The 230,686-nt window shown below is 61.5% G+C and carries 169 protein-coding genes and 1 pseudogene (2 of these 170 only partly in view); 77 read left to right on the forward strand and 93 right to left on the reverse strand.

Annotation, left to right across the window (positions count from 1 at the left end):
* A protein-coding gene (gene secA, locus ACYQ6J_RS03030) for a preprotein translocase subunit SecA (protein ID WP_460182719.1) crosses the window boundary here: on the reverse strand, nt 1-120 show its 5' portion. It extends 3,573 nt beyond the left edge of the window; the window shows 120 of its 3,693 coding nt (coding positions 1-120); the start codon lies at nt 118-120; its stop codon lies off the left edge, out of view.
* Nucleotides 121-715: 595 nt separating this feature from the next.
* Between secA and ACYQ6J_RS03035 the strand changes: the two genes are divergently transcribed.
* The 9 genes from ACYQ6J_RS03035 (at nt 716) to ACYQ6J_RS03075 (ending at nt 10,266) form a co-directional block, all read left to right on the forward strand.
* Nucleotides 716-1,567: an MBL fold metallo-hydrolase gene (locus ACYQ6J_RS03035; RefSeq protein WP_460182720.1), complete on the forward strand. Its 852-nt coding sequence runs from the start codon at nt 716-718 to the stop codon at nt 1,565-1,567.
* 58 nt (nt 1,568-1,625) lie between these two features.
* Nucleotides 1,626-3,083, forward strand: a complete 1,458-nt coding sequence (locus ACYQ6J_RS03040; RefSeq protein ID WP_460182721.1) for a UTP--glucose-1-phosphate uridylyltransferase — start codon at nt 1,626-1,628, stop codon at nt 3,081-3,083.
* Between the two features lie 109 nt (nt 3,084-3,192).
* Nucleotides 3,193-4,296: a mannose-1-phosphate guanylyltransferase gene (locus tag ACYQ6J_RS03045; protein WP_460182722.1), complete on the forward strand. Its 1,104-nt coding sequence runs from the start codon at nt 3,193-3,195 to the stop codon at nt 4,294-4,296.
* A gap of 72 nt (nt 4,297-4,368) precedes the next feature.
* A complete protein-coding gene (locus ACYQ6J_RS03050) occupies nt 4,369-5,229 on the forward strand; it encodes a segregation and condensation protein A (protein WP_460182723.1) in 861 nt (286 codons plus the stop codon).
* Nucleotides 5,230-5,442: 213 nt separating this feature from the next.
* The gene (locus ACYQ6J_RS03055) at nt 5,443-6,663 is read left to right on the forward strand and encodes a Gfo/Idh/MocA family protein (protein WP_460182724.1); all 1,221 of its coding nucleotides are present in this window, start codon (nt 5,443-5,445) and stop codon (nt 6,661-6,663) included.
* Nucleotides 6,664-6,769: 106 nt separating this feature from the next.
* Nucleotides 6,770-7,471 (forward strand): HEAT repeat domain-containing protein, encoded by a 702-nt coding sequence (locus ACYQ6J_RS03060; RefSeq protein ID WP_460182725.1) that lies wholly within the window; start codon nt 6,770-6,772, stop codon nt 7,469-7,471.
* Nucleotides 7,472-7,612: 141 nt separating this feature from the next.
* Nucleotides 7,613-9,010: a HEAT repeat domain-containing protein gene (locus tag ACYQ6J_RS03065; RefSeq protein WP_460182726.1), complete on the forward strand. Its 1,398-nt coding sequence runs from the start codon at nt 7,613-7,615 to the stop codon at nt 9,008-9,010.
* Nucleotides 9,011-9,152: 142 nt separating this feature from the next.
* Nucleotides 9,153-9,506, forward strand: a complete 354-nt coding sequence (locus ACYQ6J_RS03070; RefSeq protein WP_460182727.1) for a YlmC/YmxH family sporulation protein — start codon at nt 9,153-9,155, stop codon at nt 9,504-9,506.
* A 136-nt stretch (nt 9,507-9,642) separates the two neighbouring features.
* Complete coding sequence (locus ACYQ6J_RS03075; protein ID WP_460182728.1) at nt 9,643-10,266, forward strand: hypothetical protein; 624 nt, start codon at nt 9,643-9,645, stop codon at nt 10,264-10,266.
* Between the two features lie 52 nt (nt 10,267-10,318).
* On the opposite strand, the gene ACYQ6J_RS03080 is transcribed toward ACYQ6J_RS03075, so the two are convergent.
* The 4 genes from ACYQ6J_RS03080 to ACYQ6J_RS03095 form a co-directional block, all read right to left on the reverse strand.
* A complete protein-coding gene (locus ACYQ6J_RS03080; RefSeq protein ID WP_460182729.1) occupies nt 10,319-12,013 on the reverse strand; it encodes a sulfatase family protein in 1,695 nt (564 codons plus the stop codon).
* A gap of 59 nt (nt 12,014-12,072) precedes the next feature.
* Nucleotides 12,073-12,645 (reverse strand): DJ-1/PfpI family protein, encoded by a 573-nt coding sequence (locus ACYQ6J_RS03085; protein WP_460182730.1) that lies wholly within the window; start codon nt 12,643-12,645, stop codon nt 12,073-12,075.
* Nucleotides 12,646-12,726: 81 nt separating this feature from the next.
* Complete coding sequence (locus tag ACYQ6J_RS03090) at nt 12,727-13,680, reverse strand: sugar phosphate isomerase/epimerase family protein (RefSeq protein ID WP_460182731.1); 954 nt, start codon at nt 13,678-13,680, stop codon at nt 12,727-12,729.
* A 127-nt stretch (nt 13,681-13,807) separates the two neighbouring features.
* Nucleotides 13,808-15,121: a Gfo/Idh/MocA family protein gene (locus ACYQ6J_RS03095; protein ID WP_460182732.1), complete on the reverse strand. Its 1,314-nt coding sequence runs from the start codon at nt 15,119-15,121 to the stop codon at nt 13,808-13,810.
* Nucleotides 15,122-15,578: 457 nt separating this feature from the next.
* Here ACYQ6J_RS03095 and queG point away from each other — a divergent pair, with 457 nt between their 5' ends.
* A complete protein-coding gene (gene queG, locus ACYQ6J_RS03100) occupies nt 15,579-16,631 on the forward strand; it encodes a tRNA epoxyqueuosine(34) reductase QueG (protein WP_460182733.1) in 1,053 nt (350 codons plus the stop codon).
* 145 nt (nt 16,632-16,776) lie between these two features.
* Here queG and ACYQ6J_RS03105 read toward each other — a convergent pair whose 3' ends face one another.
* The 3 genes from ACYQ6J_RS03105 to ACYQ6J_RS03115 form a co-directional block, all read right to left on the reverse strand.
* Nucleotides 16,777-17,862 carry a tRNA dihydrouridine synthase gene (locus ACYQ6J_RS03105; protein ID WP_460182734.1) on the reverse strand — a complete coding sequence of 362 codons (1,086 nt, stop codon included), beginning with the start codon at nt 17,860-17,862 and terminating at the stop codon, nt 16,777-16,779.
* A 95-nt stretch (nt 17,863-17,957) separates the two neighbouring features.
* A complete protein-coding gene (zwf, locus tag ACYQ6J_RS03110) occupies nt 17,958-19,412 on the reverse strand; it encodes a glucose-6-phosphate dehydrogenase (RefSeq protein ID WP_460182735.1) in 1,455 nt (484 codons plus the stop codon).
* Between the two features lie 159 nt (nt 19,413-19,571).
* Entirely contained in the window at nt 19,572-21,263 is a 1,692-nt protein-coding gene (locus ACYQ6J_RS03115) for a prenyltransferase/squalene oxidase repeat-containing protein (protein WP_460182736.1), read from the reverse strand.
* Between the two features lie 767 nt (nt 21,264-22,030).
* On the opposite strand from ACYQ6J_RS03115, the gene ACYQ6J_RS03120 reads away from it, so the two are divergent.
* Nucleotides 22,031-22,234, forward strand: coding sequence for a hypothetical protein (locus ACYQ6J_RS03120; RefSeq protein WP_460182737.1), 204 nt, complete (start codon nt 22,031-22,033; stop codon nt 22,232-22,234).
* A 306-nt stretch (nt 22,235-22,540) separates the two neighbouring features.
* On the opposite strand, the gene ACYQ6J_RS03125 is transcribed toward ACYQ6J_RS03120, so the two are convergent.
* Nucleotides 22,541-24,970, reverse strand: coding sequence for a dienelactone hydrolase family protein (locus tag ACYQ6J_RS03125; protein ID WP_460182738.1), 2,430 nt, complete (start codon nt 24,968-24,970; stop codon nt 22,541-22,543).
* 392 nt (nt 24,971-25,362) lie between these two features.
* Here ACYQ6J_RS03125 and ACYQ6J_RS03130 point away from each other — a divergent pair, with 392 nt between their 5' ends.
* Complete coding sequence (locus ACYQ6J_RS03130) at nt 25,363-26,721, forward strand: sulfatase family protein (RefSeq protein ID WP_460182739.1); 1,359 nt, start codon at nt 25,363-25,365, stop codon at nt 26,719-26,721.
* Between the two features lie 104 nt (nt 26,722-26,825).
* Here ACYQ6J_RS03130 and galE read toward each other — a convergent pair whose 3' ends face one another.
* Nucleotides 26,826-27,818 carry a UDP-glucose 4-epimerase GalE gene (galE, locus tag ACYQ6J_RS03135; protein ID WP_460182740.1) on the reverse strand — a complete coding sequence of 331 codons (993 nt, stop codon included), beginning with the start codon at nt 27,816-27,818 and terminating at the stop codon, nt 26,826-26,828.
* A 509-nt stretch (nt 27,819-28,327) separates the two neighbouring features.
* Here galE and ACYQ6J_RS03140 point away from each other — a divergent pair.
* The 3 genes from ACYQ6J_RS03140 (at nt 28,328) to ACYQ6J_RS03150 (ending at nt 32,034) form a co-directional block, all read left to right on the forward strand.
* Nucleotides 28,328-29,104 (forward strand): HNH endonuclease, encoded by a 777-nt coding sequence (locus ACYQ6J_RS03140; protein ID WP_460182741.1) that lies wholly within the window; start codon nt 28,328-28,330, stop codon nt 29,102-29,104.
* A 263-nt stretch (nt 29,105-29,367) separates the two neighbouring features.
* On the forward strand, nt 29,368-30,426 hold the full coding sequence (locus tag ACYQ6J_RS03145) for a rhomboid family intramembrane serine protease (RefSeq protein ID WP_460182742.1): 1,059 nt from the start codon (nt 29,368-29,370) through the stop codon (nt 30,424-30,426).
* Between the two features lie 231 nt (nt 30,427-30,657).
* Nucleotides 30,658-32,034, forward strand: coding sequence for an enolase C-terminal domain-like protein (locus ACYQ6J_RS03150; RefSeq protein WP_460182743.1), 1,377 nt, complete (start codon nt 30,658-30,660; stop codon nt 32,032-32,034).
* A 78-nt stretch (nt 32,035-32,112) separates the two neighbouring features.
* Here ACYQ6J_RS03150 and ACYQ6J_RS03155 read toward each other — a convergent pair whose 3' ends face one another.
* From ACYQ6J_RS03155 to ACYQ6J_RS03165, 3 genes are all read right to left on the reverse strand, one after another.
* The gene (locus ACYQ6J_RS03155) at nt 32,113-32,592 is read right to left on the reverse strand and encodes a chemotaxis protein CheX (protein ID WP_460182744.1); all 480 of its coding nucleotides are present in this window, start codon (nt 32,590-32,592) and stop codon (nt 32,113-32,115) included.
* 349 nt (nt 32,593-32,941) lie between these two features.
* Nucleotides 32,942-33,460: a 6-pyruvoyl trahydropterin synthase family protein gene (locus tag ACYQ6J_RS03160; protein ID WP_460182745.1), complete on the reverse strand. Its 519-nt coding sequence runs from the start codon at nt 33,458-33,460 to the stop codon at nt 32,942-32,944.
* 119 nt (nt 33,461-33,579) lie between these two features.
* Entirely contained in the window at nt 33,580-33,939 is a 360-nt protein-coding gene (locus tag ACYQ6J_RS03165) for an HPF/RaiA family ribosome-associated protein (RefSeq protein WP_460182746.1), read from the reverse strand.
* 739 nt (nt 33,940-34,678) lie between these two features.
* On the opposite strand from ACYQ6J_RS03165, the gene ACYQ6J_RS03170 reads away from it, so the two are divergent.
* From ACYQ6J_RS03170 to ACYQ6J_RS03200, 7 genes are all read left to right on the forward strand, one after another.
* On the forward strand, nt 34,679-35,605 hold the full coding sequence (locus tag ACYQ6J_RS03170; protein WP_460182747.1) for a hypothetical protein: 927 nt from the start codon (nt 34,679-34,681) through the stop codon (nt 35,603-35,605).
* A gap of 42 nt (nt 35,606-35,647) precedes the next feature.
* The gene (locus ACYQ6J_RS03175; RefSeq protein ID WP_460182748.1) at nt 35,648-36,235 is read left to right on the forward strand and encodes an RNA polymerase sigma factor; all 588 of its coding nucleotides are present in this window, start codon (nt 35,648-35,650) and stop codon (nt 36,233-36,235) included.
* 161 nt (nt 36,236-36,396) lie between these two features.
* On the forward strand, nt 36,397-36,954 hold the full coding sequence (locus ACYQ6J_RS03180) for a hypothetical protein (protein WP_460182749.1): 558 nt from the start codon (nt 36,397-36,399) through the stop codon (nt 36,952-36,954).
* Nucleotides 36,955-37,187: 233 nt separating this feature from the next.
* On the forward strand, nt 37,188-38,843 hold the full coding sequence (locus tag ACYQ6J_RS03185; protein ID WP_460182750.1) for a hypothetical protein: 1,656 nt from the start codon (nt 37,188-37,190) through the stop codon (nt 38,841-38,843).
* Between the two features lie 268 nt (nt 38,844-39,111).
* Nucleotides 39,112-40,242, forward strand: a complete 1,131-nt coding sequence (locus tag ACYQ6J_RS03190; RefSeq protein ID WP_460182751.1) for a hypothetical protein — start codon at nt 39,112-39,114, stop codon at nt 40,240-40,242.
* A gap of 533 nt (nt 40,243-40,775) precedes the next feature.
* Complete coding sequence (locus ACYQ6J_RS03195) at nt 40,776-41,531, forward strand: metallophosphoesterase family protein (RefSeq protein WP_460182752.1); 756 nt, start codon at nt 40,776-40,778, stop codon at nt 41,529-41,531.
* 167 nt (nt 41,532-41,698) lie between these two features.
* Entirely contained in the window at nt 41,699-42,106 is a 408-nt protein-coding gene (locus tag ACYQ6J_RS03200) for a GlcG/HbpS family heme-binding protein (RefSeq protein WP_460182753.1), read from the forward strand.
* 165 nt (nt 42,107-42,271) lie between these two features.
* On the opposite strand, the gene purN is transcribed toward ACYQ6J_RS03200, so the two are convergent.
* Complete coding sequence (gene purN, locus ACYQ6J_RS03205; RefSeq protein WP_460182754.1) at nt 42,272-42,955, reverse strand: phosphoribosylglycinamide formyltransferase; 684 nt, start codon at nt 42,953-42,955, stop codon at nt 42,272-42,274.
* A gap of 347 nt (nt 42,956-43,302) precedes the next feature.
* Here purN and ACYQ6J_RS03210 point away from each other — a divergent pair, with 347 nt between their 5' ends.
* The 3 genes from ACYQ6J_RS03210 to ACYQ6J_RS03220 all read left to right on the forward strand — a co-directional run bounded on the left by ACYQ6J_RS03210 (nt 43,303) and on the right by ACYQ6J_RS03220 (nt 47,277).
* On the forward strand, nt 43,303-43,845 hold the full coding sequence (locus ACYQ6J_RS03210; RefSeq protein ID WP_460182755.1) for a sigma-70 family RNA polymerase sigma factor: 543 nt from the start codon (nt 43,303-43,305) through the stop codon (nt 43,843-43,845).
* Between the two features lie 76 nt (nt 43,846-43,921).
* Complete coding sequence (locus ACYQ6J_RS03215; protein WP_460182756.1) at nt 43,922-45,670, forward strand: FecR domain-containing protein; 1,749 nt, start codon at nt 43,922-43,924, stop codon at nt 45,668-45,670.
* Between the two features lie 47 nt (nt 45,671-45,717).
* Nucleotides 45,718-47,277, forward strand: a complete 1,560-nt coding sequence (locus ACYQ6J_RS03220) for a DUF4159 domain-containing protein (protein ID WP_460182757.1) — start codon at nt 45,718-45,720, stop codon at nt 47,275-47,277.
* A 28-nt stretch (nt 47,278-47,305) separates the two neighbouring features.
* Here the strand turns inward: ACYQ6J_RS03220 and ACYQ6J_RS03225 are convergent, their stop codons facing one another.
* Complete coding sequence (locus ACYQ6J_RS03225) at nt 47,306-48,334, reverse strand: galactitol-1-phosphate 5-dehydrogenase (protein ID WP_460182758.1); 1,029 nt, start codon at nt 48,332-48,334, stop codon at nt 47,306-47,308.
* 263 nt (nt 48,335-48,597) lie between these two features.
* Between ACYQ6J_RS03225 and ACYQ6J_RS03230 the strand changes: the two genes are divergently transcribed.
* On the forward strand, nt 48,598-49,275 hold the full coding sequence (locus ACYQ6J_RS03230) for a hypothetical protein (protein ID WP_460182759.1): 678 nt from the start codon (nt 48,598-48,600) through the stop codon (nt 49,273-49,275).
* Between the two features lie 8 nt (nt 49,276-49,283).
* On the opposite strand, the gene ACYQ6J_RS03235 is transcribed toward ACYQ6J_RS03230, so the two are convergent.
* Nucleotides 49,284-50,834, reverse strand: coding sequence for a HEAT repeat domain-containing protein (locus tag ACYQ6J_RS03235; protein WP_460182760.1), 1,551 nt, complete (start codon nt 50,832-50,834; stop codon nt 49,284-49,286).
* A gap of 433 nt (nt 50,835-51,267) precedes the next feature.
* Between ACYQ6J_RS03235 and ACYQ6J_RS03240 the strand changes: the two genes are divergently transcribed.
* The 7 genes from ACYQ6J_RS03240 (at nt 51,268) to ACYQ6J_RS03270 (ending at nt 59,264) form a co-directional block, all read left to right on the forward strand.
* Nucleotides 51,268-52,230 carry a hypothetical protein gene (locus tag ACYQ6J_RS03240; protein ID WP_460182761.1) on the forward strand — a complete coding sequence of 321 codons (963 nt, stop codon included), beginning with the start codon at nt 51,268-51,270 and terminating at the stop codon, nt 52,228-52,230.
* 199 nt (nt 52,231-52,429) lie between these two features.
* On the forward strand, nt 52,430-52,852 hold the full coding sequence (locus tag ACYQ6J_RS03245; RefSeq protein WP_460182762.1) for an ArsR/SmtB family transcription factor: 423 nt from the start codon (nt 52,430-52,432) through the stop codon (nt 52,850-52,852).
* Between the two features lie 81 nt (nt 52,853-52,933).
* Complete coding sequence (locus ACYQ6J_RS03250) at nt 52,934-54,391, forward strand: tetrathionate reductase family octaheme c-type cytochrome (protein WP_460182763.1); 1,458 nt, start codon at nt 52,934-52,936, stop codon at nt 54,389-54,391.
* A gap of 58 nt (nt 54,392-54,449) precedes the next feature.
* Nucleotides 54,450-56,636 (forward strand): hypothetical protein, encoded by a 2,187-nt coding sequence (locus tag ACYQ6J_RS03255; RefSeq protein WP_460182764.1) that lies wholly within the window; start codon nt 54,450-54,452, stop codon nt 56,634-56,636.
* The gene (locus ACYQ6J_RS03260) at nt 56,627-57,358 is read left to right on the forward strand and encodes a cytochrome b/b6 domain-containing protein (protein ID WP_460182765.1); all 732 of its coding nucleotides are present in this window, start codon (nt 56,627-56,629) and stop codon (nt 57,356-57,358) included. Before ACYQ6J_RS03255 ends, ACYQ6J_RS03260 begins: the two co-directional genes overlap by 10 nt.
* 48 nt (nt 57,359-57,406) lie before the next feature.
* Nucleotides 57,407-57,943, forward strand: coding sequence for a YeeE/YedE thiosulfate transporter family protein (locus ACYQ6J_RS03265; protein WP_460182766.1), 537 nt, complete (start codon nt 57,407-57,409; stop codon nt 57,941-57,943).
* A gap of 31 nt (nt 57,944-57,974) precedes the next feature.
* Nucleotides 57,975-59,264, forward strand: coding sequence for a YeeE/YedE thiosulfate transporter family protein (locus ACYQ6J_RS03270; RefSeq protein WP_460182767.1), 1,290 nt, complete (start codon nt 57,975-57,977; stop codon nt 59,262-59,264).
* Nucleotides 59,265-59,295: 31 nt separating this feature from the next.
* Here ACYQ6J_RS03270 and ACYQ6J_RS03275 read toward each other — a convergent pair whose 3' ends face one another.
* Nucleotides 59,296-62,787 (reverse strand): MFS transporter, encoded by a 3,492-nt coding sequence (locus ACYQ6J_RS03275; RefSeq protein WP_460182768.1) that lies wholly within the window; start codon nt 62,785-62,787, stop codon nt 59,296-59,298.
* Nucleotides 62,788-63,111: 324 nt separating this feature from the next.
* On the opposite strand from ACYQ6J_RS03275, the gene ACYQ6J_RS03280 reads away from it, so the two are divergent.
* The 9 genes from ACYQ6J_RS03280 (at nt 63,112) to ACYQ6J_RS03320 (ending at nt 75,890) form a co-directional block, all read left to right on the forward strand.
* Complete coding sequence (locus ACYQ6J_RS03280; protein ID WP_460182769.1) at nt 63,112-64,044, forward strand: SMP-30/gluconolactonase/LRE family protein; 933 nt, start codon at nt 63,112-63,114, stop codon at nt 64,042-64,044.
* A 314-nt stretch (nt 64,045-64,358) separates the two neighbouring features.
* Nucleotides 64,359-65,345, forward strand: coding sequence for a metal-dependent transcriptional regulator (locus tag ACYQ6J_RS03285; RefSeq protein WP_460182770.1), 987 nt, complete (start codon nt 64,359-64,361; stop codon nt 65,343-65,345).
* A 90-nt stretch (nt 65,346-65,435) separates the two neighbouring features.
* Nucleotides 65,436-67,700, forward strand: coding sequence for a ferrous iron transport protein B (gene feoB / locus ACYQ6J_RS03290; RefSeq protein WP_460182771.1), 2,265 nt, complete (start codon nt 65,436-65,438; stop codon nt 67,698-67,700).
* A gap of 402 nt (nt 67,701-68,102) precedes the next feature.
* Nucleotides 68,103-69,314, forward strand: coding sequence for a trans-sulfuration enzyme family protein (locus ACYQ6J_RS03295; RefSeq protein ID WP_460182772.1), 1,212 nt, complete (start codon nt 68,103-68,105; stop codon nt 69,312-69,314).
* Nucleotides 69,315-69,438: 124 nt separating this feature from the next.
* A complete protein-coding gene (locus tag ACYQ6J_RS03300) occupies nt 69,439-70,581 on the forward strand; it encodes a trans-sulfuration enzyme family protein (RefSeq protein WP_460182773.1) in 1,143 nt (380 codons plus the stop codon).
* A gap of 211 nt (nt 70,582-70,792) precedes the next feature.
* A complete protein-coding gene (locus ACYQ6J_RS03305) occupies nt 70,793-72,037 on the forward strand; it encodes a DUF6666 family protein (protein ID WP_460182774.1) in 1,245 nt (414 codons plus the stop codon).
* Between the two features lie 976 nt (nt 72,038-73,013).
* Nucleotides 73,014-73,424, forward strand: a complete 411-nt coding sequence (locus ACYQ6J_RS03310) for an SHD1 domain-containing protein (RefSeq protein WP_460182775.1) — start codon at nt 73,014-73,016, stop codon at nt 73,422-73,424.
* Between the two features lie 289 nt (nt 73,425-73,713).
* Nucleotides 73,714-74,991, forward strand: a complete 1,278-nt coding sequence (gene cbiE, locus ACYQ6J_RS03315; RefSeq protein ID WP_460182776.1) for a precorrin-6y C5,15-methyltransferase (decarboxylating) subunit CbiE — start codon at nt 73,714-73,716, stop codon at nt 74,989-74,991.
* Between the two features lie 131 nt (nt 74,992-75,122).
* On the forward strand, nt 75,123-75,890 hold the full coding sequence (locus ACYQ6J_RS03320) for a PIG-L family deacetylase (RefSeq protein ID WP_460182777.1): 768 nt from the start codon (nt 75,123-75,125) through the stop codon (nt 75,888-75,890).
* An 83-nt stretch (nt 75,891-75,973) separates the two neighbouring features.
* Here the strand turns inward: ACYQ6J_RS03320 and ACYQ6J_RS03325 are convergent, their stop codons facing one another.
* Both ACYQ6J_RS03325 and ACYQ6J_RS03330 read right to left on the reverse strand, forming a co-directional pair.
* The gene (locus ACYQ6J_RS03325) at nt 75,974-76,993 is read right to left on the reverse strand and encodes an RluA family pseudouridine synthase (RefSeq protein ID WP_460182778.1); all 1,020 of its coding nucleotides are present in this window, start codon (nt 76,991-76,993) and stop codon (nt 75,974-75,976) included.
* An 83-nt stretch (nt 76,994-77,076) separates the two neighbouring features.
* Entirely contained in the window at nt 77,077-77,994 is a 918-nt protein-coding gene (locus ACYQ6J_RS03330; RefSeq protein WP_460182779.1) for a tetratricopeptide repeat protein, read from the reverse strand.
* Between the two features lie 289 nt (nt 77,995-78,283).
* Between ACYQ6J_RS03330 and ACYQ6J_RS03335 the strand changes: the two genes are divergently transcribed.
* Nucleotides 78,284-78,769 (forward strand): hypothetical protein, encoded by a 486-nt coding sequence (locus tag ACYQ6J_RS03335; RefSeq protein WP_460182780.1) that lies wholly within the window; start codon nt 78,284-78,286, stop codon nt 78,767-78,769.
* Nucleotides 78,770-78,839: 70 nt separating this feature from the next.
* Here the strand turns inward: ACYQ6J_RS03335 and ACYQ6J_RS03340 are convergent, their stop codons facing one another.
* From ACYQ6J_RS03340 to ACYQ6J_RS03380, 9 genes are all read right to left on the reverse strand, one after another.
* Nucleotides 78,840-80,279 carry a hypothetical protein gene (locus tag ACYQ6J_RS03340; RefSeq protein WP_460182781.1) on the reverse strand — a complete coding sequence of 480 codons (1,440 nt, stop codon included), beginning with the start codon at nt 80,277-80,279 and terminating at the stop codon, nt 78,840-78,842.
* Between the two features lie 192 nt (nt 80,280-80,471).
* Nucleotides 80,472-83,036 (reverse strand): ABC transporter substrate-binding protein, encoded by a 2,565-nt coding sequence (locus ACYQ6J_RS03345; protein ID WP_460182782.1) that lies wholly within the window; start codon nt 83,034-83,036, stop codon nt 80,472-80,474.
* A gap of 25 nt (nt 83,037-83,061) precedes the next feature.
* The gene (locus ACYQ6J_RS03350; RefSeq protein ID WP_460182783.1) at nt 83,062-86,619 is read right to left on the reverse strand and encodes a hypothetical protein; all 3,558 of its coding nucleotides are present in this window, start codon (nt 86,617-86,619) and stop codon (nt 83,062-83,064) included.
* A 103-nt stretch (nt 86,620-86,722) separates the two neighbouring features.
* Entirely contained in the window at nt 86,723-87,316 is a 594-nt protein-coding gene (locus tag ACYQ6J_RS03355; RefSeq protein ID WP_460182784.1) for an ExbD/TolR family protein, read from the reverse strand.
* Between the two features lie 164 nt (nt 87,317-87,480).
* Nucleotides 87,481-87,978, reverse strand: coding sequence for an ExbD/TolR family protein (locus ACYQ6J_RS03360; RefSeq protein WP_460182785.1), 498 nt, complete (start codon nt 87,976-87,978; stop codon nt 87,481-87,483).
* Between the two features lie 77 nt (nt 87,979-88,055).
* Nucleotides 88,056-88,757 carry a MotA/TolQ/ExbB proton channel family protein gene (locus ACYQ6J_RS03365; protein ID WP_460182786.1) on the reverse strand — a complete coding sequence of 234 codons (702 nt, stop codon included), beginning with the start codon at nt 88,755-88,757 and terminating at the stop codon, nt 88,056-88,058.
* Nucleotides 88,758-88,806: 49 nt separating this feature from the next.
* Nucleotides 88,807-89,673: a hypothetical protein gene (locus ACYQ6J_RS03370; protein ID WP_460182787.1), complete on the reverse strand. Its 867-nt coding sequence runs from the start codon at nt 89,671-89,673 to the stop codon at nt 88,807-88,809.
* A gap of 99 nt (nt 89,674-89,772) precedes the next feature.
* A complete protein-coding gene (locus ACYQ6J_RS03375; protein WP_460182788.1) occupies nt 89,773-91,500 on the reverse strand; it encodes a hypothetical protein in 1,728 nt (575 codons plus the stop codon).
* 413 nt (nt 91,501-91,913) lie between these two features.
* Nucleotides 91,914-93,989: a methyl-accepting chemotaxis protein gene (locus tag ACYQ6J_RS03380; RefSeq protein ID WP_460182789.1), complete on the reverse strand. Its 2,076-nt coding sequence runs from the start codon at nt 93,987-93,989 to the stop codon at nt 91,914-91,916.
* Between the two features lie 564 nt (nt 93,990-94,553).
* Here ACYQ6J_RS03380 and fliG point away from each other — a divergent pair.
* From fliG to ACYQ6J_RS03400, 4 genes are all read left to right on the forward strand, one after another.
* Nucleotides 94,554-95,549, forward strand: coding sequence for a flagellar motor switch protein FliG (gene fliG / locus ACYQ6J_RS03385; protein WP_460182790.1), 996 nt, complete (start codon nt 94,554-94,556; stop codon nt 95,547-95,549).
* Between the two features lie 216 nt (nt 95,550-95,765).
* Nucleotides 95,766-98,381, forward strand: a complete 2,616-nt coding sequence (mutS, locus tag ACYQ6J_RS03390; RefSeq protein ID WP_460183300.1) for a DNA mismatch repair protein MutS — start codon at nt 95,766-95,768, stop codon at nt 98,379-98,381.
* A gap of 277 nt (nt 98,382-98,658) precedes the next feature.
* Nucleotides 98,659-102,525, forward strand: a complete 3,867-nt coding sequence (locus tag ACYQ6J_RS03395) for a secretin N-terminal domain-containing protein (RefSeq protein WP_460182791.1) — start codon at nt 98,659-98,661, stop codon at nt 102,523-102,525.
* An 80-nt stretch (nt 102,526-102,605) separates the two neighbouring features.
* Nucleotides 102,606-103,622, forward strand: a complete 1,017-nt coding sequence (locus ACYQ6J_RS03400; protein ID WP_460182792.1) for a hypothetical protein — start codon at nt 102,606-102,608, stop codon at nt 103,620-103,622.
* Here the strand turns inward: ACYQ6J_RS03400 and ACYQ6J_RS03405 are convergent, their stop codons facing one another.
* The 3 genes from ACYQ6J_RS03405 to ACYQ6J_RS03415 all read right to left on the reverse strand — a co-directional run bounded on the left by ACYQ6J_RS03405 (nt 103,623) and on the right by ACYQ6J_RS03415 (nt 106,130).
* Nucleotides 103,623-104,159, reverse strand: coding sequence for a BON domain-containing protein (locus ACYQ6J_RS03405; protein WP_460182793.1), 537 nt, complete (start codon nt 104,157-104,159; stop codon nt 103,623-103,625).
* 511 nt (nt 104,160-104,670) lie between these two features.
* Nucleotides 104,671-105,183 carry a tRNA (adenosine(37)-N6)-threonylcarbamoyltransferase complex ATPase subunit type 1 TsaE gene (tsaE, locus tag ACYQ6J_RS03410; protein WP_460182794.1) on the reverse strand — a complete coding sequence of 171 codons (513 nt, stop codon included), beginning with the start codon at nt 105,181-105,183 and terminating at the stop codon, nt 104,671-104,673.
* Nucleotides 105,184-105,209: 26 nt separating this feature from the next.
* A complete protein-coding gene (locus ACYQ6J_RS03415; RefSeq protein WP_460182795.1) occupies nt 105,210-106,130 on the reverse strand; it encodes a thiamine-phosphate kinase in 921 nt (306 codons plus the stop codon).
* Between the two features lie 303 nt (nt 106,131-106,433).
* On the opposite strand from ACYQ6J_RS03415, the gene ACYQ6J_RS03420 reads away from it, so the two are divergent.
* Nucleotides 106,434-106,766: a HesB/IscA family protein gene (locus tag ACYQ6J_RS03420; RefSeq protein WP_460182796.1), complete on the forward strand. Its 333-nt coding sequence runs from the start codon at nt 106,434-106,436 to the stop codon at nt 106,764-106,766.
* A gap of 118 nt (nt 106,767-106,884) precedes the next feature.
* On the opposite strand, the gene ACYQ6J_RS03425 is transcribed toward ACYQ6J_RS03420, so the two are convergent.
* A complete protein-coding gene (locus ACYQ6J_RS03425; RefSeq protein ID WP_460182797.1) occupies nt 106,885-108,780 on the reverse strand; it encodes an ASKHA domain-containing protein in 1,896 nt (631 codons plus the stop codon).
* A 538-nt stretch (nt 108,781-109,318) separates the two neighbouring features.
* On the opposite strand from ACYQ6J_RS03425, the gene ACYQ6J_RS03430 reads away from it, so the two are divergent.
* The 3 genes from ACYQ6J_RS03430 (at nt 109,319) to ACYQ6J_RS03440 (ending at nt 112,171) form a co-directional block, all read left to right on the forward strand.
* Nucleotides 109,319-110,011: an OmpH/Skp family outer membrane protein gene (locus ACYQ6J_RS03430; RefSeq protein ID WP_460182798.1), complete on the forward strand. Its 693-nt coding sequence runs from the start codon at nt 109,319-109,321 to the stop codon at nt 110,009-110,011.
* A 130-nt stretch (nt 110,012-110,141) separates the two neighbouring features.
* Nucleotides 110,142-111,017, forward strand: a complete 876-nt coding sequence (lpxC, locus tag ACYQ6J_RS03435; protein WP_460183301.1) for a UDP-3-O-acyl-N-acetylglucosamine deacetylase — start codon at nt 110,142-110,144, stop codon at nt 111,015-111,017.
* A gap of 89 nt (nt 111,018-111,106) precedes the next feature.
* Nucleotides 111,107-112,171, forward strand: coding sequence for a Gfo/Idh/MocA family protein (locus ACYQ6J_RS03440; RefSeq protein ID WP_460182799.1), 1,065 nt, complete (start codon nt 111,107-111,109; stop codon nt 112,169-112,171).
* 42 nt (nt 112,172-112,213) lie between these two features.
* On the opposite strand, the gene ACYQ6J_RS03445 is transcribed toward ACYQ6J_RS03440, so the two are convergent.
* Nucleotides 112,214-112,660, reverse strand: coding sequence for a hemerythrin domain-containing protein (locus tag ACYQ6J_RS03445; RefSeq protein ID WP_460182800.1), 447 nt, complete (start codon nt 112,658-112,660; stop codon nt 112,214-112,216).
* A gap of 495 nt (nt 112,661-113,155) precedes the next feature.
* Between ACYQ6J_RS03445 and ACYQ6J_RS03450 the strand changes: the two genes are divergently transcribed.
* The gene (locus ACYQ6J_RS03450) at nt 113,156-114,421 is read left to right on the forward strand and encodes a beta-ketoacyl-[acyl-carrier-protein] synthase family protein (RefSeq protein ID WP_460182801.1); all 1,266 of its coding nucleotides are present in this window, start codon (nt 113,156-113,158) and stop codon (nt 114,419-114,421) included.
* On the opposite strand, the gene ACYQ6J_RS03455 is transcribed toward ACYQ6J_RS03450, so the two are convergent.
* Nucleotides 114,385-114,744: a hypothetical protein gene (locus ACYQ6J_RS03455; RefSeq protein WP_460182802.1), complete on the reverse strand. Its 360-nt coding sequence runs from the start codon at nt 114,742-114,744 to the stop codon at nt 114,385-114,387. The two genes, ACYQ6J_RS03450 and ACYQ6J_RS03455, sit on opposite strands and share 37 nt — an antisense overlap.
* 292 nt (nt 114,745-115,036) lie before the next feature.
* Nucleotides 115,037-116,338, reverse strand: a complete 1,302-nt coding sequence (locus tag ACYQ6J_RS03460) for a trypsin-like peptidase domain-containing protein (protein ID WP_460182803.1) — start codon at nt 116,336-116,338, stop codon at nt 115,037-115,039.
* Between the two features lie 1,860 nt (nt 116,339-118,198).
* On the opposite strand from ACYQ6J_RS03460, the gene ACYQ6J_RS03465 reads away from it, so the two are divergent.
* A complete protein-coding gene (locus ACYQ6J_RS03465; protein ID WP_460182804.1) occupies nt 118,199-118,765 on the forward strand; it encodes a hypothetical protein in 567 nt (188 codons plus the stop codon).
* Between the two features lie 295 nt (nt 118,766-119,060).
* The gene (locus tag ACYQ6J_RS03470) at nt 119,061-120,635 is read left to right on the forward strand and encodes an Nramp family divalent metal transporter (RefSeq protein ID WP_460182805.1); all 1,575 of its coding nucleotides are present in this window, start codon (nt 119,061-119,063) and stop codon (nt 120,633-120,635) included.
* A 102-nt stretch (nt 120,636-120,737) separates the two neighbouring features.
* On the opposite strand, the gene ACYQ6J_RS03475 is transcribed toward ACYQ6J_RS03470, so the two are convergent.
* The 3 genes from ACYQ6J_RS03475 to ACYQ6J_RS03485 all read right to left on the reverse strand — a co-directional run bounded on the left by ACYQ6J_RS03475 (nt 120,738) and on the right by ACYQ6J_RS03485 (nt 124,523).
* Nucleotides 120,738-122,081 carry a phenylacetate--CoA ligase family protein gene (locus ACYQ6J_RS03475; protein WP_460183302.1) on the reverse strand — a complete coding sequence of 448 codons (1,344 nt, stop codon included), beginning with the start codon at nt 122,079-122,081 and terminating at the stop codon, nt 120,738-120,740.
* Nucleotides 122,082-122,188: 107 nt separating this feature from the next.
* On the reverse strand, nt 122,189-122,701 hold the full coding sequence (locus ACYQ6J_RS03480) for a 2-oxoacid:acceptor oxidoreductase family protein (RefSeq protein ID WP_460182806.1): 513 nt from the start codon (nt 122,699-122,701) through the stop codon (nt 122,189-122,191).
* Between the two features lie 118 nt (nt 122,702-122,819).
* Entirely contained in the window at nt 122,820-124,523 is a 1,704-nt protein-coding gene (locus ACYQ6J_RS03485; protein ID WP_460182807.1) for a thiamine pyrophosphate-dependent enzyme, read from the reverse strand.
* Nucleotides 124,524-124,756: 233 nt separating this feature from the next.
* Between ACYQ6J_RS03485 and ACYQ6J_RS03490 the strand changes: the two genes are divergently transcribed.
* On the forward strand, nt 124,757-126,388 hold the full coding sequence (locus ACYQ6J_RS03490) for a hypothetical protein (protein ID WP_460182808.1): 1,632 nt from the start codon (nt 124,757-124,759) through the stop codon (nt 126,386-126,388).
* 261 nt (nt 126,389-126,649) lie between these two features.
* Nucleotides 126,650-127,723, forward strand: coding sequence for a hypothetical protein (locus tag ACYQ6J_RS03495; protein WP_460182809.1), 1,074 nt, complete (start codon nt 126,650-126,652; stop codon nt 127,721-127,723).
* Nucleotides 127,724-127,770: 47 nt separating this feature from the next.
* On the opposite strand, the gene rpiB is transcribed toward ACYQ6J_RS03495, so the two are convergent.
* The 17 genes from rpiB to ACYQ6J_RS03580 form a co-directional block, all read right to left on the reverse strand.
* On the reverse strand, nt 127,771-128,253 hold the full coding sequence (gene rpiB / locus ACYQ6J_RS03500) for a ribose 5-phosphate isomerase B (protein ID WP_460182810.1): 483 nt from the start codon (nt 128,251-128,253) through the stop codon (nt 127,771-127,773).
* Nucleotides 128,254-128,601: 348 nt separating this feature from the next.
* Nucleotides 128,602-129,954 carry an MFS transporter gene (locus tag ACYQ6J_RS03505; protein ID WP_460182811.1) on the reverse strand — a complete coding sequence of 451 codons (1,353 nt, stop codon included), beginning with the start codon at nt 129,952-129,954 and terminating at the stop codon, nt 128,602-128,604.
* A 251-nt stretch (nt 129,955-130,205) separates the two neighbouring features.
* Nucleotides 130,206-131,744 (reverse strand): YifB family Mg chelatase-like AAA ATPase, encoded by a 1,539-nt coding sequence (locus ACYQ6J_RS03510; RefSeq protein ID WP_460182812.1) that lies wholly within the window; start codon nt 131,742-131,744, stop codon nt 130,206-130,208.
* 220 nt (nt 131,745-131,964) lie between these two features.
* Nucleotides 131,965-133,302: a Gfo/Idh/MocA family protein gene (locus tag ACYQ6J_RS03515; protein WP_460182813.1), complete on the reverse strand. Its 1,338-nt coding sequence runs from the start codon at nt 133,300-133,302 to the stop codon at nt 131,965-131,967.
* Between the two features lie 147 nt (nt 133,303-133,449).
* Complete coding sequence (locus ACYQ6J_RS03520; protein WP_460182814.1) at nt 133,450-134,334, reverse strand: sugar phosphate isomerase/epimerase family protein; 885 nt, start codon at nt 134,332-134,334, stop codon at nt 133,450-133,452.
* Between the two features lie 79 nt (nt 134,335-134,413).
* Nucleotides 134,414-135,232 carry a ThuA domain-containing protein gene (locus ACYQ6J_RS03525; protein WP_460182815.1) on the reverse strand — a complete coding sequence of 273 codons (819 nt, stop codon included), beginning with the start codon at nt 135,230-135,232 and terminating at the stop codon, nt 134,414-134,416.
* A gap of 281 nt (nt 135,233-135,513) precedes the next feature.
* Nucleotides 135,514-136,401, reverse strand: coding sequence for a class II aldolase/adducin family protein (locus ACYQ6J_RS03530; protein ID WP_460182816.1), 888 nt, complete (start codon nt 136,399-136,401; stop codon nt 135,514-135,516).
* A 50-nt stretch (nt 136,402-136,451) separates the two neighbouring features.
* The gene (locus ACYQ6J_RS03535; protein WP_460182817.1) at nt 136,452-136,742 is read right to left on the reverse strand and encodes a EutN/CcmL family microcompartment protein; all 291 of its coding nucleotides are present in this window, start codon (nt 136,740-136,742) and stop codon (nt 136,452-136,454) included.
* A 36-nt stretch (nt 136,743-136,778) separates the two neighbouring features.
* The gene (locus tag ACYQ6J_RS03540; RefSeq protein ID WP_460182818.1) at nt 136,779-137,603 is read right to left on the reverse strand and encodes a hypothetical protein; all 825 of its coding nucleotides are present in this window, start codon (nt 137,601-137,603) and stop codon (nt 136,779-136,781) included.
* Nucleotides 137,603-137,860, reverse strand: a complete 258-nt coding sequence (locus ACYQ6J_RS03545) for a EutN/CcmL family microcompartment protein (protein WP_460182819.1) — start codon at nt 137,858-137,860, stop codon at nt 137,603-137,605. The genes ACYQ6J_RS03540 and ACYQ6J_RS03545 overlap by 1 nt, the downstream gene beginning before the upstream one ends.
* Nucleotides 137,861-137,937: 77 nt before the next feature.
* On the reverse strand, nt 137,938-139,392 hold the full coding sequence (locus tag ACYQ6J_RS03550) for an aldehyde dehydrogenase family protein (protein WP_460182820.1): 1,455 nt from the start codon (nt 139,390-139,392) through the stop codon (nt 137,938-137,940).
* A 159-nt stretch (nt 139,393-139,551) separates the two neighbouring features.
* On the reverse strand, nt 139,552-139,875 hold the full coding sequence (locus ACYQ6J_RS03555; protein WP_460182821.1) for a EutN/CcmL family microcompartment protein: 324 nt from the start codon (nt 139,873-139,875) through the stop codon (nt 139,552-139,554).
* A 2-nt stretch (nt 139,876-139,877) separates the two neighbouring features.
* Nucleotides 139,878-141,065, reverse strand: a complete 1,188-nt coding sequence (locus ACYQ6J_RS03560; RefSeq protein WP_460182822.1) for an acetate/propionate family kinase — start codon at nt 141,063-141,065, stop codon at nt 139,878-139,880.
* Nucleotides 141,066-141,213: 148 nt separating this feature from the next.
* Nucleotides 141,214-141,483 (reverse strand): BMC domain-containing protein, encoded by a 270-nt coding sequence (locus ACYQ6J_RS03565; protein WP_460182823.1) that lies wholly within the window; start codon nt 141,481-141,483, stop codon nt 141,214-141,216.
* Nucleotides 141,484-141,549: 66 nt separating this feature from the next.
* Entirely contained in the window at nt 141,550-141,855 is a 306-nt protein-coding gene (locus tag ACYQ6J_RS03570) for a BMC domain-containing protein (RefSeq protein ID WP_460182824.1), read from the reverse strand.
* A 125-nt stretch (nt 141,856-141,980) separates the two neighbouring features.
* A complete protein-coding gene (pduL, locus tag ACYQ6J_RS03575) occupies nt 141,981-142,646 on the reverse strand; it encodes a phosphate propanoyltransferase (protein ID WP_460182825.1) in 666 nt (221 codons plus the stop codon).
* Nucleotides 142,647-142,785: 139 nt separating this feature from the next.
* Nucleotides 142,786-143,643: a DeoR/GlpR family DNA-binding transcription regulator gene (locus ACYQ6J_RS03580; protein WP_460182826.1), complete on the reverse strand. Its 858-nt coding sequence runs from the start codon at nt 143,641-143,643 to the stop codon at nt 142,786-142,788.
* 354 nt (nt 143,644-143,997) lie between these two features.
* On the opposite strand from ACYQ6J_RS03580, the gene ACYQ6J_RS03585 reads away from it, so the two are divergent.
* The 4 genes from ACYQ6J_RS03585 (at nt 143,998) to ACYQ6J_RS03600 (ending at nt 149,631) form a co-directional block, all read left to right on the forward strand.
* The gene (locus tag ACYQ6J_RS03585; protein ID WP_460182827.1) at nt 143,998-145,497 is read left to right on the forward strand and encodes a DNA polymerase III subunit gamma/tau domain-containing protein; all 1,500 of its coding nucleotides are present in this window, start codon (nt 143,998-144,000) and stop codon (nt 145,495-145,497) included.
* Between the two features lie 417 nt (nt 145,498-145,914).
* Complete coding sequence (locus ACYQ6J_RS03590) at nt 145,915-146,742, forward strand: ParA family protein (protein ID WP_460182828.1); 828 nt, start codon at nt 145,915-145,917, stop codon at nt 146,740-146,742.
* 63 nt (nt 146,743-146,805) lie between these two features.
* Nucleotides 146,806-147,630 carry an ExeA family protein gene (locus tag ACYQ6J_RS03595; RefSeq protein WP_460182829.1) on the forward strand — a complete coding sequence of 275 codons (825 nt, stop codon included), beginning with the start codon at nt 146,806-146,808 and terminating at the stop codon, nt 147,628-147,630.
* Between the two features lie 267 nt (nt 147,631-147,897).
* Nucleotides 147,898-149,631 (forward strand): hypothetical protein, encoded by a 1,734-nt coding sequence (locus ACYQ6J_RS03600; RefSeq protein WP_460182830.1) that lies wholly within the window; start codon nt 147,898-147,900, stop codon nt 149,629-149,631.
* On the opposite strand, the gene ACYQ6J_RS03605 is transcribed toward ACYQ6J_RS03600, so the two are convergent.
* From ACYQ6J_RS03605 to argH, 6 genes are all read right to left on the reverse strand, one after another.
* On the reverse strand, nt 149,609-150,730 hold the full coding sequence (locus ACYQ6J_RS03605; protein ID WP_460182831.1) for a protein-glutamate methylesterase/protein-glutamine glutaminase: 1,122 nt from the start codon (nt 150,728-150,730) through the stop codon (nt 149,609-149,611). The genes ACYQ6J_RS03600 and ACYQ6J_RS03605 overlap by 23 nt on opposite strands.
* 232 nt (nt 150,731-150,962) lie before the next feature.
* Nucleotides 150,963-152,237 (reverse strand): glutamyl-tRNA reductase, encoded by a 1,275-nt coding sequence (gene hemA, locus ACYQ6J_RS03610; RefSeq protein WP_460182832.1) that lies wholly within the window; start codon nt 152,235-152,237, stop codon nt 150,963-150,965.
* Entirely contained in the window at nt 152,234-153,307 is a 1,074-nt protein-coding gene (locus ACYQ6J_RS03615) for a hypothetical protein (protein WP_460182833.1), read from the reverse strand. Before ACYQ6J_RS03615 ends, hemA begins: the two co-directional genes overlap by 4 nt.
* Nucleotides 153,308-153,355: 48 nt before the next feature.
* Nucleotides 153,356-154,378 carry a sigma-54 interaction domain-containing protein gene (locus ACYQ6J_RS03620; RefSeq protein WP_460183303.1) on the reverse strand — a complete coding sequence of 341 codons (1,023 nt, stop codon included), beginning with the start codon at nt 154,376-154,378 and terminating at the stop codon, nt 153,356-153,358.
* A gap of 344 nt (nt 154,379-154,722) precedes the next feature.
* The gene (locus tag ACYQ6J_RS03625; protein ID WP_460182834.1) at nt 154,723-157,104 is read right to left on the reverse strand and encodes a HEAT repeat domain-containing protein; all 2,382 of its coding nucleotides are present in this window, start codon (nt 157,102-157,104) and stop codon (nt 154,723-154,725) included.
* A gap of 408 nt (nt 157,105-157,512) precedes the next feature.
* On the reverse strand, nt 157,513-158,901 hold the full coding sequence (gene argH, locus ACYQ6J_RS03630) for an argininosuccinate lyase (protein WP_460182835.1): 1,389 nt from the start codon (nt 158,899-158,901) through the stop codon (nt 157,513-157,515).
* Between the two features lie 554 nt (nt 158,902-159,455).
* Here argH and carB point away from each other — a divergent pair.
* The 6 genes from carB (at nt 159,456) to ACYQ6J_RS03660 (ending at nt 167,705) form a co-directional block, all read left to right on the forward strand.
* Nucleotides 159,456-162,749, forward strand: a complete 3,294-nt coding sequence (gene carB / locus ACYQ6J_RS03635; RefSeq protein WP_460182836.1) for a carbamoyl-phosphate synthase large subunit — start codon at nt 159,456-159,458, stop codon at nt 162,747-162,749.
* A gap of 260 nt (nt 162,750-163,009) precedes the next feature.
* Entirely contained in the window at nt 163,010-163,609 is a 600-nt protein-coding gene (locus ACYQ6J_RS03640; RefSeq protein ID WP_460182837.1) for a hypothetical protein, read from the forward strand.
* A 265-nt stretch (nt 163,610-163,874) separates the two neighbouring features.
* A complete protein-coding gene (thiS, locus tag ACYQ6J_RS03645; protein ID WP_460182838.1) occupies nt 163,875-164,096 on the forward strand; it encodes a sulfur carrier protein ThiS in 222 nt (73 codons plus the stop codon).
* Between the two features lie 8 nt (nt 164,097-164,104).
* A complete protein-coding gene (locus ACYQ6J_RS03650) occupies nt 164,105-164,935 on the forward strand; it encodes a thiazole synthase (RefSeq protein ID WP_460182839.1) in 831 nt (276 codons plus the stop codon).
* 50 nt (nt 164,936-164,985) lie between these two features.
* Complete coding sequence (locus ACYQ6J_RS03655) at nt 164,986-166,968, forward strand: ATP-dependent DNA helicase (protein ID WP_460182840.1); 1,983 nt, start codon at nt 164,986-164,988, stop codon at nt 166,966-166,968.
* Nucleotides 166,969-167,174: 206 nt separating this feature from the next.
* Nucleotides 167,175-167,705: a hypothetical protein gene (locus ACYQ6J_RS03660; RefSeq protein WP_460182841.1), complete on the forward strand. Its 531-nt coding sequence runs from the start codon at nt 167,175-167,177 to the stop codon at nt 167,703-167,705.
* 111 nt (nt 167,706-167,816) lie between these two features.
* Here ACYQ6J_RS03660 and ACYQ6J_RS03665 read toward each other — a convergent pair whose 3' ends face one another.
* The 10 genes from ACYQ6J_RS03665 to ACYQ6J_RS03710 form a co-directional block, all read right to left on the reverse strand.
* Entirely contained in the window at nt 167,817-168,767 is a 951-nt protein-coding gene (locus ACYQ6J_RS03665) for a hypothetical protein (protein ID WP_460182842.1), read from the reverse strand.
* 296 nt (nt 168,768-169,063) lie between these two features.
* Entirely contained in the window at nt 169,064-169,906 is an 843-nt protein-coding gene (locus tag ACYQ6J_RS03670) for an NAD(+)/NADH kinase (protein ID WP_460182843.1), read from the reverse strand.
* Between the two features lie 105 nt (nt 169,907-170,011).
* Nucleotides 170,012-171,934 carry a 1-deoxy-D-xylulose-5-phosphate synthase gene (dxs, locus tag ACYQ6J_RS03675; protein WP_460182844.1) on the reverse strand — a complete coding sequence of 641 codons (1,923 nt, stop codon included), beginning with the start codon at nt 171,932-171,934 and terminating at the stop codon, nt 170,012-170,014.
* Nucleotides 171,934-172,836, reverse strand: a complete 903-nt coding sequence (locus tag ACYQ6J_RS03680; RefSeq protein WP_460182845.1) for a polyprenyl synthetase family protein — start codon at nt 172,834-172,836, stop codon at nt 171,934-171,936. The genes dxs and ACYQ6J_RS03680 overlap by 1 nt, the downstream gene beginning before the upstream one ends.
* A gap of 83 nt (nt 172,837-172,919) precedes the next feature.
* Complete coding sequence (gene xseB, locus ACYQ6J_RS03685; protein WP_460182846.1) at nt 172,920-173,285, reverse strand: exodeoxyribonuclease VII small subunit; 366 nt, start codon at nt 173,283-173,285, stop codon at nt 172,920-172,922.
* A gap of 54 nt (nt 173,286-173,339) precedes the next feature.
* Nucleotides 173,340-174,890, reverse strand: a complete 1,551-nt coding sequence (gene guaA, locus ACYQ6J_RS03690) for a glutamine-hydrolyzing GMP synthase (RefSeq protein ID WP_460182847.1) — start codon at nt 174,888-174,890, stop codon at nt 173,340-173,342.
* A gap of 166 nt (nt 174,891-175,056) precedes the next feature.
* On the reverse strand, nt 175,057-176,340 hold the full coding sequence (gene eno / locus ACYQ6J_RS03695) for a phosphopyruvate hydratase (RefSeq protein WP_460182848.1): 1,284 nt from the start codon (nt 176,338-176,340) through the stop codon (nt 175,057-175,059).
* A gap of 306 nt (nt 176,341-176,646) precedes the next feature.
* Nucleotides 176,647-178,035, reverse strand: coding sequence for a Gfo/Idh/MocA family protein (locus tag ACYQ6J_RS03700; protein WP_460182849.1), 1,389 nt, complete (start codon nt 178,033-178,035; stop codon nt 176,647-176,649).
* Between the two features lie 166 nt (nt 178,036-178,201).
* A complete protein-coding gene (locus tag ACYQ6J_RS03705; protein WP_460182850.1) occupies nt 178,202-178,576 on the reverse strand; it encodes an STAS domain-containing protein in 375 nt (124 codons plus the stop codon).
* A gap of 263 nt (nt 178,577-178,839) precedes the next feature.
* On the reverse strand, nt 178,840-179,829 hold the full coding sequence (locus ACYQ6J_RS03710; protein ID WP_460182851.1) for a PIG-L deacetylase family protein: 990 nt from the start codon (nt 179,827-179,829) through the stop codon (nt 178,840-178,842).
* Nucleotides 179,830-180,150: 321 nt separating this feature from the next.
* Between ACYQ6J_RS03710 and ACYQ6J_RS03715 the strand changes: the two genes are divergently transcribed.
* Nucleotides 180,151-182,499: a glycosyl hydrolase family 28-related protein gene (locus tag ACYQ6J_RS03715; RefSeq protein WP_460182852.1), complete on the forward strand. Its 2,349-nt coding sequence runs from the start codon at nt 180,151-180,153 to the stop codon at nt 182,497-182,499.
* A gap of 44 nt (nt 182,500-182,543) precedes the next feature.
* On the opposite strand, the gene argS is transcribed toward ACYQ6J_RS03715, so the two are convergent.
* The 13 genes and pseudogenes from argS to ACYQ6J_RS03780 all read right to left on the reverse strand — a co-directional run bounded on the left by argS (nt 182,544) and on the right by ACYQ6J_RS03780 (nt 202,697).
* Nucleotides 182,544-184,526: an arginine--tRNA ligase gene (argS, locus tag ACYQ6J_RS03720; RefSeq protein ID WP_460182853.1), complete on the reverse strand. Its 1,983-nt coding sequence runs from the start codon at nt 184,524-184,526 to the stop codon at nt 182,544-182,546.
* An 11-nt stretch (nt 184,527-184,537) separates the two neighbouring features.
* Nucleotides 184,538-184,954, reverse strand: coding sequence for a ribosome silencing factor (gene rsfS / locus ACYQ6J_RS03725; protein WP_460182854.1), 417 nt, complete (start codon nt 184,952-184,954; stop codon nt 184,538-184,540).
* Between the two features lie 148 nt (nt 184,955-185,102).
* Complete coding sequence (dprA, locus tag ACYQ6J_RS03730; RefSeq protein WP_460182855.1) at nt 185,103-186,233, reverse strand: DNA-processing protein DprA; 1,131 nt, start codon at nt 186,231-186,233, stop codon at nt 185,103-185,105.
* Nucleotides 186,234-186,376: 143 nt separating this feature from the next.
* Nucleotides 186,377-186,955: an NAD(P)H-dependent oxidoreductase gene (locus tag ACYQ6J_RS03735; RefSeq protein WP_460182856.1), complete on the reverse strand. Its 579-nt coding sequence runs from the start codon at nt 186,953-186,955 to the stop codon at nt 186,377-186,379.
* Between the two features lie 105 nt (nt 186,956-187,060).
* Entirely contained in the window at nt 187,061-187,579 is a 519-nt protein-coding gene (locus ACYQ6J_RS03740; protein WP_460182857.1) for an acyl-CoA thioesterase, read from the reverse strand.
* Nucleotides 187,580-187,694: 115 nt separating this feature from the next.
* Entirely contained in the window at nt 187,695-189,890 is a 2,196-nt protein-coding gene (gene glgP, locus ACYQ6J_RS03745; RefSeq protein WP_460182858.1) for an alpha-glucan family phosphorylase, read from the reverse strand.
* 462 nt (nt 189,891-190,352) lie between these two features.
* Nucleotides 190,353-192,848, reverse strand: a complete 2,496-nt coding sequence (locus ACYQ6J_RS03750) for a flagellin (RefSeq protein WP_460183304.1) — start codon at nt 192,846-192,848, stop codon at nt 190,353-190,355.
* A gap of 102 nt (nt 192,849-192,950) precedes the next feature.
* Nucleotides 192,951-193,505 (reverse strand): annotated as a pseudogene (locus tag ACYQ6J_RS03755) (flagellin); the annotation flags it as partial.
* A 361-nt stretch (nt 193,506-193,866) separates the two neighbouring features.
* Complete coding sequence (gene cls / locus ACYQ6J_RS03760) at nt 193,867-195,372, reverse strand: cardiolipin synthase (RefSeq protein ID WP_460182859.1); 1,506 nt, start codon at nt 195,370-195,372, stop codon at nt 193,867-193,869.
* 661 nt (nt 195,373-196,033) lie between these two features.
* Complete coding sequence (locus tag ACYQ6J_RS03765) at nt 196,034-196,774, reverse strand: sulfite exporter TauE/SafE family protein (RefSeq protein WP_460182860.1); 741 nt, start codon at nt 196,772-196,774, stop codon at nt 196,034-196,036.
* A 17-nt stretch (nt 196,775-196,791) separates the two neighbouring features.
* A complete protein-coding gene (locus ACYQ6J_RS03770; protein ID WP_460182861.1) occupies nt 196,792-198,051 on the reverse strand; it encodes a hypothetical protein in 1,260 nt (419 codons plus the stop codon).
* A gap of 254 nt (nt 198,052-198,305) precedes the next feature.
* On the reverse strand, nt 198,306-198,650 hold the full coding sequence (rplU, locus tag ACYQ6J_RS03775) for a 50S ribosomal protein L21 (RefSeq protein ID WP_460182862.1): 345 nt from the start codon (nt 198,648-198,650) through the stop codon (nt 198,306-198,308).
* A 423-nt stretch (nt 198,651-199,073) separates the two neighbouring features.
* Nucleotides 199,074-202,697, reverse strand: coding sequence for a mechanosensitive ion channel domain-containing protein (locus tag ACYQ6J_RS03780; protein ID WP_460182863.1), 3,624 nt, complete (start codon nt 202,695-202,697; stop codon nt 199,074-199,076).
* A gap of 304 nt (nt 202,698-203,001) precedes the next feature.
* On the opposite strand from ACYQ6J_RS03780, the gene ACYQ6J_RS03785 reads away from it, so the two are divergent.
* The 3 genes from ACYQ6J_RS03785 (at nt 203,002) to ACYQ6J_RS03795 (ending at nt 206,590) form a co-directional block, all read left to right on the forward strand.
* Entirely contained in the window at nt 203,002-204,489 is a 1,488-nt protein-coding gene (locus ACYQ6J_RS03785; protein ID WP_460183305.1) for an ABC transporter substrate-binding protein/permease, read from the forward strand.
* Nucleotides 204,489-205,241 (forward strand): amino acid ABC transporter ATP-binding protein, encoded by a 753-nt coding sequence (locus ACYQ6J_RS03790; RefSeq protein ID WP_460182864.1) that lies wholly within the window; start codon nt 204,489-204,491, stop codon nt 205,239-205,241. Before ACYQ6J_RS03785 ends, ACYQ6J_RS03790 begins: the two co-directional genes overlap by 1 nt.
* 158 nt (nt 205,242-205,399) lie before the next feature.
* Nucleotides 205,400-206,590 carry a flavodoxin/ferredoxin-dependent (E)-4-hydroxy-3-methylbut-2-enyl-diphosphate synthase gene (locus ACYQ6J_RS03795; RefSeq protein ID WP_460182865.1) on the forward strand — a complete coding sequence of 397 codons (1,191 nt, stop codon included), beginning with the start codon at nt 205,400-205,402 and terminating at the stop codon, nt 206,588-206,590.
* Between the two features lie 416 nt (nt 206,591-207,006).
* Here the strand turns inward: ACYQ6J_RS03795 and ACYQ6J_RS03800 are convergent, their stop codons facing one another.
* From ACYQ6J_RS03800 to ACYQ6J_RS03815, 4 genes are all read right to left on the reverse strand, one after another.
* The gene (locus ACYQ6J_RS03800) at nt 207,007-207,195 is read right to left on the reverse strand and encodes a hypothetical protein (RefSeq protein ID WP_460182866.1); all 189 of its coding nucleotides are present in this window, start codon (nt 207,193-207,195) and stop codon (nt 207,007-207,009) included.
* Between the two features lie 123 nt (nt 207,196-207,318).
* A complete protein-coding gene (locus ACYQ6J_RS03805; protein ID WP_460182867.1) occupies nt 207,319-210,969 on the reverse strand; it encodes a LamG-like jellyroll fold domain-containing protein in 3,651 nt (1,216 codons plus the stop codon).
* A 149-nt stretch (nt 210,970-211,118) separates the two neighbouring features.
* Nucleotides 211,119-211,937 carry a PIG-L deacetylase family protein gene (locus ACYQ6J_RS03810; protein WP_460182868.1) on the reverse strand — a complete coding sequence of 273 codons (819 nt, stop codon included), beginning with the start codon at nt 211,935-211,937 and terminating at the stop codon, nt 211,119-211,121.
* Nucleotides 211,938-212,033: 96 nt separating this feature from the next.
* Nucleotides 212,034-213,062 carry an SIS domain-containing protein gene (locus ACYQ6J_RS03815; protein ID WP_460182869.1) on the reverse strand — a complete coding sequence of 343 codons (1,029 nt, stop codon included), beginning with the start codon at nt 213,060-213,062 and terminating at the stop codon, nt 212,034-212,036.
* A 436-nt stretch (nt 213,063-213,498) separates the two neighbouring features.
* On the opposite strand from ACYQ6J_RS03815, the gene ACYQ6J_RS03820 reads away from it, so the two are divergent.
* Nucleotides 213,499-214,773 carry a toxin-antitoxin system YwqK family antitoxin gene (locus tag ACYQ6J_RS03820; RefSeq protein ID WP_460182870.1) on the forward strand — a complete coding sequence of 425 codons (1,275 nt, stop codon included), beginning with the start codon at nt 213,499-213,501 and terminating at the stop codon, nt 214,771-214,773.
* 26 nt (nt 214,774-214,799) lie between these two features.
* On the opposite strand, the gene ACYQ6J_RS03825 is transcribed toward ACYQ6J_RS03820, so the two are convergent.
* The 5 genes from ACYQ6J_RS03825 to ACYQ6J_RS03845 form a co-directional block, all read right to left on the reverse strand.
* On the reverse strand, nt 214,800-217,223 hold the full coding sequence (locus tag ACYQ6J_RS03825) for a sulfatase-like hydrolase/transferase (protein WP_460182871.1): 2,424 nt from the start codon (nt 217,221-217,223) through the stop codon (nt 214,800-214,802).
* Nucleotides 217,224-217,335: 112 nt separating this feature from the next.
* A complete protein-coding gene (locus tag ACYQ6J_RS03830; protein WP_460182872.1) occupies nt 217,336-218,394 on the reverse strand; it encodes a bifunctional heptose 7-phosphate kinase/heptose 1-phosphate adenyltransferase in 1,059 nt (352 codons plus the stop codon).
* Nucleotides 218,395-218,433: 39 nt separating this feature from the next.
* Entirely contained in the window at nt 218,434-219,324 is an 891-nt protein-coding gene (locus ACYQ6J_RS03835) for a sugar phosphate isomerase/epimerase family protein (protein ID WP_460182873.1), read from the reverse strand.
* 413 nt (nt 219,325-219,737) lie between these two features.
* Nucleotides 219,738-221,558, reverse strand: a complete 1,821-nt coding sequence (locus ACYQ6J_RS03840) for an RNA polymerase sigma factor RpoD/SigA (RefSeq protein ID WP_460182874.1) — start codon at nt 221,556-221,558, stop codon at nt 219,738-219,740.
* 662 nt (nt 221,559-222,220) lie between these two features.
* Nucleotides 222,221-223,312 (reverse strand): Lpg1974 family pore-forming outer membrane protein, encoded by a 1,092-nt coding sequence (locus tag ACYQ6J_RS03845; protein WP_460182875.1) that lies wholly within the window; start codon nt 223,310-223,312, stop codon nt 222,221-222,223.
* A gap of 520 nt (nt 223,313-223,832) precedes the next feature.
* Here ACYQ6J_RS03845 and ACYQ6J_RS03850 point away from each other — a divergent pair.
* The 6 genes from ACYQ6J_RS03850 to ACYQ6J_RS03875 form a co-directional block, all read left to right on the forward strand.
* Entirely contained in the window at nt 223,833-224,198 is a 366-nt protein-coding gene (locus ACYQ6J_RS03850) for a response regulator (protein WP_460182876.1), read from the forward strand.
* 179 nt (nt 224,199-224,377) lie between these two features.
* A complete protein-coding gene (locus ACYQ6J_RS03855) occupies nt 224,378-224,884 on the forward strand; it encodes a chemotaxis protein CheW (protein WP_460182877.1) in 507 nt (168 codons plus the stop codon).
* 385 nt (nt 224,885-225,269) lie between these two features.
* Nucleotides 225,270-226,226, forward strand: a complete 957-nt coding sequence (locus ACYQ6J_RS03860; RefSeq protein WP_460182878.1) for a CheR family methyltransferase — start codon at nt 225,270-225,272, stop codon at nt 226,224-226,226.
* 381 nt (nt 226,227-226,607) lie between these two features.
* Nucleotides 226,608-229,643: a chemotaxis protein CheA gene (locus ACYQ6J_RS03865; RefSeq protein WP_460182879.1), complete on the forward strand. Its 3,036-nt coding sequence runs from the start codon at nt 226,608-226,610 to the stop codon at nt 229,641-229,643.
* 91 nt (nt 229,644-229,734) lie between these two features.
* On the forward strand, nt 229,735-230,358 hold the full coding sequence (locus ACYQ6J_RS03870; protein WP_460182880.1) for a chemotaxis protein: 624 nt from the start codon (nt 229,735-229,737) through the stop codon (nt 230,356-230,358).
* A 102-nt stretch (nt 230,359-230,460) separates the two neighbouring features.
* Nucleotides 230,461-230,686: the 5' end (the start) of a chemotaxis protein CheD gene (locus ACYQ6J_RS03875; RefSeq protein WP_460182881.1), read on the forward strand. Its footprint extends 278 nt past the window's final position; the window shows 226 of its 504 coding nt (coding positions 1-226); the start codon lies at nt 230,461-230,463; its stop codon lies off the right edge, out of view.

Here is a 230,686-nt window from a genome sequence, read left to right on the forward strand (position 1 = left end):
CCGGCGGACATAGCGAGCGTTGGCGGAACCGAAAACGGCGGTAACACTGCGATCCACGGTCTGCCCGAGAACCGTAAAGGTGTCCGTCACCGCGTCCCAAAGACGTTCCAATAGCTCCATCAGAGTACAGCCCTAATATGAAAGACGGCGCAGATTCCTAGGGAAGGGGTGTTACCACCCGGTCGGGTCGGTTTTGTCAAATAGACAGGTCAATACGCCAAAACAGGCGCAAATAGAGATTGTAGCAAACGCCATGCCCGTACAAAATGACAGGCTTGCGCACTCGGCCCGTCCGAGCCGCTTCACGAGGCCTAAACCGCAAATTGAGCGCCGACCGCAATTTAACGACTAGGCCCGAAGTCGTCAATCACGAACACGCACACTAACCACTATTGCGGGTGGATTAAGTATTACCCATGAGTGTACACAAACGTTGGGCCGTGACCTTGGCGGGCCTGAGCGGCCCCAAAAAAGCTTGTAACCGGGGATTGGCGGATGGTTGTCAGTTTGCGTCCAGAGACGCCGAACGTCCAATCATTCAGGTCTCGGCAAGGATGCCCTCCGGCACTCTTCGGCCGACGTCGTCGATTCGGTTATATTGGAAGGGTTCGTCGAGAATCCCTGACCTATCGGCTTCCGGCTTCGGGAGAAATAGGACTGTATTTCCGCCCCGCAAGAACCGAATTTCCGCCCTGCTAGACCAAATCCATCAACCGTGACGAAGATACCGCCAGCCTCGCTATCCTCGGGAGAAATCGCGTTTTTGGGAACCGGCACGTCGCACGGAGTGCCCCTGATCGGTTGTCGCTGCCCGGTCTGCACCAGCGACGACCCCAGAAATCGCCGCACCCGGTGTTCGCTGGCGGTGGGTTTGCCGGAAGGGACGGTCTTGATCGATACTCCGCCCGAATTGCGTTTGCAACTTTGTCGGGAGGGCCTTTCCGACCTCCGCGCCGTGCTCTACACCCATGCTCATGCAGATCATCTCTTCGGCCTGGACGACTTGCGGATCATTTCCCAGCGACGCAAGACCGCGGTACCGGTTTACTGCGAGGCCTACGTGGAAGCCCGAATTCGCAAGGCCTTCGATTACGCCTTCGAGGAGAACGCCCCGGCGGGTGGGGTCCCGCAACTCGAATTCATCACCATCGACACCGCGCCTTTCGAGCTTTTGGGTACCCGGGTGATCCCTCTGCGACTGAAGCACGGACCGTGGGACGTGCTGGGGTTCCGATTCGGTGACGCCGCGTATTGCACGGACGTGAAAGAGTTCCCCGAGGAGACGCTAAAGCGTTTGCGAAACCTGGACGTTCTGATCCTGGATTGCCTGCGCCACGAACCGCATCCCACGCACCTGTCGGTCGAAGAGGCCTTGGCAATCATCCGTATCGTTCGGCCCCGCCGATGTTACTTGACGCATCTTTGCCATCGGTTGGACCACGCCACGTTCAGCGAGCAACTGCCCCCCGGCGTCGAACCGGCCTACGACGGCCTGAGAATCCGAACCGAGATCTCGCCGCACCCAAGTAGCGCGGATGAGGTCACCCTGCCCAGCGTGGAAACGTAGTATCACGGGTCTTCAGCGAGTGACGACGGGTTATTCCCGAATGGACGGAGTGGAAACGATGATACAAACGGATCAACGCGAGTACTGGCAGCGCCGACTGCGGGAGTACGGCCAAGAGCACCTTCTGGCTGCCTGGGATGAGTTGCCGCCCGACCGACGCGAGGCGCTCGCGGCATCGCTGCGAGCCATCGACTTCGAGCTTATTCGCCGCCTTTATGAGGGTCGAGACAACAAGCCCGACATCGCCTCCCTATTGCAAAACGCCACATCCCCTCGCGGACCGAGATTGAGCGATCGGGCGAATGCCTCACGGCGCAGGGAGGCCTTGGAGTGCGGCGAAGAAGCCCTCCGCAGCGGAAGCGTGGCCTGCGTCCTAGTGGCGGGCGGCCAAGGCTCTCGGCTGGGGTTCGAGCACCCCAAGGGGATGTTTCCCATCGGTCCCCTGTCCGGACATTCGCTGTTTCAAGTGTTCGCCGAGAAGATTCGTGCCCGGGGAAAGCGCTACGGAAGTCGCATCCCGCTGGCCCTGATGACCAGTCCCGTAACCCACGCCGAAACGATCGACTATTTCGAACGTCACGAACGGTTCGGACTGGGAAACGATTTGCACGTCTTTTGTCAGGGGACCATGCCGTCGGTGGACGCGAACACAGGGAGGATTTTGATGGCCGGACCGGACGCCCCGGCCCTCAGTCCCAACGGTCACGGGGGGATGGCGGCGGCGATCCACCGCGACGGAATCCTGGAACGCTTTCAGCGGCAAGGTATCCGGCACCTATTCTACTTTCAAGTCGATAACCCGCTTCTGGATGTGGCGGATCCGGAATTCATCGGCCATCACATCCTGGCCGGATCGGAGATGTCCACGTTGGTGGTCGCCAAGCGGACGCCGTTCGACAAAGTCGGCAATGTCGTGCAGGTGGGCGACCGATTGCACGTGGTCGAATACAGCGATCTTCCCGACGACTTGGCGACAAAGACCGGTCCGGACGGTAAACCGCTGCTTTGGGCGGGGAGCATCGGCGTGCACGTCATCGAGGTGGATTTCCTCTCGCGTGTCGCCGATTCGGCGGAGGCCCTGCCCTTCCACGTGGCATTCAAGAAAGTGACGCATTACGACCCTATCACTCGATCCCTCGTACAACCGGAGACGGCGAATGCAGTGAAGTTCGAGCGTTTCATCTTCGATCTTATCCCGCATGCCGCCAATGCGATCGTCATCGAGGTGGACGAAGACGATCAATTCGCGCCTCTGAAAAACGCCGCCGGCGCCGAACGCGATACCCCGGAATACGTCCGAGACCGCATGGCGATCAAATGCCGACGACTGCTCAGCGAAGCCGGTTGCGAAATCGTCGGCGATCCGGTGGTCGAAATCAGCCCTCTTTTCGCCATGGATTCGTGGGAACTGTCGCAGAAACTGCCGAGCGGCACCCGGATTAGTGAACCCGTCTATTTCGGCCCGGATGGGCCGGTAACGGTGAACGTCGCCGACGAAAGGCAAGGCATGGATTAGTCTTCGTCACCGCCGAAGCTCGAAGGGAGCGGAAGTCAGCGTCATTGGATCGGCTCAAGCGCAACGAAGCCCTCGCATCTCAACTTGTGTCAAACGGGAATACGCCATCATGTTGCACGCCGTGATCTTGGCCGGAGGAACGGGAACAAGACTTTGGCCGGAGAGTCGCGCGGCCGCACCCAAACAATTGCTGACCCTGCGCGGAAACCGCACGCTGATTCAAAACGCGGTCGACCGCCTGGGCGACCTCGTACCTCTGGATCGAATCCTGATATCCACGACTCGGGATTTGGCCGGCCTGCTGCACGAATCGTTGTCCGTCCTGCCTCGCGACGCCTTCCTGTGCGAACCCTATCCGCGGAATACGGCGCCGTGTATCGGCCTGGCGGCGATCCATCTGTTGCGACGGGACCCCGATGCCGTCATGGTCGTCATGCCCGCCGATCACATCATCGAACCTCCGGATCGCTTTCGCGCGGCGCTGCGGACGGCCCATGCCCTGGTGAGCGAGGACCCGACCCGACTCATCACGTTTGGCGTGCCGCCCACCTATCCGTCGCCGTCTTTCGGGTATTTGCAGCGAGGCGAGGCAGTGCCCTCACCGGCCTTGGCCGAGTCGGAAATGCCGTCGCGAGTCTTTACCGTGGCGGGCTTCCGCGAAAAGCCCGCTTCCGAAACGGCCCGCGAATACGTCGAGTCCGGACGATTCCTTTGGAACGCCGGAATCTTCGTTTGGCGTGCGGATACCATCTTGCAGGCACTCCAACGCTATCGTCCCGCCGTTCATGAGCGTTTGCAAACCATCGCCGCCGCGGTCGATTCGGTAAAGTTCGCCGAAATCCTGGACCGCGAGTTCGAAGCCGTGGAAAAAATCTCCATCGACTACGCCGTCATGGAGAAGGCGGACAACGTCGTCATGATCGAGGCGGATTTCCTGTGGGACGACGTGGGCGGATGGCGGTCCGTGGAACGCCTCTATCGTCAAGATTCCGGGAACAACACCATCGCCGCCGACAAAGCGCTGCTGATCGAGGCCACCGGGAACATCGTCCGCTGCCGTGATCCGCACCATCTGATAGCGGTGTTGGGAGCGCACGACTTGGTGATCGTCGCCACGCCCGATGCCACGTTGGTTGCGGACAAACGTCGTGAAGAGGAAATCCGCCGAGTCTTAGCGAAGCTGGAGGAACTGGGCTGGAAGGAATTCTGCTAGCCCCCTATTCTGAAGTCGTGTGGCGATCGGACACCCTCTCTTCGCGGTGTCTCCCTCCACGGATGGCGAAGCATGGATTTTCGCGTACAACTCGATGTCTTCCGCGGGCCTCTGGACCTCCTGCTCTATCTCGTCCGTAAGAATGAGCTGGAAATCACCGAGATCTCGGTGGGCCGCATCGCCGAGCAATTCTTAGAATACCTCGATTCCGGGGTGCCTTTGGATGTGGACACCGCGGCCGAATTCCTCGCCATGGCCGGTTGGTTGGCCGAGATCAAATCCCACGAAGTGCTGCCGCACCAAGAATCGGCGATCGAGGTCGAGGAACCCGCCCGCGACGAGCTTGTTCGCCGGCTTTTGGAATACAAAAAATATCGCGATGCCGCGTATGAGCTGGAGGAAAAGGCACGCGCCTGGCAACAAACCTTTCGCCGACTCTCCGATGACCTGGGCAGCGTAGAGCGAAACCCCGCCGAGGAACCGCTGCAAGACGTCCAACTATGGGACCTGGTCAACGCATTCGTTCGCATCGTCAAAGAGTTGGACCGAACGGCCACGCCGGCCATTGTGTACGATGATACGCCGATTCGCGTCTTCATGGAGCGCATCTATCGCCGTCTGCAAAAGGAGCGGCATATCGCGTTCAGCCGCCTCTTCGAAAAAGGGATGCACAAGTCCACGCTGATCGGCATTTTTCTGGCTTGTTTGGAACTGGTGCGGCACGGTCAGGTCCGACTCGAACAGGCGCAACTGTTCGGAGAGATTCACTTGCACCTTCGGGAAAATGCGTCCGCCGACACCTCGTGGCAGGATGTTTCGGACTACAGTACGGGATCGCAACACGGGGATTCGGACGCCGCCGTGCCGCCGGATACCGACGACGAGGATTCCCGCGGCCCGGAGAAGGCCGACGACGACTCCTCGCCTGCTTGAGCGTCGACCGTCGAACCCAGCGTGAACATTCGCCGCGATTTCCACGACTCTCGCACAGGTCGACGCATTCCGAACGAAATTGCGACGGCGCGCGTGCCCTTATGGACTTTCGCCGCGGTGGGGGCTTAAATGAGTGCTGTCCTTCCTGCCCGGTTCGGCTTCGTCTCAGTGGGAGACGCCCCCGGCATTATGCATTCCGAAAAGGAGAGATCCATGAGTGCTGCCAACAGGACCAGTCGGCGGAGCTTCTTGAAAACTTCAAGCGCCGCCGTTGCTTTGCCCTATATCATCACGACAAAGGCCCTCGGCGACGGCGAGACGCCGCCCGCCAGCGAACGGATCGTGATGGGCGGTATCGGTATCGGCAACATGGGCCGGGGAGATTTGGGAGCCTTTCTCGGTCGCCCGGATGTCCAATACGTGGCCGTGTGCGACGTCCGCAAGAGCTTTCGCGAACAGGCCAAAGCCAATGTTGACAAGCACTATCAGAACGGCGACTGCAAGGCCTACAACGATTTTCGCGAAGTCCTGGCGCGAACCGACATCGACGCGGTCCACGTAGCCACGCCGGACCACTGGCACGCCATTATCGTCATCGAAGCGTGCCGCAGCGGCAAGGACGTTTATTGCCAGAAGCCCGAGACGCGGACGCTTCGCGAAGGCCCCTTGATGGTCGAGGCCGCCCGGCGCTACGCCCGCGTCGTCTCCGGCGGCAGCCAGCGCGTGCTGGAGGACTACCGCGACGTCGTAAACAAGTGCTGGGGCGGCGAGCTTGGAACGATCAAGTGGATCAATGTCAACGTCGGCCCCTTATCGCAGCCTTGCTATTTGCCCGCCGAACCCGTTCCCGACGACATCGACTGGGAAATGTGGCTCGGCCCGGCACCTTGGGCCCCGTACAACAAGGCTCGTTGCGACGGGAACTTCGGCACCGGTGGGGGAAGTTGGCGATCCTACATCGACTACTCGGGCGGAGGAATGACGGACTGGGGCGCCCACCATTTCGGCGGCGCCACCTTTGCCGTGGACGTACGGGAATTGCAACCCCAAGAGGTCATCTACCACAACGAGAATGGCCGCGAATTCCTGGAGTATCGCTACCCCAACGGGATCGTGCTTTATCACAATCGCCCCGATACGGGCAACCTCCAGGTGGAGGGCACGCCGGGTGAACGCCGCGATCCCAAGCCCGTCCCCGGATACAAAGGTTCCGGCGGCATTTACGGCGATTTCATCGAGTGTGTGAAGACTCGCGAAAAACCGTTCCGCGACATCGAATTGGCCATCAACACCATGGCCGTCTGCCACTTGGGAATCATCGCCTACACGCTCAAGCGGTCGCTGAAGTGGGACGCCGCGGCCCAGCAATTCGTGAACGATCCCGAAGCCGATCGATTGCGAGACCGCGCCCGCCGCGAACCGTGGGTCCTGTAGGCTTTCGTCGTACCGAGAAAGGGACGGCTTCGCTTTTTTCGCACGGCGGCGACTTCGTCCGCAACAACGTCTCTCGAATCACAATTTTCCCTAGCGAGGATAAGCCATGTTGGAAGACGCCTTTGAAGCCTTGAAGACTTTTGATTGGGGTTCCGACCCCAAGGTGCTGAAGCCCATCGACGACGCGATCGCCGCTTCCCACGGGGACGCGGCGGCGCGCGGGGAATTGGAGACGAAACTATTGGACCTTCTCCAAGGCGGGGTTTCCCGCGCGGCCAAGGATTTCATCTGCCGCAAATTGACGATCATCGGCACCGTCGCGAGCATCCCGGTTTTGGCCGGATTCCTGGGAGACGCCGAGAACTCGCACATGGCCCGATACGCACTGGAGCGCATCCAGGCACCCGAAGCCGCGCAAGCCATGCGGGAAGCCCTACCGAATTTGAGCGGCAAGCTCAAGATCGGCGTCATCGGTTCGCTTGGCGTGCGTCAAGACACGGCGTCGGTGCCGGTCCTGGCTGCGCTGCTGAGCGATTCCGATGCAGACGTCGCCCGCGCGGCGGCCTTCGCCTTGGGTGATATCCGCACTCCCGAAGCGGCCAAGGCCTTGACCTCGGCCACCGTGGCTGAGAGTGCGCGATCGGCGGTCGCCGATGCCGTGCTCGCCTGTGCCGAAGCCCTCCTGGCCAAGGGCGAAAAGGTCCAGGCGATCGCACTGTATAGGAAACTGACGGGCGAAGATCAGCCGAAACAGGTCCGGTTGGCCGCCACCCGGGGAATGCTGGCCGCCGCCGGCAAGTCCCAGTAATCTCCCCGTGGAGTTGTTTCTTAACCCGTGGAAGACGGGTGCGACCGACCGCTACGCCGATTCTCGCCTTTCTTCGTCGCCGCGGAATAGGCCGTATCCGTCTTCCCCCTTGTGGTCGTTTCCTACCGGGAGCCTCCCCTGATGTCGCGATTGTTCTACGCTTGGCTTTTATTACCATGTTTAACGCTTGCGGTCTTGCCGCGTGCTTGCATGGCCGAAGAGGCCGGCGGTGCCGAGTCCGAGGCCGTGCAGATGGTAATCGAGTTCTTGCGGGATTCCGATCGCGAAATCCGCGGACTCGCGCTGGAGCAAGTCCGCAGCGAGTTGAAGGGGGAGGCGTTCACGCGGCGATTCGCCGAAGAACTCCCGCGACTGGCTCCCGAGGCTCAAATCGGTTTACTGGGTGCTCTGGCGAATCGGGGCGACAAAGCCGCCCGACCGGCGATTCTTTCGCTGCTCGCGTCTGACAAGACCCCAGACGTTCGCGCCGCGGCGATCCGTGCGTTGGCCTTTCTGGGCGAAGCCGACGACGCTTCAGTCATTCTGCCTTCTCTCCGATCGGAATCCGAAGCCGAGCGCACCGCCGCCGGCTTCGCTTTGACCAGGCTCCCCGGCGATCAAGTCGGAAATATGATTCTAAGCGCGGTCGATACCGCCGCTGCGGGCCAAATTCCCGATTTGATCAGCCTCTTGGTCGAGCGACGCGCCTCGAATGCCGTGCCTCGCCTGCTGACTTTGGCGGCGGGGCAGGATGCCGTGCGACGCACCGCCGCACTCTCCGCCTTGGGTGAATTGGCAGGCCCGGAACATCTGCCCTCCATGCTGCGGATCGTCCTCGGTTTGACGGGCCGCGATCGGGAAACCGCTGAGAAGGCCGTCATGTTCCTCTGCGCTCGCATTCCCGAACCGTCGCGAGACGCCGCCCTGTCCCAGGCCGTGGACGGATTCAGCGAGTCCGACCAACGGGTCTTGCTCCCTACTCTCGGCCGAGTCGGCGGGAAAACAGCGCTTGCGAAAATCGAAGCCGCCCTACGATCGCAAGACTCGGCGTGGCACGAAGCGGGCATTCGCGCCATCGCCAATTGGCCCGACGGATCCGTCGCCGACCGTCTCATCGACTTGGCCGAGCGAGATCCTCACGCCGCCCATCGCACGACATGCCTCCGCGCCTTGATTCGGGTCGCCCCTTTGGCCGCCGACCGCGACAACGTCGGAAAGCTCGAACTCCTCAAAACGGCCATGAAGCTATGCACGCGCGACGAGGAGCGACTTCTCATCCTGCAACGGGCCCAGGCCATTCGGGATGTGGCGACACTTAGATATCTCGTCACATTCTTGGATCAGCCCGCCTATGCACAGGAAGCGTGCGGTTCCATCGTGGAATTGGCTCACCACAGGGAACTTCGCGAGGCGAACAAGTCCGATTTCGACAAAGCACTGGACGCCGTCATTCGCATCAGCAAAGATCCCGTCGTCGTGGATCGTGCCAATCGTTACAAGAAGGGCCAAACCTGGGTGCGACCCAAGGCGTCACCGTGATTTGCGGGCCGGAACGAACCGCGGGGCGGCATCGGGCGTATCTGCCCAAAACGTCTTACGTCCGGGCCGTTGAAAGGTGTATCCCATGGACCGAAACGCCACTGGTTTGATTGCGACTCATTCTTTTTTGGCGGGCCGACTCGTGCTGAAAGCTTCTTTGTCCGCGGCCGCGCTGCTGTTCGCGGTGTTCCTTTCGGGCTGCGAATCCCGTCCGCCGCTGGAGGAACTCGGCGAACTGGAGTTCTCAGTCCCCGATCTCCCCGGCATGGGGGAACCGTTCGTCCTACCCAGCGGCGAAAAGGTTACGCCGCGGACCGAGGAGGATGAGATGCGGGAGGCCATGATGCGGCAAAACCCGAATTTGCCGGTACCCAAAGCGCCCACCGCAGACGCCCCGACATCCGGCGAAGCCCCTTCATCGAGTCCCCCCGCCCCCGATCAGAATGGTCAATCCGACGCCATCGGCGGCGACTCCCAAGCTGCCGCGGGCGGTTGAGACTTGGAAGCGGTTACCATCCGCATTCAACGCGCCCGTCAGTGAATTTGAATTCCCCGAGTTCCGCAATTAGCCTGGAGAAGAGACGGGCTTCTCGCGCTAGATTCTCACTCAGGCCCTTGGCGGGACGGGTTCGATGGTACGCTTTCGATCGATGACGCCGTTGCTCCTTGCCGCGGTGTTCTCTCTGACGGGTCTTGGCGAGGACGGAATCAGACCGGTATTTGGCGGAGAGTATTTTGCCGGAAGATGCTCCTTACGGCCTATCCCGGACGTCCCCTCGATCCACCTGCTGCGTGTGCCCGCCGTTCCGGGGCATCCCGCCGGCCTTTGGCCGAACTTTACCGATGAGTACGATACGCGGCCCTACTTCGTGAGGTATCCCGTCACGCAGTACGGATATCGGACACTCGTGTTGGGCCGAGGGATCGTATATCGCTCGGATGCCGCCCGCTTATGGGCGCCGGGACGCCTCGCCTTTTTCACCTCCCAACGTCCTTGGTTTGCCTCCGCGGGCTTTGCCTGGCCGCTCGACCGCCGCCCTGCCGCGCTTCCCGCACGGGAGATGCGTGCGACCCCGCCTCGTCCGACTCCCGTCTTGGTTCGCAATCCCTTTGCGACTCAAGCCCCGGCAAACACCCTCGAAGAGGCCGAGGGCGTGCCGGCGGTCGCCGGGCAGTCGATACGCATTCTCAGCGAAAACAGCGACGGGCTTCGCCCCCTGCGTATCGCCAACTCTCATCTACAGAGTGAGAAGTGAACCGACTCGCCCCTCTGTTTGCGGCATCGGCAGTCCGCGCGGCGTCCGCCGTTCACAGCCTGCTGCGACCGGATTCTCGAATCGTATTCAAGACGGTTCGTAGCCGAGATACCGTGTCGGGCCGGGTTAAGAAGAGGTTGTCTTTTTCGCCAACGTCCTCGCGAAGGTTATAAAGTTGGCCCGCGGGTGCATTGTCGGGCACGCGATTCTCCGGCAAACTCCAACCGCCGGAACCGCGGCAGTCGATGAATTTCCAATCGCCCTGACGCACGGCGAATTTGCCGTTAATCGAGTGCATCACGACGGGCGGACGATTGACCGTGTCGGCTTTACCGGCCAACAGCGGCAAGAACCCGAAGCTGTCCTCTCCGCACGTCTCGGGCAGCGTATCCCCCACGATCTGCGCGAACGTCCCCAGCAAATCGGTCAGGCAAATCGTAGCCTCGCAGGTCGTCCCAGGCTCGATCCGGGCCGGCCACCTCGCAAGGAACGGGACGCGATGCCCTCCTTCCCAGGCATCGGATTTTTGGCCGCGAAAATGATAGTTCGTGTCATGCTCGTACTGGGCAAAGAACGGCCGAATCGTCATCGTGGAACCGTTGTCGCTGGTGACAATGACAAGGGTGTTCTCCCGGAGATGTAGCCGGTCCAAGGTCTCCAAGATGCGTCCCACGGCCCAATCCGTCTGGATCACGAAATCTCCGTACTCCCCCGCCCGGCTTTTTCCTCGGAACGGTTCCTCGGGCAGCACGGGGGTATGCGGGGCCGTCAATGCGAAGTAAAGGAAAAGCGGCCTCTCGGGATCCTCGCCCCGTCGGTCCGCCAACCATTGCTCGGCCTTTTCCGTACACTTCCGCAAGACCTCCTCGTGCCGAAAGTCCGGAGATCGTTTGCCGCGGCGCCAATTGCGCGGGAAGGCTTCGCCCTCGGTATCCAACGTCGGCGGTTGCACCACGCGGTCATTTTCGATGTAGCAATAAGGCGCCATATCGAGCGAGGCACTGATGCCGAAGAAGTAGTCGAAGCCCACCGTGAGCGGCCCTTCCGTGATGGGCATCCCGTAATCCACGCCCGGATCGTTCGTCGTGCCGTCCCGCTCCGTCACCGGTCGCCCTTGGTCATCCTGCCACCCCAGACCGAGATGCCATTTCCCGACTGCCGCCGTGGCATACCCGTGCCGTTTGAGAAACGACGCCACGGTCTCCCGTCCCGATTCGATGAGCGGACGATCGAAACCGAGAAGCACGCCCGATTGCAAACGCGTCCGCCAGGCGTAACGACCGGTCAACAGTCCGTACCGCGTCGGCGTACAAACCGCCGAGGGCGAATGCGCGTCGGTGAACGTCATGCCCTCACGGGCAAGCCGGTCCATATGCGGAGTGTCGATCTTCGATTTGGGATTCAGGCAAGAGAGATCGCCATAGCCGAGATCGTCGGCCAAAATGACCACAATATTGGGCGGTCGGTCCGCGGCGGCATCCGAGGCATTCGCGACTTCCGATCGCGCAACCGCGCCGGCCCACAAGAGCAGCACCGCAACCGGTGCGAAAAGCACCCGCGAGAGCGTCGTGGCGCAGCCTACGGCGGCATCGCAATTGACGCCGTTCCAGCCCGGTCGGCCCAGCATTCCCGACACACGTAAGTACATCAGAAAACGGGCCGAAGTACGATTACCCGCGGTGGAAGTCATCACCTGATTCTCCAGTTCCAAGCCCAGCAGATTTCCCTTCGCATCGAATCGCGGCATGTCCCCTTGTTCTACAACGCACTGCGAATACGGCGAGAAACCTCTTGACCGATACGCCTTCAAGCCTCAGCGGCTTTTGCCCGCCGGGACTCCAACATTTTGATCCACGGCCCGATGTAATAACCATGATCGTGATACGTCCGCCCGCTCACCAAGTTCCCGTCGATCACGCACGGTTCATCCACAAAGATACCGCCGCACACCTCCAGATCGAATCGGCATTTGGGAACGGTAGCCATGCGCCGGCCTTTCACGCAACCGGCATAGGCCGGGATTTCGACCCCGTGGCAGACGCACGCAATCGGCTTCGCCGCCTCGAAGAAGTGCCGAGTGATGCGGACCAGGTCGGGGTCGTACCTTAAATACTCGGGTGCACGCCCTCCGGAGAAAAAGATGCCCGCGTATTCCTCGGGGCGAACGTCTCGAAAGGCGATGTCCGCCTCGATCGTGTAGCCTTCCCACTCCTTGGTGATCGTCCAACCCGGCTTCACTTCGTGGAGGACCATTTGATAGCGTCGTTTCTCCGGCGCGGCAACGACGGGACGAAAGCCTGCCTCAATCAGACGGTAATAAGGATAAAGCGTATCCACTGTCTCGGTCGCATCGCCGACAACTATCAGCACTTGATCCATGTAACGAGTCTCCCAATGTTCGATACGCCCGACTCGACCGTCGGAATGAACCGTCTCACGCCCACCGGCGCGGGAATCTCACTACGTCAGGCATCGCTCCAGGTACTCTTTGGCTCGGTTCACCTCGTCCGTAACATCCGCAACGGACTCTCGAATCAGTCTTCCGCGCGGATAGGGGTGCATGAAAATCGAGGTAAAACCCGGGTAGTTCACGTCCCGGAGGGCGTGCAGCAGCGGCCGAAAGTCGAGCGGTCCTCTGCCCGGCATTTGCAAAAGCTCGTCCTCCGGCGGCATGGCGGTCATGCAACCCTTGCCGTGCTGCCAAGCGTAGAAAACGGCAACCTTGTCGCTTAGGGCACGTATCAACTCGGCCAGCAGGGAGGAATCCTGCGGAAGGTGATAAGGCGCGAATGCGATCGCCAGATGAGGAGACGGAGCCATCTCGGCCAACCATTTCATCGAGTCGGGCGACTCGATCAGGCTATTGCCGTGATTCTCGATCGCCACGGTGACCCCGCAGCCCTCCGCAACCTCAAGGTGGGATCTCATTGCTTCCGCGAACCGAGCGACGGCCTCTTTCAACTCCGCGCCGGACAATCCCTTCGGCCCCGCGGCACCCGTCACGACCAACGCGCAGCCCATCCGTGCGGCCAACTGCATCTCCTCTTTCAGCCGAAACGGTCCCAGATCGTAGCGAGTCAGACAACCCAGTTTTACGTCATGTTGTTGCAATAGGCCGCGAAAGCCGTCCTCTCCGATTACGTCCAACTGCTCGCGTTGACTGCCGTGAACCTTGGGCCACAAGTCGATGGATCGTGCGCCGGTCTTGGCGACCTCCGGCAAAACCTGCCTCACGTCCGTATACCCGTAGAGACAGGACGCCAAGAGATACTTCAGACGAAAAGGCGTGGAAGGGGAAGGCTCCGCCGACGCCGCTTTCACCGTATCGCAACTCCACGCGGAGCTTCCGATCGTCAGCCCGGCGACCGACGCCGCCGTGAACTCGCGCCTCGTCCACACTTTCCCGTCGTGCATAAAATCACTCTCACCGCATCCACAGGTTCGGATTTTTACCCCGCCGCATCGAATTGATCTGCGAAAGATCGCGCCGTCTGCGGCACAATGCGTGCCGGTTCCATCTTAGTCCCCGCCGCCGCGACGGTCACACGACCTCGAACCCCTTCCGTTGCGGGCGGGATAGCATGCTATTGGCTTCGTCGTCGCCTACGAAGGCCTCCGCTTGGGCATCCCACCGCAAAGGCCGTCCGAGACGAATCGCAAGATTGATCAAATGGCAGGTCGTGGCGCTGCGGTGCTGGCTCTCGCAATCGGAGATAGGCCGCTTTCGCTCGCGGACGCAATCAAAAAAGTTGCCCATGTGATTGACGATGGCGTCCAGTTTTCCGACCCGCTCCGGTCGCGACAGATTGTCGAAGTCGTAAAGGCGGAATTGATCGCGAGGCAGAGGGTCGTCCTTCAGTGCGTCCACGGGCGTTCCCGAGATGCTTCCCCGATTGACGAATAGCCGCCCCTGCTCGCCCTCGAAAAGGACGCCCACCCGACTCTGTTCGTCCACCAACAGCTCGACGCCGCTGGGATAGCGAACAATGCCGCGGAAATCGACCGGGACGTTGTACCCATTCGGGACGTCGGGGAGCTTGCCTTGCCCCTCAATCTCGCTCGGCAACTCGTTGATTCCCCATTGGGCGATGTCCACGTCGTGAGCCCCCCAATCCGTCACCTTGCCCCCTGCGTATTCGAACCACCAACGGAACGTATAATGACAGCGTTCCTCCACGTAGGGCACTTCCGGCGCTTGCCCCAGCCACAAATTCCAGTTGAGAGCCCCTGGAACCGGTCGCTCGGGAAACGGCCCTCCGGTCGGATTGGGACCGACCCCCACCGAAACTTTCCGCAGGTTTCCCAATCGTCCCGCCCGAACCAATTCGACCGCTAACCGATAACGGGCATCGTTCCGTTGCCAGGAGCCGACTTGGATCACGCGACCGGTCTCTTCCGCCACACGGCGAATGATCTTCCCTTCGTCGATCGTCAAAGTAATCGGCTTTTCGACATAGACGTCTTTTCCCGCTCGACACGCGTCGATCGTCATTTTGGCGTGCCAATGGTCGGGAGCGCCGATGAGGATGACGTCCACATCCTTGCGATCCAAAAGTTGCCGGTAATCCTCGAAGATGAGCGGGGTGCTTCCGAAGCTCGCGCGGGCCTGTTCGCGCACATTGCGATCGACATCCGCGATGCCGACAACCCGACCGTGGTTCTGAGCAATCAGGGTAATCACCGTGCCTTGATAGCGCATTCCGACGGCGCCGATCCCCGGTCGATCGTTCGGCGAACCGGCCTCGGTCATGCCCAAGGTGCTTGCCGCGATGAAACGAGGCGGTACCAAAGACCCGGCGGCCAAAGCCCCGGCCTTCACCAAGAACCCGCGTCGGGCCGTCTTGTAGCGTTCCATGATTGGTTCCAACCTAAGATCCAAAAACGTAGAGGAAGGTGTCGTCCGCCTGACGACCGGCGTCCGCGCGATCTCCGCTGTCGCCGGCGGGGCTTGTCTGTCATACGTGCGGCCATATTATGTTCCGGTATCACGATCCCTGTCAACGAATCGAGGTGATCGAAGCGAGGACGCCCACGCCATTCGCGATGTCCCCGCGACGCGAAACACGCTACACGAAATAATCAAGGGCACGCCGCAGCGTGGCTCAACGTGCCGACCGTTTCGGAACCATGCCAAGAATCGCGCTCCCGGGATGCGACTTTTCCCAAGTTGTGATATCGGTACAAGTTCAAGACCGCCGCGACTGTCGTAATCAAGAGAGTGGCGCTCACCCGATGAATCGCGCCGGTTCCAGCTTCATTCCGCAGTCGATTGCTTTCCCAATTCCCATACCTACGCTTTTTCGAGTTTGAACATGCCGCGGGAAGTTTACTCCCGAACGCAAAGCCTCAAGAACTTCGCCATGGAGTTGGGCTTCGTCGCCGTCGGGGTAGCGCCGGCAATCACCCCACCGCACTACCATGAGTTCCTTACCTGGTTGGAGGCGGGCTACCACGGCGAGATGGCCTATTTGTCGCATCACGCCGCCGCGAGAGAACACCCCCGCCACGTGCTGGACGGCGTCCGCAGCGTCCTGATGGTCGCCCTGCCCTACAGTCCGGTTCTCCCACCCGTGCTTCCCACGGACGCCGCAACCGCACGCTACGCCCAGGGCGAGGATTACCACCGCCGGGCAAGGCGACTGCTTCGCGCCCTGGCCGAACAAGCCAAGCGATTGTTTCCGGGCGCTAACACGCGCGGCGTCGTCGACACTGCGCCGCTGTTGGAACGCGAGTTCGCCCAGTTGGCCGGACTGGGATGGATCGGCAAGAACACCATGTTATTGCACCCCAAGCTGGGAAGCTGGTTTACGGCGGCGGCGCTGCTCATCGACGTCGAGTTGGCCTACGACGCCCCGTTTGCCGCCGATCATTGCGGTCGTTGCACGGCCTGCCTGGACGCCTGTCCCACCGGTGCCCTCCTTCAACCTCGCGTCTTGGATGCGCGACGCTGCATCAGCTATTGGAACATCGAATATCAAGGGATGGCGTCCGAGCACGTGCGTGCGGCCATCGGAGATTGGTTCTTCGGTTGCGACATTTGCCAGGAGGTCTGCCCCTGGAATCGCAAGGCCGGAGACCCCCGTGCAGTGCAAGCGTCCGGCACGAATACGACCGGAAGTGTGGCCCTCATTGAACTTTTCAGACTGTCCGAAGAAGCGTTCCGGGAGTTGTTTCGGCCCACATCTCTGTGGCGGGCGAAGCGCCGCGGCTTGCTTCGCAACGCCGCCATCGTGTTGGCAAACCGCCGGGACACGAGCGCCCTGCCAGAGTTGACGGCGTCCACCCGAGATCCGGACGAAGTGGTCCGTTCCGCCGCCGCTTGGGCCGCCGCTCAAATTCGAGGTACCGCCGCGCCCGCGACATGACCCGAGCATCCGCGGCGATGAATCGCTTCCTTCGTTCGCCGCACACTCCCGGTGCACCCTTGTAATCACGTCTCCGCTCGACTCGGGCACCGGGCTGAAAAGGCCGCCCGGCGGGTTAGACTCCAGCTCGCCGCCGGGTGCCCTCTCAGACGGAGAGGTCCGCGACCTTTTCCTCTTCGATCGCACACGAAGTCCCCTGAGGCGCCGGCAAGGGCTTCCGCAGGCCGGGCAAGTCTTCGCGATACCAACTCCGCAAAAGCTGGTCCCAGTCGCTTCGTGTCTTCATGGAAACCAGAGCTTGACGAAGGGCATCGCCGCAGGGGTGAATCTTGGCGTATTGGAACAAGAAGTTACGCATCACCGAGACCGCTCGATCAGGACCGTAGGCCGCAACGGCCAAAGAGAAATGCTCTTCCAAGACGCGTCGCTGCTCGAACACCGAGGGCGGAGGCGGCAAAGGTTGGCCGTTGAGCACCGTCTGCAACTCGGAAAAGAACCAGGGATACCCCACCGCTCCGCGGGCGATCCACAGGCCGTCCACGCCCGTTTCTCCGGCCATGCGGCAGGCCGACGCCGGAGTATGCAGGTCGCCGCTGCCGAGGATCACCCGGTCGTGCCCGCGTCGCCGGAGTCGGGCCAAGAACGTCCAATCGGCTGACCCCTGGTATCGCTGAAGCACGGTCCGCGGATGCACGGTGATCGCCGATACCCCCAGGTCCCACGCTCCCTCGACAATGCGATGGAAATGCTCTTCGGAGGCCTGCGTATGATCCAATCCGCGGCGCAGCTTCAGGGTCAAGGGCATTTCCGGCGGAATGGCATCGCGGACAATCGCCACGATGCGCAACGCTTCCGCGGGATGCCCCAGGAACCACCCGCCACGACACTTCCCCAACACTTTGCGGACCGGACACGCGAAGTTGAGATCGATCCAATCAAACCCGCGGGTGGCTAAAGTCTTCGCGGCTTGGGCGAAGACTTCGGGATCGTCGCCCATCAGTTGTGCGCCGCAGGGATGATCTTCGTCGTCCACGCGGATAAATCGCCCGGCCTTGCTCCCCTTCGTCACCGAGATGACGAACCGATCGAGGAGCACCTCCGCCACGGCGAACCCCGCCCCGAAACGCCGACAGAGTACGCGGAACGGCCAATCGCTGTAACCCGCCAAGGCTCCCAGTCCGGCGGGGAAATCGATGGCGACGTTACCGATTCTCAAGGGCCGCTGCAACACGGTCTCGATCTCAAATCACAGGGCTTTGAAAGGCTTGCACGCGAATTCGGCAGGCACAGCGAACCGGACGGCGTCCCGATTCAAACGGCGGCGGGCTAGATCAGAACCGGACACACGTTGAACCACGTCCGCCCCTGACGGTGCATCCACTCCTCCGAATACGGCGGTCCCCAACCTCCGGCCTCGTACAACTCCAATTGCGGCGGTCCGCCCATGTCCCACGCCGCTTGAATGGGGTCGATGATGCTCCAAGCCAGCTCCACCTCGTCCGCGCGGGCAAAAAGGCTGGGGTCCCCCGTCATGACGTCCAACAACAGACGTTCGTAGGCCTCCGGCATTTCCCCGGCGAATTTCTCGCGAAAATTGAAATCCAGATCGGTCAACCGCATCTTCATGCCCGCATCGGGGACTTTGGTTTGAAAGTGAATCTGAATCCCCTCCGCCGGTTGAATTTGAAGGACCAAGCGATTGGCCTCGTGAATCCGGCGAGGTCCTCCCTCGAACATCATGTGCGGCGGTTCCCGAAACTGAATCACAATCTGCGTTGTGCGGCACGACATCGCCTTGCCGGAGCGGAGATAAAACGGCACGCCCTGCCAGCGCCAGTTGTCGATGTACAATTTGACGGCGCCGAACGTCGCGGTCTCGCTCCCCGGAGGAACATTCGGCTCATCCCGGTAGCGGCGATACTGCCCGCGGACGGTCCACAAGGCTACATCCTCGGGCGTCAGGCGGCGCACGGCGCGCAGCACCTTGACCTTTTCGTCGCGAATGTCGTCGGCATTGACGCGACTCGGCGGTTCCATCGCGGTCAGCGTCAGCAATTGTAATAGATGGTTCTGGAACATGTCGCGCAGGATGCCCGCCGATTCGTAGAACGCCGCACGGTGCCCCACCGGCAAATCCTCCGCCGCGGTGATCTGCACATGGTCCACGTAGCGGCGATTCCAAAGCGGTTCGAAGATGGTGTTGGCAAAACGCAGCACCAAGACGTTGCTGACGGTCTCTTTTCCCAGATAGTGGTCGATGCGATAGATCTGGCCCTCGGAAAAAACCTCGTGGACCTTGGCATTGAGTTGTCGCGCGGAAACCAAATCGCGTCCGAAGGGCTTCTCGATCACGAGGCGACGCGGAGCCTCTTGCTCGGTCGCCATGCCCGCCGCGCCCAAATGGACCACGGTCGGTTCGTAGTACTCGGGGCTGAGCGAGAGATAGTACATGCGAGCGTGAGGGCGGCCCTCTTCCAGTTCCCGCAAATGATCTCCCAATTGCCCAACATCGTCCGCATTCAAGACGTCCCCGCGGTGGTAATAGACATGCGGGGCGAATTGTCCCCATAACTCCTCGGAGAAATGAGAACCGGTGAATTGAGCGACGTGCTCCCGCAACGATTCCCGCCAACTCTCGTGCGAGAACGGACTGCGCGAAAAGCCGACGATATGCGTGTTGGGCGGCAAACGACCTTTGCGAAACAGTTCATAAAGGGCTGGGATCAGCTTTCGCTTGGTAAGGTCGCCCGAAGCCCCGAATATGACGACGGTGTGTTCCATGCTCGATTCTTTCAACTAACCGCCCTCCGCCGGATTCTGATCCCGTCCGATCTCATACCAATCGTACGAGGAAAACGCTTTGTGAACAGTCCCGCGCGATCGCCGGCGCCCATGCCCGCCGATCCGGTGTCTTGGTTCCGAGCCCCATCCCCGCGAATGTCAAGGCCCTTCGTCGGGTTGAGAAAGCTTGGTGGGAGCGGCGGCAGGCTCGGCCGGCACCGCCCGAGACGCCTCGCCGGCTACGAACTGAAACGGATTGGAATAGAGGGGCAGGTGGCGGTAGTAGACTTCCAGGCAATAGATCGACAGACAGGTGACGTAGAGTCGCCCGGCCTCGTTGGCCCATGCGTCCTCGGTGGGTCTCCGCGGATCCCAACTCCCCGCCTCAGGGCCGGACTTGACTTGCTGCTCGGGAAGGATCTGCCGCATCACGCCGTTCCATCGTTTCCAGTGCTCGCCCTCCATATGATGGCAGGCTTGCGCCGCGTAATACCAATAGTAGACGTCTCGTTTGTTATCCTCGAAACTGATCAGGTTGACGGGCTGGGTGATCCAATCCAAGCCCTTGATCATGCGGTCGTCGGTCCTTGGCCACCCCAAATATTGCCGCATCAGCAGCGCCTCGGCGGTCATGGCGAGGGTGGCTTGACGCCCTTTCTGGTACGGGTATTTCGCTCCGTTCTCCAGCGCCACCCGATCGAGAAATCGCTCGACCCGACGCAAGTTGTCGGACGGAACCTCCAGACCCGCCATGCGAGCGCTTTGCAGGGCCATCACAATCCAGCCCGTGACGGAGACGTCGCTGTCCGCGTTGGGACTGTAGCGCCACCCGCCCTCCTCGCTCTGCGAGCGCAAGAGGTGGTCGATCGCCTTGATCGCCGGTTCGCGAAACCGTTCCTCCCGCGTCATGCCCAATATCTCGCACAGGGCGATCGTGCACTGCCCCTGCGTGTAGTAACGATGATTGAATCCGCCCGAGTGAAAGAAATTCCCCTCGTTGTCCTGTTGTTGCAACAGCCAATCCCAACCGCGGCGAACATTTTCGCGGAACCGGCCCTGTTTGTGCGTATTTCCGGCCCCCTGGAAGGCCAAAAGCGCCATGGCCGTCGCCGCGGCATGATTCTCTTCCTGCCCGCCCGCGCTGTACGGACCCTGTAGGCTCCACGACCCGTCCTTCAATTGCTGCCGCGCCAGCCATTCCAGCCCGCGATTGACGGCGGCTTCCGTCAAGGCCGTCCCGCCGTAGGCCGCCAGGAGCGACCGCTTTCGCCCCTCCTCCCTTCCCTGGAGGGCATATCCGATCGCGGACGCCTTGATATCGCTGGTCGCCGTGACGCCGTTTTGTACCATCTCCACGGAGGGCGGCGCAGCGAAAGGATTCTCGACCTCGGGCAAGTCGCGCGGCGTCAGTATCGGCTCTTCCACGTTCTCGGGATCGTTTCCCGCAAATGGGGAATCGAACTCCAACTGCTCACCCAATTTTTCGGCATAGATTTCCGCGGTCAGTTCCACATCTCTCCGCCACATTTGCGGCAGCATGATCAGAGCCAAGATTACCATCAAGAGCGTGTGGAAAATCGCGCTGACCAACCAAGGCGGCGCGTATCGAACCGCGGCATCCGACAGATCCTCCTCCTCATCCGCCGGGTGAGGAATTCCCACCAAGTCCCGCCACGTGCGGCGACGTCGCGGTTGCTCCTCCGGTCCCTGACCGACCGCAGCGTATTGCCCGACCCCGTGGACGCCCCGCTGCCGTCCAACGAACGAAGGTGTCCCAGCCCCCATGGGCGGCACGGACCGCCCTTGGCTCTGCTGAAATTGAGGAACGCCGCCCCCAAAAGGGTTTGCCAACGGCGGCGGATCCGGACGATCCCCGAGCGAACCGCCTTGTCCCCCAGCTTGAGTGAAGGGGTTGGAAGCTCCCGGCGGGCGGTTCGGTAGGATCGGCGATTCACTCGACATCGCAAGACCGGAAAACAGACGAGCTGACGGAACGAAAAATTGAACCGAGATTTGGAACGCCCAAACCGAAGTTCCAAGCCACGCCAACGGCAAAGTTAAATTGGGGAACTTGCCGCAAATTCGAAGCCCCGAACGGCGAGACAGGCAAATCCTTCAACCGCTCCGATTCTCCATTGGGAGTTTACCACACCCCAACGCACTCCACAACGCAATTCCACGTGGATCCGAAACTGCACAGCCAAGACTTACCAACTAGTGCGTCGCCGACCCCAACATTGAAAAATAGCACCATGGAGTGGATCGATATAACTCTAGAGGACTTCATCCGGCCCTCTCTGCGAGAGAAAATCCCCTGGCAAAAGCCGCTCGGCTTGATACAATTGCCAAAATTCAAGTATCCTTGCTGTTGAAATTCGGGATATCATTCCATTGAGACGCGCCGATCACAACAGCGCGCGGTTCTTTGATCGTTTTTTGCCGACCGCCGAGAGTCTGCGTAACGTATAAATCACTTAGGGTCGCCCTTGACACGCGGTAAGCGACGTGCACCATGCTTTCGCGGAAAACTGCAAGACGGCGCTGCGGCAAACGGCGAGGCGACCGGCATCCTGATATCGACAATTCGTCAACCGAGTCGTTACCCGAGGTCTTCGTGAATGGACGGGCGAACGGTATTCATTGAGCGCGGCCCCAATGGGACCATCCTGGTTCGCGTGCCCTCGCGCTCCATCGGCAATTATCAACCGCCGGACGCGGTCTTCACATTTCGCTGCGGCGACCCGCAGTTCGAGTATTGGATGACTCAACTCGGCCACCAAGAATCTCAGGTGCGAACCGGCACCGTATCTTCACCTTCCTAAATCTTCTAACGACCCGCCCCTTCTCGGCTTCGCGAACTTCGCGGCCTTTTCCGCAAATCCGTACAACCGGAACCATCGGGCGGTCGCTCTCGCCGCGACTCTCGTTTGTGAGAGTTTTCGCTTGACTTGCGGGAGCCATAACCCAGGCTTTAGTAACGGAAACGCGGCTGCGTCATGCGCCGTCTCGTCCCACTTCGGCTTTCTCACCCCCGTGTTTCAGGGCAGGAGCATCCCGCCCGCGGATGCCCTGCCCGCCTTATTTAGCCCGGGCCCTCTTCCTGCCGGAATCCGATTCGGCGGTTGCACTCACTGCGAGTCGCCGACCGCATCGGGGAAATTCAAATGGCGCCGCAAGAAGCGGAAAGTCCCCACGCCGTGAATCATGTGCGGTCCGGGAAACCATTCGATCTCCGTCCTTTCGGGTATTCCCAATTGGACGTAGAGGAGACGCACTTTGGCGTATTCGTAAGCCACGGCCTCGTCGCTGGAGACGCCGTCAAAATGCCCGCGTTCCACCATGAACGGTCGCGGGGCAATGAGGGCGGCCATCTCCGCGTAATTGAACGTCTCTCCCAAGTCGAATTCGAAGATTTCGTACTCCCCCGTCCAGACATAGCTGTAGCGACTGCTGGTGGAGGCATTCTTCCAGATCCACTCATTGAAGTCGGCGGAACAGATCGAGAGACAATACTCGGGCACCAAGGCGGGCACGCGCATGGCCGTCTTCCCCCCGTAGGACAACCCGTAGAAACCGATCCGACTCGCGTCCACGTACGGCAAACCGCTCAGCCACCGCAGGATTTGGCGATGCTGCGGTACGATGATCGAGAAAAGCGTCTTCTTCAGGGGATACGCCTTTCTCTGCAACGTGCGAAAACGGTCGCCGAAAATATAGGGGTTCTGCGGTGCGAATACGACGAATCCCTGTTCCGCCAACCGCGCCGCATAGTCGTGATAGGCCCGGTGGTCGCCCGTAATCGTGTCTTGCGGCCTGCCTTCCAGCCCATGCTGACACACGACGACCGGCCTGCGATCTCCCACCGGGATGCCTTTGGGGACCAACAGCACTCCGTAAGCGAAGACCTCGCCGAATACCGGGATGACGACCTCGTAACCGGACCACGTCGGCATATCGTAGGCAAGACGAGATCTGGCGGTCGGCGGCGCGAGAGCGTCGTCGAATTTCCCGACCACTTCATTCTCGAAATAGGCTCGGTAGCGTTCCACGGTCTTGGCATGGCTTTCCAACGAAGCACGGTCCAATCCGGCCCAAAACTCCCCCCGCGTTTCGGCCGATCGCGCCAAGACTTGTTGACTGTGCCGATCCAGTTCATAGATTTGTCGCGTCAAACGTTCCGCGGGTTCGGGAAGCGGTTCATCGGTCCGTTGCGCCGTCCCTTCCTCAGCCGGACTCTTCGCGCAGCCTAACAGGGCCGCAAACTGAGCGAGGCACTCCGCGGTAGCGTACGGGCCGCGACCGTCCCCGCTAACAACGAGATGCCAATCCTTAGTCCAGGCGGGATCGACCCAGAAGTCCTTCGCGCGACGCCATTCCTGCCTCACGGCATCCGGATCGGGGGTGGCAATGCGACCGGGGGCGCTGCCCAAGCCCGGCGGGACCGTAAATTCCGGAGCCCGGCATGCTTCCACCACGCAACCGCGTCCTGCCAGCAACCGCAAAATCTCGGCGTCGCCGAAGCGATCCAGCCTCGCGAAGACGTTACGATCGATCGGTTCCTGCCACATCCCTTCGCGCGGACCAAAGTACCCGCTGATGCAGACCGCATCGATGCGCGGATCCACCGCCGCAGCGTACATCGCCAGCATTCCACCCTCGCCCCAACCGATCAAGCCAATGCGAGCCTCCGACGAGGACACGGCGCGAAGATAGTCGATGCCTGCCAATATCTTCTGCACCTCGTATCCGATCACATGGCGTCCAAGCTCATATGCCGGTCGATAAATATATTCGCGATGCGTCAGGCGAACGTTTCTTCGCTGAGTGATCTCGCGACTGATAAGCGTCGGAATCAGGACGCGGCATCCGGCGGCAGCCAATCGGGCCGCATAGCGGCATTCCGGGGGCACGCCTTCGACCAACCCCGTCAGCATTTCCGGTGTGACGTCGGCGTCCGGCACCGCCACCACGCCCGGCGCCGAATCCTTCCGGCCATCCGTCGGGACCAACCACAAACCCTCGCCCGTTACGTCCCCGAAGGCAGGCCAACGCACCGCATAGATTTCATAGCCAGGCCCGACGCCTGCTCGACCCGAACGACCGGGCGGAGCAATCACTTGCAATTGCGGAGACTCGACGCGAGCGTCCTTCATCCCCAGAATCTTGGCCAGTAGCGTCCTCTCTTCAGCGAAGGGATCGCCATTTCGCGCCACCGCTCCCGCTGCGCCGATCTGCGCCCCCTGCCAGGCCTCGTCCCGGTGGGCTCGGCTCTCGGTCGTCTTTCGCGTCAAAAAGGCGTCGATCGCGTCTACCATGCGCGAGGCGATATCGTCCGACCAATCGAGTGGCTCCGTCCCGGGCAACGCTGCGCCGGACGCCCCCGCCTCTTCGCCGGCCTCATTCGCCCAGGCGAGCCGGAACCGATCCACGGCTGGAATGGCGAGCGATGCGATCGCCGCGATTGCGACCATGCCGGCCCAAACCGCTGATCGGTGCGGCATTTCCAAAGGGAAAGCAGCCCAAAGAACCCTACCCCATCGTGATTTGAGAATACGCATGGAAACCCTCCTCTCGCGGATCTCTATCGTTCGTTTCGCGTCCGTAAAACGCCCCGCGGACGACGACGCGGCGTTCGGTCCGGCACGCCGGTTCGGAACCACGCCCGGCGAAGGTCGCACCTCGCCTCGCTGCCGAATCCCGGAGCGTCGCTATCGTTCGCTGCCCCGTCGGTGTGAAATTGTGCCTCGGGCGAAGGGACATTGGCAAGCCGCCGCCGTGTCGTTCGCCCAAAACCGCTCGATCATTGACGCCGCGCACGGACGTGGGTAGCGTATATCTCTGGCTTCAAGTCCGTCGACGGTGAACCGCCCGACCGTTTCATCGCGACGTCGGTTGGGCAAGGGTGTCGCACCGTAGCTTCGTGAACTTTTTGATCGGGGAGGTCTCGACCGTGTTTTACAGAACATTCGGCGCAGGATGGTTCCTAGCAGCCATCGCGTGCTGTTGGTTGCCTTGCACGATTCGTGCCGCTTCCGCGGCGGAGTCCGACAAGCCCATCCATTCCGACCGGCCCAACGTCGTGATGATCATTTCCGACGATCAGGCGTGGACCGACTACGGTTTCATGGGCCACCCCGTCATACGGACGCCGAACTTGGACCGCTTGGCCGCCCAGTCGCGACTCTTCACGCGGGGCTACGTCCCCTCATCCTTGTGCCGCCCTTCCCTGGCGACGATGATTACGGGCCTGTATCCGCACCGGCACGGCATCACCGGCAACGATCCGACGCTGCCCGATCCGAACGTCAACAGCATGACGGGGCGCCGCCAGCCGAAGTACGCCAGGTACTACGAGACTTTGATGCACCGCATCGAAACCCACCCGACGCTGCCCCGACTTCTCGCCGAGCGGGGATACGTCTCGTTTCAGAGCGGGAAATGGTGGGAAGGAAACTTCTCGCGCGGCGGGTTCACCGAAGGAATGACCCACGGCGACCCGAATCGCGGCGGACGGCACGGTGATGAGGGACTAAAGATCGGCCGGGAAGGCATGGAACCGGTCTTCGATTTCGTGCGTCGAGCCAAGGCGGACCAAAAGCCGTTTTTCCTTTGGTACGCTCCCTTCATGCCGCACGCTCCGCACACGCCGCCGAAACGCATCCTCGATCATTATTTGGCGCTGGTGCCGAGCGAGGCCGTGGCCCGATATTACGCCATGTGTGAATGGTTCGACGAAACATGCGGCGAGCTACTGCGATTTCTCGAAAGTGAAGGACTGTCCTCCAATACCGTCATCGTCTATGTCTGCGACAACGGATGGATTCAAGACCCCGACAAACCGCATCACAATTTCATGCCGCGTTCCAAACGTTCCCCTTACGAAGGCGGCATCCGTACGCCCATCATGGTCGGCCTGCCGGGCAAGATCGAACCGCGACGGGATGAAAAGACGTTGGTGAGCAGCATCGACCTGGCTCCCACCATTCTGCGACTGTGCGGGGTGTCGGTGCCCGCGGACCTGCCGGGCGTGGATTTACTGGACGATCAGGCCCTCGCCGCCCGATCGACCGTCTTCGGCGAGATATACGACCACAACGTCGCCGACGTAGACCACCCGACGAAGAGCCTGCAATATCGCTGGATCATCCACGGCGACTGGAAGTTGATCGTACCGGCGGACCCGGCGACTCCGGCCGAGTTGTACAACGTGATGAAAGACCCGCATGAAGAGCACCCCGTCACGGATGCGGATTTGGAGCGACGACTCCGCGGGGAACTCGATGCTTGGTGGAACGGGGAGGAACAATAGTCGGCGCGAGGCCGCGCCCCACTAGCCTCGTACCTTTGCTGCTCAAGGGCCGTTTGTCGCTACCGATGCTCGCGACGAACGGCCTTTTTGCTTCGGGCTTCCTTTCAGCCGGAGGCGTATCCCTGCGGATGGCGAGCGAACCAGTTCCAAGCCGTGGCGACGATCTCGTCGATGTCGCGGTACCTCGGCTCCCAACCAAGTTCGGCGCGGATTTTCGAGGCGTCGGCATAGAGGACGGCAGGGTCGCCGGGCCTGCGGGCGCCGTATTCGATCGCGACAGGCCGACCCGTCACGCGCCGCGCCGAGTCGATCACCTCGCGAACCGAATACCCCTTTCCGATGCCCAAGTTGTAGATGCGGCGGTCCCCCGGTCGCAGCGCGGCCATCGCCGTGACGTGGGCCTCGCACAGATCCTCGACGTGAATGTAGTCTCTGATGCAGGTGCCGTCCGGAGTGGGATAATCCGTGCCGAAGACGGTGATCTTTTCCCGCAACCCCAAAACCGTTAACAAAACCGAGGGAATCAGGTGGGTTTCGGGGTCGTGGTCCTCTCCCAAAGAACCGTCGGCCGCGGCGCCTGCCACGTTGAAATAACGCAAGGCGGCATAGGCGAATTGGTCGTCGGCTTCGGCCTCGTCAGCGAGAATTTGCTCAACGAAATACTTCGACCGCCCATACGGATTGATGGGACGCTGCGGCAACGTCTCGACGATGGGTACTTGCTCCGGTTCGCCGTACGTGGCACAGGTGGAACTGAACACCATACGCCGAACTCCCGTTTGACGCATGGCATCCAGCAAACTGATCGCGCCCGCCGTGTTGTTGGCGTAGTATTTCAACGGTTCCGTCACCGACTCGCCCACATAGGCCAAGGCGGCGAAGTGCATGATGCACTCGATCTCGTGTTGGGCGAGAATCCGCCGCAGCGTCGGACCCTCGGCCAAGTCGGCGTGATAAAAGGGGACATCGGGGGGCACGGCCTCGCGGTGGCCGCGATACAAGTTGTCCAACACGATCGGTTCATGGCCCGTCCGCCGCAGCACCTCCACGGCGTGCGACCCGATATAGCCGGCCCCGCCGGTCACGAGAACTCGCATTCTGAAATACTCCCTTCGTTTCCCATTCTTGCCGCGCGGCTCTCGCCTCGCGGTCCCGTGCGGAGGTAATTTCTAAAAGTCTAGCTCCTATCCGACGCTCGGAAAAAGGGATACCGCGGGCCGGCGTGCGCCACGCCATTCTCCAAATGGACGCCAAGTCCAAAGGGAAAACAGCTCTACGCCCCCGCGGTAAATGGAACACCGACGTTGCCAAAGCCGCTTGTCTACGGACACAATAGTGTCGTCTCTATGCCATGCTCGAAACCAAGAGTCGTGGGCTTCGGAGATAGCTGCCGCCGCCCAAGCAATCGCAACTCGGAATAATCCATCGAAGCGTATCGACCGCGGGAAATGCGTCGATGCGATGCTTTGTCAACGGTGTCACGAAGGCTCACCGGATGCGGCACCGCATCACGTGCTCGTTTTTCTCGTCGTTTTCATCGGCGATTATTGCCTGACAGGGCCCGAAGTCACATTCAGCAGACTTCAGAACCACGAGGTGCGAATTGATGGACCAGGTCTATGAGATGGTCAACGCCCCTAGCGCCGAGCAATATGTTCAAGCGCTAACGACGCTACAACGAGAAGGACGCGTCAGCGACCTGCACCAACTTCTCTTCCAACTTCACTACCAAGCCCCCGATCGCACGGTAACGGCAACGCAGTTAGCCGAATGGGCCAAGCTCCCTAGTCGCGGAATCGTAAATCTTCGATATGGCAGTCTCGGGCGCAAACTTTGCCGGCAACTCAAGATTGAGCCCAAACTACGTCCGAAAGACAAGTATCTGTATTGGTCGGTATGGTCACGTGGCTGGAAGGATGCCCAAGGCCATTTCCTGTGGCAGATGTTGCCGCAAGCGGCTGCGGCTTTGGAGCAATTGGGCTGGGTCGCCACTGCAACCGATTTCAAGCTGCCGGATGAGGTGAGCGAAACCGATCACTTCATCGAGGGCGCGGAAAGCCGAATCTTGGTCAATGCTTATGAACGTAACCCTGGAGCGCGCCGCCGGTGCATCGCCGCGCACGGCACCGCTTGTGTGGTCTGCGGGTTCAACTTCGGGACGCAATACGGTCCCGAAGCTGGAGGCTACATCCACGTGCATCATATACACCCGCTTTCCTCGATTCGCGGGCCCCACACCGTTGATCCCGTGAGGAACTTGCGACCGGTGTGCCCTAACTGCCACGCGTTTTTGCTTTTGGGTAAGAAGGACCGAAAGATTGAAGACGTGCAAAGACTTCTCAGGGAACGACGGAAGAATGGCGGTTTACCGCCTCATGATTAGCTCAAGCTTGATTCCATCGACGCTGCTCACTCCGGTTCGCTGGGTGCGGACCACGGTATTCCACTGCACGAGACCCGGCTTGACGTCGAAGCGCCGTGCCGTACTGGCAATGTCGAAAAATGGGGACGTGATACGTCGTCGGATCAGAGGAGGGTGGCGGCATGATTTGCCCTCGCTGCAAGCAAACGCTGGAAAAGAGACTTTCACCGAAAGGCTCATTTTTCGAGTGCCCCGCGTGTCGCGGACGGGCGATCAACTGGTCCGTGACTCGTAGTCGAATTCAGAAAGAGGCCGCCAATCGAATCTGGCAAAAGGCCCGGGAAGGCGGCCCTTCCGCCGCCGCGTGTCCCGCCTGCGGTTACTTCATGCGTCTCGTCGCTCTCGGCGATGCAAACGATTCCTTGGAGCTTGACGTTTGCATGCGATGTCTCTTGGTCTGGTTCGACCGCGAGGAACTCGAGCGACTGCCCGCACGACCGCAAGCCCCCGCCTCGAACCACGAACTACCACTCAAGGCGAGGGAGGCAATCGCGCTGATGGAACTGGAAAAGCTGCGTCTCCGCGAGGAAACAGAGGTCGCGTCGAACTCCCTGCCGGAGGACCCGTTCCTGTGGCCGCCGTTGATTCTAGGCTACCCCGTCGAGATCGACGCCCCGAGCGTCCGCTCATTGCCGTGGATCACATGGGGACTCGTCGCAACCTGCGTCGTCGTCTTCTTGCTAACGTGGCATGATACGCTCGGCTCCGCTCAGGCATGGGGCTTCACGCCGGCCGAGATGCTCCGTCGGGGCGGTGCAACGATTTTTACCGCGTTTTTCCTCCACGCGAATATTTGGCACCTCTTGGCGAACACGTATTTTCTGTTGATCTTCGGCGATAACGTCGAGGATTTGATCGGTCGCCTCGCCTATCTCGGACTGTTGTTAGTCGGACAGCTTCTGGGATGCCTCGCCCATGCGGTTTGGGATCCGCACGCTACGGTCCCCTGCGTTGGAGCGAGCGCCGCGGTGTCGGCCGTCATGGTCTTTTACGCTTTGAGTTTTCCGACGGCCAAAATCGGCATCCTCTGGCACTGGTACTGGGTCTACATTTCGTGGGTAAAAATCCCCGTCATCGCCTGGCTTGCGATTTGGCTGCTTGCTCAAACGGTTTTCGCGGCCTTCCCCAGCGAAGGCGGACCGGCCGTGGCGGTGGCGGCCCACCTGGGTGGAGCGGTTGCCGGACTGTTATCGTGGCTCACCTTCCGCATCCTCCACTTCCGGGATACCGAGGCGACGCAGGCGCGATCACCACGCCCCTTGCCCGACCACCGGTCGCCCTGATCTCATACCTGGGCGATCACGTGCGGCACTCCGGTTGCGCAAAAGACGCCTCAGGTTTTCTTTCACCGATCTTGTCAAGGCCGCTTAACGACGGACACAATGGTAGCGTCCACAACGGCGTCGCCGGCATCGCGCGTCGCATTCGTTTTTCTCGGACACGACGCCGAAAGCCGCGGACATTCCCGTTGCGGCGAGTCGATCGTAAAAAATCGAGGATTCAAGAGGTCTGCCATGGGCAAAGATACCGACGTCCGCGTGGTTTCGGTGGACACCGCCGTGGAAGAGTACGCCTACCGCACGCCGATGAAGTTCGGCGGTCGCGTGGTGGAGGGCGTGATTCTGCGCAACGTCCTCATCGAGGTGGAAACACGCCGCGGGCTCCGTGGACGCGGTTTCGGCTCCATGCCTGTGGGAAATGTCTGGGGTTGGCCTAGCAACACCTTGACCGCCGACGAGACGCTGGCCGCCATGACTCGCATGGGCGAGCATCTGGTCTCTCGCGTCGCCGAATACAAAGGTTGGGGACATCCCCTCGAAATAACGGTGGATTGGGCGGGGTATTACGATGACGCGGCGACTGAAACCATCCGGGAATTGCGATCGCCGGAACCGATGCCCAAGCTCGCACGTCTGGTCGTGGCCAGTCCGTTCGAGGCCGCCCTCCACGATGCTTACGGTAAGGCCCTCGGCGCAAACTCATACAATCTGCTGGGCAAGGAATTCGTCAGCACCGACTTGGGGCGTTTTCTCGCCCCTGAATTCGCGGGCGAATACCTGGACGCCTATACCTTGCGGCAACCGAAAGATCGCATGCCGCTGTACCATCTGGTAGGCGCTTTGGATCCGCTCACCGAGCAAGATATTCCTCAGCGTCTGAACGACGGTCTGCCCGAAACGCTTCCGGAATGGATCACCGCGGACGGCTTGACCCATTTGAAAATCAAACTCAACGGCAATGAATTGGATTGGGACGTGCAGCGTGTGGTCGCCGTGGATCGAATCGCCGAGGAAACGCAGCGGCGGCGCGGTTGCGACGCTTGGTTCTACTCGGCCGATTTCAACGAGCGGTGCCCCTCCGTGGAGTACGTCTTGGAATTCATGGCCAAGGTGCGGGAACAATCGCCGCGGGGATTCGAGCGACTGCAATACATCGAGCAACCGACGCACCGGGATTTGCGTGCCCACATGGAAAACAAGATGCACCGCGCGGCGGCGGTCAAACCCGTGGTCATCGACGAATCCCTGGTCGACTACGAAAGCCTGCTGCTCAGTCGTGAATTGGGCTATTCAGGCGTGGCCCTGAAGGCTTGCAAAGGGCAGACCGAAGCCCTGCTGATGGGCGCAGCGGCCCAAAAGTTTGACCTCTTCTTGTGCGTCCAAGACCTGACGTGTCCGGGCTATTCCTTCCTGCATTCGGCCTCCCTGGCGGCGCGAATCCCTACAGTAGCCGCCATCGAGGGCAACGCTCGGCAATACTGCCCGGTCGCCAACCGCGGATGGGACGAGGCTTATCCTTCCATGTTCCGTATTCACGACGGGACGGTGGGCACCGGCGTTCTCACCGGACCGGGGTTAGGTTTCGAACCGATCTCGGCCGACCTTCGCTGACGCCGAGCCTGCGGCAAAACGCCCGCGGAGCGGCGCGGCCTACGTCTCGGCGGCGTCGCGGAGTCCTTGCCGCTCCAATTAAACCGCCGCACAGGCCGCGGGAACCGGCGTCAGCCCCACTTCCAAGGTGAGCGGCCCCCAGTCCGTTTGGAAATTGATGCAGATCGGCGTAACGTTCGAGGGAAAATGGACTTCGTGGCCTTTTCCCGTAACGACATTGGGTAGGCTGACGGCCAATTCGTAGGTCTCCAGTTGAGCTTTCGCCCCGCCGGCCACCATGTTGGTCAACTCCCCGACGGCGTCGAGGACGTCCCCGTCAATCTCCGTCGTCTCCGCCAAGAGCAGGATGGATGCCGCCTTCAGCGCAACCTCACGCGATAGGCTTAAGACCACCGTCCCCACCGCCTTGCCGGTCAATCCGATCACGCCGCTGATTTCGTGCGACGAGCGACCGTCCTGCTTCAGACTCAAATCGCCCCGCCTGACCCGGCAGTTCAACATCATCTGAAAGGTGTTGTTCAGCGACGTGATGAACGGATTGATGAATTCGGCTCGCATGAACGGGATGCTCCACAATATCGCTCGCGTCCGCGTGTATGGATCCGTAAGGCCGGTTTCGGTCTATCGGCTACGGTGGAATCGGCTCCCGCCCCTATGCTGCGGAATCTCCGTCCCGCATATCGAGGCAACTACCGAAACAACAGCGGGTCCGTTCAGCCGCTCATTCCAGTCGCGGTCAAAAACCGTGCGACGCTGCCCGATTCTTCGCAAGCGTAGGTTTCTCTCGCCGGGGAGTCAAAGCCCTCCGAATGAAGGAAGTCATCTCGGGCGAAAAGGTAACCGCGAAATCGCCAGAATTCGCACAATCGCACCGCCACTTGCGGATCGGATGGTGCGACTTACGGCCTCAGATTGCCTCGTGAAAATACCCCTCCCAAACGGCGGAGAAGGCGTCCGACTCGAACAGTTCCACCCGCAGACGGTTGACCGCCGTTGTCGGGAATTCCGGGGCTTCTTGAAGGGCCGAACGAACGGCCTCGCCCAAATAGGCGACCAGGTTTTCCGCCGTAGTGTTGGGTACCGGCAAGAGGCAGCAATCCTCGCGAGGCAGGCACCACCTCTTTCCGGCAGAGGCAAGTCGGACCTCGCCGTCCTGTTCCGAGACGTGAATCTTGGAGGTATCACACGGAATCAGGACGCGGTGATCGAGGGGGAGCAAGATGTCGCGAACTATTCGCTCCAGATGGAGAAAATCAAACAAAAGACCGGCCTGCGACGGTCGGCCGGTCAGTTCAACTACGACCCGATAGTCATGTCCGTGCAAGGTTTCACACGAACCGTCGTCGAAGCAAATGAAGTGCGCGGCACTGAACCGGAGGTGAGGCGAGGCCGCCTTGATGGTTACCAAGGAAGCGGAATGCGTCACGAATCCTCCCCATCATCTCCTTCACCGGGCCAAGGTGCGGGACGCCGCGTCTTACGCAGTGCCCGCACCCGCCGCACCATGCTGCCATCCGGCTTAAGCCTTCGGCAAACGTAGCGAACTCAATCCGAATCGGGCGGCGTCTCCGGAACACTTCCGGCGGGCGTCACGCCCTTTCGATCCCGGCGCTTCTCCAATTCCCGCCCTACGACCTGGCTCAAGCGGTCCGCCGCACGGTTGATCACCGTGACCAAATCGGCGTCTCGATCCTCAATCTTGATGAGCTTGCCTCCTTTCAGAGAAACCAGAACGCGACACTCCTTGTCCACGCCCCCTCGCGGACCATTCACGTCTTCGAGGACGACTTCCACGCTGTTGATCCACCCGTTGAACTGATCGACGGCGAAATTGATACGCCGCTCAACTAGTTCGTGCGTGGCCTCATCCAAATTGACGCGACGGGTCAAGACGCGGAGATCCATAGTACCCTCCTCTCAAACCGCGAGAAAACAAGGACGTCCCCGCCGGACGCCCTGACGGTTGCGCAAAAGAAGAAGACTTCGGCCCCGAAAAACTGAAAAGGATGGAAATCTCTTCGATGGCGGATGCCGCATCGAATCTCCCGATTCTTTCCATCCCACTTGCATGGGCACCCCCTAAGAAGAAGAGTTTTGCTTCCCTGCCTCAAAGTCGAATCCCTGTGTGTGAAACCAAGGGGGCCTCTTGGTGTCACGAAATCGTCATCCATATCCTAACCGTGTTTCGGCCACAAACAAGCCTTTACCCTAATTGTAGTACGCAAAAGGCCCCAACAACCCCAATTCTCCACCACTTGAGGGGGGCATTCCGATTCGTCACACAGGCAATCTCTGATTGTAAGGACGTCGGGAGCCTGCCGACGGTTCGGCCCTTCCAATGGCCGCGGTGAGATCGTTCGTGTCGCCACAGTGCGCTCGAAGCGATCCAATCGGTCCAACCTGCCGCGAAAGGCTACCCCCACACATTGTCCCGCCCCTGCCGCGATGCGCAAACGCGGCGCCACGCCTGCTGCTCGAACTTTCCGCTACCTGCGAAACCGCCGAGGTGACTGCGGTGTATACTGTTACGCCGGGACGAGAGCAAGAGTCGGTCTACGACCGATCACGATTTCGCAACCCCGTCCATGTAAAGGTATTGATACGCGTAATACGATTTTTTCACCCGTCGAGACGGACCCGATCCATGATGGTTGCTACCCGCGGATTCTCGTACATCGTCGTGCTGCTCGGACTGCTCGGCGCGGCTTGGACGCCGCCGTCGTCCCTGGGAGATCCGCTCGATTGGGGACTTGTTCCTGAAGATTGGAATTGGTGTGCCCATCTGGATGTCGAGAATTTGAAAAAGTCGCCTTTGGCCGTTGAAATCATCGACTATCTCGTGGAAGAAAACGCCGATCTCCGCAAGCTCCGTGAAATCCCGATCATCGGCTTGAACCCCGGCGAAGACATCAAGAGCGCTACCATCCTGGGCACCGGGTTCAATCCCGAACAAGGCATCGTTCTGCTCCGCGGAAAGTTCGACCAAAAGCGTTTGACGGCTTTGGTGTCCCTTTCGCCGGGCTACGAGACGCATTCCTTCGAGGGCAAGACGCTGCATCGTTGGTGGGACCGCGATCAAAACTCGCACATGGTGGGTGCGTTCCTGAGCGACGATCGATTGGCATTCGGTAAAGATGAAGCCGCGCTCCGTGCCATCATTTCGGCGGGCGCGGCGAAGGGAAAGACGGCGGATCCGTTTTTCGTCAACGATCCGCAAACGTTTTTCGTCTTCCACGCTCGCGGTTTGGACGAGTTACCCGTTCCGTTTGCGTCGCCCATTGTGAAGCGCAGCCGACGCCTGAGTCTGGCGATCGGTGAGCGCGGCGATCGGGCATTTGCCGTCCTGGCCGCCGAGTTTCAGTCCGCGAGTACCGCTGCCGACGTGCGAGATGTCCTGGCCGGCTTGACGGCCTTTGGACGCCTGCAAAACGCCGATCAACCTCGAATTTATGAGTTGCTGCAACCCGCCCGATTCACCACCGCGGGAAACATTGTCCGCGGTGAGTGGGAGGGTTCGTCCGCGTCCCTGCAAGCCGTTTGGCAAAAGGACGTCGTTCCCAAGTTGCCCTAAGAACTTTACCTCGCGGCGCCCCGGGAGAGATTGCATCACAGGATGTCCGCGGTGCAAGAATCGGAAATGCGATGCGGCCTCCAATCGCTGTCCGATGAGCAATTGGCTCATCAGGCACAGCAGGGGTGCGTCGCAAGCTTCGAAGAGTTGGTGCGGCGCTACCAAGTTCCCATCCTGCACTTTCTGCGGCGCAAGGCTTTTGCCGTCAGCGACGTGGAGGATATGACGCAGGAGACGTTTTTGCGTGCCTATCGCAAGTTGCGACACTATCGCAGCGACCGGGCCTTTCGGCCGTGGCTGTTTACGGTGGCCTTTCGCGTCGCCTTGAACGCGGCCCGCGACAAGAAACGGGCGGAACAGGCCAAGGCGATGGGAGACCTCGTGATCGAAGCCCCGCCCTCCGATCGCGGCAGGGACGATCGCGAGACCCGCCTGCGATTGTGGAACATCGCCGAAGACGCCTTGAGCGAACCGCAATTCACCGCATTGTGGCTGTTTTACGTGGAACAAATGAGCGTACGGGAAATCGGCGACGTCCTGGGACGATCGGCCGCATCCGTCAAGACCACGTTGTTTCGCGCGAGAAAGCGACTGGAGCCTTACCTCCAGGAGTTCACATCGGAGGGATGACGACCGAGATCGCACTGTGCGGCAAGTCTTGCCGCGAAAGGAGAGGCGGAGCGGCGACTGCCGAGACCATGTTTCCAATACATTCTGATGATTCGTGTTGACGCCGTCATACGCCGCTGTTGTCGTTCGTCGTTGTTGATGGTTTTGCAAGGGGATTTCCCATGTGGGACCCGACTTTTTCCAATACCGATCGCGAACGTTTCGCGGACTCCCGGTTGGGTAAACTCCTTCGGGAGGAGGCCGTACGAGATCGCCCGACCTTCTCGCCGTCGCTCCACGCGCGGATCATGGAGGCCGTCGAAAACGATCCGCCGGAGGAAAAGCGAGAACTTCGCCGACTGCGAAGCCACGAAGCGGGCGGCGGACTACACTTGCCGGCGGTTACCTGGGGCATGGTTGCCGCGACCCTATTGATCGGCTTGGCCGTTTGGTGGTTGGCCGTCGAGTATCGCAAGCCCGGCGAGATCCCCGCCCCGACAACGGGCGAACGTCATGTCGCGCAGGATTCCGCGCCGTCCCAACCGGACATTGCCGCGTCGCCTCCCGATGTTTTGGAAACCGCTTCATCACTCCCCGATATCGCGATCCGTCAATTGCAGTCAACGTTAGTACAGGTTCAGGATCGAAAGTGGGCTTATCTGGATCGCGACGCCGTGGCGGCCAAACGTTTGGTCGAGAGCCAGTTTCCGACCGGTTTGGCGGCGGCCGACATGCCCTGAACGCAATCCAACGATGTGCTCGGTGTGTCATCATGGAGCGGGATGCGGCAGGGTGCGCAGAGTGACACTCCGTCGCAGGTCCGATCGAACATGCTCGTCGCCGTTGGCGCCACCGGAACCTTTAGCGACGGGTTCGGCTCGTGCGGAGACGGTCACGGGGCAAATCGTGCATCGCCACGGCGGTTGTGTGAGTTTCAAGTTCGGTGTTGTTCTTTCACTGGAGGAGTCGTGTGATGAGAAGTAGAGTGTCGTTGCGGTTTTTGGCGGGCGCCGTCCTATTGGGCGCGATGGCCGCCTTGGCGCCCTCGGTCGCCGAGGAACCGATGGGCGTTGTCCGAATCGCTTCCCTCGACAAGTGGAACGCGATCCTGGACGGGATTGAGGAGGTGAGCGGGGATTCCGCGGTCGGCAAGGCTTTGGGTCCCGCGCGGATCGGTCTGGCGATGGCTCGCGGAAGCGGCATCGACGAAGCCCGCCCTTGGGGCCTGGCCTGCCTGCCCGTCGGCGACAGCGCCGGCGTGGTCCTGATCGTGCCGGTCAAGGACGTGGATCAACTTCATCAGACGGCGAAGCCCGCCATCGAAGAACTCGAGGAACTGGGCGACGGTATCTTTCGCGTCAAGATGGGCGGACGTACCCTGTTCTGCTCGTTGGGCGCCGGTTGGGTCTACGTTTCCGAAAAGGCGGAGGTCCTGAAACAGGTCCCCACGGACCCATCGCCGTGGTTGGACGCCGTCAAGGGTGAGGGCTTTGTCGTAGCTCGCGCGAATCTCTCCGCCGTGCCCCGCAAGCAGGCCGACAAGGTGCGCGATTGGCTGCGCAAAGAAGCGCGCCGGTCTCTGCACCAAGAACCGGGCGAGAGCGACGCGGTCTTCGAACTTCGCAAGGCCGCGGCAAAACGCATGGAAGGTCTGCTCTGGGATGTTCTGGAACAGACGGAAACCGTGAGCATCGGTGTGAACTGGGATCGCTCGGGAGGCAAGGTCATTCTCACCAGCCAATGGAAGGCCCAAGACGGGACGGAATTGGCGGATTGGTTCCAGAAGCAGCAAGGATTGATCAGCCCGCTGCCGCTCTTGCGTTCGTATCCCGGAACTCTCTGCTACATGGGTTGGAACTACGTCTTTCCGGCGGCCTCGCACACCGAGCTGGCCGCGGCGGGTCAGGTCATTCGCGATGAATTGCACGCGCAAATCGACCGCAAGCTGCACGATCCGGCCGAGGCGGAATTCGCCAAAGGCATGCTGGACGATCTGCTGCGGCTTCTGGGCAAGGCAGCCGAAAGCGGCCGCGCCGAAGGCGCCACTGCCGTGTTGGGTCGAGGCGATGAACTCTACCTGATCGCCGCCGGTCGCGCCCCGGATCCGCGCGGAGTCGAGGAACTGGCGGGCAAGATCATCGAGGCGATTCAGGCGAAGGCCCCGCAGGCGGTGGTCTCCGTTCAGCCCAATGCCTTTTCGAACGAAGACTTCAAGATTCACCTGCTGACGTTGAACATGCCGGAGGATGCAGCCGACAACCCGGCGGTGCAGCGCATGTTCGGACCCACGCTGAAACTGGCCATGCTCGTCTCGAAAGAGTATGTCGCGGTAATCGTGGGGAAGGACGTCGGACCGATGCTGCGATCCCTCGTCGAGGAAGCCGAATCGCTCGGCCCGCAGGTGTCGCCTGCCATGGAGATGCGCATCAACGTCGAGAAGGCGGTCGCCTTCGCATCGCAATTCGCGCCCGAGCATGAAAAAGAGAAGCTCTCCGCGGTTCTGGAACTGTTGAATAAGACCTCGGATGATGACGGGATTCGGGTAAGGGTCACGTGTGAAGGTTCCGAGGTCCGCAAGACCGTCGAGATCGACCAGACCCTCTTCCTGATTCCGCGCGCTGCCAGGTAACGAGGTTTGCGTCGGCACCGCTCTTCGCGGTGCGCTCATCAAACCTTGGTAGGCTTCCCCAGCCCGACTTCGGCCTTTGCCGTGGTCGGGCCTTTTGCTTTTGCGTGATCAACTCGGCCCCCCAAGCGAAGCCATCGCAAGAGCCTCGCTCCGGCGGCAGACACCAATAATGCGACGCCCTCTTCCGCCGGAAACCGCTGTTCCCCGTGACATCTCCGCGCCTTGACCCCTTGGGCCATTACAACTATGCTCGTGGCGTCGAAGAGCAATGCTGCGGCAGGGAGGGATGGCGATGTGCCCAAGAAGGTTCGTCCCGGCGATTGTTCTTGTTCTTGCTTTCTCGGCAACAGCTTATGCAAATGCTGGGACACCGCTGATGTGGGTTTCAGCTTTCCACCTGGTTGTAGGCAACTTGTTTTTGGGCATCCTGGAGGGGCTGTTGCTGGTGTGGTGGTTCCGCGCGGGTGCGTTGAGTGCCATCCTTTGCATGATCGCGGCCAACTACTTTTCCGCATGGTTAGGGGGTTATCTTCTTTTACTGGGCCTGGCCAAGGCGCCGGATATTAACCTGAGCAATTACTGGTCTTGGTTTTGGCTTTTCTGGATTGCGGCATTTGCAATAACGTGTGCTTTGGAGTTTCCCTTTGTTCTTGCCGCGTTGTGGAAGCGTAGTCGGGGCTTCGGCAGAATTGCCCTTGCTTGTTTGCTGGTGCACGCCGTCAGCTACCTTCTGCTAACGGGGTTGTATCGGAGTGCCAGCAACGTGACACTTCTGACCGAGTTCCATTTGGTTCCTATCCAGGAGATGAATACCGAAGGTCCCTATCATTTGTTCTTTATAACCGCGGATGGAAAACACGTGGTCGAATCGAACCTGTCGGGATCATTCCCGCGCCCCGTGTTTTCGATTCCCGCTGCGGATCAACCAAGTAGGCTTTCGGCAAGGCCGAATGAAAGAGGTCGATACGATCTGTATCTTCTCTACCATTCGTCGGGGCCCGAGCCGTCGTACGAGATGATTCAACCGGATTTTGCCTGTCAAGCACCCCTGAATTTTCGTTTGAGTTTGTATGGCGAATGGGACCCAAAGGACGCTTTCTGGCCCGACTTATTTGTCCCAGCGCTGGAAGAGCCTTCGTTATGGGAATTCCACCTTGGTTTTTGGGCTGTTGAAGGGATCCTTGCCACGAACAGGGTTACCGGCGCTACCAGATCGTGGGGGGTCGAAACGCCAATGGTCCAGTGGCTTGTCACAAATGCCGTTCAATTGGATCGAGATCGCTTGGTGTTTCAGTTAGGACGGGATCAAATCTGCCTGCTTGAGCCTGAGACACGGCGGATTGCCCTCATCGCGCGCGGCTTCGGGCCTCTCGTTGCAAGGAAATGTCCTTCAGAGTGATCCCGGCACGGCGCCAACGAGCCGTTTCCGCTGTTACTCCTCTTGCGGCTAACTCAGTTCGAGGTTTAACAAAGTGGGCAAATCGAGTAGATTTGCAAAAGTCACCCGTGTGTGACTGCGGGACAATGGGAGGAGTAAAGAAGTGCTTGACAGGCCGGCAGGTAAGACACCTCTCGGTTCAGCGTTTTGCATGACCTCCAACGTTCCCTCCACTCAGACCGCTCTCCGGCGACACACGCTTCGCAATCGAAAGATCTCGGACCAGTCTGCCTAACCGGGATCAACCCCTTGGATAATCGACGCCGCACGGTTTTCGAGGCACTCCATTCAGAGCAGCGTCAGCCTAGGCCTACTACGCCGCAAAGCCTTGCCCGGAAACGATTTCCGCCAAGGGGTCGTTTCTATACGGACGCGGTACGCCCGGGCGCGCATCATCTTGACCACACTGGGGATGCGGCATACACTGTCAACAGGCTTTTCGACCCCGGCGACCGGTTTTTCCAAGTCCATCCCCCGATTGGTGATCCGACATCGTGAAACGGGCTATCATCAGCGACATCCACAGCAACCTCGAGGCATTGCAAGCCGTCCTCGCCGACATTCGATCCCAGGGCATCGAAGAGGTTTATTGCCTGGGCGACATCGTCGGGTACGGCCCCAACCCGCGCGAATGCGTCGACCTGGTCATGAATTGCCAGGTCTGTTTGCTGGGAAACCACGATCAGGGCGCCCTCTTCGATCCCGAAGGCTTCAATGTGGGCGCGGAACGCGCGATCTTCTGGACCCGGGAACAGTTGGAGGACATCAATTCGGCCTCCCCGGCGGCCTTCAAGCGATGGGATTTCTTGGGAGAACGTCCTCGCGTTCACAAGGAAGGGCCGATCCTCTACGTGCACGGGTCCATCCGCAACCCCCTCAACGAGTACGTGTTCCCGGAGGATATCTACCAGCAAAGCAAGATGGAAAAGATCTTTTCCATGATCGAGTGGATATCTTTTCAGGGGCACACCCACGTTCCGGGCGTCTTCACCGAAAACCTGGAATTCTTCTCGCCGGAGGAGTTGGATAACCAGGAGTTCCACCTGGACGAAAATCAGAAATTGATGATCAACGTCGGTTCGGTGGGACAACCGCGGGACGGCGACCGCCGTGCGTGCTACGTCATCCAAGAGAACGGACTGGTCCGCTTCCGCCGCGTCGAGTATCCCGCCGAAATCACGCGAGAAAAGATTCTGGCCATCCCCGAGTTGGATAACCGCCTGGGAGATCGGCTTCTCGAAGGACGATAAGCGGCAGGGTTCGAACTTGGCGGGATGCGTCTTCGCCCCAACCCCTTGCCTGGCGGTCTATGATATAGAGTCTCAATTCCCACCCGACCGGGTTGAAGCGGTGCTTCATCGGGTGGGAACCCCCCCCGGTTGCATTTTGCTACCCCTAACGGAAGGAGCTTTCCAGCATGTCGGACATCACGTTGGAACAGGCCCAACAGGTTCTGGCCGCCGCCCTGAAGAAGTCCCAGGAGATGGGCGTGAAGATGGACATCGCCGTGGTCGATGCGGGCGCGAATCTCAAGGCTTTTGCACGCATGGATGACGCCTGGCTCGGTTCCATCGATATTGCGATTCGAAAGGCGAAGACGGCCCGATTCTTCGACATGAATACCGGGGAAATCGGTAAGTTGTCGCAACCCGGCGGTCCGCTCTACAACATCGAGCATTCCAACGGCGGACTCATTTCCTTCCCGGGCGGCGTGCCGCTGAAAAACGCCGAGGGGCGAATCATCGGGGCCGTCGGCGTGTCGGGCAGCACCGTAGAGGACGATCACGCCGTAGCTTTGGCCGGCGCCGCCGCCTTGAATGGTTGACGACGGCCAACCGCCGCCGCCAAGCCATGCTTCGCCCCGTCCCAATCGATGCCGAGTCGGTTTACGTCGACGGCATTCACGACGGGGCGCTCATTCCGCGAAAATGCGGCGAGGAGCCCATTCTCCGCCGGTCTAAATAGCACGGCATCATTAACCGTCAGCCGGTTATGTCTGAGGGGCGCCGCTCGTTTGGGGTAGGGTCCTTACGCATCGGCCTTCGACTCGGATCCGATCTTCGGCCAAGAGTTGCAAGGCGTCCCGCAAGGCCAAGCGCTCCTCGTACAAGATTCGCCGCTCCAACTGTTCCACGGTGTCATCCACGGCAACCGGCACCGCCCGTTGTAGAATCACCGGTCCGCGATTGTGCGACTGATCCACGAAAAAGATCGTACATCCACTCACTTTGACGCCGCGGGCCAAAACGGCCTCGTGGATCCGCCTTCCGTATAGAGTTCGATCGGTAAAAGCGGGTGCAAGGGCCGGATGGGAACTGATGACGCGGTGTCGGAAATCCTCCGGAATGGTCAAATGGACGCTGAAGCCCGCCATCACCACGATCTGAACTTCGTTTTCCCGGCAAAGGCCGAAGATGGCCTTGCTGTACTCTCCGCCGTCGAGAAAGCCCGTCCGCTCCAGAACCTCCACCGGAATTCCGCGAAACTCGGCGTGCTGTAATCCCGATGCGTTTGGGGTACTCGCCAAGACCAACCGCACGTCCAGGTCGATCAAACCGTTATCCACGTCATCCAAGAGGTCATGGAGCGTGCGACCGCTGCCTGAGATCAGGAAAGCAACCCGCAACGGCGGTCGTCCGGAAGCATCGCCTTTTCGGTCATCGGAATCGGGCATTGTAACCGCTCCTCGCTACCACCCTCGCTCGCTCAAGGCCGCTTGCGGATGCGGCCTCGGACGCCCCCCACGGAATCACTTGTCCCCGTTGGGCCGAGTCGCCTACCGCCAAGAACCTCGCGCGATTCTAGTCGCAGCCGAACTCTCCTGATTCTATCGTTTTTTCGGCCGACCTTGGGATAGCGTCTCACGGCGGATCCCCGTGAAATTTCCCCCAATGACCCGACAAAACCTCCGGAAGAGGCATAATTAGGGAACTTGCGGGAAATTCGTGTCCGATTTTTCGTTCCGGACGGGGATAAGAAAATAGGGGCCGGAACAGAACCTCCCAAGCGACTCGTCCAGCCATGGAGAGAATCGAACGAGGCGATGCCGCCGAAGCGGGTGAAGAGTTCGTCCGACTCTGGACCGTCGCTCAGAGGAAGGTGTTTTTGTCGATTTTCGCTTTGGTGCACAATTTGGCCGACGCCGAAGAGATTCTGCAACAGACCAGCGTCGTCCTGTGGCGAAAGTTTTCCGAATATCGCCGCGACCAAGATTTTACGCGTTGGGCCTGCGGTGTCGCGCGATACGAAGTTCTGAAACATCGACAGGCGAAGGGAAAGGCGGCTTTGCCGATCTCCGAAGAATTGCTCGATCGATTGTCGACCTCCGCCATCCGTGAATTGGACGGTCTGGACCGGCGCCGGGAAGCCTTGCAACAGTGTCTGGAGGAGTTGCTGCCTCAACATCGAGAATTGATCCGGATGCGTTACCAAGAGGACTGCCGTCCCGAGGGACTGGCCGCGCGATTGGGCCGGACCGCCGACGCGATTCGACGCGCCCTTCACCGCATCCGCATGAGGCTGCTGGAGTGCATGGATCGAAAGCTAGCCGAAGAAAGAACCTAGCGTCCGACCGTCCGCCGTCAGGCGTGCCGGTGCGGTCGGTTGCATCCTTAGCAAGGCGAATGGAGGACATCGGGTCTTGACCGGGCGAACTTCCCAGCCATCGACGCACGAAGAGTTGGGGCGATTGGCCGCCGCGTTGTGCGATGGCGAATGGACCGCGCAAGACTCGCTGCGTCTCGACGAACTTACGCGCGACCCGGAGGGTCTGGCATTCCTGACCCGCTATCTTTTCCTGGTGGGCGAACTGCATTGGTCGAGCCTGGAAGCGCCAAGCCCGGCAACATGTTTGCCCGGGACCACCGCACGGCTCGGAACGGGCCGACACCCGCTTTCGCAATCCGATCAACCAACACGCGATTCACGGACCGTCCGGCACATCCTGGGTGTCGTCACGGCGCTGGCGGCAATCATCATGCTGGGTTTCTTGTGGTGGGTTGCGCCCCGCCGCACCGCTTCTTACGAATCCGGGGTCGCGCAGTTACTCGGTTCGTTCTCCGCCGGGCAGTCGTCGGGAACGGCATCCGCTGCGTCCGATTGGACCTGCGGGGAAATCAAGCGACTCGACCGCGGCGTCGCGGCTTGGAGCCTGCCCAACGGGAATAGCTGGATACTGGAAGGCCCCGCCGCTGCCGCTTTGACATCCATTAATAGCCTGCGACTCGATCAAGGCCGGGCCGTATTCCAAATCACGTCTCCCGGCGAAGGCTTCTGCGTCGAGACGCCCTTCGGGCGGTTCATTGATCGCGGCACCTCGTTCGCCGTGACGGTGGATGAACGGGGAGCGGAATTGCACGTCTTGGAGGGAGAGGTAGAGTTCCGCCCCAACGACGACGGCAAGACCCCCGCTGAACGCGACACCGGCCCGCAAACCGCCGCCCGCCGAATTTCCCGCGACTTGGTCGATCCGGGCAAGGTGTTGCATGCCGGACAGGCCGTGCGATTGGACGGCAGGGGACGTTGGCGACCGATCGCATTCGCGGCGGGGCGTTTCATTTGGCAATTGCCGCGATCGGGAAGTTCCAGCGCCCTCCAATTCGCCGCCCTTCGTGCGGAACAGGTATTGCGAGTCTTTTCGTTCGAATCTTCGGATGGTCGATATCGCGAGCGCATCACCGGCGAGCCGCTGCTGCGAACCGTGCTCAAAGGGGGCGGCGATACGAACGCTCTTGGCATCGAATCGGGTTGGGGTATCGGCTCCGAGGCCGTTCGAATCCGGCGCGGCGTGGGTAACGCGGTGGGGGCGGCCTTGCAAACGGAGGACATCTTCAACCCGCCCGGCCTTTTGTCCCTGGAGGCGGTGTTCCGCTACGATGGCTTCGACCTTCGCGACGGCGATGATGCCGTGGGGAGCTTACTCGCCACGCGCGGGGATCGCAATCGCGCCAGTTTCTTTTTGGCGGCGGCCCACGACGGCACGCTCATGCATCTCTTCGATGCGCGCGAAGACTGGCTGATCACGGAGGGCCGATTGAAACCGGGACACTGGTACTACGCGGCCGCTACCTTCGCAGAGTGTAACGGCCGCATCGTGGTGAACACGTGGTTGGCGGACCTGAACCTGGGGCAAAAACGGTTGCGACAAGTCCTCCGCCGAGGTCAAGCCGTGGGTGGGATGGCTTCCGGCGTGCTGGCGATCGGAAAGGGGTTCGATGCCGGCGGCGCCCATGCCTACGCATTTCCCGGCGCCGTCGACGAAATCGTTCTTTACAATGGAATAGTGGAAGAAAACGTGTTTCAAGGGCATCTCAAACTGTTGGCGGGTGATGCATCCGCCGTACCGCCCCTGCCGGGCGTCGCGGCGGAAGTTACCACCGGTAAACGATAGAACGGAAACTTGAAGAGCAATCCGGAACTCGAAGAAGAGGTGATGCCATGTTCCAACCGAGAGACCGCAAACACTCGCGCCGCCGATTTTTGGAAACGATGGGGGTCAGTTGGGCGGTCGGCCAGGCGGGCGGACTGGGCGTGCCCAGTCTGCTCTTCGGCGAGGAGAACTCCGGCCCGATCGATTGCGGCCCGCCCCCGAAGGCCGCTCCGCAACACCGAACGGGCGGCGAATCCTTCCCGCCGTTACCGCTGCCGGTCACGCCTCTACGACGCTCGGAGAAAAAGCGTCCTCCCAGCCCGCCGGCCCTGGTCGGCAAGATGGCCCTCGGCCCCGTGCGCTGGGTCACCCGCGAGGGCCAGCGCGTCATGTATCGCGACTGGATGACCGATCCCGCCGACGTGACGACGCTGCTGGAATGGACCAACGAAAAGTTGGGCATCAACTATCGTGCCATGGAGACCGACTTCGCTCATTTCTCGTACGATCCGCGGGAGTTGCCCGCCCTGCTATTCTCGGGCCACAATTCCTTCCAATTGACGGACGACGTTCGAGCGAAGCTGGCTCGTTACGTCATGGACGGCGGGACGATCATCGGCGACGCCTGCTGCGGTTGGGACGACTTCGCGCAGGCCTTCCGCCGCGAGATGGAACTGATCTTTCCCGGCCGACCGCTCCGCAAAATGCTCCCGGAGGAACCGCTGTTTTCGTCGTACTACCGTCTGGGTTCCTTCACCTACCAAAAGTCCGACGGTTCGCAGTACGATGAAGCTCCCTGCCTGGAGTCCATCGACTTCGGTTGCCGCAGCGGAGTGATCTTCTCGCCCGCCGACATGAGTTGCGGTTGGGACGGTCACGACCACCCGCGGGGACTCCGCCTCGTCATCGACTTGGCGCGGCAGGTCGGAGCCAATCTCATTACTTACATTCTGGGCTCCTATCAGTTGGCGCGGTTCCTCAGCACCACGAAGGTGTATTACGAGGCCGACGCCCCCTCGCGTGACGATTTCGTTTTCGCTCAAATCATGCACGACGGCGACTGGGACCCCGACCCCTCGGCCGTGCACAACCTGCTCAAATTCGCCCGAGACAACTCCACCCTGGAGGTGAAATTCAAGCGGCAAAACGTCCGATTGAACGACCCGCGGGTGGCGACCTATCCCATGCTGTACATCACGGGCCACCGTGAGTTCGTTTGGAGCGATGAAGAGGTCGCGATGCTCCGGCGTTACCTCAAGGCGGGCGGTCTGTTGTTGGCCGACGCCTGCTGCGGTCGCGTCTCCTTCGATCTCGGCTTCCGGAGAGAGATCGCCAAGGTCTTCCCGGACGCCCGATTGGAGCGTATCCCGCTCGATCACCCCCTCTACCACAACCTATTCGACATCCAGCGCGTGGAATATACGCCGCGTGTCCGCGAGGATTTCGGCTCGCTCGAAGCCCCGGAACTGGAGGGCATCAGCATCGACGGTCGCTTGGCCGTAATTTACAGTCGCTTCGACCTCGGAAACGGTTGGGAGCAATTTCCCCACGCCTACGCCTACGGACTGAAGGACGAACCGGCCCTACAGATCGGCGCCAACGCCATCGTGTACGCCGTCACGCACTAGGCGGCAATACAGCGACTCGCCGTGACGATCACGGAGCCAGCAGGACCTTCATCAGCGGCTCACGGCGGTGGTACAGGATGTCGAACCACTTCGGCCCCTCGTCGAGTGGGGCCGTGCGACTGATGAGCGGGTCCACGCTGATCCCGCCTCCGGCCAGGAGGTTTAGGCAGCGAGGGTAGTCCGCTTGTGATGCGCAGCAGCCCAAAAGGGAATACTCGCGCGTCACTGTGGCTTGCAAAGGCAAAGGGACTTGCGGAGCAAGGTTGCCCACCAAACCGCACGTCCCTCCCTTCTCCAGCAAGCTGAGGGCGAGGGCAAGCGATTCGGCCGTTCCCACGGCGTCGAAGACGATTTCGGCAAGCGGGCCGCCCAAGCGTTCGCTTAGGCGTTGCGGCGAGGCTTCCGCGGGCGACCACGCCGCTGCGGCCCCCAACTTGCATGCCAACTCTCGGCGGTATTCATCCGGTTCGATCACCACGATTTCGCCGCAACCGGCAACTCGGGCCGCTTGGGCGACGAGTTGCCCGATCATCCCCCCGCCCACGACCACCGCCGCATCGCCCAATCGCGGTCTCACACGGTCTACGGCGTGAACCGCCACGGAAAGCGGCTCAATCAAGGCCGCTTGTTCGAACGTGACGGCATCGGGAATGCGATAGACGATATGCCCTGGCACGGTCACCCACTCGGCGAACGCTCCATGCCTTCGATACTCTCCGCAGGAAACTCCCAAGACGCGGCGATTTTCGCACAGATTGACCCGACCGCGGAGGCAGAAACGGCAGCGTCCGCAGTAGATCGTGGAATCGAACGTCACGCGATCGCCGGGCGCCACGCCGGTCACCTTCGCTCCGATCCGCTCCACGACCCCGGCGGCTTCGTGCCCCATGATGATCGGCGGGATGCGCCGACCCGTGCTTCCATCCATGCCGTGGACGTCGCTGCCGCAAATTCCGCAGACCTTGACGCGAATCAAGACCTCGTCCTCCGCCGGATCGGGCGGCGGAACATCTTGAATCTCCAAGTGTCGGTATTCTTTCAGCACGAGGGCTTTCATGCAAACCTCTTTCCTGCTTGTTGAAGACCGGCCTCAGCGTCGATTCGGCGCAAGTCTCACGCCGTAAGTCCTTCCAGATGTTTCGGAAGCTCGGCGAAGCGCCCCAGGCATCTCCCGGCGTCAATGCATCCCGCCACTCGCGTCGCACACGCCGCACGAACCGTCTCACCGAATTTGCGGCCGATTGACGTCGCTCGTTGTCTCCCCCGATGATAGACTCGTGCAAAGCGTGGACGGTATCGTCACGGTCAGTGGAGACATTCGTGGGAAAACGGTTGCTTTTTTACGGGGCCTTGACGGTCGGCGGACTTCTGCTTGTGCTCTTGATCGTGGGCGGGGTGCTCTTCCACCTGGCAACCCGCGTGCCCGCATTTTACCCCACTGCCGCGGCCGACCCCAAGACCCAAGCGGCGCTCAATGACCGGTTCCTACAAAAGGCATCCACTCTTACAAGCGACTTTCAACGGGCGGGACGCTGGGACCTGCGATTGACAGAGGACGAGGTCAACGCCTGGCTCTCGACGGATTTGCCGAGAAATCACCCCAACCTACTGCCACCCTCGCTTCACGAGCCGCGCATTCGTATCGGACGCGAGGAATTGACGGCGGCCTGTCGCACCGAATGGGGCGGTCGTTCGGCAGTGCTTTGGGTCAGAATCCAGGTGCAACTAGCGAGGACGGACGTGCTCGCGATTCGTTTTCGCAAGGCAGGCGTCGGACTGTTGCCGCTCTCGACGGCATCCGTCTCGCAGCGACTGGAGGAAGCCCTGCGTCGCGCGGGCGTGGATGTCGGCCGCGAAGATGTGGACGGCGAGTCGACGCTGACGATTCCCCTTTCTGCAAAGTCCCCGGACGGGCGACGCCGCGTTCACGTGGATGCCGTGGATTTCACCGACGGGCATCTGTTCATTTCGGGCACGACGGATGAGGCCGGCCATTGAGCCCGCTCTCACCGCACACCCGCGGATGAGGTCGGCAGGAACGTTTCCGCCAATGCCCGAACCTCAGGCGACTCGTCGCCTCGACACGAGGATATGACCCAGTCCCGAACGGCATCGTTGGCGATCGACCCCAGTGCCATCAGGGCGTCACGCCGCACCGCCGGGTCGGGATCGACGGCTAGCTCGAATAGAAAGGGCAAGGGATCAATGTCGGGGATGGTCCACAATCGGGCAACCGCGTCCCGCCGACGTTGCGGCGATGGATCAAAGACCAATCCCCCTGCCTGAATTACCCCGGGTGACCGTACGCGAACTCGAAGGGCATCCGCGGCGGCGCGTCGCTCGTCGAGCGGACCGGAAACCATGCGCAAAAACAGCCCTCGAATCTCCGCAGGAATGGCGAACTCCGCCGGAGGTTCTCTTCGTCGCGAAATGCCGCCGGTGAATGGAATCGATGATAATCGTGGATCCGCTTGGGTGCGCGGCGATCTCCCCCCGTCCTCCGGAATCCCTCTTTCCGCCGAGGCGCGATCCGTCGGAAGCAACCCCTCATGTCCCAAAACGTCGCTCTCGCCGGCCGCCGTTCGAACGGCATTTCTCCCGCTCGGTCCGAACGATCGCGGTTCCACCACGGAGGACGAATCGTCGGCGTACACCGCCGGATCGACCCCGGTCACCCCGTCCGGAAGGTCGGCGCGCGGCTGTACATTCTCGGCTGATGATTCGCCGTTCCAAGCCGGGCTAACCACGGAACGCGTCTTCGTTCCTTCACGTCCTAACGCCATCCCCGGCGTCAAGTCGGCGCTCCCAGCGAGCACATGATCGCGTTCCGGCAAGGCACCCTCTCGTAGCCCGAACCGGGAACCGCTTTCCAGGCGTACCCGGGCGGACTCGTTGGGCAACTCAATTCTTGCTTGGTCGCCAGTCTGATGGGTGGACGGAGACGTCTCGTCGGCAATTTGCTTCGCAAAACTCTTGGACGGAGCATCTCCACCCTCCGCGACCCCCGCTCCGTTTTCCACTTCGACCGCCAGGGCCTTCAGTTGCTTCAAACGGCTTGGCGAAAGCATCGCGGCTTGACGGGGAGAATCCAGCAACATCCGCAGCAAGGGGTAAGCCGCTAACCGGGTCGCTTTGTGCCACCGGGGATAGGCGGCGAGCATCGTCCGGGCCACGGCGTCAAGACGAGCAGGACGCGATGAAATGTCATATTCGGTATACAATTCTCGCCGGATCGCCCTTCGGGCCGCTTCGGCCACGCGGTCCTCCGAACTGTCGAGTGCACGAACAACTGCGGGCAAGCCCACCGGCCCTAACTCAACCAGTTGGTCCACAATCCGCTCGGGCTCTCGGCAAGGCGGCGTGAGGAGCCTTTGTTCCAGCGATGCCGCCCGCGTTGCGTCCCAAGATTCCGGAAGCCGCGTGAGAACCGCCGCCCAAACCAATGCGAAACCGACCCACGCGAGAAAGAGCACGACGCCTCGACGCGTCGTCCGTGCCGCCGGCGGACGGGCATTACGTTGTCTTGCGTACTCGGCGGCTATCCATGCTTTTCGCATCGATTCGAGATCGTATCTTTTCGACTACTCGGCCCCAGGCTCCCACGACGGACTTCGAGACCCCATCTCAGCCCAACGAGCAAGGCGCCTTAGCGATTCGCTTGTATGGGCTTGTATGGGAGGGCGGCGGATTATCCCAAGCCGCTGACACCTCCTCAATAGTGAATCGAAATGCCCGGGGGGCTGTTCGAATTGCCAACACAGCGCAGTCTTCCCATCCACCCGGTGCGCACCGCAGGTTTTTGTTAGCCGGAAAAGCCTTCCCATGCCGAATAGAATCCGTAGGCCAAAGATCAAGCACCTTCCCGACATGCTTGCGGGAAGGCGCCGTACCTGTCCCGATGGAAAGACCTCGCCGGTGACCGCAAACCGCCTTACTAATATGCCTTGCGCCATCAACGCTGCTTGCCCGACGCTTGGAAGGTTTCTCCCATTGCGGTCACCGCCACGTCCATTGCGACTCTTCGGTCGCAGCCTATGGCGACTTGGGACGGCGATAGCGACCGCCATTTTGAGCCTGACGGTTACCGCTCACGCCCTCGCGGCGGATCCGGAAACGTTGCAGCAGCAGAGTCCTCGGACCGGGCAGACTGGGGAGTTGGAGCTAACGCGCGGCTCTTCGGACCGCGACGTTAAGCGTGCAGCGATCGAGCAAATACCCTGGGAAAAGCTGTCCCCCCAATACCGTGAGCGTGTGTTGGAGGTGGTCAATCGCTCAGCCATGTTCCGCAGAATGCCCAGTCGCATCGTCCAGTGTGAACCGGACTTCTACCAATTCCTGGTCGAGAACCCCGACGTCGTAGTCGGAATCTGGCAGGTCCTCGGTGTGACCAAAATGCGTCTGGAACGGCGCGCAGACGGCGATTACTTCATGGACGACGCGGCGGGCACGTTGGCCCGTCTGCAATACATCTTGGTTTCTCCGAACTGTCACGTAGTTTACGCGGAGGGCCAATATAGCGGCCCATTGATGCTTCGACCCGTGCAGGGACGGTGCATCGTGGTGCTCAACAGCAGTTATATCCGCGAAAAGAATGGTACGGCCTACGTCTCCGCCGATCTGGATTTATTCGTCGAGATCGACCGGGCCGGACTCGAGTTGCTCACGAAGGCGATGAACCCGTTCTTCGGGGCCATGGCGGAAAACAACTATCGGCAGACTTTCGCCTTTCTGGGATCGTTGTACCGCACGGCGGAAGTTCGCGGCACTGCCATGCGACATCTCGCCGGCCAATTGACGAAGGTCTCCCCCACCGTCCGGGAGCAGTTTGTGCAACTCATCGCCGACGCTACCCGACGCGGGTCGCAAGACCCCCTCCTCAACCCGGAAAACAATCCTCAACCGGAGGTTGCCGAGACCCCTAATTCGGAGCATGACGGACCCACGATTCGTTGATTTGCGATCGCGCAGTGCCCGTGATTCGCATGCATCCCGGTTTTTGCAGGACTGCGGCAAGCCAAAACAACACCTTCAGGCAAAATATTACCCCTAAAAAGTGTTGATTTCTCTTTTTTTGAACCTGTATGTGCGTACTTACGTATGTACGTATATCCTGGTATAATAGCACTGAATTGATTCTTTAGCGGATACAGCCATGCTTCCCACCGACGAATGCAATCTGTTGGTTACACTCTTTCGCGTGCTCGGCCATCCCACGCGGTTGCAGTTCTTTTGTCTGCTTCGCGAGGGCGAAAAGACCGTTACCGAGTTGGCGCAGGCCACCGGCGTTCCTCAACAGAACGCCTCGCAACACCTTCGGTTGATGCGGGAATGCCGGGCCGTTCGCACTCGACGGCAAGGACAGCAGGTGCTGTACCGCCTCGCGGACAAGCGACTGGTCGAGGCCACGGAGATTCTCCGGGATGCCGTCCTAGGTGCCGTGAAAGACGATCTTCCAGCGGCGCTGCGGACGGAATTGACCGCCTCCGCCGGCAACCTCGATGAGTCCGTGAATTCTTTTTCGCACGACGACGCCCAATCGGCCCCTACGCCGAGCGGAACGCCGTCGCTGAAGTGACGAGACGTACGCAGCAGCAAAACTTCAAAACAAAACGGAGTCTTGAAGCGGATTCCGTTTCGGCCGTGGAGGCGACCGGGCATGAATCTCGCGAAACTTTCGGCAGCGGCCGCCGTGGTCGTGGTGCTATCGGGACTGGCTTGGGCCGCCTGGCGATGGTCGTTTCCCGCCGAACGCCGCCCGGTCGACCAACCCTGGCGACACGTACCGCCTCCGGCGCGGCACGTGGATCATGCGGCGCTCATTCCCGACGGACTGCAATCCGGTCCCGACGTGACGAAAACCTGCCTTTCCTGTCATCCGAACGCCGCCAAGGAGGTCATGGCCACGACCCATTGGACATGGGCGGGGCACCGCGTTCGTGACCCCCAAACCGGTCAAATGCAAAGCGTGGGAAAACTCAATCTGATCAACAACTTCTGCATTGCGGCATTACCGAATATCCAAGCTTGCTCAGCCTGCCACGCAGGTTACGGATGGAAAGACCCTGCGTTTGATTTCTCCCGAGAGGAAAACGTCGATTGCCTGGTTTGCCATGATCGCACCAACACGTACCAAAAGGGTTTGGCGGGGATGCCCAAACCGGACGTCGATTTGACGACCGTGGCCCGCAGCGTGGGTCGTCCCACGCGCTTGAATTGCGGCCAATGCCACTTCAAGGGCGGCGGTGCGGATGCCGTGAAACACGGCGACTTGGACGGCACCATGTATTTCCCGCCGGAACGCATCGACGTGCACATGGGCCGCCTGCGTTTCGAATGCGTCGATTGCCACCGGACCAAAGAACACCGCATTGCCGGTTGCGCCATGTCGGTCTGCATCGAGAAGCCCGATCGCGTCTCCTGCACGGATTGCCACAGCGATCGTCCTCACGGTGATGATCGGTTGGACTTCCACACCGCCTCGGTCGCCTGCCAAACTTGCCACATTCCCAAAATGGCGATTGACGCTCCCACCAAGATGTATTGGGACTGGTCGGCGGCGGGACGCGACGACATTCCCGAGGATCCGCACGTATACCTCAAGCAAAAGGGCAGGTTCGTTTACGCACAGGACGTAGCTCCCGAGTATTACTGGTACAACGGGCGGGCCACACGCTACCTAACGGGCGACAAAATCGATCCGTCGAAAGTGGTCTTGATCAACCGTCCGTTGGGCGGTCCCGGCGATCCCGACGCCAAGATTTGGCCGTTCAAGGTCCACCGCGGCCGGCAAATCTACGACCGCAAGTACGAGTACCTTTTGACGCCGCGAACTTGGGGACCGGGCGGATATTGGACCGAATTCGATTGGGATAAGGCCTGTCGCCTGGGAAGCCGGGACACCGGCTTGCCTTATAGCGGGGAGTACGGGTTCGTAGATACGGAGATGTACTGGCCGTTGTCCCACATGGTCCAGGCCAAGGAGCAAGCCCTGCAATGCGCCGATTGTCACGGCCCCAACGGCCGACTCGACTGGCAGGCCTTGGGCTATCCCGGCGATCCCATGTATCGAGGCGACCGGCGCGCCGCCGGTCTGCTGAGTCCGGACATCCACTGAGCTTCGCCGTCTTCACTTCCAACAAGATCGCCGATTCGACTGCCGAAGGAAACCTGGAATGCGACGCCCTGATTGTCCGCTCCGCCGTTCGATCGGCGTCATTTTGCCGAGCCTCGCCCTGCTCGTCGTGCAGGGACTCGGGATCGCCGAGGAACCGTCTGCTCCGGTCGTGGGAGTACGTGCACACCGAAAGGATTTCCATCCTCCCCTGCTATTGCTCGACGACCAGGGGCGCAACGTCCTTTCGACGAACCGACCTGTTTCCGCCGCGAAAACCTGCGGGGCGTGCCACGACACGGACTACATCGCCCGACATTGCTATCACGCCGATCTCGGCATCGACCGGCGTTTTACCCCCGGATCGACGCCTCTCGCCCGCCATGCCTGGGACTACACATTCGGCGGAGTCGGAAGCTGGAATCCGTTGAATTACGAGCGACTATCCCCGCCCGGCGACGACAAGCCGGATCTGGGATTGGCCGACTGGCTTCGACTGTTCGGATATCGTTACACGGGCGGAAGGCTCGGCACGGCGGGTTTCGGCGACACGCCGTTGGCGACACGCCCCGCAAGCGCCCCAGAGAAGACCTCCGCAACCACTACCGACAGTTGGGACCCCGACTTACAGACCACCGACTTGGGGCGTGTCTCCCCGCGTCCATGGGATTGGTCGGCCTCCGGAACCTTGGAGCTGAATTGCTTCCTCTGCCATCTCCAACAACCGGACAACTCCGAGAGATTGCGGGAAATTAAGAGCGGTCGATTCGGTTGGGCGACGACGGCCACCTTGGCTCGTGCCGAGATCGTACAACGGCAAGACGACCGCTGGACGTACGTACCCGAGGCCTTCGACGCGAGCGGACAAGTGTCCGCCGCGGCATTCCGGTTGGAGCGTCCGACCGCCCAACATTGCGGGCAGTGTCACGGCAAGGTTCACACCGGCGACCGACCTCTGGAGTTGGACGTGACGATATCCGATTGGTCCACGCTCACCAAAGGTCAGGTCTTTTCCGGTCAACGGATGTCCGATTCGGCGGTCAATCTGCGAGATAAATCGCGGCTCTCGCAACCGTGGGACGTGCACGCCGCGGCGCTCTTGGACTGTCGCCACTGCCATTTCTCGCTCGACAACCCGGCGTTGTTCGAGCCTCCCTCCGGCGGTCGCCCGGCGCACCTCGCGTTCGAACCCCGGCGGCTTTCCTTTGGAGAATATCTGCGACAGCCGAGCCATCAATTCGCCAAGGGAGATACGCCGCAAAGCGGCATCGCCCCCCAGTTCTCCGGAACGATGCGGACCTGCCGAGACTGCCACCGTGCCGACGCGACGCACGACTGGCTGCCCTTCCGAGCAGTACACATGGCTCGTTTGGAATGCGAAACGTGCCACATCCCCGCAGTTCACGCACCTGCCGTCCGGTCGGTCGATTGGCTGGCCCCCCGAGACGGTCGACCGGCTATCGAGTGGCGGGGTTGGGAGCAATCGCCCGGCGAAGCACTGCCGACGATCACAGGTTTTCAGCCCGCCATTTTGCCAAGGCGATCCGCGGACGGGCGGCTCCGGTTGGGACCCTACAACCTGATTCTCGCGAGCTACTGGCAGGAGAATGGAACGGCGGCGCGGCCGGTAAGGACGATCGATCTCGCTGCGGCACTCGGTTCCAGCGCTTCGCGGGACGTTTCGCATGAAGACGGCGGTAGCGGCGAGACGCCGCTGGAATTTGCCGCCGGTGCGCCCAAGTCAATCCCGACCCCGAACGCCGCGCCCATCGAACCGGCGGAGGTTGCGCGGCAACTGCACGCGGCAGGCGTGCAATCACCGACCGCTCGGTTTGAACTATATCCCTTCGCCCTTCATCACGGCGTCCAACCGTCGCAATCGGCGATCCGAGAATGCGGGGCTTGCCACAGTTCGCGGTCCATGCTCGGCGCCGCCTTCCCGCTGCGGTCGAACGAATCACCGGATGACCAAGCCCCCGCTATGGTATCCCAAACTGGAATCCCGAGTGCCTTCCAACTGGTGACCGGCGCCGGTGCAGGTGAAGGACTGTCGTTGCGACCAATCCCCGAGAAGGCAGGGTTTTACATACTCGGCAAGAGTCGGCATCTGTGGGCCGACATCCCCGGAATGGCGGTGTTATTCGGCGTTATGATCGCCATCCTGAGCCACGCCGCTCTGCGAGCCCAGGCCGCCCGAAGATCACCGCCGTCGCCGCGGACGACCGACGAAGCTTCCCAATGTTCGTGAACCCCGCAGGGCGAATCGAGAACGTCCCGAATTCAGTCTTAGAAAGCAGCGGACCGCCCATGGCACGAATGCGCATCTATACGCTGTACGAACGGGTGTGGCACTGGTTTCAAGCGGTGTGCATCCTGGGCCTAATCGTCACCGGATTTCATATCCACTATCCGGACGGACTGCGGCTATTGTCCTTTGCCGGGGCGGTCTACGTCCATAACACGTTGGGCTGGATTCTGGTTCTGAACGCTTTCCTCGGCTTCTTCTACTACCTCACCACCGGAACCATTCGCCAACTGATTCCGGAACCGCGTGAGTTTCACATCCTCGCTTATCGGCAGCTTCGCTATTATCTCTACGGAGTATTCCACGGCGAACCACATCCCCTGGAGCGATCACCCCTGCGCCGGCTCAATCCTTTGCAACAAGCAACATACCTCATCATCCTGAACGTGCTTTTGCCCCTGCAAATCCTCACCGGGCTGGGGCTTTGGTTCATGCAATTCTCCCCCTGGCTATTGACGCGCACGGGCGGCCTGAGCATTCCGGCGGGCATCCACATGCTGGGCGCCTGGACGTTCACCGGTTTTCTTTTGGCCCATGTGTATCTCGGAACCATCGGTCCCACCCCCTGGGCGCACCTGGCGACCATGATTACCGGATATGAAGAAGCCGAAGCAACCGCCCTCGCCGCCGGCCATGACGGATCACCCGACGAGGAAGGCCGGTGATCGACCCCAAAGCCGATGAATCAACCCTTCATCAGGAATGACTGTGCCATGGAACAACCGCAAACCATCGACAAGAAACCGACCCCGTACTGGAACCCCTATGTCGCCGGCATTGCTCTGGGCGCGGTTTTGTTCACGGCGTTCCTGGTTACCGGAAGCGGCCTGGGCGCGTCGGGCGCCATTGCGCGTTTCGTCGTCCAAGGCCTCAAGGTCTTCGCCCCGTCGATCGTGAATCAGAATCCCTACTTCGTCTCCATGGGGGGAGGCGCGGCCGATCCTCTCAATAACCGAATCGTTTGGATGGTCTTCGGCGCTCTGGCGGGAGGGTTCGTCTCCGGCCTCTTCTCGGGACGATTGAAAGCGGATATCCCTCGCGGTCCCCGAATGACGCCGGTCCTGCGATTGGTCGCGGCCTTCACCGGGGGGACCATGATGGGTTGGGGGGCGGCCATGGCGCGCGGATGCACCTCCGGACAGGCTCTCTCCGGGGGCGCCGTCCTCTCGCTCGGCAGTTGGGTCTTCATGATGATGATTTTCGCGGTCGGGTACTTGTTGGCCTACCCGATGCGTCGATTGTGGCTTTGAGATTCCGAAGCCTTCTCAGGGAGAATCCACGATGTTCCCGCTTCATTTGTCCGGCGCCATCGATGTGGTCACGACCGTGCTCATCGGGTTTGCCTTCGGATTCGTGCTGGAAAAGGCCGGCTTCGGAGACTCCCGCAACCTGGCCGCACAGTTCTATCTTTCGGACTTGCGCGTATTGAAGGTCATGTTCTCGGCCATCGTCACGGCCATGCTGCTGGTCTTCGCCTCCTCGGCCCTGGGCTGGGTCGATTTCGAGCAGATTTTCGTGCCCCCGACCTACCTGGGTGCTTCGGTCGCCGGCGGGGCGGCGTTGGGACTGGGTTTCATCATCGGCGGATACTGTCCCGGCACGTCGCTAGTGGCTCTGGCCACGTTCAAATGGGACGGCCTCGTCTTCGCCCTCGGCGTCGCCTGCGGCATGTTCCTGTTCGGTTTGATGTCGCCGAGTTTGATGGCGTTCTGGACGACCGCGGGCGCCATGGACCGCATCACGATTTTCGAATGGCTCGGCGTCGATGCCGGAATCGTCGTCGCCGCCGTCCTTCTGATGGCGATCGGGGCCTTCTTCTTGGCCGAAATCGCCGAGGCTCGCATCGCCTGGGCCAAGCCCCCCGTGTCGGGCCGCCCCAATTCGCCCGCCTTTCTGCGAACCGCCGTCGCCTGCGGCATCGCCGCCGCCGGCATCGCCCTCATCCTGGGCCAACCCGACGCCGAACGAAAAATCGCCTGGAACCGAACCAAGCTCAACGAGCGGTTGGAGTCGCGGAGCGTCTTGATCGATCCCGCCGAACTTCTCGATCTGATGTATAACAATCAAGTGGAGCGTCTTTTGCTCGACGTTCGCGACGAAAGCGATTACAACGCCTTCCATCTCAAAGACGCCATCCGGACGACGATCCCCGAGATCGATCGAGTTTGGGCCAAGAAAATCCGCCCGGAGCAGGTGGTCGTGGTCATGTCCAACGATGAAGCGCGGGCGGTCGAGGCGTGGAAACACCTCGCCGTTCACCGCGCGATCAATGCCTACATCTTGGCGGGCGGGGTGAACCGCTGGTGCGAAATCTATTGGGCCGGTAACTTCGAAGCGCCGGGGCCGGAGTTTCCCGCGGCGGGAGATGATCGTTTTCGCTTCGCCGACGATTTCGCGAAAAGGGAGCAAAGCGGGACGCCGCAAGTCACGCTGGTCGGATTCGCTCCCTCGCTGGGAGATCGCGCGGCAGCGGCCCGCCCCAGTGCCGAGTATCTTGCCAAACGCAAATTCCAACCCAAGATTCGACTGCTCCGCGCGGTGAAGGCGCCGGGCGGCGGTTGCGGCGGTTGATGCCTCCTGATTCGCTTTGCTCCGTCGCGCTTCACGCTTTGCGACTATTCCCGGCGACACAAGAGATGGCAAGGTCCTTAAGGGCCTTGAGGTCCAGCTTCCCCGTACCCAGAACGGGCACGGCCTCCACCCGGTAGAAATCATCGGCCGAAGGTATCCACAGCGGCGGGAGATCCGTCTCCTTCAAAGTCCGCACGATCGCATCGGGCGAATTGCGAAGCTGAGTAAAGAGCACCACCAACCGCTCCCCTTTTTTCTCATCGGGGACGCCGGTGACGGCGAACGTCAAGGCGTCCTCTTCGCCGCTTTGTTCGACCTTTCCAATTCGTTCCTCCACGGCCAGGTGGGGCACCATTTCTCCCCCGATCTTCGAAAAGCGACTCAACCGTCCCGTGATGGTGATGAATCCGTCCGGGTCCAATTGCGCCAAGTCGCCGGTGCGATACCATCCGTCGCGGATGACGCTCGCGGTTTGTTCCGGTTCATGCAAATAGCCCTTCATCACGTTGGGGCCTTTGACCCACAACATGCCGGGCTGACCCAGCCCCAAGTCTTCGTCCGTCTCCAGGTCTCGGATCTTGACGGCCACGCCCGGAATCGGTCGCCCCACCGTGCCGGCCTTGGATGCCGCAAACCATTCGCAAGCGATGCGGGATTCGGGGATATTGGACGAAACCACGGGCGACAGTTCCGTCGTCCCGTAGCCTTCCAGCGGGCGAATGCCGAATTTTCGCTCGAAGGCGTCGGCCACTTCGGGCGGCAGCTTTTCCGCCCCGGTGATCAAGACCTCCAGCGACGCGAAATCTTCACGGTCGCATCGCCGGATATAGGAGCGGAGAAACGTCGGCGTCGCCACCAGGATGGTCGCCTTGTGTTTGCGGCACAGGTTCCCCACGGGACGCGGTTCTAACGGGCTGTAGTGGTAAATCACCTTCGGTGCGAGTTGGAGCGCCGACCACAACGTCGTGGTGTATCCGAACGAGTGGAACAAGGGAAGGATGCCGCACAGGACGTCGGACCGGCGGAGATGCAGAATCTGATCGAAGGCCGTCACATTCGAACCGACGTTCCGGTGGGTGAGCATCACGCCTTTAGGCTTGCCCGTCGAGCCGGAGGTGAAGATGATCGTGAGCACATCCTCGGGATCGATCGTGTGCAATCGCAATGCGCGTTCCAGCAAGAACGACGGCACGAATAGGGCCGTCAGTAGCGAGAGGAGTTTATCCCCCAAGCCAATTTTCGGTCGGACGTCCTCCAAGCAGATGATCTCGGCGTCGAGATCGAACGAAAAGCGATCCAGGACCCGACGACTGGTCAACACATGTGTTAGGCCCGCCGTGTGGATGCAGTGGTTGAGCAACTCGGACGACAGCGTGTAGTTCAAATTGACGGCGGTGCGGCGATCCAGCGCCAAAGCCGCGTTCACAACGACGCCGCCCACCGAGGGCGGCAGGAGCACGCCGACGTTCGCTTCATCGGGCGACAAGACTTCGCGCCGTAGGACTCGCCGCAAGACCAAGGCCGTAGTCAGTAGCGAGAGACTGCGCAGCTCCACGCCCGAACTGTCGGCGACCTTTTTCTTCCACGGCGCCGATCGCGCGGCGCGGAGGAACCGTCGCACCGGGACGATGTGCCGGGGTGATTGTCGCCGTACCGCCTCCCCGCTCAACTCTTGAACGGCGATTTGCGCATCGAGTGGCGAGTTGCAGTCGAGCAGCGGCTTGCCGATATACACGGTGACGCGACTCGCCCGGAGTCGCGGAATCTTGAAGAAAAACCGGCCTCCCGAATAACTGAAAATACTTCCCCACAGTCCGTCGATGTAAACGGGCACGATCGGAACGTTTTGGCCGCGTGCGATCTTGAGGAACCCCGGCTGAAAGCCTCGCATTTGCCCCGTTCTCGAGATTCCGCCTTCCGGAAAGATGCCGACCAATCCGCCCGACTCCAGGGTTTGCCTAGCTTCGCGCAATCCGGCGGCCAAGCTCTTCGAGCCCGGGACGATGGCGATCACTCCGGAACTGCGTCGCAGATAGCGAAGCAGCGGCGTATCGACGTATTTGGCGTGCGCGATCATGCGGATCGGTCGGGGCATGGCCAGAATGATGAGGATGCCGTCCAACCAACTGATGTGATTCGACACGATGACGGCCCCGCCCTTGGCCGGGATATTCTCCAATCCCACCACGCGCCAGCGGTAGCGCAACTTAAAGGCCCAGCGGAAGAGCACGCGAAGGGTATCGACCGGCGTCAATACGACGATCGTGAGAAACACCGGCACCGTCAGAAGTCCCGCCGCCACGAACATCTGCCGCGACGACAGCCCCAGCCAAGAGGCGAGGAGGCCGAACACCGCCGAACCCAACAACATGCCGGAGAAGCTCAAGAAGTTGTAGGCCGCCAGAATCCGACCTCTTTCCTCCGGGGGGCTTTCGTACTGAAGTGTCGCGATCAAGGGAATGTCGTAGAGCCCGGCGAATGAGCCAAGGAGAAACAGGAGCAAGCAGGCGAGGAAATAGGGAGGCGAATTCCAGTGCCCCGTCCCCGGCGGCAATAGCGCAAAGGCCAGCGACGTCAGCAAAATGCCCAATGCACCAAAGGACACCAACCCCCGTTCGATCGTCCCGTGAGACCAGACGCCGGCCAGCAGGCTCCCCAGTCCGATGCCCAAGGTGAGGATACCCAGCATAGGCCCCACGTAGGCTTGCCCCTCACGCCCCACCAATTCGGGGACGGCCAGTTTGTCGATGGTAAGCTGGAGGATCAAGCCGAGCGTCCAAAAGTAAGCGCTTCCCAGTCCGGCCAACCAGAGGATGCGATGCCGGAACATCTCGCGGAGATCGCGAAAGGCCTGGGCGAACGGTTGCCAGGGAATTGGTCTGCCCGGATCGGCGGGCGCCAGCGGTGCCACCATCAAGCTCGCCAGCCAGCCCGTGGTCGCCACGCCCAACAAAACGGCGGCGTGAATCCACCAGCGATACTGTCCCGGCCCGGAACCCAGTTGGGCGGCCAAGGCCTGATCCGCGCACGTAGTCAGCGAATAGAGCCAATTGCCGAGGGATCCGCCGATGATGACCGCCGCCATGGTTGTCAGGCCGATGATGCCGTTGGCGGCGGAAATGTAGCGCGGAGCGACAATCTCGGGAATACTTCCATACTTGGCCGGACTAAAGAACGCGCTCTGCGCCCCCATCAAGAAAAGCACGCTCACCAGAAAGATCAAGTTGCCGGTGAGAATGGCGACGACTCCCATGCCCATCAACACGATTTCGGCAAACTTGGCCCCCACCAAGACGCTGCGCTTGCTGAAGCGATCCGAAACGCAGCCTGCCCAACCGGCCAAGAGGATGAACGGCAGTAAAAAGACGAAAGATCCCACGGCCCGGGCGACGTCGGCCGATTGCTGCAACTGGCTTGCGACCAAATCTTTCCCGATCGGAATCAGCAACCAACGGAAGATGTTGTCGTTCAGCGCCACCGTGAATTGCGTGACGAGGAGCGCGACAAAACTCCGAGACCACATCCCGTCCTCGGAGGGTGATGCATTTCCCGTGGGGGTCGAACCGTCTTTCGCGTCGATCATGCGTAGGCAGGGAATCAGGGCCTTAGGGAAAAGGGGCGGAAAGAAAGCCCGAAAAATCGGCTCAAAACCTTACGCATCCTATCAGTAGCATTTTTTTCGGGCAAGGGCTGCCCAATCGCACGGCCGACCTGTTCCACCGTCCTTCAACACGCCGCCGCGACACCAGCTGCAAAACCGCGCCCCTGAAGATAAACTGCAAGCATGTCCTTCCTAGGCTTGCGATTGCCGGTCTGAACCGACCACCACCACGAGAGGAATTACGCCATGAAACGGACGGTTTTATCCACCATCACCCTGCTTGCCTACCATCTCGTCGCCGCGCCGATCTTGTTGTCAGCCGACCGTCCCAAATCCGTGGACGACATCGTACCGCCGGGTACGGAACCCCAAGTGCTGGGCGAAGGTTACGGATTCTGCGAAGGTCCCGCCGCTGATGCCGAGGGAAACGTCTACTTTTCGGACGGCAAGAAGGACTCCATCCATGTGTACCGCCCCGACCGCGGCGTGGAACTTTTCGTCAGCGACAGCACGGACGCCAACGGCATGATGTTCGATGCCAAGGGACGTCTCTTGGTCTGCGAAGGGGCCGCATTCCGTGTCGTGGCCTTCGACGTGACGACGAAAAAGAAGCAAATCCTAGCCTCTCAAATCGACGGCACCCGGTTCAACGAGCCGAACGATATTACCATCGACCGAACCGGGGGATTCTATTTCACCGATCCGAACTACCGACACCGCGGCCAAGAGACCGTCATGAAGGAAGACGTCTACTACGTCGATGCCGAAGGTCGAGTCCGCCGGGTGTCCACCATCTGCGTCAAGCCCAACGGCATCCTTTTGACTCCCGACGATCAGACGCTTTATCTGGCGGACAACGGGACCGGCACCATCTACAAATACCGCGTCGCCGCGCCCGGCGTGCTCACCGAAGAAACCAAATGGGTCGATCTCGGCGGACCGCGTCCCGACGGGATGACGCTCGACGAATCCGGCAACCTCTACATTGCGTGCGGCGGTGCCGGCATCAAGGTCTATTCCGCCGACGGAGCACCGCTGGGCACGATCCGCGTTCCCTACGCATCCAATTGCGTGTTCGGCGGTCCGAACTTCACCACGCTGTACGTCACGTCGCGCGACAAGTTCCTCGGCATCCCGACTCGGGTCAAGGGAGTTCCGCCGCTTTGCGCCGAAAAGTAAGTCCGGAATGCTTGGTTCGTGCGAAATCACCCCGTTTGCCGCGGGATAGCGTCCGGCGAACGGACATCGTTCTAAGCCCGCAAATAGGTCGGTCAGCCCCAAACGTCGATCGTCCTAGCGGTAAAATTATGAGGATCGTTATCTCGCGGCAACTCGCCGATGCGGCCCGGCCTTGGTCGTAACGCGGGGTGTCATGCGAGACGATTCGGAAGATAGAGACTCCATCGGACCGGCGAACGACGTGTGCGAATACCGACGAGGCCGTCGTCTAGGGAGCCGTCACAACGCCGTCGTCATTTTCGAGGACCAACCGGGTGTCATTGATTCCAATTCCCTCTTGGTGGAAGCGCTGGAGCGAGTCCCTCCGCCCCGGCGTCCGCGAGCGAGTCCTTTTCGAGGACGCGCTGAAACTCTTGCACGACCGCCAGTCGGAGGGCTTGCCGGCAAGCGCGGGCGACTTCGCGAAGTCGCTCGGCGTGTCGCGTCAAAAGGCCGAACAAATCGTCGCACGTTTGGAGCAAATGGGGTTGCTGACCCGAGATCCGGGAGGCAACATTCGGGCGACGGAGGAGGGCCGACGCGAAGCCATCCGCATCGTGCGGGTTCACCGCCTTTGGGAGCGCTACTTAGCCGATCAGACGGGGTTGCCCCCCGACGATTGGCATCGCCGCGCCCATGAATTGGAACACCTGACGAACGACGAGGATTTGCGGGAATTGGAACGCAGCTTGGGGTTCCCGCAATATGACCCCCACGGCGACCCGATCCCCTCGGCAGGCGGCACGGTCCCGCCGCTTCGCGGTGATCGCGTCGAACAGGCGCGTCCCGGCGACACCCTAATCATCAGCCATTTGGAGGATGAACCGCATGCGCCGTACGCGGAGTTGCTGTCGCACGGCCTGGCCGTCGGGATGCCGATCCGTTTGGACCGCGTGGGCGAGCAATCGGTTCGTTTGCAGTCGCAAGGCCGAAGCGTACAAATCACGCGTGATGCCGCGCAAAACCTTTGGGTCCGCCGCGCGGAATTACGACCGGATCAACAAGCCATTCTGGACGGAAGAACCTTGGCCTCCCTCGAGGTGGGCGAATCCGCCGTGGTGCGCGGCATTTCGCCCCAAGCGCGGGGGTTGCAACGCCGACGACTCCTCGACTTGGGGTTCGTGCCGGGCAGTCGCGTAACGCCCGAGTTCCGCAGTCCCGGCGGCGATCCCACGGCCTTTCGAGTGCGGGGCACGTTGATCGCCCTGCGGCGGGATCAAGCCGCCATGATATTCGTGGAACCGCCCACTGAGAACGATTAGCCGGGATTCACGCGACCGCACAAATTCCAAAAGATACGTGCTTCGATTCACTTTGACCTTAAGGATACGATTGCTGCGTCCGAACGGATCATGAATAAAACCTCTTGCGGAACCTGTCCACAATCTCGCCGCCCCCAAATTACACGGTTGGGAATCGACTTGGAGGGCTGCGATTACGTGGCGGCCCTGGCCGGCAACCCCAACACCGGCAAGAGCACCGTATTCAATGCCCTGACCGGACTCCACCAACACACCGGCAATTGGCCGGGAAAGACCGTCACCCGTGCCGAAGGGGCCTTCGCCTATCAAGACCGCCGTTTCAAGTTGGTGGACCTGCCCGGCACCTACTCCCTCATGGCCACCAGCCTGGATGAAGAGGTGGCACGCGATTTTCTCCTCTTCGGGCAACCCGACGTCACGATCATCGTCGTGGACGCCTCGCGACTGGAACGGAACCTCAATCTGGTCCTTCAAGTGCTGGAAATCACGGATCGGGCGGTCTTGTGTTTGAACCTGATGGACGAGGCGCGTCGCCGCGGCATGGACATCGACACGGAACGACTGGCCGCAGAGTTGGGAATCCCGGTCGTCCCCACGTCGGCCCGATTCGGAAAGGGAATACCGGAACTCATCCAGACCGTTCACGACGTGGCGACCGGCAAAATCCCATGTCAGCCGAGGCGGGTCGGCGGGCAAACGCCAGGCTTGCAACGAGCGGTTCAAGTCATTTCCGGACGACTGCGAGAGGTCTTTCCGCATCTATCGAACGCCGATTGGGTGAGTTTACGCCTACTGGACGGCGATCCGCGGGTGAAAGAGGCAGTCCGTCGCGGTGAGTTCCGCGAACTGAAAGACGCCGAGACGCTCTTGGGAGAGACTGTCGGCCCGCACGCCTCCGACGCGGAGGAACCGGAGATTCCGGAGCCTTTGCGGCAAGGCCTCGAGGCCATCTTGGAACAGGCGGACAAACTCCGCTGGGAGGTGGGCATGGACTTCCATCAGGTCTTGGTGGAGGCCGTCTACGCCGAGGCCGCCCGTATCGCCGGCAACACCGTCCACTTCCGCCGCGAACCCTCCGCCGAAGATTGGGATCGGCGTCTCGACCGAATCCTCACCAGTCGAGTTTACGGCTACCCCATCATGATTGGGCTTTTCCTGATCGTGATCTGGCTCACGGTGCAGGGTGCCAACTACCCCTCCGCTCTCCTCTCCGCGCTGCTGGTGGACACGGTGCATCCCTTGCTTCGCGATGCGGCCCTGTGGGTGGGACTGCCGAACTGGATTCGGGGGCCGCTTATCGACGGCGGTTATCTCGCCATGGCTTGGGTCGTCAGCGTGATGTTGCCGCCTATGGCGATCTTCTTCCCGATCTTCACGTTACTTGAGGACTTCGGCTACTTGCCGCGGGTGGCGTTCAACCTCGATCGGCTGTTTCGTTGGGCCGGCGCTCACGGCAAACAGGCATTGACCATGACAATGGGCTTCGGTTGCAACGCGGCGGGCGTTGTCGCGTGTCGCGTCATCGACAGTCCCCGAGAACGACTGCTGGCCATCGTGACGAACAATTTCTCCCTGTGCAACGGTCGCTGGCCGACGCAGATTCTACTGGCCACGATCTTCCTGGGAGCGTTGGCGCCCGCCTATTTGGCCGGTGTCGTCGCCACGCTCGGGGTCATCGGCGTCGCCATGCTGGGCATTCTGTTCACCTTTATCGTCTCGTGGTCGCTGAGCCGAACCGTCCTCCGCGGAGAGGTTTCCACGTTTCACCTGGAGCTTCCCCCTTATCGCCCGCCGCGGTTACTGCAAACGTTATACACATCCTTCATCGACCGCACGCTGATCGTGCTGGGCCGCGCCGTCATGTTCGCCTTTCCTGCGGGGATCGTCATCTGGCTGGTCGCCAACATCACCATTGCCGATCGCTCCCTGGCCGAGCACGTGATCCGCGCGCTGAACCCGCTGGGTACCGCCGTCGGGATGAACGGCGTGATCTTGTTGGCATATATCATCGCCATCCCCGCCAACGAAATCGTCATCCCCACGGTCCTCATGCTGACCGTCTTGACGACGAACATGTCGAGTGTCGGGGCCCAAGCGGGCGTCTTGTTCGAACCGCAAGACATGGCCGCCACGGCTGAAATCCTGCGGCAAGGCGGCTGGACCACGCTGACCGCCGTCTGTTTGATGCTGTTCAGCCTGCTTCACAACCCTTGCTCCACCACCATTTACACCATTTATAAAGAGACGGGCAGCGTCAAATGGACCGCCTTGTCCACGTTATTGCCGATCGCGCTTGGGTTCGCCGTCTGCTTTGTCGTCAGTGCGTTGGCCAAGTCGCTCCTGCCGGGATTGTGAGCCGAGTTCGCCGTCCTCGCCTCTTGTCATGCCTCGATGCGAAGCCCGGCCCCGGCGCGGGTTCCGACCGACCGGCAATCGGTGGCTCGGATCTTGGCGGCGGTCGCATCGCGGGTGTCGCTTCGGCGTCTGCTTGCCGCGCGCCCTGCGCGATGATAGAATGCACGACACTGGGATTTGTGGCCGCTTGCAGCCAGCTCTGCTAAAGTGCCGGCGTCGCTCCTCGAGGCTTCCCGGAGCAACGATCCTACACCGATCCAGAATAAGCCGCGACGGCCCGGTAGTTCGTCGCGGCTTTTGTTTTGGTGGATCGGTGCGGCGGAGAGGCTGCCGCGGTTGTATCTCTCGGGATCGTGCACCATCCATACCCTTCATCCGGCAAACATCGAGGTGTGAACGCTCATGTCCGACTTCGCGAGTCCTCGTTCCCAATCCACTCCCGACTCCCCTCGCTTGGGCACCCTCTGCGTCCACGGCGGCGAGGACCGCTTCAAGCCATGCCATTCGATCACGGATCCCGTCTTCTTCACGGCCACGTACACGTTCGAGAACACTGCGGCCGTTTTGGAATACGTCGGGAAAAGGCTCCCGCGCGACGAGTACGGTCGCTATAGCAATCCCACCGAGCGCGTCTTGGAGCAAAAGCTGGCCGCGATCGAGGGCGGCGAGTCGGCTGTTGCCTTCGCCACCGGCATGGCCGCCGTCACATGCTACTTGATGAGCAAGGTGCAAGCCGGCGACGAAATCGTCTTATTCGACGAGTGCTACCATCGCAGTCGCGAATTCTGCACCAAGGTCCTCGGCAAGTACGGTGTGGTCACGCACCAAATTCCGGCGTGCGATTACGAGAAGATGGAAGCGGCCATCAATCCCCGCACCAAACTGCTAATCAGCGAATCGCCGACCAATCCGCACCTGAGCGTCGTCGACCTGGAGCGATTCGCCGCGATCGGCAAAAAGTACGGCGTGGAGACGATGATCGACGCCACGTTGGCCACCCCCTACAATATCCGTCCCTTGGAATACGGCGTCGATTGCGTTCTTCACTCCTGCACCAAATACCTGGGCGGACACAACGACCTGTTGGCCGGCGCCGTGATCGGTCGGCGCGAGGTGCTGGAACCGGTACGAAAGCTTCGCGGCGTGATGGGTGTCAATCTGACTTCGCAATCGGCCTACCTGCTGCTTCGCGGACTAAAAACCTTCGAACTGCGCATGCAGCGGCACAACCAAAACGGGCTGGCCCTGGCCCAGTTCCTGGAGCGACATCCCCGGGTGGAAAAGGTCTATTATCCCGGACTCCCCAGCCATCGCGATCACGAGGTCGCCCGGCGGACGATGCGCGGTTTCGGAGGACTGGTCACGTTCCTCGTTCGAGACGCGGATGCCGACGCCACGGCGCGGATCGTGGACGCCGTTCGTATTCCGCACATCGGTCCCAGCCTGGGCGGCGCCGAGTCGCTCATCGAGCAACCGATCTTCATGAGCTACCACGATTTCACGATGGATCAGCGGCGAGCGGTAGGTATTCTCGACAACATGATCCGCGTCTCTTGCGGATTGGAGGATACCGAGGATCTGATCGCCGATTTCGCCCAGGCCCTGGAACGCTGATACGCGATGGATCCGTGACTCCGAAAGGTCGTCCATTAGGGTAAACCCCTGTTCGCGGCGGCGTTCGGCGACCGTTGAGCCGATCGGGCAACCTCGCGGACTCGCAGCTTCTCGAGCGCAAACCATGCATTTTCGAACCAAAGCCATTCACGTCGGCAACGAACCGGATGCCTTGGGCGCCGTGGTTCCGCCCATCTATTTGGCCGCCACGTACGTCCAGCCTGGGGCCGGTGAATGGGGAACCTTCGATTACTCCCGCAGCGGCAATCCGACCCGCAAGGCCTTCGAAACCACCCTGGCGGCCTTGGAATCCGGTTGCGGGGCCTTGGCCTTTTCCTCCGGTATGACCGCCGTACATAGCGTGACGATGCTGCTCCGAAGCGGCGACCACATCCTCGCCGGACGAGATCTGTACGGAGGCAGTTTTCGCCTGTTCCACAAGATCATCGACCGCGCCGGGATCGACGTCACGCTGGTTCCTACGGAGGATTTGGACGCGGTCCGTGCGGCCATTCGGCCGAGCACAAGGCTACTCTGGATCGAGTCGCCCGGCAATCCGTTGCTCACCATTACGGACATCGCCGCCTGCGCGGAGATTGCACATCGTCACGGGGCCTTGCTCGCCGTGGACAACACGTTCGCCACGCCCGTCCTCACCCGACCGTTGGAACTGGGCGCGGACATCAGCATGCACTCGGTGACCAAATACATCGGCGGGCACAGCGATGTGTTGGGCGGCGCTTTGGTCGTCCGCGACGAAGACCTCTTGCGGCGTTTGTATTTCGTCCAGAATGCTACCGGCGGAGTCATGGCTCCACTGGAGTCCTATCTGAGCGGTCGCGGACTGAAGACCTTGGAACTTCGCGTTCGCGCCCAGTGCCAAACAGCCGCGGCCGTGGCAGCCTTTCTTGCCGCCCACCCCCGAGTTCGAAGGGTTCTGTACCCCGGCTTGGCCGATCACCCCGGCCACGACGTTGCGAAAAAACAAATGTCAGGCGGCTTCGGAGCGATGATCAGCTTCGAGCTAAAAGCCGGGTACGACGAGGCCAAGCGTGTCGTCGAATCGACTCGCTTGTTTCGGCTGGCCGTCAGTCTGGGGGCGGTGGAATCCCTCATCGAACAGCCGGCCTCCATGTCGCACGCCAGCTACGACCCGGAAGTCCGCCGCGCTAACGGGATCAGCGACGGATTGATACGTCTGTCGGTGGGATTGGAACACCCCGAAGATCTGATCGAAGACCTAGATCAAGCTCTATCCGCCGCATAAGGAAGCCAGCGTTAAAATCGGCTCATCTTTTCCAGCCTGCTCATATCATCACATATGGAACAAATCGGAGCGACTTTGCCGCTTGGCTAAACTTTTCCGAAAGTTTCGACTCTCCCGGTGACGATCTCTTTTCCGGCACATCGCGGCACGACATGCCCTTCCGGATGGCCGAAAAGACGATGGACTCCCGTATACCGAGAGAGATCGAATCATGATCCGACCCTTGCACATCCGTCTGGCAACAGGTTTCGCCCTTCTGATCGCGTGGGCTGGCCTTGGAGTGGGCCAAGAGACGGACTATATCGCCCGAACACAGAGTCGCTGGGCCGGACGAGTCCTCCGCTCCAATACGTCGCACGAGAGCGTCGGGAATTACGCGACGTCGGCACCGAGTGATTCCATTCCGCCGGGCGCGAAGGTTATTTCCGACCGCCCCGTCTCTACCGGCGCTCGATACCTCCGCGTGTCTCAGGAATCCGGATCAGTCGAAACGATCCCGCCCGGCGAGTTGCTGGAAGGCCCGATCCCTGACGACGAATCGGCCGTGCAGTACGAAGAAATGGCTCCCGCGTGGAGCGGTCCGGCGGGCTATCGCGGTCCCGGTTGTTGGTATCCCGGTTATTTCCTGTTTCAAGGCGCCTGGATCGACGGTCTGAGCATTCATGCGGGCGTCCACGGATTCAAGGGGCCCATGGACTTGGGTGGTAACGGCAATTTCGGCTTTCACGAGGGTTTGAACTTCGGCGCCCCGCTCGGCGGACCGTGGGGAATCGGCTATCAAGTCGGCGCCCAGGTGACGCACAGCGATTTCGCCGGCAACCAGGCATTGACCCTTTTCGATTCCACCGCCATCACGGATCAGGACCGCAATCAGTTCTTCCTCACCGCCGGAATCTTCCGCCGCCCGGACTGCGGGCGATGGCAATGGGCGGTCGCGGTGGACTGGCTTCACGAGGACTTCTACGAGGACGCCGACCTTTTGCAACTACGACACGAAATCTCGTTCGTCTTGGACGACTGCCGTGAAATCGGCTACATGGGGATGTACGGCTTGAAGGATAGCGAAGTCACCGTGTCGCAAGGCGGCATTCAAGCCGCTCGCACCGTGCTCGACCTCTCCGTGCTGGATCGCTACGCATTCTTCTACCGACGACAATTTGAAGAAGGCGGCGAAGGCCGCATTTGGGCGGGTTGGTCGGGCTACGGAGATGCGCTCGTCGGTGCAGATGCCGTTGTGCCATTGGGACGCAGTTGGGCCCTCGAAACCAATTTCGCCTATCTCGCTCCTAAGACGGGAAGCGGTCTCGACGGTCAAATCGACGAAAGCTGGAGCCTTAATATCGGACTGGTCTGGTACCCGCGTCGTCCCGTGCAATGCGCACTGTCCGACCCCTACCGACCGGTCTTGGGCGTCGGCGACAACACCAGCGTCATGCTCCGCGGACGCACACGTTAGAACGAGGAGTTGCAATCCAACTAGACATCGCGGAATAAAGAAGGCCCCTCTCCTTGCCGGAGTGGGGCCTTCTTTCGTGCCGCCAAAGTGCATGTTCTTGTGCCTCCGGCACGACTTCGATGGCCCTCGGTCGCTGTTTTCCGCATGCTCCCCGGTTGGGCATGCGTCCACAATCAATCCGATTCGCCAACGAGTGCGTGCCGCCTCGTCAAGGTCGGCACAATCCGGGAACCTGGCAAAACGTCTGGATTCGGCCTCGAAAACATGCGTCCCCCCTCGCGGACGTGCGTTCTCGTGCTTCGACCGTCCGCGGCACTATACAGCTCCCACCATGCCGCCGGCCTTCCACGGGTCACAACTCCGCAATTTTGCTTGAACCTCCTATCCTGCCAAGCTAGACTTATGAGACGACCTCAAGTTTCTGTCTCAGGCCGTTTGGTTTGAGATTCACGCGGTTCAGCCGGCGGGGCGCGATCCACTCTCTCTCGAACAACCGACCCTTTGGGAAGATCGCAACCGTCGTCGGCGGAGTTCAGTTTCCCACACATGGGAGGAGGGTAAGAAGATGCGATCCAGTATGCTTTGCTTGGCCCTGCTGGCCTGTGCCGGCGTTGTTGCGGCAAGACCGGCATCCGCCTGTAAGTTGTTCGGCCATCGGTTTGCACGGCTGCATTGCCCGAAGCTCGCCTGCTGCGTTCCTATAGATTCCTGCATCCCGCAGGATTGCTGCGTAGCGCCTTCGGCCGAAACGGAAGCCGCGCCGGCCGAGGCTGCGACTTCCGCACCGGCACCCATGGAATCACCATCCGACGTCGCCCCCGAGGCTCCCGCACCTGCTCCGGCCGAAACCCCCGCTCCCGCCCCGGCCCCTGCCGAGACCCCAGCTCCTCCGGCACCAGCCGAAGCCCCGGCCCCGCCGGCCCCTGCGGCTGAAGCGACTCCCGCTCCGGAAGCCCCTGCGGCACCGGCAGCCGAAATGCAGGCTCCCGCTGAGGCTGCTCCACCCGCACCCGCCGAGGCTCCCGCTCCTGCTCCGGCCGAAACTCCCGCCCCCGCACCGGCCCCGGCCGAAACCTCAGCTCCTCCGGCACCGGCCGAAGCCCCGGCCCCGCCGGCCCCTGCGCCTGAAGCGCCTCCCGCTCCGGAAGCCCCCGCGGCACCGGCAGCCGAGGCGGCACCCGCAGCGAACCAGAGCGGTTACCGAATTTGGACGGACGACACGGGGATGTACCACGTTACCGCCCGCTTCGTTCAAACGCTGGACGGTGCCGTCGTTCGCCTGCGGACACCTTCCGGAACCTTTGTCCGCGTTGCCTGGGACCGGCTTTCGCAAGCCGATCGCGATTACGTGATCGGCCTGACCGGCGTGGCGGCGAATGTGCGCTAATCCACACTCTTAAGTTACGTCGCATCCGGCAATCATCGGAAACCGATGTAGCCGCAACCTTTTACGAACCGCGCCGAGCCTCACGCGCTCGGGCGCGGTTCTTTTTTCGCACTCACCCGATTACTGCTCGCGATTGGCCGGCGGCGACGGCTTTTTGAATCACCTTTTCCCTTCGAGGCCTCATTGTCCCGCAGCGCGTCTCGGTCATAAAATCGACATTGTTCGCTCGGGACGCAAAAGTCGCCTCGGGCCTGACATATCATCACCGGTTCAACGAGGAGGGTACACGGTGACGAAAGCCGACGCACCGCAGCGTATTCACATCATCGGGATCGGAGAGGACGGCCTGGCGGGCCTCACGGAACATGCCCGGCAGTTAGTGGCCTCGGCCGACCTGCTGATCGGAGATTCGGATTGCTTGGCCATCGTCAAGGACCTACCGACGCCCAAGTTGGAAACCTCGAATAGTCTGCAAGAGATCGTCAACCAACTCGCCGCCCACCCGGAAAAGAAGGTCGTCCTTTTGGCCGAGGGCGATCCCCTGTTTTACGGCGTCGCCCGTTACCTTTGGGAAAAAATCGGCAAGGACCGTTTCGAGGTCGTACCGCACGTCAGCAGCATGCAATTGGCCTTTGCCCGCGTCAAGGAAAATTGGGAAGACGCCTATTTGGCCAATCTGGCCGATCATGCGTTGGAAGACGTGCTCTCGCGCATCCGTTCGGCGGACAAAGTCGGACTGTTCACGACCGAAGAACTTCCGCCGAATCGCGTGGCGGAGCAACTGCTGGCCTGCGGGCTGGACTACTTCTCGGCCTATGTCTGCGAACACTTGGGAGCGCCCAACGAACGCGTCACGGCAGGGGAACTGCAAGATATCGCGGCGCATTCCTATTCTCCGCTCAACGTGATGATCTTGGTCCGGAAACCGGACGTCCCCGATCGTCCCCTGAAGCAATGGGGCAAACGATTGTTCGGCAATCCCGACGAGACGTTTTTGCAATCGAAACCGAAGCGGGGACTTCTTACCCCGGCGGAGATCCGCGCCATCGCCCTGGCCGAACTGGATGTCGGCCCGCGAAGCATCGTGTGGGACATCGGCGCCGGCAGCGGATCGCTTTCCATCGAGGCCGCGCAAATCGCCCGCGAGGGTTCCGTCTTCGCCGTCGAGATGGACGCCGACGACTACGAACTTCTCCGCGAGAACGCCCGGAGATTCGATGTCCCGAATCTACGACCGATCCTGGGACGGGCCCCGGAGGCCTGGGCGGACCTCCCTGATCCGGACTGCGTCTTCGTCGGAGGCAGCGGACGTCAGGTCGTCGACCTGTGCCAAGCCGCCTTCGCTCGTCTCCGCCCCGGCGGACGCTTGGTGGTGACGATGGGTAGCGTGGATAACGTCGCCGAGTGCCAACAACGGATCCGCACCTTGACGCCGCACATCGAGGTCCTCATGGTCAACCTCGCCCGAGGTTACTATCAACTGGACCGTGTGCGGTTTCAAGCATTGAATCCGACGTTCCTTTTGGCGGCGGTCAAACCTCTTCCGGAAAACCGCAAGGGCGGATAACCGCTTCGCCAATCCCCTGCGTTGCCCCCTTCATCTTGGCGTTTCCTGCGGAAAGTGGGAAATCATCGCCGCCGTCGTGAATGAGCACACGCGCAGTCCCGCAAATCCCTTGCATCGACGAGAACGGCCGAATGAACGCAAAGAAGACCTGGGATGTTCGAGGAGAGGATGCCCCGTTGGATGTACTCGCCGTCGGCGCTCACCCGGACGACGTGGAAATCGGTTGTGGAGGAATCGTTCACTCCCTGGCACGTCAAGGCTATCGCGTCGGCATCATCGATTTGACGGATGGCGAACCGACTCCTGGTTCGCCTGATCCCGAGACCCGTTTGGAGGAAGCGACGATCGCCGCGCGGACGTTGGGGGCCTGTCTCCGCGTGACGTTGGACCTGCCGAATCGCCGTCTTTTCGACACGTTCGAGTCACGATGCGCCCTCGCGACGGAGTTTCGACGCTACCGACCGAAACTCGTTCTGTGCCTGGGCGGCGACACCCCTTTCGCCTCTCCCGATCACGACGCCGCCCGACGCATCACCGAGGCCGCGATCTTCTATTCCCGACTCTCCAAATGGGAGGAGTATTTTGAGGGTTTGCCGGTCCACTCCATCCCGCATTACCTGTTCTACTTCCTTTCGTTACGGCAACTGGCGCCGCCCGCCGGAAATTTGCTAGTCGTAGATATTTCCGAGAGCCTGGATGCCAAACTCGCTGCCGTGGCGTGCTATCGAACCCAGTTCGCTCACCGCCCCGAAATTCTCGATCGCATCCGAGACGTCAATGCCCAGCAAGGCCGCACGTGCGGCTATACGGCGGGCGAGGTGGTTGCTCATCCCACGACCTGGGGCACCCAAGACTTGATGGCCTGCGTACTCGGACACCCGGTCCGACCCGTTTCGTAGTCCCGCGCCGCGGTGAGTTGCCCGATGAGTCGCTCATTCACCTGGCGGAGTTCCCCTGAGTAAAACCCCGGGCGGATGGCGCGCTACAGCCCTCGGCCCATGCCACGCTTCCAAGGGCGATATTCGCGAAGCATCTCCAATACGTGGGCCATGTCGCCGGGCAGAGGAGCCTCGACCGTCACCCGTCTGCCGGTGCCGGGATGATCGAAACTCAAGCGATGGGCATGGAGCGCCTGCCGGGCCAGAACGGTCTCTCCGTCCGGAACGCCGGAGACTAGTTCACCGCGCGTGATTTCGGCCCGACCGCCGTACTGACGATCGCACAGTACGGGACACCCGATGTGCGCCAAGTGGATGCGAATCTGGTGCGTACGCCCCGTCTTGGGGTAGGCCGCCACCAACGCGAAGCCCACGAAGCGTTCCTCAACTTGGTACAGGGTCTGGGCCGATCGAGCATCGGGATCGTGGCGGCGAACCGCCATTTTTTCCCGTTGCCGCGGATGCAATCCGATCGGCTCCTCGACCCAATCCGCATCGCGGTCGGGAACCCCCGCCGTAATCGCCAGATATTGCTTCTCCACGGTACGGGCGGCGAACTGCTCGGCCAAGTTGCGATGCGACAGGTCATGCTTGGCCACCAAGATCGCCCCACTCGTGTCCCGATCCAAACGATGCACGATGCCGGGACGATTCGGTCCCCCCAGACTGCTCAATCGGCCACCGTAGAGATGTTGGATCGCCCCGGCCAACGTCCCGGACCAATGCCCCCGAGCGGGATGAACGACCATCCCCGGCGGCTTATTGACGACGGCCAGCCAGTCGTCATCATAGATCACATTGAGCGGAATCGGTTCCGGCTTGGGACATTGCCGCGGCGCCTCCGGCAGAGTCACCGTCACGACTTGTCCGCATTTCAGGCGATAGCTCGGCTTGGCCCCCTTCTCGTCCACCGTCACGCCGCCCTCGGTGATCACCCGACGAAGCACCACACGGCTATAGGCGGGGAAATGCAGGACGAGAAAGGCATCCAGCCTCCATCCGACGTGCTCCGGACCGACCGCTAGACGGATCGGTCCTGTCTCGGGTGAGTACCCGGTCGTCATGGCAGGCAGGCCTATACCATCGCAAAGGCCGGAAAAGAATCGTGGAGCCGAAATCGTAAAACAAGGCCCGGGCTTGCCGACTCCTACGGGTTCGACGAATCGCCCGTCCCGCCGTTCGGAGAATCCGAATTCGCGGGGACCGCCGGGGTATCTGCGGGCTTCTCCGGTTCACTCATCGGCGGTTGAATGATCGGAGTCGCCGGCGCGGCGGTCGATTCGCCGGGGGTTTCCTGAGGCGCGGCCCCCTGAGGTTCGCTCTCGCTCGCACCCGGGCTCACCGCCGGCGTCGATCCGGCGGCGGGAGGCGGCGGCAAAGCGCTGGGATCGAACGGCAAATCACCCGGAGAGAATCCGCTCGGCGGGCTTGGAGACGGTTCGTATCGCGCAAAGAAATCGTAGAAGCCCTGCACGTCCTGGCGTTCCAACTCGGCGGCGCGACGCTGCGCCAGTGTCGCAAAACGCCCATCCGGAAAGCTTTCGGCGAGTTCACGGTACAGTTTGACGGCGCGTTCCAGTTCGCCCTGCCCTTGCCGCGAACCCGCCAGCGATTCATAGGCCCGAGCCAAACCCCAAAGCAGTCGCTCCTTCAGTTCCGGCCGTCGCACCTTGTCTCGCACTGCAAGGTACCCGTCGATCGCCTTTTGCAACTCCTGCACGGCGTCGGCCTTGTTGCTGAACAATTGAGCGCACCCGATCTCCAGGTGGATATCAGCGGCGGCGACCTGCGCCCACATCGCAGCCTCGCTTCCGGCATACTGCTCGGCCACGGCTTCCAAATCGGAGGCCGTCCCCTTTTGCATGGCCTGATAAAGTGCGCCCCAGGCGGCCTCGCGACTTGACCGCGACCGTTGGGAAAAGACGTACCATGCCGCAACGACCAGTACGATCAGAAGGACCGCCAGGGAAACGGCCCGCGCGTAGGGCGCCGCCTTTTCCGTCGCCTCGGCCAACCAACGGGCCAACAAATTATCCTGCAACTCGTGACGCCGTTCGCGTTTCATCGCTTTCCCGTATCATTTCGAGGAACAAGCTCCGGCTATCGGCCCACTTCCGGGAGCGGTCCCGGCAGCCGGAAAAAGCGTAAAGCTAGGAAAGCCTTGAATATAGGTGAAGCCCGTCCGTTTCGTCAAGGCAAGGTCGGCCTCCATCGATGGGACACCGCCCATTGTCGCACCCGCGGCGTGCCGCGCCTCTTGATTGCGTTTTTCAGCTTGCGCCGCTATACAATGAGATAGGGACGGCAAGCGGGCCCACCCCTCTGGCTCCGGGTACAAAACCGGCGGGGCGACCATGGACGATCCTTGGATTCTTTTGACGGCGGTAGCCGCAACGTCGCTCGCGATCGTGGGCGGCGTTCGCGCCGGTCGCCGCCTGCTGGCACGCGTGCGCTTTTCCGAGGCCCGACGTCGCTTCCACCGCCATCGCGAGAGCCTCGAAGCCCGTTTCGCCAAGACCGTCGCCGCCAACCTGGGATTGGACGATCCTGCCGCCTTCGACTTCGATGATGAGGTCACCTATTTTCGCGATCGCGGTTCCGGCGGCCTCACGGCCATCGTCGCCGTCTCTCTCGTTTGCAGCGAAGATTGGTTGCCGCATGAAGACGAAGAGGTCAGGCGTCGAGCGGGAGTCGCACTCTTTCGATACGATGGGCGGGCGTGGACTCCGGAGAACCGTCTCTTGCTGAATCTCACCCCGCACGAAGCCTTGGAACGACTTGCCGGTCGCATTCAGGTCGTCCACCGCGATCAACGCCGCCGGTCCGACTTGATGACCTGAGAGGCTCAACTCCGCCTCGGCGGTTGCGTTCGCGAATCTCGTTCCATGCCTCCCGCTCCGGCACTTCGCTTTATCCGGATGAGGGATTGCGCCGCCGACTCGCTACCTGCTGAACCAGTTTTTCGAATTCGGACGGGTCCAAGTATTGGTTCACCAGTCGCCTGACCTCACCGAACATTCGGTTCACTTGTTGTTGAGCAGTCGGTTCCGGGCAGTAGATTCGCTGCTGCAACTGCATGATCTCGCTGGAGAACACCTCCCGCGACTTCAGCTTTCTTATTTGATCCAACAGATCGGCGGCCTGGTCCCACTTTTCTTCGGCCACCCTCGCGCGGACCTTCGCCAGCAATACCGTCCGCTGAACGACCAGATCCACGAGTTCATCTTGAATGCCGCGAAGGGCTGCCTCGGCTTCCAATCTGGGGTCGTCGTCCGGGAGCGAAAGGGCCGCCTCCGAGACCAGACCGGGTACCAGAGGCACTTTGGCCAGCAATCGGGTTCCGTGTTTGATCGCCAGCACCAGGGGCGTCCCGTCTTGGTCGGCCACCGACAGGCTTCCCTGCCAATCCGTCCGTCCCACCCAGCGAAACGTCTCCTCGCCGGGGGTTTTGGCGAAGACATCGTAGTCGGCAAGGGGTTTCTTGTTTTCATCGCGCGATAGGAGCCTCAAAACGGTCGCACCGCCCGGCGGACGCTGCCCCCAGGCCAACAGTTCCACGCGCCCGCGGCGCCGCGCCGTCAAGGGATTCCGAACTCCAGAGATCACTTCGCATGGAAGCCCCGCCCCGTCCTCGCCCGCTTGCGGGAGCAGCAGCGTCCACGGTATGGTCAGTACCGCCCTCGCGTTACCGTCCCGATCCTCGTATCGGGCCAGCACGTGGTAGACGGGAGTCCGTTCCTCGCCCTCTTCCCGACCTTGCGGCGTCGCCAGGTTCACTCCCCGCCGGTGAAGCCGAACGCCGCCATCCTCCAATACCTGGATGGAAGCCAGGGGGACATGACTCTGCAAGATCGCGCGGAGCATCGCTTCCGGGACGGTCGATACCTGGGAGACGGCCGTTTGCGTCAACGGTCCCCAACGTTCGGCTCGCACATCCCACTGCCGCGCCGAGACGCGAAGCCTGTCGTCCGCCGTCCCCAGCCTCACCACGATGATCTTGTCGGCGGTCTTGAGCCTTCGCCATTCCGTGGGCAAATCCTCGGGCGGCAGGGCTGGAAGTTCCGGCAGCAACAACCCGCCCTCATCATCCGTAAGCGCGGACACCCGAGGTTCCCAGCGTGCTCCCAACCGATATTCCAACCGCGATTGCAAATCCCGCGACAAGCGGTCCACATCGGCATCGCTCAGTTCCGGGCAGTCTTCGACGGCTAGACGGATCTCCACGCGATAGGGCGTCCACTCCCAAAGCGACTGGGCGACGACCGCGGACTGGAATGGAGCGACGGCGAATCCGAGCGATAGAATCCACGCTAAGACCAAGATTCCACTCAACCGGCGGCGAGAGCCCATCCGCCCCGAGCGCCGCCCCAGCGGGCAATTTCGTCCGCCCGCCCCAGCCCAAAGCCCGGCAGGCTCGGAAAAGAAAGGCGATTCCGACGATGGCCTCCTGCCGACGTCGCGGTTCCGCCTTCGCAGTCGAATTGTCTCCAATCCCCAACGCCGCATAGCACGAAATCCCTCATGCCCCGGGAGCGAATCCCCTCACTGCCTGGGAACGATGCGCCAATTCTCGACGTCTTGATACAAGACGGCGGGCCGCGGGGGAACCGCTTCGATTCCCTTTCGTATCACGAAGTAGTCCTCCAGTTGATACAGCGGCAATACCGCGACGTCATCGTGCACCGCCCGATGCACCGCCCGCAATCGGGCCGACATCTCGGGCCAGTCGGCGGCCTCCATCACCCGGGCCAGGCTTAGCGTCACATACGGGCTCAACCGGTCGTCGAACATCGGCAAGGAAAACAGTCGAAAGACGTCGCCCGCCGGTTCCCACATGGCAGCCTCGACGTACATGAAGTCCCAAGCATCGGACGCGGGCGTCGAATCGCCGGGAGACGCCTCGATCAAGAGCACGTCCAGCCCTAACAATCGCCACTGACGCGCGATCTCCCGGCAGGCTTCGCGCGCGATTTCGTGGGGCGGCAATCGCAGATGGATCGCGTTGCCCTCGGGTATTGGACGACCCTGCTTGCGGGCGGTATCCCTCGCTTGAGCAGCGGCAACTTGTACCAGGGCCAAGGCCGCCGCGGGCTGATATGCGCGCGGCTCGATGTCGGCGTCATAGGCGTAGCCCAACGGATCGGCCCGCTTGGTACCCACGGGAAACGGTCCGCTGATAACGCGGCATCCCTCCTCGGAGCGACCGTCCAACAGCATCCGCAGAATCCGCTCACGATCGATGCCCAACAAAAGCGCCCGGCGAAAATCTCGATCGGCGGGCAGAGGTCGGCTGAGATTGGGAACCAGCATGTGGACCAACGGCGCGGCATACTTCCGCAATTCCAGGTCGGCCTGTCCCTCCACCAAGCCGCGTTCCCACGGGTTGACGCGATCGACGGCGTCCAAATCGCCGCGTCGCAGCGCCGCCAAGGCGTCCCGGCCTCGGGCGAACGGCACCTCGTCGATTTCGGCCGGTCGCCCCGGAGTTCGCTCATCGTAGGCGTTGTTGGACAGGAAAACCGCGACATCTGCCGGCGGGTTGGCCGTCGCGTCCGAATCAAGGACGTACGGCCCGATTACCGCGAACCTCTCTCCCAGTTCGGTCACCGCGTCCGCCCGCGAGGTTGCGGATTCTCCTTCATCCATTCCGGTCCGCGTCGTCGACGCATCGGCCGCAGCATTCGCGGTCGCGGCCCAGCGGCATGTGACGGCCTGCCGCAGAAAGACCTCGGGCCGAACATGCGGACGGCGCAATTGCACGATCAGTTCCTCACGCGGACCGGCGGCCAATTCTTGCGCAAGATCGGCCCACGGCAGAAAGAATCGACGATCGTCCGCGCTGCCCATCGCCCAACAAAGCTCCGCCAAGTCGGACGCGATGGGGCCGGAGCGGATCGTTCCGCGATCCGAAGCCGCAACGGTGAAGACCAACCGGCGTCCCAAATCCTCACTCCGCATGGCGTGAAAAGGGGTCGCGTAGATGCCGCCCTCCGGGCCGATGCCGGACCACTCGGCCCAGCAACGGGCAACCAACCGTCCGCTGCGGCGAGCCGACCAATCGGTGAGCGATGCCGGATCCGGATCACTGGCGGCGAGCGTTACGCCGACCCTCAATCGCGGGTAAGCCGTCTGTACGCGACGCAGGCAATCTGCTGCGCCCGGCAATTCCGGCCACACCGCCATCATGCGGCGCGCCGATAGATCGGCTTGACGAAAGTCTCCGTGTTGCAGGGCCGCCTCCGCCTCCGCCAAAAGCGACGCCGCCTCCGCCTGGAATTGCTGACGGCGACTCGCGACCACGGGGTGCTGCGGAAACAAGGCCGCCAAGCCGTCCACGACCTGACGCGCGGCCGCGTAGTCCGAGCGTTCCAGATAACGATCGACCAGGCCGTCCACGGCACGCCCCGCGGCCTCGCTCAGCCCCGGATAGTCGCGGTTTTCCGCGAATAGATTGCGAAGATTCCCGTAGGCGCGATCGAATTGTTTCTGCTCGATCAAAGCGGCGGCCTCTTCGAACCAAAACCGTTGCCGCAGCGTCTCCAAACCCTGAACGCGGGGGTAGTTGGCGTGCAAATACTCGATGTAATCCCAAGCCGCCGAAAAATTGCGCTGATCGATCAGTCGCCCGGCCTCCTCGACCAAAATCTCCTCGAACAATTGGATGCGAACGATTTGAGGCCAAGCGGCGCGGAACCGTTCGCCCGGTCGGTCGAACAACTCGACCTCGAGAAATCCCGAGCGAGGCAAGGGAGAAGGCGTCTTGCGGTCCGGAAAGGGAAGCGGAGAAACTTTGAGCACGGCGTTATCGTTCGCGGCGTTCAGATAGATCAGGTCGTAGGGCGGTTGTTCATAGAGGGGAACGTCCGACGGCGAGGCATCCGCTTGTTTGGCTTCCTCCGCCAAAGCGACGACGTCGATCCGCCCCAGCAACGACGCGGCGACAATCAGACAAAACCCCGCCCATCGCTCCGCGCGGAGTCGACCGAGGTTTTTCCGCTTCGCCGGTATGCCCTGGATCGCCACGTTCAAGCTCTCGTGTTCGAAACGAGCCTCGAAACAGCACTTCGCCGAGATCGTCGCATTCGCGTGCCGATGATGCTTCACCATGAAGGACGCCCCGCCCTTGCCCATCTCACGGACGAGCTTCGGCCAACCGGTCCAATCGTACCCGTACCGTCCGACCGTCCCGCATCCCAACCATCAGCCAATCTTGCCAAATCCCCGGACCGGCAACCGGTCTTCCGCTCAAGGTCACGCGATCGACGATCGTTCGCAAATCGCCGTCCCACAGCAGAAGTTCGCCGCGACTCGAGGCCGTCAAGAGGTAATTCCGCCATGCGACCGGCGGACCCACCCATGGCATATCTTCCACGGATCTGCGATCGACGCGCTTGGGTTCATCGTCCCAAGCGAGAATACTCCCCTTTGCGGTACCCAGCCACACGCGATCGGCGAAAGCAAACGGACCCCAGACCGCCCGTTCGTCCAAAGCCTCGCTCATGGCCGTTTCACCGGTCTGCAAGTTCACGGCCGTTAGTCGCCGTCCGCGATCCATCGCAAAGAGATGAGTCTTCAGCACCGCCGCCGGCGGAATGAGCGGCGCCCGCAAGGCGATTTCGCGGTCCGCCGTCCAGTCGCCGTCTCGGACGGATAGGAGCCAAAGGCGACCGTCCTCTCGCGACGCCGCCACGCGGTTGTCCGGCAAGGGGAACAGCGCCGTCCAACGCACGGGCTTGCCCGGAGTTACCGGGGTCTGATATGGGTTTCCCAACAATCGCCCGGAGACCCAATCGACGCGAGCCAGCGAACCGTTGCGAAGGGGCACGATCAATTCGCTCGCTAAGAGCACGATTGGCCCGGCGATCTCCATCGGCAAGGGCACCCGCCGAACCTTCACGGACGCCGCGTCGGCTTCTCGGATTTCGACTTCGCGATCGCCCTCAACCGCCGCCGCTTCTATTCCCGGCGACGAGAGGGGCACGCGATGGATCATGCGATTTTCGCGAGACGCGGCATCCGACGTTTCATCGGGCGTCCGCGCAACCATGCGGACGGGCATCACCCGCGAGGTCCCCGCCGGCTCTTCAAGCGGCAGAAGGCAGACGGCGCCTCCGACCGTGGTTGCCCGAAAAGCCCCGTCCTCGGGACTCGGGGGACGCGACAGCGGATCGGCCAGTCGCGTCTCCCAATAGAACGAACCATCTTTGACGGAGATTGCGGCGACGAAGACCCCGGCCTGCCCCACCCGCCGGTAAACGTGAAAAATCGCATCTCCCACGATTCGCGGCGGTTGCACGGTCGGCATGTTTTCGGCCGCCACCCATTGCGGCACGATCCTTCCGGCAGCGGTCTGAAGGTCGAATCGCGTCAAGGCGGTGTCCGCGGCGATCAGAATCCCGGATTCCAAGAGCACGTAGCGCGGCACCTCCCACTCCACACCATCTAGCGACTTGGGCGAGGCGGTCTTGCCCTCGGCTATGCGCACGAGGGGCGATTTGGGATCGCCGCGCAACTCGAAAACCAAGACATCCGCGCCGGCGGTCTCGAACAACAACCGGTTTCCCGAGACTTGCAACGGTCCGGCCAAGCGGCCGGGCACGGCAACCTGCTGCACCGACTCGGCGCGACCGTCTTCGCTCCACCGCCAAACCCCGATCCTCGTTGCGTCGTTGCTCAATACCTCGGGAAGCAGCAGGTAACGATCCATGACGACGGGCGGCAGGATCAGCGAGCCTTGCTCGTGCCCCGTGTAAATCACCCCCGCCGTCTTGCGCCCCGACTCGGTCAAGGCGAATGTGTACGAGTGCTCGGCCGCGGCAAACCACAGGGAGCCTACAGCATCGCCCGAAGATGAGGAAACGGCGGGAGACACCCGGACGGCCACCGGGAACCTTATCGTCCGCAGTCCCTCCCCGGTCGCCGCGTCCACGACGAACCATCGCGCGTCCGCACCGCCGACCAAGATCATGTCTTTCGCGCCGATCGGCCCCCACGCGGTTTCGCCGGGCATTTTGACCGTGCGGATTTCCTTCCCCGTCGCCAACTCGATCCAAAGCAGTGCATGGCGACGATGATCGAGGATGACGGTCGACGGCACGCCGCCCGCTTGGACCCGCGGCAACTCCGTCGGCGGCAGACCGTGGGGCGCCCCGGTTCCCACATAACGTTGCCAAATCAATTGTCCGGTGGTCCCCGACAGGCAAAAGACGCAGCCTTCGGCTTCGACGAGAATGAACTGATCTTCCGCCACCGGCGCCCGACCTTCTCGAAGTTGGGCGAAAAACGCCGTCTCCTCCCCCCTCTTCTCCGTTTCCGCCTCCGCCGAAACGGAAGGCAAGTCCTCCCGTTCCACGCGGTCCCGCAGCGCGTCGCACATCGCCGACATTTCGGCCGCCAATTCAGGATCGTCGGCCAATTGCGGAAATTGGCGGACAAGCTGCCTGCGAGTTTCGTAGGCCTCATCCGCCGCACCACGCCCGCGCGCCTCTTGCAGTTTGGCGAGCGCGGCGGCACGCTCCTGGTTCAGAGTGATACGTCTCTTCGCCAATTGCAGCGTGTTTTCGATATCCGCGATCTGCTTACTGGGCCGATTTTCCCGAGGTACGTACCGACGGATCGCGGACAGTACCTGCTCCGCGGCCTCGATCCTTGCTGCGTCCGCCCGCTCGAATGCCGACGCCGCCAAGCCCTCGCCGATCGTTGGGAGAATCGCCGTCAATTCCGCATCGGCTTCGGGGTGAAAATCGGGCAAGCCGGCAATCTCATCCAAGACGCGACGGGTGTTTTGCCAAACCTCCAACCAATCACCGCTCAAAGTTTGCCGGATTTGCGCCAATCCCACTCTCACGCGCGTGACGCCGGCCTGCGGATGCTTCGGAAAGTCCTTGAGAAAGCGTTGATACTTGTGGATCGCCTGCGTGTACGACCCGGCCCGATAATCGGCCTCCGCCTCCGCCAACAATTCGTCGCCGCTGCGTCGATTGAGCGAGAAGAGGACGATCACTCCCACAAAAATCAGCAGCAGCAACGCCCCGCCGCCCAAAAGCAAGAGCGGCGAGTCCCACACACTCCGCCGCCGCGGCAACGAGGCGAAAGGATCGGTAATCGGCGCCGTCCCCGCGGGTGTCGGACCGCCGGGAAGCGGCAAATCTTCGAAAAGATTCTCCGGACCGACGGGGAGCGAGGCGTCCGGCTTTTGCCGGGCGTCTGGGGCGACGCTGTAGCCGGCCTCGGATGCGGCTTCCCGTCGTTTTTCCCCGCTAGCGGAGGCATCCTTTTTCTCGGTGCCTTCCTGCGAATCACGCTGCCGTCGGGCCTTTCGCTTCGGCGCGGTTCCAAACAGGTCGTCCGCCTCGTCCAGAGGCGCCAGTTCCAAGACTTCGTCCTCGCCGGAGCCCGTCCCGTCGTCCCCCTTTTTCTGAGGCGGTTCGACCTTCTTCAAGACGACCGGTTCGGGACGCTCGCGCTGAGTCTTCTCCGCATAGGCCTTCTCCACAGCGGTCATCAGACGCTGCGCCAGCAAACGCGAGAGATACCCTTGATCCACCAGAATCTTGGCCGCCATCGCGGCGGAAAGCGGTTTGGGCGAGCGGGACGCATCGGACGCCTGCTTGCGCAACTGCTGAATCACCTCCGGAGGAACGAGGTCGCGTTCTTGCAACAATTTGAGCAGTTCTTCAGCGGGAATCATGCAACGTCAATCCCGGAGGAATCGATACCCTCTCGCGTCGTCTCGCGCGGCATCCGCGGCGCGAAGGGAAACCGCTTCGCCGCCGGGCGGGAACCACGCGAGGTCAAAACTCCGTATCTTCCACGGTCGCCAGTCGAATGCGTTCCATCCCCACGGCGTTTCCGGCGTCCAAAGCCCGCACCACCGTCTCGTGCCGGCAAGCCGGATCCGCCAAAACCAACATTCCGGAGCGACCCGCCCGCCCGTTCGCATCGCCGTTCCGAGCCTCTCGCAATTTCGTGAGCAGGTCTTGCTCGCTGCGGGCGTCCTGTCCCTCGACGGTCACCACATCCTCCCGATCGATCCGCACAATCACGAAATCGTTTTCGTTTTCCAACTCCTCCAAGGTCTGGGATTGAGCCGTCTCGTCTTTGGGATCGGGAGGCGGCACTTCCAGCGATTTTTGTAGACTGAACGCCGCGGTCATCATGAAGAAGATGAGCAGCTGAAACACCACATCCACCATCGGAGTCATATCCATGACGTCCTCAGGCGGTTCAAACCGGGGAAAGGTCACGGCTTCGCCAAGGCCGTCCTCCACCGGGTCCGAAGGTTGAGGCTTGGCCCCCCGCGAGCCTTCGCGCACTCCTTCTCCGTGCGATGCTCCGACCAAATCACCCCGACAGACCGGGCAGACCATCCGCGATCCGGTGGGCATTTCCGGGGCCGCAATCTCCTGACCGCAATGAGGACAGCGAATTTTCACCATGCTTTACGTTCGGTCGTAGCCTCGGTCTCACTCTTCGCGCTTTTCCTCGAACGTCTCCCCCTTACCTTGCCCGATTCTTGGCCGGCGCCGAGAGTCGGGCAGGGACGCAACGATCATTCCCGCTCCAAGACGCCGATGTACAACTTCACGCCCTCCACTTGGGCGGCATCCTCCATGATCCGGGCGACCTCTCGATGCCGCAAGGATCGTTCCGCCTTGATCAGCACGTTCGACTTTCCGCTCTGCAAGGCGTCCGTAACGGCCTGTCGAATCATGTCCCGCTGCGTTTCCGGATCATCCGGCAGCGGTTCGCCGACCTTTCCGTCGGCCAGATAAACGGCGGGAGGCGCGTTGCGCCCCCGATCCGCCACCGTGATGACCAGCGAACCCTGCACGCCGACTCCCTTGCCGAACTTGGCCGGCGGCAGGTCCACGGCCTTGGCGGTCTCCACGGTCGCCGAAACAAGAAAGAAAATCAACAATAGAAACGTCACGTCGATCATGGGAGTGATATCCAGATCGACTTCCTCTCGCTTGGGACGACGAAACGCAATGACCTCGCCCGCAGCACCTGGTAGCGCCACGGCCAATCGTTGGTCGGTCCGACTCATTTGCGATTCCTGTTCCATTGCCGCGGAAGTCGTCCCCCGCCCCCCCTGCTCGGCCTTCGCTGGATTGCCGCTCCCCGCTACGAGTCCGACCGAAACACCCTCTCCGCCGATCCGCCGGGCGGTGGAAGCGGGACGTCGCTCCGAACGCCTACGCTCCGCAGGATCTCCAGCAACCGAGTCAGGCCCGAACCGACCAGATCCTCCAACTGGCGGATTCGTGTGGTGACGGAGGCCGTGCAGAGGACCAGGGGAATCGCGATCGCCAATCCGACCGCCGTCGTCACCAGGGCCAGGCTGATATCGTCCGCCAATTGCGTGGGGTCCACCTTATCCCCGCCGGACAACTTGGCGAAGGCCCCCATCATCCCCAACACCGTCCCAAACAGCCCCAGCATGGGTGCGCTTTTGATTACGGTGTAAATCCACGACAAGCGATAATCCAAGTCTCCCAGCACATCCCGCTGGAATCGCTCCACCAACATGGTGCGAAGCCGCTGCAACCCCAATCGGCGGTTGAGCACGGCTAATCGGATAAGCTGCGGCAAGGCGCGACCGTCGTTCTCGCATTCCGCGATCGCGCGATCGAACTCTTGACGCTGGAGCATCTCTTCGATGCGATTCAAGAACTCTTCCTGAGCGGCTTCGGAACGAAACCGCGTTTGGGCGATTCGGCGCAGGACCATCACCACGCAGAAGGCCCCCCACACCGCCACCAGGGCCAAGGCCACGTAGTCCGCGTTTCCCAAGTAGTACGTGATGCTCGTCAGATCCAGCTTCATGATCGTGCTCGATGGCTTCCTGTCGATTCAGCCTGCGACCGCCCGCGGTCTAGCGATAGGTTTGTTCCAATACGAAAAAAGCAAAGCCGCCGCCTTGGGGACGAATGCCGAAGCGCGTGCGGAGGATTTGATCGGCCTTGGCGCCGGCGTGCGCACGTTCCAGCGCCGCGAGTTGGGCCTCCAATTCCGGGGGAAGGAATTTGAGGATGATTCGCCGTCCTGCGTCCACGCCCGCCTTCGCGAGCAATTGCCGATCCGCCTCCTGCAATTCCCCTTGTTGCCAAGTCAAATAGAACCGCTTCTCCGCCTCCGCGGGACCATCGCGGACCAACGGCGCCGGAGATGAAAGCCGCGAAACATACCGAACCTGATTTCCCGGCAACAATACCCCCAACTCGATTTTGAAAAAGTCGAGTTGTCGCGCATAGGTGTCGAGCGTATTGCCCTTGTCGAACATCAATTCCCAGCGCCGAGGGACACCGGAACCGCCGGTACCTCCGCCGCCTCGCACCGGATCGCCTTTGGGCCCGCCCCTCTGGACGGAATCCGGGTCGGCGATGATGGGGTTGTCCAAATCCGCGAGCTTGGCCGCCACAATGTCGCTGACCGAGGCCAAACTGTCTTGCAATACCGGATCCTCCAGTTCCTCCTCTTGGCCCGGGTTGTCGGTCTCCACTTGCAGATCATCCCCCAGTGGCGCGCCGCCCGTACCGACGGCCTGGAGTTCCACGGGTACCGCGACCTGCGTACCGCGGATTCTCCCCGTCCACCATATGATGACGAGCGCCAGCACACAAAGTCCGACCACTACCAATAGCGACAGGACCGCCCCCACCGCGCGATCGAAGGCCGAGACGCGGAGTTGGTAGCCCGCGTCCTCCCAAGGTCGAACGTGAACTTCCGCCTGGTTACTCACTGCCTTACCGTACCGTCACCGGATCGTTCGATTCATGAGACTTCCACACTCCGGCGCGAATTCGCCGAACCAACCGGGGTGCGGCCTTCCCGTCTTGCATCATCGGTCGAATTCCGCGTCGGGCGCGACGGCTTGATACCATTGCTTCCACTCGCGGATACGGAGTTCCCGCTGCGTATCGCTGAAGCCGGGAGCCAGCCCCTCGCCCGGACGCCGCGTCAATCGCCGTAAAGCCCGATCGGCGGCTATGGCCATGTCCGGGTCGGGATCGCTGAGAGCGTCGATGAGCACGGGCGCCAAACTCAAGTCGCCCCCGTTTCCTATGGCTGCAATGGCGGCCAACTTGGCGTCGCGCGAATCCCCTCCGGCCAATCGCCGCAGGGCATCCGCGTTCTTCGCCACGAACAGGCGTGCCTCGTTTCTCGGCATGGACTGCAAGGCATCCAGGGCCGCAGCAGCCCGTTCCGCGTCGGGTGATTCCAGCACCGCCGTCAACTCCTCCACCGAAATGCGTAGCGGCAAGGCCACGACTTGCCCGTTCTTCACGACGGCCGAGTCCGTATCCTTAGGCAACCCCCGCCCGCCCACTAGGACCCCCGCCCCGAAATCCCTCACCCGTTCCACGCTCTGTTTCGTGGAGCGAACGAGAAACAGAATCCCAAACGCCGTGTCGCACACGGGGCCGCACTGATGGTTCCAGCTTCCGTCGGCGGCTTGCGTCTTCAGCAGGTAATCCACACCCGAATCGTACCACGGAATGCGTTCTTCCGCCTTTCCTTCCACCAACCGGCGAAACGTAAAATAACGCTCCACGGAGTAGATATAGTAGTAGTTGTACATGCCCGACGGCATTTGGAAAGTTCGTTCGATATAGGCGTTGCCCCTTTGGATCGTTCCCCGCAGCGCCGCCGCCGAAATCGCCAGGCGCAGTCGTCCCGCCGATCGTTCCTCCTCGATCCTTTGCAGGGCGGGGGGCAAGCCTTCGTCTTCATCGGTCGAAAGCCTTCGCATTTGGGCCAAGGACGCCAAGACGTACACGCTCGACATCCCGGCGATCCCCATGCCGATGCGCACCCCCGACTGCGGAATCAACTGGCCGCCGGGGCCGACTTGCCCCTGATACGCGTAACCGCCGCCGGGATCCTGCGTGCGAATCAACCAGTCGGCGACTTTGTTCAAGACTTCGCCCGGCACCGGAATCCCCGCCTGCACGGCCTCCCAGCAACCCAGCACCGCGTATTGCGTCATCGAGGTGTCGCCGGTCAATTCGTGCGGGCTGCCGGCGGGATAGCCCCATCCCCCGTGCGGCTTCTGCCGAAAAACCAAATAGCCGAGGATAGCCTGAATGTCGTTACGATAGCGGACCGGATCGTACGAACAGAGAAAAATGAGCGATAGCCCCGTGCTGTATATGTCCCAGGTGCTGATGGGAAAATCCTGCGGTCGGCCTGAGGGCGGAACCCGTTTGCGAATCTCTTCGGCGGAGCGAACCAGGAGCGGATGATCGGCGGGGCGATGGCTCTTGAGCAGCGCCAGTCCGATCAAGGCCCAGGCCCCGGTTCGCGACTCGCTTGCCGACTCCTGCGATTTCTCCAGATAGGCCAAAGCGCGATCCACCGCTTGCACCACCTCGGGCGACTCCGGCGTCCATCGCTCGGCGGCGGATGTATTGCCAACCAAGAGCGTCAACCCGACCACCACAAGACCGACGATCGAAACGGACGCCGCCTTGCCGAGAGAGTCGCGACCGATGGGCACGTCCTGATCGGATGATTCCGATTCGAATGCATCCAATCGCTTTGGATCAGGCCGTAACCGCAGCGCCATCGCTCCGCTCCCAAAAGAAAAGCAAGCCGGGTCGCGCAACCGCTCGGCGTGGATTCCATGCCGCCCCGAATCCGCCCGCAGATACCCGATTTCCCGTCCCTAACCTTCCGTCATTTTAGCGGCGGTCCGGAATGCCTACCACACATCGATCACCGTGACTCGGCCGCGCGGTGCGGTCCTGCTCTACCGAAGATCTAGCCGAGAACGGAGGAGGGCCGGCCTGCGGTTCGCCCTCGCAAGGCCCCCTAAAGCAGTCGGGACCCCGCATCGTGCGGGGTCCCCAACCGCTTTCCGAAATCGGGAGGCGTCCTTGTTTAAGCGACCGCGCGGAGATGGGCGGTCGCGTCGTCCGCGGAGCTGAACGCCGTTGACCGGCGTCGTCCCCGCGGGTCATCCGAAAAAGCTGACGGCGATCAAGTCTTGAAACCGGATACCAGTTGTCGCAAGGCGTCGGCCTGGGCGCCCAATTCCTGGCTGCTGGAAGCCATCTCTTCACTGCCCGCGGCGGACTGCTCGGCTACCAGCGCGATGCCTTCGATGGCGCGACGGACCTCGTGGGCGGCCGAGTTTTGGTCCGCCGCCTTTTGGGCAATGACGCCGATCTTGGCGGCGGTCTCCTCCACGCCTTGCAGAATCCCCCGCAAGGCCTCGCCCATGCCGTCGCTCAATTCCGCGCCCTCCTCGACCAAGCGCGTCGACTCGCGGATCAATTGGGCGATCTCTTGGGCGGCGTGATTCGATCGCTCGGCAAGCTTGCGCACTTCATCGGCGACGACGGCGAAGCCCATCCCGTGTTCACCCGCCCGGGCGGCCTCGATCGCGGCGTTCAACGCCAACAGATTCGTCTGCCCGGCAATCTCCGAGATCACTTGAATAATGTCGCCGATCCGCTTCGAGCTTTCCCGAATCGCATTCATGGCCGTGATCGACTTTTCGACCGCCGTGCCGCCCTCTTGGGCCGAATGGCTGCTCTTTCGGGCAAGCTCGTCCGCCTCCACGGCCAATGCTCGCACGGCGTCCACGGAGCGACTCAATTCCTCGATGGCCGCGCTCATCTCCTCCACGCCCGCCGCCTGCGTTTGAGCGCCCTGAGCCACCGTTTGAGAGCTTTCCGCTACAATCTTCGCTCCCTCCGTGAATTGCTCGGCACTCTCGATCACTTGGCGAATCATCTCGCGCAACTTGCCGATGAACGCATTGAACCAGTGGGCCAGTTCGCCGATTTCATCCTTGCTGTGGATATCCAATCGCTTGGTCAAATCCCCCTCGCCCTGGGCGATGTCCTTGAGCATATCGACGGCGCGATGCAACCCGGCCACGGTCCTTCGGGCCGTCCACGCGGCGAAGCCCGCACAGACCAACAGCACCAGCGCTCCACCGCCCACCGTCCACCACAACATGCCGTTCATGGCCGCATCCACGCGCTGCAAGGCATCCTGGAAGTCGTCTTCGTAGGCTCCCACGCCGATCACCCAGTCCCACGGCTCAAAGTAGGTGATGGCCGCCACCTTCCATCGCGCCGATGCGTCGCCCTCGTTCTTCCACGGGTAACGCTCGATTGCGCATTCGCCGGGCTTGAGTTTCAAGGCGGACTCCACGATCGTGCGGATGAAGTACCGGCCCTCGGCGTCTTTGGCGTCCCAAATGCTCTCTCCGTCCCGCTTTCCGCCCTGGGAAATAACGTACTTGCCACGCCCTTCGCCGCTGCCCTGCAAGACGTACACGTAGCCCGATTTGCCGACCTTGATATTCATGATCGCTTGTCGCAACTCGGCAATCTCGTCGCGAGGCACACCTACGTACAGGCATCCCACAACGTTTCGATTCGCGTCGATAATGGGTTTATAGGTGGTGACATACCAGGCGTTCACGACGAAGGCCTTTCCCGTATAGGTTTCGCCGCGGAGTAGCGTCGCGACGACCGGATTGGGCGTACCGCCCGGTTCGACCGCGGGAATGTAGGTACCGATCGCTCGCTTACCCTCGATCGTGGCCACATTGGTGCAGATGCGGAGCATATCCCCTTGAGAATTCATCCTCTGAAAGATCGTGCAGGTAGCTCCGGTCAACTCGCGAACCTTGTCCACAATCGGCGAGGGTACGGCGGGGTCCGTGTTCGCGTCGATCGGCGTCTCGCCGATCCGAGCCTGCGGCAATTCCACGGTCTGCCTCGCCTTCGTGAATTGATTGACGGCCTCCCACTTGGCGGTCTCTTGCGAAAACTGAAGCCCGCCGGCCTGATTCACCAGGTACTCGGCTGTGCTCAACGACCTGGCAAGGTTCTGCAATAACGTCTTGTGATACACGTTGAGCATCTGCTCCACGTCGAGCGCGATTTTCTTGCACGAATCCTGCCCCAAGGCCGTCACTTCGACGGAGACCTGATCGCGCAATCGCCCCTTATTGAGAAGCAAAAGCGCGATAATCGCGGTTGCCGTGACCGCAATGCCCCCGACACTCGTGGCGACGACCTTGGTTTGAAGTCTCATGGTCAGGTTCCTCCTAGTCCCTCTGCGATTGAAACAGCCTACCGAAAGCGTAGCCGGCTACAGCGCCGGCGGCATCTCTACGTTGAGAAAAACGTTTTTGCGGCATGTCCCTGCCGCACGCCCCGGGGCGAATGGTGGGGGCTCTTGGTGAAAAGCATTGTTCGAACCGCACGCGGGAAGTCGTGCCTTCGACTACGATCCTCGTGCTGCGCGCGGATCTTCGAACTGCTTGCATCCAAGCGTAAACCACCGTTCAAGATACCGTAGAACGCCGCTTTGCGAATGCAAGCTGAGTGCAACGAAAAAAATAGAAGAAAAACACGTACTTTTGGACGACTGGGCGACGTGTAACCTTTCTGCTACTTATGCGGATGGTACGGTCCAGGCAAGGCTTCGCGACGATAGAGTTTTCGCGGTTTTCCGGATCGCACCGTCGGGCAACATCGTTTCAAGCCCTCCCAACCGCATACCGATGGTGAGAAAAGGGGGTTCTCGACGAGTTTGCGCCGCCCGTGACGGCGCCGCCCGTGCGTTCTCGCTTCGCATTCGGAAATAAACCGCGCCATGCCGGGAGACATCCGCAAAGCCGCCATCCTGCTGATGAGCCTGCCCCGCGAGCAGGCCACCCAACTGTTGACGCGGTTGGAACCGAAGCAGGTCGAGGCGGTGACGATCGAGATCGCCCGCTTGGGGTTAGTGTCTTCGGAGGATCAGGAACAGGCGCTCCGCGAGTTCGCCCAGGCCAATCCCGCCTCGCTGCCGGGCGGCAAGGGCGGACTGGACGTCGCCAAGGAATTGATCGAGCAGGCCCTGGGCCGCGCCGCCAACGCCACGTTGGAGACGGTGCGGCAATCCATCGAGGCCCTCCCCTTCGCCTTCCTCCAGAAGGTGGACAGCCAAAACCTGCTTACGTTTCTGATCGACGAACATCCGCAAACGATCGCCTTGATCCTATCTCACCTCCCGCCGCAGCACGCTTCGGAGATCCTTCGCGGCTTGCCGCCCGAGAGGCAGGTCTCGGTCATCAAACGCATCGCCACGATGAGCCAGACCAGTCCGGACATCATCCACGAGGTGGAGGCCGGATTGGAATCGCGGATGTCCAGCGTCATGAGCCAGCGTTTCGAGAACGCCGGCGGCGTGCCCACCGTGGCCGAAATCCTGAACGTGATCGACCGCGCCTCGGGCAAACACATTTTGGAGAGCCTGGCGCAAGACGATCCCGACCTGGTGGACGAGATTCGCCGCTTGATGTTCGTCTTCGAGGATATCACCAAGCTCAGCGATCGCGACATCCAAACGCTGCTGAAGCACGTGGAAAACTCGCAGTGGGCCATGGCTTTGAAGGGGGCCAGCGAGGAACTGAAGCAAAAAATCCTCAAGAATATGTCGAGCCGAGCGGCCACCCTGCTGCAAGAGGAGATGGAGTACCTGGGTCCGGTACGAGCCTCCAACGTGGAACAGGTTCAGCAGCAAATCGTCGATATCATCCGCCGCCTGGAGGACATGGGCGAGATCACCGTCGCCGTCAACCAGGAAGAGGAGCGACTCATCCAGTAGCCGGGAACATCCCGGAAAACTGTCGCGTCATCAGCGTCCCGTCATCAGCGCCGCAAAGCGCGTCGTTCGCCCTCGGTGCATCGAGCGCGGACCTCTCCGCCTCAGCGCCCGAAGCGGCCTTGCCGTATCCGGCGGTTTCCCTGAGTTTCACGCCGCTTTCGGACTCCCCTTGAGGCTTCCCACGCGGTTGCTAGCATTGACTTGATGAGCGAAACCCTGACCCCGATGATGCGGCAGTATCTGGAAGCCAAGAAGGCGTGTCCGGACGCCATTCTTTTGTTTCGCATGGGAGACTTCTACGAACTGTTCTTCGAAGACGCTCGGATCGCCTCGAAGACGCTCAATCTGGCCCTGACCAGTCGCGACAAGGGCGAGAACGGCACCCCGATGGCGGGCTTCCCGTACCACCAGTTGGAGTCGTATCTGGCCAAGTTGATTCGAGCGGGCTATCGCGTGGCGGTATGCGATCAGGTCGAGGACCCCCGGCAGGCCAAAGGATTGGTCAAGCGAGACATCACCCGCATCGTCACGGCGGGCACCCTGACCGACGAGGCCTTGCTGGACCCCAGGGAGGCCAACTATTTGGCCGCCGCCGTCGGCGACGATCCGGTCGGATTGGCCTGGGTGGACCTCTCCACCGGGCGATTTCAGGCGGGAACCTTCCCCCGATCCCAATTCGCGGACGCGCTGGCTCGCATCTCGCCGGCCGAGTGCCTGGTCAGCGAAGAATCCGATCTGCCCATCAAGGAGACCTCGGAGGCGACCCTCGTCACCAAACGTCCCGGTTGGGCGTTCGGTCCATCCCATGCGCTGCCGATCCTCGAAAGGCATTTCGGTACGCGGGGCTTGGAGGGCTTCGGTTTCGCCGACACCGCCGAAGACATGCCGGCGGTGGGTGCTGCCGGAGCCATCTTGGACTATCTCCAGGAGACCCAGCGGACCTCGCTCGCGCACATCGACCGGCTTCAGCGATATCAGCGGGGGACCTACCTGGAATTGGACGAGTCGGCACGCCGCAGTTTGGAGGTCCATCGCACGCTTCGGGACGGACGCCGCGAAGGATCTCTCCTTTGGGTGCTGGATCGTGCCGTTACCGCGATGGGTTCGCGCCGTCTTTCGGAATGGCTGGCCTCGCCCCTCATGCAATTAGAGGCCATCGCCCGGCGCCACGACGCCCTGGCCGAATTACTGCGTCGGCCCGACATCCTGGAATCCGCTCGCGACGAACTCCGCGCCGTGCACGACCTGGAGCGCCTTTTGGCTCGGATCACCACGGGACGTTGCAGCCCGCGAGACCTCTTGTTCGTCGCAAAGACGCTGTCTCGCATCACCCCATTGAAGCACCTCCTCGCCGACGCGGGTTGCCCGTTGTTGCGCGAAATCGAGGCTCGGTTGGACCCGTGTCCCGAACTGCAAGAGGAACTGTCCGCCGCTCTGGTCGATCCATGCCCGCTGAACGCCACCGAAGGCGGCCTGATACGCGACGGCTATCGCGCCGATTTGGACGAATGGCGATCGTTGGCCCAGGGCGGAAAACAATGGATTGCCGCATATCAGGCCAAGGAAATCCAACGGACCGGCATCCCCACGCTGAAAGTGGGGTACAACAAAGTCTTCGGGTACTACATCGAGGTCACCCAGGCCCATCAAGACAAGATTCCCGGCGACTACATCCGCAAACAGACGCTGAAGAACGCCGAACGATTCATTACGCCGGAATTGAAGGAGTACGAAGACAAGGTCTTGACGGCGGACGAAAAGGCCAAGGCCCTGGAGTACGAGCTGTTTCTCCAACTCCGCCAACGCGTCACGGAATTCCATGCCCGAATCCGCGAAACCGCCTCCGCCATCGCGGATCTCGATGCCCTGGGGGGGCTGGCGGACCTGGCGCGCCACCGCAACTACTGCCGTCCGGAGTTGACCGAAGAGCCAATCCTTCAGATCGGCGAGGGGCGGCACCCCGTGCTGGACATCACGCAACCGGAGGGGACCTTCATTCCTAACGATACGCGGTGCGGCGGCGAGGACGGCACCATCCTTTTAATCACCGGGCCGAATATGGCCGGAAAAAGCACCTACATTCGCCAAACCGCTTTGCTTGTCCTCATGGCGCAAATCGGCAGCTTTATTCCGGCCAAGAGTGCCGTCATCGGAATCGCCGACCGTATTCACGCCCGGGTAGGCGCCGGGGACGAACTTTCCCGCGGTCGCAGCACCTTTATGGTGGAGATGATCGAGACGGCGCGAATCCTCAACACCGCCACCCCGCGGAGCCTGGTGATTCTCGATGAGATCGGGCGAGGCACCAGCACCTACGACGGGATGTCGCTGGCCTGGGCCACGGTGGAATACCTGCACCAACGGGTCGGTTGCCGGACGCTGTTCGCCACCCATTACCACGAACTGACCGACTTGGCGGAGGTCCTGCCGAAACTTCGGAACCTGAACGTCGCGGTCCGGGAATGGCGCGACGAGGTCGTCTTCCTCCACAAAATCGTGCCGGGAGCGGCGGACAAGAGCTACGGCATCCACGTCGCCCGATTGGCGGGCGTACCGCGACCGGTCATCGAACGGGCGAAAGAGATTCTGGCCCAACTCGAGGACGAACATCAACGCCCACCCCGATCTCTCCTTGCCGAGGAGCCTTCGTCCAAACCCGGCCGGGAAATCCAATTGACACTTTTCGAAGCCGTCGATCACCCGATCATGGATGAGCTTCGCGAACTGGATTTGACGCAATGTACGCCGCTCGCCCTGTTCGACAAGGTCCGAGATTGGCAGAAGCAACTTCGGGCCGAACGAAAACCTGCGCGGCCCCGCCGCCCCCGTTGAGCGCACCCGAAAACTCTTATCTGTCTCCTCCATCTCATCCACCCCACCTACGCACATAGACACGCCATTTTCTCTAAATATCGCGATCAAGGACTAGGTCGCGATCTCAATCGGCAGTCTGTACCCCTCATCCATCCTCCTGCGAAGTTTTTCTGGAGATATGGACAAAGTTTGCCGATTCTTCCGCTTGCGCGGGCTGTGCGTGTGGCATGGAGTTTTCCTACCAAGGATTGTTTGACGGACCGGAAACCTTCGTTTTTCAGGCGAGATCGTCCCTATGATCCAACATGCTTTTGCCACATCGCACCAAGCACGCCGATCCCATCTCGGCTGGAAGGCCGTCGTCCTGCTGTGTGCCGCTTTGACGACGCCGTGTGCCGCGGGCGACGACGCCGCCTTCCGCGCGTACAGGCTCGAGCATGTCACGCCGCGCCAGGCGGAGTCCGCATTGCGGGCGATTCTCCCCGCCGGGAGCGAAATCATCGCGGACGAATCCGGCAACCGCGTTTTGATCGGCGGCGGCGATGCCGCGCAACGAGTGGCGACGGATGCCCTGCGATCATTGGATCGCCCCGCCTTGCCCCCTCCGCCGACTCCCACTCCTGCCAATGCTGCGCCTCAGATTGCCGAACTCAAGACCTACCCCCAGCCTCCCCAAGCGCTGGAGTCCACCGCAGCGGCCCTTCGGGCCAAGTTTGCGAACGATCCTCGCGTCAAAATCGTCACGGACGCACGAACTTCCCAGATTCTGGTCGTGGGACCGCCGGAGGCTCAGGCGACCGCCGCCCGCCTCCTGATGGAGGTCCCCACACCCAAGGCGGCTCCCCCGAACGCCGCACCGACCTCCACCTCCTCCGCCGGGCAACCCGCCCAGGCCGATGAAATCCGGTTATGGAACGTTTCGGCCTCCGCGATGGAATCGCAACTCCAACTAATGCTCGGCAATCGGTTGGCGGCCACGGGGACCGGCGGTTCCCTCGCGCAATACCGCCTTGCCCTCCGTTCAGGGGAGACCCTGCAATTCGAGGTCAATCGCGCCGCCAACACGTTGCGAGTCGTCGGGCCGAGTTGGGCCATCCCCTCATTCCGCCAACTAGTCGCCGCCCTGGATGCACCGGCAATCGCGCCGGGAGTTACGACCCGTTTGGCATCCTTGAGCAATATCCCGGAGGATAGTGCGCGACGTGCCGCCGACGCCGTCCGCATGGCCAATGGAGAACCGACCGGACCTGCAGCCGATGCGGCGGAGAATCGTCCGCGACTCCGCCTGGCTCAAACAACCGAGGCGGAATCGCAAGACGCGAATGCGGCCCAACCGGAAGCGTCGCAACCCGCACAGGACGGCCAACAACCGCCCGCCGACGAGGGTCAACCGGGAACCGGCGCTGCCGGCGAGGGCGGCCTGATCGGCCCGGTGCAGATTGAATTCCTCGAGGGCCTTGACGTGCTCGTCGTCCGCGGTAATCGCCGCGACGTGGAACGCGTCATGCAAATCATCCGACAAATCGAGGAATTGAGCACGGAAACGGAACCCGAAATCCGGGTCGTGCCCATTCAGCACGTGGATTGCCAATCGCTCATCGACATCGTGAGCCAGGTCTATCAGCAGGTTTTCGCCGCGCGCCGCGGGACCGTCAGCATGACGCCGCTGGTCAAACCGAATGCGGTCCTGCTAGTCGGTCGTCAAGAGAGCGTCCGCACCGTACTCGATCTGATCTGGAAACTGGACAAGCCCGTATCCCCGGAAACGGAATTTCGCGTATTCCCGCTTCGGCACGCCTCCGCCACGGCCATGGAGCAGCGACTGACAACCTTCTACCAAAACCGATCGGGCTTGGGAACGCAAGTGCAGGTCACGTCGGACTTCCGCACGAACTCGCTGGTGGTTCAAGCCGCCCCGCGCGACATGGAGGAGGTCGCCGCGATGATCGAGCGATTGGATGTCCCGTCCGCAGAGGCCGTCAATGAAATCCGAGTGTTCACGCTGAAAAATTCCCTGGCCACCGAACTGGCGAGCGTCCTCCAGCAGGCCATCGCCGGGCAATTCGGTACGCAGGGGGCCTTGCGGCAAACCGCCACCGGCCAGGTGACTACGGCACAGGGAGGCGGAGCGGGGCAAGGGCAGCAAGCGAACGAAGCCCGCTCCACACGACTGCGATTCCTGACATTGGACGCCGAAGGCCGCAAATTGCTGGAGTCCGGCATCCTCACGGATGTCCGCATCACGGCCGACACGCGTGCCAACGCCGTGATCGTCACGGCCCCGGCGGACAGCATGCCGCTCATGGAGGCCCTGGTCACGGAATTGGACCGACTCCCCTCCGCAGAGGCCCAAGTCAAAGTCTTCACCATCGTGCACGGTGACGCGCAAACTTTGTCCGACATGCTGCAAACGCTGTTCGGACAACTCACGACCCAAACCGCCGCTCAGCAACCGGCGTTTCGCACGGGCGCCCAAGAGGGTGAAAGCTCCCTGATCCCCCTGCGTTTCGCCGTCGATCCTCGCACCAACAGCATCATCGCCACCGGTTCGGCGGGCGATTTGACCGTGGTCGAAGCCATTCTGCTCCGTCTCGACGAATCGGAGATTCAGGAGCGAACCACGCGCGTCTTCCGCCTCAAGAATGCTCCCGCCAACGACGTCGCCACGGCCATCAACAACTATTTGACCAATGAACGGCAAGTGCGGCAGTTGAATCCGGATATCTTGAGCACGTTCGAGTTCGTCAGCAAAGAGGTCGTCGTGGTCCCCGAACCGGTCAGCAACAGCCTGATCGTCAGCGCGACGCCCCAGTATTTCGATGAGATCGTCGGAATCGTGGAGGACCTGGACGAGCGCCCTCCCATGGTGCTGATTCAAGTCCTCATCGGCGAGGTGCAGTTGACCGACAACGATGAGTTCGGCATCGAATTGGGCATTCAGGACTCCGTGCTCTTCAATCGAAGCGTGGCGGGAGTGCCGGGATTCCTGTTCAACTCCACCGGACCGCTGGGCAACAACACCACCGCCCCCGGACCCGACATCGTGGGTGCGCAGGCAATCTCCAATTTCGGCGTAGGCCGCGGCAACTCCACGCTGGGCTTTGGAGGCATGGTCCTTTCGGCCTCCAGCGAAGCAGTCAGCGTGCTGATCCGCGCCTTGCAACAGAATCGCCGGTTGGACGTCCTCAGTCGTCCGCAAGTGATGGCCCTCGACAATCAGGCCGCTTTCATCCAGGTCGGTCAGCGAGTCCCCACCATTACCGGAACCTCGGTCACGCAAAATACGCAGGTCAACAGCGTCAGCTTTACCGATACCGGCCTCATTCTCTTGGTTCGACCGCGGATCAGCCCGGACGGCCAGGTCGTTTTGGAAATCAACGCCGAAAAGTCCGACGTCGGCCCCGAGTCGGAGGGCATTCCGATCTCCGTTTCGGCGTCCGGCCAGATCATTCGTTCGCCGCGAATCAACACGACCCGTGCCCAGACCACGGTCAGCGCCGCGGACGGCCAGACGATCATCCTCGGCGGGCTGATCACGAAAAGCGTTAGCCAAACCAAACGCCGGATCCCCGGCTTGAGCGACTTCCCGATCCTGAAGCACCTGTTCCGCTACGATGCGGAGGATTGCATCCGCACGGAGCTTCTGATCGTGCTGACGCCGCACGTGGTCCGTTCGGAGAGCGACGTGGAGCGCATCCGTCAAATCGAAGCCGCCCGCATGCACTGGTGCCTTGCCGACGTGGCGGCATTCGAACCGGACATCGTCGCCTCGGTCTCCAGCGTTCCCACGCCGGCACCCACTCCCGCCGCCGTTCCGGGATCGCCCCAAGAGATGTATCTTCCGGCCAACCCGGGCGAAGTCCCGCCGGAATTAGTACCCATCCCCAGCCCCCAAGCTCCGGCAACCACGCCGCGGAATCCGACGCCCTTCCAACCGGAAACCGCACCGGGATCGTCTCGTTTGATGCCCGGTTCCGTGCCGAACCCTCCCCTCGGCGGTGCCAATGCGCCCTCGGCCAACGGGGCGGCGTCGTTCCAAGCTCCCTCGGGTTCCAGCACGGTCGTATTCGAAGATGAGACGCCCGCGTTCGTCTCTCCGCAATCGTTTCCACCCGCTCCCGTTCCCTCTCCCGGATCGGCGGGCCCGGCACCAAACCGGTAAGCCTGTGAGTCCGACCGGGTTGAGATTCGAACCGGAGACCGTGCCCTAAGCAATCATCGGAAACGAAAGGGAGAAGTATCATGCGGGCCGAAGGCAGCCGATACCCCATGCGAACAATCCAGGCAACGGCGCTATTGCTCGTGCTCTTACCGGGTTGCGCCCGCTTCGACTTGCGACGCAACATCCCCTGGCAACAAGAGCCTGAGGGACCGCCGGCTTCGGTGGTCGCCTTTTGGACGGATGCCGTGCTGGAGAGGACCGGCGGACCGCCGTACCGCGGTTTCGGAGGACGCATCCTGTTCTACTCCCGTGACCTCACGCGCTCCATTCGCGCCAGGGGCACCCTGGTGGTCTATGCCTTCAACGACGATCTCCCGCCACCCGAGAACCTTAAGCCCGTCCGCAAATTCGTCTTCACCGCCGAGCAATTGGCGCAGATGGAATCCGAATCGAATATGGGCCCGTCCTACAGTGTGCTCGTCCCGTGGGATCAATTCAGCCCGGAACCGCAACGACTCAGCCTGATGGTGCGACTAATTCCGGAATCGGGAGGGTCGGTCATCAGTGAACAAGCCCGAGTCTTTCTCCCCGGCTTGGCCAACCCCGACCTGGCGTCCCCCAAGACCCACTCGCCCGACACCTATGCCGGTGTGCGTACCGCGGCGGGGTTCACGTCGAAAGACTCGGCGGGGCGCAATCATATTCAGCAAGCCTCCTATGCGGACGTCAACCCCTTCCACGGCGGAACTCTCAACGGGTCCGACGCGACTTCCTCTCTAAGTCGTAGCCGATCCGGAACCGATGCCGGTCCGCGGCGCCGCATGCAGACTATGACGCTGAATCTGGGAAGCCGTGCACCGTTGGGGCAAGTTACGGAACCCGGTCCTGCAAGCCCGCCTCGCACGAGTACCGCAGCATCCGACGCCACCCGTTCTAAAGAGAATTACTCGCTTGGCGTCCGGAACGCCGACTTCGGGGCGAACGCCCTTATCTCGATGGAGTCTGCGTCGGAGGCGCCGCACCAACCCCCCCCTCGATGCGGGAATGGGAGAACCCGGCCGGAGGCTTTACGACACCGCCCACACCGGGGCAAATGATCATGGAGACGGTGCAGCGACCGTCAAACGATTTTCGACCCGCTCAATACCCGGTTCCAACAGGGCTAGCCGCTCCGCCACCAATCGATCCCGGTCGGATGGGACAGTCCCTTGGAGCACCGCGGTTCGACCTTGGACGCTGATCTCCACCGCTGCGCCGGGCATTCGCGATGCCGCGGAGGCGAAACTCTTTGCGGCGGCCGCACTCACCGTCGCGGCCTGATCACCGCTGCCGGTTTCCAATTGCGGCACGTCGAACCCAACCTTCAAAGCGCTGCGGATGGGGTCTTGCTGATTCCGCCCCGATCGGGATCGCGAAGTCAGGCCGCGGTTTGTGGTGCGGTTGCGACTGCCCGTCAGCCCGCTCAATCCCCGCGTGTTGAGTCCGAACGATGAAAGACCGCCGGTATTGCTCCGCGTTCCGGTCCGCCCGGAAGTCCCTTGCAACATGCTCATGACGTTGCTGATGTCGCTGCTATCCGCACCTACGAACCCCTGATTGCTGGTCGTGCCCAACATCTGGGAAGCCGTATTCACGTTGCCCAGGTCCATGAATTGGCCCGACGTTGAGCCGACTCCGGAAGTCGCGGACAGACCGCCAAGACTGGACGACCGCGAGCTACTTTGACCGCCGAGTCCTGAGCTGAACCCGCTAAGATTGCTGCTAAGCTGAGCGAGCCCGAACTCAGCCGAAAGGACTACCCACGCCGCAGCCAGCGCAAGACCGGGCACCAGCGTCCTTCGAACCCTATCGCACCATCGCATGGCAATCGACTCCCTTGACAACCGGGGCGGCCGGGAAGAGCCGCGTGGGGACAGCTACCGATAGGAACCACCCCCAAATGCTAAACACTCGTCGGGCCCAAGGGTTCCGTCACGCTCCAACACGAAGCAACGACCATCCCCCACTAGAATAGTATCGGAGACGCCCCCCCACCGCGCTGAACGGTTCCCGGCGGGGCGGCATTCCTATCCAAGTTAGCCACCCAAGACGGATCGCCATTTCCAGCTTGCCCCACGAAATGGTCACCTCGCAAAGCTTGTTCAGTCAACCGTAGAGCTGACGTAACGCCTCTACGCAGACGGCATATTGAGGATGTCGAGCAACGAGCCGAATGTTGCGACTCGTCTCGGCAGCTATCTCCAAAAAAACATCGAGCCTTTCGGCAGGCAGAAAATCCAACACCCGATCGGCCCATTCGATCGCGCAAATCCCCGATCTAGCGAAATACTCCTCCGGCCCCAAATCGACAAACTCAGTCACATCTTTCAACCGATAGGTATCAAAATGATACAGCCGCCGCCGACCCGGGTACTCTTGGATCAAAACGAACGTCGGACTGGTGACCGCTCGCGGGTCGTAACCGCATCCCTCGGCCAGGCCTTGCACCAGCCTTGTCTTGCCTGAGCCTAGTGTGCCCACCAGGCCGACCAGTGCCGGATCCGGCAGCAGCCTCGCCAATTCTCGCCCCAGTCTTCGCGTGTCATCCTCGCTGTGAGACGCGATCACCGCCTCCGCCGCAACGGATCGTTCGCGAGAGTCTTCCGCAACCTTCGCCATAAGCAGTCCTCAAGATGGCAGTCTTCTTACTGCAACAAGTGAACGAAGCCTTTCGGTTCCAAGACGGTTCGCTTCTCACCGGTCTGCAACCAAAGGCCCTGTTCCGCAACGAATTCACCGATGTCCGTGAGCGGCACGGAGAGGGGTTGATCTTGCAGCATCCGCTCCGCCTCTGCCGGGGGTACGGCAAGGATCAATTCGAAATCCTCACCGTCGTGCAGCGCGCGATCCAGGGCCTTGCCTCCTTTGCGTGACGTCTTGGCCAGGTCCTGGGCCGCCTTCGATATGGGGACCTTCTCGGAGCGAATCACCGCCCCGCAATGGCTTTCCACCAAGATGTGCCCCAAATCCGCGGCAAGACCGTCGCTGACGTCGATGCCAGCGTGGATTTCGTAGGCCCGGTACAGATAGATGGCCTCCCACACCCGCGGTTCGAAATCCAAGTGCTTCCCAAGGATGGAACCGCCGAACTCGCCGGTCACGATGATGCGGTCGCCGGGTTGCGCTCCGCGGCGTCGAATCCCTCCAAACGGCGGAGGCGTTCCGATCGCCGTGACGCTGAGAACCAAGGGACCGTCCCAACTGTTCGTATCCCCGCCCGCGACGCCGACCTGGTATTCCCTGGCAAGCCCTAGAATACCCTCATAGACCTTCTCTGCGATCTTTTCCCCTCCCTTGCGCGGCAAAACCATGCCGACCAGACAAGCCTTCGGAGAAGCAGCCATCGCGGCCAGGTCGCTCAAATTGACGGCCAGGGCCTTGCGTCCCGCCTTTTCCGCCGGAATCTCCGACAAAAGGAAGTCCACGCCGTCCATCAAGACGTCCACCGTCACGACGCCGTGCTGTCCGGCCAGGTCCAAAATGGCGGCGTCGTCCCCGATCCCCAGACGCACGCAAGGGTAAACGGGAGTCCGCTGACGAAATCGCTCGATCAGCTCGAATTCCATGGTTTTCCAGTCCGACCGGACACGTTCCCGAGGACATCTCGCCACGCTCCCTCTTATTGTCGCAGCAAAGGGAGCTTCCGGCTATACCGTGCCACTGTCACCGCCGAAGAAAGACGAACTGTCTCTTCGCCGACGTTGCGACCGAGACTTGGCCGCGAACCGCCCCTTGCGTACGATAACAGTTGACCGAGGCGCAAAGCCGGCGGGTCGGTAGTTCCCTATCCCGGCATCGCCGAACAGTTGATGAATGAGTACGTTTCTCGCCGAGTTTCACCCAAAGGACATGACGGAGGTTCCGAAAACATGGCAGTGTCTTTAACTCCCACCGCAGCTTCGGAAATCAAACGCATCTTCGAACAGCAGAACATCGAGGACGGAACCGTCCTGCGGATGGGGATCAACGGCGGGGGCTGCTCCGGCCTCCAGTACACGCTGGGGTTCGATACGGAGTACGATAGCAAGCTGGACGCCCGTTATGAATGCGACGGCGTACCCCTGGTTACGCGAAAGAAATACGCCCTGCACTTGGACGGGACCGTCATCGATTTCATGAGCGGCCCAATGGGCAACGGTTTCGTCATCAATAACCCCAACTATCCGCGCGGCGGCGGATGCCCGGGTTGCGGGGGACACTGACCGGCCCTCTCGCCCCCCGCCGCCCTCTTCGCGGATCGAAAAGCCGTCCGCATTGCGCCGCTCTCGGTCGCCGCGATTGCCGATCGGGAGCGGCTTTGTTCTGCGCCGAACCGCCACCTCATCGAGCAGCAGGCTGAGCTTGGGGAAAGATCATCGCTTCGGCGAATGCCCAACGAAAGTCGGGATCCAGCGACAGATCGACGTGCTCCGTCCGCGCGGCGATGGACTCCACCTCTTCCCGCGCGTCGAGCGACAACAGCGTCATCCTCGCCCCCAGAAGCGAGGTATTACCGCGGTATAGAATTCGGTCCCTGGGGATGTCGGCGGGAAACAACCCGATCCGCTGGGCATTCCGTCGGCGGATGTAATTCCCGAACCCTCCCGCCACATATACGGCCCGCAACTCATCACCCCTGATTCCGGCCTGCTTGAGCAAGATGGTAATTCCCGCCCGAATCGCCCCCGACGCCAATTGCAGTTGTCGAATATCCCTCTGCGTGAGAACGATCGGCACGCCCCGACCGCGTTGAGAATCCCAACTGACCACGAAGGCGGGTTGCCCGTCGACCGATGTGATCCGCTGCAAAAACGCGGCGGAAACGTCGTCGCGAGGACCGGAGTCGCCCGACAAGCGACCGTCGGAACGCAGAACACCGGTGTCCAGCAGAACGGCCAAGAGATCGATGAGGGCAGACCCGCACAGGCCGGACGGAATGCCGCCGCCGATGACTTGGAATTCTATGTCCCGTGTTACGGGGTTCCAAATAACCCGCTCGATCGCCCCTTGAGCCGCTCTCATGCCGTGGAGAATCCTGGCCCCTTCGAACGCCGGACCCGCCGCAGTCGCCGCCGCTCGCAGGCGGCCCCCGGCAAACAAAACGATCTCGCCGTTGGTGCCGATATCGACGAGGACCGCAGGCGACTCGCCCGCAAGCATTCCCGAGGATAATATGCCGCCCGCCGTATCCCCGCCCACGAACCCCCCGATCACCGGCATGACGTAAACCCGACCTGCCGGATGAATCTCCAGCCCCACTTCGGCGGCGTCCACGGACAATCCGTGCCGTACCACGGGCATGAATGGGTATCGCCCGAGCGCCGCGGGATCCAATCCGCAAAACAAATGCTGCATCGTGGTGTTGCCGCTGACGGCGGCGGCGTAGATGCGATCACGCGGAATGTTCTTTTTCTCCGCGAATTCGCGCAGCATTTCGTTGAGCGAGTCCCTCAACACTCCCTGCAAGCGCCGCAAGCCGTCCTCTCGCTCCACGGCGGCTTGGATGCGCGACACCACATCCTCGCCGAATTGGATTTGGGGGTTGATCCGTGCCGCCACCGCGAATTCGTCGCCGCCGTTCAGATCGACCAAGGAGGCGACCAGCGTCGTGGTCCCCAAATCGAAGGCCGCTCCGAAAGTCGCGCCGCGCGTGTCGCCCGGCTCGATCGCGACCAGACGATCCTCCACCACCACGGCGGTCGCCTCGTCACCCACGGCACGGATTTCACCGAGCAAACGTCCGGCATCCGCCAATCGTTGAATCTCCGCGCCCGCCAACTTCTCCGCGCAGCTCAGTTCCGCCGAGGCCCCTCCCCCTTCGCCGGTTCGGCCGCTCGCACACGGCGGACGCACGGAGCCAAAGAACTTGCGAACCGGCGACCGTCCCTCGAACCGCGAAGAATCCACGACGGCGGTAAGGATCTGGTGCGTCGATTTGAGGAGCGAATCCGCGGGAATCTCGACCACCGTAGGAACGCAGATTATCATTTGGCAGGCTAGACGCACCCCCCGGCTCAACTCCTCCGCCGACAGGTTATCCCGTTCCACGTCATTCGGCGGCGGCGCTCCTTCGGCGACGATGACCCGGCACTTGCCGCAAACGCCCTCTCCCCCACAGGGCAAATCCAAATGGATTCCGGCATCCAGGGCCGCATCGAGAAAACGGCTGCCGGGTGCCACCGACAGTTCACGTTCCAAGGGCAGCACGCGTAAGGGGACGGGATTCCGCACAGGCATACCGCGACCTCATTTGTTGCCCCGTCGATGGCGAACGCTATTCCGGCATGGTAAGGCAGGCCCGCAGGCCGGTCAATCAATATGCTTGTTTCAATGCTAGCCGCGAATAGAAACGTTCCCTGATTCTCACGAAGGAAAATGTCCTCGGCTAGGGGTTCAAGAAACCGCCGATTCCGGCTACCCGTCGGGAAGGCGATCCCATCACAGACGCCGAATACCCTTGCCACAGCGCGGCGGTCGCCGGCAAATCGGGCAATTTCACTCGACTAGGGAACTTCAACGGATCTCGCGATTTTGGCCTTTCGCTCGCGGTTTCGCGGATTCTGGCCTTTACGCAACCGCTTTCAGTCGGCAGAATACACCGGCCGAGACGAGCACGGCGGGTGCGCGTTCTCGGACGGCCTTCGGAATCGCATGGCGGTCGCTTTCGAAGCCGAAACCCGCGGCTGGACGCCGGAAAGGATGCCGCGTCCCGAGCCTCAAAGCGTTCCTTCCCGCCGAGACGTTCCTTGCAAGCCTTTTTCCAAGGAGGGAAAAAGTGTCCAAGACCAAATGGATGGGAGTCGGAATCCTCGTCGTCGGTATCTCGCTGGCCACCATGTGGACGCTGGGAGCACAGCAGCCCGGCGTGCCGGCCCCGCAAACCCGCACCGTTCCCATGGTGCGCAATGTAGCCGTGGTGGACATCGACTACATTTTCAAGAATCACGCCCGACACAAGCAGCAAATGGAGGCGATCCGCGCCGAGGCGACGGCGGCCGAGCAATGGGCTCAACAAGAGCAGGCCTCCTTGAAGGCCCTGGCCGAGCAACTCAAGGACCACCAGCCTGGTACGCCGACGTACTCTCAGATCGACGACACGCTGCTGCGACGTCAAAAGGAGTTCGAGGCCGACGTCCTCAAGAAGCGAAAAGACCTGATGCTCCGCGAAGCCAAGGTGGTGTATTCCACGTACCAAGAGATCGTGGGCGAAATCCAGTACTTCGCCGCCGCCAACGGGATCACGATGGTGTTTCGGTTCAACGGCACCGAGCCGGACCCCAACAATCCCGAAGACGTGCTCCGTACGATCAATCGTTGGATCGTATACCAGGGCGCGGAACTGGATATCACTCCTATCATCTTGCAGCGGCTCAACGCGAGGGTTCAAACGGCGACCGCCCCGGCAACAACCGGCGGAGTGGCCCCCGGTGCCGGTTACGTGCGCCCCGGCTCAACCGGACTTCGCTGAGCGGCCTTTGGCGGATGGAAAAGACAGGCGAAGGGAGGTTTCGCCGCGAAAGATTTGCAACCCTCCGGCGCGGATTCGGAACCTCCCGCCTGCGAGAACCTGATTTCCTTGCATTGGATGGCAGCGCTTGATGTTTTCCCAACGCAACCAACAGACGATCTCCGCTCCCGCCGCCGTGGAAGGATTCGGTTATTGGAGCGGTCAAGATGTGCGGGTGGAATTCCGCCCCGCCCCCGTCGACACGGGGATCGTGTTCGTGCGGGAGGACCTCCCTCACCAACCGCGAATTCCGGCCCGGTTGGAATACCGCATCGAACAACCGCGGCGAAGCACCTTAGAACTCGACGGCGCTCGCGTGGAGATGGTGGAACACGTCATGGCGGCGCTGGGCGGCCTGCGAATCGATAACTGCGAGGTCCGCGTTACGGCAGCCGAGATGCCCGGTTGCGACGGCTCAAGCCTGCCCTTCGTGCAGGCCTTGCTGCGGGCCGGAATCGTCGAACAATCCGCACCCCGAATGACGCGCAAAGTCTCCACCGTGGTTCGGATCGACGAAGATGCGGCATGGTTCGAGGCTAGGCCCGGCACCGGCGGCGAGCTTTTTGTCCGTTACCTCTTGGACTACGGCCCGGGCGGGCCGATCGGAAGACAGAGCTTCGGCCTGCTCTTAACGCCGGAATCTTTCTGCAAGGAATTGGCCCCCTGCCGCACCTTCATGCTCAAGTCGGAAGCCGATCAACTGCTGGCCATGGGCTTGGGCCGACGCACCACTCCGAAAGACCTGTTGGTTTTCAGTGAGCACGGCCCGATCGACAATCAACTCCGATTTCCCGACGAGTGCGTTCGCCACAAATTGCTCGATATGGTCGGGGATTTGACGTTATGCGGTTGCGACCTGATCGGCCGGTTTTGCGCCTATCGGGGCGGGCACCGGCTTAATGCCCGACTGGGTACCGTACTCCTTCAAACCGCCGCGGAAATCCAGCGCGTGCGTCGTTGCGCATGAACGACCGCAGGGCATCAACGCCCGAACCGCCGACGGGAGAATCCTGCGATCCCCCTCGGCTCACCCCATCAGACCGTGAGGTTGCTTTCGTGGAACGGTTACGCGTCATCGTTGTTGGCGGCGGTAGACTGGGACGATTCCATGCCGCTAAGTTGGCGGCCCGCGCCGACGTAAGCTTGGTCGGTATCGTGGAACCCTCGGCCGAAAGACGCGAGGAGCTGAACCGGGAGGGCTTTCCGGTCTTCGCCGATCCCGGTGAGTTACCAATTGCCGTGCACGCCGCGGTTGTCGCCGCACCGACCACACTCCACGGCCCAATCGTCCTTTCCTTGCTGGCGGAGGGTGTGGACGTCCTCGTGGAAAAGCCGATCGCTTCGTCGACGGCCGAAGCCCGGCAGATGGTCGCCCTGGCCAAAGCCGCGGGCCGCATCCTTCAAGTGGGGCACATCGAACGATTCAATCCCGCCTTCACGGTCGCCCAGCAGAGCGTGAACAGTCCGTGGCTGATCGAAGCCGTCCGTTGCGGCCCGTTCACGGGCAGGTCGCTCGACGTCGGCGTGGTCTTGGACCTGATGATCCATGACCTGGACCTGATTCTGAGTCTTACCAAAAGCTTTCCGACCGCGGTCACGGCCTCCGGTCGCGCACTATTGGGTGGGGAAGAGGACGTAGCCGAGGCCCGCGTCGAGTTCGACAACGGGTGCACCGCGATCGTGCAGGCTTCGCGTATCTCGCGAAAACCCCGGCGGGAGATGAAAATCTGGTCGCGCAGCGTGATCACCGAGGTCGATTTCGCCGCAGGCAGGGTGTCGCTGACCCGCGTTCATCCCGAGATCCAAGCCGGTCGATTCCGGGCCGCCGAGCTTGCGCCGGCGGAGTTGCGGAGAATTCAACCGCAATTCCACGAGACATACCTGCCGGAAGAGACCATCGCGTGCGAAAAGCTGGACGCCCTAGCGGCCGAGGTCGCGGACTTCGTGGAGTGCGTCCGCACGCGACGGCGTCCTCTCGTGGACGGCGCAGCGGGTTTGGCCGCCCTTCAAGTTGCCGAAGCGATCCGTCAAGCCATCGCCACCGGCGAGGTGATTCGGCCCGCGCACATCCCGGTCATAGGTCCGATTGGCGTTCCGAGTCGCCATTCCGAGGCGGCATAGCGGAGGTCCGCCCCACCGCAGCGGCGGCGCACGATGCGGAACCTAATCCCGGGCCCCGAGGTCTCGAATGTAAGCCTCTTGCACCAAGTCGTTCTCGGCGTGCTCGTGCCGACTCAAGTCGTTCTTCAAGGCCGCAAAACCGCTGTGGACGCGCTCCCACCACTCGGGCACGGTCTGATCATCCTCGCTCGCGGTCGCCGCAAGCGATTTCGCAGCGTCCACCAGCGGGGTATGCTCGGCAAGAATCTTGTCGGCCTTGGGTTGCAGATGCGGAGCTCGCAACATTCCTTCGTCGAAAAATCGCCCGGCCTCTTCGAAGGAGAAGTGCGCCTCCAAATGCACGGGCAACTCCGACAACAATCGAATCACTTCCTTCGGCGGTCGATCTCGCTTGGCAAGCGCCGTCTCCAGTTCCTCCAAAAGGGCTTCGATGCGCTCGTGCTCTTCAAAGAAACGTTCCGTATCCACGCGATCGTACGGATTCACCATGACGATTCCCCTCGCATACTCACCACTCCCGGAAAAGAAAGGGCACGTATTCCCCGCACCCACGGTCTACCCAGATTTCGTCTCATCAACGACGCCGTCCATTGCCTACAAAAGGCGGGCGCACGCCTCCCATCAAATTGGTAAGACCTCACCTGTCATTGTAGAGGATTCCACCGTCGAAAATAAACCCGGCGCGTCGGTTCCTGGACGCTCGCAGTTTTCGTCCCTGGTGTACGCCGAAAGCCGCGAGCTTGGGAAACCGTGACATCTAGACAACGTGAGAAATTTTCTCGGAATAACCGATGATTGCTGGATGCGGTAAAAAGGATATACTAACTACTTCCCGTAGCTCGCGCTGCCGATAATCCTTAGGAGGGGTTGGGAACCTCCTGTGGCTTCTGAGCGCCTCAAGCCCGTTGGGCCGAAACGACTCGTTCCAACCCGCCGACCACGTCAAGCCGCAGCGAATAATTCATTACACCGTCGAGACTTAGGATGCCGTTTCGCGAGACCGTCATTACCGGGATTGGAATCGTATCTCCCATTGGGATCGGTCGCGACGCATTCCGCAAATCCCTTCTCTCCGGTACCGGCAGCACTAGGCCGATCACACAATTCGATCCCGGGGGGCTTCCGGTCCGGTCCGCCGCCGAAGTACGGGACTTCAATGCCAAGCAGTTCGTCCCGCAGCGGAAGAGTCTAAAAGTCATGGCTCGCGACGCCCAGTTGGGGGTGGCGGCTTCTCGCCTTGCCTGGCAGGACGCCGGACTCGACTCCGCATCGGTCGATCCGGATCGGTTCGGGATCGTCCTGGGCGCCGACCGCATCTGCGGTTCGCTGGAAGACAGTGAGGAACCCTACCGGGCCTGCATGGTCGAGGGGCGTTTCGATTTCGCGCGCTGGGCCGCGGAAGGCATGGCCGCCACATTCCCGCTGAGTTTTCTTAAAGTCCTGCCCAATATGATCGCGTCGCACATCTCTATCGTGCTCGATGCGAGAGGCCCCAACAACACGATCCACCACGGCGAAGTCTCGTCGTTGCTGGCCCTCATCGAAGGGACTCTATTGATCGAACGCGGACTGGCGGACGTAGTGCTGGTCGGCGGTGCGGCATCGGAATTGACGCCATTCGATTGCACGCGGTTCGCCGTGCTCGGCCGAATTTCGGCCCGAGCCGATCAGGACGGCCGATCGCCGCGTCCTTTCGACCTCCGGCGAGACGGCGAAGTCCGAGGAGAAGGGGCTGCGGTTTTCGTCTTGGAAAGGGAATTGCACGCCGTCGCGCGGGGGGCCGGAATTCTCGGCCGGATTCGCGGTTGCGGTCGCGTTTTCCATCGGGGCGAGCAAGGCCGAGGAGTCACTGCGGCCGTAACTCGGGCCATTCGCCTCGCCCTGCAAGACGCCGACGCCGACCCTCGGTCGCTCGGGCATGTGAATGCAGACGGGAGAGGAACACCCCGGGAAGACGTTTGGGAAAGCCGCGCCTTGGCCGAAACCCTGCCTCAGATTCCCGTGACCGCTCCCAAGTCATTCCTCGGCAACGCAGGCGCGGCGACCGGTGCTCTGGAAATAGCCGCCAGCCTGGTCTTGGCAGGGGAAAAGACGGTTCCGCGGACCCTGAATTACGAATTCCCCGATCCGGAATGCCCCGTCGAGGTCGTCACCGCCGCGGACTATCGGACGGAAAAGAATCTCTTCTTGGCGGTCAACTACACGTCTGCGGGTCAGGCGGCGACTGTGATCGTCGAGACCGCCGGGTAAACCACCGGCGCCATGACGCTACCGCGGACGGATCGCGCCCGGGTATCCCACTGGTAGCGACTCAACTCGATCGCCAAAACGACCACTGCGATCGTCAACGCCAAGAGCGACAGGCCCAGCATTACCGTGAAAATGCTGGTCTGTTTGAGTTGCGCAAACAGGCCGGGACGACGCGGTTTTTCCGCCGCTTCGGCCGATCCCTGAGGGGCGGCAGCCTCGCTCGCGGTCCCCAACCCTGCCGCCACGCCGTCCGCGGTGCCGGCAGCGGGACCGCCGAGGTTGAAATCGTCCAAGTTGAACGGATTATCGCCTGCGTTCGACACGGATAGCCCTCCGAAAGAACCGGGATTGCATCGGTCCCCCAGGCCTGCCACGAACCTTGCCCGGCCGAGTAATCGGCCGCAGATCAGACCGGAAGCCTGGAAAACGTCGGTCCCCGCAGTCGAGTCACGTTCGCGGCGCCGACCGAAACCTACTTCGAGTATAACTTCAAACCACGCTCGGCGCCAAAGAAAGTCCCCCGAAAAACGGGGGACGCGGCGCAAGAGGGCATTGTTGGGCCCGCCCACGGTGCAGGACGCGGCTATTCGGCTACCCTCAGAATGAGTCGCCAATTCACTTTTCGCCGCCCGCTCGGGCGATGGCGAAATACCCGTAGAAGGTCTCGTTGTCCCTGAGGATGAAGAATTTCAAGGGCAGAAAGCTATCGAAATCGGGCCGCTGGATGATGTACTGCACGTTTTCGAGGGACACCGTTTCCCAGAGATGCATCCCCACCAAGACGTCGCCGGGACGCAACCCCTGTGCAGCGGCAGGCCCGCCCGCCCGGACCTCCGTAATCAACAGACCGCCTCGGTAACGGGTATTGTATTTGGCTTGAAACTCTTCCGCCGAAATGGGTTGCAGTCGCAGCCCGACCAATTCCCAGATGCGATCGGTCTTCTCGCCGCCCGCCGGTCCGCCCAGGACCAGGGTCACCCCCTCCTCGGAACCTCCCGAACGGAGGACGGCCATTTCCAACGATTCGCCGGGCCGACGCTCCAAGAGGGCTCGCTGAAAATCGAGTTCGTTCGCGATGGTCGTTTCATCGATGCTCAGGATGGTGTCGCCCGGCTTCAATCCCGCCTGAGCGGCAGGGCTGTCGGGAAAGACCTCCGCGATGGACAGCGAGGACGTCGTTCCGCCCGACGGAGCAAAACGAAGCCCCAGCAAGATGCTCTTCTGGTTGATCTGCGCCAGCAGCCGCGCGGCCGCTTGTACGACCCGATCCACGGGGATGGCGAAACCGATTCCTTGCGCTCCCGCCCGAACGGCGACGTTGACCCCCACCATCTCTCCGTTAATGTTCAGCAACGGTCCGCCGGAATTGCCGGGATTGATGCTGGCGTCCGTCTGGATCAAGTCTTCGTAGAACTGGGAATCGCTGACTTGCACGGCGCGGTGCAGGGCGCTCACAATGCCTCGCGTGGCGGTGTGCTCATAACCGTAGGCGTTGCCCAAGGCGATCACCGACTCTCCGGGCATTAGGTCGGACGACGTGCCGATGCGGATTGTTTGCAACGGCCGATCCGCATCGATTTTGATGATGGCGAGATCGGTCTCGGAATCTCGTGCGATCAAGCTCGCGATGTAGCGACTGCCGTCGTAGAGGTAGACTTCGATCTCGCGGACGCCGTCCACGACGTGGTGATTGGTGATGATATAACCGCGTTGATCGATAATCACGCCGGTCCCCATGCCGTTCACCCTTCGTGACGCATCGGGCCGCGAGGAAGACGCCCCCGCCGTCGTCACCAGGGTCTTTTCGCCGCGGATGTTGACGACCGCCGGGCGGGCGTTGCGAATAGCGGTTACGATCGGAGTTTCACGCAAGTCCTCCGCGACCGAGACGGGCGCCGGAATCGCTAACCCCAACATGGTGCATAGGACAACGCATCGTGCGATCGTTCCAAAGCGGTGTGTGGATGGCATAGCAGGGCAGGCCGACGGTCTTGGGTTGAAGGTCCGCGCAAACGCTGTGACCGCACCGGAATCGGGAGGCGTTTCCGGCCTAGAATCGTTACATCGGAACGAAGCCGTACAGCCTTGACCACGGCAACCCCCTCCGGAAAACTCGAACGATCTTACCCCATCAATCAAATCCACGCAGAGGCCGCAATGTGCGAAACATCCCATTGTCATTCGGCAGCCATCGGTTGTGCCCGCCACAATTGGGGCCTTTGCCAACCGTGCCACGCGACATTGCGGCATCAACTCACATCGCGTCTTGCGGGCGCCGGCGCGACCTCGTGTGAACATGGGATTCACCGAAAACCGTTGGATGGCCGTTGAGATGGCCTATCTGGAGAAAAACCCCCGTGTGGAGACACGGCGATGGAGAGAACGGCAAATAGAATGACGCTTGCCGATTTTGACGTGACTTCCTTGGCGTCACGACCGCGAATTGCCCACGCACCGAAACGTCAGCGGCGGACGTTGTCCTGCCGTCGCCCCTGAGCGTCCGAATGATCGACGGAGACGGTGACCTGCGGGCCGCCGGCAGTGGTCGGCGAGGCTGGAAGAAAGACCCAGGCTGGGTTACCGCTCGATTCAGACGTGCCGTTCCTCGTTTTGCCTGACGCGCTCGTCGAGGCCGGCGATGAGACATCCGCTTCTCCGACGTCACGGGCGGTCCGCCAACCTTCACTATCCCAAGCTTGGGGATCGCGCGGAATTCCCTGCGACGATCTATCTTCGGGTAACCCGGGCGCATCCCCGGGCGGCAACGGCGCAGGAGCAGGGATTACTTCCGGTTGGGCACCCTCCTGCACGGCGGCAGCGCCCCGCCGCTCCGCCGACCCCGCCTTTCCCGGACCGCGGGGAGGAGGAGCCGTTACTTTGGAACTCTCGCTCGAACCGGGTGCCGACTTGCCGTGCCCTCCTGCGGATTGGATAGGGTCACCTTGATCGTGGGTCGTACTCGGATAGAAGACGGGACGAGTGGGCAACGGGAACAACTCATCCAAAATGGGCGGCGGCGTAGGTCCCGGAGGAATATTTTCCTCAGGACGACCCACAATGCCTTCTCGAATGACCCAACGGACGTCCCCCAGAACGCCGTGCAAACGGCAGCCAAGCCCCCAAAGACGGCAACGTACACTGGGGCACGGTGTTCCACAATCACTCGACCCGTCCGCCTTGGCCACACAGGCCGAAGGAGCACAGCTTCGACAGGGATAGCCCCCACTTCTGGGAGCAAGACATCGATGCGATGCGCAGCCTCCCAGCCACATGGCCAGCAGACACGCGAACCACACCAGAGGAATTCGGGGCGGCGAATCGGGCACGATACTTGCGTCCGCTTGGAAAACCCCCACTGCCGATGGGCTCGGTCTTTACAATCGGACTTCCCATCAAATATTGCATCGGCAAACGACTACGCGAAATCGAAAGAACCGAATCAATCGATATAATCAACTCCACGCACTCAAAACTCCTAATCCACCCAATCAAACTACAACAAGCAAACCAGCATCCTTTTCAACGATTGACCCCCACCGGTTCGGGCGCATCGTTTTGATATCTCTCCGCAGCGTTCAGCCTGAGCATGTTTCGTGCCGCGCCCAACATGCGCGAAACATGGGAAAGCCTTAGCGATTCCGAAAAAAGTTGCGGTCATTACGGATATTCTGCCGAAAGATTTCTGGGAACGCCTGCCCACGGACCGGGAATCGATGGAACGGCGTCACCCCAACGAAAGGCGGCACCACGGCAAATCGGCCGATCGAGGAGAAAACCATGCAACAGAAGATCTGGCTATATATCCTTGCCACCTTGATTTTCCTATCGGGCTGTCGCATGTGCGCAAGTCCTTACGACTACTGCGGGCCGACGTTTTTGGGCCGCGCCGGGGAGGGCGGTTGCAACTCTTGCTCGCCTGTCGCGCCGCGCGCCGGGTCCGCTGTGGCACCGGCCTCGGATGACGTCTTGCTCTCGGCTTCGGGCACTGCAACCGATGCCCCCGTCGTCGAGGATCCTTCGCTGCCGTTCGAACCGGAGGAAAACCGCCCTCTGTTATCCACCGACCGACCTGTCAAGCTATCCCCGCCGTATGCACGATCGATCGAACCGGTGATTGATTTCGGGGTTCCACCGGAAAACATCATTTCGATTACCGATCGCAAATTGGAGGACGCTCCCGACCTCGGTTCATCGCCCTCGCCGGCGGCACCCTCGTCCGCGTCGCAAAGCACGGTCGCTGCACGTACCGGTTCGAGCGACTCCCCCCGTCGTACGATCCCCGCCCGAACCGTTTCGGACGACGGTTGGACGGCGCGAGGAAATCGCCCAGAAACTCTGCGGTAGCGCCCCAACGGGATACTCCATCCAAAGCGAGACCGCCGGGCGGGAACGCCTCTCCGACGGTAACCAGAAATTCACGCATTGGCGCCCGACCGGATTCAGAAACGCCCTCCGGCGTCAACCTCGACGTCGCCGGCACATTTTTGAATGGCACGTGTGCCGTGGTTGCGTGCGCGGAGCCTTCCGTGCAAAGATAGGGGCGTCTTTTCCGCCGCTCGCCGAGTTTCTTGCGGCGAAAAAAGCGGAAGAAAGGGAACGGCAGTTCGGCGCTTCACCCCTATCGCGCGGAGTTCCGCCCGTGAGCGATTCCACCGCCTCCTCCGGCGTCATCCCGCCTGATTCGTGCGTGCAATCCCCACCGACGAGGTTCGGCCGCATGTTGCTCAGCATGGGACCGGGGATGATCATCGCTGCGGCGGTGGTCGGTTCAGGCGAGTTGATAGCCACGACGCGGACGGGGGCCGAGGCCGGCTTCGCCCTGCTCTGGCTCATCATCATTGGCTGCGTCAGCAAGGTCTTCGTGCAAGTCGAGTTGGGCCGTCACGCCGTCGTCAGCGGACGGACCACGATGGCCGCTCTCAATTCCCTGCCCGGACCGCGAGTCCGAGTGCACTGGATGCTTTGGTATTGGGTGGTGATGTTCGTCGTGAGCCTGGCTCAATTGGGCGGCATAGCGCACGGGGTGGGGCAAGCCTTGGCAATCGCGCTACCGTTGGACGGCAGCTATCAACGTCTCCTCGATGCGCAAGACGAATGGGCGAGGCAATCGGAGGCGATTCCCGCTGAAGTCGGAAGCCGGGAAAACGATCAACCCAGCGCCGAACCCCGCGGCGTCGGGCCAAGTCCTCCCGCGAAGCGCCCGGATTACGGTTCGCAGGGTTTTGCGTGGACGGATGACATCCTCTGGGCGGCGATCATTTGCCTGGGCACCATCCCGATCTTGGTCCTGGGGCGATACGGAACCATCCAATGGGTGTGCACGATCCTGGTAGCCGCTTTCACCGTGGCCACCGTTTGGTGCGTGATTGCCCTGCAATTCCGCCCGGAATGGGCCGTCTCCCTCGGCGATCTCATCTCCGGCCTCAGTTTCCGCCTGCCATCCGGCATCGATCGCTGGGCGGCCTTCGGCACGGCGCTGGCTACGTTCGGAATCATCGGAATGGGCACGAACGAGCTGATCACCTATCCCTATTGGTGCCTGGAGAAGGGCTATGCCAAGCACGCCGGCAGGCCCGATCATTCGCCCGACTGGACCCAACGCGCCCGGGGGTGGATGCGCGTCATACAGTGGGACGCATTCCTTTCCATGATCGTTTACACGTTCGCCACGGCGGCGTTTTATTTGCTGGGGGCAGCGGTCCTGTTTCGCGCGGGACTGAAGCCCGAAGGCTCCCGATTGATCGTCACGCTCAGCGAGATGTATGCCCCGGTCTTTGGGACGTGGACCCAGGTTTTGTTTCTGGCGGGCGCCGTGGCCGTGTTGTATTCCACCTTCTTCTCGGCCACTGCGGGCCACGCAAGGGTGGCATCCGACGCCCTCCGCCTGTTCCTCGGCCGGGAATCTCACCCCGATCAACCGCCGCCGACTTCCTGGGTGGTCGCCTTCAGCGTCGGCTTTCCGCTCTTCAGCCTGGCGACCTGCCTGCTCTATCGCGAACCGGTTTCTCTGATCATCGCAAGTGGTTTCATGCAGGCCATCATGCTGCCGATGCTGGCCGGCGCCGCCATCTTCTTTCGGTATCGCGCCTGTCCGGCCGACTTGCGACCCGGTCGGTGGTGGGATGTTTTCCTGTGGATTTCCGCTGCGGCGTTATTCGCGGCGGGAATTGCCGGGGCCTTTTTCGCAATCCGTCCCTGGATCATGCCTCACTGAAAGCCCGATGCCTCGATCGGACTTGAGACAACCTGGATAAGAAGCCGAGACCGTCCTCGCCGCAAGAAAACCCGCGGTCGCCGAGATGACATCGGCGATTCCTCAGGTTTCGTTCCGTAGATCGAGGACCCGTCGCGCCTTGCCCTCGCTTCGCTGGATGGTGTGCGGTTCCACGAGCACCACTTCGGCACGAATGCCGATCACCCCCTCCACCGCCCGCATCAACTTGCGGCGTAACTCCTCCAGTTCCCGAACTTTGTCGCTGAAAACGGCGGAGGTCACCTCGACCCGGACTTCCATTTCGTCCAAGCCTTTCGCGCGACGCAAGACGATTTGATAATGTGGCAGCGTGCCCTCGACCGCCAAGAGGGCCGTTTCGACTTGCGACGGAAAGACGTTGACGCCTCGGATGATGAACATATCGTCGCTGCGATGAGAGATGCGGGCGATGCGTCGCAGGGTACGCCCGGAGGCGGAAGGTTCCGTCAGAAACCGCGTGATGTCCCGCGTACGATAGCGGATCATCGGCATGGCCTGCTTGCTGAACGTCGTGAGTACCAGTTCGCCCGGTTGTCCGTCCGGAACCGGGTTGCCGGTCTGCGGATCCAAGATCTCGGGATAGAAGTGGTCTTCAAAGATGTACAAACCGTCCTGCGTCACATCCTCCGAAGCCACTCCCGGTCCGATGATCTCGCTCAGGCCGTAGATGTCGTAGGCTTTGATACCCGTTTCGTCCTGGATGCGCTGCCGCATATTCTCACTCCACGGTTCGGCGCCGAAGATGCCGGCGCGCAGCGGCAGGCTTCGCATCTCCACTCCCAACTCCGCGGCCCTCTCGGCGAGGTGCAGGAAGTAGCTGGGGGTGCAGCAAATGGCGGTGACTCCGAAATCCCGAAGGATCATGATCTGCCGGTCGGTATTGCCGCCGGAGGTCGGGATCACGGTAGCGCCCAAGCGTTCCGCCCCATAGTGGGCCCCCAAACCTCCCGTAAACAATCCATACCCGTACGAATTCTGAATGATATCGTTTTCGTTCAGCCCGATCGCCGCGAAGGTCCGCAACATGACCTCGCTCCAGGTCTCCAAATCGCTCTTGGTGTATGCCACCACAATCGGCTTGCCGGTCGTGCCGCTCGAAGCATGCAGGCGGACGATGTCTTCCATGGGCCGAGCGAACAGACCGAATGGATAATTGTCCCGCAGGTCGTTTTTCACCGTCGTGGGCAAGCGGACGATGTCCTCCAGCGATCTGACGTCCTCGGGAACTATTCCCAGTTCATCGAACTTTCGGCGATAGAACGGCACGGAAGTATAGGCCCGATGAACCGTCCTCTTGAGTCGCTCCAATTGCACGGCACGGAGCACTTCGCGGGGCACGAAGTCCATGGCGCAAGCGGGATGAATGGCCCGCGACGTACCAGTATCCGAATGGGGTAAATGATTCATCGCCACGACTAGCTCCGCGATTCTCCAGCGGTCGTTCCGTTCACGCCCCCCGAACCGTCACGCGTCGTTTCCTCACCGTCGCCGCCCGCCTTCGATCGACCCGGCAATCACTGGATCGCTCGAAGGGCTTCGCCTTTTCGGCGTCCCAACTCGAATGCAGCCAGATTGACTTCGACCAATTCCGGCTTGAACTGCCGTCGCAGGGCCTGATGCCAACAATCCGCGGGAATGCGGTCGTCCAAGAATCGGCTGAGAACGCCAAGGAGCGCCGAATTGACGGCCTTCCGATGGGGCAACTCGTCCTCCCGCACCACGTCCGGCGCAATCAACACGCCTCCTTTTCGCAACCGTCCCGTATTCGGCTCCACTTGATCGGCGGCCAAAACCACCAAATAGTCGGCCTCGCCGGGCGGGACCATGGGGCTGAAGACGCGCGGTCCGAACCGAACATCGCTGGTGACTCCGCCGCCGCGCTGGCTCATCCCGTGGACTTCGGCTTTCTTGACGTCGTAATGCGACAAGAAGGCCGCGTCGGCCAAGACGTCCGAAGCCTTGATGACGCCTTGCCCGCCCAAGCCCGCAATCACCACGTTGATGACACGCTCCCCGTTGATCTTCATGGCAAGTCGCCCTATTTCACTCATTCGATTCAGCTTGGGACGGATCGCCCCCGGCAAAAGGATTCCACGCCGCCGGACGACGCAGCATCGGCCTTGCCCCCACGTTTTCGTCGCCTCGCTACGGCACCGGCGTCACCGCATCGCAGGCGGTCGATTTCTGAGCGGCGGCCTCGTACTGACGGATTTTTCCCGCCGCCAAGAGACACGTTCGCCGCACGATGATGACGGACAAGTCGTTACTCGCCAAAGCGGTTCGGATCGCGGTTTTCAATCCCTCGCGATCGCTCAGCGGATCGATCGTGCCGACATTCTCGATCCCCAGGGACTTGCACAACTGTTCGAAATCCACGCGTCCGGTCGGTTCATGATTCAGCGTTCGTCCCGTGCCGGGATGCTCCTGCATGCCGGTCATGGCCGTCGTACCGTTGTCCAAGATGAGGACCAAATGGCCGGTCGGCGGCGGATTGTACACCATCTCCACCACGCCCGGGATTCCCGTGTGCACGAACGTGCTGTCGCCGATGATGCTCACGACGCGACGCGCCTGCTCTTCGGGCAGGACGTGCCGCAACCCCAAACCCATGCCGATGCCGGCACCCATGCAGATCAGAGCATCGATCGCTTGAAAAGGCGGTAGGACGCCCAGCGAATAGCAACCGATGTCTCCCGCCACAATGCAGTCCAATTCCCGCAGAATCTCCATCGTGACGCGGTGCGGGCACCCGTTGCACAATTGCGGCGGCTTTACCGGCGGCGGCACCGGTTCCGGGGAGATATCCCCCGCCGCGATCCGTCGCACTCGCGCCACGTCCAATTCTCCAAAGCGGTACATCTCGGGCTTGTCTTCCACCGGGATCCCCGCCGAGCGAATCTGCTCCACGAGATACGGATCGCCCTCTTCGACCACCAGACACCGTTGGAAGCGGGCGGCAAACTCCCGGATGGCTTCGAGCGGCAACGGGTACGTCATTCCCAGCTTGAGAACGGCGGCCTCCGGCACAGCCTCGCGGACATGCATGTAGCTGATCCCGGAGGTGATGATCCCCAACTCCTCCGCCCCTGCGTCCTCTCGCACAAACCTCGGCGATTCACTGACGGCGGCCAAAGCTCGAAGCTTCTCTCGCAATCGCTTGTGCGCCCGGCGCGCATACGCCGGTATCATCACGTACTTTTCCATATCGCGGACGAACCGCGGCGAGTCGGGCAACTTGCCGACCTCACGCGGCACCACCACCGTTTTGGAGTGGCACACCCGCGTCGTCATCCGCAAGAGGACGGGTGTTTCCCATTCCCGCGACAATTCGATCGCCGCCAGCGTAAAGTCGTACGCCTCTTGCGAATCGGCAGGCTCCAGCATGGGAACGCCGGCAGCCACGGCGTAACGGCGATTGTCCTGCTCGTTCTGGCTGGAGGCCATGCCGGGATCATCCGCCGAAACGATGACCAGCGCCCCCGGCACGCCCGTGTATGCCACCGAAAACAAAGGGTCGGCAGCCACGTTCAGCCCGACGTGCTTCATGGTGACGAGGGCGTCGGCCCGTCCCAGTGCGACGCCGATGGCCACCTCGAGCGCCACCTTCTCGTTGGGCGCCCATTGGGCCTTACCGCCCAACTCGGCGAAGTTCTCGAGTATTTCCGTCGACGGCGTCCCCGGATAACCGGTCCCAAGCGAGACGTGCCCATGCTTGGCGGCCAGCGCGACCGCCTCGTTGCCGCTCAAAAATAAGCGAGAATTACCTGACAAATTATCCTCCCGGAACTGCTGGATACCGCCCCGACCGTCCACTGGGTACGCCGCATCTTGCAGTCCATACCCCGTCACCGGTCAATCGACCCGGCCAAGAAAACGAAAACCGTGATTTTACAAAGGTTGCAGCGGGTTCGCAACGAAAAGTACGGACGGCCATAACATAGACCGCTTGAATAAAGATTACCGATTAAATGGTCGATAACACTTCCACCCTACGATCGGAGGGGTGACGTTGCGCCCTCGCTCGGTGCAATCCCAAGCAAACGGCCACCAAACATCGACACCCGGACAAGAGGCGGCAACTCATGGCCTCACTCGACCTCGCTCCCCGCCAAATCGCCGGCGGCCTTCGCTCCGTAATCCATCGTCAGCGACGGAGATTCTCCGTCCTTGGGGTCGTGGTCGCTTGCCTATTCGTTCCCCAAGCCACGGGTCAGACCGTCGAGTTTCAGCCAAGTTTCGCGAGCGGCAACGGAATCTTCGGCACGATCCCGGCGACCGACGCCGAACCGCCGATCGCGGGCTACTCCCCGGCCGGCAGCGACCCGGCGGCGACTCTTTCGAACCAGAAGACCGCCTCGCTGCGCGAACTTGCCTCGGTTGGACCGTCGTCCTCGCGGAACGAGCCGATTTCACACCCCAACACGGCGGCATTCCCTTACCTCTCGGCGTCAAGCGATCCGCCCGACGGTGCGCCTCCCGTGTCATGGCCCGAATCATCGCTGAGCGGACCTCCTCAAACCGCTGAGGCGTATGATCTTCAAACCGCCGCCTACGAATCGCCTTATGTGACTCGCGAAGAATTGCAGCAACAGTTGCAAGGGCTGGCCTGGCGTAAGGGTGCGTTCCAAATTACGCCCTACGGACGCATCACGGTCAGCGGCGTGTACGAAACGGAGCGAACGTATTTGGGCGATTTCGCCCTGTGGGTGGAATCCCGCGATGTCCAGGGAGAGAGCGGGTTCTTTTTCGATGCCAAATCGACGCGACTCGGGTTGGATATCGTCGGCCCGTCGCCTGAGAGTCGTCCCGACATCAAGCTCGGAGGCAAGATCGAATTCGACTTCCAAGGCGAATGGGTCCTGAAGAACAAGTCCGGCGTGCTCTTTCGCCAAGCCTACATCGAGGCGAAAAACGAGCAGTGGCGTTTCCTGTTCGGGCAGGCGTGGGATTTGATGTCGCCCCTTTACCCCGGCATGCTCAATTACGTACCCGGTTCCGGCGTGGGCAATTTAGGATATCGCCGCGCGCAACTGAGGCTGGAACGCTATTTCGACCTGTCGGACTTCCTCCTTATCACGGCGCAATGGTCGGCCAATTCGAACATCATCATCAACCCGCCCGCCTCCACGAACGTCGTAGGGACGGAAGGCGGTTGGCCCGACTTCCAAGGTCGGATCGCCTTCACGTTAGGCGATCGGGAAAATCCCGGTTGTCGGCCGATCACGCTGGGTGTCTCGGGACACATCGGCGAACAGAACTGGGACTTTCGACCGCCCAATCCCGATCCCGTCTCCAACCTGTCGCGCAAGACTTGGTCTTTCAGCGTGGATTTCGATTGGCCGATCACGGAGCGACTGGGGTTTCAATGTGAGTTCTTCACGGGAGAAAACCTGGCGGCCTACATGGGCGGAATCTTGCAAACCATCGATCGCGGTACGCGTGCGCCCATCCTCTCCAACGGCGGTTGGTTCGACGTGCGCTACGACTGCACGCCGCGCTGGCATTGGCATGGGGGCTTCTCCATCGATGACCCGCTCAATCGCCGCATGACTTCCGGTCGTTGCTATAACCACGTCTATTACTTCAACACCGTGTACGACTTCACCAAGCAATTCAATTTGGGATTCGAGGCGAGCTTTTGGAAAACGCACTACATCGGCCTCGCTCCCGGCGAAACGGCACGCTTTGAACTTCAGGCCAAGTACGCCTTTTGAGCAGGCAGTGACCTCGGCCTCAAGAGGCCCGGCGCTTACGGCGGCGGTTTCCGGGACCGTCGCGATCGCACCTCTCGTCTCTCGTTCGAGCCTCCGCGGACTCCGGCGGGGTCGGCGCAAATTGCGGCGACCGATGGTACACTAAAGAGGTACTTTGTTCGCAGTATCCGACCGACCAAGAACCGGATTCATCGACCGAATCAATCCGAAGGTGAAGCGCGCGACAAGCAGAGCAGGTACAGCGCCGTTGGGAGCGATACCATGAGCGAATCCGCCGAAGTGCCCGAAAAAAAGGAAACGCCGGACGCGGAATCCCCGCAAGAGTCCGTTGCGTCGGACCTCTCGTTGCGTGCCTCCCGGGAACGATCGGACGCCGACGGAACCGACGAAGAAACCGCCAATATGCTCTTGGAACTTCCCGAGGACGAGTTGCTCGACCTACCCGAAGCCGAGGGCGTCACCGTGACAAATCGAACGCAGACCGTCGGCGATGTCGAGGCGACCGACGTGTCGCCCTCGCCGACAATCGAGGAAGACGTCCTCGATCGAACCGACGCGGATTCGGCGGGCGACACGGACATCTTAGCGCGCGACTCCGTGGAAGCCGATGAGTCGCAAACGCCGGTCGAGGAGTCTTCGTCGGAAGAATCTCTCGCAACGCTTTCCGGAGACGAGAGCACTTCGACTTCGCCGCTCTCCGAAAACGCCGCGTCCGCAACCGCGGACGAACAAAATGCCGACGCTTCCACGGAAGCGGTTCCCGCCGCATCCGAATCGACGGAGGCCCCGATCTTGGTCCGCGCGCCGGAGGGGGCCGACGTCTTCGCCTTGAGCGAATTGATCTTGGAACCGTCGGGCCGACCGTTAGGGCCGGTCGCCGCGCGCTGGATCGGCCGCCTCTTGGAAAAATTGGAGGAATCCGCAACCGCGACCGGCGAGACGGATGAGCCTGCCATCGCCGCCTGGATTCGCGAGACCGCGGCACCCGCCATCCGGACGGGAGAGGCTCCCGCGGAATCCGAGGAAACCTTCGTCTTCGCCGGGCCCGATGCCGCGGAGGAGACTTCCGTACGCAATCGCCTCAAAGGCAACGGGAAGAAAAAATCCCTCCTCCGCGAGTTGGTGGGAATCGTGTTGGGCGGACTGGGCGGGCTGTTGATCGCGTACTACGCTCTCAACTGGTTCGGCGGGCCGCAGTACGATTTCGCGAATATTCCCCTGCCGGGCGTCCGGCACACCTATCGGCACGCTCCGCCGTGGTTGAAGCCGTACCTTCAGCCCGGTAAGAGCTCCCCACCGGCAGGCGCCGACGACCCTTCATCGCAAGAACTCTAGATGTCCCGCATCTCCGTCGGACGATACGAGCCGGTAAGGCCGAGTCGTCACACCTCGGCCCGGTCGGGAGATGACGTCTCCCGGCGACCGTTCCGACATTCCAATTCGGTGATCTTGCGAATCCGTCTCAGATGGCGATCGCCTTCGAACTCTGTGCGAAGCCAAATATCGACGAGGCGGTCGGCAAGCTTTGGGCCGAGAATATCGGCGGCCAGACACAGCACGTTCAAATCGTTGTGCCTACGACTCACCTCGGCGGTGATTTCGTCGTGGCACGGCGCCGCCCGAACCCCGGGAAACTTGTTGGCCACGATGGCCATTCCCAATCCGCTGCCGCAAATCAAGATTCCGCGGTCCACGGTCTTCTCGCTGACCTGACGAGCTACCTGCGCGGCTATCTCCGGGTAATCCACGGCGTTGGCGCTATCCACACCCACGTCAATGACATGCGCGCCTAATCCCTCCAAGAAAACGATCACCTTATGGCGCAGGGCGGAACCGCGGTGATCGCTGCCGATCGCAATTCGCATGTTGTCGGAAGCCGTTCCAATCAAAACCATTCCCTCCGGAAAAACCGGGGAAGTCGAAAGCGGAAGGATTCGTCGCGGACGCGGTGGATCAGCCGATAATTCAATCTATCCCTTGCGTCGCCGAAGGGCAATGCAAAAGGCCCTCTTTACCCCTCATATAGGTTAACTCTCTCAAGGGGATTCGTTGGTAGAAACGACCATCCGACCGTGATGTCAATTCCTACAGTTTTTTCGCGACTATTCCGCCTCCTTTGATTTCGCGGGGCACCTTTGCGCGGCCTCGCATGCTGTGGCGGTCACCGGTCGCAGGAAAACTACCGCCGCCAGCCCGCTCTGCGAATCCCGCCGTCACGGGTGTTTCGCGTCGCGATCGATGGCGACCGCCTCCGCTGTGACGGCGGCCAATTCGGCGGTCGCTCCGTTCGCTTCCGTCCCGATCGGGTTCTCCCCCGCCGGTGCAATCAGGTGAAGCGACCCTACGCGCCCCAATTCCGGCCACAGCTTCATCACCGCGAGGACGGAGAGAATCGCCCCGAATCCGCCGAACAGCACGGAACCCACCGGACCGAAAAGCCGCGCCGTCACGCCCGATTCCACCCCTCCCAAGTCGTTGGAAAGAACGATGAAGACCGTATTGACGGCGGAAACTCGCCCTCGCATCGCGTCCGGGGTCAACATTTGGACCAGAGTGTGACGCACCACCACGCTAATGTTGTCGAACGCTCCGATCAAAAACATCATGGTCAGCGACAGGGCGTAGTTTTTCGACAGGCCGAACACGATGGTCGCGACTCCGAACCCGGTCACCGCCAAGAGCATGTTGCGACCCGCTCGTCGCATGGGAGGGAGGTGCGCCAGCAGCATCGCCATCGCGATGGCTCCGACCGCTTCCGCCGAACGGAGCATTCCCAAACCGGTCGGCCCGACGCAGAGGATGTCCTCGGCGTAGACGGGCAAGAGATAGGTGACGCCGCCCAACAGCACCGCCAGGAGGTCGAGGCTAATGGCGCCGAGGATCATGCGACGACGCAACACGAAACGCAACCCATCCCAAACGCTTCCCGTCGATGCGGCCTCCGATGCGGCGTGGACCTGAGGTCGCGGGTTCACGAATATCATCAGCACGAGCGAGGCCGCGCGAAACCAGACCACGGCGGCCAAGGCCGTGGCGGCGTCCTTACTCGCCCCCATCAACAGACCTCCCAGGACCGGACCCGTCATCGTCCCCAGTTGAAAGATGCTGCTATTCCAGGCCACGGCATTGCTGAAATCGGCGGTGGGTACGATCAGGGGGAGGAGCGAGGCGCGGGCGGGAGTGCCCAACGCTTGGGCCGCTGCGGCGGCGGCCAGCAAGGCGTAGATCCAGCCCACCTGCCCGTTGCGGACCGCCGACCATATCCCCACGCTTGTCAGGGTAATCACGGCGAGCGTTGCGATTACCAACCATTTGCGATTGAAGCGATCGGCGAGATGCCCGCCCAGTAGCGCCAACAAGATGACCGGAAGCGCCTTGGCCATTCCCAACCAGCCCAATGCCAGGGGGTCGGAAGTGCGGTCGTAAACGTACACGCCCAAAGCCACCAACTCGATCTGCGAGGCGATGACCATCGCAAACCAGGCGGGGGCGTAGGAACGGTAACTGGGAGAACGCCACGCGGCATAAGCGTCGCGGCGGGTACTTTCGGGCGCCGACGAGGGCATGGGGTTTCGTGTGGTGTTTTACGGCGAAGAAGGCTTACGATCGGCAGCGGACGCGAGGACGACGGACCTCGCCGCGCGGCGAGTGGAACTCAGGCGGTCGAGACATTGACCGCGTTTCCGATCGACAGGGCGACCGTTCGCCCGGCGCGGCGACGCCAATCGTGCATCATATCCGCGTTCGTGAAAATCGTACACCGCCCCGCCGAACCGCCGGGGCGACACGGTCCACACGAAACCTTAAGCCCGGCGCCTCAATGAAGGATGTTGCGATCCAGCATGCGGTACTGAACGGCCTCGCTGACGTGGACTTCGCCGATGTCATCGCTTCCATCCAGATCGGCGATGGTTCGGGCAACGCGGAGAATCTTGTCGTGCGCCCGGGCGGAAAGTCCCAACTCCGTCATGGCCGTCTGGAGGAGCGATTTGGCGGTCGCCCCCAACTTGCAATGCTTGCGAATCTGCTGGTGCGACATCTCGGCGTTGCAACGGGCTTTGCCGCCTTGCAAGCGTCGCTGCTGGCGCCGTCGGGCCTCGATCACCATCCCGCGTGCATCCGCGCTCGAGGTCCCGTCCCGCCCCGCCGACAATTCCTGAAAGGGCACCGCCGGGACCTCCAAGTGGATGTCGATCCGATCCAAGAGCGGTCCTGAGATCTTGGCCATGTAGCGTTCGATCTGCGGCACCGTGCAGTGGCATCGTCGTCGGGAATCGCCGCGGTATCCGCAGGGGCACGGATTGAGCGCCGCCACCAGCATGAAATTGGCCGGAAAAGTGGTACTGAAACTCGCTCGGGCGATGGTCACCGTTCTTTCCTCTAAAGGTTGGCGAAGCACCTCCAGGGTTCGACGGTTGAATTCCGGCAACTCATCGAGGAATAGGACGCCGTTGTGTGCCAGGCTGATCTCGCCGGGCGTGGGCGTGGAACCGCCCCCCACCAGTCCGGCGTCGCTGATGGTGTGATGCGGCGCGCGAAACGGTCGAACCGCCAACAGCGGCTTGTCCGGTTGGACCTTGCCCAGGGCACTGTAGATGCGGGTGGTCTCGATGGACTCGGCCGGCGTCAGATCGGGCAAGATGGTGGGCAAGCGCCGCGCCAGCATGCTCTTGCCCGACCCGGGCGGTCCGACCATGAGAAGGTTGTGCCCGCCCGCCGCGGCTACGATGAGCGCCCGTTTGGCCATCTCCTGACCGCGGACGTCCGCCAAATCGTCCTCGTAAGCGGCGCACCGGTGGAACAGTTCCTCCAATCGCGAGGGAAACGGGGGAATCTCCACGTTTCCGCTCAAGAACGCCACGGCCTGAGTCAAGGAATCGACGGGGATCACCTCGATCTCCTCGACGATGGCGGCCTCGGCGGCGTTATGCCGAGGGACGACGAGGCCGCGGCACCGCCCCGACTTCGCCAACGTCATGGCCATCGACAAGGCTCCGCGGATCGGTCGGACCGTGCCGTCCAGGGCCAATTCTCCGACGACCGCATAATCAGCAGGGCGAATGGAATCGAGTTGTCCGCCCGCCGCCAGAATGCCGAGAGCGATCGGCAAATCGAAGGAGGCCGCCTCCTTGGGCAAATCGGCCGGCGCCAGGTTGATGATGGTGCGGTTTTCGGGCCGCTCGAAGCCCGAATTCACGATCGCGCGGTCCACGCGATGGGTGCTCTCGCGGACGGAAGCCTCCGCCAATCCGACGATGACCGTTTTGGCCAACCCGGAGGGCGAAACGTCCACCTCCACCTCGACCGGGACGGCGTCGATCCCCAGGAGGGTCAATGTCGTAAGCTTTGCCAGCATATTCTCACAGCCCCGGCGGGTCCGAGCGCAAAATCCAGCCGGTTATTCTGGACCTTTTTTCGGGGCGGAACAAGTCGCGGGCCGCGATATTTCCGCAAAGAGCGGCCTCCCGAACGGAAGGGGAGCGGCGGCGAAATGCAATCCGTCCCGCCCGGACGCACGGCGCCCGGGTGCGGCTTGGATCGAATCCCCTCGCCTGTCGGAGTTCCCGCTCGGTTGGCTACGGTCGGCGCGGACCGGCAATCCACTCCAGATCGGTGATGCCCGGTTTCGGCAACGGGTAGTTGCCCGTCGCGTCCGGCAAGGTGGGCGGGTCCATCGTCAGGGAGGCGTCCTCGGGCAGCGGGCGATAGGCGAAGTCCATAGCCGCCACATCGTCGAATCGCATGGCCTGGCCCGTGTAAACCGCCAACTGTCCCAGCACGGTGACCATCGTGCTCTTGGCCATGTGGTAGCCGCTGTTGTAGGGCTGCCCCTTGCGGATCGAATCCATCAGCGTATCGATCTCGGTTTGATAAGGATTGTTCTGCTTGCCCTCGAACTTCCAGTTGGTCTCCCCTTCGATGCGTTTTTCGCCCAGGTAGCAAACGCCCTTGCTCCCCATGATGATGTCGGTGGAATTGCCGTAGGTTCCGACTTGGGTGCGGCACATGGCATAGACTCGGGCACCGCTCGCGTATTCGTACACGACGGTCTGATTGTCGTACATGTCGCCCAGTCCCTCCCCGAACGAGGCCGCTCGTCCGCCCAACCCGAACGCCCAGGCCGGCATCTCCTCCTGAAGCGCCCAGGTGACCCGATCCATGTTGTGGACCAGCGATTGCGGCACGTCATCGCCGGAAAGCCAGCAGAAGTGGTACCAATTCCAGAATTGGAATTCGAGTTCGGAATGCTCGGGTTTGCGAGCCATGACTTGGTACGGTCCGCGGAGAAACATCGCCTGAACCGCAACGATATCGCCGATGATGCCGTCGTGAATCCGTTTCATCGTCTCCTGCCAACCTGCGTCGAACCGGCTTTGCAGGCCGGAGACGAGGCTGAGCCCCTTTTCCTTGGCCAGATCGCAGGCGGCTTGCATCCGCCGCACCCCGACCGGGTCGATCCCATGCGGTTTTTCCACGAAGACGTGTTTGCCGGCCTTAATCGCCTCCTCGGCGTACATAGGATGGAACTTCGACGCGCATGCAATGAGGACGACGTCGGAAGCCTCGATCACCTTTTTGTAGCCGTCCAGGCCGACGAAGCGATGATCGGCGTCCGCAATGACGCGATCCGGCGCTTGGGCGTGAAGATTCTGATATGCGGCATCGACCTTGGCCTGGAAGACATCCGCCATGGCGACCAATCGGATGTCCGGTCCGGCATTCAGGGCTTGCGCCGCCGCGCCCGAGCAACGCCCGCCGCAACCGATCATTCCCACCCGAATCACGTCGCTCCCGGCGGCATGGACGCTGCGGGCCAAGGCCGCGCCGCTCAACACGGCGCCCGTTCCCACCGCCGCTGTCTCTAAAAAGGAACGCCGGGTCAAAGAAGGCTTGCGGGATGCTTGTTGTGTCATCGTTTCAACTCCGGTAAGGAAAGTTATCCAATCCGACTTCCGATCCATTGATTCCCGAACCGACGATTCGAGGGGCGTTTGTCCCGGTGGGGAAATACCACTGTCTATGGTCGATTCCGGAATGGCGAAACTCGCTCGCGGCCCGTGTCAGCGGGTCGGCGACTCAGACTCTTCCGGAATGCCCAACTCTTGGAGGGTGTTCCTCAACCACCGCAGGGATTTTTCGATCATCGGCCCGCCCTGCCCTTCGCATTCCATGCTCAAGGGACCGTTATAGCCGTGATCGCGGAGGATCGTGAGCACTTCGCGAATGTTGGCGGCATTCACGCCCTCGCCGATCGCGCAATGGCTGACCGCGATTCCGGTCTCTTGGCCCCGGACCGCCGCGGCCAGCGACTGGCTTACGTCCTTGACGTGAACATGATGGATCCGCGAGGTGAACCGCCTCGCGAATTGCACCGGGTCTTGGCCCGCGATGAAGGAATTCCCCGTATCCAGATTGAGCCGCAAAAAGGGGCTATCGCAGAAGTCCAGCATCTCGGCCAATCGGTCCGGATTGGTGGTAAAATACCCGTGCACTTCGATATTGATCGTAATTTCGTAGGCCTCCGCGGCCTCAACGATTTGCTCGTAACTGCGCCGCATCAGGGCCATGGCCTCGTCGTCGGAAAGCCCTTCCGGACGATCCAGGCCGTCGGTGGTGGCGATTCGGGGGCAACCGGCCAACTTGGCCCAACGGATGGCGTTGAGTACGTACGGCACTCCGTAAAGCGGCCCATCCTTGCCCGACAGCGGGTAAGCTGCGTCGATCTGCGAAAACGCTACGCCGTACTTCTCCATCTTGCGCCGCAGCAGCAAGGGGTCTTCGTAGAGGGCCACGTGCGGTTGATACCCCAACCCGTGAATCCAACTCACGCCGTCGATGACGCCGCACTCGATGAGATGCACGTCGTGCGCCTGGGCCCATTGCAGGCACTTTTCGAAGTTCCAGTAAGAGGAATTGAAAGCATCCGTGTGGAAACTGATTTGCATTTTCTCGCCGCTCCTCGAACCCCGTGCCGAATACGTTCCTCACCCTTTACCCGGCGAACAACAGGAACCGAACTTGCACCTACCGCCCAGCCGACCACAAGCACGCGCGACGGTACAACTCCCGCACGCTGGAATTGTTCAGAGCCTGGACGTCGTGCCCCAGAACGCAATGAAAGACTCGGCCCCTGCCGACGTTCAAACTGAACGCCATGGGATAGGCGCGACCGTCCACGCGGGAGACGGCCTGCGCCAGCACATGGATGGGCGTCTCGCCGGCCAAACACGTGTAGAGTTCGTCGACGGTCTCGAAATCCTTCAGTCCCCTCGTAACCGGATGCTCCGGATCCGTGATTTCGACCCGAAACGCCCCGTGGGGATCGTGCCCGCGCAGCGCGGGATCCCAAACGCGACCGGCCAGCTTTTCGAAATCGCCCTTGAATTCTTGAAACGCCCCGCAAGCAAAGTGCACCAACACCAATCCGCCGCCGTTCTTGACGAAACGATTCAGTCCGTCGAAGGCCGCTCGGCCCGGCACATTGGGGTCGTAGTTCTTGAAGTGCATCACGACGGTATCGTAACGCGACCAGTCCACCCGGTCCATTTCCGCGAGTCGATCCAGCACTTCTACGCGGATGTCGCCGCCCTTAGACAAAGCTTCCACGAGAACCGGCGCGGTCTCTTGCCACTTATGGCCGGGATAATCCTCGCCCGTGATCAGCAGGCAGCGAACCGGCGAAGGGGAATGCGATTCGACCTCCGCTGGGTTCGGGGACTGTTGCAGCGTCTCACCGGCCCAAGAGGTCGAAAACCCCAATATCAAGACCGCGCCAAGCAGACGCGTCGCGGTTTGTGGGAGGCGGCATTGCGGGGAGAAAAGCCCGAGCTTAAGGCAAGACATGGCAAGCGGTTTCCTCATCGGCAGGATGCGTACGTCGCACTCGCGTGCCAACGACCGCCCTTAGCATAGCCGAGAGAAAGCCGCAGTCAAGACTGTGGAGTGACGCATTGCCTGGCGGACGAGAGACACAGACCGACCGCACGGTCGTGCCCGCAGGCACTTTTGCCGATCGTCCGGCGCGGGGCAAACTCGGGCCATGGGAGGCGGCGGCAGTCCATCGCCGCTGCGCGCGACGCTGAGGAGTAAACGATTACTTGCCCCGTGCACGACTGAAACGCTCGCTACGCCGGTTTACCGGACCGCAACGCCTGCATGACGCGATCGGTGATGGCCTGGATCAATGCTTCGCGCTCGTCGTCCTGTACGGCTTTTCCGTCTCCGTTCGAACCGGCGGCGGAGGATGCGCAAGCCCCCTCCCGAAACCGCGGGGGATGGAACGCCTGCTGATCCACGCCGCTCTGCTTCCAACTGTCGCGAAAGACGTCGTTGGCGCACAGTTCGCAGTTTTGCAACTCCGTGCGCGGGTCCTTATAGCCCAGCTTTTCTTTCAGATCCAAAAGGGCCTTGGCTTCGGGTTCCGTGAAGTAGTTGACGCGCCCCAGGCTCTGCGCGAGCATCAACATCCGGCAATAGGAGTCGAGGATTTCGGTGTACCAATAGGCTTGTTCCACCGTATTACCGAAGCTGACCGTCCCATGATTTGCCAGGATGATCACATTGCTCTTCTGGACGAAGGGGAGAATGGTGTCGGCGAACTCCTGCGATCCCGGCGTGGCGTAGCGGGCGATGGGGACTTCGCCCAAGAAGATCTCCACCTCGGGCAGAACGCACATGGGCACGGCCTCGCGCGCGATTCCAAAGGCGGTGGCGTGCGGGGGATGGCAATGCACCACGGACTTGATGTCCGCCCGCGATTTCATGATCGCCAGATGCAATTTGATCTCGCTGGTGGCCTTTCGCCTTCCCGCAATCTGCTTGCCTTCCATATCCACGATGCACAGATCGTCGGGCTTCATGAAGCCTTTGCAAATCATGGTGGGCGAGCAAAGCACCTCGTTCTCGCCGATGCGATACGAGATATTCCCGTCGTTGGCGGCGGCAAATCCGCGTTTGTACAATCGGTCGCCGATCTCGCAGATTTCTTGCTTGATCTTATGGACGTTCAACATGGTTTCTTATCTCCGTTTCTCCGGTTTCGCCGCCATCCCCGTCGCGTCCGTCATTCCGGCAAGGGGCGGACCTCGATGTGATCCAGGATGGCTGCGGCGTAGGCGTCGATGGGCTTCGGTTCGTCAAAGGGCTGAGCGGCCTCACGCCCTTCACTGAAGGCCACGAAGCAACCCTCGTGCGACGACGTCTCGTCGTACACGACCAACTCCTCCGCTTGCGCGGGCAGCTTATTCAGCAGGTTATCCAACGACAAAGGTACCACCAGTTTCAAAACCGCTCCGCGCAGGGAGGGATGCGCCCGGTTCAAGGTCACCTTGCCAACCACTCTTCCCACTCGCACGTCCAACCCTCCCTGGGGCGTCTCGTCGCTCGGTGCTCAGCTCAAATGTCGGGCGAAGGCCTCGGGGCATTGGAGAGGCGACCGCGCGAACTCCGCGATCATCCGTTTGATTTGAAACACGCCCTGCCGCGCGTCCGCCACGAGGACGTTGGCTCCCACCGCCGCGGCGTCGATGGTGACATCGTTCGGTCGCCTTCCCGCCACCGCTCGGACGCCCTCCAAGCGATTGGCCAAGCACACCCCGGCGGCAACGTGCGAGGTCACGATCACGGCGCGACCGCCCGGTCGGCGAACGGTTTCCGCCGCCCGCTGCGAGGCTCGGACCATGCAGTCCAACTCCTCCGGCACGACCCTCACGTCTCCCGCGCGAAACAGACCGCTGACTTGTGCGGGCGAAATACGCCGCGTCACCAGGATGACGGGCATGGCCCGGTCCGCCGTCCCGCCGCTCGTTTCGGTCCCGGGCCCGCCCGCAGGACGGACCGACGTAGAAACCGGACCGTACGTCACTACGATGCCTTGCTGCCGCAAAAGGTCCCGAACCGCGGGCGTCAAGATCGCTCCGGGCCGGACCAAGAGACGACGAATCCCTTGCAACCGACCGTCTAAGACGGACGCGGTGACCACGCGTTCCGGGATGGATAGCTCTCCGTCGCGTGTCGAAACGATTCGGGCCTTGCGAGTCTCGGTAGTAGGCGACGCCTCGGTTACGATTGGGGCCGAGGGTGTGGTCGCCTTGGTCGCCGTCGCACCATCGTCGTTCGCGCCGCCCTCGGGAGTTTCCGCCCCCAGCGCAGCGAGCACCTCGCGCACGATGCGCTCCAAAGTGGCGCTGTCCGGCATGTCCTGGAACTGTTGCATCAGTCGGCAATTCCGATCACCGCCCAACGGACGGGAGTTTTCTTATCGTTCAAAACCGATTGCGTGTGCTTGCCGTCGCTGGAGATGATGACCTGGTTCCCAATACCCGCTCCCAGGTGATCCACCGCCAGAACGGGGTCGCCGTCAGGGGATCGACCGTCCGCGGCGATGGGTTGAACCAACAGCAACCGCCAACCCTTCATGGACGGGTGCTTGATCGTCGCCGTTGCCGTTCCCACCACGCGTCCCGCCAACATCCCCGAACCAGTGCCTCCGTTCCTATTCTTTTCTCATCGAATGCCGCGGTTCCCGTACGCGCTTCGCGCCGCCGCCCTCAGCGCCCCAAGATTCGCAAACTGTCGATCATCGCGCATCGACGTTCGCGCGTGAACGTCAGCGGCGTGGTGATTCCTTCACCGGTCGGCCCGGCGATGGAGAAGGACAAGTACCCTTCCCCGCCGAGTCCCAACCCCGCCATGCACGGTCCGTTCTTCACAAAGATTGTGGTATCCAGGGCACGCCCCATCTTCGTCATGTTGACCACATCCCGCGAATGGATGATGGCCGTATGCCGAAAACCGTGTTCGCTGATCCTCGCCATTTCGATGGCTTCGTCCACGTTTCGGCAACGGACGAAGGGAACGAACGGCATCATCTGCTCGATCTGAACGAACGGGTGCTCGAACGTCGTTTCGCCGAAGATCAATTCCACGTCGTCGGGAATGCGTCGTCCCGCCGCCCGCGCCAGGACCGCGGCATTCTGTCCAATGAATTCCTTGGCGGGGACGTCGTGCCGATCCTTGCCCTCGCCCACGGTCGTGACGACCTTGGCGGTCAACGCTTCGATCTCCGAAGCGCTGAGGCGGACGGCGCCTGCCCGTTCCATCGCCGCCATCAGATCGTCGAAGATGCTCTCCACGGCGAACACCTGCTTCTCGCCGATGCACAGGAGGTTGTTATCGTAGGAACCGCCTTGGATGATGCACCGGGCCGCGCGATCCAAATCGGCCGTGTCGTCGACCACTACGGGCGGATTGCCCGGACCGGCGACGATCGCCCTCTTGGCCTGCTGCAAGGCGGCCTTGGCCACGCCGGGACCGCCGGTCACGCACAGAAGCGAGATGTTGCGATGCTTGAAGATCGCGTTGGCCGTCTCCAACGTCGGCTCGGTAATGACGCAGATCAGATTATCCACGCCCAAATCGCGATAAATCGCCTGGTTGTACCGCCGCACGCCTTCCGCCGCGATGCGTTTTCCGCTGGGGTGCGGATTAAAGACCACGGTGTTGCCCGCCGCCAACATGCTCACGGCATTCCCCGTCAGCGTAGGCAACGAATGCGTCACCGGCGTGATGGCCCCGATGACGCCGAAGGGAGCGTGTTCGATTACCGTCAAACCGTGGTCGCCGCTGAAGACCTCGCTCCGCATGAACTCCACGCCGGGCGACCGTTCGCCCAGCGTCTTCAGCTTTTCGATCTTATGGGGCAAACGCCCGATCTTGGTCTCCTCCATTTCCATCGTTCCCAGTTCAACGCACTGCTCGACGGAAATGCGACGAATCCAGTCGATCGCTCGCTTGCGCTCTTCGATCGTGCAGCGCGAGAGCCGGTCGAAGGCTTCCGAGGCCGCGGCCACCGCCTCGTCCACGTCCGTGAACAAGCCCAGGCGTCCCTGATAACTGCGAACCGCCGGACCGGGCGCCGCCGGCAGCGTCGCCGAACCGTTGCTCTTCAGTCGGTGAATCACTTCCTCCACGACCGAACGCACCAGATTCTCATTGATTTGCATCGCACCGCTCCTCACGGAACTCGCCGCACAACGCGGCGATCGAGATATTGCATACTTTTCGTCATCGCCTTAGGGATGGCTCTCCAAAACGACGTCTCCTTAGAAATCCATTCCCATCGACGCCGCGCCCTGCCGGGCCGCACCAAACCGCGACATCCTTCAGGCCTCGCGTCCCCCGTCCTTGCTGTACACGCACGCATCCTTGACGTGCACCTGATCCACGATCGCGATAATGACCGTATCCACGGGAAGGTTTTTCGTCTCGGGCGTCAGGCGGGCACTGGATCCTTGAACGATCAAGACCAGTTCGCCCTCACCCGCCCCTACGGTATCCACGGCCACGAAAGTCCGTCCGGTCCCTTTCAGTTCCGCCCGCGTTTCGGGGTCGAGGCGATACGGTTCCACAGTCAACAGCTTGTGGCCGACCATCGCGCCGACCTTTTGCGTGGCGACCAGCGTACCGGTAACTCGGGCCAAAAACATGCTCAGCCTCCCGCCTTCAGCAGGTCGCGGACTTGTCGAGCCACCATGAGTTCCTCATTGGTCGGCATGGTCCAAATCCGGGCGCGGCTTCGCGGATCGCTGATGTCGCACTCTCCGCGCGCTTCCCGGTTCTTGTCCGGCGCGAGCACGATGCCCAGTTCGTCCAACCCCTCGCACACTTCCGCTCGCAATTGCGCGTCGTTCTCGCCGATGCCGCCCGTAAAGACGATCACGTCCGCTCCGCCCAATTCCACCAGGCAGGCCCCCAGGTAGTGGCGGATGGAGGCCGTAAACACGTCGATGGCCAGGGAGGCCCGAGCATCGCCCTGCGCCGCGGCTTGGCGGATGTCTCGCATGTCCGTGCCCACGCCGCTCAACCCCAGCAATCCGGACTTGTTGGCCAACGCATCGAGCGTCTGCTCCAGCGTCCAACCGGTCTTGGCCATCACGATCGGAATCGCGAAGGCATCGAAATCGCCGACCCGATTGTTGTTCGGCAAGCCCGTCTGGGGACTCATCCCCATGCTGGTGAACACGCTTTGCCCGTTACGGATGGCGCAAAGCGAACTGGAACCGCCGAGATGGCACGAAACGACCCGCAGATCATTCCGGCCCAGCAATTCCTCCGTGCGAACGGCGATATAACGGTGACTCGCGCCGTGGAATCCCCAACGGAGCACGTGCCATTCCGCCCACTCGTAGGGCACGGCGTAATGCCGGTTGCGATCCGGCACCGTACGGTGGAAATCGGTCTCGAAGGCGGCCACCATCGGGATGCCGGGGAGCTTTTCGCGCAGCAAACGCATCGCGCGGATGTAGGGCGGATTGTGCGCCGGGGCGGTGGCGGACATTTCTTCCATCGCCGCCAGCACGTCTTCGGTAACCCGCTGCACCCCCGAAACGCGTCCCCCATGCACGGCCTTGAAACCGATGGCCGACACCTCCGCTGCGTCCTTCAAACACCCCGTCTCGGGATCGGTGAGTTGTTCCAAGCAACACCGTACGGCGACGGCATGATCGGGAACGGGCAGCCTTTTCTCCAATCGCTTCCCGGCGATCTCGGCCGTGACGGGGCTTTCCTCGGCCCCGATCCTTTCGATGCCGCCGCGCGCAATCTGCCGCTCCGACTCCATGTCGAAGAGCCGATACTTGAAGCTCGTCGATCCCAGATTGGCCACCAAAACCTTCATGCTCCGTCCTCCTCCCACGACATCCTATCAAGGGAAAGCCGACGCCTTCCGCGACGTGAGACGCGATGATGCCGGCGAACGACCGCGACGCACCCGGCCTACGCCGAGGCAAACGCGGCGCGGCCCCACACCGGGGAAACGCGCGGCATCAGCTCAAGTAAGCGGCGATCACGCCTTCCGCCGGACGGGGAATGATGTGGCTGGCGACCAATTCGCCCACCTGCGACGCGGCATTCGCGCCCGCCTCCACGGCGGCCCGAACGCTCCCCACGTCGCCGCGCACGATCGTCGTCACCAATCCGCCGCCGATCTGCACGCGCTTCACGATCTGGACGTTCGCGGCCTTCGCCATTGCGTCCGTCGCCTCCACCAAAGCCACCAAACCCTTCGTTTCGATCAATCCAATGGCGTCTTGCATGGGGACTATACCCTTTCTTTTCTCGTTGGTCCTGGTTCGCGTACTCTTACGGGGCGTCATGAGAGGTCAATCCGCCTTGGATTCCTTGACCGCGGGCGCCGGCAGAACGGCCGAAAGCTCGTCGTGCGGACGAGGAATGACCTGAACGCTAATGACTTCGCCGATCCGCGCGGCCGCAGCGGCGCCGGCGTCCGTGGCCGCCTTCACCGCCGCCACGTCGCCCGTCACGAACACGCTCACCAAACCGCTGCCCACCTTGTCCCAGCCCAAGAACTGCACGTTTGCCGCCTTGAGCATGGCATCGGTGGCTTCCACCAGGGTCACGAAACCCTTGGCCTCGATCATGCCTAAAGCTTCCATTTGTTTCGCCATCGTTTTCTACTCCAGGGGTAGGAACCAAACCGAACTCTGATTTTTCAACCGGAACCGTGCGGCCGAGTCGAAAGCCGCCCGTCTCCCTCACCTTCCCAAACGTCCCTTTTCCTCGCCGCTTGGACTCACGGCTTGAACAATTCCACGCGAGCGGCATGGTCGATGTCCGCCGCGTTGCCTTCGTCCGTGTCCAGATGCACCTCCAACTTGCTGGTCTCATCCGCCCGAACCAGCAAACCCTCGTACACCGTCGTGCAGAAACCGGATTCGATCCGCAGCGACATGCGATCGCCGTCCTTCACGCCGTAATACTCGGCGTCGCGGACGTTCATGTGCACGTGCCGCTCCGCCCGAATCACCCCCTGCTTCAAATCGACCACTCCGGCCGGGCCGACCAGTACGCAACCGGGCGTGCCGTCGATCTTCCCGCTGGGCCGCACGGGGGCGTCGATGCCCAACGAAATGGCGTCCGTAAAGGCCAACTCGACCTGACTCCGCGATCGCGTCGGGCCCAGGACCCGAACGCTCGGCAGCATCCGGCGACGCGGACCCACCAGCATCACGGTCTCCTCCGCGGCGTAGAATCCATCCTGGTACAACGGTTTCATCGGCGTCAGTTGATGCCCCTTGCCGAATAACGTCTCGACATCCTCTTGGCTCAAATGACAGTGCCGCGCCGAAATACTCACCACCAGCTCAGGCTTGCCCTTCGGGCCGCCCAGTAGCTGCACCACGATTTCGCGAACGATCTTTTCGACCTGCGAACGGTCGATCGGAGGTGCAATACTCATGGTCCGTCCGTTCCCTTTTCATGATTGCGGGCAGGTCATCGCCGGAGCGTCTCGCACCCGTCGATCGCCGCCGTGAATGCTCGTAATCCGATTCCCTGAGAGCTTGTATTGCGTTTTGCGCAGCGTGAAATCCGCGTTCTCAACCGCTTCGCACCGGCGAATCGACCTCTCCCGTCTCCTCCCCCAAAGCGGCCAGAGGCGTCGCCAATCGCTCGTGCACCGCCGCCACCGTCAACCGTACCCCTGCCGACTCGATTCTGGCGCGCCAATCGGCGGCCAAGCCGTCGTCGGAAACCACGTGCTGAACGGCCTCCAACGGGCAGACATGGGTCAAGCTACAGTGCCCGAACTTGGAGCTATCCGCCACGACGATCACCTCGTCGGCGACATCCATCATGCGGCGCTCCGTCTCTACCAGCAAAACGTTGTTATTGAAAAACCCTTGCTCGTTGACCGCCGCCACGGACAGAATCGCCTTGCGAACCCGCAACGACGCGATCATGGCGTCGGCCAGCGGTCCTTGCGCCACTCCGCTACGCGGACAAATGCTACCTCCCAAAAAGACTAGGTCACTAATCGGGCTGGAAGCAAACAAATTGGCGACGGGAAGCGAGTTGGTGACGACGTGCAACGGCACCCCGACCAACAACCTCGCCACCTCATAGGTCGTGCTACCCCCGTCCAAGAGGATCGAATCGCCCGGGTGGATCAACTCGACGGCCTTTCGGGCAATGGCTTTCTTTTCCGCCCAGCGCATGGGCTGCCGCATTTCGAAATGGGGCAACCGGGGCGAACTGCCCGTGTACAAAACGCCCCCATGAATGCGTCGTGCCTCGCCTTCCTCCTCCAAAGCTTCCAAGTCTCGCCGTACTGTGGACTCGGATACCCCCAGCACGCCGGTCAGGTCGTCCAAAGTGGCAAAGTGCCGCGCGCGAATCAGCTCTAATATCTGCTGCCGTCGCTCTTGAACGGTTAAGGCTGAATGACTAGGCGGCATGACATCCTTCCGGCACCGCGGATCGAAACCCCCACCCCAAGCACGCAAACACAACCCAAACAACCCTAATTATGACACGATGAAGCAAACCTGTCAATCAAGTGAACGATATCTTTCATATTTTTATCCACGATGGCGCAATTCTTTCATCCGAATCTGCAATTAATCCGGCACGCACTCGCACCGTGCCCTCGCCCCCGGACCGGAGCATTCGAACTTTTCCGCAATTTCCGAATAATCCTCAAGGTTTGCCCATATTTCGGCCGATTTTTGCATCCAGACGGTGGACCGCGTAAATGCGCGGGCTCCATCCGGAATTCCACTCAGCCGTTCACTCACCAAAGCGTAAGGCCTATGAACGAGCAATCCAATCGTCGCGGCGAGGTCTCCCAAACGGAATCGTCTGCTAATTTCGGCCCGAAGACCGTAACGTCGGGGCCTTGCTCAGTCCGGGTACGATCCTCCTCGGATGCCCGAGCCACGGTTCCCAGCGTCCTCACCGAACTACCGGATCTCAGTCGTCCGGAAACCGATCTCGATGAAATTGGAACCATCTCTTATGGAGGTTTTGCCATGTGGGAAAAACCGGTTTGGCGAGGCATCGCCCTGGGAGGCGTGGTCATCGTCCTTCTGGCGGCGGTCTGGTTCTTCTCCGGACGCGGACGGAACGACTCGGGTGGCATGACCGACAGCGCGGGACGCTGGCAAGTTCCCGTCCCTCAGCCCGACGCTCCCGAGGCGCCGCGGTGGGACGCGAATGCAGCTTCGCCCGGGAATTCAGCTCAAGCGGAGGCCGGGCAACAAGCCTGGGGCGGATGGAACCACTCCAATAATGCCGCTGCGTTCCCTCAGCCTGAGACACCTTCGAAGTCTCCGTTGGGTTTCGATCTCCCGCCGGGAAACCGCTGGGGAGACTCGACGGCAACGAACGAAGGCCAACTTCCGACCGGCATGACTCCGCAGCAGTCGTATGCTCAGCCCGGCGCCGCTTTGCCCGTGCCCAGCTATCCACCGCAAGGCATTCCCGCCGGTTCGCAGCAGACGGCTTGGAGCGGTCCGGGCTCGCAGCAACCGGAGTTTGCGCAAGCTCCGCAACCGAGTTGGGCCAACGCCGCTTCAAGCGGTACTCGTGATCTCCAAGCGAACGGGAATGCGACGGCGCCCGCTCAGGACGGCCAACCCTACACGGTTCAGAACCCGTATTACCAACCTTGGGCAGGGGCGCAGACCGTAGCCCAATCCCCCGCCGGGAACGGTGAGGCCGCACCGTCCGGCGCAATGCCGCCTGCCTCCACCTGGCCTGTGCCGTCATCGCAGGCCGCCCCGCCGAACATGCCGGCAACCTATCCGCAAAGCCGATACGCGCAAGCGAACACGCAAACCTACGGATACTCCGCACAACCTTCGTACGCGTCGCCGGGGGCCGAGGAGCGCGTTGCCTTTCGCGGCGGCAATGGAGACTCGGCACCGGCAACTGCGGGTTACGTCCCCGCCTATTCCCCCAACCTGAACCGCCCAGGCGCACCGTCTTGGAACGCCGACGCGGCCACGAATTCGGCGTATCCGGATTCAACGAGCGGAGCCCCCGCTTGGGGTCAGCCGACGAATCCGTCCCTGCCCGCCGCCGTGCCCGGATCGCAACCGCAGGTCGTGGATCCCGCCGTCATCCGCGCAGACTATTCCCGAACCAGCGCGCCCACCGCAGGGGCATACCCTTCGTCCCCGACTGCGACCGGCCCGGCCTACGCCCCCGCGGCGTCCGCTAATCCGTCGCCGTATTACTATCCGTCAACGAGCGGAAATGCTCCCGTCTATCCGCAGACTTCAACCTCGACGTGGAACACTTACCGCTGATCCGAAAGTCCCGTCGGGCAACCGGAATTTCGGCAACGCCCGATAACCGCCGGTGCTCGACCGGACCTCTTTCGATGAAAATCGCCGGCAACGCCCGGAATTAGCGACGCCGACCGGACGCGGGAGAAAGCGACGATGACAAGGATCGATCAGGCGTTCCTTCGCTCCATTTCGCCGTGCGATTCTCAAACCGCGCCCGCCGTCGTGGAATCACTCCCGGCCAAGGGCGAACCGACCGAGCCGCGCCCTCCTCGACGGAGTCGCGTGTCGGCCCCCCACTTCGCGATTCGCGGCGGCCCGGCGTCCGAGAACAAACCCGATACGCCGCAAGCACCCCCGGGACCAACCGTTCCCGAAGCAAACGCAAACCACGAGGAGGCGCCGCCTTCCTCATCGTCCCACACGGAGACGCCGCCCATGGCAATCGAAGCCCGCACCGAGACGCAAGATATCTTGCCCCTTCCCTCTTCCCAATCGATCCCCGGTCGCGGAAACTCCGGTTCGGCGTTCGTGCCGTCCCTCGAAGTGGATGCCTTTCTCGTGCCCCCGATCTGTCGCAAGATGGTCGACCGGTTGGGACCGACGGCACTCGCACCGGTCGCTCAGACCCTGGCGTCGGCGGCACGACGCGGTTGTTGCCTCGGCGGTTTCTTGGGCTGGGGCGCTGCAAGCGGTTGTACCACGACCGCCCTCAGCACGGCTTTGCTTTTGGCGGATCGCGGCAAACGTGTCTTAGTCGTCGACGCCGCCGACAACGCCGCACTGACGTCCATGCTCGGGCTGGACCTGGAGCAGGGTTGGGACACGGCCCCCGATCAATCGCTGCGCGAGTTGGTGATTCGTTCGCTCGAAGATCGCTTCGACCTCTTGCCGAAATCCACGGCGGCGGCCCCAAGCGCATTTCAACCCGATGCCGTTCCTGAGACGCAGACTCGGGCACCCAACCCCTTGTGGCGTCGATTGGCCGAATTGACGACCTATTATGCCTTCATCCTGATCGACTTGGGTGGCATGTCCCTCGAACGCGATTCCTCTACACGAATCTCTGTAGCGAACGCCGCACCGGCACCGACCGCCCGAAAAACGACCCAAGAGACCGACCTGGCCTCCGCATGCGACGTCCTCTTTTACGTCCGCGACGCGCGGCGACGCCTCGCCGACCTCGCCCCATCGCCGGGCAATTCGCCGACGCTCACGATGCGCCCGCGGAGTTACATCATCGACAACTTCTCGCCCAACGTTTGATCGAGCCAACCACGAACGACGGAAGACTTCGCGGTCTTCGCCGTCGGCCATGCATGAGGTGCGATGATGTACGAGAGCTACTGGGGGTTGCGAGAAAAGCCATTTCGCGACGACGCATCGGGGGAGTTTTTCTTCCCGGCCGAGACTCATCAGACGGCCATGCTCAAACTGCGCTACGCCATCGACAACCGCCATTCGGCCGTCTTGTTGCTCGGCCCCCCCGGCATGGGCAAGAGCTTGCTGGTCCGGCGATTGCGTCAATCCTTGCCCGAAACGTTTCGCCCCGTCATTCACCTCGCATACCCGTTCCTGACGCCCGCGGAACTGCCGCAGTATATCGCGTGCGAGGGCGGTTGGATTTCACCTGACGCGGGTTCCCCCGCCACTCCGGTCCTGTTGCATGCATTGGAACGCGGTCTTCGCGAGGTATCGCGGCGCGGCGAACGGGCCGTCGTAATCTTGGAAGAGGCTCAACTTTGGACTTCCGGCAGATACTGGGAGACGCTGCGCACCCTCATGAATCTCCCACCCGCCGAAGAATCCGCCTGGAGCTTCGTCATCTCGGCCCAACCGGAGATTCTGCCGGTCCTGCGGAGCCTGCCGCACCTGGAGGAACGCTTGACCCTCCGCTGCCGCCTGAAACCTTTCGCGCCGGACGAGACGCGGCGCTACATTCGACACCGTTTGACGGCGGCGGGATCCACGCGTGATATTTTCACCGAGGACGCCGCAACCCTGATTCACGATCTCTCCGGCGGCATCCCGCGGCGCATCCATCGTCTTTGCGACTTGGCCCTCTTTGTCGGCTTCGCGGAAAAGCTGGACGCGATTCGGCCCGAGCATGTCGAGGCCGTTCACGAGGAATTGACCGCCGTGACGGTCGAATAGCCGCCGTGGATGGTGAATCGAATGCAATCCGGCGGTCGTGCCCTCCTAGGATTCCCCCAAGGCCGCCGGCCCAACGCGATCGAATCGGCGCGCTATACTCAAAGAATGCATCTCTGCCGTTACGCCGCCATCCCGCTCCGCCGCATATGGCGGGTTCGATCAGGTCGGACCGCAGGCCTGACGGGTGCCGCTTTCGGTGTGCTCACGGCAGTAGTCCTTATCTCGACGTCCCCACTGCTCCCGATGGTTTGGGACGAAGGTGACGCCTTGGACCGCGCCGACGCCGTTCGCGCTTGGTTGTCCGCCTTGAGAAACCAGGACCACCTTCCCCGACCGCTGACGTTCGAGGGACTTCGCCGAGGCTGGCCCTTCACGACGGTAAGAGAGGGGCACCCGGCGTTTTACGGCATTGTCATCGCGATGGGACGGGAAGCGGCGCCGAGCTTTCTCGATCCCCTCACCCGCTATCGCTTCGGTCCCATGCTGCTGTTCGCCATCGCCTGCGGCGTCGTCGCCGCCAAGGTCACCAAACATTGGGGATGGCCCGCCGCAGCAACCGCCGTGCTGGGAATTCTATTGCAACCCCGCTTGTTCGCGCACGCCCATTTCGCGTCGTTCGACGGTCCGCTCACTTCTTGCTGGCTGCTCACCTGGACGGCCTTGCCGTTTCCTTGCCGCCCAGCCCGGCGCGAGCCCTCCTCCCGGATTCGCTCGCGAGTGGGTTTCCTCGTACTCTGCGGCGCAGCCCTCGGTCTCACCATGGGCTGCAAGGCCAGCGGACTGCTTGCCGTTTTTCCCGTAACCATCGCGCTGGTCCTGATTTTCGGCCGACGCGCCTGGATTCCCATCTTTATTGTGCTGGCAACCGCGGCGGCGGTGTTTTTCGCGGTCAATCCTCCGCTCTGGATGAACCCGGTGGAAGGTTTGAACCGCTTTTTGTATCTCAACCTGCACCGAGCGGACCAACCCGGTCTCAACATTTCAACATGGTTCGCGGGGCGCATGTACAATCTCGACCATCCCTTGCCCTGGTACAACACCATCCTTTGGACCGCGATCGCCGTTCCCGTCCCTATCTTGGTCTTTTTCCTGATCGGCCTGATCTCCATTCTCATATCGCGGTCACGCCGACGCGAAGGTGTCATCTTGGGCCTATTCTGGCTGACGCTGGTTCTCGCCCGGACAGTCCCCGGAACGCCGCCGCACGACGGCATCCGCCAATTTCTGCCCGCTTTCGGCATCCTCGGCATCATCGCGGGAATCGGACTGTCCATCGCGTATCGGTGGTGTCGGTTCGCGATCCTTCGCGGTCGTCACGGGCGGTCGCTTCGACCGGGACTGGGAATTCCGTGTGCTTGGCTCGACGCTCTTCTTCGAAAGTGCAACAACAGCCCGATGGAAAACTCTCCGTCGCAAAGCGAAACCGCAATCCGTGCCGCCGCACCGCCCAAGAGGCTTCGAGTGACCGCCGGTGTGCTCTCATCTACGCTTGTTTTGTTTTATCTCTCTTCCGGATATTCCCTCTTCATGTACACTCCGCAGTGGTTGTCGTTCTACAACCGTCTGATCGGCGGCGTCGGCGGGGCTTGGCGGGCAGGTTTTGAAGCAACCTACTATTGGGACGCATTGGACGACGAAGCGCTCCGGTGGCTCAGCGACCATGCATCCCCCGGCGGAAAAGTTTTCTTGGCTACCTATCCGAAGGCGAATCTCCGCCGCTTGCGGGCATGGAGACCAATCTATTGGGACGTTGCTTCGGACCCCGAGCAGGCGGATTGGTACGTCGTGCAAAACCGGCCCAGCGGTTGGAGCGAAATCGATCGCAGGCTCTTTTTCGAGGGTCGAGCGAGCTTCGAGAAGAGAATTCGCCGACTCGGCCCCGCATCGCCCGTCCTACTGAAGGTATTTTCGCGGCGGGAATATTTGCGACTGAGCCGGGCCGCGACGCAGTTCGGGTCGGGAGGCACGGCGGCGTCATTCAATGGCTCAAGGCCGCACTGAGAAATCGCTGCTCCACGAATTGCGTGATCATGCGTGCCCCTTCCTGCAGCGCGAATTGGCGATCGACGTTTCCCTCGACGTAAGCCACCTTGTTCATGCCGTACACGTCGGAAGTCGCCTCATCCTGGCCTAGCACGTAACCGCCCGCCGCGCGGATATCCCGACAGCCTTGAGCGCCGTCCCGCCCCATGCCGGTCATGATGACGCCCAGCGTGTTCCTACCGAAGATTTGGGCCACGCTCTTCATCAGGACGTCCACGGACGGTTTGTGCCCGCTGACCGTTTCACCATTGAAGACATGCAGTCGGGCGGTGCCCTTGCGTCCCCGCACGGCCATGTGATATCCGCCCGGGGCGATGTACACGTGATTGCAACGGAGGGGGTCCCGATCGCAACCCTCCGTCACCGTAAGGGCCGAGCAGGCATTCAACCGCCAGGCAAACGGTTTCGTAAACTGGGCCGGCATGTGCTGCACGACCACGATGGGAGGCATAGGTGGTCGCAACGCGGACAGTAGCGAAGTTAGCGCCGGGGGCCCGCCCGTGGAAATGCCGATTGCGATGCAGGCTTGAATGAGACCGGGCGGTTCGCTCCCCGCCGCGGGCTTGGGCAGACTCGATCCGGAAGTCTGCGAAGCGGGCGTACTCGAACTTCGCGGGACCATGCGCCGGCGATTGCGTACAATCCGTTCGATATCGGCGGAGGCCGCAAAGCGGATCTTGCGAACCAACTCGGCGCCCAACACGGAAGAGGCCGCCATGCCGTTTTCGGGCTTAGAGACGTAATCAATGGCGCCGCACTCCAGAGCGTCCAGCGTAATGGCGGCGCCGGCCTGGGTCAGGGAACTGACCATAATCACGGCGGTGGGGCGGACCTGAAGAATGGCGTCCAATGCCCGCAAACCATCCATTCCCGGCATTTGAATATCCAGCGTCACGACCGTGGGTTGAAGGCGGCGGACCATCTCCACGGCCTCACGCCCGTCGGATGCCGTGCCCACGACCTCGATGCCGGGGGCCGATCTCAAATGATCCGTGATCATCTTCCGCATCAGAGCGGAATCATCCACGACGAGGACTCGGATTTTCGCGCCGATCATCGCGTTCGTTCCCTTACCTCCGAAAGCCGCTCTCGGTACGGGAATCGCCCGGAAGGCGATCTCCCTGCCTGGTATCTTCTCTTGCGAGCCGCATCGGAAAGGAGCGGCCAACCACGCTACTCAAGCATGGCTTTGGAATCGCGATCGGTCGTCGGGTAGAGGCCCTCGACGACGGATTCGGGCGTGTCTTCCGCCGTCACACTCTGCGGACTCGGCGGAATCCGAACAACCGTCATTCCGGCGGCAAGTGGAACAGGCCGCGCAAAGCGTCCAATAGGGTGTGCGATGTACCGCGGCGGAACTCTTCCTGAAGACGTCGCAATGGCCGATGGAGCAGCTTGTTGAGGATTCGGTCCACCGTCTCCTCGATCTCTCCGCGACTTGACTCCGGCAGATCGGGGAGTTTGTTCCACAGACGCTGCAATTCGTCGCGTTTGATCTTCTCCCAATCGCGCCGGATGCCGCGAATCACGGGACCTGCTTCTCGACCGTGTAAACGTATCAGCAGGTCCTCAACCTCGTGCTCCACGATGCGGACGGCGGCGGGAATCTCACGATCGCGGAATTCGCGATTCCTTTCGCAAGCCTTTTTCAAGTCGTCCAGACAGTACAAATAGACGCCCGACAATTGCGCCGCGCTCGGCTCAAAATCGCGGGGAACGGCCAAGTCTAAAATGAACAGGGGCCTCTCGGGACGGGCGGATACGGCCGATTGCAGCATGGCCCTGCTGACGATGGGTTGCTCCGCGCCGGTCGTGCTGATGATCAGGTCCGCGTCGGCCAATAGTCGAGGAAGTTCCTGCCATCTCTCCGCGCTTCCTTGCCAGCGCGCCGCCAAATGCTCGGCTCGATCTTGGCTCCGGTTCACGACCGTGATCGTTTGGGCGCCCTCCTCCCGGAGATAACGCAGGGTCTCCTCAGCCATCTCGCCCGCCCCGATCACAAGAGTCTTCTTATCGTCGAAGCGTTCGAAGACGGCGCGGGCGAAGTCGCCGATCGCGACGCTGGGGATGCTGGTCTTCCGAAGTTGGATCGCCGTCTCCGTGGCGACGCGTTTCGCGGTCTTGGCCGCCGCTTGAAAGGCCGCATGCAGGATGGGACCGACCGTCCCCTCCTGAACGGCGATTTGATAGGCCTGCTTGACTTGCGATGCGATTTGGCTTTCACCCAACACCATACTGTCCAAGCTGGAGCAAACGGAAAAGAGATGCTCGACGGCCTCTCTGCCGACCAAGTGGTAGATTCCGCCTTCCAAGCTCTCGACCGGAACATTGTGAAATCCGGTCATGAGGGAAATCATTTCCTCGGGCGAGGGACCCTGCGGCAGATCCGTGGCCGTGTACAATTCGACCCTATTGCAAGTGGAAAGCAGCACCGCCTCCAACAGATCGTACTCGTCCTTCCAGCGCGCTAAGAACGCTCGCGATTGCTGCGGACTGAAAGCCAGTCGCTCCCGCACCGCGATCGACGCCGTACGATGGTTGCAACCTACAACCTGTAGGATCATGCCGAACGATGGATCGGCGAGGCACCTGCCGTCGCCGCCTTATGCCAAAGGAAAATCGCCGCCGGTCGCTCGCGGAACCCGCGGAACGCCATGCCGCCATGCCCGCCGCCGGTCGCAACTTCGACCCGAGGCTGTTGCTCCAGCCCCCGCATCCAAGCCGCGTCCAAAGTGCCGTCGCGTGGCACGAGCCGAGAGGACCGCGTTGGCGCCGACCGGGATGCGGGACGCTCCTTGCCGTGCTGCGTCCAACCGGAGAGCATGAGCGCCAAGGCCAACACCAAGAACACAAAGCTCAAGAAGGTGAAATAGGCGACCTTTCGTCCCTCTCGCAAGGGTCGATACACGGCGCCCAGCAGAACGGTCCCGGCGAGCCAGGCGAACATGGCACAGGTGCTCACCACGACCGGATCATTCCAGGGCAAGGCGGCCTCGCCCGACTCCCCCGCGACTGCATTCAGCACGATTCCGGAAAAAATGCCCAGCGTCAAACAGGCGATCGCGGCCAAGACGGCATGAGCGTTGGCTTTTTGCAACCACTCCAAACTGGGCGGACGAATCCGGGCGAAGCCCACAATCCCCTTTTTGACTCTGCGAACCTGCCAAAGATAGACGCTGCCCGCCACGATCGCGACCAAAATGCACAGCGTGGCTCCCATGAGGGACAAACCATGCACGAAGCCCCACACCTTCGAGGCCGCGCCCCGCTCGAACGGGACCGGATCCGCCAGAAAGAAACCCACCCCCAGCAGAATTAAAACCAAGGGCAGGAACAGCGCAGCGAACGGAAAGCCGGGCCGAAACGCCATCCACGCCAAACAGACCGCCGTCAGTCCCCAGGCCAGCCCGAAATACCAATCCTGCTTGACGGCCAGGAACGCGCCGGCGCTTTGCAACTGATTCCAAATCACCACCGCGCGATAGCCCAGGAACGCCGAATGCACCAGGAATCCCGCCAATACCATTCCCACGGCAAAACCGCGGGCTTGAAATCGCAAGTTCGGCCGAGCCAATTCCAAGGCCAGCGCCAAGGCGTAGAGCAGCGTCACCCAGCCGACCAAGATTTCCATCATACGCCACGCCCTTTCATCACTCCGAAGCCCGACTTCGCCGGACGCACCTCAGGGGTAGTGAGGATTGCCGCGCGGCGCGTCCTCCTGCCCTTTGGGATCGGCCAAGCCGTATTGTCGCAGCTTCTTGTGCAGGGTGTTGCGATTCATTCCCAACCATGCGGCGGCCTTGATCTGAATACCGCGACAACGTTCCAACACCTGGGCGAGCATCTCCCGTTCCAGCTTTTCCAACATCCGCTCGTAGATATCCCCCGCCTCCGGATCGGCTTGTGCCAATACGGCATCCACGAAATCCCTGGCGATCGACTCCACGGTGCGGCGGCGCGCACCGAGTCGCGGCCCTCTGCGACCCAGGACGGCGTGCGGCAACAGTTCCGTGCCGATTTCGTCACCGCGGGCCAAAACCACGGCGCGCTCGATATAGTTTTGCAACTCGCGGACGTTGCCCGGCCAATCGTAGTTTTGCAAGGCCTCCATGGCCTCCGCCGTGATATGCGGAACGTGTCGGCGATTCTTTTCGTTGTACAGACGGAGGAAGTGGCCGACGAGGAGCGGGATGTCCTCGCGCCGTTCGCGCAACGGGGGCAAGTAGATCGTGACCACGTTCAAGCGATAGTAGAGATCCTCGCGAAATCGCCGTTGCTCGACCTCATCCAGAAGATCACGATTGCTGGCGGCGATGACGCGGACGTCGACGCGGACGGTCTTGGTGTCTCCCACCCGCTCGAATTCGTGTTCTTGCAAGACGCGCAGCAGTTTGACCTGGAGCTTGGCCGTCGTGGAATCGATCTCGTCGAGAAAGATGCTGCCGGTGTGGGCCGCCTCGAAACGCCCGGTGCGGTTTTCGACGGCGCCCGTGAAGGCCCCGCGTACGTGGCCGAACAGTTCGCTCTCCAATAAACTTTCCGCCAAGGCCCCGCAATTGACGCGGACGAAGGGACCGCTGCCTCGCGGGCTGAGTTGGTGGATGGCTCGAGCGATCAACTCTTTTCCCGTGCCGGTCTCTCCCAGCAACAAGACGGAGGCATCCGAGTCGGCCACCTGTCGAGTCAAGCGATAGACGTCGCGCATGGCCGCCGATTCGCCGATCAATTCCGGGATCGGCGGCGTCTCGTCGTTTCCGTCCCCGCCCAATCGCCGCCCGAGGCCGCGCTCGCCTCGCAAATGGATTCGCGAATCGTCCAGCATAGTCGATGTCCGGCAGGTTCCCCGCCCGATGATCCTCGCGATACGGGATTGCACGTTGCGTAGTGAGCCGACAGTCGGAGGCGGCCGGCGCCCCCGGTCCTCTCCCCGGTTTCATTGTAGAGAATCGAACTGGAGAAGGAGAAAGGGGAGCAATCACCCTTCGCCGCCGCAACGTCGAAACCGATTCGGTCCAAGCGGGCCGCGCCGCCCCAGGTTCCGCCGATCGCTCAGGGGCGCTCCGCCGTGGTCGCGGGGCGACCTTGGCTGGGCATCTCGATGTAGTCGAGGATCAAGCCCAACAGCTTCTGCGTCACCCGGTCCAACCGCTCACTCCGGTTATAGCGGTCGTACTGGCGAAGGATCTGCTGCCGGGTCAATTGGAGACCGCGGCGCATGACCGCCTCGCCGAACGCGGAAACGGCCTCGGCGCGGAGTTCGGGCGGCCATTCCAGGCGAGATGCGGCCTCGATCAATTCCGTCTGAGCGCGGGGAGTACCCAACTGCCGCAGAATGGTCAGCCCGGCCTTCTCCGCCCCGGACGTATACAGGGCACGAACCGCCAAATCCTCTAAGTCTTGAATGGACACGTCGGGGCCGGGATTGCCGGCCAAGGCCGAAATCCTCCGCATCGCCAAGGCGGCCAGCGACTTCCGCAACGTCGGATTGCCGCCGTCGAAATTCGGGAGGGATTGCAGACGCTCGGCCATATTCGCCACGTCATCCGGACGATAGGGTTGGGCAAACGATATCACCATGGGATCCGTCTGCGCCAGGCGATCGGCCTTCGACAACAAGTCGGGCAAGGCGTACACCCCGACGGGCAGGCGGGCGGTCCGCGGATCCGCTCGAAGACGCTGAACCAAGAACTCGACCCGAGGCTCCTGGATATCGGCCGAGATCAGCACGAAGACCACGTCCGGATCGTCCGCGACCGACCGCAGAAGAGCGTTACCGTCGGCAGCGGTATCCACCACCTCGATGCCGAGTTGTTTCAAATCGCCCACGATCCGCATCGCCCGCGACTGGGATCCGTCCGTTACAATGACCCGCCGCAACCCGCGCGAGGACGCGAAATAGAACAGTTCCCGCATAACGGTGGAGGAATCGCGGAAACTCGCCGGAAGCTCCAAATCCATCGCGGTCTCCACTACGGCCCAACGGACGCGACGATCCGGAAAGCGGAGCGCTTTGCTGAGCGGCGAAATCTCGGTAAACGCCGCTCGAACGCGATCGGTCGGCGCATTTTTTGCATACCACACAATGCCGGCCCAAGCGCCGCCGGCCCACTTGCGATCCAAACAATAGTCGATCGCCTTCAAGGCCGAATCCAAGGGATCGGTGGTCAATTCTTCGAATTCGGCCAAAGCCGCCGTGACGAGCGGTCCGGCGTTTACGGCCGAGAGCGCGGGCACGGCGCTTCCATCCGCAGTCTGGACCGCCGGCGACTGGCCGTCCGCCGCCGTCGGAAGCAATTCGAATCCGATTTGTTCCAATCGAAAGGCCAAGGCATGCACCGCCGCCTCTTGGTCGCCCGGCAAAAGCTCGCTCGCCTCCGCCGCCAAGCGTGCCGCCGTCCGCCGCCGAACCGCCCCCGGCGACAGCGTCAGTTCCTCCACGTTGGACGTCCGAGGATTCCAGTAATAAAACGACTCCGTCGAACCTTCGTCGGGAGCCGTCATCGCCAATTTCGCCTCGGCTTCGGCGGCAATCAGTCGTGCCGCCTGCTCGGCCGTGGGCACGCCCGCCTGCAAACGCAACAGGGCGCTCTTGGCGGCCTGGCGCACCGCGTCGTCGCGGCGATCCGACAAAGCGGGCGCCAACAGGAAGATCGACGCACCCCGTCCGCCGACCTCACCCAGCAGTTCGGCCGCCGCTTTTTGTTGCGCCGGATCCCGTGCCTGCAAGAGAGCGATCAGATAGCGCCCGGCGTCCGCACGCAGTCGCTTCAATACGAAGACGCATCTCCCCCGCAATTCCCCTTGGGGATTCTCCGTCGCCGCTTGCACCAACAGGGGAACCGCCGCCTTTCCAGCCTTGGATAGGTCCTCGGCTGCCTGGTACCAACTGTTGCCGCCGGACCCAAGTTGCTCCATCCACGAATTCAAAACCCCGGCATCTTGGTAACGGCGATTGACCGCGGCGAAGATCATGTCGGCGACCTGCCTGCCCGAGGGGGCGAGATCCCCGTCGGAACCGAATCGAAACACGACCGCCGTACCCAACTCTTGATGCAGTCGCAGCAACTCCGCGTCATCCGGCGCCGCCGCGAGAAACTTCTCGAGCATTTGTTTGGCCAAGTCGGGCCTTTTCAGAGACGACAACGCGGCGGCGGCACGAAGCAACTCGCGCGGCGTCTCCGGTTTGGCCGCCAGTACCATCGCGACTGCGGGATCCTCGGGCAGAGGCGGGACCTCGACCTCCGCTGCGGGCTTTGCGGCATCCGCTTGCGGCGCGGTCGGCGCGGCACCGCCCGGCGCCGCGAAGGGGTCATCCTCCGCATGAACGAGAACAGCCGCGAAGGCCGGGAAAATCGCGCCTAAGAAAAATGCTGCAATCCCCGCAACGCGGGCTACCCGTCGGCTGGGACTTGGGTCGATGGACGGAGACATGCACGCTCTTCCGGTTGCTAAAACCAGTACCACGCAGGGGGCAATCGTAGCACGAATCAAGCGTCACACTCGGCAAAATGCTGACCGCTCGCCCGAGCGCGGCGCGTGGCGAAAAACCCAACAAAGGATCCCGACACAGGCCCCTACCCACGGCAGGTGCGCTCATCCGGGATGAACAAACAAGCTACAGCTCTTATCTAATTTAACTCGATTTTACCGAGATTTCTGCCCGAAACCCTGCCGCATGTCGAAAATGGGGCCGTTACGCCTTTTTCCAACACGAAAGTGCAGCTCAATGGAGAGTAGCTGCAACAAGCCGCAGGCCGCTAATTCTCCAAACTTGCGCACCTTTCGCCTTCCTCGCCAACAGCACCCATTCCAATCACGGAACCGCACCACCCGAATTGGCTATACGGCGTCGGATTGCAGGCGTTTCTTCCAGCCGTCAATTTGCCGCCGCACCTGTTCGGGGGCGGTGGAGCCGAAACTTCGCATCCGCCGAATCGCGTTTTCCGGCCCCAGGATTTCCCGCACGGACTCGTCCAAAGAGGGGACAACCTCTTGAAACACGGCAAGCGGCAAATCGATCAAGCGGCAATTGCGTTCCATCGCCGCCCGAACCAATCGCCCCACGGCTTCGTGGGCCGACCTCTGCGGTACGCCCTGCAAGATCAGATACTCCATGAGCGTCGTCGCATCGAGATAACCGCGATCCAGTCGTTCCTCCACTGCCGGGCGGTTGATTTCAGTCTGGGCGACCACGGGCGCCGCCAACTCCAAACAGGAATGCACCGTGTCGAAGGCGTCGAAGACGGTCGGCTTGTCCTCTTGCAGATCGCGGTTATAGGCCAAAGGCAAGCCTTTCAGCAGGACGAGCATCTGCTGCAACGACCCGATGACCCGCGCGGTCTTGCCCCGAATCAATTCCAGAACGTCCGGATTGATCTTCTGCGGCATGATGGAAGACCCGGTACAAAAACCCTGCGGCAACCGCAAGAAGTTGAATTCGCAAGTGGACCACAAGACCCATTCCTCGGCCCAATGGCTGAGGTGCACCGCGATCAGGCTCAAGCAGAAGAGGAATTCCGCTGCGAAATCGCGGTCGCTGACCGAATCGAGGCTGTTCGCAGTGGGGGCCGCAAACCCCAAAGCCCGGGCCGTGGAATCGCGATCCACCGGCAGGCTGGTTCCGGCAAGGGCGGCCGATCCGAGCGGGCACAAATTGACGCGCTTGCGACAGTCCAGCAACCGATCGCGATCCCGTTCGAATTTCTCGCAGTAAGCCAACCAGTAATGAGCCGCCAACACCGGCTGAGCACGTTGCAAATGGGTATAGCCGGGCAAAATGCAGTCCGCGTCTCGGTCGCAACGTTGCACGAACGCCGCTTGAAGCCTGCGCAACGAGCCTAACAGAAGGTCAATCGCGTCCCGGACCCACAGTCGGAAATCCGTTGCCACTTGATCGTTGCGGCTTCGCGCTGTGTGGAGTTTGCGCCCCACGTCGCCGATCCGGTCGATCAGCGCCCGTTCGACGTGCATATGGATGTCTTCCAACTCGACGCGGAAAGGAAAGCGTCCCTCGGCGATCTCTCGCCCGATCTCGTCCAATCCTTCCGTAATCCGCCGGCATTCGTCCGCCGTAATCAGGCCCACCTCCGCCAGCATCCGGGCATGAGCCTTCGATCCGGCGATGTCTTGCTCGGCCAACCGGCGGTCAAAGCTAATGCTTTCGGTAAATAGCTCGACGCGTCGATCCGTCGCTTCCCGAAAGACTCCCCCCCACGCTTTTTCGGTCACCTTAACCCCCATCGCAACCAGAAGAATTCCGCCGCAGACTGCGGCAAGTCGCGCTGCCGTTCCGGCGCGCCGAGCGTTTTACGACCACGCCCGCAACTCTCGCACGTATCCCTTACCACTCTAAGAAGAGCCTGATGCGGCGTCAACGAACACCGAGCGCCCGCAAAAGCTTTGAAAAACCCTCTGCTATGACGGCGGATACGGAATTACGGAAGCAGTTGCCCCCTTTCGGCGCACAAATGCGGCACGGTGCACGAGATTGTCGAAGAAGCGGACCGTACCCTGGGGTGGACTGTAATTGGGCCCTGGTTTCCGGTAATATGGGTTTAGTGTCTGACTGAAGGTGGAGCGCGCTCTGCGTATCGCAAGAAGGCCTTTTTCGGCGGCGATCACAACCCCGTGAATCGCCGTGAATCGGCCGGGGTTCGGCCGTAATCGATTTTTGCGCGCGGTTCGGTGCGCGCTGCGCTCTCGAAGTCGATGCCCGTCGGTCTTTTCCCTCCCGCCTTCCGACTGAACCCATTCGTGCAAGGAACACAGGAGAACCCTACACCGTGCCACGACGAGACGACATCCGCTCCATCCTCTTGATCGGTTCGGGGCCCATCGTCATTGGGCAGGCTTGTGAGTTCGACTATTCGGGCACGCAAGCCTGCAAGGCGCTACGGGAGGAAGGCTATCGGGTCATCCTCATCAATTCCAACCCGGCCACCATCATGACCGACCCGGAGATGGCGGACCGCACGTACATCGAACCGGTGACATGGGAATTCGCGGCCAAGGTCATCGAAAAGGAGCGGCCGGATGCCCTGCTTCCCACCTTGGGAGGCCAGACCGGCTTGAACGTGGCCATGGACCTTTTCCGCCACGGTGTGTTGGAGCAGTACGGCGTGGAGATGATCGGCGCCAACTCGCAAGCCATCGCTAAGGCGGAAGAGCGCGATCAGTTCCGGCTGGCCATGCAAAAGATCGGACTGGAGGTTTGCCGAGGCAAGACCGTCCGCTCTCTTGCCGAAGCCCACGAAACGGTCAAGGAAATCGGACTCCCTTGCGTGGTTCGCCCCAGTTTCACGCTCGGCGGAAGCGGTTCCAGCGTGGCCTTCAATCTGGAACAGTTCGTGGAGAAAGTTTCCTGGGGATTGACCGCCTCTCCCATTAACGAAGTCTTGCTGGAGGAGTCGATCCTGGGTTGGAAGGAATTCGAGATGGAGGTGATGCGCGACGCGGACGACAACGTCGTGATCATCTGCTCCATCGAGAACTTCGATCCCATGGGCGTGCATACCGGGGATTCGATCACCGTCGCTCCCGCTCAAACGTTGACGGACAAGGAATACCAACGCATGCGAGACGCGTCCATCGCCGTGATTCGCGAGATCGGCGTGGACACCGGCGGATCGAACATCCAGTTCGCGATTCATCCGCGAACGGGCCGGATGGTGGTCATCGAGATGAACCCTCGCGTCAGTCGCTCCAGCGCCTTGGCATCCAAGGCTACGGGATTCCCCATCGCCAAAATTGCAGCCAAGCTGGCCGTCGGCTACCGGTTGCACGAATTGGCCAACGATATTACGCGGCGGACTCGGGCATGTTTTGAACCCACCATCGACTACGTCGTAACCAAGGTCCCCCGCTTCGCCTTCGAAAAGTTCCCGGAAGCGGACTCCGAACTGGGAACTCAGATGAAAAGCGTCGGCGAGACGATGGCGATCGGGCGATCGTTTAAGGAATCGCTGCAAAAGGCCTTGCGAGGACTGGAGGTCGGCGCCTTCGGGTTGGGGTGCGACGGCAAAGACCTCTGGGGGACACCGCAGCAACCGTCGCTAGAGGAAATCCGCTTTAAGCTGGCACACCCCAACGCCCAACGCATTTGGCATATCCGTTACGCCCTCAAAGCCGGAATGAGCGTGAACGAAATCCACGAGTTGACCGCGATCGACCCGTGGTTCCTGGAAAACATTCGGGAAATCGTGGATCTGGAGAATGCGTTACGGACTTTTTCCGACATCCAAGAGGTCCCCGACGACGTCCTACGGCAAGCCAAGCGCTACGGATTCTCCGACCGGCAACTCGCCCATATTTGGAATCGTGCGGAGGCGGAAATCCGCGCCCATCGGAAGGCTCGGGGCATCGTGCCCGCGTTCAAGGCCGTCGATACGTGCGCGGCCGAGTTCGAGGCTTACACCCCCTACTACTACTCGACCTACGAGGACGAGGACGAAACGCCCCCCAAACAGCCCGGCAAGAAGCGGATCATGATCTTGGGGGGGGGGCCGAATCGCATCGGACAGGGTATCGAGTTCGATTATTGCTGCTGCCATGCCAGCTTCGCCATGCGCGAGCTTGGCATCGAGTCCGTGATGGTCAACTCCAACCCGGAAACCGTCTCCACGGACTACGATACCAGCGATTTGTTGTTCTTCGAACCCTTGACATGCGAAGACATCCTCAACATCCAGGATCGCGTTCAAGCGGACGGCGTGATCGTTCAGTTCGGCGGGCAGACGCCTCTCAACCTGGCGCGAGCGCTTCAGGTCGCCGGAGCGCCCATCATCGGCACGAGCGTCGATACCATCGAGGACGCGGAAGATCGGGAACGGTTCGCGGAGTTACTGAAGCGATTGAACCTGCGACAACCGCCGAACGCCACCGCCCGGACCATGGACGAGGCGAGGGCGGCGGTCAATCAGGTGGGCTTTCCCGTCCTCGTCCGTCCCAGCTTCGTCTTGGGTGGTCGCGCCATGGAGATCTGCTATGACGATCAACAATTCGAGCGATTTGTAAAAGATGCCTTCGATGCTTCGGAAGGCCAACCCGTGCTCATCGACAGCTTCCTCGAAGACGCCGTGGAGCTGGATGTGGACGCCATCTCCGACGGGGAACGGGTGATCGTGGCCGGCATCATGGAGCACATCGAGGAAGCCGGCGTGCATTCCGGAGACTCGGCCTGCGCTCTGCCGCCCTTCAGCCTGCCCCAGCCCCTTCTCCAGGAAATTAGCGAAGCCACGAAAAAGATGGCCGCGGCTTTGAAGGTGGTGGGCTTGATGAACGTTCAATATGCGGTCAAACGCACGGGCAATGGCCACGTCCTGTACGTCCTGGAGGTCAATCCCCGAGCCAGTCGCACGGTTCCCTTCGTGTCCAAGGCCGTCGGCAAGCCTTTGGCTCGGGCCGCCGCCAAAGTGATGGTCGGCGTCACCTTGGCGGAACAAGGTTGGACCCAAATTCTCTCGCCGCGACACGTGTCGGTCAAAGAGGCCGTTCTACCGTTCATCAAGTTTCGGGGCGTGGATATCGTGCTGGGACCGGAGATGAAATCGACCGGCGAAGTGATGGGCATCAGCGATCGGTTCTCGGTGGCCTTCGCGAAAAGCCAGATTGCAGCGAGTACGATCCTTCCCGCAAGCGGAAAGATATTCCTCAGCGTGGCCGATCGCAACAAGGGCCATATTGCCGACATCGCCCGCCGTTTACAGACGCTGGGCTACGAACTCCTGGCGACCAAAGGCACGGCGGATTGCCTGGAGGCCGTCGGTATTCGCGTGGAGCGACTAAAGAAGATTCAGGAAGGCCACCCCAACATCCTCGATTACATCCTGAACGGGACGATCAAGCTGGTCATCAATACCCCCAGCGGCAAAGGGGCCAGGACCGATGAAGGGCAGATCCGTGCGAAAGCCATCGCGCACGGCGTTCCCTGCATCACAACGATCCCCGCCGCCGAAGCCGCAGTCCGCGCCATGGAGGCCATACGGGAGGGCGTTTCCTTCGACGTGACGGCCCTCCAGGACCTGTTTCCCGACTACCGCCGCTCAACCGGTCCGGCGATGAAGCCCGCCGCAGGTTAGACAAAAGTCTCGAGGCGGACCTATTGGGCGACCAATCCGCTGAGGAGTACGGACAGTAACGCCGCGACCCTCTGAAAACCGCCCGCTCGCATTTGATCCCGGCCAACTCCCAAGAGGCCGGCGCAAATCGGCCATTCGATCTGTTCCCAAAGCGACGAAAGCGTTACCATGACAGGCGGGTGAGGAACCCGACGAACGAACGCTTTTCCGGTTATCTCCAGGCCTGCCTTTTGAGAACTGTGCGAAGGGGAGACAAGCCCATGTTACGCCGAGTAGGACCTTGGCTCGCGGTTTTTGTGGTGGGAACGGTATTCGGACTGTCGGCCGCGATGCTTCGACCTCAGACGCCCGTACACACCGTAGCCACCGATCGCGCCTCCAACTTCGCCATCGCCACCGGATCCTTGGACAACGGGGTGGAAGGCTTCTTCTTTCTCGACTTCCTCACCGGTCAACTCCGCGGGGCCGTGCTCTCCAATCAAACGCGAAGTTTCCAAGCCTTGTACGAGGCCAACGTGTACGGGGACTTGCTGTCGTTCATCCAGATGAAAAACGCGGAGATTCAGGCGGCCAACGCCCAAGCCCGACGTTCCGGCGGCACGCCGCGTCCCGAAATCCAAGTGCCCCAGACGCCGAACTATCTGATCGTGACGGGCCTGGCCGACATCCGTCGCGGGCCGTCCGTCGGCGTACGACCCGGGCAGTCCGTCATTTACGTGGCCGAGACGAACACCGGGGTGGTCTTGGCCTATGCCATCCCTTGGTCGCCGGAGAGCCACTCCGCCAATCGCCCCTTCAGCAGCCCGTTGCAACTCTGGGCGGCCGACCAGTTCAGCACCGTCGTACTGCGGACCGAATAGCCCGCCGATTGCACCGCGGTCCTGACAATCACGGCCCGCGCAATGCCCGACGCTCCCAGTCCGCGCCCTCGGGGTCCGTTCGCTCGCATCGAGCGCCGCGACGGCTTTGCCGCGCACCGAGAGCGCTGAAGCTCCGCCCACGCGGTATTGGCGGCACGCTCCCCCCCGGACCGCGCTAGGCTCCATTTTTGTTAGAATGCGTACAATAGAACGATCTATGGGAGTCGATTTTCCCTCGCTTTTTCACCCCGAATCGACGCGCCGCATGAGCGAAAACATTCCCACCGTAAATATATTGCTGAACGGTGAAGAACGAGAGATTCCGGCTGGAATCACCGTCGGCGAGTTGCTGCGGCAACTCGGCTTGGCGGGCAAACCCGTCGCCGTGGAACGGAATTTGGAAGTGATACCGCTTGCCAAGCATGCCGAGACTTCGCTTCAGGCCGGTGATCGCTTGGAAATCGTCACCCTTGTGGGGGGAGGTTGAATCCCGTCATGACAGAGATCGCAAAGGATGGCCCGCTTACCATCGGTTCGCACGCGTTCGGCAGTCGCTTGATCGTGGGCACGGGCAAGTACTCGTCCTACGAAGTGATGCAACAAGCTTTGGAACTGTCGGGAGCCGAGTGCATTACGGTGGCGGTCCGGCGCGAGCGGCTTATGGATTCGGCCGGGCGCAACATTCTCGACTTCATCGACACGCGGCGGTACACCATCCTACCCAATACGGCGGGGTGTTTTTCCGCCGAGGACGCAGTGCGCGTGGCGCGGCTGGGGCGCGAAATCCTGTCGCAACTGAATAACCCGGGCGCCGATTGGGTCAAGCTCGAGGTCTTGGGCGACAAAAAGACGCTCCTGCCCGATCCCGTCGCCACCGTGCAGGCCACTGAAATCCTAGTGAAGGAGGGTTTCCAGGTGCTGGTCTACACGACCGACGATCCCGTCACGGCCAAGCGATTGAAGGAGGCGGGGGCCGCCAGCGTCATGCCGGCGGGCAGCCCCATCGGATCGGGACAGGGCGTGCTAAACCCCAACAACATCCGCATTTGCCTGGAGTATCTCAAGGAAAATGATCCCGGCTATCCCGTCATCGTGGACGCGGGCGTGGGCACCGCCAGCGACGTCACGTTTGCCATGGAATTGGGCGTGGACGGCGTCCTTCTGAACACCGGCATCGCTCATGCCAAAGATCCTTTGCGGATGGCGGTGGCCATGAAGTACGCGGCGGAAGCCGGTCGCTTGGCCTACTTGGCGGGCCGCATCCCCAAACGACTGTACGCCACGGCCAGCAGCCCGACGGAAGGCGTCATCTCCGCCGGCGCCTGACGGCCCGTGACGCCCCATCTCCGCCCGTTTCGCCGTTTTGAGCGCATGTTATGTCTTCCGCTCAAGAAATCCTGGGGCCGCAGGGCCGCATCGCCGCTCGATTGACGCGGTACGAAGCCAGGCCGCAACAGATTCAAATGGCCGAGGCCGTCGAGCGTGCCATCGGTGAAGGTCGGCATCTGGTGGTCGAGGCGGGCACGGGCGTCGGCAAGAGCTTCGCCTACCTCGTCCCCGCCATTTTGAAGGTGTCTTCCGGCGGCGACGCATCCGAGCGATCCCGACCCGTCGTCATATCCACGCACACCATCAGCCTGCAAGAGCAACTGCTGCACAAAGATATCCCGTTCTTGCGCAGCGTCATGCCCTACGAGTTCACGGCGGTGCTGGTCAAGGGTCGCGGCAATTACTTGAGTCGCCGCCGTTTGGCCAACGCCGTGAAAAGGGCGCGGACCCTGTTCGCCGACGAAGAGGCCGAACAACTTCTGCAAATCCGCCATTGGGCCGAAACAACGCAGGAAGGCTCCCTCTCCGACCTTCCCTTCCAACCGCTACACGCCGTGTGGGATGAGGTCGCCAGCGATCACACCAATTGCCTGGGTACGCGCTGTCCCAACTTCGATGAATGTTTCTTCTATCGCGCGCGGCGCCGGATGATGCACGCCCAGATTCTGATCGTCAATCACGCCTTGTTGTTCACCGACTTGGCGCTCCGCCGACGCAACGTCTCCATCCTGCCGGACTACGACGTGCTGGTCGTGGACGAGGCCCATACCATGGAATCCGCTGCCGCGGAGCAACTAGGCTTGCATTGCTCTTCGTCGCAAATACTCTACCACCTCAATAAGCTGTTCAACGAGCGGACGGGCCGGGGACTTCTGGCTCGTTCGGGCATGGCGGAATCGCGGCGGACTGTGCAAGACTGCGTGTACCGCCTCGACGATTTCTTTGCACAAATCGTGGATTGGTACGAGAACCAGCGACCCGGCAACGGTCGCGTGCGTTCACCGCAAGCCTTCCGCAACGCCCTTTCCGAGGGTTTGTCGCACCTGGCCGGCACCTTGACCCGCGAGATTCCGACGGACCTGCCCGCCGAAGAGAAACAGGATTTTATTTCCGCCGCTCAGCGACTGGAGGACCTGGCCCTTACCGTTACCTCCTGGATCGAGCAACGCGAACCGCAAACGGTGTACTGGGTGGAAGTGGAACAACGCTCGCGACGTCCTCGCGTCACCTTGGCCGCATCCCCCTTGAACGTGGCCGACATCCTCCGCGAACAACTTTTCCAAGAAGTCCCCAGCGTCATTCTGACCAGCGCCACGCTGACGGTGGGCAAGCAGGGTTTTGCCTTCTTTCGCTCCCGCATCGGACTGGGAAACGTGGAAACCTTGCAGTTAGGCGGGCCCTTCGACTATCAAAAGCAGGCGTCGTTGATTCTCGTCAAGGATATGCCGGACCCCGCCGTGGACGCGACCGGCCATCAAAAGGCCCTGGTGCGACTGCTACCTCGGTACGTCAGCCGAACGCAAGGCAGAGCGTTCGTTCTGTTCACCAGTTACGACATGCTCCGCAAGACCGCAACCGCCCTAGCCCCGTGGTTCACCGAAAACAACTACTCCCTGTTTTCCCAGGCCGAAGGTCTTCCCCGCCGAATGATGCTCGAGAAATTCAAGGTCGCCGAACGGGCCGTGCTATTCGGGACCGACAGTTTTTGGCAAGGCGTCGATGTCCCGGGCGAGGCCCTGCAAAATGTCATCATCACGCGACTTCCCTTCGCCGTACCGGACCGTCCTTTGATCGAGGCCCGCTTGGAAGCGCTTCGCGACGCCGGTCTCAATCCCTTCCAATCCTATCAACTGCCCGAGGCCGTCATCAAACTGAAGCAAGGCTTCGGACGTTTGATTCGCACTCGCGAAGACCGCGGGATTGTGGTCATCCTGGATCCCCGCATTTGCACCAAACCGTATGGTCGCGTGTTCTTGCAGTCGTTACCGCCGTGCCGCATCCTTGAGGAGAGCATCTTCGACCCGCAATAGCGTCGTCCGCCCGACGTTGGCAATTGCGACACTTCTGTTAGTAAACCAAGTGGAGGCCACCGAGACCCGTCGCGGCAATTGTTCAAAGGGAAGCAGGACGCTACATTGCCGGGTAATGCGTCGCGGCGGATTTCCGCTTCTCAACGCCCATCGGTCATGCCGGTCGGCCGCACGCGGCGGTTCGCCAAATCTCGGAGGAGCCGAATATGGAATGGTTGTTCGGAGATCCGACCTACCTCTACATCGGACTTCTCATCGTGGCGGCGATTCTGGGCGGAATGTTCATATCGACCGTTAGAAAGGAGTTCTTGTGGGGCGTCGTCGGCACCATCGGCTTGGCGGGACTGGTATTCCTGGCCGACTACCTGGTGACGACCGACCGCGAGGCGGTACAACAGACGATCGACGCCGGCATTGCCGCCTTGGAGGCAAATGATTTGTATTCGGTCCTCGACCTCCTTGCGCCTTCCGCGGAAGCCACGCGACAGCGGGCAAGTTGGGCCTTGGATCAGGTTCGCTTTACGCGAGTCCGCGTGTCGGGCGTCAAGATCACGATCCGGCGCGATACCGATCCGCCCACCGCCGAAGCCCGATTCTTCGCCGTCTTTCGATACGTGGATCGATCCGGTTCGAACGTGTACGGAGCCTATGCCGCCAACTTCCGCGTCCTCTTCGAGAAGGTGGACGACCGCTGGTTATTGACGGACCATTACGAATGGCAGACCGCCGGATTGTGACGAGCAAGCCCCGCCGTCGCGACCACCGGGATCTTGCGTGAGCTACTCCGCCTTGGATTCCTCCCGGTCCGTCTCGGCTACGGGAATCTCCGGGAGTTTACCGAGCGCGAATTACTCCCGTTGCGATGCGGCACTCGGTCGGGCGGCGGTGACGGGACCGGAGATGAACTCCTCTTCGAAACGCGTCGCGTAATGCAGGCGACTGGTCTCACCCTGAAAGCCGACGACGGATCGTTCCAAGTTCATCTCTTGCGACACGATGCGCCCGGCCTCGATGTCGAAGCGGACTTTGCCTTCATTGATCCGCTGGATCAATTGCACTTCGACCAAAGGATCGTCGATCGGTGTGAGTACGACGGTCTTCAAGCCGATCTCGGCCACGCCGGACTTGACCGACTCCAAGGTGAATTTTTGCTGCACCTTGACCCGCTTGATGACGCCCGAACGAAGAGGCACTTCCACTTCGTACGGAAACGACCACGAAGCCCCGACGGCGACGGGTTTTTCCGGCAGCGGGACGGTCAGCAGTCCCGGCGTCTGAAAGGCCTCGTTTTCCAACTGTTCGCGATGCAGGACTTGGCCCTGCGTGTCCAGCGTGATTCGGGCGAGGGGTTTTCCCACCGTTTTGGCCACGCCCTCGAACCCGACCGGCGGCGGATCGGATGACGTACTGTCGAACCTCACCTCGCTTCGTCCGGTCAACCGCTGCGACATGCGGACGTCCTGCACCGATTGCTCGAAGACGCAAGATCCGTCCGGACGTACTTCCCGAATTCGCCAAATCTTCGTGGAAACGCTGTTGGTCTCCGCTGCCTGCTCGACGTCGGCGACGGTCGTCCGCACGTTCGCGCGGTGCGTCACTTTCCAGTGCAACATTTCGCCCGGGCGAAATTTGTACCGCAGCAAATAGGTCGGACCGGTCGCCTCTTCCGCACGCAGACCTCCACCCGGCAAGCTCAAGATCAATGCCGCCGCCAACCCGGCAGACAGTAAGCGGCGAAGTTTCGCCCTCAAGCAAGCGGCACAGCCATAGCGGTTTTCCCAGCGATCTCGACGCAACATCGGAATCGTCTCCTTTCGATTCCCCGGGTCAGCAAGCCCCCCGACTTTGACAATCGCACACTCTTCGGTATTAGCCACCGGTTGAGCGGGCATGGAATCACACACTTTTGCACACTTGGGCCGTCCCCCATCGGGCGGCACCACCGTAGCCGACAATTGAGCGCGGCGACTCAAAGGCACTCGGCCCTTGTTGGGGTTATAGGAAGAACTCACGGATTAGAAAAGACCACTTATCCCCGCCGTCGAAGGGGATGCATTGCAACCAAATGCAACCAAAGTATGGATGCCGACCGCTGCTATTCGTGCCACTTCGAGCGAATGCGACCGCCCCAACCGAGTTTCTCGCGAAGCGTTCGATAATAACTGTGGCCCGGCGGTCGCACCAAACGAAACCGAGGCTCCGCCCGAGAGACCCGCACACGATCGCCGAGCAGGACCGTTTCGGCGGTCCTACCGTCCACCACCAGCATCGTGTGCTCCTGCGGTCGTCGTACGGAAAACTCGTAAACCCGGTCGGCCGAGTCCACGACCGGGCGGTTCGACAGCGTGTGCGGACTGATGGGGCAGATCAGAATGGCGTCCAAGTCCTTCCGTAGGATCGGCCCGCCCGCGGACAACGAGTGCGCCGTCGAACCGACGGGCGTGGCGACGATCAGCCCGTCTCCGCTGTACACGGTCGCCGCTTCCCCATCCACGGTAAACTCCACATCCAAGATGCCGAAAGGAGGTCCGTTGAGAATGGCGGCCTCATTCAAAACCAACTCCTGGAGCACCGGTTCCCCGTTCCTTATTAGGCAGCAATCCAACATCAAGTGTTCGACCACGGGGAGCGGTCCTTTTTCCGCCAAGGCCAAGACCGGTTCCAATTCGTCGGGCGACACATCGGCCAGGAACCCCAGCTTCCCCAAATTGACCGCGATGACCGGCAGTTGGCGGCGTCCCATCTGTCTGGCTGCTCGCAGGATGGAACCGTCGCCGCCCAAGACGATCACGAAGTCGGCGGGCAACTCCGATAGATCCACCTCGCCCCCGAAGTCCACTGCCAAGACTTCGGCATAATGTTCGATGACGGGCAACAACCGCTCGGCCTGAATCCGTACGTCTTCGCGCCCCCCAAACCCCAGCACGATTACCTTCATGAGAGGGTTCCTTCGCCCACGGAGGTGACGAATCACCGCAGCCTGATTTCCGACTTGCGGCCAAGCACCGCGGCGGTCCGAAGGGTTGCCGAGCCTCGGCCTATTTCAAAGAATCGCTTCCGTGCGGGGAGTCGGGCGGAGTACGCCACGTTCCGCCAACATCCGAGAACAAACATCCGCGATGGCTTGCGGAGTCAGCCCCAATTCCTCCAATTGCTCGGCGCGTTCGGCGTGTTCGATGTAGCGGTCCGGAATGCCCAATCGCCGGATGTGCGACGTTTCCAGGCCCGCGTCATTCGCGGCTTCCAGGACCGCGCTGCCGAATCCGCCCTGAAGCACGCCCTCTTCCACCGTGACCACCACGGGGAATTGCCGCACGGCATCCAAAACCAATTCTCGATCCAGCGGTTTGACGAACCGAACATTGATCAGACCGCACTCCCAGCCTTCGCTCGCCAAAAGTTCGGTCGCTTTCACGCAAGCCCCCAACAGCGCCCCACAAGCCAGAATCACGCCGTGGCGTCCGGAGCGGACCCATTCGCCCTTTCCATGCCGCACCGGGTTCACCGGTCGCGGCACGCGCTCGGCCTTGGCTTTGGGATAGCGAATGGCGACCGGACCGTCGTGCTGCAAGGCGAATTTCAACATGGGCAGCATTTCGGCGGCGTCTCCCGGCGCCATGACCGTCAGATTGGGGAACGGGCGGAGGTAGGCGATATCGAACACGCCGTGATGGGTGGGGCCGTCGGCGCCGACGACTCCCGCCCGATCCAACAAGAACACGATCGGCAGGTTTTGCAGCGACGCCTCTTGGAAGATTTGGTCGTACGCCCGTTGCAAGAACGTGCTGTAGATATCCACGATTGGTCGCAAACCGGCCTTGGCCATACCGCAGGCCAAACCGACCGCATGAGACTCGCAAATACCCACGTCGAAGAACCGCTCGGGATAGCGGTCCCGAACGGGTTCCAGCATATTGCCCTGACACATCGCCGCCGTAATCACCACGACGCGATGGTCGGACTCCATAGCGGCCAGAACGGCGTCGCGCGCGGCCTCCGTGTACGATACCGAGGACCCGTTGCGGAACTGCACCTCGCTGCCGTTGACGCGCTCGAAGGGAGCGGGAGCGTGGAACGTCCGCGGGTCTTTTTCCGCCGGCGGGAAACCGTGCCCCTTCTCGGTGATGACATGGAGCAGAACCGGACCGGGATACTGCTGGACCATGCGGAGATACTTTTGCAAGGACGCCACGTTGTGACCGTCCACCGGTCCCACATAGTGGAATCCCAACTCCTCGAACAGCATTCCCCCGAGCATCCCCGCTTTCACCGCGTCGCGGAGTTGGTCGAAGAGTTTCTCCATGGAGTCGCCGACCAGCGGAACTTTCCCCAGTAAGCGATAAAGTTCATGCTTTAGACCCGAGTACAACGGCATCATCCGCAGGCGGTCGAGATATTCGGCGACCCCGCCGACCCTTTGGCAGATGGACATCTTGTTATCGTTCAAGACGACCGTCAGCGGCTTCTTCAACCATCCGGCGTGGTTCATGGCCTCGAACACAATGCCGGAGGGAAACGCGCCGTCGCCGATGACGGCCACCACATGCCTTTTTTCGTCGGGCCGCAAAAGATCGTCGCCGCACTTCAATCCCACCCCAGCCGAGATACTGCATCCCGCATGGCCGGTCACGAACAAGTCGTAGGGACTTTCAGCGGGATTGGGATAGCCCATTAACCCGCCTTTGGTCCTGATGGTATGGAAGAGCGGATATCGGCCGGTGACCATTTTGTGCGGATAGATCTGATGGCCGGTGTCCCAGATCAATCGATCGCGTTCAAAATCGAAGACTGTGTGCAGGGCCAGCGTCAATTCGATGACGCCCAAGTTCGAGGCGAAATGGGCCGAGCGCGTCCCCAACAAGCGGCACATCGCCTCGCGCATTTCCGCCGCCAACTGCTGGAGTTGAGCGACCGACAGTTCCTTCAGGTCCGCAGGCGACTTGATGCGAGAGAGCAGTGAATCCATCAACGTTTCCGCTCCGCGATATAACGAGCGAGGGCCGTCAGGTGTCGAGCATCCGCGCCGAGACTTTCCGCGGCCCGGCAAGCCTGCTCGACCGCCGCCGCCGTGCGGCGACGACTTTCTTGAATCCCGAGCAATCCCGGAAACGTCAGTTTGCTGCGGTCTCGATCTTTTCCCAGACGCTTTCCCACGACGCCCTCTTCACCTTCTACGTCGAGGAGATCATCGGTGATCTGGAACGCCAACCCCAACTGCCGCCCGTACTCCGCCAAAGCCTGACGACGTCGACCGTCCGCCTCGGCAACGACTGCACCCAACACCAGCGAGACCTCGATCAACGCCCCGGTCTTCCGCCGATGAATGCGTTCCAGCAACTCCAGCGAGTGCCCCCCCTTTTCGGCTAGAATGTCGTCCACCTGTCCGCCGACAAGTCGACAGGCACCGGCGGCTTCCGCTAACAGAGCACAACACTCCCCCGCCTTTCCCTTAGGGGAAGTATGCTTAGCCAACACCTCAAAGGCAAGTGTCAAAAGCGCATCACCAGCCAAAATCGCCGTGGCCTCATCGAATTGGCGATGACAGGTCGGGCGCCCCCGTCGCAGATCGTCATCATCCATGGCGGGCAGGTCGTCGTGGATGAGGGAGTACGCGTGAATCATCTCCACGGCACACGCCGCCGGAAGGGCGTCGGCAACGTTTCCCCCGCAGGCCTCGGCGGACAACATCACCAACAGCGGGCGCAAACGCTTTCCCTCCGCCAAGAGACTGTAACGCATGGCATCCTTGAGCCGAGGGGGGCACTCGTCCGGCAGTTGGGTAAAGCCGTCCAGCGCCGCATCGACCGACTTTCGCAACTCTTCCATGTGGAGTTGCGTATCTTCCCAACACACCGTGCCGGCCATCATCCCATCGCCTTCCCGATTCCTCGATCAGCGCGGCCTCGACTCGCTTCCTCTTTATCGAACGCGGGCGCTCACGTTTCACACACTCAGCCCGGTCTCGGCTCTCCGTGATTTCGCGACTCCGTCCACGTCCGCGCATCCCGGCGTTTACTTCGCGTCTCCCGCTTTTCATCCAAGGAGACATCCTCCTCGCGGTATGTCTGCAAAACCGGCTGTCCGTCCGCGTCGCTGCCGGTCACGATTTGAATGCGTTGCTCGGCATCCGCTAGAAGACGATGACACGTCCGAATCAGGCGAACCCCTTTTTCGTACTCGGCCAACGACTCCTGCAATCCCAACTCCCCGCTTTCCAATCGCCGGACGATTCGTTCCAGATCCGCCAAAGCCTCCTCGAACGAGGGTCGCTGCTCTTCGGACGGGTTTTGATCCGCCTCGGGACGATCTTGGACCACCGCGTGCTCCTCCCTGCCCTTGAACTGTCGTCGGAAGTCGCCGCCCGACAAGACTCACTCCCACTCGATGGTCGCGGGCGGCTTAGAACTGATATCGTACACCACCCGATTCACGCCGGAAACCTCATTGATAATCCGCGTGGCGATCCGGGACAGCAAATCGTACGGCAATCGAGACCAATCGGCGGTCATGAAATCCTCGGTATCCACCGCGCGTACTGCGACCACGTCCTCGTACGTACGGGCGTCGCCCATCACACCCACCGACTGCACCGGCAAGAGCACGGCGAACGCCTGCGCCGTCTTGCGGTACCAACCCGCGTGGCGAATCTCCTCCACCACAATGGCGTCCGCGCGGCGGAGAATCTCAAGGCGGTCCTTCGTCACCTCCCCCACGCAACGCACCGCCAAACCCGGACCGGGAAACGGATGCCGCCAAACGATGTCCTCCGGCAACCCCAATTGCAGGCCCAACTGTCGGACCTCGTCCTTGAACAGGTTGCGTAGCGGTTCGATCAATTCGAAGCTCATGTCTTCCGGCAAACCGCCCACGTTGTGATGCAGCTTGATCGTCGCCGCCGGTCCGTCCCGCAGACCGCCGCTCTCGATCACGTCCGGATAGAGCGTCCCCTGGGCCAAGAATCTGGCGTTGGCGATTCCGGCGGCGGCCTCGCTGAAACACTCCACGAATACCCGACCGATAATGCGTCGCTTTTCCTGGGGGTTGACCACGCCCGCGAGCGCCCCCAAGAAACGGTCCTCAGCGCGGACCACATGCAGATCGGTACGGAAATGGGTCGTGAATTCCCGGATGACGCTCTCCACCTCTCCCCGGCGGAGCAGGCCGTTGTCCACCAGGATGCACGCCGCTCGATCGCCAATCGCCCGCGACAACAGCGCGGCCACGACCGCGGAATCCACGCCGCCCGACAACCCGCAAATGACGCGATCCTCGCCCACGCGCTCGCGAATCTCCCCGGTCACTTGCTCGGCGAAATCCTCCAAACGCCAATTCCCGCCGCAACCGCAGATTTCCCGGACGAAATTGCGCAAGATTTGCCCGCCCACGGGCGTATGCGTCACTTCGGGATGGAATTGCAATCCGTACAAAGGCCGCTTTCGGTGGCGAACCGCTGCGAGCGGGCAACTCGGCGTCGCGGCCAGCGGCACAAAGTCCTCTGGGATCGCCGTGACTTGATCGCCGTGGCTCATCCAAACCTGGAACTCCTCGGGCAGACCTCGCAGCAAATCATTCTCGTGAAGCACGCGGCACTGCGCTCGCCCGTATTCACGACTCCGCCCGCTCTCGACCTTCCCTCCCAAAGCTTGGCACACCAACTGCATTCCGTAACAGATTCCCAAGATCGGAATCGGCAGTTGGAACAGGTCGGGATCGCAGCGGGGACTATCCTCTCCATGCACGCTGGCCGGACCGCCCGAGAATACCAAGCCGCGCGGCGCGATCTCGCGGACCCTTTCGGCCGAGATGTCATGCCGCACAATCAACGCGTACACATTCTGCTCGCGAATTCTCCGCGCGATCAGTTGCGCGTATTGCGACCCGAAATCCAATACCAGAATCTTTTCGTCGGTTAGATCGGTCATGGACAAGAATCACTCCGCTTGGCCGGGCACGTTGGCTATTCCCGAAGCGGCAAGGAAAGGAAAAAGGGCGAACCCGCGGAGGGTACCGCCCTTGCTGCTTCGTCACGCAATCGGCTCATTCCGGAGCGCGCGGCGTGTGGAACCTCGCGTCCTTTCGCACCTCGCCTCAACGTTTCGGGAACAGATTGCCGCCGTAAATCGCCGACTCGCCCAGCATTTCCTCGATCCGCAAAAGCTGATTGTACTTCGCGATGCGATCCGTTCGCGAAGCGGATCCGGTCTTGATCTGACCGGTTCCCAAGGCGACGGCCAAATCGGCGATAGTGGTGTCCTCGGTCTCCCCGCTGCGGTGGCTGATGACGCAGGTATAACCGGCGCGGCGCGCCATGTCGATGCAGTCCAGGGTCTCCGTCAACGAACCGATTTGGTTCACCTTGATGAGAATGCTGTTGGCGACCCCCAACTCGATCCCTTTAGCCAACCTCTTGGTATTGGTGACGAACAAGTCGTCGCCCACGATCTGTACCTTGTTTCCCAATTGCTTGGTCATCAAGGCCCAACCGTCCCAGTCATCCTGTTCGCACCCGTCTTCGATGGAGCAGATCGAGTACTTCTCGATCCACGAGTCCAGCATTTCCACAACGGCGGCGGCCGAATACTCTTTTCCACCGAGCTTGTAAACGCCCTTCTTGCCGTCCACGGCCAATTCGCTGGCGGCTACGTCCAGGGCAATGAAAACCTGCTTGCCCAATTCGTAACCGGCCCGATCGATCGCTTCTTTGATGCACTTCAAGGCATCCTCATTGCTCTTCAAGTCGGGAGCGAAGCCGCCTTCATCGCCGACGTTGGTGGATAGTCCGCGATCCTTCAACACCTTGCGGAGGTTGTGAAACACCTCGCAACCGCATCGGATCGCATCGGCGAACGAACCGAAGCCCAGCGGCATGATCATGAATTCTTGGATGTCCACGTCGTTGTCGGCGTGGGCGCCGCCGTTGATGATGTTCATCATGGGGGCGGGCAGAACCCGGGCACCGACCCCACCCAAGTACCGGAACAACGGCAAACCGCAGTAATCTGCGGCGGCGTGCGCCGTGGCCAACGACACCCCTAAGATGGCGTTCGCGCCGAGCTTGCTCTTATTCTCCGTCCCGTCCAGTTCCAACATCCGGGTATCAACGCCGACCTGGTCCAGGGCGTCCATGCCGCAAATCTCGTCCGCCAACTCTTCATTGACGTTCGCCACGGCCTTCTCGACGCTTTTGCCGAGGTACTTGGCCGGATCCTTGTCGCGAAGCTCCAAGGCCTCGTGCGTGCCCGTGCTGGCTCCGCTGGGCACCGCCGCGCGTCCCAACGACCCGCCCTCCAGGACGACGTCAACCTCGACGGTCGGATTTCCGCGACTGTCCAAAATCTGCCTAGCCCGAATGTCTACAATGGTGGAACTCATGCCTCGTCCTTTCTGATGCCCTTCGGAAGCAAACCCGAAGATCGACTCTTGACCCCGGTCCAAGCGTCCGCCCTCCCGGCGGTAAAACCATTATTATGCGGTTTGCCGCCGCGGCCGAACAGGGTGTGCCCCTCTCTAGAAGGAACCCCTGCCCGCAAAAACAACCCCGTTCAGGGGGAGACGAACTTCGGTCCCAAGGCGCCGCGAAAAAATAAACGCGAGCGCCCACCCTTCGGCGGAACGCTCGCGACTCACTTGCAGGCTGCAAACGCCCGGACCGCGGAAGACACCGCGGCACGGCCGCAATCAATACTCGCGGGTGGTGGTGATGCCCGGCATCGGGACGGGATACTTACCGTCCGGACCGGCTTGCAGGGGGGCGGGCGAATCGTCCGTGAGCTGATCCAAACCCGGCGCCATCTCGTGGTCGCTGTTGAGGATGTCGTCGTAGGTGACCTCTTGGCCGGTATGGGCGGCCATGCGGCCCATCGACGTCACCAAACTGGCGCGAACGCCCCGCTCCACCTCGTTATGCGGCTGATCCTTCAGAATCGCCGCGATCAGGGCGTTCCACTCGTTCTGATACGGATCCTGCTCCTCCGGCGCAACCTGCGATTCCCAGATCTGCTGGGTACGATCCGGCAACTGCCCCTTGAAAATGGCCGAGGGCATGCCGCAGTCGCCGTTCCGAGACCCGATCGCCGAGCCTTTCGATCCGTGCAAATAGCTGGAATAGATGTCCTGGCAACCCGTCATGCAGCGACCGTCGAAGGACATCTTGGTGCCGTCGGGATAGGTGTACTCGATCGCATAGACATCGAAGTTCTGATCGATGTAAGGCACGCCCTCCGGGCCCATGCGGTAGTGTCGACCACCCAAACCCTGCGCTTTGATCGGCCAATCGTTCTTGAGCCAAGACAAGTGATCGATGATATGGATGTAGAAATCGCTGTAGCAACCGCCGCTCGCCCAGATGAAACTGTGGAACCGCTGCACCTGATACTTCAATTCACTAATGCCCTCCGGTTTCGGCAAGGAGGCGAAGAAACCGACCGGGCCGTGCATCCGATAGCCGCGTTGATGAATGATATCGCCGATCTCGCCGTCGTGGACGCGTTTCGCCAACTCTTGCAGGGCACGACTGTGACGCGACATCAAGCCGACGCCGACCTTGAGGTTCTTCTCCACCGAGCGTTTGGCCAACTCGAACATCCGACGACTGGTCGGGCCGTCCACCGTCACCGGCTTTTCCATGAAGACGTTCAAGCCCTTCTCGATGGCGTACGTGAAATGGACCCAGCGGAAGGCCGGCGGCGTTGCCAGGATGACCACGTCCCCCGGTCGCAAGCAATCCATGGCCTTGCGATAGGCGTCGAAACCCAAGAACTTGCGATCGTCCGGCACATCCACCTGCGATTCGAAACGCTGGCTGAGACTGCCGAAACAGCCCGCCAGACGATTGGGAAACACATCGGCCATGGCCACCAATTTGATGGGCACGCCCTTGACGGACATGGCGTTCGCCGCCGCTCCGCCTCCCCGCCCGCCGCATCCGACAAGAGCGATCCGAATGGTGTTGTCCTCGGCGGCATGAACGCCCGAAAACGCGGTGCCGGCCAGGGTCGAGACCGCGGCGATGCGTCCGGTGGTCTTCAGGAAACTACGGCGTGACGCCCCGGAAAGAGGCTGACTCATGGGGAAACCTCCGACAGATGGAACGTGCGAGCGGTAACAACTACGGTGGGCGCCGGCCAAACACGATGCTCGCGGCGCAAGCCCTATTTTGACACGGCCAGGCGCGATGTCAACAGACCGACCCGCTTGCGCTTGAGCGATTCACTAAGGGACGCGCTGCGGTGATTCAGCGCGGCTTCGCGGCGAAGCACCCCATGACCGCCTCTTCGAGATCGTGGAAGGCGGGCAAGGTCGTGCTCAGACCCAAACGCTCGATGAGCTTGCGATCCGCATCGGTCAACCCGCAGAGTCGCAGCAGACCGCCGCGACCGTCCACGAACCGATGCACCGCCAAGAGTTCGTTGATCAAGAAGGCGCTCAGACCGTCCAATCCCGTCAACTCCAGGACCACGCGCTCGGCGAGGCAACGATCGATCAACTCGCACAATTCCCTGGCCAGGGGCGTCCGATCGGTGCGACGATCGGGCGGAAGACACTGAATCACGAGCCAGCCCTCGCCCCGCCCCACCTCGAAATCCCAACCCGTACGTACGGTTTTCATCGCATCCTCCCGCCCGACTAAAGGAGAGAAACGGCGGTCTACGCACGAGCGAAGGTGCTGATCGGAGAAGATGATCCGGTAGTAATTTTAGCCGCAGTCCGAACCAGGCCAATAACCCAAACGGGTTGAGGGTCGGTCACAGCGGCAATTTCGGCCTTTTGCCGCGAGTCGGTGCATGCAGTGACGACGGCGACTGCATGTGGCGGCGCGGACTCGCCGGCAAGATACCGACGAGTGCGGCCTCTTTACCCCTCGCCATCCGCTCACGTGCCGTCCGGAAAGAACGGGAAAAGCTTGCGGATTTCCTCGCGGGAAGGCTGCCGACCGTACTCGCAAATCTCAAAGGCTTCGGCATACTGCACGCGGGACCCGGCCTCTCGGCCGTAGAGTTCGATCAGCTTGTCGCGGAATCTCTCCGCGGTGGCCGCAAAACGCCGCCGAAAATTCTCCCGTGCACGCTGCCTCGCCTTCTCGTACTCATCGGGAGTTTTGGGGGCCGTTTCCACCGATCCTAAAGCTCCGCCCTCCACGAATTGCGACTCGATCGCCACCAAGGCGTCGAGCTTCTTTTCAATCACGCCGTCGATCGCGACGACGATGTCGGCTCGAAAAGGATTGGGAGTTTGAAAGCGATCCTCGGAAAAGAGAAACACCGGATTGCTCTTCAGCGGCGTCACGTCCGGACAGAAGAACGGCACCGCCACCATGTAGGCCGAATCCTGCATCAACACGCCCGTGTATCGATGGTCCGGATGATAGTCATTCGGCCGATGCCCGATCACGACGTCCGCGTTCCACAACCGAATCAGCCGCGTCACGGTCCGACGGTGCTCCAGGGTCGGCATCAATTCGCCGTCGTGGATGTCGAGGACCTCGGTCGTGATCCCCAAGATATCCGCGGCCCGTTGCACTTCGCCGATCCGTCGCTGGGCCAAGGGCCCGCCGGCCATCCCCCAATGTCCGATATCTCCGTTGGTCATGGAGACGAACTTGACGGCATGGCCCTTCTCCGCCCACATGGCGGCAGCGCCCCCGGCCCGAATCTCGCAATCATCCGGATGAGCGCCGAAAACGATCACACGTATCGGTCGCGGTTCCTCCGCCGCCAAGGACGATGACCTTTCCAAGCCCAGCGCGAATAACGCCGAAACCGCGACCACGACCCCGGCGACCGCCCGGTTCGCGACCGCAAGTTTACAACCCCCAACAAGCCAAGCGATTACGGTATTTGGACGGTCGTTCCAAGCATTCATCCCAAGACTCTCCTGTGCGACTCGAAGCGGAAATTGAACTCATTCGCCGACCGAAACGCGCCTTCGAGAAACCAATCTACCCGCCGGGGCGCGTCGCGGCAAACTCTTTTCCTTCGCCGGGGACCCCCGCAGAAGGCACGACCACGTCCAATCGGGACTCCCTGCACTCCGACGACGAATCGAAGTCGCGAGTCTTTCGGCCGGATTGCCAACCGCCGCCGCACACCTTACGCTGGCTTGCCGATCGGCAACTCCCAGTCACTAGCACTCAGCCTGAGCGACTAACCGATGAAAAACCGTTTCCCCGTGACGAGCGATGGCATGTTTGTTCGTTGCGTATTCCTGATCGCCGCCCTGGCGGTTTCCGCCGCTTGTGCCGGATCGATCGAAACCACCGTTCGGGCCGATGAGAACACGAACCTCCCCGACATCCTGCAACCGCCGCCGCGTCGCGAGTCGCCGACTCTTCGGCCGCCATCCCGGTATCGCCGGGACGACCTCGGCCCGAACTCCCTTGCCGAACTAGGCTTTCTGGATGTCACCGCGGCGCCGTTCCTTGCCGATCCCAGCGGCAAGAAGGATTCCACCGAAGCCATCCAAGCGGCAGTGGATTTCGCCCGTGAAAACCAACTGGTCTGTTACTTTCCGGCAGGCGACTATCTTGTTTCGGACACGATCGTTTGCGAGCAGTACCGCCGCTTGCGTCCCGACGGCGTCTCCCGGTTCGGCGACCGCAACTATCCCTGCGTCTTGATGGGCCGGCGCGGCGGCGCACGACGACCGCGTCTCATCTTGGCCCCGCACAGTCCCGGCTACGGCGATCCCGGTTCCCCCAAGTATGTGGTTCACTTTTGGGCGCCCGGCGCCGGGCGCGAAGCTCCCATCGATCGACCGCAGCCGAACATCTCTATGAACCAAATGTTCGTGGGTATCGACATTCTGATCGGAGAAGGGAATCCCGGCGCGGTGGCCATTCGGCATCGGGCCGCGCAAGGATCCGGCGTCCAAGACTGCACGCTCGACGTCCGCCACGGTTACTGCGGCCTGGAGGGCGGCGCCGGGTCCGGAGGAAGCCATGCCGGAGTCACGATCCTGGGCGGTCAAATCGGCTTGGACCTCCGCGAAACGCAGCCTGCGCCTACCGTCACCGGATTCACGTTGATCGGCCAGCGCGGGGCCGCCGTTGTTTGCGCGAGTCGCCAAACGTCCGTGCTGGTGGGGTCGATCATTCGATTTGCCGGCACCGGCCCCGCCGTCATTTCGGGCGATCTCAACCGAGGCGCCCACCACGGGCAACTGTGCATGATCGACAGCATCATCGAACATGAGGGCGGACAAGGCGACACGGCGATTGGGTCCGGTTCCAGTCTCTATTTGAGAAACGTCTATTTCCGCGGGTTCGCAACACCGGTCGTCCAGTCGGGAGTCGCCGCCCTTCCCTCGCCTTCCCAAACCGCAAACGATCGGCCCGCATGGCGGCACATCACCGAGTTCACCGCGGGCACCGCTCAGACCGCCACGGCATGGGGCTGGAACCGGCGGAAATACACCTATCCCTCCCCCATCTATTTGGACGGAAAGAAACAGGCTGATCCCTGGTATTTGAAGAGCGAGGATGCGACACCGCCGCCGGGCGACCTTCAGGCTCGGCACCTTTGGGACCACGACTTCCCGCATTGGCAAATCTCCGGGGCCGTCAACGTCAAAACTGCGCCGTACGGAGCGCGAGGAGACGGCGTGACGGACGACACCCTCGCCATCCAACGGGCCGTCGACGAAAACGACACCGTCTTTCTGCCCAAGGGTACCTACGCCGTCTCCAAAACCCTGCGTCTCCGCCCCGAGACGCGGCTTATCGGCGTCCATCGCTGCTTCACTTGGTTGCAGCCGGTCTCCGCTCCCGGCGGCGATTTCACCGATCCTCAAGCCCCCCGGCCGGTCGTGGAAACAGCCGACGACGCGGAGGCCGCCACCATTTTGGCCGATCTCGGCATCCGCACCGCGGCGGATTCGCAGGCGGCCTACTGTCTCCACTGGCAAGCGGGGCGGCGGTCGATCTTCCGCGACGTCAATATCGAATTCGCGTTCCGCTCTCGACCGCAGGGGCTTCAATGGCCCGAAGACGAGGCCGAACTCGCTCGACTTTTCGACCACCCCCTGGTCCTGGTGGACGGCAACGGCGGGGGACGCTGGTACAACTTTCACCAGGAAAGCTCTTCGGGGCACGGTCCGGAGTATCGGCACATGCTGATCCAAGAAACGCGGCAACCGCTACACATGTATCAGTGCAACCCCGAACATGCCCGCGGCCTGGCGAATCTGGAGATCCGTCGCGCCGAAAACGTATTCATCTACGGCCTCAAGGGCGAGTATTTCCGCCCGATCGTGAAAATCACGGAAAGCCGTCGCGTCGGGATTTTCGGCTACGGAGGAGTCGCCGCCGCCGAACCGGGAAAAGCGCTGTTCACGGTCGAGAACTCGACCGACTTCGTATTGGTCAGTCTGGTCGATTCGCCCCGCTTCCCCAGCGGCCAACCCGACACCTTCTTCGCGGGCGACGGAGTCGATCCCGAACTGTGGCACATGCTCATCGAGCGGACGGCAAAGGGCGAAGAGATTCGCACGGAACCGCTGGAACGCCCGGTCCTGTACAAGCGCGGCGATTGGTAACCCTCACGCCTTGCCCGGCGCTATCGCCTGCACCGCAACCCGGCCTACATACGATCCACCGTTTCGATTCCCAACAGTTGCAAGCCGCGGCGGAGAACTCGCCCCGTCACGTCGCACAAGAGCAATCGACCTGCGCGAACGTCCGGCGACGGAGCCTGGAGTACGGGGCACTCTTGGTAGAAGGTGGAGAAACGGTTGGATAGCTCGTACAAATAGGCGGTAAGCTGATGCGGCCGATAGTCCTCCAAAACCAAGTCCACCGCCTCGGGAAAACGGAGGATCTCCAGGACCAGCGCCCGCTCCGCCGGATGCGTCAAGCGAATCTCCTGCCCGCTTACGCGCAAGGCCGCGATATCGACCTCGCCTTTGGCGAAGATATTTTGGATTCGGGCATAGGCGTACTGCATGTACGTTCCCGTGTTGCCCGTCATCGCCAGCATCTTGTCGTAGCTAAAGACGTAATCGCTGCTGCGATTTTGGGACAAGTCGGCGTACTTCAAGGCGCCGATGCCCACGACTTCGGCCACGCGGCGGCGTTCCTCGGGCGAGAGTTCAGCTCCCTGCGGCTTGGCGTCGTCATTGGCGGCGACGATCTCCGCCGCCCGGCGCACGGCCTCATCCAAGAGCGACTCCAAACCCACCGTATCGCCGGCACGGGTGCGGAACGGCCTGCCATCCTCGCCCAACACCGTACCGAAACTCACGTGCTCCAACGTCACGTCGCGGTAGCCCAACATCCGCGCGGCGGCGAAAAGCTGCCGAAAGTGCAAGCTTTGGCGATGATCGACCACGTACAGGATGGCGTCGGGGTGCCAGTTTTCCATCCGCCAACGCAACGTGGCCAAATCGGTCGAGGCATAGAGAAACGCCCCGTCCTGCTTCCGGATGATCATGGGGGCGGAGAGGTCATCGAAGAAGATGCAGACGGCGCCGTCGCTGACACGGGCAATTCCACGCCGCAATAGCTCCTCAGTCAGGCCCGGCAATTGATCGTGATAGAAACTCTCGCCCAGGGTGTGATCGAACGAAATGCCCAGTCGTCGATAGATGCGTTCCATTTCATCGCGACTGTGCGGCAAGAATTCCCGCCACAACCTGAGATTCTCCGGATCGCCCGCATGGAGTTTCGCCGTTTCGGCCAACACGGCCTTGCCGATATCCGGGTGCGCGGCGGCCCACGCGGACCACTGGGGGTCTTGCTCCACCTCTTCGAGCAAAGCCCTTGCGGCTTGCAAGTCTCGCTCGGCGTCGGCCAGCGCAACCTCCGCGCGCCGAAGTTCCTTCTCCCATTTAGCTCGACTTTTCTCGTCGGCGGCGGCCTGTTCGCGGAGTTCGCGCACCGCTGCGCGTCGCCGCTCGACTTCCGCTTCCCGGGCGGGCAGCGCCGCCCTGCCCTCGTGATAATCCATCAACCGCCGCACCACGCGGTAGATCCTCGCCAACTCGGCAACGGGATTACTGCGGTAGGCCTCCTCTTTCAGAAAGTGGCGGAAGCCGTAGAGGATCATTCCGAATTGCGTACCCCAATCCCCGATATGATTGTCGCTGATGACGCGGTGCCCGACGAATCTCAGGGTTCGGCACAGCGAGTCGCCGATGACCGTGGAGCGAATGTGGCCGACGTGCATGGGCTTGGCCACGTTCGGGGCCGAATAGTCGAGGACGAACGTCCGCGGTTTCTCCAATAAGGGCACACCCAATCGCTCATCGTGGATTAGGGCATTCACGCGGCGGGCCAGGTAGTCGTTCTTCAAGCGTAGATTGATGAAGCCCGGCCCAGCCAAATCCGGCGGTTCCGCCAAGTCCGCCACGTCCAACCGAGCCACGATTCGGGCGGCCAAGTCGCGCGGCTTGGTGCCCAATCGCTTGGCCAGCGGCATGGCCAAATCGGCCTGATAATCGCCGAAGCGTTCATTCTGGCTGCGATGGATGAGAGCCAAATACTCCGCCGTGGAATCCGCCAGGCCGCTCAGCGCTGCTTCGAATCGGGCGCGAAGTTCGCCCAAAACACTCTTGCCTCCGGACACGCCGCACTCCTTTAAGGCATTGGGGGGGATGACGGTGATGATGGAGAGAAGTCCACGCGCCGGGCGTCGGCCCAGAGGTCTTCCAGGGCGTAATAGGCCCGCAATTCCGGATCGAACAAATGCACCACGACGTCGCCGTAATCCAGGAGAATCCAGCGGCTGTCGCCGACCCCTTCCAGGCCGATTCGCTTGGCGCCTTCACGTTTGGTTAGGACGTCGTCGATGTTTTCACTCATGGAGTGGAGTTGCCGACGACTGGATCCGGAGACGATCACGAAGTAATCGAAGAACCCGGTCTGTTCCCGCATGTCGAGGATGACGATATCCCGACCTTTCAGCTCCGCCGCCGTTTCCGCCGCCGCCAATGCCCGCCGCAGCGATGCCGTCCCGGCATCGCCCTCGTGAGACACCCTTTCCGCGAAACTCACCCGGCCGAACTCCTTCTTGAATGAAAACTTGCCATCAAGCGCCGATCTTGCTCAAGGCTTACGCACGTCGGCAGCATGAAGTCCAACGCGACTCCTTCATTCTAGCCGCGGCGCACTACCCGGAACACGCGGGGCGGACCCTGCGGAGCTATAACCGCTGCACCATGGTGCCGCCTACCCGCCGCACCAAACGCCGCATCTCCAGCACGCTCAAGGTGGCCAGCACCTGGGAGGCAGCCAAGGCCGTCGTATCGATCACGCGGTCGATAGGCGTCGGATCGTCATCCAGGGCCTGTAAGATTTGTTGCTCGATGGGATTGAGCGTCAATTCGACCGGTTTTCTCACGACGGCGTCGCCTGTCTTGACCGGTCGGACCAACGGTCCCAATTGCGACAGAACATCCTCCGGCGTTTCCACCAGCGCGGCCCCGTCTCGCAACAACCGGTGGCACCCGCGGGCCTGCAAGTGATCGGCACGCCCCGGCACGGCAAAGACTTCCCGATTCTGCTCCATCGCATGCCGCGCCGTGATCAGCGCCCCGCTCTTTTCACCCGCCTCCACGACAATAACGCCCAAGCTCATACCGCTGATGATGCGGTTCCGTTGCGGGAATCGGCCCGCGTGAGGCGCCGCCCGAGGCGGAAACTCGCTCACCAAGGCCCCTCGCTGGAGAATATCTTCGGCCAGGTCGGCGTGCTCGGGTGGATAGACGTTGTCCACGCCGCTGCCGAGGACCGCCACGGTCCGTCCCCCGGCGGCCAAGGCCCCGCGGTGCGCGGCAGCGTCGATCCCGCGTGCCAAACCGCTGACCACGGTCAGGCCCGCGCGCGCCAAACCGCCGGCCAATCGTTCCGCCATGGTCAAGCCGTAGTGCGAGGCGTGCCGCGTGCCCACCATGGCAATCGCCAACTCGTCTTCCGGCTTGAGTTCCCCGCGAACGAACAAAAGGGGCGGCGGATCGGGAATTTCCCGCAGCAATCGCGGATAGCCGGGATGCTCATCCCAAAGCACGTCGATCCCGAGACGCACGCACTCGTCCAAGACGGCGGAGGCTTCCTCCATCGTGGGCGGACTGCGAATGCCGCGAATCAACCGGGGCCCGACGCCCGTGACCGCCGCCAAATCCTCATCCGATGCTTGAAAGACCTCCTCCGGAGAACCGAACCGCGCGACGAGCAGATGATAGGTTCGCGAACCGACGCCCGCCACCAGCGTCAACCGCACGACGGCCAATAGTCGCCTGCGGTAGGCATCATCGGAGAGAAAAGCCGGTTCCATTGCGTGCGTCCTGCCGTCCCTCGGGGCGCTCTCGGTAAGCCGCCCCGATCCCGACGCCTCGGAACCGGCAAGCGCGGCGGCGTGACCGATCTCAAGCGACCATTCTACGCACGGTGAGACGATTCCGAAAACGGTCGGATCCCTCACGCCGGAAACATTTCACCAACTAAGCCTTCGACCTCTTTCAACCATTCGGCCCGCTGCTCCGGACTGCTCATCACGATCGACTCGAAATTGCGACGGCGGAAATCGTGCAGGCCGCAAAAACCGAAAATGCAGTTCTTCCAAAGGTTCTCCAAGGGGTCCCCATACAACCGCAACTCATCGTCGCGCGGCGTGTTGGAGGTCGTTATCACCAATGCCTTTTTGCCCCGGAGGTACCCGACAACTCCCTCCGCTGAGATGTCGTAGGCCACGCCCTGACGGAACACGCGGTCCACCCAGCCTTTAAGGATGGCCGGCGGTTGCCCCCACCAGTTGGGGTGGACAATGACATAGCCGTCCGCCGCCGCCAATTCTTCGCAGTGTCGGCGTATCTCCGGCGGCACCTCGGCATTTTTGGGAATCTGTTCGTGAGGCAGGATCGGATCGAATCGCTCTGTATAAAGATCGTGATAGACCGTTTGGTGCCCGGCCCGTTGCAGTACCGACAGCGCAGTTTGGGCGATCGCGTCGCAAAAACTGCCCTGGCGCTGATGTCCCAGAATTACCAAAACATTCATGTTTCCCCCCTCAATTCTTGGTTGCCGGAGACGGCACACGCCTACCGCGTCGTCGGCGATTGAACCGCATTTTCTTCGTGGGCGGCGACCGGGCTGATAGCAACTTCAAGGCAACCGGCCGGGCGACGATGCAACGGCGGGGGCCTGCACTGCTGCGTCCTCGACGCAACGACGTCGGTTTTGGTCGACGCCCGGCGTAAAAGGGGGCACCTCCTCCCCCGCGGCGACAAACGCGTCGATCACCTCTTGGGGAATGCGGCAAGGCTTGCCCGTGGCATACGTCACGTAGGCCCAATGCGTTTCCGCTCGGGCCAGCAGCAGACCGTCCCCCGCACGGTAGATGCGGTACCGACGCACGGAGGTCACTTTCTTGAAGCTCGCCACCCAGGTCTGAACGACAATCTCATCTCCCGCCCGCGCCGGTTCCAGGTACTCGATGTAATGCGATCGCACGACCCACCCGCTCCCCACGACCAGATGTCGCCGACCCGGCCAGCCCTGGGCCTCGGAATGGGCGACGGCGGCGTCCTGAAGCCATCGGACGTAGACCACGTTGTTCGCGTGGCCCAACATGTCGATCTCGTCGCTCTCGACTCGGTGGCGATACAAAAAGACTTCCGGCATGCGTATTCGAATCCCCAATCCCTGCGCGGCAACGACCGCGCACAGTCCGGTGCGAAGGCGACCGGTCGGGCGTCATGCTCCCCGACTCGCTTGAACGACGGCGAGCGGCCGATCTTCAGCCTAACGCGGCGCTGACCCCGCCCGCGGCGGGAAGGTATGATAGTCTTACGTAATCCGCGACCATTCGGTGCGCGCTGAATCGCCAGGCCAAGGAACTTATGGAGTTCATCATGCGCCGGAGCCATTGCTGCGGCAGGCCGTTCTCGTCCACGTCGTAGAACATGGGAATGACCATGTTCTCGAGGACTTCGTAAAGGCTTTGGGCGTCCCGGGCATCGGTCACGTTCGGGTCCGAGTGGCTGGTTCCGGAACCGATAGCGAAACCATTCGCTCCGTCGTAGGCCTCCGCCCACCACCCGTCTAAGACCGACATATGCAAGGCCCCGTTGAGGACCGCCTTCTGCCCGCTCGTGCCGGAGGCCTCCAACGGTCGCCGCGGATTATTCAGCCACACGTCCACCCCTTGCACCATGTGCCGACACACGTTGATGTCGTAGTCCTCGATGAACACGATCCGATGGGCGAAGCGCGGATCCTTCCGCAGATTGGCGATCCTCTGGATCAACTCTTTACCGGGAACGTCCCGCGGGTGCGCCTTGCCCGCGAAAATGAACTGCACGGGCCGGTGCGGATCGTTCAGCAGACGATTCAACCGCTCCTCGTCGCTCAGCAGCAACGTCGCTCTCTTGTACGTGGCGAAACGCCTTCCGAAACCGATCGTCAACACCGTGGGGTCCAGAACGCTCCGCGCCATTTCGATCACATCGTCCGGTTCCTCGCGACGGCGGCATTGGCGACTGACGCGGCGGCGGACGAACGAAATAAGCTGCGTCTTCAAGGTCAGGTGCGTTTCCCACAATTCTCCGGGATCGACGCGGAAAATACCTTGCCAAACCTCCGGTTCACCCATCCGTTGATACCAGTCCGGCGAGAAATAGCGGTCGTAGAGCAGCTTCATTTGCCAGGCCAACCAACTGGGGATGTGCACGCCGTTGGTGATGTGCCCGATGGGAACTTCGTCCTCGATCCGCCAACTGTAGAGCCGCGACCACATATTGCGCGTGACGCGACCGTGCAGCGCGCTGACGGCGTTGGCCTTGTGCGAGCACTTCAGAGCCAGCACCGTCATGCAAAACGTCTCGCCGCCGTCGTTGGGATTGACTCGCCCCAAACCCATGAGCTGATCGTGAGAAATTCCCAGGGCGTCGCGTAGCGGTCCCAGATGCTCTTCGATCAAGCCGCCGTCGAAACGGTCGTGCCCGGCGGGCACGGGCGTGTGGGTGGTAAACACGGTGCTGTGAGCGGTTTCGCGAAAGGCATCGTGAAAGCTCAAACCGTCATCCATCATCCGCTCGCGCATCACCTCCAGCACGGCGAAGGCGCTGTGCCCTTCGTTGAGGTGATATACGCCCGGTTTGATGCCCACCGCCCGCAGCGCTCGAACGCCGCCCACGCCCGCCACCAATTCCTGGCGAATCCGCGTGCGATTGTCGCCGCCGTACAGTCGGCTGGTGAGATCGCGATCCTCGGGACTGTTGCCGTCCACGTCGGTGTCCAACAAATAAACGCTGACCCGGCCCACGCGCATCAGCCAAACCTTGGCTCGCAACACGCCGGTCCGCGTCTCGATCTGAACGACGATGGGGTTCCCTTCCTCGTCCGTCGCCAACTCCAAGGGAAGCTTCTCCACGCGGACGTCGATGTACTCCTCCTCCTGCCAACCCTCGTGATTGAGGTGCTGTTTGAAGTAGCCTTGGTCGTAAAACAATCCGACGGCCACCAACGGGACGCCCAAATCGCTGGCGCTTTTGCAATGGTCGCCCGAAAGCACGCCCAGACCGCCGGAGTAAATCGGCACCGATTCGTGAATGCCGTATTCCAAGGAGAAGTACGCAACCGGCTTCGACCCCAGGACCCCCGCGTGCGTCCTGGCCCAAAGCGGTCGCTCGCTCAGGTATTCCTTCAATCGCCGATACGCCTGGTTGATGCGACTGTGCAGCGAAAGTTCGGAAATGCGAATATCCAAACGCTCGGGCGTGATTTCGGATAGCAAAGCAACGGGGTTGTGATCCAATTGCCGCCAACGAATCGGGTCCAGTTCCCGAAACAAATTGATCACGTCGGGCTGCCAGGTCCACCACAGATTCCGCGCCAAGGTCAGACATTTCTGGTACATCGTCTCAGCGGAAAGCGAGGTCGATATACCCTGTGCACCCGTCTTGGACGCCAAAGTTTCCATGGGACCCATCATCCTTATGCTCCTGTCTTTCTGCCGCTTGCAAGGAACCCAGCGGAGAGGACCTGATATGTCTGATTGTTACGGCGATCGTTGCTTGCGTGAACGACGTGATTCTATCATATCAACAGGCACTCCCCATAGGTGGGGAGACCCAAAACATGAAAGCATCTTGGGATTGTACGAAAAAGCAGGCGGAAACTCTATACGGGAAGAGGCGAATCTACGCCGGTCTCCGGTGACATAATCCAGACGCCGGCATCTTGCCGTAAGGTTCGGACCGTATCGGGTCCCGCAACGACGCCACAGAGAGGGGGCGGAGCGCAGCGGATCGCGGAATGCCGCGCCGTCATTATGACGCGAAAGCGGGGGCTGTTTTGGACACGGTCGGGACGGCATCTTCATGCTACACACGCAAGCCGCGCCGTAGTCGAATCAGCTCGCGGATGAAGGAAGCCGTCCGTTCTGGAGGCGAGATTACTGCCGCAAAAGTGCGAGGACGGCCTGCGGGTTCTGATTCGCGATGGATAGTACCGACACGCCGGACTGAACCAAGATTTGGGCCCGAGTCAACGCCGCGCTTTCCGCCGCGAAGTCGGCGTCGCGGATGGCGCTCTCCGCCGCAGTCAGATTCTCGAGGGCGTCGTTCAAGGAGTTGATGTTGGTCTCGACTGTGGTACGCTGGAACGCTCCCAACCGCCCTCGAAGCGTCGTGATCTGGGCGATCACCTCCTCGACGACGGCGGCCGCGCCATTGACGTCGCCGGTCAGGGATTTCGGTCCGCCGGAACGCAATTCGAACAGTCGCCCCGCCACGCCGCCCAATTTCGCGGTATTCACGCTCTGAACACCCAGTCGGGCCTGCTGATTGGAAACGACGTCCGGACCCAATTGGAACTGGGCGCCGCCGCCGACGATGCGGAAACTCGTCGTGACGCCGTCGGTCAGCGTTTCGAAGATCGAAAACGTCAGGTCCAGGGCCGCTGTGTTGATGGATGCCTGCAAGCCCTTTCCCACGGCCCGAATTCCATTGACGAGAACGTCCACGTCGGTCCCGGCGTTGCGAGTCGTCACATGATTGTCTTGATCGGTAACGGTGAAACTCGTCCCGTTGAGTGCCCGCACCGAAACGAACGCGTCGGACCCGTACTCATTCGCCTTGAAAACGAGTCCGGTCGTGGCGGAATCGCTGTTGCCCAGCAAGGCGGCGCCCCACTGGCTGCCGGCGTCCACGACGCCGCCGGAGAGTTCGGCGTAGTCGGAGATCGTCACCGCCGCGGCGCCGGTACCGCCGGTGCCTACGTCCGCCGTGAACAAGGCCGAGGCCACGGCGTCGTTGTTGATGGCCGCGATCACCTGGTTGGCCGTGCTCACGCCCGACTGGATGCCCACCGTTAGGGTCTTCGTGGCGGCATCCCAGGTCACCGTCTCGGAACCGGCCGTGGCCGTGTCCTCGAAGACCAACCGCACGCCGTTGTAGTCGGCGCCGGGTTGCACCGCCGTCAGCTTCACCCGCGCGTTGGTGCCGTTCACGGCGTAGGTCGTGCCGGAGGCCTGCGCGTCTTGCAGTTGCGTCCCCGCCGTGGCAAAGGCCAGATCGCTCGTCGTGGGCGCCAACAGGCCGGTGCCGTCGCTCCCCTCGGCGTTGCTCACGCTGATGCCCAAGGGGGCCAGGGCCGCCGCGTTGGCCGGATCGTTGAAGTAGTTGATCAGGTCCTGGGCCGTGGTCGTGACCACGCCGTCGGCGGTGGTGGCCAAGTGCACCAGGATCGTGCCCTCGCTGACCACGCCGCCCGAGGTGGTGGCCAAGGTGCCGGTCATCGAGGCGGCGATGGTGCCCGTCCCGTCGCTGGTGCCGAAGTGCTCGGCGCGGAAGAACTTGCCGGCATAGCTGTCGTTATTGAGCAGGTTCACCACCTGCGCCGCCGTCACGCCGCCCGTGATGTTCACATTGAACGTGAGGGTCTTCCCTTCGGCGTCCCAGACCACGGTGTTGTCCGTGCTGTCGTTGAAAACGATGTTGACGCCGTCGTAATCCTCTCCCTTGAAGCGGGAGGTGATCTGGAACGTACTGTTGGCGTTGACGCCCTGCACCAGGGCCGAGGCGAACCCGGTGACCTGCGGATCGGTGGCCAGATCGACGCTCAAGGCCTCGCCCGGCGTGGAGACGAAGCGGATGTTGCGCGAGCCTTGCGGACCGAGGAATTGGAGGCGATTGTTGGCCTCGGCGGTGCCGTAGTAGGCGTATTCCTGGAAATCGCCGACCACGCCGTAGCCGTTGTTGCCGGCGGCCAGCGAGGCGGTGACCACGGCGGAGGCGGCCGAGGAATTGATGGCCGCGACCACGTCGTTGGCGGTGGCGATCACGTCGCCGCCGGTGACGCCGCCGGAGGTGGTGAAGCCGGCCCAGGCCGCGTCGCCGTTGGTCAGGGTGCCGGACCCGTCGGACTCGCCCACGTTCGCGGCGGTGAACAAGGCCGAGATCGCGGCGTCGTTGTTGATGGCGTTGACCAGGTCGTTGGCCGTGGTCGTGCCGCTATTGATGCCGATATTCAAGACCTTGGTGGCGTGGTTGTAGCTGAGCGTGATCGCGCCGCCGGTGTCGGTCACGTTGAGCGTGACGCCGTTGAATTCCTCGCCCTTGATGTTGGCGGTGAGGCTGATGGCGTTGTCGGTGCCGGCGGGGTCGACCTGGCCCGAGGCCGCGACCCATTGCCGCGTGCCGAGTTGAACCTCGAGCAAGGCAGGCTGCGTCCCCGTAGCGGCGGTGTACGTCGCGGTCGTGGCCGCGGAGGAGCTTTTGACGTATTTCACGCGGATGTCGCCGGCAGCCTGACCCGCCTGATTGGCCGTGATCACCACGTCGTTATCCAAGCCGAAGCTGGACGTGGTCAGTGCGCCCTGCGTCGCCTCTTGTTGAACCTCGGCCATCACTCCGGTCGCGTCGGCTACCAGGTTGATGGCCCTCGCCATATCCTCGACCTTGCTCCCGGCGGCGAAGCTGAAGGCCTCGAATCCCTGTTTCCCGCCGACCTCCAAGACCACATTATCTGCGACGGCCCCGAAGCCGTACCTTAGCTGTGCACGGGTTGCCTGCCGCACTACCGTGACGTTGACGCCGATTTCGTTATTGGAGCCGAAATTGGCTTGGTCGATTTGAAGGTCCTTCAAAACGTTGGGATCTAATCCCTCCGTCACGAAGTCCAGACTGCCGTCCAGCAAACGCCGCCCTTGGAATTGGGTGACCTGGGCGATGCGGTCGATGGCCTCGAGCGAGGAGTCGATCTGCAACTGATTGGCCTGAATCTGCTCCGCCGACATCGCCCCCTTGTTGGCGGCCTCGGAGACCAGCCCGCGAATGTCGTTCAGCAGGGAACTGACCTGACCCAAGGCGCTGTCCGCCGTGGCGATCATCTGATTGGCGCGTTGACTATTCGTAATCGCCCGTTGAATGCTGGTAATGTCGCTGCGAAGGGCTTCGCTGGCGATCAAACCCGCCGGGTCGTCCTTGCCGGTATTGATCCGTAGGCCGGTGCTGAGTCGCGTCAACGCCTCCTGCAATTGGGCCTGAGACCGCGCCAACGTCTTTTGAGCAGTAAGGGAGCTGACGTTTGTATTGATTCGGGTCATAGTGGAACGATCCTTCCTTCGATGCCCGTACCCTCGCGTCGATCGCCGTATCGGCTACCGACGACCGAAACCGATTTCACCCAAACGGAGAGGGTTATGGCGTGGATTCCGGTCCGGATTCCCCGACGCCGTAATCATGCCGCCATGCGTTTTCGCGCTTGTGCAGCCCGAAACCGCCCTCGGCTGGAGGAAACGGAACGCGTGCACACAACACCTGCTTACGGTTTTATCGAAAAGAAGCGAAGGTAAGATTGAGCACAATCATCCGGGTTTGCCGATATTTCCGATCATTTGCCGGTCATTTTGAGAAAAGGGGCAAACCAAGAAAGAGGTGACGGCGCATTCCTTCGGCCGAGCGTCCCTACAAGAGAGGACTCAAAAGTTTCGCCAAATTGATCCAAAGACGGCGAGGCCAATGAAGGTCGGGGAGAGCGTCCTCCCTCAAAAGTTGAGACGAGGCGAGATACCGCTCTTGCAGGCGGACCAGTTCCGCCACGGCGGCGGGAGAGTACAGAAGCAGGTTCAGCTCAAAGTTCAGCAGAAACGATCGGATGTCGTAGTTGGCGGAACCGAAGATCGCCAGTCGGCCATCAATCGTGGTCGTCTTGGCATGCAGCAGCCCCGGCAAAAAGTAATGGACGTTCACGCCGTCGCGGGCCAGTCGGGAATAGTAAAAGGCTGCGGCGGCATCCACCACGGGGTGATCACTCTGCTTGGGAATCAGCAAATCCACGCGAACGCCCCGGTAGGCCGCCAGTCGCAGGGCCATCATCAGGGGTTCATCCGGAATGAAGTACGGCGTGGTCAGAATGATTCGTTCTCGGGCCAGGAACACCGCCTTAACGAAAATGTCTTGAAACAGTTCGCCCGGCATGTCCGGCCCGCTGGGCAGCACCTGAAGCACCGAGTCGCCGCCGGCATCCGGCGGGGGAAAGTAGCGCGGCAGATCCAACCACTCGCCTGTCTCGTGGAACCAGTCTTCCAAGAACAATAATTGCAGGTGATGAACTGCCGGACCGACAATCCGCGCTGTGGCGTCGTGCCAACGTCCGGCCTTCTTGTGTCCGTACGACGGTTCCACGATATTCTGCGAGCCTGTGTACGCTACGCGACCGTCGATCACCGCCAACTTGCGGTGATTTCGCAGGTCCAATCGGGCGAAGGGAATGCGATACAGTCGCACGGGCAAGGCGGGCAGCAGTTGCACCCCGTGTCGGTGAAGTTCCGCCCCCAACCCCCGGAACATTCGCCGCGACCCTACGGCATCCACGAGGACCCGGCAGACTACCCCGCGTTTTGCGGCCCGAATGAGTGCATCGCCCACCCGCCGCCCCAAATAGTCGTCCCGAAAGATGAAGAACAGCAGATGCACATGGTCTTGCGCCGCGTCGATTTCGGCGACAAGACGATCGACCATCAATTCGGCGTCGCACAAGAACGCCACCTGATTGCCCGACGAGACCGGCCAACCCGTGAATCGCTCCACAAGCGACACCATCGGTTCAAGGTCGTCCGGGATGAGCGGAGCTTCCATCGACAACTCTTGGGACCGGAAACCAATGGAACCGTCGTCGTCCTCGACAACGGCGACTCCCGTGCTTCCCGCCGCCGGGACGGTCAATGTCCGTCGTCGGGTCCGCAAATCGGCGAAGCGACTTCGCCGCTGCTTTACCCGTCTGCGCCCCAGGCGGTTCTCTCCGATCAGCAGGTAAACGACCAGTCCCGGCCAAGGAAGAAACGAGACCACGGCCAACCAGGCCAAACAGGTACTGGGACGCGTCTTGCGCAGGACGATGACCGGCAGCATGATCAATCGGATCAGCCACTCGCTCGCCATCCAAAAGAACGTCCAACCGCCCCAATCCATAAGAGTTCGTCCGGATTGTCCTAAGCGGTACGCGGCGGGGGTGTCATGACGTCGAGACGGTTCGCCTAACCGGAATTCGCGACGGTTCAATTGCCGTTTGAAGAACGCCCGCCGCCATCTCTCCCTTTCGACTGCGGGTTGTCCTCTTTTCCGGCACTCGATTCGGATGAAAGCTCGGACGGCATCTCGGGCAGCGTTACAAGGACCCGCTCGGGCGGGGCGTAATTGGGCCAATCCTTGCGGTCGTTGGTCCTGAAGGTTCGATCCGGACTTAAAGCCGCTCCCTTAACGCGAATACCCAATGGGCCGACGTTTTCCGGAAGGCAGGTCTCTGCGTCCGCGCGACCTCCGCCAATCCCCCCCGACACATCTACGACGTCCTCACCACGGTTCGAACCGAGATCCTGCGACGGCGTCTCTTCGGACCGATTTGGGGCACATCCGATCAGAAATACCCCCGTCACCACGACAGTCGCAATCCAAACCGGAACCAACAACTGACGCATCACGCGATTACCCATCCTCGCCCCAAAGAAGTCCCGTCGATGTCTCCACAAGTCGGTTGCGACGAACGCCCCCTCTTTCTAGAGGCTCTTGGTTAATCTCGCGGTCGACTACGAGGCCGCCCTTCCGGAGTCGATCAAGTCCGACCGACTTGAGTTTAACCCAAGAACAGCCACACCGCGGCTAGTCCCGCCAGGAAAAGGATAAGGGTGTCGAACACTCGTTGTGAAAATCGATGGAAAGCCCACCGCCCAAGAATCACACCCACGACCGTCATGGGGATGCCGAACAAGGCGAACGTCAGCGTTTCCCGAGTAATCATCCCTTCGAAAGTATAGGGCACCACCTTGATAAGGTTAACGGTAAAGAAGAAAACCGCACACGTGCCCATGAAGCGGTCTTTGGGCAACTCTTGACTGAGCAAATAAAGGGTCATGACAGGACCGGCGGCGTTACCCGCCATCGTCCCGAAACCGGCCAATACCCCCACGCCCGAGGTAAATGCCCAACCGTGCGGAACTTGATCGGAATTGAAACGACGGCGTACCAACTCGGCGACGAACATGAGGGCGACAAGCACCCCCAGCACCGGCCTGAGTTCATTTCCCTCAACCAGGTGCAAAACGCCGAATCCGATCGCCAGTCCTACCGAAACGGCGGGGAATAGACGCCACAAACGCGACCACGAAGTATGCCGCCAATAGCAAGACACGGCCACGACGTCGCCGACCAGCAGAATCGGCAACATGGCACCGACGGAAAGCTCGGCGTTATGCCGAAAGGCCTGCGCCATCAACGCCACCGCCAGCACCGAGGTGCCGGGCATTCCGGTCTTCGCGAACCCCATGCAGACAGCAGCGAGTCCGCCGAAGAGGTAGAACATCCATTCCGGTGGCATGAAACCGCCCCACAGCATCAACTGCCAGCCATGGCCTGAGCGAGAATTTGGGCGGTACTTTCGCGCATAATTCGCGGGTCCACGGGGCGATTCTCGCGTAGCGCAGCCCGAATCTCCTTGCCGGAGATCGAAACCGGCTTTTCGTTCGGGTGATTCTCCATCAAGTCGACCCGTCCCACGGATTCATAGTAGGCCGCGAAGCCCACGCACAACGGACGAATCTTCAAATCCCCCTTCAGGTTCTCAAAGATATGCTGAGCGTCGAAGTCCCCCCAGATCGGCGTGCCGTCGTGGTAAGGGGCATCGGCATGCTTTCGCCCGATGATGATGTCGGTAAACCCGAAATTTTGCCGATAGATGGCGTGCATCACCGCCTCTTTCGGCCCGGCGTAGAACATCTTGATATCCAATCCCAAAAGGATCACGCGATCCGGAACGGACTCGTTCCGCGGTCCCCAGAGCGCCGGGTCGCTGTCGCCGTCGCCGAGTGCCCGCCGCGAAATGAGCGCCTCGTACGTTTGCATCCGAACCTCGGCAGGGACGTCGTCCCCCTTCGTCTCGCCGATGAGGGGATTCAAGCAAGCGCCTGCGTTGTAACCCTGTCGCAAAAGCTGCTCCAACCCATAAACCAAAGCGTATTCGTGAGCACGGTGGAGGGGGTTCCGAGTCTGGAATGCGACGACGCGCTCCCAGCCTTTACTGCGCAGCAGTTCGCGGACTTCGCTCGGTCGAAGAACATACTTGCCGAACCGGGAATGCTTGGGTTGCGGCAAGACCCGGATTTCGCCGCCGATCAGGTAATCCTTGTCAGCGTCACCTTTGAGGACCATATCACCGCCCGGGTGATCGGTGCGCTCCGTCAGATACACTCGGGCAAGGTACTTCGACTTGTCCCACGGATAAACGTCCGTCACCTTGAGGATGGCGACCGCGTCGCCTCCATTCGGAGCGAGAGCCACTTCGTCGCCCGGTTGAATCGACTTGGCCAACTCCTTTGTGACGGGAAACGCAAGCGGAATCGTCCAGGCAAACAGCTTGCCCTGATACTCGATGACCGACTCGTCGAGAACCCGATCGTAGGTCTCGCGGTCCATGGGTCCGGTCAAAGGGCTGAGCGCACCGTCGCCGAAACGATACACCGTCGAAAGGTCGGCATCCGAAACCGGCACTCGAACCAGTTGTTTGGCTCGGGCGAGGAATGCTTCGCGCTCTTGTTCCGGAACAGTGCAATTGACGGGCTCCGCAAGACCGCCGTGGACCTCAATCAAGTCTGACATTAGGACCCTCAGAACTTCATTACGATTACATACAAACTCAACATTAACCACCCGACGACCGCTTATTTTACCTAGAACGGGCGGCGATTTCGATTCGGCAAACCGCGCACGGTTCCCCGCCTACTTCCGATGCACTCAACCGTGCATCCACATCCAGCGGAGGCCGGATGCCGAAAACCGCGACGCGACACGATAGGAGACGGCCCGAAAGAAACCGCATCGGCGGGTACCAAGTAGCGCCGGGACGGTGCAGACTAGCCCGCCTGGATAGCGGCGATCTTCACCCGCAAATAGATCTGGCGATGGCCGCGGCGGCGGCGATAATTCTTACGCCGACGAAACTTCTGAATGTAAACTTTGGGACCCATCACGGTTTCCACGACGTCGGCGGTGACTTCGGCGCCCTCCAGAACCGGATTGCCCAACCGCAAACCGTTGTCGTCACGAACTGCAAGGACTCGGGTAAACCGAATCTTTCGCGGTTCGGCCTCATCTCCCGTCGGAGTTACCGGCGACTCATCCGCGCGGTAGTCGATATCGAGGACTTGCCCCTCTTCAACCTTGTACTGTCGGCCGCCGTCTTCAATAATCGCGTACATATTTTCTTCCTCAAAAGGCTCGTTCCGGCCCCCCAACAAAAGGGCAAGCACTACGACCCGTCTTTCTCAATTTAGCCTCTGCGCCCCCGGCTTTCAGCCTGCGCGCGAAACACATCGCCCCTCCAGGGGGGAACTCACGCAGCCATCCGCTTCACGCTTTCTCCGCAAGAAAGTGATGACGGTCTTCGAAAACTTTCGAGAATCTTCATTTAACCCGGTCCGGGGACACTCTTCAAGGGCGTGCTCGACGCGAACCCTGCCCGTCCTTGGGGCCGTCTGCACCTGAATCGACCGTTGTGTTGGACGGAAGCGCGGCCGACTGTGTCAAGCATGGGACGCGAATATCGATCGCGATTCCGCCGCGAGATCGTCGCAAAGCAACGGATCACGCCAAGGAACATTCAGACGCGGCCTGTACCGCGGTTAACGGCTTTCTTCGGCGCCGGATTCCTTTTCTTCTTGACGCAAATCGTGAGATCGGTCGTCTCTTAGTTCGTCGCTCTCGGTCGCCGTACCGCCGTGCACGGGGGGCACTTGGTGCAAAAAGACCTCGCGGTGCGGGAAAGGGATTTGTATCCCCGCCTCGGCCAGCTTACGGGCAGCCTGTGCGTGCAACGAGTTGATCGCTGGAAGCCGATTCTCCAAGCTGGGCAGGTAGGCGAAAAGTTTGAAATTCAGCGAACTGTCCCCGAAGCCCGCAAAAAGTACCGCCGGTGGTATGTCCTTCGTCACGTAAGGGTTCTCTTCCGCCACCTGCGTGAGTATCTCGATGACTTGATCCGGATTGGTGCCGTAAGCGACTCCGACGGCGACCTCCACCCGGTTCACAGCATCCGAAAGCGTCCAATTGAGGATGCGTCCGGTGATCAAATCCTTGTTCGGAACGATCAACTCTTTCCGCTCGAAATTGAGCAACGTCGTGGCCCGAATGCGGATCCGCGATACGACGCCCGAGTATTCCCCCAGCGTCACCACATCGCCGACTCGGATAGGCCGTTCGAACAGCAGAATCAGCCCGGAAACGAAGTTGGCGAAGATTTCCTGCAACCCGAAACCCAATCCCACGCCCACTGCGGCTACAAGCCATTGAACCTGCGTCCATCCGATACCCAGGCGCCCGAAGGCCCAAATGATCGCCACAATCGTCACGCCGTATCCTGTCAGCGTGTCAATTGCATAACGAAGTCCGGTGTCACCGCGAATCTTGGGCGGCAAGGCGATTTCCATCAGGCCGGAGATGTTTTTCGCGGCCACGAATCCGGCAGCCAAAATCAATCCCGCCAACAGCATATCTCCCAAGGTGATGGCGCGTAACACCGGCACGTTCACCAACTCGGCCGCGCCATCCGCTGCCGTCTGGGATTGCTGGATGGATCCGGCGATATGCCAGAGCGTAACTTGCCGCAAAATACCCAGGGCCGGCAAGACATCGCCCCAAATCCACCCCAAAACAACCACCGCAATGACGATTTGCGCGGTAGAAAAAAGCTTCTGCGTCTGCAAGCCGATCAGCGTCAGGTCCGGTTCCGGTTCGGCCGGAATGGTCAACGGCCCGCCCTCCGCGCCTTCCGACGCGACCGGAGCGGAGGCCGTTCGCCGCCAACGATCGAGGGCCAGTCTTCGCTTACGGACCAGCGTCCAGCGAGAAAAGAGGCCGCCCGCTACGCCCAGCACGACGGGAACCAGCAGGGTGTTTCGCAATCGCTCGGCCAATTGCATGGCGGTATAGTGATAACCTGCCAAGGACGCCGCCCCCAAAAACGCTATCGACAGCACCGCGATCGCGAACAATCCCACCCGAGAGCGATAGATCCAGATTTTCGTATTCACCGCCCCCACCGCACGAATGAACTTGCCGCGAGGATGCAGCAAAAGCCCCAACATCACTGCGTACAAGACCAAGAGGGCCGCGAACAGCAAACGTCCCGGTCCGTTCTGCCAACGATCGTCGCCCGCCGCTTGCACCGCCCGCCAAAGAAAGACCAGGATGGTTCCCAAGGGCACGAACCAGCGAAGTCTTCGATAGACCCAGCGGGTCGCGTCCTCGGGCCAGCCGAAATGGGCTTCGGCCAATCCCTGACCGCGGCAGAGATGTCGAATCCAATCGAATAGGTAATAGAACAAGCCCGCGTAGCCGAGGCCCACGGCGGTCGGCCAGGCCGTCGGTACGACGAACGAAGGCGCCGCCAATCTCCAAGCCAAGAACCACAGCGGCAAGACGACCGGAAACGGCAAAAGACAGGTAATCACCAGCGCCTTCCACGTGGGAAGAAACCCGCGGTAGGTGCTGCCCGCCGCCTGCTTGCCCGCCTCTCGCAACTTTGCCCGCAACGGTCGGTAGACCAAAAGCAGCAGGAGATAAACACTCACCGCCGCGGCCCAAAGCCCGACGCGGCCGACGACATCCGCCAGCAAGACACCCAGCAAGTCTTGAGCGGAATCCGGCCCCAGCAGCAAACGCACCACTCCCAGGGTCAAACGGAACTGTTCCACAAAGCGTTCCGTAACTGCCGGCGCGCTGCGAATCCACAAAATATGCTCATCAATGAACGAGGTGTATTCTCCCGCCCGGCGGATGATGCTTTGCTGGACGTTATCCAGCTCCACAAGATCGTCCAGGTAGTCTTGGTACAACCGCAACTGTTCTTCGATCAAACGATATTGCTCTTGCACCAATTCGTCGATCAGCGGCCACCACCGCAGTCGCAAGTCGTAGTCGGCGTCGGAGGGTATCCGATTCCGCCACTGCTCGACGGTCTGCTCGATCGGCGGCAGCGCGGCGTGATTCTCGCTCAATTCGATCGTCTTCCACTGTATCTTGCGTATTTCCTCCTGACGGTCGGCTATCTGCTTTCGCAACGCCCTAACGTCCGGGAGCGATGCCTTTTGCGCTTGCAACCAGACGCCCAAAGCGCCCGTCAACCCGACTTGCGTCATCCGCTCCTTGGCAGTGTCGAACCGGCGACGGATATCATCCAGCGTGGCCCGAGCGGCGCTAAGTTGTTGCTCCGTTTTTTCGACTCGGGCGACCATGTCCCTCACATCGCTCGCCAGTTCGCGGTTCTTCAAGGCGGGACCACTCAACTGCGGCGGCAGTTCCGACAGGCGGTCCTTGCTCTTACTCAACGTCTCTTCCGCGACTTCCTTGCGACGCTTGGCCAGTTCCTCCTTCAAACGTCGCACCCACTCTTCCGCGGCGGCGTACTTTTGGGTGGTGACGCGCCGACGCAACGGCAACAACGTTTCATTGGCCCGATCGTAAAACAACACTTCCTTTTGCCGGGCATCGATCTCTGCGGCGGCGGCCTCGATTTGAGCCTGGCGCAGCCAGCGTTGGGCCTGAGTCAGCGCGGCCGGACTATCCGAGGCGGGCGGTTGAGCCAGTTGCTCCCGCGCCGTTTGCATCTTCTTCTGGGCAGCCTCGATCAAGGCCGGCGTGTCGCGCTTCACCGCCGCGCGTCGGGGTCCTTCCATCTCCACGGCGTCGCGAGCGGCACCGGCCTCCGCGAGTGCCGCCTCCGCCTTTTGCAGGAGCGATTCCAATTCGGTCGGCGACGCCTCCGACGGAATGTTTTGCGGCGGCGCACCAGTCGCCGCCAACTCCGCCTCCCAACGCTCGATCTCGCGGGGAAGTTGCTCCAGTTTCGCTTGAAACGTCGCCGCTTGAGCCCGAAACTGCGACGCCGCATCGAGTTCCTTCAGCGTTTGCTGGAGGGCTGCTTCCGCCTGCGCGCGTGCCGTCTCCGGCAACGACATATCGGCTCGCACCGTTTCCAGGAAAGTATTCACGCTTTCCGCGCTGAGCGTCACCGACGCCGTCGGGGCGACGGCCTCCGCCGACGGAGGCATGGGCAAAGGGAGGAGAGCGGGTTCCGCCGGGGTTTCGGCCGTATTCGCAGTCTCAGCCGCACCCGGCGAAGACGGCGCGGGCGCCACCGACTCGGCCATCGCCGCCGCATGGAAGCCCGATTGCACCGGCAGCACCCAACCGAGCAACCACCCGCAAATCGCGGCTCGCACAAACTTTATGGCAACATGATTCAACATGACACCTTCATTTCACGAGTATTTCACGAAAACTTGCATCGGCAGCCTCCGTCGCCGGGGTCTCCCGAAAAGCCCCCGTACATCGGTTCCACGAAGCCGCTTGATTATACCCCCGCGACTCATCCGCACGAACGCCGAATCATCGGTCCATCCATCCGATCCACCCTTCGACCCCAAATCGAGGGACCCGGCGGCCTACCCTCGCGACACTGAGCCATACGCGCTATAATTCCCACGATTCGCCCGCCTTTTCCAAAGTGCAATTCACTTTCGACCTTTGCCACCAAGGCCCAACGTGAATCGAATGCGCCGCCGATTCTTCAGCCTCGCTCTCGCCGGCACGATGTTGGTCGTCGCCCTGGCGGACGGTCTCGGCGTCTGCGAGGAGACCGCTCCGTTGCGTTGGGCGGCGGACGCCGAGGGAGTCGCCCCCTACATTTTTTACGATCCGCGGGATCCCGGTCGCGTGGTCGGCTTTGAAGTGGATTTGGCCGAAGCTCTCGAACAACGCCTCGGACGGCCCATCCAATGGATGCAGTACGACTACGCCGGCCTGGTCAGCGGTCTGCAGCGGGGAGATTTCGATTTCGCCATGAACGGTTTGGAGGTAACTCCGGACCGTGCCCAGGCCTTGCGGCTTTCTCGGCCCTACTACGTCTACACTCTGCAAACAGTCGTTCGGGCCGACGATCGACGCTTCACCACGCTGGACGAACTCTTGAGCCTGAACGGTCGGGTCGGCACCCTGGAAGAAACCGCCGCCCAGCGTCTGTTGGAGGAAATGGGGTTTCGGCCCGTCCTCTACGGGAATCAAACCGAACCCTACCTCGACCTCGAGATCGGAAGATTGGACGCCGTGGTGATGGACCTGCCGATCGCGGTGTATTTCGCTCGGCCCAACCCGCGTCTCCGTTTTCTCGGTGAACCTTTCGGTCAAGGTTATTACGCCATCGCGTTCCGCAAGGAAGACGAGGCTCTCGCAACTCAAGTCGATCACGCCCTGGGGGAATTGGTCCGCTCCGGCGAGTTGCGGCGTATCTACGAGAAATGGGGACTGTGGAACTCCGCACAAGATTCGTTGGAAGCATGGGAAGCGGTGGATGTAGCGGCGGAGGCAGGCCGCAACTGGACCCCTTCGCGCTACCTGCCCCTATTGCTGCACGGCGCCGGCGTGACGATTTTCCTCACGATAACCAGCATGGCGGCAGCGGTCGCACTCGGCCTACCGATCGCGCTGTTGCGACTCTACGGCCCACGACCCCTACGTTGGTCGGCCACCGCTTACATCGAGTTCTTTCGGGGCATTCCCGTCCTTCTTCTGCTGTTCTTCATTTACTACGGTTTGCCCTCCTTGGCCGAGCAATGGGCGTTGCCGTTCTCCCTGCGGTTCAGCCCGTTTCAGGCCGCCGTCCTCGGTTTCGGGTTGAATTACGCGGCCTACGAGGCGGAGATTTACCGCTCCGGCATTGCATCGGTTGCGCACGGTCAATGGGAAGCGGCGGCATCCCTGGGCATGAGCAGGGCCGTAACCTTTCGCCGCATCATTTTTCCGCAGGCCGTGCGAGTCATTTTGCCGCCCATGACCAACGACTTCATCGCCTTGTTCAAGGACACCAGCATTGTCAGCATTGTCGCGGTGGTAGAATTGACGAAACAATACCAGATTTTGGCGAAGTCGAGCCTAAAATACCTGGAGATCGGTGTCGCCACGGCGGCCCTGTATCTCATCATGTCGGTCCCGCTTGGTTTGCTGGCCCGGCATTTGGAACGGCGTTGGGGAAAGGGTCTTTGATGGCAGCCGAGTTGGACATCGAAATCCGCGGCCTGCATAAACAGTTTGCGGGGCGTCCCGTTCTCCGCGGCGTGGACCTGCGGTTTGCGGCAGGCGAAACCGCCGTCGTGATCGGTCCGAGCGGCGCCGGAAAATCCACCCTTTTGCGATGCCTCAACGGGCTATGCAATTTCGACGCCGGCGAAATCCGGGTCATGGAGCATCGCCTCCGCCCCGGACTGCGTCCCGCCCCTTTCGCCGTACTGCGCGAGGTCCGCCGGACGCTCGGCATGATTTTTCAGGATTTTCAATTGTTCCCCCATCTCACGGCCATGCAAAACGTGATGGAGGCCCCGCGGCAAGTCCTCGGCCTGTCGGCACGTCAGGCGGCCAGACGGGCGGAAACGCTGCTGGATCGCGTCGGGCTGTCCGATCGCGCTCACGCCTATCCGCGGGAACTGTCCGGCGGACAAAAGCAGCGGGTGGCGATCGCCCGAGCTTTGGCGATGGAACCTCGCGGCCTGCTCTGCGACGAAATTACCAGCGCCCTCGATCCCGAACTGAAGGTGGAAGTCTTGACCGTCCTCGAGGGGTTGCGAAATGACGGTATGACCTTGATTATGGTGACTCACGAACCGGCCTTTGTCCGCCGCCTGGCCGATCGCGTCATCGTGTTGCAAGGCGGTCGGGTCACGGAAGACGGCCTACCCGCCGATGTCTTCCGCGGCCGATACGAATCCGTCCTCGCGGAACCGCAGGCGATTCCGCCCTAGATTGCCGGGGAATTCGCCGCATGGCGTGGGAACCGCATCGCCCGGCAAATCGCCGCAGCTCTCCGCGCCGTGCCTTTCGCTCGTCAAGCCGTGAGTGGAACTCGACTCGCTCAGCCAATTCGATCTTTCGCGTCACTTGACCCAAATTCGTCAACATTATGAACATCGATCTTCAGCCCACGCCGAATCCGCTTCCAGCCAGAAAACCCACGCGTACCGTACGCATCGGCCCCGTCCGCATCGGCAAAGGCCATGCGATCGCGGTACAAAGCATGTGCGCGACTAAGACGCAGGACGTCGCCGCCACGGCGGCCCAGGCCGAGATGCTGCGGCAGGCCGGCGCATCCGTCGTTAGAATTGCGGTGGATAGCGAGTCCGACGCGCAAGCGCTGGCCGAGATCCGCCAACGGACGGAGGCGGCCCTGACCGTCGATCTGCAAGAGAATTATCGATTAGTGGTTCAGGTGGCGCCGCTGGTGCAAAAGGTGCGCTACAACCCCGGCCACCTGTACCACCATCAAAAGGACGTGCCCTGGCAGGACAAGGTGCGATTCATCGCCGAGACGGCGGCCAAGCACGGTTGCGCATTGCGGGTGGGCGTCAACTGCGGTTCGGTGGACCCCGCCGTTCAGCAGAAATTCCCCCCGCACGACAAGCTCTCGCCCATGCTGGAATCGGCCCTCCTTCATTGCGAACTGCTGGATCGCTTGGGCTTCGATCAATACTGCGTCTCACTGAAGGATTCCGATCCGGCCAAGGTCGTGGAAATCAACCGCCGCTTCTCCGCCCAACGACCCGACGTGCCTTTGCACCTGGGGGTCACCGAGGCGGGTATGCCGCCGGAAGGCATCCTGAAAACGCGGACCGCGTTGCTACCGCTGCTCGCGGAAGGTATCGGCGACACCCTCCGCCTGTCGTTGACGTTGCCCAATCCCAGAAAACACGAGGAGGTCACCGCCGGACTGGAGATCGTCCGCGACGCGGCGGCGGGACGCATCACGGTGGAGCCTTGGACGCCGGGACGCCTGAACATCATCAGTTGCCCCAGTTGCTCTCGGGTGGAGAACTCGGCCTTCGTGGAGTTGGCCGAACAAGTTCGCGACATGACGCGATACGCCGCCGAGGCCGACGTCACGATCGCCGTGATGGGATGTCGCGTCAACGGACCGGGTGAGACGGACTCCGCCGACCTTGGCCTTTGGTGCGGCCCGCGCTACGTCAATTTGAAACGCGGATCCGAAACCCTGGGGAGCTTCAGCTACGAAGAGATTTTGCCTCGGCTCAAACAGGAACTGGATGCCATCCTCGCCCACCGTGCCGCGGAAGGACGTACCCGTTCGGCGACGTAACCGTCGCCCGAGGCCGAAGTCCGCTGCGACGGGCATTCGACGGAGATCGGCACCCATCCACAAACCGCGGCCAAACGCCTATCGAATCGGAGAAGGAAGACGACAGGGCCGCCGCGCTCCCTGCGCGACGGCCCTTTCTCGTTATTGTTCACTCTCGGAGCTTGACCCGACCATCACGATCCCATCCTTGCGATGCGATGGCGGGAAGAAAGCCGTAGCAACCGGATCAGCACTTCTTCTTGGTTGCTTTCTTGGCGGCCTTCTTCGTGGTCGCGGCCTTCTTGGTCGCAGCGCCTTTGGCAGCCTTCTTTGCCACGGTTTGAACCTCCGTCCATTGGCTTCACGGTGAGACGGCTTCGACCACCGAAGCCGATTCGAAGGGCCACCTTAGCTCACCGTGTTTCGTCCCCAATCCTTCAGATCGTTCCCCGCGGACGCCGCACTCGCTTCAGCTCGTCGATCTCTCCGATGTCCCAAGCGTCCGACCGAACGTTACAACCGTGTTCGTCGCGGCGACGATGTCTCCGCCGTCCCGCCGACTTTCGCGGCATCTTGCCGACGATGATCGTATGCCGCGTAAACTCTCCTCGAATCACCGCATGCATCGCTGTCATCGACTCAATAAAGTTATATCGGTCTCGTGAAAAATTTCAATCGGAAAAAGCACCCTTTTGTGCAAATTTCTCGCCGCGGATTGCGAGTTCGACATCGCGTCCGCCGCTCGATCATTAGCCGTCATCATCTGCCGCGTCATCGACGGGTCCCGGCCGAATCACTTTGACCGCCGTCTTGATCCGCGGGCGAATCGCCAACCAATCCACGCCCTGAAACTCGGGATCCGGAATCTCGCGAATCTCTTCCTCGCCGCGATACGGAGTCATGGCATCGACCCAAGCGATGATCCGCAGCAGACTGACGTCGTCCACCTTGACGCCGTAGTGTTTCCCGCTCGCACAAAGTTCGACCAACGCGCTATTGTACGACAACGCCGTCATCGGAGGCGGCGTGCGGTAAGCCTGCGGGTCCGTCGTGGCGTAGCCCTCCACGATCAACGGATTGGCGATACCGAAACCCGCCGGAATGACCTCCGGTTTGCGATACGGTTGCCCCCAAGTCGGTCGACCGATCAGCAGGAAATACGGTTCAGCAAACCCCAGAAAGCCCGGTCGCGGCGTCAAGTCGAGCACGGCCGTCGCTTCCCCTTCTCCCTGATGACACGAGCCGCAATAGCGATCCAAGACCGGTTGCACATATCGCGGATAGCTCACGGTACGGTCTTCCCATGGCGGCGGTGTGATCGTCCGCGGCGTGGCGCGCAATGCCAAGCCCGACGCGTCCGGCATCGGGGCACGACTGTGCGACTCATGGCAGCCCAAACAACCGCGGGTCTCTCCGGGCATGACGTTGGCGAAACTGCGCATGGTTTGGAGGGCTCGTTGTCGCTCATCCAAAAGTTGAAAGTGCAGCGGGATGCCGGAAGGAGCGTAGAACGCCGCGGACCCGTCCGACTCCAACGGGACGGTTCCCAGCAGTCGCTTGACCCCGTCGGATTGCAAGGCGGAGACGACCGGACCGGTCGAGATATACGGTCGCTGGTGCCAATAGGTGTACGTCTTGTGATCAATGGTCCAGACTCGCAAGAACTTGGCGCGACCGCGAAGTTCCGGCGGCGCATTCTGGTACACGTTGCCCGTGTAAATAATCCCGTCGGCCGGATGATCCTTCGTCGCACGCGTCGGCCAGACCACCGACTCGGTAAGAACCTGCGGGCGTTTTCGAGGGCGGAGCGGCATCGCGTACCAGATGTTGTGCGTCCCCTCGTATATCAACTCGCGATTGCCATCCACGTCCATCAAGTAGAGAACGAACTTCCCCTCGCGCAGAGCCGAGACCAAGAAAAGCCGCTCGGAAAGCGGATACGGCGAGTAATAGGCTTGGTATCGACCGTAGGATTCATAGTCGTCGGACTCGCCGGGATCGACCGGACCGTTGCCGCATTCCGGCCAGGGCAATTCGCGCGTCACCTTGGTCAGACCGTGCGGAAAGTTGAAGCCGCGATCCGGATCGATGATCCCCACCGCACCGGAAAACCAATCGTGGTGCGCGCTGCCGGTGAACATGACGCGGCGACTTCCCGGAATGACTCGGGCATCCTTGAGCAGGTCCGGCCACACACTTTGATTGCCCCAAAAGACCTGCGTCTGAGTGCCGTCGGGGCGGACCGTCCACAGGCTTTGCGCCCGCCAAAGCGGCTTGTCGGTGTACTCCCATCGCGTGTACAGGACGCGCCCGTCCGGCATCAAGCTCGGCAAATAGTCGGGTTCGTTGTTGGCCGAGATCAAATAGATGTTTCGGCCGTCACGGTCGCAACGTGCCAAAATGAACGCATTGGTCGGGGGCATGCATCGCACGTACGTGTTGCCCCGCGTGGTGGAAAACAGAATGTGCTTCCCGTCCGGCAGGTAGATCGGATCCAAATCGTCGTACGGCCCTGCGGTCAATCGGCGATAAGGCCCGCCCTCCGCCGCAACCTCGTAAATATGGAAAGACTTTTCGTTGTGCGGTTTGAAGCAGAACAAGACGTTGCGACCGTCGAAGTCCACGTCCGGCCGCCAAAAAGAACCGTGCAGCGGGGCTTGCGGGGCCAATTGCCGTAACGTGCCGTCGGGCCCGAGACCTTCCAGCACCAACAGTCGCCCGCCCGGCACCGCCATATATCCCAGGCGATGCCGCGTTTCATGCCGCCATTCCGAACCTTGCGGGAAGGGCTGATCGATGAAGACGAGGCGATCGAAGTCGAGGGTGGGATCCAAGAACATCAATTCCCGCTTCAATCGCCGCAGACGGAAATACAGGTCCGGCCGTTCTCCCGCCTCCGGAATTTCCGCAATCAAGGCGTCCATTTCGCGCCGGCATGCCTCGATGCGCGAGAGCTTATCCTCAGCCCCCGACGCGGGCAGGGTAGCAACCGTCCGCTCCGCCAGACGTCGCGTTCGCTCCAACTCACGGCGGATGCGATCCGCCGCGGGGTTTCCCCCGACCTGGCACAACCAATCCCGCTCCAACACCGTTCGCGCCTCCGCCTCCGTCAGGCTCCGCGTTGGCGGGGTCTCGGGCAAAACGTACGGCGCCACAGCCTCTTGGAGTCGAGGTCGGCGGCGAATCTCAGGACCGGCCTTCAGGATGAATTCCAGCCAAGCGGGAGAATCATCCGGGGTTTTCGTTTCTACCAAGTCGCGATAACCGCGGGCGACCTCGTCGATTTGCCGCCAGTACTCGCGATCCGCGTCGGACGCCCGACGCCATTGCTCGTCCGTGAGGGGACGATATTCGATCAGCAGGGCATGCACGCGATCCGCCGCCTTACGCCAGGTATGTTCGCCGGACGGCAGCACACAGAACTCCGGCGGCAGTTCTGCGAAACGGCTCAAAGCCTCGATTTCTTGCGGAAAATCGGCCTGGAGACACCGAACCAAAAGCGCATGCGCGTCGGCGGTCACGGGTTGCGAGACGTCCTTCAATCGCCCCTGCAAGCCCGACAAGGTTTGCAGGAACGTACCCTCGCGGTGATAGACCCTTTGCACCCATCGGGCGGCTTGATCCTGCCGCGCCAAGATGATTTGCAAGCCCGTGCGATGCAGCGCGGCGATTTCCTCCGCATCCGGCGCGCGATCATAGATGCGGAGGTCGTCGAGTCGCCCCTGAAAATTCTCACCGCCGTTGAGAGATCCGATACACCCCGGCGCATCGCCCCCGCACGAGATCGTTCCCGGGCGTTCCAACTCACCGATCATGCGCCCGTCGAGATAGACCCGCATCACGCGACCGTCGAACGTGGCCGCGCAATGATGCCAGCGGCCATCCATCACGTCCTCAGGTCGAATCGGCGCGTCGCATTCCACATAGCCGCCGATGTTCAGTCCCAACGACAAAATGGTGCCGTCGTTTTGAAAGGAGAAGAGCAACCGCCGGTCGCCGTCCTCCTTGCGAAAGATTTCGCGATAGCCGCGGAGTTCGGTCGGCATCACCCATACGGAAAATCCGATTTGCTCGGTGGGACGGCGGGGCATCGGGCCGACGGTAGCAATCTTGTGCTCGCCTTGCAACTGCAAGCAGGTCGCAAACAGTCCGTCCCCCAATCGCACGCCGGCATTGTCTTGGCCTGAGTGCTCGGCGTGCCATCCTCCCTTTCCCGAATCGAGGCAGACGGTCGCCTCGGCATCGTCGAAGGTCCAATGATACAGCGGCGACTCGCCGTGAACCGCCGGTTTACCACCGTCGCCGGAGATTCCGCCCGGTGATGCGCCGTTCTCGCACCAACCCGTGCCGCCGACCGGAATTGCCGCCGCCAACGCCGCCAACACCCAAGTAAGCCGCATATCGCCCTCCCGACTCGGGCATGGACGAAGACGCCGCGGCACACCCCGACATCGGGTTGCCGGACGCATCCTCAACGATCCAACCGCATGCTCGACGGTCCCCCCGGTTTAGCCGGACCGCTGCGGCGATTTCCAAAGACCGGTTCGTATCAAAAAAGGTCCGCGTACTTTTCGGGCGAGTAGAAGTTGAACGCCACCTCCCGAATGTACTCGACGGGACCGGTGCGACGTTGAACCTCCACCAAGACCTCGATCTGCTCTTGACTGGAAAAGGCGCGAATGGCGCTTAACTTGCGGTCCAAGAAATCGGGCGGCGCCACAATACGTATCTGCGGCGGCGAGGCGAAATCGCAATAAGTGGCGTATTCGTAAACTTGCGGCACTTGGGCGATGGGTTGGCCGAGTTCCGGCCAGATGTTTCCCTGGGCATGGAAAAGACTGATCAACGCCTCTTCGTAGACGATGCGATGGTCCGGGTGCAGGTCGGTGGGAGTCGGCAGGAACACCCGGGTAGGCCGGAGACGCCGAATGATATACGGAAACGCGTTTTGCAAGCCGCTGGCCCCCTCCATCTCCGTCGGGTCGCCGATCGTAGTGAAATGACGACCGCGGTAGGGATTCAAGTTGCAATCGGGAAAGCCCAAGAATTCCAATTGCTCCAAAGGCAGGCCGAGGGTTCGATAGGCCTCGCGAGATTCATCCGCGCGAATGCGGGTAATGGTACGGCGCTGCGGCAAGCGGCAGTAACCCATCCGTCCGTCGGTCGTTATGACGACGTGCGCCGCCACGCCCTCGGCCAAAGCGGCCTGAAGCGTAATCCCGGCGCCAATGACGACATCATCGTCATGCGGTGAAATGAAGAGCCAAGTTTCGTGCTCCGCATTCCACGATGAAAACGCGTCCGCTATTTCACCGCTGTGGCGAGGCCCTTCCGGTGTTCGCCTGCCATAGATGATGCCGCCAGCCATAAAAGACCGCCTTTTTCGAAAACCGCCGTACGACAGCCCCCCTCGATTCCTCGCCGCTTGGACTCTCGAGCAAGCCCACTCCCCGAAAGCCGCGCGTCAAGAACCGGGAAAGGCGTTGCCGATTTTACGCGCCCTCTCGGCCTTATCCAGATTGATCCCCAACGCCACGCCGACTTCGACCAGAAGATTCCACCCGGCCAGGAGTTGTAACACGGTGTCGTAACCGTCCACCTGAGGGATGCGAATGGTGGGGAAAGGCGTCTCCTCGGCCGAAACCGCAAGGACCGTCATGCCTACCCCCTCCGCCAGCACCTCTCGGAACTTCTCTATTTCCGACGGAAAGGGATCGATCAGCACAACGACCTCGTCCGGTCGCATGACCTCCTCGATTCCATGCACGGCGTACGTGCCTTCGAGATAATCGCTCTTTTTGTGCGTGATTTCGTTGGTTTTGAGCGTCAGTTCCTCCGCCACTCCGGTATTGCGACCGGCAAAGTAAATGAGCGGGGCCGACGCCAGGCGTTCGATCAACTTACCATCGAGAGGCATCTCCAGAACGGACCGCGCCGCCTCGGCCGCCGATTCCTTTTGACTTGGACTCAAGAAGGGAGAATCCGTTTCGGTCTCCGCCAACATCGCGCGGTAGAACAGCGCCTGCTCGACAACGCTTTTCGTAGCGGCCACCGCTTCTTCCGAACCGCACGTCAGGTAATAGCAACGCACCGAGACTTCTTCCAGCTTCACTCCGCGGTGGGCCGTCAATCCGAACCGCCGCTCGTGGCCTTCCTCCGCCAACTGCGAGAAAAGAGCGATGACCTCTTTGGTGCGTCCGCTATTGCTGGCCCCAAAGACCGCAAAACGGCTCAGTTCGTACTCTTGGGCTTGGCGTGCCCCTTCCGTCACGATCTGCCACGGACAGCCCAGCTTGAGGTTCTCATAAATTGCGTTCTTGGCCGGGAAAATTCGGCTGGACCCCTCTCCGGTCAACAACAACCGCCGCGTCGCATGCACCTCCACCGCGGCCTCCTGCGCCGCAGTCGGATCGAACCGGCGGATCCCATCCGGCGTCTCCAACATCTCCCGCACCAGAGCGAAATCTCCGTATCGCGGATCACGTAGGTTCATCGCTTCCTCCTGGAATGATCGTCCCCCCTCAGGCAGGCTCAGCGGCGTCCGGTCCGGACGGTGTTACCGGCCACAGTCGTCCCGCAAGCATTCTCCGCCGCCCTCTTTCTCGTCGGCAACCTTGAACTCGTACTGAGTATAAAGGACCGTTCATCCTCCAACAACACGCCGCCGGAAACCGCATGGACATGCGGTCCCAACCGCCCAACCGGCGACGGCGAGTCGGCAACGACCTATTCGCAGTACAAAGGCGGGCTTTTTGCCCCGTGCTGTCGGCCTACCAATGAGCACATCCCCTCCTCCGCGTGATTGGACCGCGACTGTCCAACCGGGGTCGATAGACTCGTAAGAGTAAACAAACGGGAAACCGCCCTTGCATCCATCGCATGCGGCGTGAGTTCACGCACAGGCAGTCATCACTGAAGAGGGCCCGAGCATGAGTATTTCCAATCCGGAGTCGATCGATCACGCAGGCGGCATCCTCGGAATCGCCTCGCGACGACACGTCCAAACCCGGCGAGCGGGGATCGCACGCGCTCTCAACCTCTTGATCAAGGCGGGCGCTTCCGTTCTTGCCGCCGCGATCGGAGTCAACGGACGCTGCTTGGAGTTCGGGGCGTCCGGCTATCCCGGTTACGGCAGGCCGCGATTGCCGGTCGTTCCCGTGTCCCAGTACCCGGGCCAACCGGTCGGCCCGGAAGCGAGTTGGATCCGCATCACGTCCATGCGAATCGAGTTTACGTCCTTCACCCTCCCCCTGAAGGAGCAGGAAATCCTCGTTCGTCCCCAGAGCGTGGTTCCCAGTGTTTCCATCGACGCCCTGGTCGCCCGCGTCGATACCACTCTCAAGTTCGTGCAAGCCGGGCTTAGCGGCAGACCAATGGTTGCCACCCAACCGCTGGTGTTCGTCTTCGCCGATCCGGAATCGGATCAACCCGACGCGCCGATTTTGGCTGCATCCTTCTTCCGCGGATATCTCCACGGACCTCTTTGGCTGTTGCATCCGAAGAACGGCAATCCGCTTTTCTTCGGGGAGTATGAAAAGGGCTTTCGATCCGGACGATTCCTGGTCTACGATCCCGAAGGTTTGGAAGGCCTACGATTCTACGGCGAGTACAAGAATAATCGCAAGCACGGCGTCTTCATCGTGCTGGAAGAGGGACGCCCGACTTATGCCGCCTTCTACCAAGCCGACATTCCGCAGGGCGAATGGTTGGTGGAGTGGTCCGGAGACGAACCGCAACTCATCGCCGTCGCGGACATACCGTCGGACAAGATGGAAGTCTTGCGCCGCTGCCAACGCACGACCAACTGGGCCGAGCATTTGATTCGAGATGCCGAGCCTCCGATCAAACAAGTCGTCGTGCAGATCTATCGCAAGATCGACCAGGCGATCAAACGATTGCTCGCGGCATCCTACAGCGTGGCGGCCCGTCAAAGAATCCTGAATCGCTACGAGCAGCTTTCAGCCGCCCAAAAGTCCTTTCACGCTACGGTCTTGGAAAACGCCACCGCGGGCACCGCAGGTTCCGTCATTTACGGCGGCATCGCCGCCCAAGCCCGAAGCGAGATGGCGCGGGCGTCCATGCGGAATATGAACGAAGCCCTTCGGACTTTGCTCGACAACACGGAGGTGCTGACGTTGGAGTTTCGAGAGACGGTTTTGGTCGTGATTCAAAAAACGCTGGTGCTGCTTCAAGAAGACGTATGAGCAGTCTCCGCTGGTTCCCGTCGAATTCATTCTCCGGCGGGTTCCAAGTCGCTCAAAATCAGACGCACGAAGTCGATCCGCTGATAGGGATGGGCCTCGCCCGTTTCGAAGATCAGGCAAATGGTCCCATCCTCCAGGACCGCCAGGTCGCTGTACGCTGCGGGGGCCTGTGAAATCGTGCGAGCGTAGGGCCAGGTTTTCCCTTGATCGTAGCTGACTCGCAACGTCATGCCTGCCCGTCCCGGTCCTCCCGGCCCGCTGTGCAGAAGGACCTGCGGTTGCTCGGTAAAACCGATGATGGCGGCCTGGCAGACCGGGCAATAGACCGTTTCATTCCACACGGGCTGCGACCAGGTTCGGCCGGCGTCCTCGCTGACAGCAAAGGCGCGACAATTCTTGCCCAAGTAGTTGCGCATGTCCAAGAGCAAGCGACCGTCCTTTAGTTCCACCGCTTGACACTCGTTCATGCCCCAATCCGTCGGCTCACCGCGCTCAAAGGTCGCGCCCCCGTCGTCACTGAAGATCACATGAGAGCGTCCGCGACGTTGCCAGCTTCCATCCCCGTCCCGCACCCGGTGATCGCACGGAAACACTAATCGGCCCGCGTGCGGCCCGAACCGTAATTGGATGCCGTGGCCCGGTCCCGTGGCGTACCAGTCCCAGTCTTTCTCCTTCACGTCCGCCGTGATTTCGCGCGGCGCGCTCCAGGTCAAACCGTCGTCTTGCGTGGAGATCACGAAGACGCGATCGTTGTTGCGACAAAACGCCAGCCAAAGGGTACCGGTCCGAGCGTCCAGCACCGGGCAAGGATTCCCGATCGTGATCGGCGCGTCCCCGCCCTCCTCGTAAACGAGCGTCGGTTCGCTCCAAGTTCTTCCCCCGTCTTCCGATCGGCGGAGCAAGAGGTCGATATCGCCGTCGTCTCGGGCGCTGGTCTTTCGGCCCTCGCAGAAGGCCAGCAATGTGCCCTTGGCTCCAACCGCCAAGGCCGGAATGCGGTAGGTGTGATAACCGCCCTGTCCGGAGCGAAAGAGGACGGCGGCATCGGGGATCGGGCGTTCGCCGGGCTTCCACGGCACATCGCGCGACGCCGCGATATGCCGCTCCAGCAACTCCTGCATCAGGCGCAATTCCTCGGGTCGCCGGTCGCTCAAATCCGTCGTTTCCCTCGGGTCGGCGGCCAAGTCGTACAATTCGTCTCGGGCCGGGCGATCCTTGGGCGGTAAAGGCCGAACCAGTTTCCAATTCCCACGGCGCGCCGCCCAAATCCAGCGTCCCTGCTCCAGTCGCACCCAAAACAGGTCCCGCTCGGGCGTCTCCTTGGCGTTACCCGTCAAAATCGGCATCAGGCTGACGCCGTCCGCCTCCGGCGGTTTAGGTATCCCCGCCGCATCCAGGACCGTCGTGAAGAGATCCATCGTCAGGGCTACGGCGTCACTCTGGGTCCCGGCCGATATCCTGCCGGGTAGTCGGGCGATCATGGGTACGCGAATCCCACCCTCGTACACCGTTCCTTTGCCATCACGGTACGGTCCGTTACTGGCCCCCACGTTGAGTTGTCCGCCGTTGTCGCTCGAGAAGAGAACCAGCGTTTTCTCCTCCAACCCCAGTTCCCGGAGCGTATTCAACACCCGGCCGATACCGGCGTCCATGTGTTCGATCAAGGCCGCCAAACCGGCACGCTCGGCCGAGGCGTCGGGGTGGCGGTGCCGATACGCCGCGAGGGCTTCCGTGGGGGGCTGTATCGGCACATGGGGGGCGTTGTAGGCCAGATACAAAAAGAACGGCCTGCCGGACGGCGATTGCTCGCGCGCCGCCCAGGTCCGCAAGTAGTCGCAGGCCCAATCACTGAACAAATCGCTCGCGTGCCCGGCGGGATCGATGACCCGTTGATCTTGCCGCATGTAGTTCAGGCCGTGGCGACGATGGGTCCAATAATCGTCCATCATGTCGCCCAAAAAGCCGTGAAAGAATTCGAAACCTCGCGAGTTGGGATCGTCGCCGGGAGCCAACCCCAGATGCCATTTCCCAACGATCGCGGTAGCGTACCCGCGCTCGGCCAGAATTGCCGGCAACAACTTCGCGTTGGGATTCAAACTACCCCACGAGTTGCGCGGATGCGTGCGGATAACGCCCGGCACGCCGACGCTTTCGGGATACCTGCCCGTCAAGAGCGCGGCGCGGGTGGGAGAGCAAACCGGGCAGTTTGCGTAGAAATTGGTCATCCGCATCCCGCCCGCGGCAAGCCGATCGAGATTCGGCGTGTCCAAATCCTTGGCACCAAAGCAACCGAGGTCGCCCCAACCTTGGTCGTCCGTCAGAATTAGCAGGACATTGGGCGGAGGTTCCTCCCCACGGCAAGACCCGGAGGTGCCCAACACTATTCCAATCGCCACAAGCCCGCTAACCAGCGGAACGGACATACAACCCAGCAGCGCGATTCGATGCAATCCGCACTCCTTTGCGATTCTTCGTGCGTGACGAGGTTTCTCCGGCGAGAGGTTGGCGGCGGATCGCATCGGTGTCTCCTTCTTGTATTTCAAAAACGCGGGCGGGCGCCGCTCATGCTTTCGCCTGCGACTCGAGCCAAAGCTTGAGCCTCGGCTCGAGTTCCTCCGGCCTCGCCGTTCCCGTCGTTGCCAATTGCTGGACGGTGATCGAGGCTGCCAGATTTCCCAACAGCGCGGCCTCCGGCAGCGACGCTCCGCAGGCCAAGGCGGCAACCGCCGCGGCGCTGGCGCTGTCGCCCGCACCGGTTGGATCCACAGGCCCCGTCACCGGCACGCCCGGGACCCAAATCGGCTCGGGATCGCTGACCAACATACCGGCGGCCCCCAAAGTGACGACGACCGGCGCCTCGTTGGCCTCCCGCAAATCACGCAGCGCCGGCAACAGCGCGTCCCAACAGGGTTCCGCCGCGTTCGTTGACGAGGAAGCCCCAAGCAATTCGTGCTGATTGCACTTGGCGATCAGACCGCGAAATCGGCGAATGCGGCGGCGACTATCGGCCCAAAAAACCACGCTCGGCCAGATCGCCGCCCGTTCCGTCAAAAACTGCCGCATCGCAGCGGTGACGACGCCGCAATCCTCTTCCTCGACTTGATCCAAGACGATCAACGCATCGAGGGTGGGAAGCAGATAATCCACGGATTGGGCGATCCGCCGCAAGACCTCCTCCGGCAACGGATCGCGATTCTTATGATCGTACCGCGAATGCTCGCCTTCGAGCGCGGGATCCCCGGCGTCGCGAGGCTTGGTGTACGTCGGCGTCATGCGATCCGGAACGACATGCAGATGCCGCGTGGAGCATCGCAAGGCGGTCAAGTCTTTCCGAAGATCGTAGGCCTCACCGTCGTCCCCCGTGAATCCCACCGCTTCGATCGCGCCCACTCCCAGGGCCGACAAATTGCAGACAACGGTGCCCGCCGCACCCGGACTATGCCGGACTCGGATCACTTGATGGGCCGGCTTTCCCGTCTCCAGGCTGGTTTCCTGCAAGGCCGGATCGATATCCAGGTACTTATCTAGGAAAAAATCGCCCAGCACGCCGATGCGAAGGCTGGGAAACCGATCCAACCATTCCCGCAAACGGGCCTCGTCGAAACCGCCGAATCGCCGCATGGTCTTGTCCACAAGTCACCGACCGTGCCGGAAAGGACCTCAGGTTCCTACCTTGGCCTGGGCCGCCGCAATCATCCGCCGCCAAACCTCTCGCTGTTCCTTCAATGCGGCGACGCGATCCGGGGGATCCGTACGGCATTCCAGCAGAATCCACCCCGCGTAGTCCATGCCCACGAAAAGATTCATCAACTCTTGATAGGGGTAATCGCCCAGATTCAATTCCCGAACATGGACCGTATCCGCCAAGCGATTCTTGACCAGGTTGAAATTGTACTCCAACCCTTCGCCCTGCAAATCTTCGGCGTTCGAGTTCCAACAGACGCCGACGTTCGGATGGGTGGCCACGTCCATAATCTGCTTCATGATCGGCAACCGAGCGCATCCGCCGTGGACCTCCAACCGGATCTTCTGCCCGTAGTCCGCACCGAAGGCCGCCACCTCATTCAGCGCCTCGCCGATTTGCGCAATCGTCTTTTCGGGCGGCACGTTCTTGGGTAGATCGTTGGGTTTGACCTTGATGCCCAATCCGCCCACGTCGTGACTGAGCTTGATGAAGGCTTTCGTGTCCTCGATGGACTTTCGCAAAACAGCTTGATCAGGGTGATGATAGTCTTGATTGGTTCCCAACCCGACCAGCACCACGGAACTATCCGCGAATCGCTTGCGGACCTCGGCCCGCTCATCGGCCGACAGGTTCGGCTCGACCTTGTGCGCGTGCTGCGTCCGCAATTCCACGCCTTCCATGCCCGACCTCTCGCAATTGGCTATCAGGGTCGGCAGGTCCCAGTCTCGCCCCCACAGGTAGGTGACCAGCCCCAAACGCATTCTTTCCCCCGGCGCCCCCCAGGCTGCGCGCCCGGCGGTCCAGACCGCACACGAAGCAAGCCCCGTGGTCACTAAGAAGCTGCGGCGTGAATAGCGATTGTTCATACAGCGTTCCTGCGATGGATTTCTCAGAGAACGAACTTGCTTACCGAAACCAAGCGATGGTTCCGCGTCTTGCCAAGAGGCGCAAAGCCCCGTCCGCGCCGCGGTCGCCGCGCAACGAAAAAGGCGCCGTCGTGCCGTCGCCAATCGTGCCGATTACCAGTTTAACCGGCATGGGCGACGACACAAGCGCCCGGCGAAGGGGATCGCACCGCTACAGCGGCAATCGCACCGCCGCCGAAGTCCCGGAATCGGGCATCGCTTCGGCGTAGTTGGGTCATGAGGGAGCGCAGCGGCACCGTGCGGGTGAACCGGGCTTAGGAGAAGAAAGTTTTTCGCCGAGAAGGTCGCTCAGCGGACGACTCGCCTTACCCGGTTGCCGCGCGGCGGAAGCGCTGTCGGCTTTGGTCGCGACTTTAGAGTTCCGCGTCGAGATGGGCGTCCGGCGTGCTCTGTCCGCGGGCCACCAAGGCATCCACGAAGCCCGCCAATTTGCGAGAGCGCACCGGATGCCGCAACTTGCGGATGGCCTTGGCTTCGATTTGACGCACCCGTTCGCGCGTGATCTTGAAGATTTTCCCTACTTCTTCCAGCGTGTAGGCGTATCCGTCCGCCAGACCGTAACGCAAGCGGATGATTTCCCTTTCGCGATAGGACAGGTCGGCCAAGGCTTCACTTACCGACCGCTTGAGCAGGTCCATGTTCATCTCGTACAGCGGATCATCTTCGCGGTAGTCGGCCAAGAAGTCGCCCAAATAACTGTCGTCGTGTTCTCCCACCGGTTGATCGAGCGACAAAGGTTGGCGGCTGATTTGCATAATGCCGCGAACGTCATCCGGGTTCATTCCCATGGCTTCCGCCGTGGCGTCCAGCGTGGGCGCGACGCCCGTCTGCTGGGTCAAGCGCCGGGCGGCAGACTGGATGCGACCGCACACGTCGATCATGTGCACCGGCATGCGGATGGTCCGGCTTTGATCGGCCACCGCTCGCGTGATCGCTTGCCGAATCCACCAGGTGGCGTAGGTGGAAAACTTGAAGCCGCGGGCATACTCGAACTTATCCACCGCCCGCATCAGCCCCGTATTCCCTTCCTGAATCAAATCCAAGAAGCTCATGCCGCGATTGCGGTACCGTTTGGCGATCGAGACCACCAGGCGGAGATTGCCCGCCGAAAGCCGTCGCTTGGCCGCGTCGTATTCCTCCGCATATTTTCGCACGGCGTAGAGGAGGTTCCGCAGCGTGGTCGGACTTTCCAACGTCATGCGCATCAAGTAGCGAAGCTCTCGCCGCAACTCCTGGGCATAGGGCGTGGAGCGACCGTCTTTCAAGGCGTTCAATTCTCGCCCGATATGGTCCATTCGGGCGGAAATGCGGTTGAGACGATCCAGCAGGGGTTGCAGCTTTTGCGTCCGCAGGTCCAACTCCTCGATCAGCCGCACGGCGCGATAACGGCGGCGGACCAAGCGTTCGCGCGCGGCCCGGCGCACGTCCGTCGGCAATCGCCGATTCATCATCACCAGGAAGTCGGCGCGATTCTTCTTCTGAATGGCGCGGAGCGTGGTCAAATTCGGCTCCAAAAGCCGCATGATACGGCGCTTGCCCCGGAGGTTCGTCACGGAGACGTCCACCGTGCGATCCAAACGGAGTTTGCCGTCGCGAACTTTTCGCAGCAGTTCGACTGCGGCATTCAATACGAAGTCGGTCGCCAGCATGGCGTAGCGAAAACGACGTCGCGCGCGTTCGATGTCGCGGGCCGCCTCCCGTTCCTCGTCTCGAGAAAGCAGAGAGATTTCACCCATTTGCATCAAATAAATGCGAATGGGATCGTCGATCCGGTCGTCCTGCCCCGTATGATCCACATCGAATTCGGCATCATCGAAAGCGGAGGATTCTTCTTCGTCAGCCTCCGAATCGGAATCCAAATCCAAGAGATCGTCGTTGTCATCCTCGTGGCGAGCGTCGCCGGCAAGGAGGGCATCGCGATCCTCTTCGTCTTCCTCGGAAAGGGTCGCATCCAGTGCCGCCGACTTACCCTTGACGGGGAGTAACGATGTCCCGTCGTAACCGTTGGTGCCTCCATTGCCGTTCACCTTGACTCCGCCGTTCTTTCGCTTGGAAGATGCGGCGGAATTCCCATCGCGAACTACGGTGGTGGTTTTGCGGACGGATTCGACGCCTTTTTTCGTCTTGGCCAAGGTGGTGTCCCCCAACAGGCGGTGATTTCGAGATGCTTGCATTTGCCAAGTGCTGCCTGATGTTTCTGGGAACGCACATCCTGTGCCGGACTCCCCTCCTTTCGGGGAAACAATCTTAAAGTCTTATTTCACAGCTACTTACAAAAAAAGATCCGTTCGAGAATTGCCCGTGTGCCAGGGGCGATGTTTCAACAACGAAACATGCCGGGCAACATGCTGCCCTTCCTCGCCGTAGAGTCGGCCCTCGAAAACCTGCGACAAATCGGCAGAGGCCCGATCCGCTCCGGTCCGCCGCGAACATTCGCCTTCCAATCCCGTCGGAATCCAACCTTCGACCCAGAGCAACCGGAATATCTGGATCAATTGACAACTTCGGGAAATGCTAACAATTTGATTAGACTGGGTCAATTAGGGCAAAGAGAAAAACCGTCGGACTGAGTCTCAACGAAGCACTCGGTCGCGATGGTATCTCAATCCGGTGGCACAAGCCGGACGGGGCAAGCCGCGGTCAAGTCCTCACTGGCAGCACTGGAAAAGACGACAAGAAACGCCGACCCCGCGAGCAACGTGCCCGCGGGGTGCGACGGGTTCCTTCAGTGGAGGTGTCGGAGTCTCGGATATTCGCTGAGGCGAGTTGAAAGTCCCAGTAGCGGGCCGAACGTCGCGAAAATCGGATCGACGTTCAGCCCCAGAGTGGTACTGCGTCAGAACCGAATCTCAGCTCGACCGACCAGACCGTCGAAGGTGATCGTATCGTTCAGGTCACTGAAGTTATTGGCCTGTACGCCGCGAATGAAGGTGTCCGCGTCCACGGCGTTGAACCATGCGCTGACCATGTAGCCGGCGCTGAAGAAGCATCGACCGCTGGGGCTGGTCCAGCCGACCCCTAGTTCCAAGTCCAAAATCGGCACGACCTTGCCGGTCCGCCACGACACATCGACCACGGCGGGGTCGAAGGTCTGGCTTTGGGTGTAACGGGCGCGGAAATCGCCCGCTACAAAGCTCGCGGCGCTCCGCCCGTACACCAGCCAACCGCTATTCTTTGCATGACGTTCGCCTTCCAATCCCAAGCGGATGCCGCCGCCGTAAAACCGAATGTCCGTCGCGACGTTTTCCGTCCCGTTATTTTGGTAGGTCGCCGAGAAATCCTGCTCCAATTGGGCATATCGGGCACCCACCAACCAATTCAAAGACCCGTAGCACGAGGACCGAAAGACGTGGCGGTAATCCGCGTCGATCAACTGGAAGTCGACGTCGTTGCTGGCCGTACCTCGGAGAAAATCAGCCGCGGCGCTGGCCGTGGCGGGATGCGACACCAAAGACCGCAGCACGAGCGGCGCCTCGGTCTCGATGGCGTCGTCGGTGTGGCTCTCGAAGAAGGTGTACGAAGCCCCGACGCTGGAGCATTCGTCCAAGGCTCGACCGACGCCGAAGCGGAACCCCATGTTGTAGTCGATGTCGGCGTTGGCCACGCGTCCCACTTGCACGGGAACGCTGCCGCCGGTGATGGCGCCGTCGATCGGCACGGCCCAGGGAACGTCGGCATCGCTGGGTTTCAGGTAGAGGACTTCACCCCAAACTTGCCAAAGCGGCATACAGGAGTCGCATGCAGGAGGGCAAACGTCCGGCTGAGGAACCGGTTGCGGCGCGGCGCCCTCTTGAAACCCGGTTTGAACGACTCCGCCGTAGCCCTGCCAAGGCGGAGCCATCTGATAATCCGGATTTGACCATTGGGCGGAAACCAGGCCCGCCATACCGGCCCAAATCACAACACAGGAAACCAGTTTGATTCTCATGCCTCGCCTCATCCTTGAAAAGTCGAACCTTCCTGGGAAATGAACCTTCCAAACGCCGCGCGATGCACGCTCGCACTTGCCGCTTGTATCGGATGTATCGCCGCGGACAACTGACGACAGCCAAGAAATACCGAAGCATCGGCAGAGTTTACGCATCCCTCCCATTTCTACGCACAAATCCAGGACCGACCCAAGAGCCCGACAGTTGCAATCGTCTACTCGCCCGGCGTCGTGACCGCTCTATCCGTTACTTTTCGCTCACAATGCCCATCATGCCGGCTCAAATCGCCAAACATCGGCCCCGCCATCGTTTGACAATCGCTCGGTTTGACCTAGCTTTTCCCAGATGGCGGTGAAGGACGGCCAATGATTTCGGCAGTCCTTCGCCCTGACTTTTCGTTTTGGCTTGTCGCCGAGAACTTTTCGAGAGGCAGCGGCTTTCGGGCAAAGGCGCACGATTTCGATCGCACGACTTTTCCCAGCCCACTGCAAAGGTTCCGTCTTTTCAAAAGGAGGTCCCATGAGCGCTCGCGTCTTAGTCGCCGACGACTCCAGCACCATGCGCAAAATCATCATCCGCTCGCTTCAAGCGGTCGGCGTTCCCGAAGCCGTGGAAGCGAGCGACGGCAACGAGGCCGTCAACCTCTTCCAACCGGGCAAGTTCGACATGGTGCTGACCGATTGGAACATGCCGGGCAAATCCGGGCTGGAGGTGATTCAGAGCATCCGGTCGCAAGACCCCAACGTGCCGATCATCATGATCACCACTGAGGCGGAAAAAAGCCGGGTGCTTCAAGCCATCCAGGCGGGGGTTTCCGACTATCTCGTCAAACCGTTTACGGCGGACACCCTGCGGGAAAAGCTGGAAAAGCACGGTTGCGGTTGAAGTCGGGTTCGATCTCGGAAAGCCTTGGCGCGAATGGACTCGAGCTTCGCCTTAGGTTTACGTTTCCTCGTTACACAGAGTTGTTTTTGATGACCTATGTTTCAGTAACCGCCGATTTCGGTCCGTAGTGCCGACGAATTTCGCCGGGCGGCCGTGTCGTCCAAGAAAAGGAGAGGTCCATGAGCACTGCCCTTCATGAACAAGAGGCCCTGGTCCAAGAACTCGCCCATCGCGAAGGCAGCGGAACGCTGCAATTGGTCAGCTTTCGTTTGGGGCAAGAGGAATACGGAGTGGAAATCACCAAGGTGCAGGAAATCATCCTGATGGGTGAGATCACCAAGGTGCCGCAAACGCCCGAATATATCAAAGGCTTGATCAACCTGCGAAGTTCCGTCATTCCCATTGTGGACCTTCGGCTGCGTTTCGGCCTGCCTCCTCAAGACACCTCGGACGAAACGCGGATCATGGTCGTGAACGTCCGCGGCAAGACGATCGGCATCATCGTCGATGCCGTGAGCGAAGTGCTGCGTATCAACAAGGACCAAATCGCTCCGCCGCCCCCGACCGTCGCCGGCCTGGGTCGTGAATATCTCACGGGCCTGGTCAAGTTGGACAAACGCCTGCTGATCCTCCTCGACATTGAGCGCATTTTGGATGAGCAGGACGGTTCCTTAGGCGACTTCTAATCGCGGTTCGCCCCCCGGCGCCCGCGGTTTCTTAGCCCCTGGGACGAGAGGCTCCCGCGCAATGAACGCAAAGCAGCGCGTCGGCCCGCGGTCGCGACCGTGCGGCCGACGCCCTCAGCCATCGCGGGACGGACTCCACACGGTGATGGGACGCCGCGCGGAGCGGTCCCTGAATCCGCCGCATCCCAGGTTTATTCAGCAAGAATAGCGGATTCGTCACGACGACATAGGCTGGTCTGCGCGTCCCAACGGAGGGCCGCCGTAGCATGGAGGCAATGGAGGCCGCCGCTACTCTCAGTCGCGCTGGCATAAACCGGATGGGAAGGCAACGCCGACGCGAGGACTAGCGTAAACGACGGACAATGGTTCCTGGAGAATCAAAAAGATGCCCCTGCCGCCGAAACCGACTACGACGCCGAAACCCAATTCGACTTGGAAGCCGGTTGCCCCCATCGTCGCCCCCGCCCCTTTGCGTCAAGTTACGGACGAGGAGTTGCGGCGGTACGCGGACCTGATCTATCGGCGAACCGGGATCAAGATTTCTCCGCAGAAAAAGACCTTGCTCTCGAACCGTTTGGGACGTCGCCTCCGCGAGACGGGCATTTCCGGCTTCGACGAGTACTACCGTCACCTGACCGCCCTCCCCAACAACCATCCGGAATGGGACGCCTTCTTGCAAGAGATCACCACGCACGAAACCTTCCTCTTTCGCGACGAGGGACAGTGGCGTTGGTTCCGGCATCAATTCCTGCCCGCGGTCGCCGCTTCGCAACCGGATGGTATTAAGCAACTCCGCATCTGGTCGGCGGCGTGCAGCACGGGCGACGAGGCCTTCACCGCGGCCCTTTGTATCGCGGCGACCTTTCCCGACCTCAGTCGCTGGCGGGTGCAGATTCTAGGTACGGATATCGGGGTCGGGGCCGTGCAACAAGCCCGCACCGCGACCTTCGGCGAACGCGCTATGCGTTTGGTACCCGACGATTTCAAGTCCCGTTATTTCGATAAGCTGCCCAACGCCGAGGTTTGGCGCGCGAAGCCCAAGCTTACGGCCATGACGACGTTTCGACAACACAACTTGATGGAACCGCTTCGCGAGCGACCGTTCCATCTCGTGTTTCTTAAGAACGTCTTGATCTATTTCGACCCGCCGTCCAAGCGGGTCGTGCTGAATCACGTCAAGAACCTGATTCTTCCGGGCGGCTATCTCGTCGTCGGCGCGGCCGAAGGAGTCGGCGATCTGATGTCCGACATGAAACGCATCCAACCTTGGCTGTACCAAAGGCCGGCGGAATCCCAGGCGAAGAGCCTCGTTAAGCCGATCTCTCCGGCTTTGGCCCGTTGATGGGCTTTCACCTCACTATTCCTCTTCACCGCCATCCGACGATCTGACCGAGACCCGGCAGCCCATCCCGGTCTCAAAGCCGTTCGAGCCTCGGCCCACGCTTTCAGAAAAGCGTTCGCCCGCCGGCAAATCCGCGTCGGGACGTCGCGCCGCCGTTCCGCTTCCAAGCTCCATCATGGAAACAGCATGACCGGCGGAATTTTTTCTCACGCCGTTTGAGCGTGAGCTAAGTTTCCGTAGAACGGATCGGCTCCACGTCGTCCGTTTTGCTTGCCGCCTTTGCGGGCGACCCCTTTGCGTGTGTTCCCGCTTGGGCGACTCCACCCACCGAAAACCAACCGCGAACTAGGCCTACCGAATTCCTCGGCAAAAGGATTGTTCATGGCTGCAACGGATCCCCTGCCCCGCGACGAGATGTTCGAAGCCTTGCTCGGCGATTTTCTCGACGAGTCGAGCCAACACCTCGATCGGTTGAACGAGAATCTCCTGCTCCTCGACGAAACGCTCCGAGAGCAGACTGAGCAATCGCAAACCTGCGATGTCGAAGTCTTGAACGAGATGTTCCGAGCGGCCCACAGCCTGAAGGGGCTCTCGGCGATGCTCGGCCTCACCGACATCAATCAACTGACGCACAAGGTGGAAAACGTCTTCGACGCCGCGCGCAACGGGCAATTGAGGATCGATCGCGAGGTGATCGACCTGATGTTCCGCGCGGTGGATCGGCTTTCCGCCATGGTGGACGCCCTTCGCGAACCGCCGGAAATCCCCATCGACGCGGACGCCGAAGTGCACGACATCGCGGGGCTTCTGCGACGGGCGGGATGCGAGAAAAAGCAGAGTTCGCAAAGCGACGCCGAAAAGGCTCTGGCCGATCTGCAACGGGCGGAAGCCGCGGTCGCGGAGGCCATCCAGGCTTCGCCGCCTCCCGGCGCCGAAGAACCGACCGCGACTTCAAAAAGCATCCCGACTTCGTCTCCCGAAACATCCGCCCGGGCTCAAGCGGAACGCCTATTCGCCGATGTTCGCGACGACGGCGACGTGGATCCGCAGTACGTCGCCATTTTGGCGGACGAAGTGAATCAAGGAATCGATACGCTGACGGAGACCCTGCTGCGCGTGGAGGGCGGCGGCAGTAAGGAAGACCTGGAATCGCTGCTATGCACGGCGCATCGCATCAAAGGTTCCTCCGCGGCTGTGGGCTTCCAACGCGCGGCCAAGCTCGCCCACCTCATGGAGGACCTCCTCCAAGAACTGCGCGAGAACGGTAAGCCGCTGCTTCCCGAAGTCAACGACGTACTCTTGCGGTGCACGGACGCGCTGCGGGCATTCGCCGCCGACCTCCGCGGCAACGGCGGGGAAAGTCCCGATTTCGTCGAGGCCGCCGCCCGATTGATCGCTTGCCGACAAGGCGGCAACTCCGCGTGCTCTCCGCAAACGGTCGAGCCGCAAAAGCCGGGCATCGACGAAAACTGGATGCAAGCGGTCGCCGAAGCAAGCGGAGACGCTCGGGCCGTCGCGGGCATCGTTCGATTCCACGCCGATCTGCCGCTACCCGGATTGAAAGGCCGTTTGGTCTACGAAAAGCTTTGCCATTTGGGCGGCGTGTGTCTATTCCAGCCCGATCCCGCCAACCTGGATCAACTGGAAAAACTGGAGTTCGTCAAGTTCGGGCTAGTCACCAATCAGGCACCGGAGGCCGTTGAGCGGGCGGTGCGAGTGGGCGGCGTTACGGACGTAACCCTCACGGTCATCGGCTCGCCCTCGACCGACGAAAACGCTTCCGGTCTCGGCGAAGTCTCTGCTCCGGGTGAGGACAAGACCCCGATGGAAGCAGCGGTCGCTCCCACCGTCGGCGTCCCCGTCGAAAGCCCCTCAGGCGCCGCGCAACCCGGCGGTGATTCCCTCTCGCCAACGTCGTCGGGCGCAAACCCATCAGCACCTGAAGTCGCTCGAAAGAGCACCTCGCCCGCGGTCGACAAGAGCCCACGACCGGATACGGGTGGTAAGAACAAGCCGAGCGAGGCGACGAAAACAAACGAAACCCTGAGAGTCGACATCGAGCGGTTGGACGACCTAATGAACCTGGCCGGCCAATTGGTCATCAGTCGGGCACGGTTCTTCGAATTGGGCGACAAGCTTAAGGCCCGCGCGGGAGACATGCGGGCCGTGCAGTTGCTGCGCGGCATTCAGGACACGCTGGCGCGCGTCCTTGCCCGCGACAACCGCCGCGCCGCCGGCACCGCGGACGCGGAAACCCACCTCCGCCGAATCGAAAAAGATTTGCAAGCCTTGCATGAGGAGTTGTCCTCGCTGCTGGAGATTCGCACGGCGGTCAATCAACTCTCGGAGGCCATCCACCAGTTCGATCGCATCACCGATGACATCCAGCGGAGTGTCATGCAGACTCGCATGGTGCCGATCGGTCCCTTGTTCCAGCGATTCAAACGCGTGGTACGCGACGTCACGCGGGCCAACGGCAAGACCATCCAGTTGGTCATCCGCGGAGAAAAGACCGAATTGGACAAGCGGATGATCGACGAACTCGGCGATCCCTTGATCCATCTGGTCCGCAACAGTGCGGACCACGGAATCGAACCGCCCGAGCAACGCAAGGCGTCGGGCAAGCCGATGATCGGCACGATCACCCTGGACGCTTACCAGCGCGGCAATTCGATCATCATCGAAGTCATCGACGACGGCAAAGGCTTGGACGCCGACCGCATTCTTCGAAAGGCGGTCGCCCGCGGCCTGGTGTCCCAAAGCGACGCGGAAAAACTGAGCCGGCAAGAGATCTACCAAATGATCTTTCTGCCGGGCTTAAGCACCGCGGAAAAGGTCACCGAAGTGTCCGGTCGCGGAATGGGCATGGATATCGTCAAAAGCAAGATCGAGGAACTCAGCGGCGTGATCGAGTTGGACAGCACGCCGGGAGTGGGCACCAAGGTTTCCATCCGCCTGCCGTTGACCCTGGCGATCCTGCCGAGTTTGTTGGTGGAAATCGGATCCGAAATCTACGCCATGCCGATCGAGGTCGTGCGCGAGATCGTCTGCGCCCGGCAGGAAAACATCCTGACGGTGCACGGATTGCGTACCGCCCGCATTCGTCAGCGCGTCATTTCTCTGGTCGAACTCGAGGAATTGTTCCAAGGGCCGGGAACGCGGCGAGATTCCCGGCGCGACCCCCCGGAGACGACGCTGGTGGTGCTGGGCGACCAGAACCACGAGCTAGGGTTGGTCGTCGATCGCGTGATCGGAGAGCAAGACGTCGTCATCAAGTCGGTAGCCGAAAACTACCAGAACGTGCCGGGCATCGCCGGCGCCAGCATCCTGGGCAACGGGCGCGTCTCGCTGATTCTGGACGTGGGCGCCCTGATGCAGGCCGTGGTGCGGCGCGGTGCGGGGAATTTCGCCGCATAAGAATGCACACCGAGTTCACATCTTGCTTCGACAAACAACCTTAATTGGGCAACGTACGTTACGTTTCTAAGATGCAAAAGGATCAGCGACCATGACCACGCTTACCAACAACAGCCGCGCCGCGGCTCTGGAACCGCTCTTCGCGGCGGCCACGCACGAGGCCTCCACCGCCATGTGCCGATGGACCAACGGCGAAATCCAACTCTCTCTCGACGAGGTCTTGGAGGTTCCGTTGGATCGCGTGACCGAAGTGCTCCAGTTGGGCGACGATCTCTTGACGATGGTCGCACTGGACCTGCTTTCCGATTCCGGGACGGTCATCCTACTGATCTTCGACGAGATCAACGGTCGGCAATTGGCAGCCACTTTGCTCCGGGAACCGTGCAATCCCAACACCGAGTGGTCGGAGATGGAGAAGTCGGCCCTAACGGAAACGGGCAATATCCTGGGCTGCGCCTACATGAATGCGCTGACCAAACTGGTGGGTCGGCCCCTAGTGCCCTCGCCCCCCTATTTCATCCAGGATTACGGCGCCAGCGTCGTTCAGCAAGCGCTGATGGCGCAAGCCATGGAGTCGGACACGGTTTTGGTTTGCCGAACGGGATTCCACCGTCGGGATGAAGATTTGAACTGGCACGTACTTCTGCTCCCGTCCGTTTCTTTGCGGCAGAATCTCGAGCGAGTAACGACTCGCACACCTTCGAAAAACGACTGAGACGATTTTCAACTCGCCGGTACAGTGTCCCGATTGACGGCCATAACCCAAGATTCGGGCCGCAATTCGCAAGGAGCCATCGGAGATTCAGGAGTGGAACTCATGTCGACTTCCGCAACCGTCGCCGCGGATGCAAAGCAAGTGAAGACGCTGTCCGTGGGAATGGGTCAAGCGCTTCCCGGCGACCGACAGACACAACTGACGGCTATCCTCGGCTCGTGTATCGCGGTCGTGCTGTGGCACCCCCGCATGAGCCTTGGGGCCATGGCCCATGTGGTCCTCCCCGACTCGCACGGAAAGACCGAGACGCCCGGGAAGTTCGCCGACA

The organism is Thermopirellula anaerolimosa, assembly GCF_054657335.1.

Bases quoted from the DNA above. Each gene is read 5' to 3' on its own strand.
- ACYQ6J_RS03810 (WP_460182868.1), bottom strand. From the start codon at position 211,937: ATGGCTGGCGGCATCATCTATGGCAGGCGAACACCGGAAGGGCCTCGC.
- ACYQ6J_RS03770 (WP_460182861.1), bottom strand. From the start codon at position 198,051: ATGTCAGACTTGATTGAGGTCCACGGCGGTCTTGCGGAGCCCGTCAAT.
- thiS (WP_460182838.1), top strand. From the start codon at position 163,875: ATGAGCGAAAACATTCCCACCGTAAATATATTGCTGAACGGTGAAGAA.
- zwf (WP_460182735.1), bottom strand. From the start codon at position 19,412: ATGGAACACACCGTCGTCATATTCGGGGCTTCGGGCGACCTTACCAAG.
- dprA (WP_460182855.1), bottom strand. From the start codon at position 186,233: ATGGAACCGGCTTTTCTCTCCGATGATGCCTACCGCAGGCGACTATTG.
- ACYQ6J_RS03045 (WP_460182722.1), top strand. From the start codon at position 3,193: ATGTTGCACGCCGTGATCTTGGCCGGAGGAACGGGAACAAGACTTTGG.
- ACYQ6J_RS03510 (WP_460182812.1), bottom strand. From the start codon at position 131,744: ATGCTGGCAAAGCTTACGACATTGACCCTCCTGGGGATCGACGCCGTC.
- ACYQ6J_RS03640 (WP_460182837.1), top strand. From the start codon at position 163,010: ATGTTACGCCGAGTAGGACCTTGGCTCGCGGTTTTTGTGGTGGGAACG.
- ACYQ6J_RS03595 (WP_460182829.1), top strand. From the start codon at position 146,806: ATGATGTACGAGAGCTACTGGGGGTTGCGAGAAAAGCCATTTCGCGAC.
- fliG (WP_460182790.1), top strand. From the start codon at position 94,554: ATGCCGGGAGACATCCGCAAAGCCGCCATCCTGCTGATGAGCCTGCCC.
- ACYQ6J_RS03265 (WP_460182766.1), top strand. From the start codon at position 57,407: ATGGAACAACCGCAAACCATCGACAAGAAACCGACCCCGTACTGGAAC.
- ACYQ6J_RS03305 (WP_460182774.1), top strand. From the start codon at position 70,793: ATGATCCGACCCTTGCACATCCGTCTGGCAACAGGTTTCGCCCTTCTG.
- ACYQ6J_RS03125 (WP_460182738.1), bottom strand. From the start codon at position 24,970: ATGCGTATTCTCAAATCACGATGGGGTAGGGTTCTTTGGGCTGCTTTC.
- ACYQ6J_RS03670 (WP_460182843.1), bottom strand. From the start codon at position 169,906: ATGAAGGTAATCGTGCTGGGGTTTGGGGGGCGCGAAGACGTACGGATT.
- ACYQ6J_RS03620 (WP_460183303.1), bottom strand. From the start codon at position 154,378: ATGCGCGACGTCTATCGCTTGACTCGACAGGTGGCCGACTCGGATGCC.
- ACYQ6J_RS03795 (WP_460182865.1), top strand. From the start codon at position 205,400: ATGAACATCGATCTTCAGCCCACGCCGAATCCGCTTCCAGCCAGAAAA.
- ACYQ6J_RS03545 (WP_460182819.1), bottom strand. From the start codon at position 137,860: ATGTTGGCGGGACGCGTGGTGGGAACGGCAACGGCGACGATCAAGCAC.
- ACYQ6J_RS03175 (WP_460182748.1), top strand. From the start codon at position 35,648: ATGTCCGCGGTGCAAGAATCGGAAATGCGATGCGGCCTCCAATCGCTG.
- ACYQ6J_RS03170 (WP_460182747.1), top strand. From the start codon at position 34,679: ATGATGGTTGCTACCCGCGGATTCTCGTACATCGTCGTGCTGCTCGGA.
- ACYQ6J_RS03700 (WP_460182849.1), bottom strand. From the start codon at position 178,035: ATGAGTCAGCCTCTTTCCGGGGCGTCACGCCGTAGTTTCCTGAAGACC.
- hemA (WP_460182832.1), bottom strand. From the start codon at position 152,237: ATGATCCTACAGGTTGTAGGTTGCAACCATCGTACGGCGTCGATCGCG.
- ACYQ6J_RS03395 (WP_460182791.1), top strand. From the start codon at position 98,659: ATGATCCAACATGCTTTTGCCACATCGCACCAAGCACGCCGATCCCAT.
- ACYQ6J_RS03340 (WP_460182781.1), bottom strand. From the start codon at position 80,279: ATGGGCTCTCGCCGCCGGTTGAGTGGAATCTTGGTCTTAGCGTGGATT.
- ACYQ6J_RS03350 (WP_460182783.1), bottom strand. From the start codon at position 86,619: ATGATTCCCGCTGAAGAACTGCTCAAATTGTTGCAAGAACGCGACCTC.
- ACYQ6J_RS03415 (WP_460182795.1), bottom strand. From the start codon at position 106,130: ATGGAATTCGAGCTGATCGAGCGATTTCGTCAGCGGACTCCCGTTTAC.
- ACYQ6J_RS03150 (WP_460182743.1), top strand. From the start codon at position 30,658: ATGGGCAAAGATACCGACGTCCGCGTGGTTTCGGTGGACACCGCCGTG.
- ACYQ6J_RS03490 (WP_460182808.1), top strand. From the start codon at position 124,757: ATGGCCTCACTCGACCTCGCTCCCCGCCAAATCGCCGGCGGCCTTCGC.
- ACYQ6J_RS03585 (WP_460182827.1), top strand. From the start codon at position 143,998: ATGAACGAGCAATCCAATCGTCGCGGCGAGGTCTCCCAAACGGAATCG.
- ACYQ6J_RS03835 (WP_460182873.1), bottom strand. From the start codon at position 219,324: ATGAACAATCGCTATTCACGCCGCAGCTTCTTAGTGACCACGGGGCTT.
- rplU (WP_460182862.1), bottom strand. From the start codon at position 198,650: ATGTACGCGATTATTGAAGACGGCGGCCGACAGTACAAGGTTGAAGAG.
- lpxC (WP_460183301.1), top strand. From the start codon at position 110,142: ATGTTTTCCCAACGCAACCAACAGACGATCTCCGCTCCCGCCGCCGTG.
- ACYQ6J_RS03845 (WP_460182875.1), bottom strand. From the start codon at position 223,312: ATGAGAATCAAACTGGTTTCCTGTGTTGTGATTTGGGCCGGTATGGCG.
- ACYQ6J_RS03055 (WP_460182724.1), top strand. From the start codon at position 5,443: ATGAGTGCTGCCAACAGGACCAGTCGGCGGAGCTTCTTGAAAACTTCA.
- ACYQ6J_RS03560 (WP_460182822.1), bottom strand. From the start codon at position 141,065: ATGAAGGTTTTGGTGGCCAATCTGGGATCGACGAGCTTCAAGTATCGG.
- ACYQ6J_RS03280 (WP_460182769.1), top strand. From the start codon at position 63,112: ATGAAACGGACGGTTTTATCCACCATCACCCTGCTTGCCTACCATCTC.
- ACYQ6J_RS03505 (WP_460182811.1), bottom strand. From the start codon at position 129,954: ATGCCCTCGTCGGCGCCCGAAAGTACCCGCCGCGACGCTTATGCCGCG.
- ACYQ6J_RS03095 (WP_460182732.1), bottom strand. From the start codon at position 15,121: ATGGAACGCTACAAGACGGCCCGACGCGGGTTCTTGGTGAAGGCCGGG.
- ACYQ6J_RS03820 (WP_460182870.1), top strand. From the start codon at position 213,499: ATGAGTATTTCCAATCCGGAGTCGATCGATCACGCAGGCGGCATCCTC.
- ACYQ6J_RS03325 (WP_460182778.1), bottom strand. From the start codon at position 76,993: ATGACGACCGGGTACTCACCCGAGACAGGACCGATCCGTCTAGCGGTC.
- ACYQ6J_RS03525 (WP_460182815.1), bottom strand. From the start codon at position 135,232: ATGTCTTGCCTTAAGCTCGGGCTTTTCTCCCCGCAATGCCGCCTCCCA.
- tsaE (WP_460182794.1), bottom strand. From the start codon at position 105,183: ATGGCGAAGGTTGCGGAAGACTCTCGCGAACGATCCGTTGCGGCGGAG.
- ACYQ6J_RS03425 (WP_460182797.1), bottom strand. From the start codon at position 108,780: ATGCCTGTGCGGAATCCCGTCCCCTTACGCGTGCTGCCCTTGGAACGT.
- guaA (WP_460182847.1), bottom strand. From the start codon at position 174,890: ATGACCGATCTAACCGACGAAAAGATTCTGGTATTGGATTTCGGGTCG.
- ACYQ6J_RS03445 (WP_460182800.1), bottom strand. From the start codon at position 112,660: ATGGTGAATCCGTACGATCGCGTGGATACGGAACGTTTCTTTGAAGAG.
- ACYQ6J_RS03750 (WP_460183304.1), bottom strand. From the start codon at position 192,848: ATGGCGAGGGCCATCAACCTGGTAGCCGACGCGACCGGAGTGATGGCC.
- ACYQ6J_RS03580 (WP_460182826.1), bottom strand. From the start codon at position 143,643: ATGCCGCCTAGTCATTCAGCCTTAACCGTTCAAGAGCGACGGCAGCAG.
- ACYQ6J_RS03330 (WP_460182779.1), bottom strand. From the start codon at position 77,994: ATGAAACGCGAACGGCGTCACGAGTTGCAGGATAATTTGTTGGCCCGT.
- ACYQ6J_RS03225 (WP_460182758.1), bottom strand. From the start codon at position 48,334: ATGAAAGCCCTCGTGCTGAAAGAATACCGACACTTGGAGATTCAAGAT.
- feoB (WP_460182771.1), top strand. From the start codon at position 65,436: ATGAATAAAACCTCTTGCGGAACCTGTCCACAATCTCGCCGCCCCCAA.
- ACYQ6J_RS03245 (WP_460182762.1), top strand. From the start codon at position 52,430: ATGCTTCCCACCGACGAATGCAATCTGTTGGTTACACTCTTTCGCGTG.
- ACYQ6J_RS03210 (WP_460182755.1), top strand. From the start codon at position 43,303: ATGGAGAGAATCGAACGAGGCGATGCCGCCGAAGCGGGTGAAGAGTTC.
- glgP (WP_460182858.1), bottom strand. From the start codon at position 189,890: ATGATGGGTCCCATGGAAACTTTGGCGTCCAAGACGGGTGCACAGGGT.
- ACYQ6J_RS03765 (WP_460182860.1), bottom strand. From the start codon at position 196,774: ATGCCACCGGAATGGATGTTCTACCTCTTCGGCGGACTCGCTGCTGTC.
- ACYQ6J_RS03255 (WP_460182764.1), top strand. From the start codon at position 54,450: ATGCGACGCCCTGATTGTCCGCTCCGCCGTTCGATCGGCGTCATTTTG.
- ACYQ6J_RS03165 (WP_460182746.1), bottom strand. From the start codon at position 33,939: ATGGATCTCCGCGTCTTGACCCGTCGCGTCAATTTGGATGAGGCCACG.
- ACYQ6J_RS03250 (WP_460182763.1), top strand. From the start codon at position 52,934: ATGAATCTCGCGAAACTTTCGGCAGCGGCCGCCGTGGTCGTGGTGCTA.
- pduL (WP_460182825.1), bottom strand. From the start codon at position 142,646: ATGAGTATTGCACCTCCGATCGACCGTTCGCAGGTCGAAAAGATCGTT.
- ACYQ6J_RS03075 (WP_460182728.1), top strand. From the start codon at position 9,643: ATGGTACGCTTTCGATCGATGACGCCGTTGCTCCTTGCCGCGGTGTTC.
- ACYQ6J_RS03850 (WP_460182876.1), top strand. From the start codon at position 223,833: ATGAGCGCTCGCGTCTTAGTCGCCGACGACTCCAGCACCATGCGCAAA.
- cls (WP_460182859.1), bottom strand. From the start codon at position 195,372: ATGGATTGGGGCGGTTGGACGTTCTTTTGGATGGCGAGCGAGTGGCTG.
- ACYQ6J_RS03530 (WP_460182816.1), bottom strand. From the start codon at position 136,401: ATGTTGAACGTCCATAAGATCAAGCAAGAAATCTGCGAGATCGGCGAC.
- ACYQ6J_RS03605 (WP_460182831.1), bottom strand. From the start codon at position 150,730: ATGATCGGCGCGAAAATCCGAGTCCTCGTCGTGGATGATTCCGCTCTG.
- ACYQ6J_RS03185 (WP_460182750.1), top strand. From the start codon at position 37,188: ATGAGAAGTAGAGTGTCGTTGCGGTTTTTGGCGGGCGCCGTCCTATTG.
- ACYQ6J_RS03655 (WP_460182840.1), top strand. From the start codon at position 164,986: ATGTCTTCCGCTCAAGAAATCCTGGGGCCGCAGGGCCGCATCGCCGCT.
- ACYQ6J_RS03140 (WP_460182741.1), top strand. From the start codon at position 28,328: ATGGACCAGGTCTATGAGATGGTCAACGCCCCTAGCGCCGAGCAATAT.
- ACYQ6J_RS03495 (WP_460182809.1), top strand. From the start codon at position 126,650: ATGAGCGAATCCGCCGAAGTGCCCGAAAAAAAGGAAACGCCGGACGCG.
- ACYQ6J_RS03375 (WP_460182788.1), bottom strand. From the start codon at position 91,500: ATGGCGCTGCGGTTACGGCCTGATCCAAAGCGATTGGATGCATTCGAA.
- ACYQ6J_RS03220 (WP_460182757.1), top strand. From the start codon at position 45,718: ATGTTCCAACCGAGAGACCGCAAACACTCGCGCCGCCGATTTTTGGAA.
- ACYQ6J_RS03480 (WP_460182806.1), bottom strand. From the start codon at position 122,701: ATGAAGATCAACGGGGAGCGTGTCATCAACGTGGTGATTGCGGGCTTG.
- ACYQ6J_RS03120 (WP_460182737.1), top strand. From the start codon at position 22,031: ATGGACGGGCGAACGGTATTCATTGAGCGCGGCCCCAATGGGACCATC.
- ACYQ6J_RS03780 (WP_460182863.1), bottom strand. From the start codon at position 202,697: ATGTTGAATCATGTTGCCATAAAGTTTGTGCGAGCCGCGATTTGCGGG.
- ACYQ6J_RS03735 (WP_460182856.1), bottom strand. From the start codon at position 186,955: ATGAATGTTTTGGTAATTCTGGGACATCAGCGCCAGGGCAGTTTTTGC.
- ACYQ6J_RS03270 (WP_460182767.1), top strand. From the start codon at position 57,975: ATGTTCCCGCTTCATTTGTCCGGCGCCATCGATGTGGTCACGACCGTG.
- ACYQ6J_RS03665 (WP_460182842.1), bottom strand. From the start codon at position 168,767: ATGTTGCGTCGAGATCGCTGGGAAAACCGCTATGGCTGTGCCGCTTGC.
- ACYQ6J_RS03380 (WP_460182789.1), bottom strand. From the start codon at position 93,989: ATGAGACTTCAAACCAAGGTCGTCGCCACGAGTGTCGGGGGCATTGCG.
- ACYQ6J_RS03085 (WP_460182730.1), bottom strand. From the start codon at position 12,645: ATGGATCAAGTGCTGATAGTTGTCGGCGATGCGACCGAGACAGTGGAT.
- ACYQ6J_RS03705 (WP_460182850.1), bottom strand. From the start codon at position 178,576: ATGAAAACCGTACGTACGGGTTGGGATTTCGAGGTGGGGCGGGGCGAG.
- queG (WP_460182733.1), top strand. From the start codon at position 15,579: ATGCCGCGGGAAGTTTACTCCCGAACGCAAAGCCTCAAGAACTTCGCC.
- ACYQ6J_RS03710 (WP_460182851.1), bottom strand. From the start codon at position 179,829: ATGAATGCTTGGAACGACCGTCCAAATACCGTAATCGCTTGGCTTGTT.
- ACYQ6J_RS03040 (WP_460182721.1), top strand. From the start codon at position 1,626: ATGATACAAACGGATCAACGCGAGTACTGGCAGCGCCGACTGCGGGAG.
- ACYQ6J_RS03520 (WP_460182814.1), bottom strand. From the start codon at position 134,334: ATGCAAATCAGTTTCCACACGGATGCTTTCAATTCCTCTTACTGGAAC.
- ACYQ6J_RS03870 (WP_460182880.1), top strand. From the start codon at position 229,735: ATGACCACGCTTACCAACAACAGCCGCGCCGCGGCTCTGGAACCGCTC.
- ACYQ6J_RS03450 (WP_460182801.1), top strand. From the start codon at position 113,156: ATGCCGTTTCGCGAGACCGTCATTACCGGGATTGGAATCGTATCTCCC.
- ACYQ6J_RS03565 (WP_460182823.1), bottom strand. From the start codon at position 141,483: ATGCAAGACGCCATTGGATTGATCGAAACGAAGGGTTTGGTGGCTTTG.
- ACYQ6J_RS03155 (WP_460182744.1), bottom strand. From the start codon at position 32,592: ATGCGAGCCGAATTCATCAATCCGTTCATCACGTCGCTGAACAACACC.
- ACYQ6J_RS03235 (WP_460182760.1), bottom strand. From the start codon at position 50,834: ATGCGAAAAGCATGGATAGCCGCCGAGTACGCAAGACAACGTAATGCC.
- ACYQ6J_RS03650 (WP_460182839.1), top strand. From the start codon at position 164,105: ATGACAGAGATCGCAAAGGATGGCCCGCTTACCATCGGTTCGCACGCG.
- ACYQ6J_RS03785 (WP_460183305.1), top strand. From the start codon at position 203,002: ATGCGCCGCCGATTCTTCAGCCTCGCTCTCGCCGGCACGATGTTGGTC.
- ACYQ6J_RS03295 (WP_460182772.1), top strand. From the start codon at position 68,103: ATGTCCGACTTCGCGAGTCCTCGTTCCCAATCCACTCCCGACTCCCCT.
- ACYQ6J_RS03050 (WP_460182723.1), top strand. From the start codon at position 4,369: ATGGATTTTCGCGTACAACTCGATGTCTTCCGCGGGCCTCTGGACCTC.
- ACYQ6J_RS03400 (WP_460182792.1), top strand. From the start codon at position 102,606: ATGCGGGCCGAAGGCAGCCGATACCCCATGCGAACAATCCAGGCAACG.
- ACYQ6J_RS03830 (WP_460182872.1), bottom strand. From the start codon at position 218,394: ATGCGGCGATTCGGCGGTTTCGACGAGGCCCGTTTGCGGGAATGGTTG.
- ACYQ6J_RS03570 (WP_460182824.1), bottom strand. From the start codon at position 141,855: ATGGCGAAACAAATGGAAGCTTTAGGCATGATCGAGGCCAAGGGTTTC.
- rpiB (WP_460182810.1), bottom strand. From the start codon at position 128,253: ATGCGAATTGCGATCGGCAGCGATCACCGCGGTTCCGCCCTGCGCCAT.
- ACYQ6J_RS03345 (WP_460182782.1), bottom strand. From the start codon at position 83,036: ATGGTGAAGCATCATCGGCACGCGAATGCGACGATCTCGGCGAAGTGC.
- ACYQ6J_RS03190 (WP_460182751.1), top strand. From the start codon at position 39,112: ATGCTGCGGCAGGGAGGGATGGCGATGTGCCCAAGAAGGTTCGTCCCG.
- ACYQ6J_RS03180 (WP_460182749.1), top strand. From the start codon at position 36,397: ATGTGGGACCCGACTTTTTCCAATACCGATCGCGAACGTTTCGCGGAC.
- ACYQ6J_RS03060 (WP_460182725.1), top strand. From the start codon at position 6,770: ATGTTGGAAGACGCCTTTGAAGCCTTGAAGACTTTTGATTGGGGTTCC.
- ACYQ6J_RS03860 (WP_460182878.1), top strand. From the start codon at position 225,270: ATGCCCCTGCCGCCGAAACCGACTACGACGCCGAAACCCAATTCGACT.
- ACYQ6J_RS03625 (WP_460182834.1), bottom strand. From the start codon at position 157,104: ATGTCTCCGTCCATCGACCCAAGTCCCAGCCGACGGGTAGCCCGCGTT.
- dxs (WP_460182844.1), bottom strand. From the start codon at position 171,934: ATGGATTCACTGCTCTCTCGCATCAAGTCGCCTGCGGACCTGAAGGAA.
- ACYQ6J_RS03680 (WP_460182845.1), bottom strand. From the start codon at position 172,836: ATGATGGCCGGCACGGTGTGTTGGGAAGATACGCAACTCCACATGGAA.
- ACYQ6J_RS03540 (WP_460182818.1), bottom strand. From the start codon at position 137,603: ATGCAACAGTTCCAGGACATGCCGGACAGCGCCACTTTGGAGCGCATC.
- ACYQ6J_RS03800 (WP_460182866.1), bottom strand. From the start codon at position 207,195: ATGCATGCGGTGATTCGAGGAGAGTTTACGCGGCATACGATCATCGTC.
- ACYQ6J_RS03660 (WP_460182841.1), top strand. From the start codon at position 167,175: ATGGAATGGTTGTTCGGAGATCCGACCTACCTCTACATCGGACTTCTC.
- purN (WP_460182754.1), bottom strand. From the start codon at position 42,955: ATGCCCGATTCCGATGACCGAAAAGGCGATGCTTCCGGACGACCGCCG.
- ACYQ6J_RS03840 (WP_460182874.1), bottom strand. From the start codon at position 221,558: ATGCAAGCATCTCGAAATCACCGCCTGTTGGGGGACACCACCTTGGCC.
- ACYQ6J_RS03865 (WP_460182879.1), top strand. From the start codon at position 226,608: ATGGCTGCAACGGATCCCCTGCCCCGCGACGAGATGTTCGAAGCCTTG.
- ACYQ6J_RS03065 (WP_460182726.1), top strand. From the start codon at position 7,613: ATGTCGCGATTGTTCTACGCTTGGCTTTTATTACCATGTTTAACGCTT.
- ACYQ6J_RS03460 (WP_460182803.1), bottom strand. From the start codon at position 116,338: ATGTTGGGGTTAGCGATTCCGGCGCCCGTCTCGGTCGCGGAGGACTTG.
- ACYQ6J_RS03475 (WP_460183302.1), bottom strand. From the start codon at position 122,081: ATGAATCATTTACCCCATTCGGATACTGGTACGTCGCGGGCCATTCAT.
- ACYQ6J_RS03550 (WP_460182820.1), bottom strand. From the start codon at position 139,392: ATGCAAATCAATGAGAATCTGGTGCGTTCGGTCGTGGAGGAAGTGATT.
- ACYQ6J_RS03815 (WP_460182869.1), bottom strand. From the start codon at position 213,062: ATGAACCTACGTGATCCGCGATACGGAGATTTCGCTCTGGTGCGGGAG.
- ACYQ6J_RS03335 (WP_460182780.1), top strand. From the start codon at position 78,284: ATGGACGATCCTTGGATTCTTTTGACGGCGGTAGCCGCAACGTCGCTC.
- ACYQ6J_RS03420 (WP_460182796.1), top strand. From the start codon at position 106,434: ATGGCAGTGTCTTTAACTCCCACCGCAGCTTCGGAAATCAAACGCATC.
- galE (WP_460182740.1), bottom strand. From the start codon at position 27,818: ATGCGAGTTCTCGTGACCGGCGGGGCCGGCTATATCGGGTCGCACGCC.
- ACYQ6J_RS03790 (WP_460182864.1), top strand. From the start codon at position 204,489: ATGGCAGCCGAGTTGGACATCGAAATCCGCGGCCTGCATAAACAGTTT.
- ACYQ6J_RS03465 (WP_460182804.1), top strand. From the start codon at position 118,199: ATGCAACAGAAGATCTGGCTATATATCCTTGCCACCTTGATTTTCCTA.
- ACYQ6J_RS03355 (WP_460182784.1), bottom strand. From the start codon at position 87,316: ATGCCCACCGGATCGCGGATGGTCTGCCCGGTCTGTCGGGGTGATTTG.
- ACYQ6J_RS03360 (WP_460182785.1), bottom strand. From the start codon at position 87,978: ATGAGTCGGACCGACCAACGATTGGCCGTGGCGCTACCAGGTGCTGCG.
- ACYQ6J_RS03555 (WP_460182821.1), bottom strand. From the start codon at position 139,875: ATGTTTTTGGCCCGAGTTACCGGTACGCTGGTCGCCACGCAAAAGGTC.
- ACYQ6J_RS03590 (WP_460182828.1), top strand. From the start codon at position 145,915: ATGGCAATCGAAGCCCGCACCGAGACGCAAGATATCTTGCCCCTTCCC.
- ACYQ6J_RS03300 (WP_460182773.1), top strand. From the start codon at position 69,439: ATGCATTTTCGAACCAAAGCCATTCACGTCGGCAACGAACCGGATGCC.
- eno (WP_460182848.1), bottom strand. From the start codon at position 176,340: ATGAGTTCCACCATTGTAGACATTCGGGCTAGGCAGATTTTGGACAGT.
- ACYQ6J_RS03090 (WP_460182731.1), bottom strand. From the start codon at position 13,680: ATGCACGACGGGAAAGTGTGGACGAGGCGCGAGTTCACGGCGGCGTCG.
- ACYQ6J_RS03715 (WP_460182852.1), top strand. From the start codon at position 180,151: ATGTTTGTTCGTTGCGTATTCCTGATCGCCGCCCTGGCGGTTTCCGCC.
- ACYQ6J_RS03615 (WP_460182833.1), bottom strand. From the start codon at position 153,307: ATGATGGAAATCTTGGTCGGCTGGGTGACGCTGCTCTACGCCTTGGCG.
- ACYQ6J_RS03365 (WP_460182786.1), bottom strand. From the start codon at position 88,757: ATGAAGCTGGATCTGACGAGCATCACGTACTACTTGGGAAACGCGGAC.
- ACYQ6J_RS03200 (WP_460182753.1), top strand. From the start codon at position 41,699: ATGTCGGACATCACGTTGGAACAGGCCCAACAGGTTCTGGCCGCCGCC.
- ACYQ6J_RS03080 (WP_460182729.1), bottom strand. From the start codon at position 12,013: ATGCCGCGATTCGATGCGAAGGGAAATCTGCTGGGCTTGGAACTGGAG.
- ACYQ6J_RS03260 (WP_460182765.1), top strand. From the start codon at position 56,627: ATGTTCGTGAACCCCGCAGGGCGAATCGAGAACGTCCCGAATTCAGTC.
- ACYQ6J_RS03515 (WP_460182813.1), bottom strand. From the start codon at position 133,302: ATGACACAACAAGCATCCCGCAAGCCTTCTTTGACCCGGCGTTCCTTT.
- ACYQ6J_RS03275 (WP_460182768.1), bottom strand. From the start codon at position 62,787: ATGTGGTCTCGGAGTTTTGTCGCGCTCCTCGTCACGCAATTCACGGTG.
- ACYQ6J_RS03805 (WP_460182867.1), bottom strand. From the start codon at position 210,969: ATGCGGCTTACTTGGGTGTTGGCGGCGTTGGCGGCGGCAATTCCGGTC.
- ACYQ6J_RS03855 (WP_460182877.1), top strand. From the start codon at position 224,378: ATGAGCACTGCCCTTCATGAACAAGAGGCCCTGGTCCAAGAACTCGCC.
- ACYQ6J_RS03740 (WP_460182857.1), bottom strand. From the start codon at position 187,579: ATGCCGGAAGTCTTTTTGTATCGCCACCGAGTCGAGAGCGACGAGATC.
- ACYQ6J_RS03320 (WP_460182777.1), top strand. From the start codon at position 75,123: ATGAACGCAAAGAAGACCTGGGATGTTCGAGGAGAGGATGCCCCGTTG.
- ACYQ6J_RS03310 (WP_460182775.1), top strand. From the start codon at position 73,014: ATGCAGGCTCCCGCTGAGGCTGCTCCACCCGCACCCGCCGAGGCTCCC.